Annotated in this window: 149 protein-coding genes and 4 pseudogenes (1 of these 153 cut by a window edge); 103 read left to right on the top strand and 50 right to left on the bottom strand. The window is 60.4% G+C overall.

Annotation, left to right across the window (positions count from 1 at the left end; translation table 11 throughout):
• Positions 1-396: the 5' portion of a DUF934 domain-containing protein gene (locus QRN50_RS02070; protein ID WP_003402787.1), read on the bottom strand. Its footprint begins 99 nt before the window's first position; 396 of the gene's 495 nt are visible here — the first part of the coding sequence; the start codon lies at positions 394-396; its stop codon lies beyond the left edge, outside the window.
• A complete protein-coding gene (locus tag QRN50_RS02065) occupies positions 380-2,038 on the bottom strand; it encodes a nitrite/sulfite reductase (RefSeq protein WP_003402786.1) in 1,659 nt (552 codons plus the stop codon). Before QRN50_RS02065 ends, QRN50_RS02070 begins: the two co-directional genes overlap by 17 nt.
• 554 nt (positions 2,039-2,592) lie before the next feature.
• Between QRN50_RS02065 and QRN50_RS02060 the strand changes: the two genes are divergently transcribed.
• A complete protein-coding gene (locus QRN50_RS02060; RefSeq protein ID WP_096127263.1) occupies positions 2,593-3,693 on the top strand; it encodes an ABC transporter substrate-binding protein in 1,101 nt (366 codons plus the stop codon).
• Positions 3,694-3,704: 11 nt separating this feature from the next.
• Here QRN50_RS02060 and metH read toward each other — a convergent pair whose 3' ends face one another.
• The gene (gene metH, locus QRN50_RS02055; protein WP_096127264.1) at positions 3,705-7,424 is read right to left on the bottom strand and encodes a methionine synthase; all 3,720 of its coding nucleotides are present in this window, start codon (positions 7,422-7,424) and stop codon (positions 3,705-3,707) included.
• Positions 7,425-7,830: 406 nt separating this feature from the next.
• Here metH and QRN50_RS02050 point away from each other — a divergent pair, with 406 nt between their 5' ends.
• Both QRN50_RS02050 and nfuA read left to right on the top strand, forming a co-directional pair.
• Positions 7,831-8,853, top strand: coding sequence for an acyltransferase family protein (locus QRN50_RS02050; RefSeq protein ID WP_003402782.1), 1,023 nt, complete (start codon positions 7,831-7,833; stop codon positions 8,851-8,853).
• Between the two features lie 70 nt (positions 8,854-8,923).
• Entirely contained in the window at positions 8,924-9,517 is a 594-nt protein-coding gene (nfuA, locus tag QRN50_RS02045; protein ID WP_011267703.1) for a Fe-S biogenesis protein NfuA, read from the top strand.
• Between the two features lie 96 nt (positions 9,518-9,613).
• On the opposite strand, the gene QRN50_RS02040 is transcribed toward nfuA, so the two are convergent.
• Genes QRN50_RS02040 through QRN50_RS02025 form a run of 4 tightly spaced genes read right to left on the bottom strand, consistent with a single transcriptional unit; the run spans position 9,614 to position 15,234 of the window.
• On the bottom strand, positions 9,614-11,563 hold the full coding sequence (locus QRN50_RS02040) for an acetyl/propionyl/methylcrotonyl-CoA carboxylase subunit alpha (protein ID WP_032653556.1): 1,950 nt from the start codon (positions 11,561-11,563) through the stop codon (positions 9,614-9,616).
• Positions 11,560-12,435, bottom strand: coding sequence for a gamma-carboxygeranoyl-CoA hydratase (locus tag QRN50_RS02035; protein WP_096127265.1), 876 nt, complete (start codon positions 12,433-12,435; stop codon positions 11,560-11,562). Before QRN50_RS02035 ends, QRN50_RS02040 begins: the two co-directional genes overlap by 4 nt.
• A 14-nt stretch (positions 12,436-12,449) precedes the next feature.
• Positions 12,450-14,057, bottom strand: a complete 1,608-nt coding sequence (locus tag QRN50_RS02030) for a carboxyl transferase domain-containing protein (RefSeq protein ID WP_024638789.1) — start codon at positions 14,055-14,057, stop codon at positions 12,450-12,452.
• A 13-nt stretch (positions 14,058-14,070) separates the two neighbouring features.
• Complete coding sequence (locus QRN50_RS02025; protein ID WP_011267707.1) at positions 14,071-15,234, bottom strand: isovaleryl-CoA dehydrogenase; 1,164 nt, start codon at positions 15,232-15,234, stop codon at positions 14,071-14,073.
• Between the two features lie 235 nt (positions 15,235-15,469).
• Here QRN50_RS02025 and QRN50_RS02020 point away from each other — a divergent pair, with 235 nt between their 5' ends.
• A complete protein-coding gene (locus QRN50_RS02020) occupies positions 15,470-15,727 on the top strand; it encodes a hypothetical protein (protein WP_024641290.1) in 258 nt (85 codons plus the stop codon).
• Positions 15,728-16,009: 282 nt separating this feature from the next.
• Here the strand turns inward: QRN50_RS02020 and QRN50_RS02015 are convergent, their stop codons facing one another.
• The 3 genes from QRN50_RS02015 to QRN50_RS02005 form a co-directional block, all read right to left on the bottom strand.
• The gene (locus QRN50_RS02015) at positions 16,010-16,909 is read right to left on the bottom strand and encodes a hydroxymethylglutaryl-CoA lyase (protein WP_003402776.1); all 900 of its coding nucleotides are present in this window, start codon (positions 16,907-16,909) and stop codon (positions 16,010-16,012) included.
• A 30-nt stretch (positions 16,910-16,939) separates the two neighbouring features.
• Positions 16,940-17,332 (bottom strand): MerR family transcriptional regulator, encoded by a 393-nt coding sequence (locus QRN50_RS02010; protein ID WP_003318521.1) that lies wholly within the window; start codon positions 17,330-17,332, stop codon positions 16,940-16,942.
• Positions 17,333-17,497: 165 nt separating this feature from the next.
• Positions 17,498-18,427: a LysR family transcriptional regulator gene (locus tag QRN50_RS02005; protein WP_096127266.1), complete on the bottom strand. Its 930-nt coding sequence runs from the start codon at positions 18,425-18,427 to the stop codon at positions 17,498-17,500.
• Between the two features lie 185 nt (positions 18,428-18,612).
• Here QRN50_RS02005 and QRN50_RS02000 point away from each other — a divergent pair, with 185 nt between their 5' ends.
• A complete protein-coding gene (locus QRN50_RS02000) occupies positions 18,613-19,842 on the top strand; it encodes an acyl-CoA dehydrogenase (RefSeq protein WP_003402774.1) in 1,230 nt (409 codons plus the stop codon).
• Positions 19,843-19,853: 11 nt separating this feature from the next.
• On the opposite strand, the gene QRN50_RS01995 is transcribed toward QRN50_RS02000, so the two are convergent.
• Entirely contained in the window at positions 19,854-21,197 is a 1,344-nt protein-coding gene (locus tag QRN50_RS01995; RefSeq protein ID WP_003402773.1) for a substrate-binding domain-containing protein, read from the bottom strand.
• A gap of 148 nt (positions 21,198-21,345) precedes the next feature.
• Entirely contained in the window at positions 21,346-22,158 is an 813-nt protein-coding gene (gene xthA, locus QRN50_RS01990) for an exodeoxyribonuclease III (protein ID WP_024641291.1), read from the bottom strand.
• 192 nt (positions 22,159-22,350) lie between these two features.
• On the opposite strand from xthA, the gene QRN50_RS01985 reads away from it, so the two are divergent.
• The 11 genes from QRN50_RS01985 to QRN50_RS01935 all read left to right on the top strand — a co-directional run bounded on the left by QRN50_RS01985 (position 22,351) and on the right by QRN50_RS01935 (position 42,387).
• Positions 22,351-23,022 carry a GNAT family N-acetyltransferase gene (locus tag QRN50_RS01985; RefSeq protein ID WP_003345438.1) on the top strand — a complete coding sequence of 224 codons (672 nt, stop codon included), beginning with the start codon at positions 22,351-22,353 and terminating at the stop codon, positions 23,020-23,022.
• Between the two features lie 59 nt (positions 23,023-23,081).
• Positions 23,082-24,806, top strand: coding sequence for an autotransporter assembly complex protein TamA (locus QRN50_RS01980; RefSeq protein WP_096127267.1), 1,725 nt, complete (start codon positions 23,082-23,084; stop codon positions 24,804-24,806).
• Positions 24,807-24,811: 5 nt separating this feature from the next.
• Entirely contained in the window at positions 24,812-28,492 is a 3,681-nt protein-coding gene (locus QRN50_RS01975) for a translocation/assembly module TamB domain-containing protein (protein ID WP_096127272.1), read from the top strand.
• Positions 28,493-28,611: 119 nt separating this feature from the next.
• Entirely contained in the window at positions 28,612-29,529 is a 918-nt protein-coding gene (locus QRN50_RS01970) for a LysR family transcriptional regulator (protein WP_024651443.1), read from the top strand.
• Positions 29,530-29,619: 90 nt separating this feature from the next.
• Positions 29,620-30,120 carry a thiol peroxidase gene (tpx, locus tag QRN50_RS01965; protein ID WP_003402767.1) on the top strand — a complete coding sequence of 167 codons (501 nt, stop codon included), beginning with the start codon at positions 29,620-29,622 and terminating at the stop codon, positions 30,118-30,120.
• 152 nt (positions 30,121-30,272) lie between these two features.
• Positions 30,273-31,577, top strand: coding sequence for an MdtA/MuxA family multidrug efflux RND transporter periplasmic adaptor subunit (locus QRN50_RS01960; protein ID WP_060406219.1), 1,305 nt, complete (start codon positions 30,273-30,275; stop codon positions 31,575-31,577).
• The gene (locus tag QRN50_RS01955; protein ID WP_024641294.1) at positions 31,574-34,684 is read left to right on the top strand and encodes an MdtB/MuxB family multidrug efflux RND transporter permease subunit; all 3,111 of its coding nucleotides are present in this window, start codon (positions 31,574-31,576) and stop codon (positions 34,682-34,684) included. Before QRN50_RS01960 ends, QRN50_RS01955 begins: the two co-directional genes overlap by 4 nt.
• Positions 34,681-37,788, top strand: coding sequence for an efflux RND transporter permease subunit (locus tag QRN50_RS01950; protein WP_060406189.1), 3,108 nt, complete (start codon positions 34,681-34,683; stop codon positions 37,786-37,788). The genes QRN50_RS01955 and QRN50_RS01950 overlap by 4 nt, the downstream gene beginning before the upstream one ends.
• Entirely contained in the window at positions 37,785-39,248 is a 1,464-nt protein-coding gene (locus QRN50_RS01945) for an efflux transporter outer membrane subunit (protein ID WP_024641296.1), read from the top strand. The genes QRN50_RS01950 and QRN50_RS01945 overlap by 4 nt, the downstream gene beginning before the upstream one ends.
• Before the next feature lie 169 nt (positions 39,249-39,417).
• Complete coding sequence (locus QRN50_RS01940; RefSeq protein WP_003402758.1) at positions 39,418-41,529, top strand: putative bifunctional diguanylate cyclase/phosphodiesterase; 2,112 nt, start codon at positions 39,418-39,420, stop codon at positions 41,527-41,529.
• A gap of 111 nt (positions 41,530-41,640) precedes the next feature.
• On the top strand, positions 41,641-42,387 hold the full coding sequence (locus tag QRN50_RS01935; protein WP_024641297.1) for an SDR family oxidoreductase: 747 nt from the start codon (positions 41,641-41,643) through the stop codon (positions 42,385-42,387).
• A gap of 44 nt (positions 42,388-42,431) precedes the next feature.
• Here the strand turns inward: QRN50_RS01935 and QRN50_RS01930 are convergent, their stop codons facing one another.
• Positions 42,432-42,590 carry a hypothetical protein gene (locus tag QRN50_RS01930; protein ID WP_003402756.1) on the bottom strand — a complete coding sequence of 53 codons (159 nt, stop codon included), beginning with the start codon at positions 42,588-42,590 and terminating at the stop codon, positions 42,432-42,434.
• A 294-nt stretch (positions 42,591-42,884) separates the two neighbouring features.
• Here QRN50_RS01930 and QRN50_RS01925 point away from each other — a divergent pair, with 294 nt between their 5' ends.
• The 3 genes from QRN50_RS01925 to glgB are packed head-to-tail and all read left to right on the top strand — an operon-like array spanning position 42,885 to position 50,471.
• The gene (locus tag QRN50_RS01925) at positions 42,885-44,903 is read left to right on the top strand and encodes an alpha-1,4-glucan--maltose-1-phosphate maltosyltransferase (RefSeq protein ID WP_011267719.1); all 2,019 of its coding nucleotides are present in this window, start codon (positions 42,885-42,887) and stop codon (positions 44,901-44,903) included.
• 19 nt (positions 44,904-44,922) lie between these two features.
• Entirely contained in the window at positions 44,923-48,249 is a 3,327-nt protein-coding gene (treS, locus tag QRN50_RS01920; protein ID WP_024638780.1) for a maltose alpha-D-glucosyltransferase, read from the top strand.
• A complete protein-coding gene (gene glgB / locus QRN50_RS01915; protein WP_024641298.1) occupies positions 48,246-50,471 on the top strand; it encodes a 1,4-alpha-glucan branching protein GlgB in 2,226 nt (741 codons plus the stop codon). Before treS ends, glgB begins: the two co-directional genes overlap by 4 nt.
• A 30-nt stretch (positions 50,472-50,501) precedes the next feature.
• Here glgB and QRN50_RS01910 read toward each other — a convergent pair whose 3' ends face one another.
• Positions 50,502-53,126 (bottom strand): autotransporter family protein, encoded by a 2,625-nt coding sequence (locus QRN50_RS01910; protein ID WP_096127268.1) that lies wholly within the window; start codon positions 53,124-53,126, stop codon positions 50,502-50,504.
• A 261-nt stretch (positions 53,127-53,387) separates the two neighbouring features.
• On the bottom strand, positions 53,388-54,572 hold the full coding sequence (locus tag QRN50_RS01905; protein ID WP_024638778.1) for an MFS transporter: 1,185 nt from the start codon (positions 54,570-54,572) through the stop codon (positions 53,388-53,390).
• A 164-nt stretch (positions 54,573-54,736) separates the two neighbouring features.
• Between QRN50_RS01905 and QRN50_RS01900 the strand changes: the two genes are divergently transcribed.
• A complete protein-coding gene (locus tag QRN50_RS01900; protein WP_024640959.1) occupies positions 54,737-55,870 on the top strand; it encodes a lactonase family protein in 1,134 nt (377 codons plus the stop codon).
• 63 nt (positions 55,871-55,933) lie between these two features.
• On the opposite strand, the gene QRN50_RS01895 is transcribed toward QRN50_RS01900, so the two are convergent.
• The 3 genes from QRN50_RS01895 to QRN50_RS01885 all read right to left on the bottom strand — a co-directional run bounded on the left by QRN50_RS01895 (position 55,934) and on the right by QRN50_RS01885 (position 59,587).
• Positions 55,934-57,523, bottom strand: a complete 1,590-nt coding sequence (locus QRN50_RS01895) for an ABC-F family ATPase (protein ID WP_024638776.1) — start codon at positions 57,521-57,523, stop codon at positions 55,934-55,936.
• A 376-nt stretch (positions 57,524-57,899) separates the two neighbouring features.
• Positions 57,900-58,733, bottom strand: a complete 834-nt coding sequence (locus QRN50_RS01890; RefSeq protein WP_024638775.1) for a WaaZ-like lipopolysaccharide core biosynthesis protein — start codon at positions 58,731-58,733, stop codon at positions 57,900-57,902.
• 614 nt (positions 58,734-59,347) lie between these two features.
• Positions 59,348-59,587 carry a hypothetical protein gene (locus tag QRN50_RS01885; protein ID WP_024638774.1) on the bottom strand — a complete coding sequence of 80 codons (240 nt, stop codon included), beginning with the start codon at positions 59,585-59,587 and terminating at the stop codon, positions 59,348-59,350.
• Between the two features lie 153 nt (positions 59,588-59,740).
• On the opposite strand from QRN50_RS01885, the gene QRN50_RS01880 reads away from it, so the two are divergent.
• The 15 genes from QRN50_RS01880 (at position 59,741) to QRN50_RS01810 (ending at position 72,684) form a co-directional block, all read left to right on the top strand.
• Positions 59,741-60,442 carry a DUF3053 domain-containing protein gene (locus QRN50_RS01880; protein ID WP_003402740.1) on the top strand — a complete coding sequence of 234 codons (702 nt, stop codon included), beginning with the start codon at positions 59,741-59,743 and terminating at the stop codon, positions 60,440-60,442.
• Positions 60,443-60,551: 109 nt separating this feature from the next.
• Positions 60,552-61,097, top strand: coding sequence for a GNAT family N-acetyltransferase (locus QRN50_RS01875; protein ID WP_024640960.1), 546 nt, complete (start codon positions 60,552-60,554; stop codon positions 61,095-61,097).
• A gap of 30 nt (positions 61,098-61,127) precedes the next feature.
• A complete protein-coding gene (locus QRN50_RS01870; RefSeq protein ID WP_096127269.1) occupies positions 61,128-61,751 on the top strand; it encodes a glutathione S-transferase family protein in 624 nt (207 codons plus the stop codon).
• A gap of 70 nt (positions 61,752-61,821) precedes the next feature.
• Positions 61,822-62,247 carry a DUF3830 family protein gene (locus QRN50_RS01865; protein WP_024640962.1) on the top strand — a complete coding sequence of 142 codons (426 nt, stop codon included), beginning with the start codon at positions 61,822-61,824 and terminating at the stop codon, positions 62,245-62,247.
• A gap of 115 nt (positions 62,248-62,362) precedes the next feature.
• A complete protein-coding gene (locus QRN50_RS01860) occupies positions 62,363-62,806 on the top strand; it encodes a hemerythrin domain-containing protein (protein WP_024640963.1) in 444 nt (147 codons plus the stop codon).
• Between the two features lie 48 nt (positions 62,807-62,854).
• Positions 62,855-63,214, top strand: coding sequence for a hypothetical protein (locus QRN50_RS01855; RefSeq protein ID WP_024659648.1), 360 nt, complete (start codon positions 62,855-62,857; stop codon positions 63,212-63,214).
• 367 nt (positions 63,215-63,581) lie between these two features.
• Positions 63,582-64,430 (top strand): transporter substrate-binding protein, encoded by an 849-nt coding sequence (locus QRN50_RS01850; RefSeq protein WP_024640965.1) that lies wholly within the window; start codon positions 63,582-63,584, stop codon positions 64,428-64,430.
• 63 nt (positions 64,431-64,493) lie between these two features.
• Entirely contained in the window at positions 64,494-65,156 is a 663-nt protein-coding gene (locus QRN50_RS01845; protein WP_096127270.1) for an amino acid ABC transporter permease, read from the top strand.
• Between the two features lie 9 nt (positions 65,157-65,165).
• The gene (locus tag QRN50_RS01840) at positions 65,166-65,828 is read left to right on the top strand and encodes an amino acid ABC transporter permease (protein WP_024640966.1); all 663 of its coding nucleotides are present in this window, start codon (positions 65,166-65,168) and stop codon (positions 65,826-65,828) included.
• Positions 65,825-66,610, top strand: a complete 786-nt coding sequence (locus QRN50_RS01835) for an amino acid ABC transporter ATP-binding protein (RefSeq protein ID WP_011267730.1) — start codon at positions 65,825-65,827, stop codon at positions 66,608-66,610. Before QRN50_RS01840 ends, QRN50_RS01835 begins: the two co-directional genes overlap by 4 nt.
• A gap of 40 nt (positions 66,611-66,650) precedes the next feature.
• Positions 66,651-67,037, top strand: a complete 387-nt coding sequence (locus QRN50_RS01830) for a RidA family protein (protein ID WP_003317642.1) — start codon at positions 66,651-66,653, stop codon at positions 67,035-67,037.
• 88 nt (positions 67,038-67,125) lie between these two features.
• Positions 67,126-67,890 (top strand): IclR family transcriptional regulator, encoded by a 765-nt coding sequence (locus QRN50_RS01825; protein WP_011267731.1) that lies wholly within the window; start codon positions 67,126-67,128, stop codon positions 67,888-67,890.
• Between the two features lie 16 nt (positions 67,891-67,906).
• Positions 67,907-69,112 (top strand): amino acid deaminase, encoded by a 1,206-nt coding sequence (locus tag QRN50_RS01820; RefSeq protein ID WP_032656085.1) that lies wholly within the window; start codon positions 67,907-67,909, stop codon positions 69,110-69,112.
• A 26-nt stretch (positions 69,113-69,138) separates the two neighbouring features.
• Positions 69,139-70,062 carry a 2-dehydro-3-deoxygluconokinase gene (kdgK, locus tag QRN50_RS01815; protein WP_011267733.1) on the top strand — a complete coding sequence of 308 codons (924 nt, stop codon included), beginning with the start codon at positions 69,139-69,141 and terminating at the stop codon, positions 70,060-70,062.
• Between the two features lie 129 nt (positions 70,063-70,191).
• Positions 70,192-72,684, top strand: a complete 2,493-nt coding sequence (locus QRN50_RS01810) for a UvrD-helicase domain-containing protein (RefSeq protein ID WP_024660097.1) — start codon at positions 70,192-70,194, stop codon at positions 72,682-72,684.
• Between the two features lie 10 nt (positions 72,685-72,694).
• Here QRN50_RS01810 and QRN50_RS01805 read toward each other — a convergent pair whose 3' ends face one another.
• Positions 72,695-72,961, bottom strand: a complete 267-nt coding sequence (locus QRN50_RS01805; protein WP_024641605.1) for a DUF1652 domain-containing protein — start codon at positions 72,959-72,961, stop codon at positions 72,695-72,697.
• A 389-nt stretch (positions 72,962-73,350) separates the two neighbouring features.
• Here QRN50_RS01805 and QRN50_RS01800 point away from each other — a divergent pair, with 389 nt between their 5' ends.
• Positions 73,351-74,430 (top strand): polyamine ABC transporter substrate-binding protein, encoded by a 1,080-nt coding sequence (locus tag QRN50_RS01800; protein ID WP_003402721.1) that lies wholly within the window; start codon positions 73,351-73,353, stop codon positions 74,428-74,430.
• A gap of 6 nt (positions 74,431-74,436) precedes the next feature.
• Here the strand turns inward: QRN50_RS01800 and QRN50_RS01795 are convergent, their stop codons facing one another.
• The 3 genes from QRN50_RS01795 to QRN50_RS01785 are packed head-to-tail and all read right to left on the bottom strand — an operon-like array spanning position 74,437 to position 77,009.
• Positions 74,437-75,150, bottom strand: a complete 714-nt coding sequence (locus QRN50_RS01795; RefSeq protein WP_096127271.1) for an ABC transporter ATP-binding protein — start codon at positions 75,148-75,150, stop codon at positions 74,437-74,439.
• 3 nt (positions 75,151-75,153) lie between these two features.
• Positions 75,154-76,002, bottom strand: coding sequence for an ABC transporter permease (locus QRN50_RS01790; RefSeq protein WP_024638764.1), 849 nt, complete (start codon positions 76,000-76,002; stop codon positions 75,154-75,156).
• Positions 75,999-77,009 carry an aliphatic sulfonate ABC transporter substrate-binding protein gene (locus QRN50_RS01785; protein ID WP_060409061.1) on the bottom strand — a complete coding sequence of 337 codons (1,011 nt, stop codon included), beginning with the start codon at positions 77,007-77,009 and terminating at the stop codon, positions 75,999-76,001. Before QRN50_RS01785 ends, QRN50_RS01790 begins: the two co-directional genes overlap by 4 nt.
• Before the next feature lie 619 nt (positions 77,010-77,628).
• Here QRN50_RS01785 and QRN50_RS01780 point away from each other — a divergent pair.
• Positions 77,629-78,315 (top strand): hypothetical protein, encoded by a 687-nt coding sequence (locus QRN50_RS01780; RefSeq protein ID WP_024641812.1) that lies wholly within the window; start codon positions 77,629-77,631, stop codon positions 78,313-78,315.
• Positions 78,316-78,334: 19 nt separating this feature from the next.
• Here the strand turns inward: QRN50_RS01780 and QRN50_RS01775 are convergent, their stop codons facing one another.
• Positions 78,335-79,330 (bottom strand): aldo/keto reductase, encoded by a 996-nt coding sequence (locus QRN50_RS01775; RefSeq protein WP_054092207.1) that lies wholly within the window; start codon positions 79,328-79,330, stop codon positions 78,335-78,337.
• A gap of 204 nt (positions 79,331-79,534) precedes the next feature.
• On the opposite strand from QRN50_RS01775, the gene lexA reads away from it, so the two are divergent.
• From lexA to QRN50_RS01750, 5 genes are read left to right on the top strand one after another with little or no spacing between them, the layout of a single operon-like run.
• Entirely contained in the window at positions 79,535-80,152 is a 618-nt protein-coding gene (gene lexA / locus QRN50_RS01770; protein ID WP_011267741.1) for a transcriptional repressor LexA, read from the top strand.
• A complete protein-coding gene (imuA, locus tag QRN50_RS01765) occupies positions 80,152-80,772 on the top strand; it encodes a translesion DNA synthesis-associated protein ImuA (protein WP_024641815.1) in 621 nt (206 codons plus the stop codon). The genes lexA and imuA overlap by 1 nt, the downstream gene beginning before the upstream one ends.
• A 7-nt stretch (positions 80,773-80,779) precedes the next feature.
• Entirely contained in the window at positions 80,780-82,210 is a 1,431-nt protein-coding gene (locus QRN50_RS01760; RefSeq protein ID WP_011267743.1) for a Y-family DNA polymerase, read from the top strand.
• The gene (locus tag QRN50_RS01755; RefSeq protein WP_060400152.1) at positions 82,207-85,302 is read left to right on the top strand and encodes an error-prone DNA polymerase; all 3,096 of its coding nucleotides are present in this window, start codon (positions 82,207-82,209) and stop codon (positions 85,300-85,302) included. The genes QRN50_RS01760 and QRN50_RS01755 overlap by 4 nt, the downstream gene beginning before the upstream one ends.
• Positions 85,303-85,357: 55 nt before the next feature.
• Positions 85,358-86,209 carry an urea carboxylase-associated family protein gene (locus tag QRN50_RS01750; protein WP_024638758.1) on the top strand — a complete coding sequence of 284 codons (852 nt, stop codon included), beginning with the start codon at positions 85,358-85,360 and terminating at the stop codon, positions 86,207-86,209.
• A gap of 4 nt (positions 86,210-86,213) precedes the next feature.
• On the opposite strand, the gene QRN50_RS01745 is transcribed toward QRN50_RS01750, so the two are convergent.
• Together QRN50_RS01745 and QRN50_RS01740 are read right to left on the bottom strand one after the other, a co-directional pair.
• The gene (locus QRN50_RS01745) at positions 86,214-87,143 is read right to left on the bottom strand and encodes a magnesium transporter CorA family protein (RefSeq protein WP_011267746.1); all 930 of its coding nucleotides are present in this window, start codon (positions 87,141-87,143) and stop codon (positions 86,214-86,216) included.
• A 4-nt stretch (positions 87,144-87,147) separates the two neighbouring features.
• Positions 87,148-88,734 (bottom strand): RimK family ATP-grasp domain-containing protein, encoded by a 1,587-nt coding sequence (locus QRN50_RS01740; protein WP_024638757.1) that lies wholly within the window; start codon positions 88,732-88,734, stop codon positions 87,148-87,150.
• Between the two features lie 93 nt (positions 88,735-88,827).
• Between QRN50_RS01740 and QRN50_RS01735 the strand changes: the two genes are divergently transcribed.
• Both QRN50_RS01735 and QRN50_RS01730 read left to right on the top strand, forming a co-directional pair.
• Entirely contained in the window at positions 88,828-89,976 is a 1,149-nt protein-coding gene (locus QRN50_RS01735) for a GNAT family N-acetyltransferase/peptidase C39 family protein (RefSeq protein ID WP_024641130.1), read from the top strand.
• Complete coding sequence (locus QRN50_RS01730) at positions 89,973-90,875, top strand: polysaccharide deacetylase family protein (RefSeq protein WP_024641129.1); 903 nt, start codon at positions 89,973-89,975, stop codon at positions 90,873-90,875. Before QRN50_RS01735 ends, QRN50_RS01730 begins: the two co-directional genes overlap by 4 nt.
• Positions 90,876-90,895: 20 nt before the next feature.
• On the opposite strand, the gene QRN50_RS01725 is transcribed toward QRN50_RS01730, so the two are convergent.
• From QRN50_RS01725 to QRN50_RS01710, 4 genes are all read right to left on the bottom strand, one after another.
• Positions 90,896-92,155, bottom strand: a complete 1,260-nt coding sequence (locus QRN50_RS01725) for a metal-dependent hydrolase family protein (protein ID WP_096126749.1) — start codon at positions 92,153-92,155, stop codon at positions 90,896-90,898.
• The gene (locus tag QRN50_RS01720) at positions 92,152-93,462 is read right to left on the bottom strand and encodes an MFS transporter (RefSeq protein WP_011267750.1); all 1,311 of its coding nucleotides are present in this window, start codon (positions 93,460-93,462) and stop codon (positions 92,152-92,154) included. The genes QRN50_RS01725 and QRN50_RS01720 overlap by 4 nt, the downstream gene beginning before the upstream one ends.
• Positions 93,463-93,650: 188 nt before the next feature.
• Positions 93,651-94,562 (bottom strand): LysR substrate-binding domain-containing protein, encoded by a 912-nt coding sequence (locus QRN50_RS01715; RefSeq protein ID WP_024641126.1) that lies wholly within the window; start codon positions 94,560-94,562, stop codon positions 93,651-93,653.
• A 24-nt stretch (positions 94,563-94,586) separates the two neighbouring features.
• Positions 94,587-95,492: a LysR substrate-binding domain-containing protein gene (locus QRN50_RS01710; protein ID WP_080377186.1), complete on the bottom strand. Its 906-nt coding sequence runs from the start codon at positions 95,490-95,492 to the stop codon at positions 94,587-94,589.
• A 150-nt stretch (positions 95,493-95,642) separates the two neighbouring features.
• Here QRN50_RS01710 and ydiJ point away from each other — a divergent pair, with 150 nt between their 5' ends.
• Positions 95,643-98,690 carry a D-2-hydroxyglutarate dehydrogenase YdiJ gene (gene ydiJ / locus QRN50_RS01705; protein ID WP_096126748.1) on the top strand — a complete coding sequence of 1,016 codons (3,048 nt, stop codon included), beginning with the start codon at positions 95,643-95,645 and terminating at the stop codon, positions 98,688-98,690.
• A 129-nt stretch (positions 98,691-98,819) separates the two neighbouring features.
• Here the strand turns inward: ydiJ and yghX are convergent, their stop codons facing one another.
• Positions 98,820-99,707, bottom strand: coding sequence for a YghX family hydrolase (gene yghX / locus QRN50_RS01700; RefSeq protein ID WP_003402674.1), 888 nt, complete (start codon positions 99,705-99,707; stop codon positions 98,820-98,822).
• A gap of 406 nt (positions 99,708-100,113) precedes the next feature.
• Here yghX and QRN50_RS01695 point away from each other — a divergent pair, with 406 nt between their 5' ends.
• From QRN50_RS01695 to QRN50_RS01645, 11 genes are all read left to right on the top strand, one after another.
• Complete coding sequence (locus QRN50_RS01695; RefSeq protein WP_192873868.1) at positions 100,114-101,169, top strand: GGDEF domain-containing protein; 1,056 nt, start codon at positions 100,114-100,116, stop codon at positions 101,167-101,169.
• Positions 101,170-101,276: 107 nt separating this feature from the next.
• Positions 101,277-102,227, top strand: coding sequence for a LysR family transcriptional regulator (locus tag QRN50_RS01690; RefSeq protein ID WP_032656052.1), 951 nt, complete (start codon positions 101,277-101,279; stop codon positions 102,225-102,227).
• A 318-nt stretch (positions 102,228-102,545) separates the two neighbouring features.
• Positions 102,546-104,006 (top strand): NAD(P)-binding domain-containing protein, encoded by a 1,461-nt coding sequence (locus tag QRN50_RS01685; RefSeq protein ID WP_032656050.1) that lies wholly within the window; start codon positions 102,546-102,548, stop codon positions 104,004-104,006.
• Complete coding sequence (locus QRN50_RS01680) at positions 104,003-104,977, top strand: ABC transporter permease (protein ID WP_011267757.1); 975 nt, start codon at positions 104,003-104,005, stop codon at positions 104,975-104,977. Before QRN50_RS01685 ends, QRN50_RS01680 begins: the two co-directional genes overlap by 4 nt.
• Positions 104,974-105,894, top strand: coding sequence for an ABC transporter permease (locus QRN50_RS01675; protein ID WP_032656047.1), 921 nt, complete (start codon positions 104,974-104,976; stop codon positions 105,892-105,894). The genes QRN50_RS01680 and QRN50_RS01675 overlap by 4 nt, the downstream gene beginning before the upstream one ends.
• Entirely contained in the window at positions 105,891-106,904 is a 1,014-nt protein-coding gene (locus QRN50_RS01670) for an ABC transporter ATP-binding protein (protein ID WP_096126747.1), read from the top strand. The genes QRN50_RS01675 and QRN50_RS01670 overlap by 4 nt, the downstream gene beginning before the upstream one ends.
• Complete coding sequence (locus QRN50_RS01665; protein WP_011267760.1) at positions 106,894-107,907, top strand: ABC transporter ATP-binding protein; 1,014 nt, start codon at positions 106,894-106,896, stop codon at positions 107,905-107,907. Before QRN50_RS01670 ends, QRN50_RS01665 begins: the two co-directional genes overlap by 11 nt.
• A gap of 51 nt (positions 107,908-107,958) precedes the next feature.
• Complete coding sequence (locus tag QRN50_RS01660) at positions 107,959-109,524, top strand: ABC transporter substrate-binding protein (protein WP_011267761.1); 1,566 nt, start codon at positions 107,959-107,961, stop codon at positions 109,522-109,524.
• Between the two features lie 68 nt (positions 109,525-109,592).
• On the top strand, positions 109,593-110,117 hold the full coding sequence (locus QRN50_RS01655) for a CMD domain-containing protein (RefSeq protein WP_024641597.1): 525 nt from the start codon (positions 109,593-109,595) through the stop codon (positions 110,115-110,117).
• A complete protein-coding gene (locus QRN50_RS01650) occupies positions 110,117-110,704 on the top strand; it encodes a peroxidase-related enzyme (protein ID WP_011267763.1) in 588 nt (195 codons plus the stop codon). Before QRN50_RS01655 ends, QRN50_RS01650 begins: the two co-directional genes overlap by 1 nt.
• 104 nt (positions 110,705-110,808) lie before the next feature.
• Positions 110,809-111,606, top strand: a complete 798-nt coding sequence (locus tag QRN50_RS01645) for a phosphodiesterase (RefSeq protein WP_096126746.1) — start codon at positions 110,809-110,811, stop codon at positions 111,604-111,606.
• Between the two features lie 28 nt (positions 111,607-111,634).
• Here QRN50_RS01645 and QRN50_RS01640 read toward each other — a convergent pair whose 3' ends face one another.
• Complete coding sequence (locus QRN50_RS01640) at positions 111,635-111,970, bottom strand: DMT family transporter (protein ID WP_003402657.1); 336 nt, start codon at positions 111,968-111,970, stop codon at positions 111,635-111,637.
• Positions 111,971-111,994: 24 nt separating this feature from the next.
• Entirely contained in the window at positions 111,995-113,110 is a 1,116-nt protein-coding gene (locus QRN50_RS01635) for a type III PLP-dependent enzyme (protein WP_032656039.1), read from the bottom strand.
• A gap of 552 nt (positions 113,111-113,662) precedes the next feature.
• On the opposite strand from QRN50_RS01635, the gene QRN50_RS01630 reads away from it, so the two are divergent.
• From QRN50_RS01630 to QRN50_RS01555, 16 genes are read left to right on the top strand one after another with little or no spacing between them, the layout of a single operon-like run.
• Positions 113,663-114,733, top strand: coding sequence for a DUF6001 family protein (locus QRN50_RS01630; RefSeq protein ID WP_024641593.1), 1,071 nt, complete (start codon positions 113,663-113,665; stop codon positions 114,731-114,733).
• A complete protein-coding gene (locus QRN50_RS01625; RefSeq protein WP_024641592.1) occupies positions 114,730-115,284 on the top strand; it encodes a DUF6031 family protein in 555 nt (184 codons plus the stop codon). The genes QRN50_RS01630 and QRN50_RS01625 overlap by 4 nt, the downstream gene beginning before the upstream one ends.
• On the top strand, positions 115,281-116,537 hold the full coding sequence (locus QRN50_RS01620) for an aspartate aminotransferase family protein (RefSeq protein ID WP_024641591.1): 1,257 nt from the start codon (positions 115,281-115,283) through the stop codon (positions 116,535-116,537). The genes QRN50_RS01625 and QRN50_RS01620 overlap by 4 nt, the downstream gene beginning before the upstream one ends.
• A 12-nt stretch (positions 116,538-116,549) precedes the next feature.
• On the top strand, positions 116,550-117,017 hold the full coding sequence (locus QRN50_RS01615; RefSeq protein ID WP_003402649.1) for a type II toxin-antitoxin system RatA family toxin: 468 nt from the start codon (positions 116,550-116,552) through the stop codon (positions 117,015-117,017).
• 1 nt (position 117,018) lies between these two features.
• Entirely contained in the window at positions 117,019-118,128 is a 1,110-nt protein-coding gene (locus QRN50_RS01610) for an SDR family oxidoreductase (RefSeq protein WP_024660696.1), read from the top strand.
• Positions 118,129-118,162: 34 nt separating this feature from the next.
• Positions 118,163-119,179: a fatty acid desaturase family protein gene (locus tag QRN50_RS01605; protein ID WP_096126745.1), complete on the top strand. Its 1,017-nt coding sequence runs from the start codon at positions 118,163-118,165 to the stop codon at positions 119,177-119,179.
• Positions 119,180-119,183: 4 nt separating this feature from the next.
• A complete protein-coding gene (locus QRN50_RS01600) occupies positions 119,184-119,696 on the top strand; it encodes a dCTP deaminase (RefSeq protein ID WP_096126744.1) in 513 nt (170 codons plus the stop codon).
• Positions 119,697-119,698: 2 nt separating this feature from the next.
• Positions 119,699-120,373, top strand: a complete 675-nt coding sequence (gene dcd, locus QRN50_RS01595) for a dCTP deaminase (protein WP_046270106.1) — start codon at positions 119,699-119,701, stop codon at positions 120,371-120,373.
• Entirely contained in the window at positions 120,363-122,258 is a 1,896-nt protein-coding gene (locus QRN50_RS01590) for a PEP/pyruvate-binding domain-containing protein (protein WP_096126743.1), read from the top strand. The genes dcd and QRN50_RS01590 overlap by 11 nt, the downstream gene beginning before the upstream one ends.
• A complete protein-coding gene (locus tag QRN50_RS01585) occupies positions 122,255-123,433 on the top strand; it encodes a hypothetical protein (protein ID WP_096126742.1) in 1,179 nt (392 codons plus the stop codon). The genes QRN50_RS01590 and QRN50_RS01585 overlap by 4 nt, the downstream gene beginning before the upstream one ends.
• A 24-nt stretch (positions 123,434-123,457) precedes the next feature.
• Positions 123,458-124,594 carry a hypothetical protein gene (locus QRN50_RS01580; RefSeq protein WP_003402637.1) on the top strand — a complete coding sequence of 379 codons (1,137 nt, stop codon included), beginning with the start codon at positions 123,458-123,460 and terminating at the stop codon, positions 124,592-124,594.
• The gene (locus QRN50_RS01575; RefSeq protein ID WP_032656018.1) at positions 124,591-125,637 is read left to right on the top strand and encodes a hypothetical protein; all 1,047 of its coding nucleotides are present in this window, start codon (positions 124,591-124,593) and stop codon (positions 125,635-125,637) included. Before QRN50_RS01580 ends, QRN50_RS01575 begins: the two co-directional genes overlap by 4 nt.
• 12 nt (positions 125,638-125,649) lie before the next feature.
• Positions 125,650-126,237 carry a hypothetical protein gene (locus QRN50_RS01570; protein WP_024641584.1) on the top strand — a complete coding sequence of 196 codons (588 nt, stop codon included), beginning with the start codon at positions 125,650-125,652 and terminating at the stop codon, positions 126,235-126,237.
• Positions 126,234-127,817 carry a hypothetical protein gene (locus QRN50_RS01565; RefSeq protein WP_058822915.1) on the top strand — a complete coding sequence of 528 codons (1,584 nt, stop codon included), beginning with the start codon at positions 126,234-126,236 and terminating at the stop codon, positions 127,815-127,817. The genes QRN50_RS01570 and QRN50_RS01565 overlap by 4 nt, the downstream gene beginning before the upstream one ends.
• Positions 127,818-127,855: 38 nt before the next feature.
• The gene (locus QRN50_RS01560) at positions 127,856-128,653 is read left to right on the top strand and encodes a TIGR01458 family HAD-type hydrolase (protein ID WP_058398620.1); all 798 of its coding nucleotides are present in this window, start codon (positions 127,856-127,858) and stop codon (positions 128,651-128,653) included.
• A 28-nt stretch (positions 128,654-128,681) separates the two neighbouring features.
• Entirely contained in the window at positions 128,682-129,422 is a 741-nt protein-coding gene (locus QRN50_RS01555; RefSeq protein ID WP_011267779.1) for a GntR family transcriptional regulator, read from the top strand.
• A gap of 40 nt (positions 129,423-129,462) precedes the next feature.
• On the opposite strand, the gene QRN50_RS01550 is transcribed toward QRN50_RS01555, so the two are convergent.
• Positions 129,463-130,353 (bottom strand): LysR family transcriptional regulator, encoded by an 891-nt coding sequence (locus QRN50_RS01550; protein ID WP_024641581.1) that lies wholly within the window; start codon positions 130,351-130,353, stop codon positions 129,463-129,465.
• A 101-nt stretch (positions 130,354-130,454) separates the two neighbouring features.
• Between QRN50_RS01550 and QRN50_RS01545 the strand changes: the two genes are divergently transcribed.
• Positions 130,455-130,868 (top strand): (R)-mandelonitrile lyase, encoded by a 414-nt coding sequence (locus tag QRN50_RS01545; RefSeq protein ID WP_003402624.1) that lies wholly within the window; start codon positions 130,455-130,457, stop codon positions 130,866-130,868.
• Here QRN50_RS01545 and QRN50_RS01540 read toward each other — a convergent pair.
• The 8 genes and pseudogenes from QRN50_RS01540 to QRN50_RS01505 form a co-directional block, all read right to left on the bottom strand.
• A pseudogene (locus QRN50_RS01540) lies at positions 130,845-131,147 on the bottom strand (3-hydroxyacyl-CoA dehydrogenase NAD-binding domain-containing protein); the annotation flags it as partial. The gene QRN50_RS01545 and the pseudogene QRN50_RS01540 sit on opposite strands and share 24 nt — an antisense overlap.
• Before the next feature lie 148 nt (positions 131,148-131,295).
• Complete coding sequence (gene dhaL, locus QRN50_RS01535) at positions 131,296-131,952, bottom strand: dihydroxyacetone kinase subunit DhaL (protein ID WP_024641580.1); 657 nt, start codon at positions 131,950-131,952, stop codon at positions 131,296-131,298.
• A gap of 3 nt (positions 131,953-131,955) precedes the next feature.
• Positions 131,956-132,957, bottom strand: coding sequence for a dihydroxyacetone kinase subunit DhaK (locus tag QRN50_RS01530; protein ID WP_011267781.1), 1,002 nt, complete (start codon positions 132,955-132,957; stop codon positions 131,956-131,958).
• 40 nt (positions 132,958-132,997) lie between these two features.
• The gene (locus tag QRN50_RS01525) at positions 132,998-134,113 is read right to left on the bottom strand and encodes an erythritol/L-threitol dehydrogenase (protein WP_003402615.1); all 1,116 of its coding nucleotides are present in this window, start codon (positions 134,111-134,113) and stop codon (positions 132,998-133,000) included.
• A gap of 28 nt (positions 134,114-134,141) precedes the next feature.
• On the bottom strand, positions 134,142-134,897 hold the full coding sequence (locus QRN50_RS01520) for an SDR family oxidoreductase (protein ID WP_003402614.1): 756 nt from the start codon (positions 134,895-134,897) through the stop codon (positions 134,142-134,144).
• A gap of 208 nt (positions 134,898-135,105) precedes the next feature.
• The gene (locus tag QRN50_RS01515) at positions 135,106-136,116 is read right to left on the bottom strand and encodes a substrate-binding domain-containing protein (protein ID WP_003402611.1); all 1,011 of its coding nucleotides are present in this window, start codon (positions 136,114-136,116) and stop codon (positions 135,106-135,108) included.
• Positions 136,117-136,159: 43 nt separating this feature from the next.
• Positions 136,160-137,137 (bottom strand): ABC transporter permease, encoded by a 978-nt coding sequence (locus QRN50_RS01510; protein WP_003317694.1) that lies wholly within the window; start codon positions 137,135-137,137, stop codon positions 136,160-136,162.
• Positions 137,134-138,621, bottom strand: a complete 1,488-nt coding sequence (locus tag QRN50_RS01505; protein WP_011267784.1) for a sugar ABC transporter ATP-binding protein — start codon at positions 138,619-138,621, stop codon at positions 137,134-137,136. The genes QRN50_RS01510 and QRN50_RS01505 overlap by 4 nt, the downstream gene beginning before the upstream one ends.
• A 279-nt stretch (positions 138,622-138,900) precedes the next feature.
• On the opposite strand from QRN50_RS01505, the gene rpiB reads away from it, so the two are divergent.
• From rpiB to QRN50_RS01490, 3 genes are all read left to right on the top strand, one after another.
• Complete coding sequence (gene rpiB / locus QRN50_RS01500; RefSeq protein WP_003402606.1) at positions 138,901-139,362, top strand: ribose 5-phosphate isomerase B; 462 nt, start codon at positions 138,901-138,903, stop codon at positions 139,360-139,362.
• A 67-nt stretch (positions 139,363-139,429) separates the two neighbouring features.
• Entirely contained in the window at positions 139,430-140,410 is a 981-nt protein-coding gene (locus QRN50_RS01495; protein WP_003369595.1) for a sugar-binding transcriptional regulator, read from the top strand.
• Between the two features lie 69 nt (positions 140,411-140,479).
• Positions 140,480-142,855, top strand: a complete 2,376-nt coding sequence (locus tag QRN50_RS01490; RefSeq protein ID WP_024641577.1) for a glucose/quinate/shikimate family membrane-bound PQQ-dependent dehydrogenase — start codon at positions 140,480-140,482, stop codon at positions 142,853-142,855.
• An 87-nt stretch (positions 142,856-142,942) separates the two neighbouring features.
• On the opposite strand, the gene QRN50_RS01485 is transcribed toward QRN50_RS01490, so the two are convergent.
• Positions 142,943-143,716: a helix-turn-helix transcriptional regulator gene (locus QRN50_RS01485; RefSeq protein WP_024641576.1), complete on the bottom strand. Its 774-nt coding sequence runs from the start codon at positions 143,714-143,716 to the stop codon at positions 142,943-142,945.
• A gap of 289 nt (positions 143,717-144,005) precedes the next feature.
• On the opposite strand from QRN50_RS01485, the gene QRN50_RS01480 reads away from it, so the two are divergent.
• Positions 144,006-153,503 (top strand): non-ribosomal peptide synthetase, encoded by a 9,498-nt coding sequence (locus QRN50_RS01480; protein ID WP_096126741.1) that lies wholly within the window; start codon positions 144,006-144,008, stop codon positions 153,501-153,503.
• Entirely contained in the window at positions 153,500-171,280 is a 17,781-nt protein-coding gene (locus QRN50_RS01475) for a non-ribosomal peptide synthetase (RefSeq protein WP_096126740.1), read from the top strand. The genes QRN50_RS01480 and QRN50_RS01475 overlap by 4 nt, the downstream gene beginning before the upstream one ends.
• A 117-nt stretch (positions 171,281-171,397) precedes the next feature.
• Here the strand turns inward: QRN50_RS01475 and QRN50_RS01470 are convergent, their stop codons facing one another.
• Together QRN50_RS01470 and QRN50_RS01465 are read right to left on the bottom strand one after the other, a co-directional pair.
• On the bottom strand, positions 171,398-172,066 hold the full coding sequence (locus QRN50_RS01470; protein WP_024638725.1) for a helix-turn-helix transcriptional regulator: 669 nt from the start codon (positions 172,064-172,066) through the stop codon (positions 171,398-171,400).
• 355 nt (positions 172,067-172,421) lie between these two features.
• A complete protein-coding gene (locus QRN50_RS01465; RefSeq protein WP_057457524.1) occupies positions 172,422-173,858 on the bottom strand; it encodes a coniferyl aldehyde dehydrogenase in 1,437 nt (478 codons plus the stop codon).
• Between the two features lie 443 nt (positions 173,859-174,301).
• Here QRN50_RS01465 and QRN50_RS01460 point away from each other — a divergent pair, with 443 nt between their 5' ends.
• From QRN50_RS01460 to proA, 20 genes and pseudogenes are all read left to right on the top strand, one after another.
• Positions 174,302-174,811, top strand: coding sequence for a sigma-70 family RNA polymerase sigma factor (locus QRN50_RS01460; RefSeq protein ID WP_003406891.1), 510 nt, complete (start codon positions 174,302-174,304; stop codon positions 174,809-174,811).
• Complete coding sequence (locus QRN50_RS01455; RefSeq protein ID WP_032655994.1) at positions 174,808-175,773, top strand: FecR domain-containing protein; 966 nt, start codon at positions 174,808-174,810, stop codon at positions 175,771-175,773. The genes QRN50_RS01460 and QRN50_RS01455 overlap by 4 nt, the downstream gene beginning before the upstream one ends.
• Positions 175,774-175,842: 69 nt before the next feature.
• Complete coding sequence (locus tag QRN50_RS01450) at positions 175,843-178,251, top strand: TonB-dependent receptor (RefSeq protein WP_060406167.1); 2,409 nt, start codon at positions 175,843-175,845, stop codon at positions 178,249-178,251.
• Positions 178,252-178,601: 350 nt separating this feature from the next.
• Complete coding sequence (locus QRN50_RS01445; protein WP_011267793.1) at positions 178,602-179,978, top strand: diaminobutyrate--2-oxoglutarate transaminase; 1,377 nt, start codon at positions 178,602-178,604, stop codon at positions 179,976-179,978.
• 196 nt (positions 179,979-180,174) lie between these two features.
• The gene (locus QRN50_RS01440) at positions 180,175-181,959 is read left to right on the top strand and encodes an IucA/IucC family protein (RefSeq protein WP_024641231.1); all 1,785 of its coding nucleotides are present in this window, start codon (positions 180,175-180,177) and stop codon (positions 181,957-181,959) included.
• Positions 181,952-183,160 carry a type III PLP-dependent enzyme gene (locus tag QRN50_RS01435; protein ID WP_024641230.1) on the top strand — a complete coding sequence of 403 codons (1,209 nt, stop codon included), beginning with the start codon at positions 181,952-181,954 and terminating at the stop codon, positions 183,158-183,160. The genes QRN50_RS01440 and QRN50_RS01435 overlap by 8 nt, the downstream gene beginning before the upstream one ends.
• Positions 183,157-184,563, top strand: coding sequence for a DHA2 family efflux MFS transporter permease subunit (locus tag QRN50_RS01430; RefSeq protein WP_011267796.1), 1,407 nt, complete (start codon positions 183,157-183,159; stop codon positions 184,561-184,563). The genes QRN50_RS01435 and QRN50_RS01430 overlap by 4 nt, the downstream gene beginning before the upstream one ends.
• 21 nt (positions 184,564-184,584) lie before the next feature.
• On the top strand, positions 184,585-186,444 hold the full coding sequence (locus QRN50_RS01425; protein ID WP_024641229.1) for an IucA/IucC family protein: 1,860 nt from the start codon (positions 184,585-184,587) through the stop codon (positions 186,442-186,444).
• Positions 186,444-187,217 (top strand): HpcH/HpaI aldolase family protein, encoded by a 774-nt coding sequence (locus QRN50_RS01420; RefSeq protein WP_024651021.1) that lies wholly within the window; start codon positions 186,444-186,446, stop codon positions 187,215-187,217. The genes QRN50_RS01425 and QRN50_RS01420 overlap by 1 nt, the downstream gene beginning before the upstream one ends.
• A 3-nt stretch (positions 187,218-187,220) precedes the next feature.
• Positions 187,221-189,104 (top strand): IucA/IucC family protein, encoded by a 1,884-nt coding sequence (locus QRN50_RS01415; protein ID WP_024641228.1) that lies wholly within the window; start codon positions 187,221-187,223, stop codon positions 189,102-189,104.
• Positions 189,094-189,999: an ABC transporter substrate-binding protein gene (locus QRN50_RS01410; protein ID WP_024641227.1), complete on the top strand. Its 906-nt coding sequence runs from the start codon at positions 189,094-189,096 to the stop codon at positions 189,997-189,999. Before QRN50_RS01415 ends, QRN50_RS01410 begins: the two co-directional genes overlap by 11 nt.
• A complete protein-coding gene (locus QRN50_RS01405; RefSeq protein ID WP_024641226.1) occupies positions 189,996-190,985 on the top strand; it encodes a FecCD family ABC transporter permease in 990 nt (329 codons plus the stop codon). The genes QRN50_RS01410 and QRN50_RS01405 overlap by 4 nt, the downstream gene beginning before the upstream one ends.
• Positions 190,978-192,009: a FecCD family ABC transporter permease gene (locus QRN50_RS01400; protein WP_024641225.1), complete on the top strand. Its 1,032-nt coding sequence runs from the start codon at positions 190,978-190,980 to the stop codon at positions 192,007-192,009. The genes QRN50_RS01405 and QRN50_RS01400 overlap by 8 nt, the downstream gene beginning before the upstream one ends.
• A 10-nt stretch (positions 192,010-192,019) precedes the next feature.
• A complete protein-coding gene (locus QRN50_RS01395) occupies positions 192,020-192,811 on the top strand; it encodes an ABC transporter ATP-binding protein (RefSeq protein ID WP_024641224.1) in 792 nt (263 codons plus the stop codon).
• A complete protein-coding gene (locus QRN50_RS01390; protein ID WP_024638713.1) occupies positions 192,808-193,587 on the top strand; it encodes an IucA/IucC family C-terminal-domain containing protein in 780 nt (259 codons plus the stop codon). The genes QRN50_RS01395 and QRN50_RS01390 overlap by 4 nt, the downstream gene beginning before the upstream one ends.
• A complete protein-coding gene (locus QRN50_RS01385) occupies positions 193,578-194,228 on the top strand; it encodes an RraA family protein (RefSeq protein ID WP_024641223.1) in 651 nt (216 codons plus the stop codon). The genes QRN50_RS01390 and QRN50_RS01385 overlap by 10 nt, the downstream gene beginning before the upstream one ends.
• Positions 194,229-194,384: 156 nt before the next feature.
• A pseudogene (locus QRN50_RS25785) lies at positions 194,385-195,206 on the top strand (PAS domain-containing protein); the annotation flags it as partial.
• Positions 195,207-195,236: 30 nt separating this feature from the next.
• Entirely contained in the window at positions 195,237-195,746 is a 510-nt protein-coding gene (locus QRN50_RS25780) for a methyl-accepting chemotaxis protein (protein WP_226489189.1), read from the top strand.
• Between the two features lie 273 nt (positions 195,747-196,019).
• A complete protein-coding gene (locus tag QRN50_RS01375; RefSeq protein ID WP_024641222.1) occupies positions 196,020-197,624 on the top strand; it encodes a putative bifunctional diguanylate cyclase/phosphodiesterase in 1,605 nt (534 codons plus the stop codon).
• A 305-nt stretch (positions 197,625-197,929) separates the two neighbouring features.
• Positions 197,930-203,767 (top strand): anti-phage protein ProA, encoded by a 5,838-nt coding sequence (gene proA / locus QRN50_RS01370; RefSeq protein WP_024641221.1) that lies wholly within the window; start codon positions 197,930-197,932, stop codon positions 203,765-203,767.
• Positions 203,768-203,792: 25 nt separating this feature from the next.
• Here proA and QRN50_RS01365 read toward each other — a convergent pair whose 3' ends face one another.
• A complete protein-coding gene (locus QRN50_RS01365) occupies positions 203,793-204,911 on the bottom strand; it encodes a metallophosphoesterase (RefSeq protein WP_024641220.1) in 1,119 nt (372 codons plus the stop codon).
• Positions 204,912-205,113: 202 nt separating this feature from the next.
• Here QRN50_RS01365 and QRN50_RS01360 point away from each other — a divergent pair, with 202 nt between their 5' ends.
• Positions 205,114-205,464 carry an alcohol dehydrogenase catalytic domain-containing protein gene (locus tag QRN50_RS01360; RefSeq protein ID WP_032607397.1) on the top strand — a complete coding sequence of 117 codons (351 nt, stop codon included), beginning with the start codon at positions 205,114-205,116 and terminating at the stop codon, positions 205,462-205,464.
• On the top strand, positions 205,428-205,565 hold the full coding sequence (locus QRN50_RS01355; RefSeq protein WP_225651143.1) for a zinc-binding dehydrogenase: 138 nt from the start codon (positions 205,428-205,430) through the stop codon (positions 205,563-205,565). The genes QRN50_RS01360 and QRN50_RS01355 overlap by 37 nt, the downstream gene beginning before the upstream one ends.
• A gap of 428 nt (positions 205,566-205,993) precedes the next feature.
• Here the strand turns inward: QRN50_RS01355 and QRN50_RS01350 are convergent, their stop codons facing one another.
• Both QRN50_RS01350 and QRN50_RS01345 read right to left on the bottom strand, forming a co-directional pair.
• The gene (locus tag QRN50_RS01350) at positions 205,994-206,848 is read right to left on the bottom strand and encodes a helix-turn-helix transcriptional regulator (protein ID WP_024641219.1); all 855 of its coding nucleotides are present in this window, start codon (positions 206,846-206,848) and stop codon (positions 205,994-205,996) included.
• Positions 206,849-207,898: 1,050 nt separating this feature from the next.
• Positions 207,899-208,687 carry a helix-turn-helix transcriptional regulator gene (locus QRN50_RS01345; RefSeq protein WP_024638706.1) on the bottom strand — a complete coding sequence of 263 codons (789 nt, stop codon included), beginning with the start codon at positions 208,685-208,687 and terminating at the stop codon, positions 207,899-207,901.
• 770 nt (positions 208,688-209,457) lie between these two features.
• Between QRN50_RS01345 and QRN50_RS01340 the strand changes: the two genes are divergently transcribed.
• The 3 genes and pseudogenes from QRN50_RS01340 to QRN50_RS01330 all read left to right on the top strand — a co-directional run.
• Positions 209,458-210,627 (top strand): efflux RND transporter periplasmic adaptor subunit, encoded by a 1,170-nt coding sequence (locus tag QRN50_RS01340; RefSeq protein WP_032607396.1) that lies wholly within the window; start codon positions 209,458-209,460, stop codon positions 210,625-210,627.
• 245 nt (positions 210,628-210,872) lie between these two features.
• A complete protein-coding gene (locus QRN50_RS01335; RefSeq protein ID WP_024641217.1) occupies positions 210,873-211,478 on the top strand; it encodes a LysE family translocator in 606 nt (201 codons plus the stop codon).
• 87 nt (positions 211,479-211,565) lie between these two features.
• A pseudogene (locus tag QRN50_RS01330) lies at positions 211,566-212,236 on the top strand (helix-turn-helix domain-containing protein); the annotation flags it as partial.
• Between the two features lie 278 nt (positions 212,237-212,514).
• On the opposite strand, the gene adeC reads toward QRN50_RS01330, so the two are convergent.
• The 3 genes and pseudogenes from adeC to syrE all read right to left on the bottom strand — a co-directional run.
• Positions 212,515-213,933 carry an AdeC/AdeK/OprM family multidrug efflux complex outer membrane factor gene (gene adeC / locus QRN50_RS01320; RefSeq protein ID WP_024638702.1) on the bottom strand — a complete coding sequence of 473 codons (1,419 nt, stop codon included), beginning with the start codon at positions 213,931-213,933 and terminating at the stop codon, positions 212,515-212,517.
• Complete coding sequence (locus tag QRN50_RS01315; protein ID WP_011267816.1) at positions 213,930-214,760, bottom strand: helix-turn-helix transcriptional regulator; 831 nt, start codon at positions 214,758-214,760, stop codon at positions 213,930-213,932. The genes adeC and QRN50_RS01315 overlap by 4 nt, the downstream gene beginning before the upstream one ends.
• 224 nt (positions 214,761-214,984) lie before the next feature.
• A pseudogene (gene syrE, locus QRN50_RS01310) lies at positions 214,985-230,686 on the bottom strand (syringomycin E biosynthesis non-ribosomal peptide synthetase SyrE); the annotation flags it as partial.

The following is a 230,686-nucleotide window of genomic DNA, read 5'->3' as shown; positions in this document are numbered from 1 at the left end:
GGCACGCACCGCAAATGCGTCGAAGCCACAACGGTGCATGTAGAACAACTGATCGCGCAACACGTCGCCGATGGCACGCAATTCACCCTTGTAGCCATAACGATCACGCAACAGGCGCGCATTCGAGAAGCTTCGGCCATCAGTGAAGGCCGGAAAATTCAGAGCGATGACCTGAAACTGGTGGACATCCTCGCCGATTTCCTCGGCTTCCTCATCGCTGTCCAGCCACACACCCAGACCGCCATCGCGTGCCTTCAGCGCGTGCGCGTGTTCGCGCCACAGCGCCAGCGGCACGATCAGGTCGTCGCAGTTCGACAGGCTGTCAAAGGTCGTGTCCTTGGGCAGCAGATGCCAGGTTTCATCGATGACTTCGTTGTTCTTAATGATTCGCTGCATAGACGCGCTCCTTGAAAGGGTCAATGCCAATACGTTGGTAGGTGTCGATGAAGCGCTCGTCTTCGGTACGTTTTTCAACGTAGACGTCGATCAGCTTCTCGATCACGTCCGGCATCGCCTCCTGGGCAAAGGAGGGGCCGAGAATCTTGCCCAGGCTCGCATCACGGCTGGCGCTGCCGCCGAGCGAGACCTGATAGAACTCCTCACCTTTCTTGTCCACGCCCAGCACGCCGATATGGCCGACATGGTGGTGGCCGCAGGCATTCATGCAGCCGGAGATATTAAGGTCCAGCTCGCCGATATCGAACAGGTAGTCCAGATCGTCGAAACGACGCTGAATGGATTCGGCGATCGGGATCGACTTGGCATTGGCCAGCGAGCAGAAGTCACCGCCCGGGCAGCAGATGATGTCGGTCAGAAGGCCGATGTTCGGCGTGGCGAAACCATTGTCGCGCAGCTCGTTCCACAGGGTGAACAGCTCTCTCTGCTCGACATCGGCAAGGATGATGTTCTGCTCGTGGGAGGTGCGCAGTTGACCGAAGCTGTAGCGATCGGCCAGGTCGGCGATGGCGTCCAGTTGCTTGTCGGTCACATCGCCAGGAGCGACGCCGGTTGGCTTGAGCGACAGGGTCACGGCAATGTAGCCAGGCTTCTTGTGCGCCAGCACATTGCGTTGACGCCAGCGAGCGAAGCCGGGGTGTTGAGCATCCAGCGCTGCCAGTTCGGCGTGCTGATCGCTGAGCGCCTTGTATTGCGGGTCGACGAAGTGCCGGGACACGCGCTGCACTTCGGCTTCGGTCAGGGTGGTCTGACCGCCACGCAGGTGAGCCATTTCAGCCTCGACCTTGGCGGCAAACACTTCAGGGGTCAGCGCCTTGACCAGAATCTTGATGCGCGCCTTGTACTTGTTGTCGCGACGGCCATAGCGGTTGTAGACCCGCAGGATGGCGTCGAGGTAGCTCAGCAGGTCCTGCCACGGCAGAAACTCGTTGATGAAGGCACCGACGACCGGTGTACGGCCAAGACCGCCACCGACCAGAACGCGGAAGCCCAGCTCGCCGGCTTCGTTGCGCAATGGCTCGAGACCGATGTCATGCACTTCGATGGCTGCGCGGTCACTGGTCGAGCCATTGATCGCGATCTTGAACTTGCGCGGCAGGTAAGCGAATTCAGGGTGGAACGTGGTCCATTGACGGACGATCTCGCACCATGGGCGCGGGTCTACCAGTTCGTCCGCCGCCACACCGGCAAACTGGTCGGTGGTGACGTTGCGCAGGCAGTTGCCGCTGGTCTGGATAGCGTGCATCTGCACGGTTGCCAGTTCAGCGAGAATATCAGGGACATCTTCAAGCGCAGGCCAGTTGAACTGTACGTTCTGGCGGGTGCTGATGTGCGCGTAGCCTTTATCGTAGTCGCGCGCAATTTTCGCCATCATGCGCGCCTGGCGCGAGGTCAGCTGACCGTAGGGCACGGCGACGCGCAACATTGGCGCGAAGCGCTGAACATAAAGACCGTTTTGCAGGCGCAACGGTCGAAACTCTTCTTCGCTCAGTTCCCCGGCCAGGTAGCGTCGGGTCTGATCCCGGAACTGCTTGACGCGGTCCTCGATGATCTTCTGATCGTAATCGTCGTATACGTACATATAGGTCCTGTTCTCAGGCTTCGTCATGAAGCAGGGCAGTGGCGTCAGTCTGAAAAAAGCCCGCTGCTCGATGTTTCCTGCTTCATCTGGTCAATTCTGCGCGCACGGCCGCGCACTCCCCGGGGAGCGAAGGCGACGATAGCAGTTTGCAGTTATCGATAAAAGTGATGTTTATATATATGCAAATCACTAAAAGCGATAAGCAAAAAGACCACTGTTCATATCCCTGCTTGCCGTGTGGGCAAGACTCGACTTAACTGCATATTGACCGATGCTGAACAGGTGTCGGGATACTCCCATTCATGTGCAATCACCCACAAGACCGACAAGAGGCGATGCGATGAGCAAGCACCCGAAAGTAACCAAGCCGGGCAGATCCGTCGATACCTGGGCCATTTTATTCATTGTCATTCTGGCAGTAGGCGCCGCGATGTTCTGGGCCAGCAGCCAGTGACCGGCTGATAAAGAATCTGCCGAAAGTCTGCAGAACCTTGCTGCCGCAGCCGATAACTCGCTTTTGGCGATAAATCCCTGCTTCTTCAAGGTTCGTTGATATGAAGGCGTTATATGCTGGCTGGCTGGTACTGTGCAGTTGTCTGTGGGTCGGGGCGACACAGGCTGCCTCGGTGGTATTTCTGAGCCCCGGCGCAGAATCAGACGGTTATTGGCTGAGTTACTCCCGGGTCATGCAGACGGCTGCCGACACCACCGGCATGTCGCTGAAAATACTCTATACCGAGCGCGACACTCGCAGGTTGCTCGATCTGGCGCGAGCGACGCTGCAAGGGGACGAGCGCCCGGATTACCTGTTGTTCTCCAACGAGCTGAATATCGCCCCTGAAGTGCTGCGTATGTCCGTGGGCAGTGGGGTAAAGCTGTTTGCCGTCAACAGTACGCTGAACGCGGACCAGATTCGGATTCTCGGTGACCTGCCATCGCGTTATCCGGACTTCATCGGCAGCCTGGTGGGTAACGATGAGGAGGGCGGTTATCTGACGGCAAAACGGCTTATCAGTCTCGCGGCGCCTGGCGCGGATGGTCAGGTCATCGACATGCTGGCGTTTTCCGGGACCAACACCACGCCGGTTTCCCTGCTGCGTGAAAAAGGCATGTTGCGTGCCCTGTCGGAGCATCCAGAGGTGCATCTACGGCAGATTGCGCTGGGTGGCTGGCGACGCGATCGCGTGCTCGAGCAGGCTCGCGTGCTGTTCAAGCGCTACCCGCAGACACGCCTGGTGTGGGCTGCCAACGAGCAGATGGCGTTTGGTGCAATGGAGGCATTGCGTGAGCAGGGCGGCAAGCCGGGGCAGGACGTGTTGTTCAGCGCCATCAACGGCACGTCACTTTCACTGCAGGCTCAGCTCAATGGCAGTCTGAGCGTGGTGGCGTCAGGGCATTTCACCCTGGGCGGATGGGCGATCATTCTCTTGCACCGCTATGACACGGCCCAACGCCAGGCCCGGCAACAGATCGGCGCACGCATCATCGATGTGGTTCACGTCGTCGAGCCGCAGGATGCGCAACGTTTTCTGGATGCAGCCAGCAAAGAACGTTACCGGTTCGATATCCAGGCATTCAATGTGGAGGCTTCTGGCGATGCGTCGCCATTTTCGCTGAAAGGCATGTTGCCGCCTGATCACTCAGGCGGCAGATGACCGGTCAGGCGTTACTCGTCGTAGCCCAGGTTCGGTGCCAGCCAGCGTTCGGTGACGCTCAGGTCCTGACCCTTGCGAGCGGTGTAGCTTTCGACCTGATCCTTGTCGATCTTGCCCACGGCGAAGTACTGCGCCTGGGGATGGGCAAAATACCAGCCGCTGACCGCTGCAGCCGGGAACATCGCGTAGTGCTCGGTCAGGAACACGCCGCTCTTGCCTGCCGTGTGTTCGGCGCTGCCTTCCGGCAGCGGATCGAGCAGGGCGAACAGGGTGCCTTTTTCCGTGTGATCGGGGCACGCCGGGTAGCCCGGCGCCGGGCGGATGCCCATGTATTGCTCCTTGATCAGCGCTTCGTTGTCCAGCGCTTCGTCCTGCGCATAACCCCAGTATTCCTTGCGCACCTGCTGGTGCAGCCATTCGGCGCAGGCTTCGGCGAGACGGTCGGCAAGCGCCTTGACCATGATCGAGTTGTAGTCGTCGCCTTTGTCCTGATAAGCCTTGGCGACTTCCTCGGCGCCGATGCCGGCTGTGGTGATGAACCCGCCGATGTAGTCGGTCAGGCCACTGTCCTTTGGTGCAACGAAGTCGGCCAGCGAGAAGTTCGGCTTGCCGTCGGGCTTGATGGTCTGCTGGCGCAGGTGATGCAGCTTCGCCAACGGCCTGCCGTCATCGTCATAGACTTCCAGATCGTCGTCATTGACCTGATTGGCTGGCCAGAAGCCGAAGACCGCGCGGGCGCTGATCAGCTTCTCGTCGATCAGCTTGCGCAGCATCTGCGTGGCGTCGGCGTACAGTGCGGTGGCCGCTTCACCGACCACTTCGTCGGTGAGGATGCGCGGGTACTTGCCAGCCAGGTCCCAGGAAATGAAGAACGGCGTCCAGTCGATGTACTCGGCCAGCACGTTCAGGTCGATATCCTGCAGGACCCGGGTGCCGGTGAACGTCGGTTGGGCCGGGGTGTAGTTTTCCCAGTCGAACTGCGGCTTTTTAGCCACTGCAGCGCCGTAACTCAGGCGCTCGGTACGCGCGCTGCGTGCCGAGGTGCGTTCGCGTACTTCGACATATTCCAGGCGGGTCTTTTCAATGAAGGCCGGCTTCAGCTCTTTCGACAGTAACTGGGTCGCGACGCCGACTGCTCGGGAAGCATCGGTGACGTAGATCACGGCATCATTGCTGTATTTGGGTTCGATCTTCACCGCCGTGTGCGCCTTGGAGGTGGTCGCGCCGCCGATCATCAGCGGCAGGTGGAAGTCCTGGCGCTGCATTTCCCGGGCAACATGCACCATTTCGTCCAGTGACGGCGTGATCAGGCCGGAGAGGCCGATGATGTCGCATTTCTCGTCGCGGGCCACTTGCAGGATTTTCTCGGCAGGCACCATTACGCCCAGATCGACGATGTCGTAGCCGTTACAGCCCAGTACCACGCCGACGATGTTCTTGCCGATGTCATGCACGTCGCCCTTGACCGTCGCCATCAGGATCTTGCCCTTGGCTTCGGGCTTGTCGCCCTTTTCCAGCTCGATGAACGGAATCAGGTGCGCCACGGCCTGTTTCATCACGCGCGCGGACTTGACCACCTGGGGCAGGAACATCTTGCCTGCACCAAACAGGTCGCCGACCACGTTCATGCCCGCCATCAGCGGGCCTTCGATCACTTCGATAGGCCGCGCGAACCCCACGCGCGACTCTTCGGTGTCCTGCACGATATGGGTGGTAATACCCTTGACCAGCGCGTGCTCCAGACGCTGATTGACCGGCCAGCTGCGCCATTCTTCGGTTTCGGCTTCCTTGACGCTGCCATCCCCCTTGAACTTGTCGGCAATCGCCAGCAGTGCATCGGTGCCTTCGGGGTTGCGGTTGAGCACCACGTCTTCGACACAGTCGCGCAGTTCGGCGGGGATCTGGTCGTAGATTTCCAGCTGCCCGGCGTTGACGATGCCCATGCTCAGGCCATTACGGATCGCATGCAGCAGGAACACCGAGTGGATCGCCTCGCGTACCGGGTTGTTGCCGCGGAACGAGAAAGATACGTTGGACACGCCACCCGAGGTCAGCGCATACGGCAGCTCGTCGCGGATGTAGGCGCAGGCGTTGATGAAGTCCACGGCATAGTTGTTGTGTTCTTCGATACCGGTGGCGATGGCGAAGATGTTCGGGTCGAAGATGATGTCTTCCGGCGGGAAGCCCACTTCGTCGACCAGAATGTCGTAGGAGCGCTTGCAGATTTCCTTTTTGCGCGCTTCGGTGTCGGCCTGACCCTGTTCATCGAAGGCCATGACCACCACCGCCGCGCCATAGCGCTTGCACAGGCGGGCGTGATGAATGAACTGCTCGACGCCTTCCTTCATGCTGATGGAGTTGACGATGCCCTTGCCCTGGATGCACTTGAGGCCGGCCTCGATCACTTCCCATTTCGAGGAGTCGATCATGATCGGTACGCGGGAGATGTCCGGCTCGCCTGCGATCAGGTTGAGGAAGGTCACCATGGCCTTCTTCGAGTCGAGCATGCCTTCGTCCATGTTGATATCGATCACCTGAGCGCCGGCTTCGACCTGCTGCAGGGCGACTTCGAGGGCTTCGGTGTAATTGTCTTCACGGATCAGGCGGGCGAAGCGGGCGGAGCCAGTGATATTGGTACGCTCGCCGACGTTGACGAACAGCGACTGGCGATCGATGGTGAACGGTTCGAGGCCCGACAGGCGGCAGGCCTTGGGGATGTCCGGAATTTCCCGCGGCGCGTAACCCGAAACCGCCTCGGCGATCGCCTTGATGTGCGCCGGTGTCGTACCGCAGCAGCCGCCGACGATGTTCAGGAAGCCGCTCTGGGCGAATTCTTCGATGATCTTCGCCGTCTGGCTCGGCAGTTCGTCGTATTCGCCAAATGCATTCGGCAAGCCGGCGTTGGGGTGCGCGGAGACATGGGTGTTGGCTTTATTGGCCAGCTCTTGCAGGTAAGGACGCAGTTCGCTGGCGCCCAGTGCGCAGTTCAGGCCGACCGAGATAGGTTTTGCATGGCTGATCGAGTTCCAGAACGCTTCGGTGGTCTGGCCGGACAGGGTGCGCCCGGATGCGTCGGTGATGGTCCCGGAAATCATGATCGGCAGCTCAAAGCCGACTTCTTCGAATACACCCTGTACGGCAAAGATCGCCGCCTTGGCGTTGAGCGTGTCGAAAATGGTCTCGATGAGGATCAGGTCGGCGCCGCCTTCGATCAGCCCCTTGGTCGCTTCGGTGTAGTTCTCGACCAGTTCGTCAAAGGTCACATTGCGATAGCCGGGGTTATTGACGTCCGGCGACAGCGAGCAGGTGCGACTGGTGGGGCCCAGCACACCGGCCACGAAGCGCGGCCTGTCCGGGGTTTCCAGTGTCTTGGCGTCTGCGACCTTGCGCGCCAGGCGCGCGCCTTCGACGTTCAGCTCGTAAACGATCGATTCCATGCCGTAGTCGGCCTGGGACACCTGGGTGGCGTTGAATGTGTTGGTTTCGAGGATGTCGGCGCCAGCATCCAGATAAGCCTTCTCAATAGCGCCGATCACATCAGGGCGGGTCAGGATCAACAGGTCATTGTTGCCTTTGACATCGCTGGGCCAGTCGGCAAAACGCTTGCCGCGGTAATCCTGTTCTTCGAGCCTGTAGCTCTGGATCATGGTGCCCATGCCGCCATCGAGGATCAGGATCCTCTGTTTCAGAGCAGTGAGAAAAGCTTGATGGCGGGCGCTGCGGTCAGACATGGGGGCTACCTTGAAAAGGTCGATTCTTTAAAGAACGGGATGATAGCAAACCGGAACGGTTTTAGTGTTGTTGCGCCTTTTGCATGAAAATCATTCATGTTGGAGGCGAGGGTGCCTTTGTAGCGTTGTACTACCGAGCCTTCGGCACATTGGGAGTCGCTACGTTCAGGAAACTTAACCACCCGAAGCGGGTGTGCTGGACATGAATCGCTACGAAAACCTCTGAAAAACGGGGGCTTCACGTCGCAGGCCCTTGTGCAACATGGCCTGCGGCCATCTTTGCTTCCTGAACGAAATGTATCTCGCGCGATCTTTTTTTCAAAAAGGTGGTCCGAAATGGTGCGCGTCATAGACCGGTCTATCCAACGGTCCATGATTGAAAGTCAGGTAGTTGAGGTTTTTTGTGATGTTGATTTCAGTTCAGGCCCTACGGGCGTTCGCAGCGTGGGTCGTGGTGTGTCATCACTTCATGCAGATTTTTTTCGATTTCAAGGCCAGCGGTCCGGTGGGGCAGTTCTTTGTGTCAAAGGGCGCGGTCGGCGTCGATATCTTCTTCGTCATCAGCGGCCTGGTTATCTTTTTATCCACGCAGAACAGTGACATGCCAGCACGGCGTTTCATTCTGCATCGCCTGATTCGCATCGTTCCGGCCTATTGGCTATACACCGCCGCCATGGGGTTGCTGCTGCTGATTGCAGCACCGATGCTCCCGCACCAGGTGATCGGCTGGCAGAATTTCCTCTTGTCACTGGTGTTCATTCCTTCCGAGAATCCCGGGGGCTATGGTCTCTACCCGACACTCAACGTTGGCTGGACGCTGAACTATGAGATGTTCTTCTACCTGCTGTTTTCGATGGTATTCCTCTTTCAACAGCGCCACCGGCCGTTGATCATTGCCGCAGCGCTGTTTGCGGTCAGTGAGGTTCTGGCCCGCGCCGGGCTGATCAGCCGCTTCTATGGCAACGACATCATTTACGAATTCCTGTTGGGTATCGGTATCGGCATTCTCTATCGCCGGGGCTGGATCAAACAGGCGCTATGGCTGCCGCTGGCAGGCATAGCGGTCGGGCTGTATGCGATCAATAACCTGAGCAACGAGCAGCGCCTGCTCAACTGGGGTCTGCCGAGTGCCTTGATCGTGCTGTCGTGCATTTCGCTGGAACCATATTTTCAGGGCAATCGCTTGCTAAAGGTGCTGGGTGACTGCTCGTATTCGGTGTACCTGCTGCACGTTCTGGTGCTGTACGGCGGCTTGCTGATGGCGCAGCGCTTTGGCCTCAATCCCTATGTGGTCTTCGCCTTCTGCGTGCCGATCATCGCCATCGGTGCGTGGGTCAGTTATGAGTGGATCGAGAAAGGCCTGTACCGCCGGATGAAAGCCTGGCTGGATGCGCGCAGGGCGGTCAGTCAGGCGCAGGCATTAACCTGACAAAAATACTGGGACTTTGTGTGAAGCGGCCGATTGGCGTAAACTGCACGCACGTCTGCGAGGAATTTTCATGACCGCTATCACTATTACCGATGCCGCCCACGATTATCTGGCCGATCTGCTGGAAAAGCAGAATACCCCGGGCATTGGCATCCGCGTATTTATCACCCAGCCCGGCACTCAGTACGCCGAAACCTGCATTGCCTACTGCAAGCCGGGTGAAGAAAAACCGGAAGACAAGGCCATCGGCCTGAAGAGCTTTACGGCCTGGATCGACGGCTTCAGCGAGGCCTTTCTCGATGATGCAGTGGTCGACTACGCCACCGACCGGATGGGCGGCCAGCTGACTATCAAGGCACCGAACGCCAAAGTGCCGATGGTCAATGCCGACAGCCCGATCAACGAGCGCATCAATTACTACCTGCAAACCGAGATCAATCCGGGCCTCGCCAGCCATGGCGGTCAGGTCACGCTGATCGATGTGGTCGAGGAAGAGACGAAGAACATCGCCGTGCTGCAGTTCGGCGGTGGTTGCCAGGGTTGTGGCCAGGCCGATGTCACGCTGAAGGAAGGTATCGAGCGCACGTTGCTTGAGCGTATTCCCGAGTTGTCGGGCGTTCGCGATGTTACCGACCATACGCAGAAAGAAAACGCCTACTACTAGGCGTCTCTTTTTTGCAAGGAAGTTGCTGCACGAAAGTTGCTGCACGAAAACGCCCTGACTGTTCAGGGCGTTTTCATGTGTGGCGGTTGACGAGCGTCAGTCCAGCTCCACCAGCACCGCGCCTTCGTTGACCATCTCTCCCTCGTGGCAGTAGAGCGCGGTAATCACTCCGGCGCTGGCGGCGCGGATGCTGTGTTCCATCTTCATGGCTTCCAGCACCACCAGTTGCGCGCCAGGCTCGACAGCCTGACCCACTTCAACCAATACCCGTACGATGCTGCCATTCATCGGTGCTGTCAGGCCTGCATGCTGACCCTCACCGACGTCTGCCTGGGCGATGGCGTCCAGGCGGGTGACGGTTTGCACCTCGCCTTGCCATTCGAGATACAGCGTATTGCCGCGTCGTATCGCCAGGTGTCGTTGGCGCACACCGTTGTGCTCGACCTGCAAATGCTCGCCACTCAGAGTGAATAACGAGGGGCTGCTGTTGCGCAGGCAGGTGTTGCGGGTTAGACCGTTGCAGCTCAGTCGCAGATCCGTCTGCGCAGGCAGGCCGGCGCGAAAGCCGCTGCTGACTGCCCAGGGCGAATACGGATCGGCTTGATCGATGCGTGCCGGTTCGCTCTGGCTGAAGGCCTCGGCAGCGGCCTGCCAGAATGTCTCGTCCGGCTCATTGGTGTGCGGCAGCAGTTGCGCCTGATGGCGGGGAATGAAGCCGGTATCAAGCTGCGCGGCGGCGAACGCTGGATGCGCGATGATTCTGCGCAGAAACGCCAGGTTGGTCCTGACTCCGCCCACTGCAAATTCATCGAGCATGGCCAGCAGGCGCAGGCGGGCTTGCTCGCGGTCTTCGCCCCAGGCAATCAGCTTGCCGAGCATCGGGTCGTAGAAGGGCGAAATGCTGTCGCCCTCGGCAACGCCGCTGTCCACCCGCCTGCCGGGGCCGGGCGCAGGCTCTCTGTAGAGCTCCAGCGTGCCGGTGGCCGGAAGAAAGTCGTTGACCGGGTCTTCGGCGTACAGACGGACCTCGATGGCGTGGCCGGTCAGGGGCACCTGCTCCTGGGTGATGGGCAGCGATTCGCCTCTGGCGACACGGATCTGCCATTCCACCAGGTCCAGACCCGTGATGTACTCGGTGACCGGATGCTCCACCTGCAGGCGGGTATTCATTTCCATGAAGAAAAACTCGCCGCGTGCGTCCAGCAGGAACTCCACCGTACCCGCACCGACGTAGCCGATGGCTTGTGCGGCTTTCACCGCGGCTTCGCCCATGGCCTTGCGCAATGAGGCCGTCAGGCCGGGCGCCGGTGCTTCCTCGACGACCTTCTGGTGTCGGCGCTGAATGGAGCAATCGCGCTCATTGAGGTACAGGCAGTGGCCATGCCGGTCGGCAAACACCTGGATTTCGACATGGCGCGGGGTGAGCACGTACTTCTCCACCAGCATCCTCGCGTCACCGAACGAGGACAGCGCCTCGCGTTGCGCCGAAGCCAGCGCTTCGGCCAGTTCGCCCGTATGCTCGACCACTTTCATGCCTTTGCCGCCGCCGCCAGCGGTGGCTTTCAACAGCACCGGGTAGCCGATACGCTCGGCAGCGGCGCGGAACGTCTCGACGTCCTGTGCTTCACCGTGATAGCCCGGCACCAACGGCACGCCTGCCTGCTCCATCAAGGCCTTGGCGGCGGATTTGCTGCCCATTGCATCGATGGCCGAGGCGGGGGGGCCGAGGAAAATCAGCCCGGCGTCTTCGACGGCACGCGCAAAATCGGCGTTTTCAGACAGAAAACCGTAGCCGGGATGGATCGCGTGCGCGCCACTCGCCCGGGCGGCTTCGATAAGCCTGTCGATCGCCAGATAACTGTTTGCGGCCTTGCTGCCGCCAAGGTCCACGCAGAGGTCGGCCTCGCGGCTATGCCGTGCGTCACGGTCAATGGCGCTGTGCACGGCGACCGTGGTAAGGCCCATGTTTTTCGCCGTGCGCATGATGCGGCAGGCGATCTCGCCGCGGTTGGCAATCAACAGCGTGGTCAGCTCGGGCATGCTCATGATTGCGAGTCCTTCTGAGGTTCGTGCCGGGCTGTCGAGGCTGCTGGAACGGGATTGCCAGGCGGCTGATCCTTGACGGGCTGCCAGCCAGGTGTGCGTTTCTGCAAAAACGCGCGCAGGCCTTCCTGGCCTTCGGCACTGGTGCGGATACGCGCGATTGCGCTTTCGCAGTAGCGACGCAGCGCGGGGGTCAGCACACCGCTGCCGACTTCGCGCAGCAGCTCCTTGCTGACACGCATGGCCTGCGGGCTGTTGAGCAACAGGTTGTCGACCCATTGCAGCGTTCGATCTTGCAGTTCTGCAGCCGGGTAGCACTCGGCGACCAGACCGATCTGCTGCGCCCGCTGGCCATCGAAGCGCTCGGCCGTCAGGGTGTAACGTCGCGCAGCGCGTTCGCCGATGGCCTGTACCACGAATGGACTGATAACGGCCGGCGCCAGGCCGATGCGCACTTCGGACAGGCAGAACTGCGCATCCACCGCTGCAATGGCCATGTCACAGCAACTGATCAGGCCCAGCGCACCGCCGAAAGCTGCGCCCTGGACGACGGCGAGCGTCGGTATTTTCAGCCTGGCGAGGCTGTACATCAGTTCCGCCAGTTCGCGGGCGTCGTCCAGATTGGTGTTGTAATCCAGGTCTGCTGCCTGCTGCATCCACGCCAGGTCGGCACCGGCACTGAAATGCCGGCCACGGCCACGCAACAGCAGAAAACGCAGGCTGGTATCGCCTTGTACCTGGTCCAGGGCGATAATCAGCTCGCGGATCATCTGCGCGTTGAAGGCGTTGTTCTTGTCCGGTCGATTCAGCCACAGCGTGGCAAAGCCACGTGGGTCGTTGATCAGCTCTATGGTTGCGAATGAGGTCGAAGTCATGGTCATTTCCCGGCTCACATTCGGAACAGGCCGAAGGTGGTAGGTTCGATGGGCGCGTTGAGCGAGGCGGAGAGGGCAAGCGCGAGAATGTCGCGGGTTTGCGCCGGGTCGATGACTCCGTCGTCCCACAGGCGGGCGCTGGAATAGTAAGGATGGCCCTGATGCTCGTACTGATCGAGAATCGGCTGTTTCAGCTCGGTCTGCTGTTCGGCGCTGAACGCCTGACCGGCCCGTTCGGCCTGCTCGCATTTGACCTGCACCAGCACGCCGGCCGCCTGTTCGCCGCCCATCACGCCGATCCGCGCGTTGGGCCACATCCATAGAAAGCGCGGATCGTAAGCGCGGCCACACATGCCGTAATTCCCCGCGCCAAAACTGCCGCCGATGATCACCGTGAATTTCGGCACCCTGGCGCAGGCCACGGCGGTCACCAGCTTGGCACCATGCTTGGCGATGCCGCCCGCTTCATACTTCTGGCCGACCATGAAGCCGGTGATGTTCTGCAGGAACAGCAGGGGGATGCCCCTTTGGCAGGCCAGCTCGATGAAATGCGCACCTTTCTGCGCCGCTTCGGCGAACAGGATGCCGTTGTTGGCGAGGATCGCGATCGGGTAGCCATGCAGACGCGCGAAGCCACAGACCAGCGTGGTGCCGAACAGAGCCTTGAATTCGTCGAGCACCGAGCCATCCACCAGGCGCGCGATGATTTCCCTTACATCGAATGGCTGTTTCGTGTCGGTGGGGATGATGCCGTACAGGTCATCGCCGGGGTACAGCGGTGCAATGGGCGCGACGGTGTTCAGTTGGCCCTGCTTGCGCCAGTTCAGATTGGCGATGCTGCGGCGCGCCAGTGCGAGCGCGTGATCGTCGTTGTCGGCATAGTGGTCGGCGACACCGGACGTGCGGCAGTGCACATCGGCACCGCCCAGTTCTTCGGCGCTGACCACTTCGCCGGTTGCCGCTTTGACCAGCGGCGGGCCGGCCAGAAAGATCGTGGCCTGCTGGCGGACCATGATCGCCTCGTCGGCCATGGCGGGTACGTACGCGCCACCTGCGGTACAGGAGCCCATGACCACCGCGATCTGGGCGATACCTTGCGCGCTCATGTTCGCCTGGTTGAAGAAGATCCGCCCGAAATGTTCGCGGTCGGGAAACACTTCATCCTGACGCGGCAGGTTGGCGCCGCCGGAATCCACCAGATAGATGCACGGCAGGCGGTTCTGCTGGGCGATGGTCTGGGCGCGCAAATGCTTCTTTACGGTCAGCGGGTAATAGGAGCCGCCTTTGACCGTGGCGTCGTTGGCGATGATCATGCATTCGACGCCCTCGACCCGGCCGATTCCGGCGATCACGCCAGCGGCCGGGACCTCTTCGCCGTATACCTCGTGCGCGGCCAGTTGGCCGATTTCCAGAAACGGTGAACCGGTGTCCAGCAAACGGTTGATACGCTCGCGCGGCAGCAACTTGCCGCGTGAGGTGTGGCGCTCCTGGGCTTTGCGGCCGCCACCTTGCTGGACGTTGCTCAACAGCGAGCGCAATGCTTCGACCTGCTTGAGCAGCGCGTCGCGATTGAGGGTGAATTCAGGCGAGCGGGTGTTGATTCGGGTCTGCAGAATGGTCATGGTGGCTCCCCGATCAACGGGTTTCGTTGAACAGTTCGCGACCGATGAGCATGCGCCGGATTTCACTGGTGCCTGCGCCGATCTCGTAGAGTTTGGCGTCGCGCAACAGTCGGCCCGCCGGGAACTCGTTGATGTAGCCATTGCCGCCGAGAATCTGGATGGCCTCCAGCGCCATCTGCGTGGCCCGCTCGGCGCTGTACAGGATTACCCCCGCAGCGTCCTTGCGAGTGGTCTCGCCGCGGTCACAAGCCTGGGCGACCGCATACAGGTAGGCCCGGCTGGCATTGAGCTGGGTGTACATGTCTGCGACCTTGCCCTGTATCAGCTGAAACTCGCCGATGCTCTGGCCGAACTGTTTGCGGTCGTGAATGTAGGGCACCACCACGTCCATGCACGCCTGCATGATCCCGGTCGGTCCGCCGGAGAGCACGACGCGTTCGTAATCAAGGCCGCTCATCAGCACTCTGACTCCGCCATCCAGCATGCCCAGCAGGTTCTCCTCGGGCACCTCGACATCATCGAAAAACAGTTCGCAGGTGTTGGAGCCGCGCATGCCCAGCTTGTCGAACTTGCTGCCCCGCGAGAAGCCTTTCCAGTCGCGTTCGACGATAAACGCACTGATGCCGTGGGCTGCCTTTTCCAGGTCGGTCTTGGCGTAGATCACATAGGTGTCGGCATCCGGCCCGTTGGTGATCCAGGTCTTGCTGCCGTTGAGCACATAGCGATCACCGCGCTTGTCGGCGCGCAGTTTCATCGACACCACGTCCGAGCCTGCATTGGGTTCACTCATGGCCAGCGCGCCAACGTGTTCACCGCTGATCAGCTTGGGCAGGTAACGGGCCTTTTGCGCCGGGCTGCCATTGCGGTTGATCTGGTTCACGCACAGATTGGAATGGGCGCCATAGGAAAGCGCCACGGATGCCGAGCCACGGCTGATTTCTTCCATCGCCACGACGTGCGCCAGATAACCCAGGCCCGCGCCGCCGTACTCTTCGCTGACAGTGATCCCCAGTACGCCCATTTCACCGAACTTGCGCCACATGTCGGCGGGGAACAGGTTGTCCTTGTCGATCTGCGCGGCGCGCGGGGCAAGCTCTGCGGCGACGAAGGATTGCAGCTGGTCGCGCAGCATGTCGATGGTTTCGCCAAGTGCGAAGTTCAGGCTGGGGTAACTCATGGGGCTTTCCTTTTTTGTTCTTGAGTGGCGCTTTGTTCTTGGACGGCGCGTCTTTCTGGAAGCGGTTATAGTGTCTATCAGCTATGACCTTTACGTTAACGTAAACCTGTAGGATTGTGCTGTCAACGCCCATGCCGAAGCGGACCGGGAGTGATCAGGCTGTATTTTTCAGTCACGAGAGAAGAGGGCGGAACGCCGGAAAGCACGAAGGGGAGCCTGGGCTCCCCTTCAAGGTGTGTTGCTATGCTCTTTTTTGTTGTTCGGGAGGCCTGTTGTTGTTTTTGGCGACCTGACCCTTCACATCTTTTTTGAGCGATCCGCAGACGGGATCAAGAGCAAACGTATTTTTTTGAGCGCTGATGACACTTTCATCGTAGTGATCCAACCAGTTCGGCAACTGCCTCGGGGCAGTTTTGTTGTTCTCTGTCTGGCTGCGAACGACTTGCGAGGCAAGTGGTTCAGAAAAGCTATCCACTCCAAAAAAATCTGTTAGCTACGTCTCTGTACGTGTTGTTCTTGTTATGTCAGAGCCGGTACGTGTTGTTTTTATTGGTGTGCTGCGTGTTTTTATTTTTGTTGTACAAAGGATATAGCAGGACCCGTGCCAGGTTTTCAAAACCCCTGTAATACCGGGGGATCACCTTGTTTTTCCGGCATCGGACCGTTTGATTCTGCGGCCGAGTGTTTCCGTGTTACCCGTTTGTCTCTGCTCGACGCGGGGCACAGTAACACTCTGTGGCAAGTTGTCGCACCCTGTTACCGACCGGTGACAGTGCTACGCAGACAGTCTGGCTCTGGCCACGCGGGAGCCATTGCTACGTTGCAGTACGTCGCAGATGCGCTGGCCCGCCGCAATGACCTGGTCCAGATCGACGCCTGTTTCGATACCCAGCCCCTGCAACATGTACAGCACGTCCTCGGAGGCAACATTGCCGCTGGCACCCTTGGCGTAGGGGCAGCCGCCGAGGCCAGCCACTGAGCTGTCGAAGACCTGGATGCCTTCCTCCAGGCTTGCGTAGATGTTTACCAGCGCCTGGCCATAGGTGTCGTGGAAGTGGCCGGCCAGCTTGCCGCGCGGTATCTGCGCAGCCACGGCGTTGAACAAGGCCCGTGTGGCGCCCGGCGTGCCGGTTCCGATGGTGTCGCCCAGGGAAATTTCATAGCAGCCCATCGCGTGCAGTTGGTTGGCGACCGTCGCGACCTGTTCGGGCGAAACGCTGCCTTCATAAGGGCAGCCCAATACGCACGACACATACCCTCGAACCCGCACGCCATGCATCCGTGCCGCTTCCATGACCGGCGCGAAGCGCTCCAGGCTTTCGCTGATCGAGCAGTTGAGGTTGCGCTGCGAGAACCCTTCGGTCGCCGCCGCGAACACCGCGACTTCTCTGACCCCGGCAGCCAATGCGTCTTCGAAGCCGCGCAGATTCGGCGCCAGAGCCGAATAGATAACGCCTTCACGGCGCTGGATCCGCTCGAACACCTGAGCCGAGCCCGCCATCTGCGGGACCCATTTGGCCGAGACAAAGCTGCCGACCTCGATATGGCCCAGCCCGGCTGCCGTCAGGTCATCCACCAGGCGCACCTTGTCGTCGACACTGATGGGTTGCGCTTCATTCTGCAGACCGTCACGCGGGCCGACTTCAACGAGATTCACCTTTTGCGGGAGGGACATGGCGGCGCCTTTGTAGTCAGTGCGAAGGGGTCAGAGTGGGGCGGCAGCGGTTTTATCGAGTGCGGCTCGGCAGCGCTCTTCGGCGGTGTCCAGTTCCAGTTGCATCTGCTGGATGTCCAGCAACTGCTGCTCCAGCTGATCACGGCGTTCGGCGATCTTGCCCAGCATGGTCTGCAACTGCTTCTGATTGCCACCGGCAGGGTCGTACAACGAGATCAGTTCCTTGCACTCGGCCAGGGAAAAACCGATGCGCTTGCCTCGCAGGATCAGTTTCAGAGTGACTTTGTCACGGGCCGTATAGATACGTTCCAGGCCCTTGCGTTCAGGGCTGAGCATGCCTTGCTCTTCGTAAAAGCGTATGGCGCGGGTGGTGATGTCCAGCTCGCGGGCGAGCTCGGAAATGCTGTAGGTGTGACTGCTCATGGCATGACTCGGCGAGGTATACAACCGCAAAGCTAAGGGCTGCTTTACGTATGCGTCAAGCTGCAGTGGCGATACCAGAGCTTGAGCGGTCGCACCCCACTACCTAGAAACGACATTAAGTTATGTTATTTAAGTTTTTATAATCAATAACTTAAGTTAAATATTTCATACCTTTTCGAGGTTGTGTTCCTGCGCCACCACCCGCTGTGAAAGTTCGATGATCTGCTCGCGCATCCAGCGATTGGCCGGATCCTGGTCGGTGCTTTCATGCCAGTACAGGTGGGTCTCGACCGAGGGAACGTCGCTGACTGGCAGGTAGACATAGTGCAAGTCGTTACGTCGGGCGAAGCGCTCGGGCACAGTCATGACCATGTCGGTCTGCTGCAGCACCTGGGTTGCCATCATGTAGTGCTGCGAGCGCAACGCTATCCTGCGCTGGATGCCCATCTTGCCGAGCGCCAGATCCACATGGCCCAACCCGCTGCGGCGGCTGGAGATATGGATATGAGACTGGCTCAGGTAATCGTCGAGGGTCAGCGTGGCCTTGTTTGCCAATGGATGCCCCTTGCGCATGCCACACACATAGCGGTCCTCCATCAGCTTCACATGGCGCACCTGCGGGTCAGTGTTGAGCGGCGCGTCCACAGCGAAGTCGAGGCGTCCGGCGGCCAGTTCCTTGGTGGTTTCCCGGCGCTTGGAAAGAAAGCTTTCTATGGTCACCGCAGGCGCCAGGCGTCGCAGTCGCTGGAACAGCGCTGGCAGGATCACTGCCTCGGTCAGGTCGGTCATGCTGATGCGGTAATTCTTGTTGGCCTGCAACGGGTTGAAGATGCGACTTTCCTGCACCGATACCCTGAGCAACGAAAGGGCGTTGCGCACCGGGCCGATGATGTTCTGCGCCATCGGTGTCGGCACCATGCCTTGTGCCGTGCGCACGAACAGCGGGTCGTTGAAGGTCTCGCGCAGCCGCGCCAGTGCGTTGGAGACTGCAGGCTGGGTAATGCCGACAATCTGTCCGGCGCGGGTCAGGTTGGCTTCGGTGTAGATGGCGTCGAAGACAATGAAAAGGTTGAGATCGACCTTGTTCAGGTTCATTGATGGGGCGCCTCGTGCCGTTATTGTGATTGATTGTTTAGAGGGGTGGTAATGCCGCGATGGTGACGGATCATATATCGGTTATGAATGTTTATACACGCTGGGAATAGATTAGATAAATGTGCAGTGTTTCTCTAGCATCGTGTTCATGACTTCGACAACCTGATCGACACGGTGGCGACCCCATGGATTTTGCGTATTCCCCGAAGGTGCAGGCCCTGCGTGAACGCGTCACGGCGTTCATGGATGCCTACGTCTATCCGGCCGAGCCGGTTTTCGAGCGGCAAGTGGCCGAAGGGGATCGCTGGCAGCCCACGGCAATCATGGAAGAGCTCAAGGCCCGGGCCAGATCGGAAGGATTGTGGAATCTGTTCCTGCCCGACTCCGGACTGGGCGCCGGCCTGAGCAATCTGGAATATGCGCCGCTGGCGGAAATCATGGGCCGCTCAATGCTCGGTCCCGAGCCCTTCAACTGCTCGGCACCCGACACCGGCAACATGGAGGTACTGGTCCGCTATGCCAGCGAGGAACAGAAAGCCCGCTGGCTCGAGCCGCTGCTGCGCGGTGAGATTCGCTCTGCCTTTGCCATGACCGAGCCCGACGTGGCCTCATCGGACGCCACCAATATGGCCGCGCGCGCTGAGCGTGACGGTGACCAGTGGGTCATCAACGGTCGCAAGTGGTGGACCTCTGGTGCCTGCGACCCGCGCTGCAAAATCCTGATATTCATGGGCCTGAGCAATCCTGAAGGGCCGCGCCATCAGCAGCATTCGATGATTCTGGTGCCGGTCGATACGCCCGGCGTGAAGATCGTGCGGCCACTGCCGGTGTTTGGTTATGACGATGCGCCCCATGGCCATGCCGAAGTGTTGTTCGAAAACGTCAGGGTTCCGTTCGAAAACGTCCTGCTCGGCGAGGGGCGTGGGTTTGAAATCGCTCAGGGGCGGCTCGGACCAGGGCGGATTCACCACTGCATGCGCTCGATCGGCATGGCGGAGCGGGCGCTGGAGCTGATGTGCAGGCGTTCCATTGACCGCGTAGCATTCGGCAAGCCGTTGGCCAGGCTGGGCGGCAACATCGACCTGATCGCCGACTCGCGCATGGAAATCGACATGGCACGCCTGCTGACCCTGAAAGCGGCCTACATGATGGATACCGTCGGCAACAAGGTCGCCAGAAGCGAAATCGCGCAGATCAAGGTGGTCGCGCCCAACGTGGCGCTGAAGGTCATTGATCGGGCGATCCAGATGCACGGCGCCGCCGGGATTTCCAGTGATTTCCCGCTGGCCTACATGTACGCGATGCAGCGTACGTTGCGTCTGGCTGACGGCCCGGATGAAGTGCATCGCGCTGCCGTCGGCAAGTATGAACTGGGCAAATATATGCCGGCAGACTCAACGCGCAGCAGGTCCTAGCTAGCGGTCGATCACTGCACCCAGACTTCAACCCGACGGTTCTTGATCCGGCCGTCGTCGATTTCATTGGTAGCCACCGGCATTTCGTCACCCAGACCAACGATATCGCGGAACGTTACGCCTCTTTTCAGCAGTTCCCGGCGCACGGCCATGGCACGCAGCCTGGAGAGCAGGGCGGCCCGCTCCGGGTCGCTCTTGGCGTCGCCGAAGCCTACCAGCGTCACATGCCGGTCCAGTTTGTCGCTGGATTTCAGGTAATCCGCAACCCGCTTGAGGTCCTGCTGCGCCTTGTTGTCCAGGCGCGCGCTGCCCTGAGCAAAGCGGAAATTGACTGACAGGCGTTCGGCCTTGCGTGCCAGCGCCTGGTAATCGGCGGGCATCTGCGCGGTAGGCTGCACCTTGAGGACCTGTACGGTCTGCGCGACAAAACCGCTTTGCGCGACGATGGCCTGGCCCTCGGCACTTTGCGCGAAACGAACCAGCGCCTGCGCCCAGCGCTGAGGCGTTGACGTGGGTACATAAAAGTACAGTCGTCGCGACAACGGGTAGTCCTCGGTGGCAATCAGGCTGATCGTCGGCAGCATGGGCCTGGAATCGCCATCGGCTATGGCCACCGCCTTGGCGCGGCGTACGGAAGGCAGGCCGATGAAGCCGATACCATTGATGTCCTTGCTGACTTCGTCGGAGAGCTGCTCGCTGGACTCGAAGCGCGCCGCGCTGCCCAGCAGGCTCTTGCCGTATTTGGTCAGTACCAGGTCCTTGAACGTCTCGTAGGTGCCGGACTTTTCATCGCGAACATAAAGATGGATGGCGCCTGGATTGCCACCGACCTCACTCCAGTTTCTGACTTCGCCACTGAAAATGCGCGCCAGTTGAAGGGTATCCAGTTGTCTCAGCGGATTGCCGGGATGCAGAATCACTGCAACGCCGTCGATGGCAATGGTCTGCTCGCTGGCTGCACTTTTCAGATCCCCCAGACTCGCCAGATCTTTGGCCTCCTGATCCTTGATCGGTCGAGAAGAGGCTGCGATATCTGTGTTACCTGCTTTCAGTGCGGTAAAACCGGTGCCTGAGCCATGCGCGGCGATTTCGACACTGACCGATTGTCCGGCGGCTGTGGTTCCGACCACACGCTGTTCATTGAGGGTGTTGCCGGGGAGGGTCTGTACCGATTGCAGACCTTGCTGGCGCATCAATCCTTCGACCAGCGCGGGTCCCAGTTGGGCGTTGATGGTGTTGGAGCCTTGAATGCGCAACGCCGGTATATCGCCAGCAGGCAACGGCAGTGCGGCTTGCGCGAAAGCGGGCAGGGTAGCGCTCGACAGGATGAGCGCCGTAAGCAAAGCGCGCAGCATCGGCGTCACCATGAATCACGGGAGGGTGCCGGGAGAATAAGTCAGAGAGATTGCCGGAATATGACAATTTCAGGGGCTGTACGTGTTTCAGCGCGACCCGAGCCTTATTAAGGAGGGATCGCGCGGGAGGGGCACAGGAGGGGATAAGTCAGCTGAGTTCAAGCCAGATCGGTGCGTGGTCGGACGGTTTTTCCATGGCGCGCAAGTCGTAATCCACACCGGCTTCCTTGATGCGTGGCTGCAAGCCGGTAGAGGTCATGATCAGATCGATGCGCAGGCCGCGCTTGGGCTCGTCTTCAAAGCCACGGCTACGATAGTCGAACCAGCTGAAGCGGTCGACGACCTCCGGGTACAGGTGACGAAAGCTGTCCACCAGGCCCCAGTTCTTCAGGCGCTCCATCCACTCCCGCTCTTCAGGCAGAAAGCTGCACTTGCCGGTTTTCAGCCAGCGTTTGGCGTTGTCGGCGCCGATGCCGATATCGCAGTCCTGCGGAGAAATATTCACATCGCCCATGACGATCAGCGGCTGATCGTTGCGAAAGTGGCCCTCGAGCAGCGTTTGCAGGTTCTCGTAAAAGCGCTGTTTGGCGGGGAATTTGGTTGGGTGATCACGGCTTTCGCCCTGTGGAAAGTAGCCATTCATGATGGTTACCGGCTGGCCGTTGCGGTCGGCGTAAGTACCCCAGATGAAACGCTTCTGGGATTCCTCGTCGTCCCCCTCGAAACCCTTGTGCAGGGCCAGCGGCGCATTACGAGACAGCAAAGCGACACCGTAATGGCCTTTCTGGCCGTGGAAGTGCACGTGATAGCCCAGCGCTTCGACTTCCGCCTGGGGAAATTGCTCGTCCGAAACCTTGGTTTCCTGAAGACCGATCACGTCAGGCTGATGTTTGTCGATCAGCGCCGCCAACTGATGCGGTCGAGCGCGCAGACCATTGATGTTGAACGAGATGATTTTCATAAAACAGCGGTCCTGAGCAAAAACAAACAACGATGCTAGCCGACCTGTGGTTTCAGGACCAGTGCCGCGTCGCAAGCGCAGGCCGAGGCGTGTCTGGATAATTCGTTGGAACTGTTATCAATGGCCATCACTCGAAAGCCTGCTTGCCAAAACCGCTGCGCCAGACGCAGTTCCGTTAACACGAGGCCCTTTATGTCCCTACCTGCTGCCATCACGGGTGAAATTCGCCAACTCGACAGTGGTTATTCCCGTGAAACCCGCTCCTTGCTGTTCAGGGCCTACCGGCACGATCCGACATTTGCCTATCTGTTCAACGCCGAGCGCGAGGGATATGAGCAACGCGTGTTGGCGACCATCCGCCAACTGGTCAAACAACACTTTTTGCAAAACCAGCCTGCGCTGGGCCTGTTTCTCCAGGACCGCCTGGTCGGCGTAGCGCTGATCGCTCCGCCGCAGCGCCGTCTGGGTGTCACCGAAAGCTGGGCCTGGCGTCTGCGCATGGTGATGGACACCGGCCTGGGTTGCACCCAGCGCTATCTGGCGTATTACAACGCAGTACTTGCCTGCGTGCCGTCGGAAACCGTGCATGTGCTGCCGTTGATCGGCCTTGATCCGGAGTTCCAGGGGCAGAAGCTCGGTCAGGACCTGAGCGAGCAACTGCTGGCGGCGCTGCACGACTGGTGCGCAGTGGATGAACACTCCCAGGGCATCGTGGTAGATACGGGCAATCCGCGTTATCTGGAGTTCTATAAGCGGCAGGGCTATGAAGAAATCGGTGAAATTGCTGTAGGCCCCGTCCGCGAGCATGTGTTTTTTCATCCGAACCCTCAGGTGTCACTGCCGGTCCCTGACGTAATGGCCTGAATATCCTGCAATTCGTGGGCTTCCAGTGCAGCCTGTCGATCGTGGTAGCATCTACGCCCATGAAGCTTTTCAGACTATTCAGCAGCGTTTTCCTGATGACCATGAGTGCGGCCGCGCTTGCCCAGGCCCGCCTCGACGTCAGGATCAAGCCTGCCAATCCGCAACTCAAGGCCAACGTCGAAGGGTATGTCGGTGATCTGGGCGAGCGTGATGCCCAGGCATTGCGCAACTTCAGCCTCGGCGCCGAGCAGCAGGCGGAAAAAGCCGCGCAGGCGCTGGGCTATTATCAGGCGCAGATTGATAGTGAGATCAAGGACGGAGATCAACCGAGCCTGGTGATCAACATCCAGCCGGGCGAACCCATTCACCTGCGTAACGTGGTGATCCGGGTCGAAGGCCCGGCGGCAGCAATGAAGGCCTTTCGTGTGCCGAGCAGCGACGCGCTGAAAACCGGCGCGGCGTTGAATCACGGCAATTATGAAGACGCCAAGCGTCTGATCCAGAATCAGGCTTCGCGTTACGGATTTTTCAGCGGTCACTTCACCCGTCAGCGCCTGGCCATCGACCCGCGGGCCGGTGTGGCGGATATCGAGCTGGTCTATGAAAGCGGGCCGCGCTACACGCTCGGCAAGGTCATGTTCAGTGGCGACGCGCCATTTGATGACGATCTGCTCAAGCGCATGGTGCCGTTCAAGGAAAACACGCCTTACGACTCCCAACTGATCGCCGAACTGACCCAGGCCATGCAGGGCAGCGGTTACTTCGAGGGCGTACGGGTCGATGCGGCGCCCACCGCAGCGGAAAATCAGGTTATTCCGGTGACCGTTCAGCTCGAAACCCGCAAGCCTCGCACCATGGGGTTGGGGCTGGGCTATTCGACTGACGTTGGCCCGCGTGGCAAAGCCAACTGGACCCGGCATTGGGCCAATCCGCAGGGCCACAGTTATGGTTTCGAATCCGAGATTTCCGCGCCACGGCAGAATATCGGCCTGTGGTACGACGTACCGCTCGACCCGCCGCTGACCGACAAATTGCGCTACGCCGGTGGGTATCAGTATGAAGAGATCGCCGGAACCGACAGCCTCAGCAAATTGCTGACTGCCGGGCCTGAATGGCACAGCAAGCTGCCCAGCGGCTGGGAGCGGGTCATATCCCTGAAATGGCAGCGTGAAGAATACCGCCTGGGCGATGACGCCGGCCTCAGCACGCTGCTGATGCCCGGTATCAGTTACTCGTACCTGCGCAGTGACAACCGTATCGACCCGCACCAGGGTTACAGACTGCAGTTCGACACGCAGGTGGCCAAGGAGGGCATGTTGTCTGACGCCAATCTGGTGCATGCCAACGTGCTGCTCAAAGGGCTGACGACCGTCGCGCAAAATCACCGCTTTCTCGGTCGCGTGCAGTTTGGCGGCAACCTCACCGACGGTTACACCTCGATACCGCCCTCGCTGCGCTTTTTTGCCGGTGGCGATCAGAGCGTGCGCGGCTATGACTATCAGAAGTTGTCACCGACCAATTCCGACGGCGACCGCATCGGTGGGCGATACATGTTTGCCGGTAGCGTCGAATACCAATATTCCATCGCTGACAAATGGCGCCTGGCGACCTTCATCGATCAGGGCAACTCGTTCAACAGCCTGGACAAGCCAGACCTGAAAACCGGAGTCGGTTTCGGCGTGCGCTGGGTATCCCCAGTAGGCCCGCTGCGTCTCGATCTGGCCCACGCGCTGGACGATGACGGCGGAATCCGTCTGCACTTTTCGATGGGGCCGGAGCTTTGAACAAGGTGAATATCACCCGCGGCGCCAAGGTCGTCGGGCTGGGACTCGTCGCATTACTGCTGCTAGTGATCATCAGTGTCGCGCTGCTGCTGGGCACCCATATGGGCAGCCAGTGGGCTTTGGCTCGGGTGCCCGGTGTACAGCTGGAAAACTTTCAGGGGCGACTGGGCGGCCAGTGGAGCGCCGAACGCCTCGTGTGGCAGCAGGGCGCAGACCGCGTCGAGGTTCAATCCGTCGATTTTGCCTGGACGCCGGCCTGCCTGTTGAAGATGACGCTGTGCATCGACCGTCTGCATGCGCAGCAGGTGCTGATGCATTTCCCGCCGAGCGATACGCCCGCCAGCGACGGCCCGATCCAGTTACCGACGCTCAGGTTACCGCTGGCGCTGCAACTGGGTGATATACAGCTGGGCGGTCTGCAACTGGATGGCGTCGAACAATTGCGCGATCTCAAGCTGGCAGCGCACTGGACCGCCGAAGGCTTGAAGATCGACAGCGCGCACCTGCAACGTGATGCGCTGGTGCTGGACCTCAATGGCCTGTTGAAACCCGAGGGCGACTGGCCACTCAGCGTGCAAGGTCAACTGCAACTTCCGCCACAGGATGGCCAGCCCTGGACGCTGGCTCTGGACATCCAGGGCGACCTGCTGAAGACGCTGCAGCTCAAGGCGGACAGCAGCGGTTATCTGCCGGGATTGCTGACTGGCGAGTTGCAACCCCTGGCCGAACACATTCCGGCACGCATCAGACTGACTGCCGAACACTTCAAACCCAGCGCTGCATTGCCTGACACCTTGCAACTGGACCAGTTGCTGCTGACGGCCCAGGGCAATCTTGACTCTGGCTATTTGATAGATGGCAGTGCCAGCCTGCCCGCAGAGAAAGGCCCTGTTGCGTTGTCATTGAAAGGAAGCGTGGATGCCAACGGCGCAACCATCGCCGGACTCGATCTGGCCGCCGATGATCAGCAGCGTCTGGCCATCAACGGCAAGATGAACTGGCAGAGCGGTTTTTCTGCGGATGCAAGCATCGACTGGCTGGATTTCCCCTGGCAGCGCCTGTATCCACTGGCTTCAGAGCCTCAGGTGGCATTGCATGCCTTCAAGGGCGATATTTCCTATACCGATGGCAATTACCTCGGCAATTTCAACGCCAGCCTCAAGGGGCCTGCCGGTGCGTTCACACTGGTCAGCCCGTTCAGCGGCAATCTGCAGGAGATTCATCTGCCGCAGCTGGAACTGGTCGCCGGGCAGGGCAAGGCCAGCGGTTTCCTGAACCTGCAGTTCGCTGACGGTATCGGCTGGGATACGGCTCTGGACCTGAGTGCGCTGGACCCTTCATTCTGGGTTGCCGAACTGCCCGGCACACTGGCAGGCCCGTTACGCAGCAAAGGTCAGATGCGCAACGAGCAGCTTGAACTCAGCGCCGACCTTGATTTGAAAGGGCGCCTGCGTGGTCAGCCTGCGCTGCTGCAAGCCAAGGCTGACGGCCGTGATCAGCAATGGAATGTCAGCAGTCTGAACATCCGCCTCGGGGACAACCGTATTCAAGGAATGGGTAGTCTGCAGGAGCGTCTCAAGGGGCAGTTGGACCTGGATCTGCCGCGTCTGGCCCAGCTTTGGCCACGTTTGCAGGGGCAGGTCAAAGGCCGGCTGGACCTGGCCGGAACGCTGCAGGCACCCCAGGGACAACTGGCCTTGCAGGGCAGCCAGCTCGCCTTGCAGGACAATCGTCTGCAAACCCTCACGCTCAACGCCAGACTGGATCAGGCGCAACGCGCGGTCATCAACCTGAAAGGCACCGGTATTCAGGCTGGCGATACCCAGTTGGGCACCTTGCTGGTGGACGGTCAGGGCACGCTCAAGAGCCAGCAGGTGAAGCTGGACCTGCAAGGACCTCTGCTCAAACTGGCCATCGGCCTTGACGGTGGTCTGGACAAGGGTGATTGGCGAGGCCGACTGGCCAGCGGTACGGTGCAGAGCGGCGGGCAGAACTGGCGTTTGCAGCAGCCAGCGAAGATCGAGCGTCTGGCCGATGGCCGGCTCAACTTCGGTGCGCATTGTTGGTTGTCCGGAGCTGCCAGCCTGTGTGGCGGTGATCAGCGGCTGATGCCTGAACCCCATCTGCGTTATCAACTCAAGAATTTCCCGCTGGACAGCCTGGCGCAATGGATGCCCAAGGATTTTGCCTGGAAGGGCGCGCTGAATGCAGACGTGCAGCTCGACATTCCGGCAGCCGGCCCCAGCGGCAAGGTCACGATTGACGCCGGAGGCGGAACGCTGCGGGTACGCAACAACAATCAGTGGCTGGACTTCCCTTATCAGACGCTGAAACTGGTCACCACGCTGGCGCCCAAACGCATCGACACGCGTCTGGACTTCGATGGCGGCAAGCTGGGAAGGCTGCTGCTCAACGCGCAGATCGACCCGCTGGCCAAGGACAAAACCCTGGCAGGTGACTTCAACCTCTCGGGGCTGGATATCTCGGTGGCACGTCCTTTCGCGCCAATGGTGCAGAAACTCAATGGGCGTCTGAATGGCAATGGCCGGTTGTCAGGCACGTTGCTGGCGCCGCTGGTCAACGGCAACGTGACGCTTGAAGGGGGTGAGGTGGCGGGGGCAGAGCTGCCCATGGAACTGCACGACCTCAAGGTCCAGGCGTTGATTGCCGGAGCAAGCGTACAGCTCAATGGCGGCTGGAAAAGTGGCAGCACCGGGCAGGGCAGCATAGGCGGTCAGGTGGCCTGGGGGCAGAGCCTGAACGTCGATGTGAGCCTCAAGGGCTCGCGCCTGCCGATCACTGTCGAACCCTATGCGGCGGTAGAGGCGGCGCCTGATCTGAAAATCTCCATGCAGGGCGAGCGACTGGCCATCTCCGGCAAGGTGCTGGTGCCCAATGGCGCGATTACCGTACGCGAGTTGCCGCCTTCCACTGTGAAGCTCTCCGGTGACACGGTAATCGTCGGACAGCAGACCGAGGAAGGCGCTCCGCCGCTCGCGGTGGCGATGGATATCGATGTGGACGTCGGCCAGGAAAAGCTCAGCTTCAGCGGCTTCGGGCTGACCGCCAATCTGGTCGGGCATGTGCACATTGGCGACAATCTGGACACCCGTGGCGAACTGAACCTGAACGATGGTCGGTATCGCGCCTATGGGCAGCGGCTGACCATCCGCAAGGCGCGTCTACTGTTTGCCGGTCCGGTCGACCAGCCTTATCTGGACATCGAGGCGATTCGGCAGACCGACGACGTGATTGCCGGTATTCGCCTGACCGGCAGCGCCGAGCAGCCTACCACCGAGGTGTTCTCCGAACCTGCGATGAGCCAGGAGCAGGCGCTTTCCTATCTGGTCATGGGCAGACCGCTCAGCACTTCCGGCGAAGACAACAACATGGTCGCTCAGGCTGCGCTGGCATTGGGTGTGGCAGGTAGCTCGTCGACCACTGGCAAGCTCGCCGACAATCTGGGGATCAAGGACTTCGAACTGGACACCTCGGGAACCGGCGACAAGACCAACGTGGTTGCCAGCGGCAAGATCACCGACAAGCTCAGCCTGCGTTATGGCGTGGGCGTGTTTGAACCGGCCAATACCATCGCCTTGCGCTATCTGCTCAGCAAGCGCGTGTACCTCGAGGCCGCAAGCGGTGTTGCCAGCTCGCTGGATATTTTCTATAAAAGGGACTTCTAGGCAAGGGTTGGTGGCGTTAAAAGCACGGCTCTGCGCCCAGCCGTCTGGCCTTTCCCGGGCGTCTTTCTTGCAACTGCAAGTTCCCTCACATGTCACCTACCTTCAGGTTGCCGGCCATCATGGATCGATTCAACGCCATGCGCGTGTTCACCCGTATCGTCGAACTGGGCGGTTTCGCCAGGGCGGCCGAGAGTCTGCACATGCCGCGTGCCTCGGTGACGATTCTGATCAAGCAGCTCGAAGCGCATCTGGGCGTACAGCTTTTGCAGCGTACGACGCGGCAGGTCAGTGCCACCCCGGACGGCAAGGCCTATTACCAGCGCTGCGTCAGCCTGCTGGCCGATCTGGACGATGCCGAGGCATCGTTCTCTGCGACGGGGGCCGAGCCCAAGGGGCTGTTGCGTGTCGATCTGCCGGTCAGTCTGGGGCGCATGATCATCATCCCGGCGCTGCCTGAATTCAGCCGACGCTACCCGCAGATCCGCCTGGAGATCGGCATGAGTGACAGGCCGGTCGATCTGATCCGCGAAGGCGTGGACTGCGTGTTGCGTGCCGGAGCGGCACTGGATGAAACACTGGTTGCCAGGCCGCTGGGCAGTCTGACCCAGATTACCTGCGCCAGTCGCGAGTACCTGGCGCAACACGGCACGCCACTGGACCTGCAGGCGCTCGCGCAACATCAGGTAATCGAATATTTTTCGACCAGCACCGGCAAGCGTTATGGCCTCGAGTTCATGGCTGCTGGTATGGGCGTCGAACACGCATCGGCCTGCTCGATCGCTGTCAACAGTGCCGACGGTTATGTCGCAGCGTGCGAAGCCGGTTTCGGCCTGATTCAGGTGCCGCGCTACCATGTCGCCGCGCAATTGCGCAGCGGTGGGCTGGTGGAAGTATTGCGATTGCATCGTCCGCCGCCGCTGCCACTGACCGCGCTTTACCCCCCGCATCGACAGTTGTCACGACGGGTCAGGGTATTCGTTGATTGGCTGGTGGAATTGTGTGCCCACACAGATATCAGGGACAGACTGGTTTCCTGAAAAAAATTCAGAATTATCCCATATAGGCCGCGGCACACTTTCGTGTTTAACTTCCGGCTCTTTCATCCATTTTGAAAAGGAACGTGTTTCATGGCTCAAGTGACCCTCAAAGGCAGCCCCGTTCAGGTCAGTGGCAACCTGCCTGAAGTCGGTAGCAAGGCACACGATTTCACGCTGGTGGGCGCAGGTCTTGCCGATAAGACCCTGGCTTCCTTCGCCGGTAAGCGCAAGGTATTGAACATCTTCCCGAGCGTCGATACGCCGACCTGTGCCACTTCGGTACGCAAATTCAACACTCAGGCCAATGACCTGAGCAACGCCGTGGTTCTGTGCATCTCGGCCGACCTGCCGTTTGCCCAGGCGCGTTTCTGCGGCTCCGAAGGCCTGGAGAATGTCCAGAACCTGTCCTCGTTCCGCAGTGCCGATTTTGCCCGCAATTATGGTGTTGCCGTTGCCGACGGCCCGCTCGCGGGTCTGACTGCGCGCGCCGTGGTTGTTCTGGACGAGAACGACAAGGTGCTGCACAGCGAACTGGTCGCCGAGATCGGTAGTGAGCCCAACTACGACGCTGCATTGGCCGTGCTGAAGTAACGTTCCGCAATCTATAGACGGCCTGAATCCGCTCAGGCCGTTTTTTTGTTTGTGCTTCATACGTTTATCCAAAGTAAGCGCTTGGTAAAGGCGCTTTGCTTGTAACGTAACTGTGCTTATTGTTCAGCCTTCTGAACAAACCCCCACCTGTAATGGTTGATTTATTCATGCAATCGTCTGGCTCCCGTAAATCCCGTCGCTGGTTGATCAGTTTGTTGGTCCTGTTGGTCATTGTTGCCTTGTGCTGGTGGTTCTGGCCTGCGTCCACTTCCGGCAACGGGACCGAGAGCCACAAGAAGACCGCCACAAGCGGCATGGCACGGCCCGGCTTCGGCGGATCGGCTGTGGCGGTCCCGGTGCGTGTGGCCCCGGCTACCGAAGGTGATTTTCCGATCTACTACAAGGCACTTGGCACCGTGACGGCGATGAACACCATCAATGTGCGCAGCCGCGTGGCGGGGGAGCTGGTCAAGCTTTATTTCCAGGAAGGGCAGATGGTCAAGGCGGGTGATCTGCTGGCTGAAATCGATCCGCGCAGCTATCAAGTGGCGTTGCAGCAGGCCGAAGGTACGCTGGCCACCAACCAGGCGCTGCTCAAGAACGCTCAGCTCGACGTGCAGCGTTACCGAGGCTTGTTTGCCGAGGACAGCATCGCCAAGCAGACCCTCGACACTGCCGAGTCGCTGGTCAACCAATACAAGGGCACCATCAAGACCAATCAGGCTGCCGTGGCTGACGCAAAACTCAACCTGGACTTCAGTCGCATCCGTGCCCCGATTGCCGGGCGTGTCGGCCTCAAACAGCTGGACGTGGGTAATCTGGTTGCCGCCAATGACACCACGGCACTGGCGGTTATTACCCAGACCCAGCCTATTTCCGTCGCATTCACGCTGCCTGAAAAGGACCTGTCGAAAGTCATTTCCCGCTACCGCACCGGCGACAAGCTGCCGGTCGAAGCCTGGGACCGTGGCGATACGAAGATGCAGGCCACCGGCGTACTGGCCAGCCTCGACAACCAGATCGACGTGGCCACCGGCACACTGAAGTTCAAGGCGCGTTTCGATAACAGCGACGAGGTCCTGTTTCCCAATCAGTTCGTCAATATACGGCTGCGCGCCGACACGCTGAAAAAAGTCACGCTGGTGCCGACGGCTGCCGTGCAGTTTGGCACCGACGGGACCTTTGTCTACGTGCTGGACGGTGACAAGAAGGTCAAGCTCAAACTGCTGAAGACCGGCCCGAGCGACGAGACATCCACGGTGATTACCGAAGGTCTGGCAGCCGGCGAGCGGGTGGTGCTCGAAGGCACCGACCGTCTGCGCGACGGTGCCGAAGTCGAAGTCGTCAACGACAGCAAGGAAGTCCCGGCTGGCCCGGCTCAGAAGCTGCAAGGCAAGCCTGACAGCAAGACCGACAAGTCGGCGGCGCTCGGCAAGGTGGAAAAACCAAACGTATGAACATGTCGCGCCTGTTCATCCTGCGTCCGGTTGCCACCACACTGAGCATGTTGGCAATCGTCCTGGCGGGTCTGATCGCCTATACCTTGTTACCGGTTTCGGCGTTGCCCCAGGTCGACTACCCGACCATCCGGGTGATGACCCTGTACCCGGGTGCCAGCCCGCAGGTGATGACCAGCTCCGTGACTGCGCCGCTGGAACGTCAATTCGGACAGATGCCCGGCCTGACACAGATGGCCTCGACCAGCTCTGGCGGTGCGTCGGTCATTACCTTGCGCTTCAGCCTTGAAATCAATATGGATGTCGCCGAGCAGCAGGTGCAGGCAGCGATCAACGCGGCCACCAACCTGCTGCCAACTGACCTGCCAGCGCCTCCGGTCTACAACAAGGTCAACCCGGCCGATACTCCGGTTCTGACCCTGGCGATCACTTCGAAAACCATGTTGTTGCCCAAGCTCAATGATCTGGTCGATACGCGCATGGCGCAGAAGATCTCGCAGATCAGCGGTGTCGGCATGGTCAGCATTGCCGGCGGGCAGCGTCAGGCGGTACGGATCAAGGTCAATCCGGAGGCGCTCGCCGCCAACAGCCTCAACCTGTCCGATGTGCGTACCCTGATCAGCGCCTCCAACGTCAACCAGCCGAAGGGTAACTTCGACGGGCCGACCCGGGTGTCGATGCTGGATGCCAACGATCAGCTGAAGTCTCCGGAGGAGTACGCCAACCTGATTCTGGCTTACAAGGATGGCGCACCCTTGCGCCTGAAGGATGTCGCCGAAATCGTCAATGGTGCCGAAAACGAGCGGCTCGCGGCCTGGGCCAATCGGAGCCAGGCGGTGCTGCTGAATATTCAGCGCCAGCCGGGCGCCAACGTGATCGAGGTGGTCGACCGGATCAAGGCGTTGCTGCCGTCGATCACCGAAAACCTTCCGGCGGGGCTCGACGTCGTGGTCCTGACGGACCGCACGCAGACGATCCGCGCGTCGGTGACCGATGTTCAGCACGAATTGCTGATCGCGATCATCCTGGTGGTGCTGGTCACGTTCCTGTTCCTGCGTCGTTTCAGCGCGACGATCATTCCTTCGATCGCCGTTCCGCTGTCGCTGGTAGGCACGTTCGGCGTGATGTACCTGGCCGGTTTCTCGGTCAACAACCTGACGCTGATGGCCATGACCATTGCCACAGGTTTCGTCGTCGATGACGCCATCGTCATGCTGGAAAACATCTCCCGGCATATCGAAGAAGGCGAGACGCCATTGCAGGCCGCGCTCAAGGGCGCGAAGCAGATCGGTTTCACCCTGATCTCCCTGACCCTGTCACTGATTGCGGTATTGATCCCGCTGTTGTTCATGGCCGACGTGGTAGGGCGGCTGTTCCGCGAGTTCGCGATTACCCTGGCGGTCGCGATATTGATATCGCTGGTGGTCTCGCTGACCCTGACGCCAATGATGTGCGCACGCTTGCTCAAGCGCGAGCCCAGGGAAGAAGAGCAGAGCCGCTTTTACCGCGCCAGTGGTGCCTGGATCGACTGGCTGATCGACATCTACGCGGGCAGGCTGCGCTGGGTGCTCAAGCATCAGCCACTGACCCTGCTGGTCGCTTTGGCCACCCTGGCATTGACGGTGCTGCTGTACATCGTCGTGCCCAAAGGCTTTTTCCCGGTGCAGGATACCGGGGTGATCCAGGGTATTTCGGAAGCGCCACAGTCGGTCTCTTTCGCGGCGATGAGCCAGCGTCAGCAGGCACTGGCCGACATCATTCTCAAGGACCCGGCAGTGGTCAGTCTGTCGTCCTACATCGGTGTCGACGGTGACAATGCCACGCTCAACAGCGGGCGTCTGCTGATCAACCTCAAGCCTCACGGAGCGCGCGACCTGACTGCGTCCGAGGTGATCCAGCGCCTGCAGCCAGAGGTCGACAAACTGTCGGATATCCGTCTGTTCATGCAGCCGGTGCAGGATCTGACCATCGAAGACCGGGTCAGTCGTACCCAGTATCAATTCAGCATGTCGTCGCCCGACGCCGAACTGCTGACGTTGTGGAGCGAAAAACTGGTAGACGCGCTCGGCAAGCGGCCCGAACTGAGGGATGTGGCCAGCGACCTGCAGGACAAAGGTTTGCAGGTGTACCTGAACATCGATCGTGATGCGGCCAGCCGGGTCGGGGTCACGGTTGCGAACATTACCGATGCGCTGTACGACGCATTCGGTCAGCGCCAGATATCCACCATCTACACGCAGGCCAGCCAGTACCGCGTGGTGCTGCAGGCTGCATCGGGCAGTGAGCTCGGCCCGGCGGCGCTCGAGCAGATCCACGTCAAGACCACCGATGGCGCACAGGTGAAGCTGTCGAGTCTGGCACGTGTCGAGCAGCGCCAGGCGCAGCTGGCCATCGCTCACCTCGGGCAGTTTCCTGCAGTGATGATGTCGTTCAACCTGGCACCCGATATTGCCTTGGGCAAGGCGGTGAAGGTGATCGAGCAGGTCGAGCAGGAGATCGGCATGCCGATTGGCGTGCAGACCCAGTTCCAGGGCGCTGCCGAAGCGTTTCAGGCTTCGTTGTCCAGCACGTTGCTGCTGATTCTGGCGGCGGTGGTCACCATGTACATCGTGCTGGGCGTGCTCTACGAGAGCTACATTCACCCGATCACCATCCTCTCGACCCTGCCGTCGGCCGCAGTGGGGGCCTTGTTGGCTCTGCTGATCAGCGGCAACGATCTGGGGATGATTGCGATCATCGGCATCATTCTGTTGATCGGTATCGTCAAGAAGAACGCGATCATGATGATCGACTTCGCGCTCGACGCGGAGCGCAACCGCGGTGTTGCGCCCGAGCAGGCGATCTACGACGCGGCGCTGTTGCGCTTTCGGCCGATTCTCATGACCACCCTGGCAGCGCTGTTCGGCGCCATCCCGCTGATGCTCGCCAGCGGTTCCGGCGCCGAATTGCGGCAACCCCTGGGGCTGGTGATGGTCGGCGGGCTGTTGCTCAGTCAGGTGCTGACACTGTTCACCACGCCGGTCATCTACCTGTATTTCGACCGCCTTGGCCGTCGCTGGAGTCGCAAACCTGCCGACCCGGACCGACTGGAACGGGCTGACGCATGAACCTCTCAGCGCCGTTCATCCGCCGCCCCGTCGCGACCGTTCTGCTGAGCCTGGCGATCATGCTGCTGGGCGCGGTGAGCTTTCGCCTGTTGCCGGTGGCACCGTTGCCGAACATGGATTTCCCGGTGATTGTGGTTTCGGCCAGCCTCGCCGGTGCCAGCCCTGAGGTGATGGCGTCCACGGTGGCCACGCCGCTGGAGCGTTCGCTGGGCAGTATTGCCGGTGTCAACACCATGACCAGCAATTCAAGCCAGGGCACCACGCGGATCATTCTGCAGTTCGATCTGAATCGCGACATCAACGGCGCTGCCCGGGAAGTGCAGGCGGCCATCAATGCCTCACGCAACCTGCTGCCCAGCGGGATGCGCAGCATGCCGACCTACAAGAAGGTCAACCCGTCCCAGGCGCCGATCATGGTGTTGTCGATGACGTCGACAGTGCTGGAAAAAGGCCAGCTTTACGACCTGGCGTCCACCATCCTGTCGCAGAGCCTGTCACAGGTTTCCGGGGTCGGCGAAGTGCAGATCGGCGGCAGCTCGCTGCCTGCTGTGCGTATCGAGCTGGAGCCGCAGATGCTCTCCCAGTACGGCGTATCGCTCGACGACGTGCGGACTGCGATCACCGGCGCCAACGTAAGGCGACCGAAGGGGTTTGTGGAGGACGACCAGCATAACTGGCAGGTGCAGGCCAACGATCAGCTGGAAACCGCCAAGGATTATGCGCCGCTGATCATTCGCTACAAGGACGGAGCGACCTTGCGCCTGAAGGACGTGGCGAAAGTCAGCGACGCCGTGGAAGACCGTTACAACAGCGGCTTCTACAACAATGACCGTGCCGTGCTGCTGGTCGTCAACCGCCAGGCGGGCGCCAACATCATTGAAACCGTGGCGCAGATCAAGGCGCAGTTGCCAGCGTTGCGAGCGGTGCTGCCGGCCAGTGTCAGTCTCAATATCGCGATGGACCGCTCGCCGGTGATCAAGGCGACGCTGCACGAAGCCGAAATGACCCTGCTGATTGCCGTGGTGCTGGTGGTGATGGTGGTGTTCCTGTTCCTTGGCAGTTTTCGCGCCTCGCTGATCCCCACCCTGGCGGTTCCGGTATCGCTGGTCGGCACCTTTGCGATCATGCACCTGTTCGGCTTCTCGCTGAACAACCTGTCACTGATGGCGTTGATCCTCGCCACCGGTCTGGTGGTGGACGACGCCATCGTCGTGCTGGAAAACATCTCCCGGCATATTCACAACGGCCTTGACCCCATGAAAGCGGCTTTTCTGGGCGCCAAGGAGGTGGGGTTCACCTTGCTGTCGATGAACGTCTCGCTGGTCGCGGTGTTCATTTCCATCCTGTTCATGGGCGGTCTGGTCGAAAGTCTGTTTCGCGAGTTTTCCATTACCTTGTCAGTGTCGATCATCGTCTCGCTGATCGTGTCCCTGACCCTGACGCCAATGTTGTGCGCGCGCTGGTTGAAGCCACGCGAAGCCCATGGGGAAAACGCCTTTCAGCGCTGGAGCGAGCGGGTCAACGATCGAATGGTGGCAGGCTACGACCGCTCGCTGGGCTGGGTGATGCGGCATCGAAGGCTGACGCTGCTCAGCCTGCTGATCACCGTGGTGGTCAACATCGCGCTGTATGTGGTGGTACCCAAGACCTTTCTGCCGCAACAGGACACCGGGCAACTGATGGGTTTCGTGCGCGGTGACGATGGCCTTTCGTTTTCGGTCATGCAGCCGAAAATGGAGAGCTTCCGCCTGTCGATTCTCGCTGACCCTGCGGTGGAAAGCGTTGCCGGTTTTATCGGTGGCAGCGGTGGCACCAATAACGCTTTCATGATCGTGCGCCTGAAGCCGATTGCCGAGCGCAAGCTGTCTGCCGAGAAAGTGGTCGAGCGCCTGCGCAAGAACATGCCGCATGTGCCGGGCGGCAGACTGTTCCTGGCACCGGATCAGGACCTGCAACTGGGCGGCGGTCGCGAGCAGACCAGTTCGCAGTATCAATACATCGTGCAGAGCGCTGACCTGGGCAGCCTGCGTCTGTGGTACCCGAAGATCGTCGCAGCGCTCAAGTCGATACCCGAGCTGACCGCCATCGACGCACGGGAAGGGCGCGGGGCACAGCAGGTGACCCTGGTGGTCAACCGTGACACGGCCAAGCGGCTGGGTATCGATATGAACATGGTCACGGCGGTGCTCAACAACGCTTACAGCCAGCGCCAGGTATCGACCATCTATGACAGCCTCAACCAGTACAAGGTGGTGATGGAGGTCAATCCAAAATACGCCCAGGATCCGGTGACGCTGGAGCAGGTCCAGGTGATTACCGCAGACGGGCAGCGCGTACCGCTGTCGAGCATCGCCCATTACGAGCGCAGTCTGGCCAACGACCGGGTATCGCATGACGGTCAGTTCGCGGCTGAAAACATTTCCTTCGATCTGGCCGAAGGGGCCAGCCTCGACAAGGCCACCGTGGCGATAGAGCGGGCGATTGCCGCCATCGGTCTGCCGTCCGACATCATTTCCAAAATGGCCGGGACCGCCAATGCCTTCGCCTCGACGCAGAAGAGTCAGCCGTGGATGATCCTCGGTGCGTTGCTGGCGGTGTACCTGGTGCTGGGGATCCTCTACGAAAGCTACATTCATCCGCTGACGATCCTTTCGACGCTTCCGTCCGCAGGGGTTGGCGCATTGCTGACGATCTATGTGCTGGGCAGCGAATTCAGTCTGATCTCCCTGTTGGGGTTGTTCCTGCTGATCGGCGTGGTCAAGAAAAACGCGATCATGATGATCGACCTTGCCCTGCATCTGGAGCGCGAACAGGGAATGACGCCGCAAGAGTCGATCCGCAGCGCCTGCCTGCAGCGCCTGCGGCCTATTCTGATGACTACGATGGCCGCCATCCTGGGCGCCTTGCCATTGCTGTTGAGCACCGCCGAAGGCGCTGAAATGCGCAAGCCGCTGGGCTTGACCATCATCGGCGGTCTGATCTTCAGTCAGGTCCTGACCCTTTACACCACTCCGGTGGTTTACCTTTATCTCGACCGTCTGCGCCATCGTTACAACAAATGGCGTGGCGTGCGCACCGATGCTGCTCTGGAAACTCCGCTATGACCGAACGCCTGGCATTCACCTCCCGCCCGACAGGGCTGATTCGTCCATTCGCGCTGGGGCTTTGTGTGGTGCTGCTCAGCGCCTGCGCTGTGGGTCCGGATTACCAGAAGCCGTCTATGGCCGCACCCGCGCAGTTCAAGGCTGCGCAGGGCTGGCGTACGGCGACGCCGAGTGACGGGATGGCCAAAGGTGCGTGGTGGGAGGTGTACAAGGACCCGCAACTGAACGCTCTGGTCGAGCGCCTTAACACGTCCAACCAGACCGTCGCCCAGTACGATGCGCAGTATCGACAGGCACAGACACTGGTGCGCAGCTCCAGGGCTGCATTCCTGCCTACGCTTGACCTGACAACCGGCAAAACCCGCTCGGGGCAGGGCACAGGCACGTCGAATAGCGGCACGAGTGCCTCGGGGATTCGCAACAGTTACAACGCGCAACTGGGCGTCAGTTGGGAGGCCGATGTCTGGGGCAAGTTGCGTCGCGGGCTGGAGGCTGACACCGCCAATGCTCAGGCAAGTCTTGCCGACCTGGCCGCGATGCGCCTGAGTCTGCAATCGGAGCTGGTACAGAATTACCTGCAATTGCGCGTGATCGATGAACAAAAACGCCTGCTCGAATCCACGGTGGATGCCTATCAGCGCTCCCTGACGCTGACGCAGAACCAGTACCGGGCCGGTATCTCCGGAAGTGATGCTGTCGCGCAGGCGCAGACGCAGTTGAAAAGCACCCAGGCCGATCTGATCGATCTGGCCTGGCAGCGTGCGCAATTCGAGAATGCCATCGCTGTACTGATGGGCATGGCACCGGCAGACTTCAATCTGCCCGCCAGCACCTCGATTCCGCAGTTGCCGCAGATCCCGCCAGGCCTGCCTTCGCAGCTGCTCGAACGCCGACCTGATATTGCTGCAGCCGAGCGCTCTGTAATGGGCGCCAATGCCAACATCGGCGTGGCCAAGGCGGCTTATTATCCGGACTTCACGCTGAGCATGAGCGGCGGTTACAGCAGCAGTACCTTTGCCAACTGGATCAGCCTGCCCAACCGCTTCTGGTCGGTAGGCCCGCAGCTGGCGCTGACCCTGTTCGACGGCGGCAGGCGCTCGGCCGAGGTTGATCGTACCGAGGCCGTGTATGACCAGACTGTTGCCCAGTACCGGCAGACCGTGCTGAACGGTTTTCAGGAGGTCGAGAACTATCTGGTTCAGCTCAAGGTATACGAGCAGGAGGCTGCGGTGCGCCAGGAAGCGCTGGTCTCGGCTCGTGATTCGCTGCGCCTGACCAACAATCAATACAAGGCCGGGCTGATCGGTTATCTGGACGTCGTCAATGTTCAGGCGACTGCCTTGAGCAACGAACGCAGTGTGCTCAGCGTGCTGCAAAGCCGGTTGATTGCCAGCGTTCAATTGATCGCCGCACTGGGCGGGGGCTGGGATGCCGAAACAGGTTTGACGCTCCGGGAATAAGTATTTCGGGTTCAGAACGCAGATTTTCAGTGGAACTGTTCGCAGTAAACGAAAAAATAATAGCTATTCGCCAGCTTTGCGACCAAGTGCCGCGACATTCGGCCGCTAATGCGTACAATCACCCGCACAAGATCGGCATGGACGCGCTCATTGGTTTCCAGGTGCGTTTATGTTGATTGGCAGCTACATCCCCTCACTCGTCGTCATCTCGATTCTCGTCGCTATTCTTGCCGCCTATACGGCCCTCGATCTGGTTGGCCGCATCGTTTCGGCCAGGGGCCGTGCCGTTCACCTATGGATCGCGGGAGGCGCTGTCGCGATGGGCGTCGGCACCTGGTCGACGCATTTCATCGGTATGCTGGCGTTCGTATTGCCCATCGACCTGGGCTACGACGTGCCACTGGTGCTGCTTTCGCTGTTGATCGCCATCGGCTTTTCAGGGTTCGCCCTGTGGCTCGCCACTCTGCCGCGATTGCCGGCACTGCAACTGAGCCTGGGGTCGCTGTTACTGGGGCTTGGCATCAGCGCCACGCATTACACCGGCATGGCGGCAATGCGTATGCAGCCGGGCATCCAGTACACGCCGTGGCTGTTCGCGCTTTCGTTGGTCATTGCTGTCGTTGCATCCGCAGCAGCATTGCGCGTGGCCTTCCACCTTCGTCAGCAACGCCCGAGAGTCTACGTGTTGCGCGCCTCGGCGGCGCTGTTGCTGGGGCTGGCTGTCATCGGCATGCATTACACCGGTATGGCCGCCGCGAATTTTGCCGATGGCAGCTTTTGTGGTGCGCTGCCCCAAGGGTTGAGCAGTAACGGGCTGGACAGATTCGTGCTGGTCGCCAGCCTGTCGATTCTGGGGATTGCGCTGTTCAGCTGTATTCTCGATTCGCATCTGGAAACACGTACCGCCGTGCTGGCCGATTCTCTGACGCAAGCCAATCTGGAACTGACCCACCTGGCCCTGCATGACAACCTGACCGGTTTGCCAAACCGGGCGTTGTTGACCGAACGCATCGATCAGGCAATGAAGAGGGCCACCGAGACGGGTGGCTGCTTTGCGCTGATGTTCATGGACCTCGATGGCTTCAAACCGGTCAATGACGCGTTCGGGCACCACACCGGCGACCTGCTGTTGCGGCAGGTCGCCTTGCGTCTTCGCAACAGCCTGCACCGTCGCGACACGCTGGCCAGAGTCGGCGGTGACGAGTTTGTCCTGCTGGTGGAGCTTCAACACCCTGAGGATGCATTGGCCGTTGCCAGACGACAGGTCAACGAAGTCGGCAACCCGTTTATCATTGGCGAACATCAGTTGCAGATTTCCCTCAGCATCGGCATCTGCGTGTATCCGGGCAATGGCAGCACCCAGCATGAGCTTCTGATCAATGCCGACGCCGCCATGTACCACACCAAGGCGGCCGGCAAGAACGGCTACAGCTTTTTCGATGTGTCGATGAACAGTAACGCCCGCAATCAGTTGCAGATGTCGCAGGATTTGCACAAGGCGATCAAGCACCGGCAGTTCTGTATCTATTACCAGCCCAAGTTCGACGCGATGACCGGACTGCCCGTAGGCGCAGAAGCGTTGTTGCGCTGGAATCATCCGGAGCAGGGTGTTCTCGGTCCCGATCTGTTCATTTCCATGGCGGAGAAGACCGGCCTGATCATTCAGATCGGCGAGTGGGTACTGGACGAAGCCTGTCGGCAAATGCGTGAGTGGTACACCCAGGGCTACTCGCACTGGCGCATTGCAGTCAATCTGTCAGCCTTGCAGTTCTGTCATGCCGGGCTGGTTACGGCAGTGGCGGACACACTGGCCCGACATCAGTTGCCGGCCAACTGCCTGACCCTGGAAATCACCGAGACCACGGCCATGCATGATGCGGATGCCAGCCTGGCGGTGTTGCGAAGGCTTTCGGAAATGGGCGTGGACCTGTCGATCGATGATTTTGGCACCGGTTACTCCAGCCTGATGTACCTGAAACGACTGCCCGCCAATGAAATCAAGATTGATCGGGGCTTCGTCCGCGACCTGGAGCATGACACCGACGACGCCGCCATCGTCTCGGCCATCGTCGCGGTAGGGCAGGCGTTGAATCTGCGGATCGTCGCCGAGGGCGTCGAAACCGCTGTTCAGCAGCGCTTCCTGACTCACCTGGGATGTCACTCGCTGCAAGGCTTCCTGCTGGGTTATCCGTTACCGGCCGAGCAGTTTCTCGAAGAAATCCGCGCCGCCGAAGCGAAAGCTGCAGTGGAAGCGTCCGATACCGGGCAAGCGGCTTTCTGACGCGCGCAGATGGCGCTGGACGATAAAGGCTGTCACGATCCGAACCGGCTGGTTAACCTGCGAAGGTTGGCTGGATCCTGATGTAGGCCTTTGAAAAAAACGAGACACTCCATGGAAAAAGTCCTCATTGTCACCGGTGGTTCGCGCGGGATCGGCGCTGCTACAGCGCGTCTGGCCGCCTCACAGGGTTATCGGATCTGCATCAACTACCTGTCGGATCATGCCGCTGCCGAAAAGACCGCAGGCCAGGTGAGGGCAATGGGCGCCAGGGCGATCACCGTGCAGGCCGATGTCAGCAACGAAGACGAGATCATGCGGCTGTTTGCCAGGGTTGACTCCGAACTCGGCCGGGTTACCCATCTGGTCAATAATGCGGGCACCCTGGCGCAGGCTTCCAGAGTCGAGGACATGTCGGAATTTCGCCTGTTGAAGATGATGATGAACAACGTCGTCGGCCCGATGCTGTGCAGCAAACACGCCTTGTTGCGCATGTTGCCGGCACACGGGGGGCAAGGCGGCAGCATCGTCAACGTATCGTCACTCGCGGCACGCCTGGGCTCGGCAGGCGAGTACGTCGACTATGCAGCATCCAAAGGAGCGCTGGACACCTTCACCATCGGGCTCTCCAAAGAGGTCGCGGCGGAAAACGTTCGCGTCAACGCGGTACGTCCGGGGTTCATCTTCACCGACTTTCACGCCCTGAGCGGCGATCCGTTCCGCGTCAGCAAGCTTGAAGGGGCATTGCCCATGGGCCGTGGCGGTACCGCCGAGGAAGTGGCCGAAGCGATTCTCTGGTTGCTGTCGGACAATGCGTCTTATGCCACGGGAACGTTCATCGATGTGGCGGGAGGGCGCTGAAGGCGTCCATACTCGGGCAGACCCCTTCAGACCCTGCTTACTCGTCACACCGTGACGGGCGGCGCATTGGCTGGCGGATCGCCAACTGGCGTTTCATTGGGCGGCGGCGTGGATGGCGGCGGCTCCTGCTCGGGCACTGGCTCGGGCAGGGCGGGGTCATCGATGTTCGGATCGGGTACTTCTACAGGGTTGGGTAAGGTCATGGTTGCAGCCTCCTTGTCGACCCTGTTTACGACTGCCTGGCATGGCCGATGATTCAATTCATTTACTTCCCGCCACAGTCGTCCCGTTGATCCACTCGATGACTGCTTCATCTCTTCGCACGACCACCAAACATCCTCAAAACCTTTGAACTTTACCCTCGTTGACCGCTCGGAACCTAGTCAGCGGAAATAGACGAGTCGCCAGCACAGTGCGATCGTACGCTGCCATACCGTCAATTTTTCCATTGCATGGAATGCACAGGAGCGTCCCTGGGGCGTGAGGAGTGATGCTCGATGAATGAACAGCCATACGGTCCGGATTCCCTGGCCACCGATGTCCCGCAAGCAACCCTTCCGCTGTCACTGACCCAGGCGCTGCAATTACCCCGCATCGTGATTGAAGACACGTTGCCGGTAATCGACGGTGGCCTGTTCGCGGCCAAGGCGATCATCGGGCAACCGGTTACCGTGACTAGCAAGGTCTATGCCGATGGGCACGACAAGATGGCGGTCAATATCCGCTGGCGTGCTGCCGATGAAGAACACTGGCACAGCGCGCCAATGCGCGAGCTGGGCAATGACAGCTGGGTCGGTGAATTCACCCCGACCTCGGTCAGCCGCCATGTGTTTCGCCTCGAAGCCTGGATCGATCAGTTCGGCAGCTATCGTTATGAGCTGGAGAAGAAGTTCGGCGCTGGCGTTCCTGTCGATCTGGAGCTGGAAGAGGGCCGCATTCATCTGGTGCATGCCGCCGAGCGCAGCCAGAACGAGCAGCGCCAGCAAATCGAAGGCCTGCTGGGCCAGCTTGAACAGGGCGATAAAGACGAGAAAGTCGCGCTGTTGTTGCACAGCGAAACCGCCAGCCTGATGAAACTGGCCGACAATCAGGCCTTTCTGAGCCGCAGCGTCGAGTTCCCGTTGGATGTCGAGCGTGAGCTGGCGCAGTTTGCCAGCTGGTATGAGCTGTTTCCCCGTTCGATGACCGACGATCCGGCGCGCCACGGCACGTTCAACGACGTTCATTCGCGTCTGCCGATCATTCGCGACATGGGCTTCGACGTGCTGTATTTCCCGCCGATTCATCCAATCGGCCGTGCCCACCGCAAGGGCCCGAACAATTCCCTGACCGCTGGCCCTGATGATCCGGGCAGCCCGTATGCGATCGGCAGCGAGGATGGCGGTCATGAAGCCATTCACCCGCAGCTGGGCAGTCGTGAAGATTTCCGTCATCTGGTAAAAGCCGCAGCCGAGCATGGCCTGGAAATCGCGCTGGATTTCGCCATCCAGTGTTCCCAGGATCACCCGTGGCTCAAACAGCATCCGGGCTGGTTCTCGTGGCGTCCGGACGGCACGATCCGTTATGCGGAAAACCCGCCGAAGAAGTATCAGGACATCGTCAACGTCGATTTCTACGCACCAGACGCCATCCCCGGCCTGTGGACGGAGTTGCGCGACATCGTTCTGGGCTGGGTCAACGAGGGCGTGAAAATCTTCCGCGTCGACAACCCGCACACCAAACCGCTGCCGTTCTGGCAGTGGATGATCGGCGAAGTGCGCAGTCAGCACCCCGAGGTGATGTTCCTGGCCGAAGCCTTTACCAAGCCGGCAATGATGGCGCGCCTGGGCAAGGTCGGTTACAGCCAGAGTTACACCTATTTCACCTGGCGCAACACCAAGGCGGAGCTGTCCGAGTACTTCACCCAGCTCAACGAAGTGCCTTGGCGCGACTGTTATCGTCCGAATTTCTTCGTCAACACGCCCGACATCAACCCGCGCTTCCTGCATGAGTCCGGTCGCCCCGGGTTTCTGATCCGGGCGGCACTGGCCACCATGGGTTCCGGGCTGTGGGGTATGTATTCGGGGTTCGAGCTGTGCGAAGCGGCCCCTATTCCCGGCAAGGAAGAGTATCTGGACTCGGAGAAGTACCAGATTCGGGTTCGCGATTACGCGGCGCCGGGCAACATCATCGCCGAGATCGCGCAGCTCAACCGCATTCGTCGGCAGAACCCTGCGTTGCAAACCCACTTGGGTCTGAAGCTGTATAACGCGTGGAACGACAACATTCTGTACTTCGGCAAGCGCTCGGCGGACGGCAGCAACTTCATTCTGGTTGCCGTCAACCTCGACCCGTACAACGCACAGGAAGCGGATTTCGAGTTGCCGCTGTGGGAAATGGGCCTGCCGGATGACGCCGCTACGTCGGGTGAAGACCTGATGACCGGGCACCGCTGGACCTGGTACGGCAAGTATCAGCACACGCGTCTCGATCCATCCCAACCGTTTGGAATCTGGCGTATCCAGGCTGCGCAATAACACTCCCGAGGAGTCAATAATGGCCAAAAAGCCCGGTGACGCGACATTTATCAAAGACCCGCTCTGGTACAAGGATGCGGTGATTTATCAGGTTCACGTGAAATCGTTCTTTGATTCCAATAACGACGGAATCGGCGATTTCGCGGGCTTGATCGAAAAGCTCGACTACATTGCCGCGCTGGGCGTCAACACCATCTGGTTGTTGCCGTTTTATCCGTCGCCACGCCGGGACGATGGCTACGACATTTCCGAATACCGGGATGTGCACAGCGACTACGGCACCATGGCCGATGCCAAGCGTTTCATCGCCCAGGCACACAAGCGCGGCCTGCGAGTGATCAGCGAGCTGGTCATCAATCATACTTCCGACCAGCATCCCTGGTTCCAGAAAGCCCGCAATGCCAAGCCCGGTTCCAAGGCGCGGGACTTCTATGTGTGGTCGGACACCGATCAGAAGTACGACGGTACGCGGATCATCTTTCTCGATACCGAGACGTCCAACTGGACTTGGGACCCGGTTGCCGGCCAGTACTTCTGGCACCGTTTCTACTCGCACCAGCCGGATCTGAATTTCGACAATCCGCACGTGCTGGATGCGGTTCTGGAAGTCATGCGCTTCTGGCTGGATCTGGGCATCGACGGTTTGCGTCTGGATGCCATTCCGTATCTCATCGAGCGGGACGGCACCAACAACGAGAACCTGCCGGAAACCCATCAGGTGCTCAAGCGCATCCGTGCCGAGATCGACGCGAACTATCCGGACCGCATGCTGCTGGCCGAGGCCAATCAATGGCCAGAAGACACCCAGCTGTATTTTGGTGACAGCAAAGGCCCGGACGGCGATGAATGCCACATGGCCTTTCACTTTCCGTTGATGCCACGCATGTACATGGCGCTGGCCCAGGAAGATCGTTTTCCGATCACCGATATCTTGCGGCAGACGCCGGAGATCCCGGAAAACTGCCAATGGGCGATTTTCCTGCGCAACCACGATGAACTGACCCTGGAAATGGTCACCGATCGTGAGCGTGATTACCTGTGGAATTACTACGCGGCCGACCGCCGTGCACGGATCAACCTGGGCATCCGTCGGCGCCTTGCGCCTTTGGTGGATCGCGACCGTCGCCGGGTCGAGTTGCTGAACAGCATGCTGTTGTCGATGCCCGGCACACCGACGCTGTATTACGGCGACGAGATCGGCATGGGCGATAACATCTACCTGGGCGACCGGGACGGTGTGCGCACACCGATGCAATGGTCCATCGACCGCAACGGCGGTTTTTCGCGCGCCGACCCGGCCAGCCTGGTGTTACCACCGATCATGGACCCGATGTACGGCTTCCAGTCGGTCAACGTCGAAATCCAGGAGCGTGACCCGCATTCGCTGCTGAACTGGAACCGGCGCATGCTCGCCGTGCGCAAACAGCAGAAGGCATTCGGGCGTGGCACGCTGAAAATGCTCTCGCCGTCGAACCGCCGCATTCTGGCGTATACCCGCGAATACACAGCACCTGACGGACACAGTGAAGTGGTGCTGTGTGTCGCCAACGTTTCCAGCGCCGCTCAGGCTGCAGAGCTTGAGTTGTCTGCCTACGCAGGCACGGTGCCGGTGGAAATGCTCGGCGGCAGCGCATTCCCGCCCATCGGCCAGTTGAGCTACCTGCTGACGCTGCCGCCGTACGGCTTTTACTGGTTTTTACTGGCTTCGGAGAATCAAATGCCCAGTTGGCACGTTGAACCCGCGCAGAGCATGCCGGACTTCCCGACTCTGGTGCTCAAGAAGCGTCTGGAAGAGTTGCTCGAAGAGCCACTGCGCAGCACCATGGAAAACACCTCGCTGACGGTCTACCTGCCCAAACGGCGCTGGTTCGCGGGCAAGGACAAGGCGATCGAGAAGGTCAGCATTGCCTACGCCGTGCGCTTCGGCGAAGAAGCGAATCCGGTGCTGCTCAGCGAAATAGAAGTCACCGCAGGCGGGCAGACCGATCGCTATCAATTGCCGTTCGGCTTGCTGGCCGAAGACGACATCAGCAGTGCACTGCCGCAGCAACTGGCGCTCGCCCGAGTACGTCGCAATCGCGATGTCGGGCTGATCACGGATGCATTTACCCTGGAAACCTTCATCCGCGCAGTGATTCAGGGCATGCAGTCGGATACGGTCATACCCTGTGCCGACGGCGAGTTGCGTTTCGAGCAAAGTTCGCAGCTGGCACCCCTCGGCCTGAACGCCGAGTCGGAAGTGCGCTACCTGTCTGCCGAGCAATCGAACAGTTCGGTGGTGGTCGGCAGCAGCCTGGTGCTCAAGCTGATTCGCAAAGTCAGTGCCGGGACGCACCCAGAGCTGGAAATGGGCGCATTCCTGACCCATGCCGGCTTCAAGAACATTTCGCCGCTGCTGGGCTCTCTGGTACGCGTCGGCAAGGACGGTCAGCCCAACCTGCTGATGATCGCTCAGGGCTATCTGAGCAACCAGGGCGATGCGTGGGAGTGGACCCAGAACAATCTCGAGCGTGCGGTACGTGACGAGCTGGCACATGGTGTTTCCGGTCAGGAACAGCATTACAACGCGCTGCTCGAACTCGCGGACTTCTCGCGCAGTCTTGGCCAGCGTCTGGGTGAGATGCACCAGATTCTCGCGTCGCCCACCGACAATGCGGATTTTGCCGTCGAAGTCACCAGCAGCCAGGACAGCAAGGCGTCCGGGGTCAGCGTCAACGCTCAGCTCGAGCGCGCCTTGCAACTGCTGGAACAGCGCATCGGCGAGCTGGACAAGGACGATCAGCAACTGGTCAACGATCTGCTCGCGCAGCGCAAGCAGATCCGCCAGCGCGTCGAAGGCCTGGCCAAGCGCTCCGCCGGTGGCCTGCGCATTCGTGTGCATGGCGATCTGCATCTGGGGCAAGTACTGGTGGTCAAGGGTGATGCCTACCTGATCGATTTCGAGGGTGAACCGGCCCGCGCACTTGAAGAGCGCCGTGCCAAGCACAGCCCGTTCAAGGATGTCAGCGGTGTCCTGCGGTCCTTTGACTACGCTGCGGCCATGGCTGTACGCAGTGCGCAGAGCGTCGACACGTCTCCCGAGGCAGCCGGCGCGCGCAAACGTGTTGCCGATACCTACCTGGCGCAGGCGCGAGAAACCTTTATCGAGGGTTATCGCTCGGCGACCACCGGCATTGCCCATGCCTGGAAAGATGCAAAAGGGGAGGACGCTGCACTCGAGCTGTTCACCCTTGAAAAAGCTGCTTATGAAGTGATCTACGAAGCCGAGAACCGTCCAGCCTGGCTGGCCGTTCCCTTGCAAGGCTTGCGTGGGTTGCTGCAACCGTCTGATGGAGAGTCAATATGAATGCGCCTGACAAAACCGGCACGCGCCGCCGCGCGATTCCCGCTGCTGTGGACCTCGACGCGCTGATCCGTGCTGAGCACCGTGACCCGTTCTCTATCCTCGGCCCGCATGGCGATGGCGGCAGCGGGCAGTTCGTTCGCGCCTATCTGCCCGCAGCCTTGAGTGTCCGCCTGCTGGCCAGAGATGACGGCCGCGAACTGGGCGAGATGGAAATGAGCGAAGTGCCGGGTTTTTTCGTCGGTCACCTCGAGCACCCGCAGCCTTACCTGCTGAAAATTAATTGGGCTGGCGGTGAACAGATCACCGAAGACCCTTACAGCTTTGGCCCGCTGCTGGGCGAGATGGACCTTTACCTGTTTGCCGAGGGTAATCATCGCGACCTGAGCAGCTGTCTGGGCGCGCAAGTCACCAGCGTCGATGGCGTGGACGGTGTGCGTTTTGCGGTCTGGGCACCCAATGCGCGTCGTGTTTCGGTGGTTGGCAGCTTCAACAGCTGGGATGGACGTCGCCATCCCATGCGCATGCGCCACCCGACCGGCGTATGGGAGATTTTCGTCCCGCGTCTGCAGCCCGGCGAGGTCTATAAGTACGAGATTCTCGGTGCTCACGGGATTCTGCCGTTGAAAAGCGATCCGATGGCCTTGTCCACCACATTGCCGCCCGATACCGCGTCGAAGATCGCTGCGCCATTGCAATTCGAATGGAATGACCAGGAGTGGCTGCAGTCGAGGGCAGGGCGCCACGAAGTCACTGCACCGCTGTCGATCTACGAGTTGCACGCAGGCTCCTGGCAAATGGAGCAGGTCGAAGATAATCAATGGCGGCAGTACAACTGGCGTGAACTGGCTGATCGCCTGATTCCTTACGTCAAGGAACTTGGCTTCACGCACATCGAACTGATGCCGATCATGGAACACCCATTCGGTGGTTCATGGGGCTATCAGTTGCTGGCCCAGTTCGCGCCAACTGCCCGTTACGGTTCGCCGGAAGATTTCGCCTTCTTCGTCGATGCCTGTCACCGGGCTGAAATCGGCGTCATTCTTGACTGGGTTCCAGCGCATTTTCCGACCGATACCCATGGTCTCGCGCAGTTCGACGGTACTTGCCTGTATGAGTACGCGGACCCCAAGGAAGGCTTCCATCAGGACTGGAACACCCTGATCTACAACCTGGGACGCACCGAGGTTCATGGCTTCATGCTGGCCTCGGCACTGCACTGGCTCAAGTATTACCACATCGACGGTCTGCGTGTGGATGCGGTGGCGTCGATGCTGTATCGCGACTATTCGCGTAATGCCGGCGAATGGGTGCCGAATCGCTATGGCGGCCGCGAAAACCTCGAGGCCATCGACTTCCTGCGTCATTTGAACGACGTGGTTGCGCTGGAAGCCCCCGGGACCATGGTGATTGCCGAAGAGTCGACCGCGTGGCCGGGTGTCAGCGAGCCGACCCAGCAGGGCGGGCTTGGCTTCAATTACAAGTGGAACATGGGCTGGATGCATGACTCGCTGCAGTACATGGAAGAGGACCCGATCAACCGCGGGCATCACCATGGCAAGCTGAGCTTCAGCCTGGTGTATGCGTGGTCCGAGCGTTTCGTACTGCCCATTTCCCACGACGAAGTGGTGCACGGCAAACATTCGCTGATCGACAAGATGCCAGGCGATCGCTGGCAGAAATTCGCCAACCTGCGCGCCTATCTGTCCTTCATGTGGACGCATCCCGGCAAGAAGCTGCTGTTCATGGGCTGCGAATTCGGCCAATGGCGCGAGTGGAATCACGACAGGGAACTGGACTGGTACTTGATGCAATACGCCGAGCACGTGGGCGTGAAGAACCTGGTCGGCGACCTGAACCGCCTCTATCGCGAGGAAAAGGCGCTGCACGAGCGCGATGCAGACCCTGCCGGCTTCCAGTGGCTGGTCGGCGATGACAGTGCCAACAGCGTGTTTGCGTACCTGCGCTGGAGCAACGACGGCGAACCGCTGCTGGTGGTCGCCAACATGACCCCGGTGCCGCGCCTGGACTACCGTCTTGGCGCGCCGATGCGAGGTGCCTGGACGGAGCTGCTCAACAGTGACGCGGAAACCTACGCAGGCTCCAACTTTGGCAATGGTGGCGAGGTCATGACTGAAGCCGAGCCGGCGCATGGGATGGAGGATTCGCTGGTGCTGAATCTGCCACCCCTCGCGGTACTGATCCTCAAACCGAAGAAAGACTGATCAAGGCGCGTTCCCGCGCTGACGGTCGCTTTACCACACCAGCCTGAACCCCAGGCTGGTGTTCACTCCCTCCGCTCCATGCTCGTCCAGATCACCCAGGTAATCAGCGCTCCAGTGCAGACTGGCGTTGCTGCTCAATGTCGCTACCATCCCTGCGCCAATACTGCCCGTCGTTGACCGATGCGCGGTTCTTATCTGCTCTGCGTGATCGAAGGTCAGCGTGTCATGGCCGTCTTTGGTGTGCCAGAGGTTGGCGCGCAGATAAGGCGCTATCGGTACGCTGCTCAATTGATAGTGTCCCTTGAAACGCAGGCCGATGCGCCCTGTGGTGTAAGCCTGGCTGTCGAACCTCAGATGGGCAATGCCGTCATGCTGGTCCTGCAGGTCAACGCGTTGGTAGATGATCTGTACCTGAGGCTCTGCGACCCAGCGCTGTGAGAGCGGCAGCGGATAACCTGCCTCGACAGACAGGCTGATGACGCTGCCTTCAGTGTCGACGCCTACGCCTCTGACAGAGCGGCTGCGACCGTCCAGGCGGGTGCCCATCGCCACTGCGTCGACATATCCGCCACTCGGTGTGGTCAGCGTCCAGTAGGCGCCCAGGCTCTCGCCCTGCAGTTTCAGACGCCCTGTTTCGTAGTCGCTGAAACCTTCTGCAAAACCCTTCACTCTGCCGTCCAGACGGTTATGCGCGACGAACAGGCCGACACGCTGAGTCTGCCCACCGTTCTGTTGCCAGGCATACAGGTCATGGCCTATCTGATAACCCTTGAATGAAGCGTCCAGGCCAGGACTCACGTCGCCCGACCAGCGTTGCCTGAAGTCACTGCCGAACACGCGTGCCCAACCTGCCGACGTCGTGCCGTTTTGGGTCAGCAAGGCTTGATCCCCCTGACGCTCATGAAAGGTGCCCAGTGAGCTCAGGGCCAGGACCGCAGCGGTGGGAGCCACCACGGAGTAGTTGGCGACCTCGGGCCGGTACAGCGCGATGGGTGCGGCTCCGCGAACGGGTTCCGGCAGCGGCGGGGTTCCTATCGCCGGGACTGGCAGTGTGGCTGCTGGCGTGACAGGGGGCGGGCTGTTCGGCTCAGGCTCAGGGGTTGGAGGTGGGGCAGGCTCAGGAGCAGGTGCGGGCAGCGGCGTTGGCTGTGCAGGTTCCGGGGCGGGCTCGACAGGGGGCGGCGCTGGCGTTGGCGGGGCAATCACCGCAGAGCGCAGAAACCAGCTGTTCTCAGAGCCGGCAGTAGCGCCGCCCTTGAACAGGTAATACTGATAAGCGCCTGCAGACAGCGGACTTTGCAACGAAAAGGCGCCGCTTTCGCTGGTTGCACCGTTGATGGCTTTTACCACTTCGATGCCATTGCCACGGGTCAGGGCGCCCAGCCCACCCGAGTTGCTGACGAGCATGCGCGTAGACCCACTGATACGCCCTTGTGCTACCACCAGTCGGTCGCTGGCGGATGCATCATCGCCCAGTGTCGAGAGCAACAGCAGTCGTCCGTTCTGGCCGGTGTAATTGCCGGTCACCGTCAATGTGCCAGTGAGCGAGCGGCCTGCATCGCTTAGATCCAGCGTTCCGGCATTCTGCAGTGAGGCGAGGGATCCGGCGCTGAAGGGGACAACACTGCCCGAGGTCGAGATCAGCCTGCTGCTGGAGTCTATGTCCAGAACGCCGGTGTCAGTCAGGCTGTCGCCGAGCACCAGCGTGCCGGCCAGATTCAGCTGCGAGCCATTGCTCACATTGACCGTTTCCCAGTTGGCGTAGCGACCCGGCTGTGATGATACGGTGTCGTCGAAGGTCAACGCGTCGTTGCCAGGGCCGCCGTCGAGCAGCGGGTTGGCGCTCAGGTAGTATTCGCTCAGGTTGTACAGGCGTGCCGTATCGTTGCCGTCGGCCATCAATACGTTGCTGCGTGCGTAACCGCCGTTCAGCCAGTTGAAAGTGTCATTGCCAACGCTGGTGCGAACTTCGCCGCGGATCTCGCCGCCACTGAGGGTGATCTGGTCGTCGCCGCCACTGACGCTGACGTTGCCGCCAACAATGCCACCCGACAAGGTGATGGTGTCCCGGCCAAAGCCGGTGACCAGGTTGTTGATGATAGTGCCACCAGACATTTCGAATACATTGTTGTCCAGCTTCATGTCCACGCGACCGATGCTGCCACCGGTCATCACCGCGACGTCGCCATCCTCGAACGCGCGGGTGATGGTGCCGCCCGTCATGAGAAAGGTATCGCGTCCGTCACCCTGGGCCAGAGAGCCAAGCGTGCCGCCGCCCATGACAAAATCGTCGGGATCATCGCCCTGGTTCAGATCGCCGCTGACCTCGCCCGTGGAGAGCGTGAAGCGGTCGATACCGGCCCCTTGAGTAACGTTGCCCAGAATGCGCCCCGACTGCATGTCCACGCTGTCCATTCCCGGACCGAACAGGATATTGCCGGACACGGTGCCCGTTCCGCCGACCGGAAAGATCAGCACGTGGTCACCGCTCGGCGCGCTAAACGGCCCGCTGCTGCCGCTGTTGCAGACCTGAACGCCTGCCGATGCCAGGGAGGAAAGGCTGCAGGCGCCCTCGGCCCAGGACGGGATGATTGCCAGTATTACCACGGGCAGCACATTGCAGGTCTGGTACAGATGAACGCAACGGATTTTCATGACAGCACTCCCGTCCAGGCAGGCAGCAGGGAGGCAATCGAGAGGGATCGAAGCGCCAGACTGCTACGCAAAGCGGCGTCACACCAAGGCGGGTGAAGATCGCTTTGCAAGCCTGTTTCGAGGCTCGCAGTATCAAGTCAAGAAGTCGTTGCCGGATGCGTCAAGAAGTTGACCGACCGATGGCAGGATTTAAGCGTTATCTGCTAACTATTGGAACTACAGGAGAAAAGCTTATGCAGCAAAGCCACTGTTGAGGACCCTTCACCCGAGTTGAGTGGCGCGCCGCGACAACCAGATTGTCAGGGCCAGCGCGCAAACCGATAGCAGGGCGGCGTAGAAAAATATCCAGTCATAGCCCTGGCCCAAGGCAATTGCGCCCATCACCGGACCCGCGATTGCCAGTGCCAGATCGAAGAACACCGCATAGGCGCTCAGGCCTGCGCCGCGGCTAGGGGTGGGCACGCACTTGATAGCCTCTACGCCGAGCGCCGGGTAGACCAGCGACAGCCCCACGCCGGTCAGTCCGGCGCCTGCGAGGGCAACGCTGCTGCTTGGGGAAAGCCAGAGCATCAACAGCCCGCAGATTTCTACCGCCATGCACACAATGGCCGCGTTGTAGCCGCCCAGTCGATTGATGGCGCCGATGAACAGCAGGCGGGCGAGGATAAAGCACACACCAAACATGCTCAGGCAATAGGCCGCACCTTCCCAGCCCCGATTCAGATAGAACAGGGTGATGAAGGTGGTCAGTGTGCCGTAGCCGATCGACGAGAGCGTCAGGCCCAGACCGTAGGGTGCGATGCGGCCGAACACCGACCAGTAGGGCAGGCGCTCACCGACAATGATGGGTACGGATGGTTTGTCGCGAATCAGCCTCAGTGCCAGCCCCGCCATCACCATCAGGGCAATACCCAGGCTGTTGAAGCCAATGCTATCGATGACCACGACGCCCAGCGGCGCACCGATGGCAATCGCACCATAGGACGCAATGCCGTTCCACGAGATTGAACGGGCGGTATGCTCCGTGCCGACCTTGCCGATGCACCAATTAATGGTGCCTACCCCGATAAGCCCCTGAGAGACGCCAAGGAACAGCCGGGCAACGATGAGAATCGACAGGCTCAGCGTGGCAAATTCGTGCAGCAGTGTGGCCAGCAAGGTCATGCTGCCGCTGATGACGATGCCCCAGAGCCCGAACACGATGGAACGCTTGCTGCCCAGCGTGTCTGTCGCGCGGCCGGCGAAGGGCCGGCTGAGCAGGGTGGCGAGGTATTGCGAGGCGATGGTCAGGCCGGCAATCAGCGGGCTGAAACCCAACTGGTCATGAACGTAGCCGGGCAATACCGCAATAGGCAGTCCGATACACAGGAAGGCGATGAACGTGTAGAAGACGATGGAGACGATCTGCAGGGTAATCGTCATGGAACCGGGGTGTGCGGCAGGCATTGGGCTCTTCGCTGGCGGGCGGTGGGAGTGCCTCATCATGGCCTGCGTCGTGGATAAATGAAAGCAGGCTAACGGTATTATGCGGGTTGGTTATCAGGCAGTTGCCGTTGTGAAGATATGCTCATAGGATGACTGATCACATCACAATAATAAAAAGGTTGTTCATGAAAAATATTCTGTTGCTGGCCGCTGCAGTCGGTTGTTCATTCGGCCTGAGCGCCCAGGCAGCCACCTTCGCCTATATCTCCAGCCCTACCGATGGGCTCATCTCTCAATACCGTCTCGATGAGCAGAGCGGGGCGCTCAGCCTGGTCGAGCAAACCAGGGCGGGTGATCAGGTCAATCCGATGGCCATCACGCCGGATGGCAAAGCGTTATTCGCGGCGTTGCGCGCCAAACCGTATCAAGTGCTGAGTTTCAGCATCGAACCTGGAACGGGGCACCTCAAGCCGCTGAGTCAGGCACCGCTGGCCGAGAGTCTGGCCTACCTGTCTACCGATCGCAGCGGACGCTTCCTGTTCGGCGCGTCCTATGGTGCCGACTTGCTCAGCGTCCAGCCCATCGACACGCAGCACCGCCCGAGCGACAGCATTCAGACTTACAAGACCGGCATGCACGCGCATTCGGTGCGCACCGATCCGAGCAACCGGTTTGTGTACGCTGGCAACCTGGGCGTCGATCGTGTGCTGCAATACCGACTGGAGCCCAAGGACGGAAAGCTCGTCCCCATCGGCGAGGGCTATGTCGCCGTTCCCGACAATACCGGCCCGCGCCACCTGGCCTTTTCGTCCGACGGCAAGTTTCTGTATGTCGTCGGTGAAATGAGTGGCACCGTCACTGCCTTCGCGATCAATCAGAAAACCGGTGCGTTGAAGCAGACCAGTCAGGCAGACGGCATTCCCAAGCGCTTGAACCTGGCGCCGGGACAAGCCCGTGATGCGCGCAACAATGATCTGAAGGATGATCCGACGCCGCGTATCTGGGCTGCGGACATTCGTATCGCGCCGAACGGCAAATGGCTGTTCATCAGTGAACGCACCACCAGCAGCGTGTCGGTGTTCAAGGTTGAGCCCGCCAATGGCAACGTGACGTTCGTTGAAAATTACCCCGTTCAGGAAAAGCAGCCCCGCAACATCGCGGTGTCACCCAATGGGCGCTGGTTGTTGGTCTGTGGCGAGAAAAGCGACAAGGTGGGCAGTTACGCCATAGGCGAGAAGGGCGACTTGCAACGGGTCAGTGAAGCGCCCTCGGGCAAGGGTGCGCTGTGGATTGAAATGCTCAGCCAGTCGAGCGAATAAGCGCGCTGAAACTAAAAAGCCCTGTCATATGACAGGGCTTTTTGCTGTTGCGGGCTGGCAGGCTTAGAACGTAACGCCCTGGCTGCGCAGGTAGTCGTCATAGGTGCCGCTGAAATCGACCACGCCACTTGGGCTGAGTTCGATGATGCGGGTTGCCAGCGAGGACACGAACTCGCGGTCGTGACTGACGAAAATCAGTGTGCCTGGATAGTTTTCCAGCGCCAGGTTCAACGACTCGATGGATTCCATGTCGAGGTGGTTGGTCGGTTCGTCCATCACCAGCACGTTGGGCTTTTGCAGGATCAGCTTGCCGAACAGCATGCGGCCCTGTTCACCACCGGAAATCACCTTCACCGACTTGAGGATCTCGTCGTTGGAGAACAGCATGCGGCCCAGGGTGCCACGCACCATTTGCTCGCCGCCCTGGGTCCATTGACCCATCCAGTCGAACAGGGTGGAGTCATCCTCGAAATCGTGAGCATGATCCTGAGCGTAGTAGCCGATTTCCGCCGCATCGGTCCACTTGACCGTGCCCGCATCCGGTTGCAACTCGTCGACCAGGGTGCGCAACAGGGTGGTCTTGCCGATGCCGTTCGGGCCGATGATAGCCACACGTTCGCCGGCTTCGACCTGGAAGCTGAAGTCCTTGAACAGAGTCTTGCCGTCGAAGCCTTTGGCCATGCGATCGACGATGACTGCCTGGCGGTGCAGTTTCTTGGTCTGCTCGAAACGAATGAACGGGCTGACACGGCTGGATGGCTTGACCTCGGCCAGCTGGATCTTGTCGATTGCCTTGGCTCGGGACGTGGCCTGCTTGGCTTTCGAGGCGTTGGCCGAGAAGCGGCTGACGAACGATTGCAGTTCGGAAATCTGTGCTTTCTTCTTGGCGTTGTCGGACAGCAGCTGCTCGCGGGACTGGGTCGCCACGGTCATGTACTCGTCATAGTTGCCCGGGAACAGGCGCAACTCGCCGTAATCCAGGTCAGCCATGTGCGTGCACACGCTGTTCAGGAAGTGACGGTCGTGGGAGATGATGATCATCAGGCTGTTACGCTGGGTCAGGATGTTTTCCAGCCAGCGAATGGTGTTGATGTCCAGGTGGTTGGTCGGTTCGTCGAGCAGCAGCACTTCCGGATCGGAGAACAGTGCCTGCGCCAGCAGAACGCGCAGCTTCCAGCCCGGCGAGACTTCGCTCATCGGACCGTTGTGCTGTTCGATGCCGATACCCAGGCCCAGCAGCAGTTCACCGGCGCGGGATTCGGCGGTATAACCGTCCATTTCCGCAAACTCGGTTTCCAGCTCGGCAACGGCCATGCCGTCGTCTTCACTCATTTCCGGCAGCGAATAGATGCGGTCGCGCTCGGCCTTGACCTTCCACAGCTCTTCGTGACCCATGATCACGGTGTCGAGCACGGTGAACTCTTCATAGGCGAACTGATCCTGGCGCAGCTTACCCAGACGCACGTTCGGCTCCAGCATCACCTGCCCACCCGAAGGCTCGAGGTCGCCACCGAGGATTTTCATGAACGTGGACTTGCCGCAGCCGTTCGCGCCAATCAGGCCGTAACGGTTACCGGCGCCAAACTTGACCGAGACATTCTCGAACAAGGGTTTGGGGCCGAACTGCATCGTGATGTTAGCTGTGGAGATCAATTACTTTACCTATCAATAACGTGGGCAATAACCGGGGGAGCGCTGGCGTCAGCAGGTGTGGTGTTCAGGACCCCACCGAGGCTGTTCAGTCCGCTCCGTCCGAGCATGAGCTGACCCAACGGGCATACGTCTACAGCAACGGCAGCCTGCCATGACTGCGTTGCCGGGATATGAATGTGGGGGTTCACGCCAGACATTGGCGCGCATTGTCGCATAGGTCGGGCGGCAGTGACATGGTGGTCGGCAGAGGATTACCGAGTTTAACGGGGCGGGGCAGGGCTGGCGCCTGTTTCAGCACCCTTCGCCGAGGGCAAGTGCGTATGCCTGAGACAAGCAGGCTGCGTTGCTGGCAGTACTCTTTGATGGCGAAATACTATTATTGAAGTGCGCAACTGACTTTGTGGCGAACTTCATCAAGGCTCAACTTGGGAATGACCTCATGCGGTACTCGCGAGCTGTCCGAGACATTGAATACCTGGAAGTCGCTCCCGACGACCTGTTTCGACATCAGCTCCAGTGAAGGAAGAATTCTGGATTCGTAATGCTGGTCCAGACCGCAGGGTGAGCAATTGTCGCTGGAGGACTCATAGAATCGGCCCACGGACTGATTCATATCGAAACCGACCAGAAAGACGTTATCGAAACCAAGGTGATAAGACAGTTGCAGCGCCAGATACATGACAGTACGTGCGTCGAAAAAACCAAGTTCCAGATTCTTGCTGAAACCGATATCCCGGCTTCTGCTACTCCATAACGAGCGCTTTCTGACCAGTGCATCTTCTCGCGAGCATAGCGCCGCCATCGTCGATAATCTCGGCGATTTCTTCAGTGCATAAGCGCGTCCGGAAGGTCTGGGGATGTCGCCGCGAAACTGATCTTCCCAGAGGCCTACGTTCTCGCTGGAGCGCATGGCAGCGGCGAACAGCTCAGGTTGCTGGTTGGGGAAATCCCTGTCGGAGCACACGTAGAACAACGGCTTTATGTTCGTGCCTGCGAACATCGAGAACGCGCCGTTCATGGTAATCATGGGGATGCGCGAGAACTCTTCGATCGGGAAATCCTTTGCTGATTTCCCGGAGCCAATCAGGAAGACCGGCCCTTTTTTAGTGCCCTTGCATTGGCTGAAATCAAGCACGCGCGTCGGTTCAGGCATGTGCTTGTCAACAGCATTGCGTACGTAGCGCGTCGAATGAATTGATTGACTAGTCATGACAACCTTGTAAGCACTCGTGGCAAATTAGTTAGGGCATTTCACGGGCAACATTATCGGCTGGTGGCTATTAATTCAATATTTATGAATCTCAAAAGAGTATCACACTGGAAACAACAGGCTACATAGCGCGGGCGCTGATTCAGGAAATGCGCTATTCACTAGATGGTTTTCGCATGCAAGGTCAGATAGGTGATATTGATTTAATATTGATTGGCCACTACTTGATGGCAGCTGGACAGGTTGCTGTTCACAGTCAAAGCTTGGCTAATTGGATGCATGACGATCAGCCATAAACAGGTATCAAGGGCGATACATGTGCGCGGGTCAAGTTGGACGAATTCATTCACAGGAGGGTTTTTCTGCAAGGCCCGGTGATCACCGGGCCTGCCATTTCTGGTGCGTGTTGACGGTTAGTCGGATTTCCTTTCCTGCTTCTTCCTCCTGAACCAGCTTCCCAGCGCGTGGAAAGGGTGAATGAACATCGCAATCGCTCCAAGCAGAAAGACGATGGAGACAAGGATCAGACCCAGGCCCTCGTGTGCAAACATAGTGATTGACTCCTGTTGTCACTTTGTCGGTCCGTTGAAGACTAGCCGCTGAAACGTTTCACCTCATGAAGAAATGTTAAGGAACTTTCCTGGAAAGGCTTCAAGAGGCAACTCTGCGCCGGGCAGACCCTCGCGCGGTTTAGCGCAGACGCCCGGTTTTGCTCCGCCAAACCAGTCGGTATGAGCGTTGGCCCTGCCGGATGAGGTTTTGATGCTGCGTGCAATATTTATCTGCAACCGGGTTCGGCAGGCCTCTTTCTGCTCGTCGAAGGCCTCGCGCTGCGTAACGTTTGCACCGCCCATCACCCAAAACCCTCAAGCGCCAGGTGGCATTCCTACAAGTATCTTCAGTGCTGTCGCGGAACTAGATGAGGCGACGACGAGACTATAAGCACGCTCGCGTTCAGCAGGCGTGGCCTGTGAGCGTGCATTCTTATGATCCCGGAGGTTACTGACATGAAGTCCCTTTTCCGCCCAGCTTTGCTGCTGGCTGTCGCTTTACCCCTGTTCCTGGCTGGCTGCGGCGACAAGGAGCCCGAGCAGCGCACTGCGTTCACCCAGTTCCTGCAAACCCGAATTGTCGACAAGCCGGGCGTACATGTTCCCAAGCTGACGGATGAGGAGAAGAAGACCTTTGGTGACTACACCTCGCACTACGCGGTCATCTCCGACTTTGGTGCAGGCATGGACACAGCGGTGCAGCCGCTCGCCGGTTTGATGCAGAAAGGCTCTTTTCATTCGGTCAGCGATGTCATTCAACGCCGCGCTGACCTGGCCGCCGTGCAGACCGGCCTTGACGAAGTGGGCGAAAAGCTGACCATCGAGCAGGGCAAGGCAGACGCTGCACGCGCGAAACTCAAGCAGCCGGAAGACCTCAAGGTGGTTTATGACAAGGCCTACGACCGAACTGTCAGCGTACCCGCCAACACCTTCCGTGAAGTGCTGCCGCAGATAAAGGGCACCTTTTCCAGTGGTCTGAAGGTTGCCGATTATGTGGACGCGCACAAATCGCAGATCGATATCTCGGGTTCGACGATCACCGTCAAGGATCCTGTGGTCCAGACCGAGCTCAACAAACTGCTGCAAGAGCTGAACGAGCAGGGCAAGAACGCTCAACAAGCCCAGTCCAAGCTGCAATCGCTGATGACCGGCCGCTGATATCGAGCTGCTGCGCCTGAAGTAACGGCCCGGCCCTGATGCCGGGCCGGTCCTTTTGTCAGGTATGATTCGGCCATCTGTCTGCCGGATGCCGGGAATCAACCGCCTGATGACTAACCCCTCTTCAATGACCATTACCCAGCGTGAGGCTTGCTCTGCGGATGCGTTGTGCCTTGCGGCGCTCGGTATGCAGGTTTTTCTCGATACCTACGCAACGCAGGGCATTCGACAGTCCATCGCCCGCGAGGCGCTGGAGGCGTTTTCGCCTGCGATCTTTGCGCAACTGCTTATCGAGCCGACAACGTTCATCGTCGTTGCCGAGTCGCAAGGGCATTTGATCGGCTTTGCCCAGGTCGCGTTGCGCACCGACCACGCAATGCTCGGTGTGTCGAACGCCGCCGAGTTGCAACGCCTCTATGTGCAGGAGCGCTTCACAGGGCGTGGAGCGGGGCGGCTGCTACTTGAAGCCGCCGAGCGGCGTGCAGCAATCCGTGGTGCCTCGCTGTTATGGGCGACGGTCTGGGTTGGCAATCCGCGCGCGCTGGCGTTTTACCCTCGTCAAGGCTATGAATGGAAAGGTACGCCGCACTATGTGTTTCAGGGCGAGACACATGAGAATCAACTGTTTGCCAAACCGCTGATGACTACTGACTGACACGACGTTGCTGTGCAACAAGGACGCTGAATGCTGCGCATACTGGGCAAGACCTCCTCGATCAACGTACGAAAAGTGCTCTGGACGTGCGAGGAGCTGAAGATACCCTTCACTCAGGAAGACTGGGGGTCAGGCTTCAAACCTGCCAACACCGATGAGTTTCTCGCGCTCAACCCGAATGCCATGGTGCCGGTTATCGTTGATGATGACTTCGTGCTTTGGGAGTCCAACAGCATCATTCGCTATCTGGCCAACCGTTATGCTGGCGGTCATGTTTATCCACTGGATCCACGTGCCAGGGCGCAGACCGATCAGTGGATCGACTGGCAAGGCTCGGAGCTGAACAGATCATGGAGTTATGCCTTCATGTCACTGGTGCGACGCTCGACCGAGCACCAGGACCCTGTCGCCATGGCCGCGTCCTGTGCCCAGTGGGCCAGGCATATGCAGATACTCGACAGGCAGCTGGAAAAGACCGGCGCCTATGTCTGTGGCGAGCGTGTTACCCTGGCTGACATCCCCATCGGTCTTTCAGTCAATCGCTGGTTCGAGACGCCTCTCGAGCATCCCGACCTGCCCGCCGTCAATGCGTATTACGAACGCCTGAGCCATCGTTCCGGCTACCTTCTGTACGGGCGCAACGGAACTCCGTGACGGTTCGTCGGGCTCGCGTTTATCCTTGGGCACCATTGTGAGCCTTGTTGCCTGTTAAGGAGTCGTCGAAGTGACCACCATCAAAATTACCGCGGGCGGATATGAGTTTCTGGCCGAAACCCATCCGGATGCGCCGCAAACGGTGGAAGCGTTTCTCAAGCTGCTGCCTTATCGGCAGAAATTCATCCATGTGCGCTGGAGCGGCGAGGGCTGCTGGGTGCCGCTGGATGATTATCAGCTGAAGCTGGATGACACATTGATCGGTTTCGAGAACGCAACCAGCCATCCTTCGGTAGGCGACATTCTTTTCTATCCGGGCGGTTACAGCGAAACCGAGATTATCCTTGCCTACGGCTCGTGCTGTTTCGCCAGCAAGATGGGGCAGTTGGCGGGCAACCATTTTCTGACTATTACCCAAGGCAAGGATAACTTGCGCAAACTGGGTGTGAAGACACTGTGGGAAGGCGCTCAGGATGTGGTTTTCGAACTGGCTTGAGTCGGCCGCCATTGGGCGATAGGCATTTGCCAGTATTTGTTGGAACTGCTGATCTTCGCCAGGGGTCTAGTCCACGATGCTTCCAGCTCCCGGAAGCCGACCTGGAGACATGACCGTGAATATTTTCGAAGCCCTGCGCGAAAGCCATGACCGTCAACGCAGCTACGCTGATGCCCTGATCAAGACCAGTGGCGACAGTGCCGAGCGCGAGAAGGCCTACAAACAGCTCAAGGAAGAGCTGCAGGCCCACGAAACGGCCGAAGAACGGTTTTTCTATATCCCTCTGATGGCCCACGACAATGGCGTGGACCTGAGCCGTCACGCCATTTCCGAGCATCACGAGATGGACGAGATGATGGAAGAGCTCGATGAAACCGAGATGTCCAGTCCAGCCTGGCTGGCCACTGCGAAAAAGCTGTCGGAAAAAGTGCATCACCACCTCAAGGAAGAAGAACAGAAGTTTTTCCAGATGGCGGGCAAATTGCTCGACGAAAAGCAGAAACAGAGCTTGGCCGGCGAATACGTGAAGGAATACGAGGAGCAATTGGCTGAAGGTTGATAGCGCGGTGCAGTGCTAGAATCGGCTTTTTATCAGCGAAGGCATGACATGAAGTTTCTGTTTCTGACGAGCGTGACGGTGATTGCCGCAACCGTATTGACCGGGTGTGCAGCGCCTTCCAGCTCCGCACGTGCCGCAGGACCCTACAAGGTCCTGTCGAGCGCCAAGCAGGATGCTGCCGTTGCCCAGTGCATTCAGGTGACCTGGCAGAACGAAGCCATGTTCGGCACGTCTTCTGACGTGTTCCTGCATGACCTGTCCGGCGGCGGTTTCACCGTGTTTACCACCGAGTCGACCTACTTTGCTGACGTGCGTGGCAAGGGCCCGACCACTGCCGTCGAGTTCTATGCCCCGCAAGGCGATGCCCAGGCCGCGTTGCGCTCTGCGGCCATTGCTACCTGTCTTTAAGCCTTTTCCCCACTCGACACCTCTCGTTCCCACGCTCCAGCGCGGGAACGCCGTTCTGGCCGCTCTTTGTGCCCGTGCCCGTGCCCGTGTTTAGGGCTTATTTGCGTTGATACTCCACGCCCGATAACAGCGCATGCGCACAAGAGTGGGGCCTTACCACTCAAATGTGACAATCGGTAGCGTTACCTGCGGGCTTCGTCCCCGCTTTCCCGACTCAATCCCAAATTCCAGTCTGTTGATTTGTTTCGACTTTTTCATGGGGTGTTTTCCGCGCGTCCTCTATGGCACACTTTCTGCTGTCTATTCCGTTGTTACATACCTATATCCGCTATAGCGGAATAACGAATACTTCGGCGGAGTTTAAGTCATGCATCGCGGACCTTCCTTTGTGAAAGCTTGTGCTTTTGTTCTTTCAGCCTCATTCATGGCCAATACGGTGCAGGCAGCCGAAGGCAGCAAGCTCGATGCAGTATTGAAACGTGGCAATCTGGTGGTAGGGACGGGTAGCACCAATGCGCCTTGGCACTTCCAGGGCGCGGACGGCAAGTTGCAGGGCTTCGATATCGACATTGGCAGAATCATCGCCAAGGGCCTGTTCAATGACCCGGGCAAGGTGGAATTTGTCGTGCAGTCCTCGGATGCACGTATCCCCAACCTGCTGACCGACAAGGTCGACATCAGCTGCCAGTTCATCACCGTTACCGCCAGTCGCGCACAGCAGGTGGCATTCACCCTGCCGTACTACCGCGAGGGTGTGGCCCTGCTGTTGCCTGCCAATAGCAAGTACAAGGAAATCGATGACCTGAAGGCGGCAGGTGACGATGTGACTGTTGCTGTACTGCAGAACGTGTACGCCGAAGAGCTGGTGCATCAGGCGCTGCCCAAGGCCAAGGTCGATCAGTACGACAGCGTCGACCTGATGTACCAGGCGATCAACTCCGGACGTGCCGATACAGCGGCCACCGATCAGTCTTCAGTCAAGTACCTGATGGTGCAGAACCCTGGCCGCTACCGTTCGCCTGCCTTTGCCTGGAGCCCGCAAACCTATGCCTGCGCGGTCAAGCGTGGCGACCAGGACTGGCTGAACTTCGTCAACACCGCGTTGCATGAAGCCATGACCGGTGTCGAGTTCCCGGCTTACGCGGCGTCTTTCAAGCAATGGTTCGGTGTCGATCTGCCGGTGCCTGCAATCGGTTTTCCGATGGAATACAAATAAGTCCACTCTGACCTTCAGCGGCAGGGCGGGCCCTCGGGCTTTCCCTGCCAGGTACGGGCAAGCATGAATTACCAATTGAATTTTGATGTCGTGTGGCGCGACTTCCCCAGTCTTCTGGCGGGGTTGGGCCTTGGTCTGGAACTGGCCCTGATCTCGATCGCGATTGGCTGTGTGATCGGGCTGGCGAATGCATTTGCGCTGCTGTCACGCTACAAGGCGTTGCGTATTGTTGCGTCGATCTACGTCACGGTAGTTCGCAATACGCCGATTCTGGTGTTGATCCTGCTGATCTACTTCGCGTTGCCCGGGCTGGGCATTCGACTGGACAAGCTGGCGTCATTCATCGTCACCTTGTCGCTGTACGCCGGTGCCTATCTGACCGAAGTGTTCCGTGCCGGGCTGCTGAGCATCCACAAGGGGCAGCGCGAAGCGGGGCTGGCGATCGGTCTGGGCGAATGGCAGGTGCGGGCCTACATCATCGTGCCGGTGATGTTGCGCAATGTATTGCCGGCACTCTCCAACAACTTCATTTCGCTGTTCAAGGACACCTCTCTTGCGGCCGCCATTGCCGTACCGGAGCTGACCTATTACGCGCGCAAGATCAACGTCGAAAGCTACCGGGTGATCGAAACCTGGCTGGTGACCACAGCACTCTATGTGGTGGCCTGCTACGTGATCGCTCTGCTTCTGCGCACCCTCGAACAACGTTTGGCGATTCGCCGCTAGGAGGCTGTCATGTATCAACCCCCTGGCTGGTTGCAGGAATTGTGGAATGCGCGGGAAGTGCTCTGGTCCGGCTTTATGACCAGTATCCAGTGCTCGGCGCTGGCGATTGCCGCAGGTACGCTGATCGGCATGCTGGCCGGTCTGGTGCTGACTTACGGCGGTTTTTTCGCCCGCTTGCCGATTCGGCTCTATGTGGATCTGATTCGCGGTACCCCGGTGTTCGTGCTGGTGCTGGCGGTGTTTTACATGGTGCCGGCGCTGGGTTGGCAGATCAGCGCGTTTCAGGCCGGCGCAATAGGCCTGACGCTGTTCTGCGGCTCTCACGTTTCAGAAATCGTGCGCGGCGCCCTGCAGGCCATTCCCCGTGGCCAACTGGAAGCCGGCAAGGCCATCGGACTGCGCTTTGGTCAGTCGCTGCGCTACGTGTTGCTGCCTCAGGCCATGCGTCAGATCCTGCCGACCTGGGTCAACTCCTCGACCGAGATCGTCAAGGCGTCAACGCTGCTTTCGGTGATCGGTGTGGCTGAACTGCTGCTCAGCACCCAACAGGTGATCGCGCGCACGTTCATGACCCTGGAGTTCTACCTGTTTGCAGGTTTCCTGTTCTTTCTCATCAACTACGCCATCGAACTTCTTGGGCGGCAAATCGAAAAGCGGGTGGCATTGCCATGACACAGACTCATAACCCTGGCCCGGCGCTGCTCAGCATCGAGGGCCTGCATAAATCCTACGGCGCAGTGGAAGTGCTCAAGGGCGTCGATCTGCGCATGCAGAAAGGCAATGTCGTGACCTTGATCGGTTCCAGCGGCTCGGGCAAGACCACCTTGCTGCGCTGCGTCAACCTGCTGGAAGAGTTTCAGGGCGGGCATATCCGCCTTGAGGGGCAGGACATCGGCTACAGCAATGTAGACGGCAAGCGCACCCGCCATCCGGAGCGTCTGATCGCGCAACACCGGGCAATGACCGGCATGGCCTTCCAGCAATTCAACCTGTTTCCGCACCTCAGTGCCTTGCAGAACGTCACCCTGGGCTTGCTCAAGGTCAAGAAGATGCCCAAGGATCAGGCCGTTGCGCTGGCCGAAAAGTGGCTGGACCGGGTCGGCCTGCTGGAGCGGCGTAATCATTTCCCCGGTCAGTTGTCCGGTGGCCAGCAGCAGCGTGTGGCGATCGCCCGCGCCATTGCCATGAACCCCAGCCTGATGCTGTTTGACGAAGTCACTTCGGCACTCGATCCGGAACTGGTGGGCGAAGTGCTGAGCGTCATCAAGGACCTGGCCGAGGAGGGTATGACCATGCTGCTGGTGACGCACGAAATGCGTTTCGCCTACGAAGTGTCGGACCAGATCGTGTTCATGAATCAGGGCCGTATCGAAGAGCAGGGGCCACCCAAGGTTTTGTTCGAGCAGCCGAAGTCGGCGCGCTTGAGCGAGTTTCTCAAGAACATCCGTTTTTAAACGTTCACCACGTCCAATGCTTCAAGACAAGGAAAAACTCATGACTATTACCCGTTATGGCGCAGGCAGTACAGCAGGGGGCGGCCAGCCACGCCCATTCGCCCGCGCAGTCGAGGCTGACGGCTGGCTGCACGTTTCCGGCCAGGTGCCTGCGCAGGATGGCGAGATTATCGTCGGCGGCATCGTCGAGCAGACGCACCAGACCATGCGCAACCTGATCGCAATTCTTGAGGAAGCCGGTTATGCGCTCAAGGATGTGATCCGGGTCGGCGTGTGGCTGGAAGACCCGCGGGACTTCTGGAGTTTCAACAAGGTGTTCGGTGAGTACTTCACCCCGGAGCATGCACCGGCACGCGCTTGCGTTCAGGCGAGCATGATGGTCGACTGCAAGGTCGAAATCGACTGTATCGCTTACAAGCGCAAGTAGCAGACGTGCAGCTACACGTTGCAAGCCGCAAGCCGCAAGCCCGATCACCTGAGGCTTTTGGCTTGCCGCTTTCCCAAGGAATGAACTCATGACCGAAGACACTATCAAGCGCCGGGCACGTGGACTGGACCGGGCGTTCGATATCCTGGATTTTCTCAAGGAAAAGGCCAGGCCCATGCGCCCCAATGAGATCGCCAGCGGCATCGGCAGCCCCAAATCGACGGTTTACGAGCTGGTGGCCTCGCTGCTGGAACGGCGCATTCTGGAGACAGTGGGCAAGGACGGGCATGTCTATCTTGGCCGTCAGTTGTATTTCCTGGGGCAGGCACACTTGCGGCACTTCGATTTCACTCGCGAGGCCGAAGCCTGCCTGTGCGAGATCGTCAGCCAGACGCGGGAAACTGCGCAGATGTGCCTGCTCAATGGTCGCAAATACACCGTGGCACTGATGAAGGAGGGCGAGCGTCATTTCAGGATTTCTTCAGACATCGGCGAAAACGCGCCCATTCCATGGACGGCGTCCGGGCGTCTGTTGCTCAGCCATCTGAGCGATCAGCAGATCATCGACCTGATCGACCCCGACGACTTCATTCTGCCGGGGGGCGAACGTCTGCCGCTGGAGACCTTTCTTCGGGAAATCCGCAAGGCCGGCGAGGAGGGCTTCTTTTCCTTCGACAGCGTGGCTGACACCTTCACCCACTGCTTCGCCGCCCCCGTGAACAACGAACACGGTCAGTGCATCGCCACGCTGTGCATCGTCGCGCCGCGTGCCGACGCCAAGACCCACTACGACGACTATCGGCGGGTGCTGATCGACAGCGCCAATGGCCTGGCTCGCCGTATCAATGAATAACCGCAGGAGATTACCGATGAGCACCGCCGTAATGGACAAGGGTACTGCGCAGCCGGGTGACAGCCTGGTCAGTGATGTCAGCCTGCCCGCACTGGTGATTCACAATCACGCGCTGCAACACAATATTCGCTGGATGCAGCAGTTTGTCAGCGACAGCGGTGCAGAGCTGGCACCGCACGGCAAGACCAGCATGGTGCCCGCGCTGTTTCGCCGGCAACTGGACGCGGGCGCATGGGGCCTGACCCTCGCCACGGCAGTCCAGACGCAGGCCGCTTACGCGCATGGCGTGCGCCGGGTGCTGATGGCCAACCAACTGGTCGGTGCGCCGAACATGGCGATCGTTGCCGACATGCTGGCTGATCCGATGTTCGAGTTTCACTGCATGGTCGACCATCCGGACAATGTCGCTGCGTTGGGCGAGTTTTTCGCTGCGCGTGGCCTGCGTTTGAACGTGATGATCGAATACGGCGTACCCGGCGGGCGTTGCGGCTGCCGTAGTGAAGAACAGGTGCTGGCGCTGGCCGACGCTGTTCTGGCACAACCGGCGCTGGCATTGACCGGCATTGAAGGGTACGAGGGCGTCATCCACGGCGACCACGCTATCGAAGGCATCAAGGCCTTTGCCGCGTCACTGGTGCGTCTGGCTGTCGACCTGCAGGACAAGGGCGCCTTCGCACTGGATCGCCCGATCGTCACGGCGTCCGGCTCGGCCTGGTATGACCTGATCGCCGAAGCATTCGACGCTCAGGCGGTTCGCGAGCGCTTCCTCAGCGTGCTGCGGCCGGGCAGCTATGTGGTGCATGACCACGGCATCTACAAGGACGCGCAGTGCTGCGTGCTGGATCGGCGTGCCGAATTGAGCGAAGCGTTGCTGCCTGCCCTGGAAGTCTGGGCGCATGTGCAATCCATGCCGGAACCGGGCTTTGCAGTGATTGCCATGGGCAAGCGCGATGTAGCCTACGACGCCGGGTTGCCCAATCCGCTGCTGCGTTACAAGCCAGGCGTGCAATCGACTGCCGGTGACGATGTCAGCGCCTGCAAGGTGACGGCTGTCATGGACCAGCACGCATTCATGAGCGTTGCACCCGGGTGCGAGTTGAAGGTCGGCGATATCATTTCCTTCGGCACCTCGCACCCGTGTCTGACGTTCGACAAGTGGCGTTCAGGTTGCCTGGTGGATAATGACCTGCGGGTGATAGAACCTTTCAGTACGTATTTCTAGATAAGTATTTGCAGGAGTATCGTCACATGAGCCTTCCACGGGTCGCCCTGATCGGCGAATGCATGATCGAACTGCAACAGCATGCTGATGGCAGCCTGCGCCAGAGCTTCGGCGGCGACACGCTCAATACCGCGGTCTACCTTTCCCGATTGCTGGGTGAGCGGGCCAAGGTCGACTACGTCACTGCGCTGGGCGACGACAGCTTTAGCGATGCGATGTGCCGGATCTGGGCGGACGAGGGCATCGGTCTGGGCAAGGTGCAGCGCCTGCCTGGACGCTTGCCGGGGCTCTACTGCATCCAGACCGACGCCAACGGTGAGCGGCGTTTCCTCTACTGGCGCAACGAAGCTGCCGTGCGCGACTGCTTCATGACCCCGGCGGCCGAGCCGATCCTGGCAGCGCTGGCCAGCTATGACGTGCTGTATTTCAGTGGCATCACCCTGGCAGTGCTTGGCGAGCAGGGGCGTGCCAAACTGCTGGAGGCATTGGCGCGTGCGCGTCAGCGCGGAGTCAGGGTCGCCTTCGACAACAACTATCGTCCGCGGCTGTGGGCCAGTGTCGAGCAGGCCCGCGAAGCCTACCTTGCGTGTCTGCAGCATGTAGACCTGGCCTTGCTGACCGAAGACGACGAGCAGGCACTGTATGGCTATGCCGACAGCGAACAACTGCTGGCCGCCTATCGCGGGCGCGGCATCGGTGAAATCGTCGTCAAGCGTGGCGCCCAGAGTTGCCTCGTCGAAGCCGGCGGCGAACGTTTCGACATCGCAGCGCAGAAGGTCGAGCGTGTGGTCGATACCACGGCTGCGGGTGACTCGTTCAGTGCTGGTTATCTCGCGGCCCGGCTCACGGGTCAACACCCGCTGCAGGCAGCGGAAGCAGGGCATCGCCTGGCCAGTATCGTGATCCAGCATCCAGGCGCGCTGGTACCGAAGTCGGTCATGCCAGTCTGATAGCACTTGCCAAGGAACATGCAGTTGATCGGCTAACACACTGACAGGCAAGCATTTCGCTGGAACCCGCGCGAAAATCCGGCCACCATAGGCGACCTTTTCGCCTGCGAGCCCACCACCGGAGTCTGCGTGCCTGACGACCTGCCTTCTGCGCTTCCTCATGACCTGGATGTCGACCTTGTACCGCCCCGGCAATTGCCGTTTTTCCGACGCCTGTTGGCGCGGCTGATGGGGCGCGGCCTTACCGGGCTGCGCTCGCAGCACGCGCCCTCATGGTCGCAGGGGCATGCCGACGGTTATCTGAACGGCCACATCGAAGGCGTGCGTGAAGGCTATGAAGAGGGTTATCTGGATGGCCAGGAGTCGGGCCGTCAGGTGCTGGTCATCAGCGATACCCGGCCAGCCCGGCATCGTGGCCCCAAGGTCGACGATCATCTGTTCGATGACTGGCGACTGGCGCTCACACCTGAACTGAAAAAGCGCATCAAGGCCGATGTCGCCGAAAAACTCCCCGCACATGCCCAGCCCAGCGCAGCGCAGTGGAAGATGATCTTCAGCGATACGCCGTCTACCTATGTGATTGCCGGGGCCGGCGCAGGCAAATCCACGTCGCTGGTCCTGCGGATTCTGTTGCTGCATCACTACCTGGGCTTCGAACTGAACGCCATGACGGTGGTGACCTTCACCCGTGAGTCGCGCAAGGACTTCATCAGCAAACTGATCGATGTCATGGCCCTGTGGGGGCATGCGCTGGAGCAAAAGCAGGCGCGCGAGGTGGTACGTACCTTCCATTCGCGCATTCTGCCGCTGGTGCGCAGCCTGCCGGGGTTTGAGCAGCTGCGCGCGTTCGAGAACCTGAGCAGTCAGTCTTCCGGCCTGGAAGAGGCGGACAGCAACCCCTTCGACTTGCGGATCAACGATGCGCAGCGCCAGCAACTCAATCTCTGCTACCGCGATCTGTACGCCGGCAACGAGCGTTTTCGCGAAGTCATGGCGCCGCTGTATCGCCATGCCCTGCAGCTCAAGGAACTGGACCGCGATCACCCTGATGTGCAGAAACGGGTCGCCGTGACCGAGCTGTCCTCGAAACGCGATGAGGAGTGGTGCGACACCGTTGAAGATCTATGGATTCGCGCGGGAGCCTGGCCTATAAAAGGCATTGAGCCCATGCGCCAAGCTGTTGAAATAAATGGTTTTCCGTTTTCTTTTCACGGCTATATCGCCGAGCTGGATGCCTGGGTCGTGCTGGGTCTGGACGCCAGTGAGGACCAGCAACTCAAGCGGCCGGGCGCCAAGCTGCCGGTGTGGGCAGAGGGCGTGATAAAGCGCACGCTGTTTCAAGCTTTCTGCAGTAAGCCATTGATATGGTTGGATAACTACCAGTCGGCCAATGAGGTTTTGCAATCGCTGGCAGGGGAAGCCGCCGCGGGGCCTGGATTCGATTACCGGGTCAAGGGCGAACTCGGTGCGGCACCCTTGCTGGACTGCTTCGTCACGGCCGCCAGCTTCATCGAGAACCTGGGGCTGGATGTGCCGAGCGCCGTGTCCGAGATGAGTTTTGCCAGCGATGACCCGGACCGCTTCTTCTTCGAAGCACTCAGCCTGTTCTGGAAAGCCTTTGAAACGCACCTGCTGGCTCAATCGCCGCCGATCATGACCTACAACCGCATGTTTGCCTTGTTCGGCGAGACCTCACCCGAGAACCTCAAGCACGTCAGTGACCCGATGCTCAGACCCTTGGCGCATTTGATGATCGACGAGTTCCAGGACGTCTCGCCGCAGATCGTGTCATGGTTACGCGCCAGCCTGCGCGAAATCAGGCGCCGTGGTCCGGCGTTGCACACGGGGCGCATCGCTCAGCATTCATCGCTGCTGTGTGTCGGTGACGATTGGCAATCGATCTACGGCTGGCGCGGCAGCTCGCCGAAGTACTTCATGGAGTTCGCAAAGGAGTTTTCCTCCCCGGCGACCACCAGGGTCATGCTCAGTGACAACTTCCGCAGTCATCAGCACATCATCGACGCCGCCGAGCACATCGTCCGTGCGGCCCCGGCCATCCCGGGCAAGAAGGCCCGCGCCAGTGGCCTGCTTCAGGAACTGCTGCCGGTCAAGGTACTGGATCGCGATGAGGACGAGCTTGCCGAGCGGGTCGCCGAGCATTATCACGATGGCGACTCGATCCTGCTGCTGTACCGCAAGGGCAGCGAGAAGGCGCGCTTCTCGGCGCGCCTGCAGGCATTGATCGACGCCGATTCGGCAAATGGCGCGCAGAACCGTCGCATCAGAACGCTGACCTACCACAGCTCCAAGGGCTTGCAGGCGGATGCCGTATTTTTGCTGGGCGATTGTCAGCATCTGACCGTCTCGCCCTACAAGAATCAGGTTTACCGCTTGGCAGGGCTGGGTGATACGAATGATCTTCAGCCATTCGATACGGCACAGAAGGATGAAGTCTTGCGTCTGGCCTATGTCGCCATTACTCGTTCGGCGCGGCACTGTTATTGGTATATCGATGAAAGCGCCACTTCAGGAGACGCTGTTCAGATGCCCAAAGCGTCAGACAGGATTGCCCGCGACAAGCCTTTCTTCGAAGACCTGCGTAACAGGGTTCGTGCCGGCTGAGGCATTCATGTCAGATAAAACCGGCGATCTGTCGTTGCGCATGAGTGCCGAATAATTCCAGCTCATCCTCGATGGCTTCGATGATGCGCTCCACGTCTGCGGCATTCATCACGGTAGAACAGGGCAGGCCGGCAATGGCGACCACGGTTTCACCGCTGGCACGGTCGAAAAGTCGCGCAATCATGCTCCCTGGCGCATCCATCGAGGCTTCGAAACCCACGGGATGGAAGTGCCAGCGCATCAATTGGCATGCATTGGGGAATGTGACTTTAGTCATGACGAGGGCCCACCTGAATCAATCGAGCACTTCCTTTGCTCCAATGGGTAGGCAGACAGCCAGAATGCGTCCGGTAAAGCGATGATGACGAGACGATGATCAGTGCTACAGATCATCGGTCGGTCAAGTTACTTTCCAGCAGGATCGCTGAGCGGTCTGACGAACACTGAAAATAGCATCTGCCAGCGCCGTTCTGGAAAAATTTTTTATGACGCGGCACAAAAAAATCAATTATATGACCCGTGTCATTAGAAGGTATTAATAGGCACGCTCCATGCATTTGCAGAGTCGCTGCCGCAAGTCCTTCAATGGAATGAATTTGCCGTGACGAAGATGGTTTTCGTGCCGGGTCTGGGGCAAGCTGTCGCTATTGACCCGAGGAATCGCACATGCTGAAAAAATCCCTTGCCGCACTGGTGTTGCTGGCCTCGACCAGTCACGCGGCAGAGACGGTCAATATCTACAACTGGACGGACTATATAGCGCCGGACACCCTGAAGAATTTCGAAGCCGCCACCGGTTTCAAGACCACTTACCAAACCTTTGAAACCAATGAAGCGCTGAACGCAAAGCTGCTGGCTGGCCACTCCGGTCACGATGTGGTTTTTCCGTCCATTCATTTCATGGGACGACAAATCCAGAACGGGCTGCTCAAAACCCTCGACAAGCGGCAGTTGCCCAACTGGAAAAACCTCAACCCGGTCCTGCTCAAGGCGCTGGAGGGCAGTGATCCCGGTAATCAGCATGGCTTCCCTTATCTGTGGGGCAGTACCGGCATCGGCTATGACTCGACCAAGGTCAAGGCCATCCTCGGCAAGGATGCACCGCTCGATTCCTGGGATCTGGTGCTCAAGCCGGAAAACATGAAAAAGCTCGCCCAATGCGGTGTGGTATTTCTCGACAGCGCGCCGGCTCTGCTGCCGATCACCCTGAATTACCTTGGCTTGCCACCACACAGCGAAGTGCCTGACGACTACCGCCAGGCAAAGGCGGTACTGGACAGCGTGCGGCCATACGTACGCAATTTCAGTTCTGCCGATTACATCGCCGACCTCGCGAAGGGCAGAATTTGTGTCGCGGTGGGCTATTCCGGGGATATTTCCCAGGCTCAGGAGCAGGCACAAAAAGAAGGCAATGGCATCACCATCGACTATGCCGTTCCGAAGGAGGGCGCGCCCATGTGGTTCGACATGGTCGCCATCCCTGCGGACGCCACCGATATCAAGGGCGCCTACGCGTTCCTGAATTACCTGCTGCGCCCCGAAGTGATCGCCAACATCACCAATACCGTGCATTACGCCAACGGCAATGAAAAGGCAGACGCGCTGATAGGTCCCGGCCTGTGGACCGATACCACGGTGTACCCGGACGCCGACATGTTGAGCCGCCTGTTTGTGATGTCTCAGGTCCCGGACACTATCGATGCGTTGCGCGAGAAGCTCTGGGACAGTTTCAGGGCCGACAGGTAACGTTGCTCAGATGACATGAGCCTGTTGCAGTTCGGTCAGTGCCTGAGCCTTCAACCGGGCCAGCAGCGGATCGCGACGATCCCTTGGCGTCTGCAGCCCGACCGGTAATTGGTGGGTGATTGTGCCGGGGCGGCTGCCCATCACCAGCACGCGGTCGCTCAGGTACAACGCCTCGTCAACATCATGAGTCACCAGCAACAGGGTAATGGCATGGCGCGCAGCCAGTTGCAGCAGCAGGTCCTGGAGCTTCATCCGGGTAAACGCATCGACTGCGCTGAACGGCTCATCCAGCAGCAACACCGCCGGGTGCGAGTACAGGCCGCGCGCGATGGCCACGCGTTGCGCCATGCCCCCGGACAGCGCTTTGGGCAAGGCATCGGCAAAACCGGACAGGCCCACTTCTTCGATCAATTGAGCGACCCAGCGGCGGTCGTAGCGATCATCGTCACTGAAACCGATATTCTGTGCGACGGTCAGCCAGGGCATCAGGCGCGGCTCTTGAAACACGAACGCCACTTCGCCCTGAATACGCTGCACCGAACCACTAAATTCCTGCTCCAGCCCGGCGACAATCCTCAACAGCGTGCTTTTGCCGCAGCCGCTGGGGCCGAGCAGGCTGACGATTTCACCTGACTGTAGCGACAGATCGATGCCGTGCAGCACGGTATTACCCGCGAACGCCTTGTGCTCGACGCGTATGTGCATCAGTGATTCCGGCATCTATCAACCCTCACGGCTTTGCCCGTTGAATGTATCGCGCCAGGCCAAGAAGCGTTTTTCCAGGCTTGCCAGCAGGCCGTCGCTGAGTTTGCCCAGTGTCGCCAGAACGATGATCGCCGCCAGCACGATGTCCGGACGCGAGGTTTCGCGCCCGTCACTGAGCAGGTAGCCCAGGCCTTTGGTGGCAGCGATCAGCTCGGCAGCCACCAGAAACATCCACGACAGGCTCATGCCGCTGCGCAAACCGGTAAACAGGCCGGGCAGGGCTGCGGGCAGAAGAATGCGCCGGGTCAGGCGATAGCGGCTCAAGCCATACATCTGGCCGACTTCCACCAGCTTTCGGTCAATGCCTCGAATCGCGGCCACGCCGTTGAGGTACACCGGAAAGAACGCACCAATGGCAATCAGCACGATTTTCGATGTTTCGCCAATGCCCAGCCACAACAGCAGAAGCGGCACCCATGCCAGACTCGGAATGGAGCGAAGCCCGGCGAATGTAGGCTCCAGATACGCTTCTGCCTCGCGACTGAGCCCCACCCACGCGGCAAACACCAGGGCCAGACTCGCACCGATCGCAAAGCCGCTGAGCACACGCAACAGACTGGCGCTGATGTGCTTCCACAACGCACCGTCCGCCAGGTCGCGCAGGGTCAGCACGATCTCGCTGGGCGCTGGCATCTGGTAGGCAGGCAGCCAGCCGATGCGTACGATCATTTCCAGCAAAACGATAATCACGGCCGGCACCACCAGGCCCTTGAGTGGTGTTCTGTAGCGCTGCCAAAGCGTTCGTTGTGCCTTGTCCGGCACTGTTGCCTGCGCTGAGGCAGGCAACGACTTGTTGCGGCGGGTCATGGCGTGGCGATCACGGCTTTGGAGAATTCAGGCGTGATCAATTGATCAATGACCTGTTCGACATTGATGCATTTGCGCACCAGATCCTCGGAGACCAGAATCGGCGCTGCGGCCTTGGACGCTTCCACGTCTTTCGCGCTCAGTTGCGGGGTGCTCAGGTCTGTGCGGGTCAATTGCAGTCTGGCGACTTCCAGCGGCAGGCCCGACTCGGTCGCCAGCAGCCTGGCCAGCTCATCAGGGTTTTTTACTGCCCATTCCCGGGCTTGTTCATAAGCGCTCAATACTGTCCTGATCGCCTGAGGATGCTCCCTGGCATAGGTTTCCGTGACGCTCAGTACGCCATAGCTGTTGAAGTCCTTGTTGCGGTAAAGCAGGCGTGAGCCGGACTGGATTTCACTGGCCGCCATGTGCGGGTCAAGCCCTGCCCAGGCATCTACGTCACCTTTTTCGAGGGCGGTGCGTCCATCGGGATGCTGCAGGTGCAGCAGCTCGACATCATCCTTTTTCAGCCCGGCCTTCTGCAGCGCGCGCAAGGTGAACAGATAAGGGTCGGTGCCTTTGGTGGCGGCTATTTTCCTGCCTTTGAGCTCGGCGACCGATTGCAGCGGCGAATCCTTACGCACCACCAGTGCGGTCCATTCTGCCCGGCTGTAGACATACACCGACTTGATCGGGCTGCCGTTGGCCCGCGCCAGCACCGCAGACAGGCTGGCCGACGATGCAAAGTCGACGCTGCCGCTGTTCAGGTACTCCAGCGAGCGGTTGCTGCCCTGGCTCAACACCCAGGTGACTTTCGCCTCCGGCAGGGCTTTCTCCAGCCAGCCAAAATGCTTGAGCGCCAGGCTGAGCGGCGAATAGTAGGCGTAGTCGAGGCGGATTTCCGCAGGTGCGGTCTCGGCGGCTTGCACTGTGCCATTGAGGCTCAACGCCAATAGGCAGGAGCTTGCCATCCAGCGAATCAACGCGCGCGGAGACAACAACCGAAAAGAAACGGGGGGTTGTGGCATAGTGGCATCCAGGTCAGGAAAGCAGAGCCGCAGCGACCGGTTGGTATATTCCAAAACAGGCAGTTCGCAGGGCGTGAAATTCAGAACCGGAATATTGCACGCTCTATGCCAACGACCAAAGCGCTTGAATTCCGGGGGCTTACGCGGTTTTTCAGCGTCCGTGATGTTGATCTGACAGCGGTCTGTTGAATGGCTGTTGCCAGGCAGACAGTCGGGTTTGATGACTCATCTTTCGACGATTTTTTGACATTTTCCCTGCTTGTCAGGCGATTTTTTTTGCCGGTATTGCAACAGAATCGTTTTTTGACACTCTTAATCGTCCACATTCTTAATTTCGAAACATGTGCGCACTAGGCTCTGTACGAAAAGTCGGCGAGCGAAGGTCAGGCGAGGCAAAAACAGGCGAGGAAGCGGAGTCTACGTGTTGTAAATGAGCATTCCGAGCCTGTTTTTAACGAAGCATCACCGAGCGCAGCCACTTTTCGTACAGAGCCTAAGATTCGCGCGTGACCCTTTTTGACTGATCCGCAGAAATTTCCAGGGCGAGCTGCACAAGCCTGCGTATTCGCACCAGCCAAGTGGCTGTCCCCTTTCAAATGCGCACCGGACTCAGAAAATAATGAATATGCCGAAAATGTCTTCCATCAACCGACTTCAGCGCCGCCTTGCGTGGTGTTTCTTCCCCTCCGTGCTGGTGGCTTCTGCCCTGGTCCTGTTCACCATGGGCAAAGGCGTGCATGCAGAGCCCAAGAATGGTATCCAGACACTGGTATTTCTGCGTCATGCCGAAAAGCCGGCCATGGGGCTGGGGCAATTGAACTGCCAGGGGCTCAACCGGGCGATAGAACTGTCGGAAGTCCTGCCCAGGGAATTCGGCAAGGCTGACTTCATCTTCGCCGCCAATCCGAGCCGACATGTGGAAGAGGGTGAGGGCGACCAGTCCTACAGCTACGTTCGTCCGCTGATGACGGTAGGGCCCAGCGCAATCAAACTGGGGTTGCCCGTCAACCTTGACTTCGGTGCCAACGACACCGCAGACCTGGCCGATGAACTGATGCAGGACAAGTACCACAACGCAGTCATCTACACCGCCTGGTCGCATGGCTATCTGCCGGAGCTGATCAACAAGGTGGCTGAAGAAGCGTCCGGCAAGAGCACCAATCTGCTGGATGACTGGACAAACGATGATTTCGACTCGGTGATTGTCGTCACCCTGAAATGGGTCGATGGCAAAGCGACGCTCGATTACAAGAATCAAAAGCAGGGCCTCAACAACGGCGCCGAGACCTGCCCTGAAGCGACCTGATGCCCAAGCGCAACGGTTTTCAGCCGTTGAGAGACTTCATCGACGCCGCGTTATAGCGCTCACCGGATGCCGACCCCTGGGCCGGGAAAATCGCCTCCAGCTGGGCAAGGTCATCGGTACTCAGCGTCAATGAAGCCGCTGCCACGTTGCTTTCCAGGTATTTGCGCTGCTTGGTGCCGGGGATCGGAATGATGTCATCTCCCTGGGCAAGCACCCAGGCCAGCGCCAGTTGCGACGCGCTGATGCCCCTGGCCGTAGCCAGTGCCTTGACCTGCTCGACCAATTGCAGATTGCGATTGAAGTTTTCGCCCTGAAACCGTGGGGTGAAGCGACGGTAGTCATCGGCCGCGAAGTCGTCCGGTGTGCGCAATTCACCGGTCAGAAACCCCCGGCCGAGCGGGCTGTACGCCACGAAGGCAATGCCCAGACGGCGGCAGGTGGCAAGCACGCCATCCTGTTCCGGATCGCGTGACCAGAGTGAGTACTCGCTCTGCACGGCCGCCAATGGATGCACCGCGTGGGCCTTTTCGATGGTCGCGGCACTGGCTTCGCAGATGCCTATGTGGCGAACCTTGCCAGCCTTGACCAGTTCGGCCATGGCGCCAATGGTGTCCTCGATGGGCACCGTGGGGTCGACACGGTGCTGATAATAGAGATCAAGGTAATCGGTGTTCAGCCGCTTCAGGCTGGCGTCGATGGACTGGCGAATGTACGCCGGACTGCCATTGACGCCACGCGCATGCGGGTCATCGCCACGGACGATGCCGAACTTGCTGGCCAGGTAGATACCTTCACGCTTGCCCTCGAGGGCACGACCAAGCAAGGCTTCGTTGGTGTGCGGGCCGTACATGTCAGCCGTATCGAAAAAGTTGACACCCAGCTCGATCGCGCGGTGCAAGGTGGCGATGGATTCCTTTTCGTCGATGCCGGTGGTGTAGAAGTCCGACATTCCCATGCAGCCCAGCCCGAGGGCGGACACGTGCGGACCGAGTTGACCCAATTGGCGCGTGATCACAATGAGTGCTCCTGATCGTTGAAAGATCGGTCGAGTTTCGCCTCTTTGCGTGGCTCAATAAACCGGGTGTTTCTTATTTCACTGTTGTTGAAATCCAAACAATGCTGACCGTAGTGGTGGTCAGCGCCTGTCGGTGGGCATGCAACACCGCGCCTCTTGAATCCGACAAAGCGCGCTAGTCACACCATACCGAATGGAGTACAAATGTACTCCATGAGCACATTATCTCCTCGACGCAGCGCTATTCTTACCTTCATCCGCGATCGCATCGCGCAGCAGGGGCAATCACCGAGCCTGGCGGAAATTTCCGAGGCTTTCGGTTTTGCTTCGCGTAGCGTGGCGCGCAAACACATTGTGGCCCTGACTGAAGCCGGGCTGATCGAAGTCGTTCCGCATCAGGCACGGGGCATTCGCCTGCTGAACACTGAGCCACGGCCCGAATTGCTGGAAATTCCGGTCCTGGGGCGCGTGGCGGCGGGCGTACCGATCGGGCCTGATCTCGATATCCACACCACGCTGCACCTGGACCGCAGCACCTTTACCCGTGTGCCGGACTACCTGCTGCGCGTGCAGGGCGACTCGATGATCGAGGACGGCATTCTCGATGGCGACCTGGTGGGCGTGCACCGTAACCCGCAGGCCAGTGACGGGCAGATCGTGGTTGCCCGTCTGGACGGCGAGGTGACCATCAAACGCCTGCAACGCCGTGCCGACCAGGTTCGCCTGTTACCGCGCAACCCGGCCTACGAACCGATCATCGTCACGCCCGATCAGGACTTCGCCATCGAAGGCGTGTTCTGCGGGCTGGTGCGTCGCGAATGATGGGCGCGGTGGTCAGCCTGGACGCCTTGCTGGATGAGCGCAGGGTCTGGAAAGGGCGTCAGCAGAGCGCGCCACAGGTCAGCCCGCAGCCCAGTGGCCATGCGTTGCTGGACGCTGCCTTGCCCACCGGCGGCTGGCCTGCTGCGGCCCTGACTGAAATCCTCATCCCGGCCAATGGCAGCGGCGAACTGCGCCTGCTGTGGCCGAGCCTGGCGCGGCTTTCCGCGATCGCTGAGCGCATTGTGCTGGTCGCACCGCCCTATATTCCGTACCCACAGGCGTGGCTGGCCGCCGGCGTCGATCTGCGCCAGTTGGTGGTGATCGAGGCGAGTAACCGCGATGCCTTGTGGGCTGCCGAGCAATGCCTGCGCTCCGGCAGCTGTGGCGCGATCGTGTGCTGGCCCGGCATGGTCGATGACCGTGCGTTGCGACGCTTGCAGGTGGCTGCCGAAACCGGGCAGACCCTTGCCTTTGCCTGTCGCCCGCAGCAGGCCGCCGCCAATCCTTCACCTGCGGCCCTGCGCATAGCGCTCGATACCCGTCCCGCACAGTTGCGGGTACTCAAATGCCGGGGCGGACTTGCGCCGCCTTTCCCCATTCCGTTCCCGACCGACGCTTGAGGTTCTTATGCTCTGGGCCTGTGTCTTGCTGCCGCAACTGGCGCTGGACGGCGTCATGCGTCGTCACGGCAACCCCGATGAACCGCTGGCGCTGATCAGCGGCAGCGCTCAACGTCGCGTGTTGCAGAGCGTCAATCCGGCTGCGCGTGCGTTGGGTCTGAAAGCCGGGCAATCGCTGACCGCAGCCCAGGCGCTGGTGCCCAACTTCACCACGATCGAACATGACCCGGCCGATATCGAGCGTTTGCAGCAACTGCTCGCGGCCTGGGCCTACGGCTTCAGTTCCAATGTCAGCCTCAAGTACCCGCGGGTGCTGCTGATGGAAATCGAATCCAGCCTCAAGCTGTTCGGCCCCTGGCCGGTGTTCGAGGCGCGTTTGCGTGAAGAGCTGACCACACAGGGTTTCCGCCATCGCATCGTGGTCGCGCCCAACCCCATAGCCGCGCGAATGCTGGCCAACATGCATGACGGGCTGAGCATCGACTGTCCGCATGAATTGCGTCGCCGTCTGGAGCAGATGCCACTGGAACGCATCGGCCTGAGCCGCGACACCGCTACCGCCCTGACACGCATGGGGCTGCGCAGTGTGCGGCAGGTGCTGGCGCTGCCCCGCGATACGCTGGCTCGGCGGTTTCCGGCCAGCGTGCTGCAGCACCTTGATACCTTGCTCGGCGAGCGCCCCGTGGCGCTGGAGTGCTACACGCCGCCGGACTTTTTCGATGTACGCATCGAGCTGAATTTCGACGTCGAGTCCCATCAGGCCCTGTTGTTTCCGCTCAAGCGGCTGATCGCCGATCTGGCCTTGTTTCTGGCCGGACGCGACAGCGGTGTGCAGCGATTTTCCCTGCACCTCGAGCATGTGCCAGGGCCGGAAACCGTCGTGCCGGAGACTGTCGTACCGGTCGGGCTGCTGAGCGCCGAGCGCGATGCGTCGATGCTCTTCGAACTGGCCCGCGGCAGGCTGGAGCAGGTGCTGGTCGCGTCGCCGGTACGTGCCGTGCGCCTGCTGGCGCGAGACTTGCCGGATTTCGTCCCGGCGCACCGTCAGTTGTTCGATGAGCGCGTGCAGCAGACCTTGCCCTGGGAGCAACTGCGCGAGCGCCTGCGGGCGCGTCTGGGCGACGAGTCGGTCAATGGCTTGCGCGCCCAGGCCGATTATCGTCCCGAATGTGCCTGGCAAGCGCACAGCAGCAGTAAACCGGTCCTGCCAGCCAGAGGCTTCACGCGTCCAGGCTGGCTGCTGCGCGAGCCTCAGCCGCTGCCAGTGCAGGCGACCCGCATCGTGGCCGGGCCCGAGCGAATCGAATCCGGGTGGTGGGACGGCGGCGATGTGCGCCGCGACTATTACCTGGTCGAAACCGCCAGTGGCCAACGCGCCTGGGCGTATCGCGCGGTTGGCGAGCCGGGTGAACTGCTGCTGCATGGCTGGTTCGCATGACCCGCGAATACGCCGAGCTGCATTGCCTGTCCAACTTCAGCTTTCAGCGGGGCGCCTCGAGCGCACGCGAGTTGTTCGAACGGGCGTTGCGTCATGGCTACAAAGCGCTGGCAATCACCGACGAGTGCACCCTGGCCGGCATCGTACGCGCCTGGCAGGCGTCAAAAAGCACCGGTCTGCCCTTGATCGTCGGCAGTGAAATGCACATCGAAAACGGCCCGAAAGTCGTCTTGCTGGTGGAAAACCAGGCAGGCTATGAGGCGCTGTGCAAACTGATCACGGTAGCGCGCCGCCGGGCCAGAAAAGGTGAATACCGCTTGTTGCGCGAAGACTTCGAGCCTGCGCCGGACGGGTTGCTGGCCCTCTGGCTGCCGGACCTCGACGGCGATGCTCAAGCCTGTCTGGCCGGCGGGCGCTGGTTGCGTGAGCGATTTGCCGAGCGCCTGTGGCTGGGTGTCGGGCTGCACCGCGGCCCGGATGACGAGCAGCGGCTGGCCGACCTGCTGGCGCTGGCACAATCGCTGGGTATTCCGGCAGTGGCCAGTGGCGATGTGCACATGCACGCGCGTGGCCGGCGTGCCCTGCAGGACACCATGACTGCCATCCGCCACCACACCACAGTGGCCGAGGCAGGTCATCTGCTGTTTGCCAATGGCGAGCGCCATTTGCGGCCACTTGATGCGCTCAGCGAGCATTACCCGGACTGGCTGCTGGCCGAGTCGGTGCGTATTGCCCGGCGCTGCACGTTCGACCTGGGCGATTTGAAGTATGAATACCCGCATGAGCTGGTCCCCAAGGGCCAAACCTCTACGTCCTGGCTACGTGAACTGACCGAACGCGGCGTTCGCAGGCGCTGGCCGGGCGGCCTGACAGCGGCCACCCGTGCGCAGGTCGAGAAGGAACTGGCGCTGATCGCGGAAAAGAAGTTCGACAGCTACTTTCTGACCGTGCATGACATCGTCGAGTTTGCCCGCAGCCAGCACATTCTGTGTCAGGGGCGCGGCTCGGCGGCCAACTCGGCAGTGTGTTATGCGCTGGGGATCACTGAACTGAACCCGGAACAGAGCAACCTGCTGTTCGAGCGCTTCATCTCCAGAGAGCGCAACGAGCCACCGGACATCGACGTGGATTTCGAGCATGACCGCCGCGAAGAAGTCATTCAGTACATCTTCCGGCGCTATGGCCGGGGCAGGGCCGCGCTGACGGCCGTAGCCAGCACCTATCATGGCTCCGGCGCAATGCGTGACGTGGCCAAGGTGCTGGGCTTGCCGCCAGAGCAGATCAATGCATTGGCCGAAGCCTTCAGCCGCTGGAGCGATTCACTGCCGTCGCCTGAGCGCTTGCGCGAATACGGCTTCGATGCCGACACGCCGATCCTCAAGCGCGTGCTGGCGTTGACCGGCGAACTGATCGGTTTTCCCCGGCACCTGTCGCAACACCCGGGTGGATTCGTGATTTCCGAACACCCGCTTGAAACGCTAGTGCCGGTCGAGAACGCCGCGATGGCCGACCGCACCATCATCCAGTGGGACAAGGACGATCTGGACCTGGTCGGCCTGCTGAAAGTCGACATTCTTGCACTGGGCATGCTCAGTGCCTTGCGCCGCACGTTCGATCTGGTGCATTTGCACCGTGGCCAACGATGGACTTTGGCGACTCTTCCGGGCGACGACCGGAAAACCTACGAAATGATCAGCCGCGCCGACACCATCGGCGTGTTTCAGATCGAGTCGCGTGCGCAGATGGCCATGCTGCCGCGCCTCAGACCGGAAAAATTCTACGACCTGGTCATCGAAGTCGCCATTGTCCGGCCAGGGCCGATTCAGGGCGACATGGTTCACCCGTACCTGCGGCGGCGCAATGGTGAAGAGGACGTCACCTATCCGCCCAAGCTTGAATCGGTGTTCAAGCGCACCCTGGGTGTGCCGCTGTTCCAGGAGCAGGTCATGGAAGTGGCCATTCTGGCCGCCGACTACACGCCGGGCGAGGCGGATGAGTTACGTCGCGCGATGGCCGCATGGAAACGTCACGGCGGGCTCGAGCCGCATCGCGAACGGCTGCGCACGGGCATGCTGAAAAACGGCTACGAAGCGGACTTTGCCGACCGGATCTTCGAACAGATCAAGGGCTTTGGCAGTTATGGTTTCCCCGAATCCCATGCCGCCAGTTTCGCCTTGCTGACCTACGCCAGTTGCTGGCTCAAGTGCCACGAACCGGCAGCGTTCACCTGTGCACTGATCAACAGCTGGCCAATGGGGTTCTATAGCCCGGATCAATTGCTGCAGGACGCACGCCGCCATCACATTGAAATTCGCCCGGTGGATGTGCGTTACAGCGATTGGGATTGCTCGCTGGAGCCGCTCGATCATCCTGACCGCACGCGCAATCTGGCGATTCGTCTCGGGCTGCGCATGGTCCGTAGCTTTCGTGAAGAAGATGCCTTGCGCATCGAAGTCGCGCGCGCGAAACGCCCGTTTGTCGATGCCACGGACCTGACGTTGCGCGCCGAACTGGACGCGCGCGCCGCCGAAGCGCTGGCGGATTCCGGTGCCTTGCGCGGCCTGATCGGCCATCGGCACCGGGCGCGCTGGGAAGTCGCCGGGGTTGAGGCCCAGCGCCCGCTGTTCGACGACCTGCCCAGCGAAGAAACCCAGGTAACCTTGCCGCTGCCGACCGTGGCCGAAGACCTGGTGGCCGACTACACGACGCTGGGCACCACCCTGGGCCCACATCCGCTGGCCTTGCTGCGTCGGCAACTGGCTGCCAAGCGCTTTCGCAGCTCACAAGACTTGTTGCACCTGGAAAACGACCGGACCCTCAGCGTGGCGGGACTGGTCATTGGTCGTCAACGACCGGGCACCGCGAGTGGCGTGACCTTCGTCACCCTGGAAGATGAGTTCGGCATGGTCAACGTCGTAGTCTGGCGCGACCTGGCCGAGCGTCAGCGCAAGGTGCTGGTGGGTTCGCAATTGCTGCAGGTGTTCGGGCGACTGGAATCGAAAAGCGGGGTGCGGCACCTGATTGCCCAGCGCCTGTACGACCTGACGCCGCTGCTCACCGGACTGGATGTGCGCAGCCGGGATTTTCAGTAATCGGGCCTGCAATTTGCAGTATCAATCGGTACATCCTGTCACCGAGAAGCCCAGTATGTACAAAGACTATCCAGCCGCTTACCAGGTCAGCAAAGGCGCGGCGCTGCAAGTCGACACTGCCTTTTATGAGCGCATCCGCACGAATGCGCAGCAACGCACCCTCGTCGAACAGTTCGACGTACCGATTCGTACCGGGCGGGCCTGGAAGGTCAAGGCCGGCCAGGTGTTTCGGGTCACTACACCGGTGGGCCCGCAAGTCGGCGATTTCAATGTCTGGAACGCCAACGACCCCCGCGAGCGACTGTGGGCTGCGCGCACGCGGCAGTTGCAGGGCGCGCATGTCAGCACCCATGATCGGCTGTGGTCGAACCTGCCGTTTTTGCGGCCAATGGTAACCATTACCGATGACAGTCTGGCCAGTTACGGAACCGACGAGCACGGCGGCCGCCTGCATGACCTGCTCGGCACGCGCTGCGATCCCTACATCAACAAGATGCTGACCGGTGAAGACTTTCACCATCACTGCCATTCCAACCTGACCCGCGCAGTGCTGCCGCACGGGCTGACCGAGTTCGATGTGCACGATGTGCTGAACATCTTCCAGTGCACCGGCCTGAACCATGACGACCTGTATTTCATGAAAGCCTGCCCGGCGCAGAAGGGCGACTATCTGGAGTTCTTCGCGGAAATCGACCTGCTGTGTGCCTTGTCGACCTGTCCGGGTGGCGACCTGTCACTGCCGATGTGGGGGCCTGATGCGCAGGACCCGTTGAGCGTCTGCCGGCCGCTGGGCGTCGAGATCTATGACCTCGACGCGTCGCTGCTGGACGGCTGGCAGTCCCCCGAGCGCGCGGCCTATAACGGCCTGCACGGTCTGCGGATCGCCAAGGCCGATTGGGAGCAATAACCGCTCAGGCTGCGCGCGCCATTCTGCGCAGCCCCCAGACCATCACCGCCCCCATCCCGAGCATGGCCAGCAGCAGTGCCGGGTAAGCCACCCACCAGTGCAGCGGTGCGGTCATCATGCTGAATTCCGACATGCCGCCGATCCCGGCAATCAGGTTCAACGGCAGAAACACCACATTGATCAAGGTCAGTTTGCGCAGCAGGGTGTTGGTGCTGTTATTGACCAGGTTGCCGCGCGCATCCATCAGACCGGCGAACACCGTGGAATAGATCTCCGCCTGTTTGTAGCACTGATCGTTCTCGATGATCATGTCGTCGATCAGCGCCAGGCTTTCTGCTGGGTATTGCCTGGCTTGCGCATGATTGCGCAGACGGGTCAGGACCGCACCGTTGCTGTGGATGGCGTTGATGTAATACACCAGACTTTCGCTGAGGTTGAACATCTGCAGCAGATGGCGGTTTTCCAGTGAAGAGTTGAATTTCTGCTGCAATTCACGGGCGACCATCTTGATGACTTTCAAGTGCCCCAAGTAGTGATGAATGTTGTTGAACAGCAGCTCCAGAAGGATATCCAGCGGCTGGTTCAACGGACGGTGAGCCCCTAGTGCGCTCAAGGGTTGCTCGTCATCACAGATCAGCACCAGCTGGTCCCGGCTCAGCAGCACGCCAAAGGACGAAACGTCGAACGAGAAGCTGTCCTTGCCCGAATAGTTCTCGGGGCGTTTCCAGATGACGAACAATGCATCAGGGTGAAACTCGATGCGCGAAATTTCGTCCGGGTCGAGTGCCGAGGCAACAGCGTGCTCATCAAGGTGAAATCGCTCCAGCAATAATCTGCGTTCTCCGGCATCCGGTTTGCTGAACCACAGCACCTGGGCCTTTTGCGGATCACATGCCAGCAACTGGTTGTTGTCGAGTTTCAGGCCCTGAATCATCGTTTCACCATGCCTGACCGAGGCGCTTGAGCTCCAGACGGCGGACGAACTCTTCCAGCACCAGGCTGTACAGATCATCCTGCAGATAAGCGTCTTCGATGCCGGCATCCAGGTTCGGGTTGTCGTTGACCTCGATCACCACCACTTGATCGCCTGACTGCTTCAAGTCCACGCCATACAATCCGTCACCGATCAGGTTGGCGGTCTTGAGCGCCAGTTCGACCACGGCGCGCGGCGCTTCGTGCACCGCCAGCGTGCGGCATTCGCCAATCACCTCGGCGCCGATCGCCTTGTGGTTGTAGATCTGCCAATGCCCCTTGGACATGAAGTACTGGCAGGCGAATATCGGTTTGCGATTGAGAATGCCGATCCGCCAGTCGTACTCGGTGTAGAAAAACTCCTGAGCCAGCAGCAATACCGAGTGCTCGAACAACTGGGTCGTCGCCGTGTGCATTTCCTCGGGTGTACTGACCTTGATCACACCTCTGGAAAAGCAGCCGTCGGGGATCTTCAATACCAGCGGGAAGCCCAGCCGCGTGGCCACATGCTGCAGTTCTTCCGGGCGATCCTTGTAGAGAATTTCCGTTCGCGGCATGCCCAGATCATGGCTTTTGAGCAGGTCGGTCAGGTACACCTTGTTGGTGCAGCGCAGGATCGAGGTGGAGTCATCCATGACCACCAGCCCCTCGCTTTCGGCCTTCTTGGCAAAGCGATAGGTGTGGTTGTCGACGCTGGTGGTTTCGCGAATCAGCAGCGCGTCGTACTCGGCCAGCCGGGCGTAGTCTTTCTTTTCGATCAGTTCGACATCGATGCCCAGGCGCTGACCGACGCGGATGAAATTGGCCAGCGCCTCAGGGTTGGAAGGCGGCAGCTGTTCCTGCGGGTCATGCAGAATCGCCAGGTCGTAGCGGGCCATGCGCCGCGAACTGGGCTGGCGCCAGACGTTGCGGCTGAAGCCTTCCAGCGCCGTGGCGAACTCATCCTGCTGATCTTCGCGCAGGCGCGGCAGGGCACCGGCCTTGATACCGGCAATATGCCAATTGTCGCGCTTGCGAAACTCCACCATCAGGATCGGGCAGGGGAAGACTTCAAACAACTGACGGGCAAGATCCTTCAACGGCTCAAGTGTCGTCTGGCCGAAATACAGTGTCAGGGTAAAGCCTTCGGTGTCGTCATAGGGATGATCCTCAAGTGCGGTCTCCAGCAACTTGTCCAGGTCATCGAGGGCCAGGCCGTAGAGTGACTTGCGGGTCAACTCGCTGATGGTCTTTACCGAGGGAATGACATTGTGCTGGCGCGCTTCGGCGAGCAGGGAACAGTAATAACCGTGGCCCAGGTATTTGTAGCTGCGGCACAGGTTGATGACTTGCACACGCCTGCCTGCCGTGGCTTTCAGCGGTTTTTCCAGGTAGTCCTGGGCGCTGATCAAGTCTTCGCTGGGGAAGTACGATGCCCAGTCTTCGAGCCGTTCGACAATAATCACCAGTTGCCTCTGCGCTGCAAAGAGTGTTGCGGGGTCTGCACGTCGGGTTGTTGCTGAAAGCGCAAGTTGCGCAGATACTTCGTTCATCTTCACCTGTGCCGCTGACATGTGTAATCGATCCGATGGGAAACAAGTCCTTTCTATTAAGCATGTGCTTTTTGAAATGTCCCGTTTCGTTACACAACTTTTACGGCGGTGCAGATGGACTTTATATTTCGAGATGCAGTTGAAACCGATGTCGATGACTTGCTGCTTCTGGAGAACCAGTGTTTTGACGGCGACCGTCTGACCGCGCGCAGCTTTCACTGGATGATCCGCCGCGCCAATGCCAGCCTGATCGTCGCCGAGCAGGCCGGACAGCTCACCGGCTATGCGCTGGTGCTGTTTCATCGGGGCACCTCGCTGGGGCGCTTGTATTCGCTGGCGATTGCCGATGCAGCGCGGGGCAAGGGCCTGGGCAGGCAGTTGTTGCAACGTGCCGAGCAACAGGCCGTGGGCCGCGACTGCGCTTACCTGCGCCTTGAGGTGCGCCCCGATAACGGCGCTGCCATCGGGCTTTACGAGCGCAGCGGTTATCGGCGTTTCGCTCAGGTCGATGACTATTACCAGGACCATGCCCCGGCCTTGCGCTACGAGAAGCGCATCGTTGAACACGCCCGGCTGGACAGTCGCTCAGTGCCTTACTACCAGCAGACCCTGGAGTTCACCTGTGGCCCGGCCTGTCTGTTGATGGCCATGAAAGCCCTGCAACCTGCGCGCTCGATGGGCCGTGCCGAAGAATTGCAGATCTGGCGTGAGGCGACCACGGTGTTCATGACCTCCGGCCACGGCGGTTGCAGTCCTCAGGGGCTTGCGCTGGCGGCTCTTCAACGGGGCTTTGCGGTGAAGCTGCTGGTGTCGGTCTCGGGCCCTTTGTTTCTGGGCGGCGTGCGCAGTGACAACAAGAAACAGGTGATTCGCCTGGTTCACGAGCAGTTCTGTGAGGCGCTGCAAACCGCCGGGGTGCACACACTGCCCAATCGCTCGCTGAACCTGCCAGGCCTGCTGGCCGATGGCGGCAAGCCGCTGGTGCTGATCAGCAGTTACCGCCTGACCCGTTCCAAGGCACCGCACTGGGTGATGGTCACCGATTGCGACAGCGATTTCGTCTACCTGCACGATCCCGATATCGATCACAGCCTGCATCGGCAGGCCATCGACTGCCAGCATATGCCGGTAAGCCATGCCGACTTCAACCGCATGAGTTGTTTCGGTGCCGATAAACTTCGGGCCGCAGTGATTGTGTTTGCCGCGCCTGTGGATGATCATGCGTGCGCTTCAGCAGACCGGCCACAGGACTCTCTACCGTGATTAAGTTCGTGCTCAAGGCTTTTTGCGTACTGGCCATCGCTGCGAGCCTGTCGGCCTGCATCAGCGCGCCGATCCCGCTGACCGCGAAAACCGCCGCGCAGCTGCAGCAACAGCCTCCGGTGCGCTTTCTGCTGACCTTCGACGATGGCCCGAGCGCCTCGACGTTCTACAACCCCAGCATCACCGTGCTCGACAGCCTGGCGGACAATCCGCTGCAGCCGGGCATCAAGGCGGTGTTCTTCGTGCAGACCGGCGCAACCGGTGCGGGTAACAGTGATCAGGGTTGGGCGATCATGCGCCGTCAGCATGATGAAGGGCACCTGATGGGCTTTCACACCGCCACGCCGCACCACACCAACCACCGTTCGCTGAGCGATGAGGAACTGGAGCAATCCCTGACCCAGGGCTGCGCGATCATTGCGTCGATCACGGGCGTGCCGACTACCTTGCTGCGTCCGCCGTTCTGGAACTACGACAAACGCACCTTCAGCGCCTATCAGCGCCACCATCTGCAGGTGCTGCTCACTGACCTGAGTGCCAATGACGGCAAGATCTGGGGCTATAACTTCAGCCTGCGCCGCCGTTCCAATATGGTCAGCCAGCTCTCGCGGGTGCGCGAGCGCATTGCCGCCGGCGAGCTGCCTGCGGTGGATGGCGTGATTCCGGTGGTGGTGACCTTCCATGACCTGAACCGCTACACCGCGCGGCATGCGCGGGAGTACCTGCAGATTCTGGTCGACAGTGCCGGGCAGACCGGCGTGCGGCTCGCCGACAAACCGTTCTATGACGACAGCGGGCAGTTGCAGCGCGCGGCACTGGCCCGGACGGTCAAGGAGGCGGGCGAGCCTGTCAGCTTGCCCGGTGTGTGGAACTGGATCTGGGACCACAACGCCCACTGACGCTACGTACTGACCAGGCGTCAGACCAGGGTGTTCTTGCGCACATGACCGCCCTGAACAATCATCGCCAGGTGTTCGCCCTGACCGACCAGGCAACTGATATCGCTCAGCGGGTCGCCATCCACCACCAGCAGATCGGCGATCGCGCCGGCGGCGATACAGCCCAGTTCGCCTTCACGCTGAAGGATCTGTGCCGCGACACTTGTGGCACTGCGCAGCGCTGCCAGATTACCCAGCAGTTCTGCGCGAATCTTCAATTCATGAGTCTGGTACTCGTGCATTTCGCCCAGCAAATCCGAGCCATAGCCCATCGGTACGCCCGCTTCGGCGAACAGCAGCAGGGCATTGCGCCCGGCCTGACGCACATCCTCGATCTTGGCGACCGAGTCTGCCGGCAGCCCGAAGCGTTCGCCATATTCGGCGAGCATTTCGTAAGTGACTTGAGTCGGCACCGCAAATGCGCCTTTTTCAGCCATGAGCCGCGCGGTGTCGGCATCGACCAGATTGCCATGTTCGATGGTTCTGACACCGCATTCGATGGCGCGGCGAATCGCCCGAGCGGTGTAGGCATGCGCCATGACGTAGGTGTTCGCGGCGGCGGCCTCGTCGACGATGGCGCGGATTTCAGCTTCGCTGTATTGGCTGTTGGCAATCGGGTCGGTCGGCGAAGAAACACCGCCCGAGGCCATGATCTTGATCTGGTTGGCGCCTTGCTGCAGCTCTTCGCGCACCGCCAGGCGCACGTTGTCGACACCATCCACCACGCGGGCGATGGCCCCGGCGCGGAAGCAGCAGGAGCAGGGCTCGTTGAGCAGCAGTTCGCCGCGTGCGCGCATGTCGCCATGCCCGCCGGTCTGTGACAGTGCCTTGCCCGATGCGAAGATGCGCGGGCCGGAAATCAGCCCCATTTGAATCGAACGGGCCAGTGCCCAGTCAGCGCCCCCGGCATCGCGCACGGTGGTAAAACCACGGTCGAGCATCGCCGCCAGAATCGGCAAGGCGCGGTACATGATGATTGCGTTGGGTTGCAGGGCGTTCATGCCCAGGTTGGCGTTGGAAGCCAGCACATGCACATGGCAGTCGATCAGGCCGGGCATCAGTGTTCTGCCACCCAGATCGATGACCTGAGCGCCTGCCGGGGCCGGCTGACCCTCGGCACGCACCGCGACAATGCGCTCACCCTCGATCACGACCTCCTGGCCCGAAATCAGTTGTCCTTGTTGCACGTCCAGCAGGCGGCCGTTGCGCAGGATCAGGCGTGTGGGTTCAGTGTTACTCATGGGTAAGCTCCAGACAGGGGGTGATGGGCCGCAGGCGCACGGTCGCGATAAAGCAGTGCGCCAATACCGCTGACGAGGGCGGCGAACATGATGTAAAAGGCTGGCGCCAGGTTGCTGCCGGTCGAGGCAATCAGCCAGGTGATGGTGAAGGTGGCAAAGCCGCCGAAGAGGGTGACGGCGAAGTTGTAGGCCACCGAAAGCCCGGTGGACAGCACGTGGGTGGGCAGCAATTCACCGAAGGCTGCGAGGATCGAGCCGATGTAAGCGGAAATCAGCAGGCCGAGCACCAGCTCGAAGATCAACAGTGAAAACAGCCCTGGCATCTGGTTGATGAACAGAAACATCGGGTAGGCGCTGAGGAAGATGGCAATGGCCGAGCCCAGCAGCCAGGGGCGATGCCCGCTGCGGTCGGCCAGGGCGCCGACAATCGGCGTGGCGACGATCAGCACCGCGCCGCCCATCATGCCCGCGCTGAAGCCCATCCATGACGGCAGACCAAGCACGCGCTGGGCGTAGGACGGGATGTAAAACAGGATCGCATAGGTACAGACGGTCCACAGCACGACCAGCGAAAAGCTGATCAGGGTCTGTCGCGGGTAAGTCTTGATTACTTCGCGCAGCGGCGATTCGACCGGTTTGGCAGCCTTGTAGGCAGGTGTCTCGTCAACCCGGCTGCGAATATAGAAGCCGACCGGCCCGATCAGCGTGCCAATCAGAAACGGCACCCTCCAGCCCCAGCTTTCGAGCTGTGCCTGGGTCAGGTAACTGGACAGCACCGCGCCCAGCGCGGAACCCAGCAGCACCGCGACGCCGATGCTGGCCTGAATCCAGCTGGAGTAGAAGGCTTTCCTGCCCTCAGGCGCATGCTCGGTCAGAAACGCCGTGGCGCTGCCCATCTCGCCACCGGCAGAGAAGCCTTGCAGCAGGCGCGCCAGGACAATCAGCAGCGGCGCCAGATAGCCGATCTGCGCGAAGCCGGGTGTCAGCCCGATGATCAGCGTACCCAGCGCCATCAGCAGGATGGTCAGCGACAATGCCGCCTTGCGTCCGCGCTTGTCGCTATAGATGCCCAGCACAATGCCGCCCACCGGACGCATGAAAAAGCCGACCCCGAAGGTCGCCAGCGCCAGCAGGTAAGACGTCAGTTCGCTGCCGGTGGGGAAGAACACCTTGGCGATGATCACCGAGAAGAAGCTGTAGACCGTGAAGTCAAACCATTCAAGGCCATTGCCGATCACCGTGGCGACTACCGCGCGGCGTGCCTTTTGTTCATGGGGGCGTGAAGCAGAGGATTGTAATGTGCTCACCGGATAAGCTCCTGCATGCGATACACGCAGGGAAGCCCCCTGCATCGGCTGCATTGATTGAGGGGCAGGGTGGTTGTGAGTGCGGCTGAGTCAGGTCTTTTTGCCCGTTTCAGTCGAGAGTAGGCGCTGGGCGGATTTTAAGAAAACGCTTATTACGCAGATTTGCATGCGCCAGACGCATGCAGGTTTCAGGGCGCTGAAGCCAGTGTGGCGATTTCGCCCGCCAGCCATTTCTCGAAGGCGCGTGCGGCACGCCGAGGCGTCTTGCCGCTGGGTGTCAGCAGGTAGTAGCCACCTACCGCGCCGACGCTCTTGCGGCAGGCGGGCACCAGCGCGCCGGACTGTACGTGGCGGTCGATCATTGGCTGCCAGCCGAGCACGATGCCGTGCCCGGCGACCGCCAGATCGACCAGCACCGGATACAGATTGACGGTCATGCGCTTACGGATCAGCGAGGCATCGACACCCTGGCGGCCGAACCAGTCACCCCATGACAACCATTGACGCTGGCCGTCTTCGAGCATCAGCAGGCAATGATCCAGCAACTGCACGGGCTCCAGCAGACGTCCGTCCAGATAGTCGGGCGAGCAGTAGGCATTGACCGATTCGGCGAACAGCAAACGGCTGTCGAGACCCGCCGGTGAGACTTCGCGGAGAAAATACAGCGCCAGATCGAATTCGGCGCGAATCAGCGAATCCAGCCCGTCGACCACGCGCAGGCGGATATCCACGGCCGGGAAGGCATCGCGATAACGTCCCAGCAAAGGCCCCAGCCACAAGGCCGCCACGCCACTGGAGCAGGCCAGGGTCAGCTGCTGATCGCCGCTGTGAGTGATCACCTGAGCGGTGGCCTCGGCGCACAACGTCAATACGCGCTGGATCTGCTCGGCGTAAATCTGCCCGGCGACCGTCAGATGAATGCGCTTGTGCTCGCGACGAAACAGCGCGCGGCCGAGAAATTCCTCCAGTTGCGCGACCTGACGGCTGATCGCGCTCTGGGTCAGGTTCAGTTCGCTGGCGGCACGCGTGAAGCTGCCATGCCGGACGGCAGCTTCGAAAGCGATCAGGTTCTGCAGCGGCGGAAGAGGCTCGATACGCACAGTGGCTCCTGTTGCGGGCAGGTTTTACAAAGTGTCGGGAAACGGCGTCGACAGCAGCCAGTCCCTGAACACGCACAGCGATGGCAGGTTCTGAAAACGCGTGGCGTAGGCCAGGTAATAATTGCGTCCGCTGTCCAGGGGCTCGAACAGGGTGACCAGTTCGCCACTGTGGATTTCGTCCTGCACCAGAATGCGCGGGACCAGCGCGACACCAATGCCGGCCGCGACGGCCTGGATCAGGTGCGAGGTCAGTTCGAAGCTCGGACCGGGGCGCATGATGTGATGGTCCAGCCGATTACTGTCGAACCAGTCCGACCAGGCATTGGGCCGCGACACCACGCTTAGCAACGCATGCTGGGCAACCTGCGCCGGGGTCATCGTCTGGTAGCCGGCAAGGGCAGCCGGGCTGGCAATCACCACCAGTTTTTCACTGACCAGCGGATGGGCGATGTAACCGGGCCAGTTGCCGTTGCCGGCACAGATTATCGCGTTCATTTCGCTGGCGGCGGGCGTCAGGTCGGCATGCACGATGCGTGAGTGGATATGCACCACATAGCCCGGATGCCGGGTGTAAAAGTCATTCATGCGTGGCAGCAGCCACTTCGAGCCGAAGGTCGGCAGCACGGCCAGATGCAGCGTGCCGCCTTCGGCCTTGTGCGCGATGGTTTGCAGGGTCGCACTGCGGATGCGGCCCAGCGCGGCAGCCAGCTCATGCTGATACAGCGCGCCTGCGGTAGTCAGCTCGATGCGTCTGCCGTCGCGCTTGAACAGCTCGACTTCCAGTTGTGCCTCCAGCGCCTGCACCTGCCGGCTGACGGCGCTCTGGGTCAGGGCCAGTTCGTCTGCGGCCTTGGTGAAGCTGCCATGCCGGGCGGCCGCCTCGAAGGCGAGCAGCAGCGACATGGAGGGCGTCAGTCTTCGGGTGTTCATTCATAAAGCTCATGGAAAAACGGCAGGTTTTACGTTTGCACTGACGCATGACAGGCCGGAGAATCACGCTGACCGTTGATAACGCCATGCATTCGAGCGTTTCGAAGCATACGTGCTTTGCATATAAAACGCCTAGCGAGGAAGACCACCATGATTGCGCTGTTGAAACCGACTTCCGAGCAGGTCGGTCACTATGACCGTTTCCTCAATGCCCTGGCGGAGGGCGGCTTTCGTGGCGAAATAGCCCGTGACCACGGTTCGCGCACCGTACTGGCCACTGACAACTCCATCTACCAGCGCCTGCCACAGGCTGCCGTGTTCCCGATGGACAGCCATGACGTCGCAATCGTCGCCCGGCTGGCGGCGCGGCCCGAGCACCAACAGGTGGTGTTGACCCCGCGCGGCGGCGGCACCGGGACCAACGGACAGTCGCTGACCGACGGGGTGGTGGTCGACCTGTCGCGGCACATGAACGCTATTCTCGAGATCAACGTCGAGGAACGTTGGGTGCGCGTGCAGACCGGTGTGGTCAAGGACCAGCTCAATGCCGCGCTCAAGCCGCACGGGCTGTTTTTCGCGCCGGAACTGTCGACTTCCAACCGCGCCACGATTGGCGGCATGATCAACACCGATGCCAGCGGGCAGGGCAGTTGCACCTACGGCAAGACCCGTGATCACGTCCTTGAGCTATCGACCGTGTTGCTGGGCGGTTCGTACGTCAACAGTCATGCACTGAATGTCGAACAACTGGCCAGCGAGCAGGCACGCGTCGACCGCGCCGGGGACGTTTATCGTTGCGCGCAGCAGATTGCCGATACAAAGGCACAATTGATCAAGGATGTTTTCCCACCGCTTAACCGCTGTCTGACCGGTTACGATCTGGCGCACCTGCGCGAGGAAGATGGGCGTTTCAACCTCAACAGCGTGCTCTGCGGCTCTGAAGGCTCGCTGGGTTTTATCGTCGAGGCCCGACTCAACGTCCTGCCGATCCCCAAACATTCGATTCTGGTCAACGTTCGCTATGCCGGTTTCATGGACGCCCTGCGGGACGCCAAGGCCTTGATGGCGCACAAGCCGCTGTCCATCGAGACCGTGGACTCCAAGGTGCTGATGCTGGCCATGCAGGATATCGTCTGGCATGGCGTGGCCGAGTATTTCCCCCAGGACCCTGCAACGCCGACGCTGGGCATCAACCTGATCGAATTCAGCGGCGATGAGTTGAGTGAGGTGGAACAGCGCGTTCATGCGTTCGTTGCGCACTTGCAGACTGACACGTCGGTACTGCGCCTCGGCCACACGCTGGCGGCTGGCAGTGCGGCAGTGAACCGCGTCTACACCATGCGCAAGCGCTCGGTGGGGCTGCTCGGCAACGTCAAGGGTGAAGCCAGGCCGCAGCCGTTTGTCGAAGACACTGCCGTGCCGCCGGAAAATCTTGCCGATTACATTCAGGAGTTCCGTGCGCTGCTGGACAGCCACGGCCTGCAATACGGCATGTTCGGCCATGTGGATGCCGGCGTGCTGCACGTGCGGCCGATTCTGGACATGAAGGACCCCGCGCAGGCTGCGCTGATTCGGCCGATTTCCGACGCAGTCGCGGCGCTGACCAAGCGTTATGGCGGGCTGCTGTGGGGTGAGCATGGCAAGGGTCTGCGTTCGCAATACGTGCCTGAATATTTCGGCGAGTTGTATCCCGCGTTGCAGGCCCTCAAGGCCGCCTGCGACCCGTTCAACCAGCTTAACCCCGGCAAGATCGCCACGCCTGCCACAGTGCCCGACGCGCGCCTGACGCTGGTGGATGAAGTGACGTTGCGTGGCGATCTGGATCGTACGATCGATGAACGGGTCTGGCAAAGCTACGACAGCGCGTTGCACTGCAATGGCAATGGCGCCTGTTACAACTATGACACCGACGACGCCATGTGCCCGTCATGGAAAGCCACCCGTGACCGCATTCACTCACCCAAGGGCCGCGCTTCGCTGGTCAGGGAATGGCTGCGTCTGCAAGGCGAGCAGGACGTCAATGTCCTCACCGCCAGCGCCAGGGCGCGCAGTGCCAATGTGCTGAAAAGCCTTGCCGAGCGAACCGTCAACAGTGTCGCCAGGGTGGCGGGGCAGAAGGATTTCTCCCACGAAGTCTACGACGCCATGGCCGGTTGCCTGGCCTGCAAGTCCTGTGCGGGACAGTGCCCGGTGAAAGTCAATGTGCCCGAGTTCCGTTCGCGCTTTCTCGAGCTGTACCACAGCCGCTACCTGCGCCCGATCAAGGATTATCTGATTGGCTCGCTGGAGTTCAGCATTCCGCACCTGGCGCGCTTTCCGAAGCTGTACAACGCGATCATGGGCGCAAGGCCGGTGCGTTACCTGCTCGAACATGTGGCCGGCATGGTCGACAGCCCGTTATTGAGCCTGACCGACTTCCGTGCGGCTTGTGCTCGCTGGAATGTGGGCATCGCCACGCCGCAGCGTCTGGCCGCATCGAGCGAGGAGGAGCGCAAGCGCACGGTGGTGCTGGTTCAGGATGCATTCACCCGATACTTCGAAACCCCGCTGGCGGCAGACTGGCTGGAGCTGATTTCACGTCTCGGTTATCAGGTCTACCTCGCACCGTTTGCGCCCAATGGCAAGCCGCTGCAGGTGCAGGGTTTTCTGCAGGCGTTCGAGAAAGCTGCCGGTTTCAACAGTCAGTCGCTGGGCAAGCTGGCCGGGTACGGCATCCCGCTGATCGGTCTGGACCCGGCCATGACCCTGGTTTACCGCCAGGAGTACAGCAAGACGCTGGGCAGCGAGAATGTGCCCGAGGTCATGCTGCCGCAGGAATGGCTGGCGTCCACAGTCGAGGAAGGTGGTGATGGCGCGTCGGCAGAAACGTACTACTTCCTGCCGCATTGCACTGAAAAGACCAACGAGCCCGCCAGCGTCGGCCTCTGGCAGAAAGCCTTTGCCCGCGCCGGGCTCAAGCTGGAGGTGCTGGCCAGTGGTTGCTGCGGCATGTCCGGCACCTATGGGCATGAAACCCGAAACGCGAAAACCAGCGATACCATCTACCGTCAGTCCTGGCAGCCACTGGTGGCGCGGCACGGCGGTGAAGGTCGACTGGTCGCCGATGGCTACTCATGCCGCAGCCAGGTCAAGCGCCAGGATGGCAAGGTGGTGCAGCATCCATTACAGGTACTGCTGGAACGGGTGAGGGCGCTATAAGAGAGGACGCAGAGCGTCCAGAACGGCATGCCCACGCGGAGCGTCGCACGATAGTGGCATTTTCCAGCGTGGGAATGCCTTGCGTGACGCTCAGCGTCACCGATCTGCGTCGCGCCGTTCGGTCAGAACTTAAACCAGGTACTTGTTGAACCACCCCAATGTACGATCCCAGGCCAGTTTGGCCGCTGCTTCGTCGTAGCGTGGGGTGGAATCGTTGTGGAAACCATGATTGGCGCCCGGATAAATGTACGTTTCGTACGTCTTGCCCGCCGCTTTCAAGGCTTTTTCATAGGCTGGCCAGCCTTCGTTGATGCGGGTATCCAGTTCGCCGTAGTGAATCATCACCGGCGCCTTGATCTTCACCACGTCTTCGGCGTTGGGCTGACGCCCATAGAACGACACCGCAGCACCCAGTTCCGGATACGCGACCGCAGCAGCATTGGCCACACCGCCGCCGTAGCAGAAACCGGTGATGCCGACCTTGCCGGTGCTGGCGTCATGCTTCATCAGCCACTCGATGGCGGCAAAGAAGTCGTTCATGAGCTTTTCCGGGTTGACTGTCTGCTGCAGCTCACGGCCCTTGTCATCGTTGCCTGGATAGCCGCCGACCGATGACAGCCCGTCAGGTGCCAGCGCAATGAAACCGGCTTTGGCAACGCGGCGCGCCACGTCTTCGATGTACGGGTTCAAGCCGCGATTCTCATGTGCGACAACCACTGCCGGTACTTTCCCGGTAGCTTTGGCCGGGCGTACCAGATAGCCGCGAACCTGACCGTGCCCGTTGGGCGAAGGGTAGGAAACATACTCGGCAATAATGTCCGGGTCGGTGAATTCCACCTGTTCGGCCAGCGCGTAGTTGGGGCTCAGCGAGGCAAGCAGCGCGCTGGCGGTCATGCCGCCAAAAGTGAACAGCGCTGCTCGGTCGAGAAACTCGCGCCGATTGATCCTGCCGTGCGCGTAGTAGTCATAGAGCTCAAGCAGTTCAGGAGCAAAGTCTTTTGCAGTGAGACGTTCCATCGGTACGCTTCCTTCCGAATCATTCAGGGCTGCCTGCGTCTGGGCGGGCTGACGAGCAATACGTGATCGACACAAGGTCCGCTCCCGATAGTATTTGCGGAGCATCAGGATCGCTACTGTAAAACGACGAAAAACCGCCATCCGCTGCCCGTGGGTGCAAACTCACTGCGTAATGCCAGATGCTGCCGACACGGCCGGCGGAATATGAAAAAGTCAGCCACGGGATTGCACTACCCGGGCTCAATGATGTCCATTTGAATCCTTCCGGCATTCACTGGGTTCGGGCGCTGCAGACAAACATATTATCCAGTCGCTGTATAAAGCGGCGTCGGTTCAGGCCGACAATACGTCATGATCTCAACCCTACGCCGAGGGTCATATTCCACCTGCATTTCGAGATAACGTGATGATGAGCCTTCCGACGGAAGACCGCACCCAGCTGTTCAAGGACACGGCTATCCAGTTCTGGAAACACATCACCCCGATCGTTTATGTCGCTCTGGGCATTCACTGTGTGTTGCTGACAGTGTTTCTGGGGCTGGGCATGAAGATCATGTGGATGGCGAACATCGTCAGCACGCTGATTTACGTCAACTGCATCTACCTGATCCGCAGGGGGCGGCATCGACAAGCCGGACAACTGATGTGCCTGGAGATCATCGGCCATGCCGTGCTCGCGACATGGCAACTGGGCTGGGAAAGCAACTTCAGTTTTTACATATTTTGCGTGATTCCGGTCATTGCCTTCACGTTTCAACTCAACGTCATCAGACGCATTGCCTACAGCGTGGCGATTCTGCTGTCGCTGGTGGGCTGCTTCGTTTTTCGCCGATACACGGGGCAGGGAACCGGTCTGAGCCAGAACGTGCTGGATGTGTTCGGTATCGTCAACGTACTCACAGCCACCACTCTGTCGATTTACGCCACTGCACTGTCGGTACGTTTCACCTCGTCGATGCAACTGAGCCTGTTTCATATCGCCAACCGCGACAGCCTGACCAATCTCTACACGCGCAGACGAGTGCTGCATCGCATACGCGAACTGGAAGCCAGGCGGCAGGGGCTGTCGGCTTCGTTGATCCTGCTCGACATCGATCATTTCAAACAGATCAATGATATCCATGGGCATGAAACCGGCGATGTGGTTCTGCAACGGGTGGCCGAGATCATCGGTTCAAGCGTACGCAGCAGCGATATGGCGGCACGCTGGGGCGGCGAGGAATTTCTGGTGCTCATGCCGGACACTACGCCCGAAGATGCGCTGCGCGCGGCCGAACGTATCTGGCGGCGTATCGCCGAAGAGGCCGGGCGGATCAATGAGCGCATCATCGCCGTCAGCGCTACAGTCGCGGTGGCGACCATCGCCACGGGCGAGGCGTTCCAGCTGGCCCTCAATCGTGCCGACACGTCGCTGTACATGGGCAAACAGCAGGGCCGAAACCGGGTAATGATCGCCGGATGAGGTGCTTGCTCACGCCAGGCGCTACCAGCGTGTAGACTTTCGCGCTTTGAACCGGGGAGCACTGTGTCGTGCTTCCTCATCGGCGATGTATCGATCAAGGCATGCTTATGGATTTGCGTCAGCTCGAAGCCTTCGCGGCGGTCATGTCGGCAGGCAGTGTCACGGCGGCAGGGAAAATGCTCGGCCGGTCTCAACCCTCGGTCACCCGGGCCATTCAGGAACTTGAGCAGGAGCTGGGCTTTGCGTTGTTCGAACGCAGCGGGCCTAAGGTCACGCCTACCCACAAGGCGTTCATGATGTATGGCGAGGTGGAGAGTGCGCTGCTGGGTGTGCGCAACATCCGCCAGCGTGCGCAGCACATTGCCCAGGAGGAGAACCACCAGATCAAGCTGGTGGCGATCTCGGCCCTGGCGGCCGGCCTGCTGCCCACAGCCTTGTCGCGGCTGCCCGAGCACCTGCGCCCGCAACAGATTCAGTTGCAGAGCATGTCTCCGGAGAACGTGGTTCAGGCCGTCCTGTCGAAAACCATGGACCTGGGAGCGGTCAGCCTGCCGCTGGAGCATCGTGGTCTGCAAATCCACTGGATCGGCGAGGCGCCTTGTGTGGCGGTATTGCCCGCCGATTCGGCGCTGGCCGCTCATGGGGTGCTGTCGATGGAGCTGCTGCGTCAGCAGACGCTGATCACCATGGCCAACCCTTATCGCTTTCGTCGACGCATCGACAAGGCGTTTCAGGAGGCGGGTGGTCAGCCGCCGCGCATGCTGGACACCAATACGTCGCTGATTGCCATGCAGATGGCCAGGGTCGGGCTGGGCATTGCGCTGGTCGATCCGTTCACGGCCATGGGCGTGCCGGTGCAAGGCGTGGTCGTCAGACCGATCGCCTGCAACATTCCGTTTTTCTTCGGGCTGATTTCAGCCTTCGCCAGCCCGTTGTCGGATGTGACGAGCGCGCTGATCGATGAAATTGCCGACAGCGCAAAAATCCTCTTGCCGGAAATGATCATGCACGAAGCCAGCGCGCACGATGCCCTGTTACAGAGCATTTATGCCGAGTAAGAGGGCAATGCATACAGCCTTCAGGCCCGGGCGTTGGTAGCGCCAGTCGTGGTGCGCAAGACTGAAGATCGGACGCAGCTCGCCCATGAATACCCTGGGTAACGCCTCGTTTTACGGCTCGTAAAGTCCTTTAATATTCTATTTGGGAATATAAATATGCTTTTTTGCGCGTTGCGAGAATAAAAATCGGCTTTTACTATTCTAATTAAGCATTCAAAGGCTTCAAGAATTCATTTATCACACTATTGGAATGATTCTTGAAGTGCTTTGAATCAAGGCTCGGGCTTGTAGCCCGATCATTTTTTCGAGTACCGATCAATGTCCGATGTGAATGCACTCGCTGGCCTGGCTGCTCTGGAAGCTCGCTTGCAGCAGGATCTGGCCTGGCTGGATCTGCCCGCCAGGCCATGGGTCAAACCCAGGATCAGCGCAGGGCAGGCCGTGCTCGACGTGGCGATCATCGGCGGAGGCATGGCCGGCCTTGCCCTGTCCGCAGAGCTGCGCAATCTCGGTGTCGCGGCGGTGATTTTCGATCAGTCACCAGCAGGTTTCGAAGGCCCTTGGGCCACCACGGCGCGAATGGAAACCCTGCGTTCGCCAAAGCAGCTGACCGGACCGGCACTGGGCTTGCCAGCGCTGACGTTTCGCGCCTGGTACGAAGCGCAATTCGGCGCCGATGGCTGGGCGTTGCTGGACAAGATTCCACGTTTGCAATGGGCCGAGTATCTGCGCTGGTATCGCAAGGTGCTGGCCCTGGACGTACGCAATGAGCACCGTATTAGCCGGGTAGCGCCCAGAGCGGACGGTCTGATTGAACTGGACGTTGTCACGCCGGTACAGACGCGGTTTCTGTTGGCCCGCCATGTGGTGCTCGCCACGGGGCGTGACGGTCTGGGCGGCCCTTGGGTGCCCGACTTTGCCCGGCAGTTGCCGGAGCATTTGTGGACGCATTCGGCGTCGGGTTTGCAGGACAGCTGGTTCGCCGGCAAGCGCGTTGCAGTCATCGGCGGTGGTGCCTCTGCGATGGACAGCGCCGCCACGGCGCTGGAGGCCGGCGCAACGCGGGTCGATCTGCTGATCCGGCGCGCCGAGCTGCCGCGCATCAACAAAGGCAAGGGCGTCGGTAATCCCGGCATGGTGCATGGCTACTGGCGCCTGCCGGACATCTGGAAATGGCGCATTCGCCACTACCTCAATACCCAGCAGGTGCCACCGCCGCGCGGCAGTACGCTCAGAGTGTCCGCTTCCGGCAAGGCGCGGTTCATGCTCGACAGCCCGGTGCTTTCCGTCGAACAGAGCGCTGCCGGGGGCGTCTGGCTGAATACGCCGAAGGCGCGTATCGAGGCGGATTTCGTGGTATTTGCCACCGGGTTTCGCACCGACTTCCGCCAGCGTCCGGAGTTTGCGCCATTCTCTGCGCAGATCCGCGTCTGGCAGGATCGCTTCGAAGCCCCGAGCGGCGAAACCGATGCGGAACTGGCTGTGCTGCCGGATCTGGGTAACTGCTTCGAATTTCAGGAAAAGACCCCAGGCGCCTGCCCGGGGCTGAACCACATTCACTGCTTCAGTTATCCGGCCGCGTTGAGCTATGGCGCGGTGTCCGGGGACATTCCTGCCATCAGCGAGGGCTCCAAACGTCTGGCCCATGCGCTGGTCGGGCAGTTGTTCAACGAGGACATCGCCCTGCATTTCGACACCATGCTCGATTACGCCGAGCCAGAGCTGCTGGGCGATGAGTGGGTCGTCAGCCAGCCAGACGCCGCAGAGTTGCGCCAATGATTGGCTGGGCGCTGCGTCGGTTGACTCAGTCGTTGCTGGTCATCCTGTTGATGACGCTGGTGGTGTTCGTCGGCCTCAATGCCATCGGCAACCCGATGGACATTCTGGTCGGTGAAGACCTCAATCAGGCCGAGCGTCTGCAGGCCATTGCGCATTTGGGCCTTGACCAGCCGCTGTGGCAGCAGTACCTGATTTTTCTCAAGGGCGCGATTCACGGCAATCTGGGGCAAAGCTTCGTGTATCACGAGGATGCCATGCGCCTGATTCTGCAGCGTTTGCCCGCAACGTTCGAACTGGCGTTCAGTGCCCTGTTTCTGGCGGTGGTCATCGGTGTGCCGCTGGGCATGTTTGCCGGTATGTACCCCGAGCATCCGCTGTCCCGGTTGATGATGGCCGCCAGCATTGTCGGCTTCTCGCTGCCAGCCTTCTGGGTGGCCTTGATGATGATCATGCTGTTCTCCATCACCCTCGGCTGGCTGCCGGCCAGCGGCCGCGGCGAAACCCGTGAGTGGCTGGGCGTGCAATGGTCATGGCTGACGCTGGACGGTTTGCAGCACCTGCTATTGCCGGCGCTGAACCTGGCGCTGTTCAAGATTTCGCTGGTGCTGCGCCTGACCCGTGCGGGCGTGCGCGAAGTGCTGCCCCAGGAATTCGTCAAGTTCGCCCGGGCCAAGGGCCTGTCACCGATGCGCGTGATGTGCATGCACGTCATGCGCAACACCATGATTCCGGTGGTGACGGTGCTGGCCATGGAACTGGGCTCGACCATCGCCTATGCCGTGGTGACTGAAAGCATCTTTGCCTGGCCGGGTGCCGGCAAGCTGATTCTCGACAGCATCAACATGCTCGACCGCCCGGTGGTGGTCGCTTACCTGATGGTGGTCGTGGTGATTTTCGTGGTGCTCAACCTGATCGTCGACGGCTTGTATTACCTGCTGGACCCACGCGTACGCATCGAGGCATCGCGATGAATGTCATTGAAAAAGCCCCGATCGGCAGGACGCTGCTGCAGGCCCAGTCGCCCTGGCGACGCGTGTTCACCGAGTTCTTCAGCTCGCCCACGGCGGTGACGGGCCTGGTGGTCCTGCTGATCATTGTGCTGGTTGCAGCCCTGGCGCCGTGGATTGTGGTGCAGAACCCCTACGACCTGATGCAGCTCAACGTCATGGACGCGCGCATGCCGCCTGGCAGCCTCAATGGGGACAGCGGTTACACCTATTGGCTGGGCACTGACGGGCAGGGCCGCGATCTGGTCTCGGCGATTATCTACGGGCTGCGCATCAGCCTGTGGGTCGGCATTGGCTCGGCGTTGATTGCGGCAGTGCTCGGTACGCTGCTCGGGCTGGTATCTGCGTATGTCGGCGGCTGGCTCGATGCCTTGTTGATGCGTCTGGTCGACCTGCTGCTGTCGTTCCCGGTGATTCTCATGGCGCTGATGATCCTTGCCTGGCTGGGCAAGGGTGTCGGCAACGTGATGCTGACCCTGATAGTGCTCGAATGGGCCTATTACGCGCGCACTGCACGCGGTCAGGCGCTGACCGAAAGCCGCCGTGAATACGTCGATGCGGCGCGCGGGCAGGGCGTGGGGCCGCTGCGTATTGTGGTTGGCCACATTCTTCCCAACTGCCTGCCACCGCTGATCGTGATCGGCGCCTTGCAGATTGCCCGCGCCATCACACTGGAAGCGACCCTGTCGTTTCTTGGCCTGGGCGTGCCGGTCACCGAGCCGTCGCTGGGGCTGCTGATTGCCAACGGCTTTCAATACATGCTCAGCAATGAATACTGGATCAGTCTGTTTCCGGGCCTGGCGCTGTTGATCACGATCGTTGCAATCAATCTGGTCGGTGACCGTTTGCGCGATGTCCTGAACCCGAGGTTACAGCGATGAGCGTGCCTGAAATGTCGTCTGTGCCTGACGCAGTCCAACAGCCGACCCTGGAGGTGCGCAACCTGTGCACTTCGTTTCATACCCGCGCCGGGGTGTTGCCAGCGGTGCGCGATGTGTCACTGCGCGTAGAGCCGGGACGCATTCTCGGCCTGGTGGGTGAGTCCGGTTCGGGCAAGTCGGTCACCGGCTTTTCGATCCTCGGCCTGGTCGATGAACCCGGACGCATCAGCGGCGGCCAGGTGCTGTTCAAGGGGCGCGATCTGACCAGGCTGTCTGCCTCACAACTGCGTGGCATTCAGGGCAACCGGGTAGCGATGATCTTTCAGGACCCGATGATGACCCTCAATCCGGTGCTGCGGGTCGACACGCAAATGATCGAAGCCGTACGTGCCCACAGCCCGCTGAGCAGGCGCGAGGCCCGCGAACACGCCAGCCGCAAGCTGGCGCTGATGGGCATCGCCAGCCCGGAAGAACGTCTGCGCGCCTATCCGCATCAGTTGTCCGGCGGCATGCGCCAGCGGGTGGCGATCGCCATCGCGCTGCTGCATGCACCGGACCTGATCATCGCCGATGAGCCGACCACGGCGCTGGACGTGACCATTCAGGCGCAGATTCTCAGTGAAGTGCAGAAGCTGGTGCGCGAGCAGGGCACTTCGCTGATCTGGATCACCCATGATCTTTCCGTGATCGCCGGGCTGGCTGACGATGTGGCGGTGATGTACGCCGGGCGCATCGTCGAGCAGGGTCCAGTCGCCGATGTACTGGATCGTCCGCAGCACCCCTACACACAAGGGCTGATCGACAGCTTGCCAAGTCGCAACCAGCGCGGCCAGCGCCTGCGGCAGATCCCGGGCATGGCGCCCGACCTGCTGTCGATGCCGGTCGGTTGTGCTTTCGCAGCGCGCTGCCCCAGAGCCTCGCAGGTCTGTGCGCAGGAGCCGCAACCCCACCAGGCGCGACCGGGCCAGACGGTTCGCTGTTTTCACCCAGGAGCGGCCGATGCCCAGTGATCAGATTCCCCTCATCGAGCTGCATCAGGTCAGCAAGACCTTCGGCAAACCCGTGGATGAGCGCTCCCTGCAGGGGCTCCTGCAACGGCTGCACCTTACGCGCCCGAAACCGCTGACCCATGCCGTGGATCGTGTCGATCTGCGCATTGCGCGCGGTGAAGTGGTCGGGCTGGTGGGCGAGTCGGGTTGTGGCAAATCGACCCTGGGGCGCATGGTTGCCGGGCTGCTGCCGGTATCCTCGGGCACCACATCGGTAGACGGCAAACCGCTGGAGAGCCTGACCCCGCAGGAGCGCAAGGCGCTGCGCCTGAAAGTGCAGATGATTTTTCAGGACCCTTCGTCAAGCCTCAACCCGCGTCTGCGTGTCGACCGGATCGTCGGCGAAGGTGCGCTGTTGCACGGCCTGACCGACCGCAAGGGCGCAGATGATTACGTCAGTGCGCAATTACAGCGTGCCGGGCTCAGCCCGCAATTGCGCCAGCGCTATCCGCATCAGTTCAGCGGTGGCCAGCGCCAGCGCATCGGGATTGCCCGGGCGCTGGCGGTGCAGCCGGAACTGCTGGTGTGCGACGAGTCGGTGGCGGCGCTGGACGTGTCGATTCAGGCGCAGATCCTCAATCTGTTCATGGATCTGCGCGACGAGCTGGGCCTGACCTATCTGTTTATCAGCCATGACCTGGGCGTCGTCGAGCACCTCTGCGACCGGGTCATCGTGATGTACCTGGGTCGTGTGGTCGAGACGGCATCGGTCGATGACTTGTTCGCGCGGGCCAATCACCCGTACACCCAGGCTTTGCTGGCGCAGATCCCGCGCTTCGATATTCGCAGTACCCGTTATGACGCGATCCAAGGGGAAATCCCCAGCCCGCTTGACCCGCCTGCCGGGTGTCATTTCCACCCTCGCTGCCCGCACGCCATGGCGCGCTGTCGCGAGGAAGTTCCAGCGCTGCGGGAGGTTTCGCCGAATCACCAGAGCGCCTGTCACCTGAATGACCAACGCTGAACGGGCACCTGAAGCCCGTTACCCTCTGCCATTGCGTACAAGGAACCACCCATGAAACCACTCGTTCGTTCATTGCTGGCGTCGGCCCTCTTGCTGGCCGCCGGCGGTGTCACGGCACAGGACTTGCGCATCGGTTACGCCGACCCGGTCTCGTCCCTCGACCCACAGCTGAACAATTATGCAGGCGACCGCTCGGTAGCGCTGCATGCCTTCGAATCGCTGGTCAGCCGCCGTGACGACAAGACCCTGCCAGGTCTGGCCAAGAGCTGGAAGGTGGTGGATGACACCACCTGGGAGTTCGCCCTGCGTGATGACGTCAAATGGCAGGATGGCACGCCGCTGACCGCTGATGACCTGGTCTTCTCCTTCGAGCGCGCGCGAAACGTGCCCGGCAGCGTGGCCTCGTATGCAGGTGCCATGCGTACCGTTGAATCGATCAAGGCCAGGGACGATCACACGCTGATCATCAAGACCCGTTCGCCCAATGCCAATCTGCTGCCGGACATCGATTCGATCTATATCGTCAGTCGCCATGCCGGTGCGGCAGCCAGCAGCGCCGATTACAACTCGGGCAAGGCGATGATCGGCACAGGGCCTTACCGGTTTGTCTCGTTCGTGCCGGGCGATCGCACGATATTCGCTCGCAACGACAATTACTGGGGTGGCAAACCGACCTGGGACAAGGTTGATTTCCGTTTCATCGCCAACGCCGCCAACCGTACCGCGGCCTTGCTGGCAGGCGATGTCGACGTGATCGACAAGGTATCGCCTACCGATGTGGCGCGCCTGCGCAAAACGCCGAACGTCAATGTCTTCGCCTATCAGGGGCTGCGTGCGCTGATCATTCAGCCGAGTTTCCGTGCCGGTCCGAACGAATTTATTCGCGACAACGCGGGCAAGCCGTTGGCCGAAAACCCGCTGCTGGATGTACGCGTGCGCAAGGCGCTGTCCCTGGCGATCAATCGTCCGGCCATCAACGAGCGCATCATGCAAGGCACCGTCACCGAAGCCAATCAATGGATGCCGGCCAACACGTTCGGTTACAACCCGCAGATCAAGAACATCCCTTATGACCTCAAGCAGGCCAAGGACCTGCTGGCGCAGGCAGGTTTCCCCGAAGGCTTCCAACTGACTGTGCATGTGCCGGGCGACCGTTATCCGCAGGCACCGGAGGTCATGCAGGCGGTGGCGCAGTTCTGGACGCGGATTGGCGTCAAGGTTCAGCTGGAGGTATTGCCGTGGGCGGTGTACGCGGGCAAGGCGAACAAGAATGAACTGGCGATCAGCGTGATTGCCTGGGGCAATGGCACCGGCGAAGCGGCCTATGCCCTGACCAATATTCTGACCACGGTCGACAGCAGCAAAGGGCAGGGCGCTTCGAACTGGGGCCATTACAGCAATCCGCTGGTGGACAAGGCCCTGGCTGATTCGACCGCTGAATTCGACGAGGCCAGGCGGCGCAAGATTCTCCAGGACTCGGTGCAGATTGTCAGCGATGACGTCGGCATCATCCCGCTGTTCCATTACCAGAACATCTGGGCAGCGCGCAAAGGCCTCAAGGTCGAGCCACTGGTCAGCGACCGCACTGCAGCGACCATGGTCACCGAGCAGCCTTGATTTTCTTCCATGACCGCGCGCTTTTGCCAGCGCTGCGCGAATGCAACTACAGCCTCGCAGGACCTTTCATGACATCGACTGAACATTCAACGACACCGGACGTGCTCGACAGCCTGCTGGGTATCGCGCCGGGCAGCCCGCTGCACGCGGTTCGGCATGCGCGGGACAAGGTGGCCCTGGCAACCCAGGGCAGCCAGAACTTGTTTTTCGACCCGGCACTGGCGCACAACCTGTCACTGAGCGAACGCCTCTGGGTGGCCTACTACGCAACGCTGCTGAGCGCGCAGCCGACCCTGAGCGGGTATTACCTGTCGCAGTTGCAGACGGCCGGCACCGAGGCAAACGTGCTGGCCGATGTGGACGCCAGCCGAATCGATCTGCTGGAGGATCAGCGTCTGGCGGCGATCCTGCGCTTTACCCGAACCTTGATCGAGTCTCCGGTACACGGCGATCAAAGCGCATTGCAGGCGCTGCAACAGCAGGGCCTGAGCACCGCTGAAATCGTGGTACTGGCGCAACTGATCGCTTTTCTGTCCTACCAGGTGCGTCTGGCCGCAGGGCTGGGTGCTTTAAAGTCTGCCGGAGCAGCCTGATGAGCGAACTCATAGAAATTGAAGGTTTCACCAATCAGGTGCTGGGCTGGAAGGCCTGGTTGCCCACCGTTGACCTCGACAGCGCGAGCGCCGAGCAGGTCGCTGTGCTTGAAGAAAGCCATCCGCAGGCCAAGACCTCGGATTACTACCTGACGCTGGCCCATCATCCGGACATTCTTCGCCAGCGCTCTCAGGCGTTCAACGCGATCATGTACGCCCCCGGCGGCCTGTCGCGCGCCGAACGAGAGCTGGCAAGTACCGTGGTGTCGCGTATCAACCGCTGCGTGTATTGCGCGTCGGTGCATGCGCAACGCTTCGAACAACTGGCCAAGCGCAATGACGTCATCGCCCAGGTATTTGCCGACCCCGCGACTGCAGGCACCACGGCACGTGAAAAAGCGATTGTGCAGTTCGCTATCGACCTGACGCTTGAACCGGCTTCGCTCAACGCCGGGCATATCCAGACGCTGTACGAACAGGGGCTGGACGAGACACAGGTACTGGACCTGATTCACGCCATCTCGATATTCGCCTGGGCCAACCGGCTCATGCTCAACCTGGGGGAGCCGGTGTTTCCCGAGGTGTGAGGGTGGCAGTGGCCAGGGCCGGTGATTGAGGTGCAGTCTGGCCCGGTCGTTGCAGGTTCACTGCATAAGTGAACACGCGACCCGGACACGATTGAGGTAATGGAATGCTGATAGCACACATTTCGGACACACATGTACGGCCCAGAGGGCAACTCTATCAAGGCGTGGCGGACTCCAATGCCATGCTGGCCGCCGCCGTCGACACGATAAACGCCCTCGACCCAGCACCCGATCTGATTTTGTTCAGCGGTGATCTGGTGGACGAGGGGCGGCCCGAAGAGTACGCGATGGCTCGGGAGTTGCTGCAACCGCTACGGCAAAAACTGCTGATGATACCGGGCAACCATGATCATCGGCAGAACCTGCGCGACGCCTTTGCCGAGCACGATTACTTCATCAATGATCAGGATTGCAGTTTCGTTTACTCGGGTTCTGCGCCGGTGCGCATTATCGGTCTGGATATCAGCGTCCCCGAGCAGCATCACGGCGATATGACCGACACGGCGACCCGGTGGCTGGACAGCACACTGGCGCTGGAGCCTGACAAGCCGACGCTGATCATGATGCACCAGCCGCCGTTTTCAAGCGGCATTCCCTACATCGATGCGTATCGCTGTGAAAGGGGCGAGCGGCTGGCGGAGGTCGTCTGCCGATACCCGGCCATCGAGCGCATCGTCTGCGGGCATATTCATCGCTTCATGCAGCTGCGCTTCGGCGGCACGCTGATGTGTACGGCACCGAGCACGACGACGGCCATCGCCTTGCGACTGCACCCCGAGGCTGCCGACGCCTCCTATGTCGAACCGCCTGCATTGCTGCTGCACCACTGGAAAGCCGACATCGGCCTGATCACCCATTGGGTGCCGATAGGCCGCTTCGAAGGACCTTTTGACTTCGCCTGAACGGGGATGACCCTGACAGCGCAGGCTGTCAGGTCGCCTGCTCCTTGGCCAGATTGACCAGGATGATGCCCGCGATGATCAGGCTGATACCGCCAATGGCCATCAAAGTGGGCACCTGCTGATAACGAAACGCTGCAATGACGGTGATCAGGGTAATGCCCAGGCCTGACCACATGGACGTGATCAGTGACATGGGCAAGTCCCGTTGTGCATACCCCAGACACACAATCCCAAGGCCATAGCCTGCTATCGAGGCAATGACCGGAACCCAGCGGGTGAAGCCATTGCTTTCTTTGAGCGCAATGGTCGCTACTGTTTCAGCGACGATACCTGCAAGCAGGAACAAATAAGCTTTTATGAGCATGACGGCAGATCGCTTTTCAGGCATTCAGGAAGGGAGAGAGATGATGCGGTCGGCGTAAAACCCGTTGAACGGGGTGCGCAAGGACACCGAGTAAGCGCCGGTCGATTGAAACTCCAGCCAGTCGCCTTCCCTGATATCGCTGGCGAGCGAGTAGGGGAAGGCCAGGCGATCCATGCTGTCGCAGGTGGGGCCAAAGATATTGAAGGTGGCTTCCGCCGAGCCGGCGTAAGGCGCAGTGTCTCGCCACACGCGTGCGGGAAATTGCAGCCATTGCTGGGCGGAGAGCAGACCGCCAAAAATACCGGCGCCGCAGAAAACACTGTGTTCGCGTCTCGACAGCACCCGTGCAAACAGCGACATGCCGCCGTAGACCAGGCCACGACCCGCTTCGCAGATCAGGTTCAGATCCTTCAATGTCGGGCTGGTCTGAATGTGCTCGCAGACCCTGCCAACCAGGTCCGGCGTATTACCCATGGAGTTCAGGTAATTGCCCGGAAACCCGCCACCGATATCCAGGTGCCTGACATGCTGGGCGGTGTCGCGCACGATGGCGTCCGCGTCATCGAGGGCTGCCAGCCACGGGCCGTCTTCAATGGCTTGTGAACCGACATGGAATGACAGCCCGAGTGACCAGTCAGTGCTGGCCGCCACTTGATGCACCAGTTGCGTCGCCAACGCCGGACTTGCCCCGAATTTGCCTCTGAGATCGTAAACCGCCGTCGACTCGGAGGGCGCGTAGCGCACGAACATGCTGATCGTGCTGTCGCGCTCGGGCAGTACGTCCCGCAACTTCGAGAGTTCCTCCTCACTGTCGAGCACAAATGAACGTACGCCATGTCGATAGTAGGCCTCGTGCAGGCAGTGGCGGGATTTCACTGGATTCATCAGGTATTGAACTGCGTTGGGCAGCGTGTTGTGCACCGTCTGCACCTCGGCAAGCGACGCCACGTCAAAATGATTGATACCGCCCTGGCTCAAGGCTTCAAGCACGTGCACGAGTGGATTGGCCTTCATTGCATACAGCACGGTACCTGGAAAACAGCCGCTGAATTGCTGCGCATTCCGGGTGATCCAGCGCGGGTCAACGGTATAGAAGGTGTCGTTGGTGTCATCGGCTAATTGTGCAAAAAGTGTGTCCACGTTGAACGCCTCTGATTTCGAAGTGTGGGCAAGTTTCGAGCAAGCTTCGTGCCACGGTTTTATCGAGTGGCTGAACAACTTAACGAGAACACTTTAATAAACATGTATACAAGACGGCCCACCAAAACAGGGCGATTTTAAAGTGTTCGAATCGGCGTGGTGCAGTTAAGTGCAGGCGCTGAAATAATAAACACAGGTAGCACTTTGCTATTTCCAAAAGTGGCTTATAAATAATTTGATACATATATTAAAGTAATCATATTCAATGCCTGATCGTAAAAAAGCCAATGAATCTAAAGGTTTGGCGTTCGACAGATAACACTCAGGATCCGCGTTGGCGGTTATCTGACGCCTTGCCAGTAGACGATGATCAATAACGGTGGCACGCCACTTGCTGTGTACTCCATCGTGAAGTAATGGTGCTTGTTCCATTGCGTCAGCGCTCGCGTTAACGACGACAACGTAATTCATGGTCATGGATCAGGCAGGGGGCTGCTCGGCACGCCGAATAGCAGCCCCAATGAAGTCACCGTTATCGAGTGGAAGGTATACATGGACTTTCGTGCTTTTTATTCAGGCAACGCCCGGCAGTTTCTGGCCACGCGCCAACTCGCTTTTGCCGAACTTGAAGAGGTTGTAAAACGCCAGTATGGCGATGCACAACTGGCCTTGATCAGTAGTTCTCCAGTACATGGCATCGCTAACGCGGCCAGTGATATAGATCTGATATGCGTAACCGATGGTCGGCAGTCCGATCAATCGATGGCCTCGCAGATCTACCACAATGAACACCATATGGAAGTGGTGGCATTTGCCCGCGAAGAAGTTGACAACGCGTTCTCCCGACTGGCAACGGACGCACACCAAACCACCGCCCAGAAACTCGTTGCGTTCAAACAGTGGGACAAGCAGCAGGCGGTATCGCGAAAGTACCTGGAGCGTCTGGTCTGCGCGGTGTCGACCGATCAGTCGCTGCCTTATCTGGACAGTCAGAAGGACCTGAGCTCGATCTGGTCCGCAGCAGCGTTCGATGACTTTCGCCAAAGTGCCTGCTTCTCGGTGCTGGCCTGGCGCAGTGGCGAATACCGCGCGGCCGCCGCCTATGCCTGCAACGCCGCACTGTTTCTGATGAACGCGACGCTGGCCAGCCACGGTTGGGTCAACTCCAATCGCAAGTGGACGCTGTTGCGCTGGGACCGCGCGCTCAACAGGTACGGCATGCTGGCGGACGACGGCCTTGCCCGCGCCATCGGGCAGCTGTGGCAGCGCGCCTATCCGGCCTGCGGCAATGGGTTGCAGGGCGCAGACCTCATGCACTTGTGTGAATTGACTCAACTCGCCGAGCAGACGTTCGCCTGCGAGGCCGCCTACGCCGAGCTGCTGCCGGGTATCGAGCGCTCCGCCGCCAGCAGGTTTCTGCCGGGGGTCGACTTCGTGCTCACCGACAACCAGCAGGCGACCCTGTTGACGCATCTGGATGTGCCGGAATTGCGCAGCACCCGCCCGATCGACCTGGCCGAGCAATCCCGGGAAGAGGCTGCGTATTTTCTGCGCGCCGCACGGGCCGGGCTGGTCAGTTTCTCACTCAAGGATCAACACCCTATGCAGGGAGCACACGCATGATTGCCAGCACACAAGCAGCCGTTCGCCATTGGTTTCCCCGGCTCGCTGGCGGCTATGTATACCCGGCGGGCCTCTACACGCAAAAGCTGATATCAGTGGCCTGGTTGCTTATGACCGAGCTTGAGGCGTATCTGGAAGACCTCGAAGGCGCGGCGGACGAGCCGCTGGTGGTGGATGCATTGAGAATCAAGCTGGCCGAATTGATGGTCGACATCGACTGCCGACTCGCCGGTGCCGACACCCCGAACGAACTGCACCAGTTCGCGCTGTTCAGCGAGTACGGCCTGACCGACGTGATTGCCCACACAGGCCCGGTCGCCGTCGAATGGCTCGGCGTTGCCGCTGACAGCGCTGCAGGTCACGACCATGAAGCAGAACGGCTGATCGAACTGTTCAAGGAACTGCTGGAAGCCTTTCCCGGAAAATTGTTCAACCCCTTGCTGCCGGGCACTCAGGGTCAGGTGTTGCGAACCCTGCGCGACTGGGACCGCTCCTGCCGCCTGGCAGGTGGTGATGCTGCCTTTCTGGCACCTTTGATGAGGTCTCTATGAACAGTCATGTCATGAGTGCGCCGGCGAGCGTGCCTGCGCGCAAATCCTCATTCGTCGAACGCTACGGTGCGGTGTTTGGCCGTGAGCAAGGCCTTATGTTGCGCATGGCCGGGCTGACCGCAGCCGAACACTCGGCCGAGGGGTCGTGGATAACCGATGACACCGGCCGCCGCTGGCTGGACTTCGGTTCCTTCGGGCTGCACCTGCTGGGCCACCGGCACCCTCAGGTCGTGGCTGCGCTGACGCGACAGGTCACATCACTGGGACTTTCCAGCCGGATCCTGGCCAACGAATCCAGCCTGAGCGCCGCCGAGCGGCTCGTGACATGTGTCGGCCGTCCGGGCAACGGCTTGCTTTACGGCAACAGCGGTTCGGAGGTCATCGAAGCAGCCCTCAAGCTGGTGCGCATGCAGACTGGCCGGCGGCGCATCATCGCCTTGACCCACGCCTACCATGGCCGGACTAGTGGCGCGCTTGCGGTCAGCTATGGCTATCGCGGGCACGCCGCGCTGATGCACGCCGAAGATGTCGTGTTCATTGCTGCCGGTGATCTTGCTGCTGCACGCCAGGCACTGGCAGAGGGCGATATTGCCGCAGTGATCGCCGAGCCGGTTCAGGGCGAGGGCGGAATCAGGCCGGTCGACCTGGATTTTCTGGGCGAACTTGCAGGTCTGTGTCGCGAACATGGCGCGTTCATGATTCATGACGAGATTCAATCCGGCCTGGGGCGCAGCGGATCGTTGATCTGCGGCGCGCCCGCCGACATCGTCGTGTTCGGCAAAACCCTGGGCGGTGGTGTGTTTCCGGTGGCCGCCGCCATTTACGACAGCAGCCGCTTCGGTGCACCGGCGCGTGATCCGGTCGTGCATGCCTCGTCCTACGCTGGCAGCGCGCTGGCGGGAGCCGTGGTCAACGCTGTGCTCGACGTGGTCAGCGATCCCGCATTCTGTCAGCGCGTCAACCAGCTGGGGCAGGTAGCCATGAGCATCCTGCGTGAGCGTTTACAGGACTGTCCTGCCGTGGCTGAAGTGCGTGGCAGCGGCCTGATGATCGGGGTGGAATTCACCTCCAGCAACTATGTGGCGCAGACCCTGATCGAAGCCGCGCAGCGCAATGTGCTGCTGGCGTTCTGCCTGAGCGCAACCTCCGTGCTGCGGGTGTATCCCGACGCGACCATCTCCCGAGACCACCTCGAACAAGGCATCAACAGTTTCTGTGATGCCGTCGATGCGGCTTATCGCTCCATTCAATGACGGAGAATTCCTATGCCTGATGTATCAACCAGCGTTCTTCTCGGTGACTTCGAGCCTGGCGAGGTCTGGCCGATTCTCTCGGACTTCGCTCGCTATCCCGACTTCATGAGCGATGTGCTGGAGGTGATCGTTCACCCCCGGCAGAGTGAATACGTTTCCAGTACGTGGCGCGTATTGATCAATGGCAGCGAGCTGACCTGGACCGAGCAGGACTGGCTGGTAACGGACGAACGCATCGAATTCAAGCAGACCGATGGCGACCTTGAGGTCTGGTACGGCGAGTGGCTGCTGATCCAGCGCGAAGACGGCTTGCACGTGGACCTGAACGTCACCTTCGACCTGGGCATCCCGTCGCTGGCCGAAGTCCTGCACCCTATCGGTGAACGGGCGATTCGCGCCAACAACATCCAGATGCTGGACGGGATACGCAATCAACTGCTCGCTCGCCGTCATCAGCGGGTTGCGGCAGGGGGCTGCTGATATGCGCTCGACACTGATCATCACCGGGGCCAGTGGTGCGCTGGGCTCCTGGTTCGTGCGCGACTGGCTCAGTCAGCATCCGGCCTCGCATGTGATTGCCTTGTGCCGTTCCGCGCAGGCGGCCAGTCGCTGCCTGCAGGATTTGCCTGCGCACAGCCGCTCGCGGCTCGAATGCCGGATCGCCGATCTGACAGACGCCGACTCCCTGAATGCGCTGGCCGCCACGCTGCCCGCCATCGAGTGCGCCACGGCAGTCCATCTGGCTGCCGATGTGGCCTGGGACAAGAGCTTCGAAGAGATGCACGAGTTGAATGTCGAAGGTGCGCAACTGTTCTGCGGCTTTGTCCAGAAACTGGTGCGCAAGCCGCATTTCATTTACGTGTCCACAGCGTTCACCCGTTGTGAAGGCTGGACCTATCGCAATGGCTATGAGGAAAGCAAGGCAGCGGCAGAGCGTGGTTTGCGTGAGACTTTCGGCACGCAGATGCCGATTTCCGTGTTCAGTTGCAGCCTGGTCATCGGCGCTACCGGCGATGGCGCAATCAGTCGTTTTCACGGCCTGTACCCGCTGATTCGCTTCATCAATGCCTTTGCGCCGCCGTTTCTGGTCGGCAATCGCCAGGGGTTGTTCGATCTGGTGCCTATCGATTGGGTGGTGGACGAATTGATCCACCTGGTCAGTCATTGCGTGGCCGGTGGCGAAGCGCGCGAGGTCGTCGCCTCGGCGGGGGATGCACGCCTGCCTTATGAGCAGGTGATCCGCATCATCGAGTCGCGCGTCGATCATGCGCGGCAGCAAGCCGGCATTGCGCCCTTGACCCCGGCACCGATCCTGCGCAGCCGGCAATGGGCATTCCTCAAGCGCTCGCTGGTCGCATGGCGGCCCGAAGGTATTTCGACCCGGGATTTCCGCTATTTCGAGCGCCTGTTGCAAATCTATGGCGTGTACGCCGAAAGCGATCTGGTCAGGCCACCGTTGAACGTCCGGAACCCGGCACCCGGCGCGGAAGTGTTTTTACCCAAAGCGGTGGATTACTGGCTGGCTCATGCGCCCGAGGCACGGATCAGCCTGGACAAGCTTGTCGCGAAATCGGCGGCAATGCACGGCTAGCAGGCCCTTTCAACGATTGAACGGGAGATGGAACATGGCAGACACAATCGAACTCGACACGATGGACAGTGGCGCTTACGACCGACGCTCCGAGCGTGCCACATTGGCACGCGACAACCTGTCACTGACCTCGGATCTCAAGCAACTCAGCCACTGGCGGCAGGCATTGCAGATAGGCGTGCAGTGGGCGGTGATCGTCGCCGCAGTCACGCTGGCTGAAGTCAGCGACTCGACGCTGGTGTGTCTGATCGCGGTAATCATCATTGCGACGCGACAGCACGCGTTGCTGGTACTCATGCACGATGCGGCGCATTTGCTGATCAGCCGTGACAAGCGGCGCAACGATCTGATCTCCAACGTATTCCTGACGTTTCCCCTGACGTTGAGCACGTCACGCTACCGGGCTCACCACATTGCCCACCACAAGCACCTCAACACGCCCGACGATCCGGACTACGCCGATGCCTTCGCACCCGCCAGTTCCGGACTGTTCTGGCAGGCTCTGCTGCGCGACATCAGTGGGCTGTCGACCCTGCAATCGCTACGCACGATGGACAGCTTCAGCGTGATCGGACTGTTCACTCACCCCGTGCCGTCGACCCGCATCGAGCGCTATCAGGCAATGGCCTTTTATACCTGCGCCGCACTGCTCATCACGGCTTTGCAGGCCTGGCCGGGCGTGCTGCTGTACTGGCTGGCGCCACTGGTGTTCTTTCTGCCGCCGATTCTGCGCATTCGCAGCCTGTCGGAGCACGCAGGGCTTTCGACCCAGAGTGTGAAGCGCGATGCACGCAGTGTCAGTCCGGGCTGGCTGGAACGAGGGCTGTTTGCGCCGTGCAATATCAATCGGCACTGGGAGCACCACCTCTTTCAACAGATACCCAGCTATCGCCTGGGCACCTTGTCTCGACGCCTGGCGCAACGCCTGCCTGGCTCGGCTGCCGCCTGCTGCACTCAGGGCTATCTCTTGGGGGAACGCAGCATGCGCGCCGAATTGTATGGTGCCAACGGCCGAGCGCGTGCCGTGGCCTCTCTGGATCAGGAGGCTTGAACCCATGATGCTGACCGGTTCTGAAATAGTGAAGATGCGCGAGGTCGGCAGTGTCGTCATCGAGCCCTTCGACCCCGCCCATGTCGAGGTCAACTCGTACGGCTGTCACCTGGCGGATCTGCTTCTGGAGTACCGCAGCGAGCGCATCGATCCTCACGGTGAGCTGGAGGTGGTCGAGCACCATATTCCGCCCGAAGGCTTCGTGTTGTACCCCAACCGTTTTTACCTGGGCGCCACTGCCGAGCAGATCGGCGGCATCGATTTTGCCAGCGAGCTTTACGCCAATGTGTCCACGGCATCCTGTGGCGTTTTCATCCAGACCAGTGCGCCGCTCGGTCATACCGGGGCGGCCATCAGCTGGACGTTGGAAATCGTTGTGACTCAACCGGTGCGGGTCTATGCCGGCACCAACGTGGCCAAGGTCTGCTTCTGGGCGAACTTCGGCATGACCACCTGCTACGCGGGACGCTACTTGGGCTCCAAGAGCACCGTGCCCTCGAAAATCATTCTGGATTGACCATGATATTGACCGGTAGTGAAATCGAAAATCGCGTGCGTTCGGGTGAAATCGTCATCAGTCCGTTTTCCCATGAGAACGTCAATCCCAACAGCTACAACTTCCGCTTGCATGACCAGATGAAGGTCTACGAAGACGATGTGATCGATGTGCGCGCCGAGGCGTCGACGCGAACCATCGAAATCGGTCCGGAAGGCTTTGAATTGCAGCCCATGAAGCTGTATCTGGCCTCGACCATAGAAACCATGGGCAGCACCCATTTCGTACCGACGTATGCGGCTCGTTCTTCGATCGCCAGGCTGGGCATGTTCATTAACCTGTCGGCGCCGCTGGGCGACATCGGCTTCGTCGGGCGCTGGACCTTGCAGCTGTATGCGCTCAACCGCATACGGGTTTACCCCGGCATGAACATCGGTCAAATGATGTTCTGGAACGTCAAGGGCGATATCGAGCTGTATTCCGGAAAATACCAGGGCGCGACCGAGGCCTTCGCGTCACGGATTTTCATGGATTTCGAGAAGACGCCGCGTCCGCAGCCGCTGGTGCCCAACCTTGCGCCATTCCCCGCTGCTGCAGCCCAGGAAGAGCTCGATGCCGCGCCCGATGCGCTGGCGGCCAGGCCCGGTCGAATGGCCACCGATATTCCACTGATAGCAGGAGGCCGTCGTGTCCAGTAAATACTCGACCTTGAAACACCTTGCCGGTGATCTGCCGGTGCCCGCCCTGAGCGCTCTGCAAGATGCCGATTACCGCGTGTTATGGCAGAACTTTGCCAGCCGCAAACAGGCCATTGAGGACACGCTGAAAACCGTGCGCATCACCGCTGGTGCCTTCCTTGACGAGCACATGGACAGAATCGCCCGGTTGGCCGAGTTCGAATGGAGTGACGCCGCCGACAGCCATCTTCAGGCATTGCTCGGGCAGGCAGGCTTTGATGCCGACAGCGAACTTGCCGTGCGCTCTTCGGCGAATATCGAGGATGGCAACCAGCACAGTTTCGCCGGAATCTTCAGCACGCATCTGTCGGTCAGCGGGTTGCCGGCGCTCAAGGCGGCGATTCTGGATGTCTGGCGCTCCGGGGTTTCCCGTCAGGCCATCCTGGAACGCTTGCGGGCGTCGATGCTGGAAACACCGGTCGAGATGACAGTGATCATGCAGCGCATGGTCAAGGCTCGCTTCGCAGGCGTCGCGTTCAGCCACGATCCGCTGACCGGTGAGGCCGTGACGCTGATTGAAACGGTCGCCTCGCTGGGTGAAGCGATGGTGTCCGGTGTGGAGAGGGGCATGTCGGCGCGGATCGGTGACCAGCAATTGCTGGAATGTGACCCAGCGCTGGAACCGCACGCGGCATTGCTGCTGGAGGTGGCCGCGCTGGCCTCCAGGGCATCTGCGGCGTTGGGCATGCCTGCCGACATCGAATGGGCAGTGGATGAGGGGCAACTCTGGCTGCTTCAGGCAAGACCCGTCACCAGCCTGCGCGAGGCGCGCAGCCTAGAACCGATGCTGGAGTGGACTGAACTCTACCTTGCCAGTGACGACGCACTGACGGATTTCCGTCCATTGCCTGCCTTTGCGCAGTACTTTCGGAGCAAGCGCCGTCCGCTGGCCTTGTTCGCACAAACCCACGGCGTCTCGGCAGGCCAGGCATTGCTGATAAAGGCCAATCGCCAGGGGCTGCTCGAACCGGCCATGAGCCAGGCACTGCTGGACAGGCTCAAGACCGATCAAGTGGTACTGGATTTCTCCGATCAGGTGCGCCAGCAGATCCTCGAGCGTGGCGCAGTGCGTGAACGGCTGCTTGAACTCAGCGATGAGCGGGTGGTGTGTTTCGTGCTGCGCGAATTTCTGAAAGGGGAAACCGGGCTCATCACCCAGGCGTGCGATGACGGCTCGACGACCTGTGAGTGGTCATCGGAAGGTTTGCTGGCGATCAATCGTGGCATTGCCGGCACTCAACGCGCGCGCCTGGCGACGAACGACCCGAGTGGGCCCGCCGATGCGCAGCAGCTGCACAGCATCACCCATGCAGCTGGCGCGCTGCTGGGCTCGGTGCAACTGGAATGGGTAAGGGCAGGGCAGCAGTTGCATCTGATCGATTTTTCGCCGTTGTCGACGTTCGTGCAGGTGCAGGACGCAACGGAAATCCGCCTGATTTCGCCAGGTTATGCCGACGGGCCGGTGGTGCTGGTCACGGCGGGGCGACAGCTGGAAGAACTGAGTATCTCGGCCACTGTTTCAATCAATTCGATCCCTTCGTCCAGCTCGCTGGGTGCCGAACTGGAAGAGCTTGAGCGGCAACTGCGTGTTCACGACGGACAGGCGATTGTGGTCTCGCCGCGCCCTTATGCAGCGCTGGCGGCATTGCTGCCGTTCGCGCGCGGTTTTGTCTTCGAGCAGGCGTCCATGCTTTGCCATCTTTCGATTCTGTTGCGTGAACACGGCATTCCTGCCGTGGAGTCCGAAGCGCTTTATCAGCAGGGGGTTGCCGGACAACGGATCACTTTCAGCCAGAGCCCCAAGGCGCTGCCTCACGCGGTCAACGAAGTACGGGAGCTACAATGACTACGGATATTTCACTGTTGTTTTTCGATCCGCACACCCTCAACGGCAGCCTCGATTCTGCGCTGGTCGCCATTGTCGACACAGAGGCTGCGCGAGCCCGTCACTCGGACAACGGCCTGTTCATCCCCAGCGGTACGTTGCATGCGCAGTGGCTTTCCAATGCCCATCACACTCATGTGCCGATGCCCATGAAAGACTTCGACTTTCAGGTGTTCAATGCCGGGCAGCGCAAGCGTACCCAGGACAGCCGTTCGCGCATGCATATGCTGGATCCGACGCTCAATCGTCGACCGTCCGATCAGGCCTTGATGGCCACCCTGGCGGTGACGCATCACCTCGATAAATGCAGCGTTTATCACTACGTTCACGAGGGCGAAGCCGGGGCCTTGTTCCTGCACTTGATGGATGTCGAACCGGTCGAGCGTGCTTCCTGGAGGGCCTGGCAACGTTTGGCCCGATCCGCTGCTGCGCGTGTGGCTGTTTCGCAACCGATGCTGAGTGATGACTGCTGGTACGTGCGCTGGCGTCCGGAAATGGAGCTGGAACGTAAATTCACCTCGTTTCAGATACCTGACATGTGGCAGTTGTCCACCGCGATGCACAAGGCGTTCGGAGAGGGCGCTTTCAAGGACCTGGTACTGGAAATCGACCGTGACTTTCAAACCTACGACTATGAATCGCATATCTTCGAAGTGACGGGCGACCCCGTCGAAACCGGTTACATCTCGTTCATTCCCCAGGCCGACGGGCTGATGGCGGTCAAGCGCAAATGGTTTCTCGAGAACGCGGAATTGCGCCGCGAAGACTTCAACACCGATCAGCCGGTGGCGTTTGCCGATATCGAAACTCACGCCCGCTCGATGACCTCGGCGAACCTGCGTCGGCTCAAGCCGTTCAGGCGCACCCGGATCGACATCAATTTCGAATCGCTGAGGACCGGTAATGGTTTCGGGGCGTACTTCGATGTCTGCCGCATGGTCGACGGGAGTGCGGAGTTCGCCCAGGTCGAAGTCGAATATTGCCGTAGCAGGACCCTGCACACGCTGCGCGAGGTGGAGGAAGACTTTGAAACCGTCTCCCACGTGATGCGCGACTTTCTGGCGGAGCGGCACCCGCCGTTTCAGCAGGATCTCTATTCGAAACTCGACTTTGCCCGTGAGGCGAGTCGGCTCTGAATTCACTTTGCCGGGGAGATGAGCATGTCGCAATCCACGACCACGCAGACGGCTATTGTGTTTGGTAGCTGGAAAATCCGTCATCAGGAGCCGTTCGGCAGCGATGACCACAGGTTGTATGCCATTGCTGCGGACACGGCGTTGCTGGGTGAACTGACCGCCGTCGCTGACCTGCGAGGCCGCCACCGGGTACTGGCACGCTGGGATGCCGACGGGGCGATGCTCCTTGAGGATTCGCACGGCGCGCTGGGCGACGAAAGCTGCCACAACCTGTCCGGTGCCGCCATCCCGCTGGCGATCATCCGCTTGCAGGCGGACCGGGTGCATATCAGCCATTTGCTCAATCGCATTGATGTGCATCGTTCGCTGTTCGTACAGCCGCCCCTCGAAATCGAGCAGCCTGCCGTCCCGCAAAACCTGTTGATCGCGCTGCGCAATGCGTTCGAGCGCAACCATCTGGCGATCAACAATTGGGAATGTCGCTACGCCACCAGCGAACAGACCTACGTCGAGTCCTTCGAGCTGGCACCTGATTGCCATGCGCGAATGCTCGGCGAGGCCTGGTTCGACGCCAGTTTCAGCCCGGTAATGGCGCCGTTCACCAGTCAGTGCGGTGACGAATTTCAGGTCTGGGACCACCAGGTCACCGCCGCCAGGGCGGAAGATGGTGGTTATGTATGGGTCGAGCACTGCAGCCGCAAACGCAAGCTGGCGGTCAATGAACCCATCGTGCAGCTGTTTCGCAGTGCGCCGGGCAGCCTGTCCGGCACCGTAAGGCACCTGTCGCTGGGCTCCCCGACGCTGGAGGCCATGGCCATGAACATTGACAGCACGTTGCAGGCGCTTGGCGAATACCGACGTTACGCGTTCAGTGCCCCTTGCGAATCCGTGGACAGCGGCAACCTCTTCGCGATCACCTTCGAGACCTGCATGCCGCTCGATTCGCAGGCGGGGAGTACGACGCGTGGTGAGGTGCGTTTTCTCAAGTGCCGGGGCGCGATAGACCCTCAGTCGATCAATGCCGATCTGCGCAGGCTGATGGAGCATCTGCAGGCATTTCTGAGCGAACGTCGCCAGGAGTGCTGGCCCCTGACTGACCGTTTTGCCTTTCTGCATTCGTCATCGCCTTTCATCACCCGCCCGGAGAGCCTGCACTCATGAGCCGTTATCTTTGCAATGGACGCTATCGATTTGAACTGGACGATCAGACCTCGGGCTCGGCACTGGCCCAGCGGCTGCGGGTGTTCCTTGCGCCTTACTTTGCCGAAGTGGACGACGACGGCCAGACAGCCGTCGACCTGAGGCTGCGGCTGCACGACAGCGCGTCGTTCAACGCGGCGTGGATGAGCCTCTGTGTGACGCCCGACATCATCCGTGAAACCTACGCTCCCGGCTTTACCCTGCGGGTATTGCGTGGCCATGACCCGGAGACAGGGCTGGACTACGCCTGGGATGCCGATACGCGGGTCGGTTACCGGATTGACCGAGCGCGTCACACGGTTGATTTTCATGGCGACGAAAATGCATTCATCCACTTGATCGAGCTGGTGCGTTATTACGGGCTGCTGGTCGAACAGGCCAAAGGCAGTGTGATCATGCATGCCTCGGCGGTGGTCGGGCCGGACGGCGGGATTGTTGCCATCGGCGGTGCAAAGGGGGCAGGCAAGACCACCACCATGCTCGACCTGGTGCTGTCCGATGAGTACCTGTACTTTTCCGGGGACAAGCTGCTGCTGGACAGCGTCGACGGTCGGATTCGCGCCCGCGGCTGGCCGGATTATCCGCATGTCGGTGTCGGCACATTACGTACACATCCAGAACTGGCAAAGCGACTCGATCTGGCAGCGGTGGCCGATGATCTGTCGATCGCGCATACCGAAAAACGCCTGTGCAAGCCCGAAGCCATGCGCGCCGCACTCAAGGCCAGCCCGGAGGGCTGTGGATGGCTGGAGACCGTCATCCTGCCCAACGTGTCGGCGCGGGGCAAATTGCGGGTCGATGCAATGGGCCGCGATGCGATTCTGGACCAGATCCACTCACCCACACTGTTCGAGTGGCCGCATCGTTTCGTTACCTCGACCTGGCACGGCTTGCTGGATGCCGGTTCGCTGACCGACAGCGTGCCGCCGCAAATTGTCCGTGGGCTGCTCGGTGTGCAGTGGCAAAGCCGCGTGGGCGTGGCGCGCGAGCTGATCAGCGCCTGATAAGGAGATCCTATGAACCACGCTAACCAATTGCGTCTGGCGCTGGTGGCCCCCAGCGGTTCCGGGAAGAGTACAACCGCCGGGTTGCTGCGTGAGTATTTTGAAACAGCCGGGCTGCCGGTCGAGGTCATCAAGCTCGCTCAGCCCCTGTATGAGTTGCAAGGCATGTTTTATGAGCAGGCCGGGGTGCAAGTGGCGAGCGGCAGCCAGAATCAGCGTTTGCTGGAGTGCATCGCACGCGAGCTGAGGGATCTGGACAGCCAGTCGCTGGTCACGAACTTCGCCCGACGATTGGCCCGATCCTGCGCGCAAGTGGTCATCAATGATGACCTGCGCGACGACACCGTTGACTGGCCGTACCTTCAGGCGCAAGGCTTTCAGGTGATCAAGGTGCTTGCCGATTCATCCGTGAGACAAACGCGTCTTGGACAACGAGGCGACATCAGCGTGGTGGAAAACAGCGCACTGGATCTGCAGATGCGTCGGATCGAAGCGGATTACGTGCTGCCCAACAGCGGCTCGCTCGAGCAGTTGAAGCAGCGTGTCGCTGTAGTGGCCCGGTGGGCGTTGGACGACTCTCAACGCCGGATCGCTTCATGAAGGGCGCTGATCCGCTGGTCTGGCTGTTGATCGACGGGTTGTCGTGGGAGCTGGTCAAGCGTTACCGGGCAGGACAGCCTGGACGGCCCTCGGCGCAGTGGCCGTGTTACCCCTTGCTGCCACTTTCACCCAATTGCCAGACGCCGCCATCACTGTTGTCGATCTTCAGCGGCGCACCGGTCAGCGAGCACGGCTTGACGGGCTATCTCGTCCCTGCGCCAACGCCGCAGGACTGCCTGGCGGTGGCGGATGCTTTTGAGGTCTGGCCGCGCCACATCGATATGGTCTGGGATGAATGGGCGCGCCAGGGCATCACTTTTCGCCTGTGTGCCGTGCCCTTTGTCCAGCCCGACAGGCTGGGTGACGCATTGCTTGGGCAAAGCTGTGTCTATCAGGGTTTTTCGCTGCGCCCTGAGGTCATTGAAAACGGTGGCTGGCTGCGTATCGAGGCCCTGAATGTGCTTGCCAGGGTCAGTCTGCAACAGGACGGCGCTGTGCTCGACTGGCCAGAAGACCATGGCCGTGCTGCGTGCCGGTTGCCGCTGGGCAGCACGGTGCACGTGCCGTTGTCGGGGCAGGCCCCAGGCAATGTGTGCAAGGCGATTGCACTGCGTGCGGTGCACATCGAAAACCGTGTTTGTGTGATCAGCTTCGGTTACCGTGAGGTCCAGGCGCTTGATCTGCAGGGCGACGCCGGCAAGGCTTACGTGGCCAATGACCTGACGGTGCTGTATCGCACCGGACAGTTGGGCAAGCGGCTGGATGAGGGCGGGCAGGGCGCTGCGGAATGGCTGCTGCTGGAACTGATGCGCGAGATGCATGAAAGCTTTTGCGACGACATTGTCGGCGCAGTCAGGGCCGGTGATGCACAGCGTGTCATCGGTTATTACCCGGTGGTGGATCTGCTGTCACATCATTTGCTCAAGTACCTCGCGCCAGACTGGGCCAGCGAATTGATGCAGGCGGTCGGACAACGCCTGTTCGACGAGATAGCGGGGTGGGTCGATGAGCTGATCCTGCGCTGCGTCGATGCCGCCGGTGGCGAGGTACGCTGCGTCGCTCACTCGGATCACGGCATGGCACCTGTCCATCACGATCTTTACCCCAACAGTTTTTTCGAGCAGCAGGGCTGGCTGGTCTATGACGCATCAGGCGTGCCGGATATGCACAAAAGCGCGGCGCTCTTTCATCCGGCCGACAACGGTCTGGTGCTGTTCAACACGGCGCGACTGGCGCTGTCCGGACACGACCCTGGCTCAGTGACCGAGGCCTGGCGCAAAAGCCTCGCACAGCCGTTTCGAGATGAGTGGACGATGTTCGAGTGCGCCGGCGGGCAGGTCTTTGCCGAAGGCTGGACGGGCGGCTGCTACTGGCAGGCTCCGCGAGGCACGCGACTGCTGGCCACTCGTTCAGAACACGCCGTTCGCGTCAGCCGAAAAGGTGGCGACCACACGGTATGTGCCACTGACCCGTGGTTGCGTGGCGTATTGCTGGACGCCAGCAGCACGCCCTTGCCACGTCCTGCCGACGCTGAAGTGACATTGCCCGCGATTCGCCATTGGCTGACAGCCACATTCTGACACCTGACTCGATAATTTCAGTCACAGGGAGCTTATCCATGCGTTTCGACAGCCTGCTTTTCGATATTGACGGCACACTCCTGCTCAAGGGGCAGCCTCTGCCGGGCGCAGCCGATGCATTGAGCTTCGCGCGTTCCCAGGGTTTGAGGCTGCAATTGCTGACCAACACCACGGCGAAGATGCCCGAGGAGCTGGCAGAGGAGCTTTGTCGCGCCGGAATCGAGGTCGTCCCCGACGAAATCCAGACCGCCACCACGGCCTGTCTGGGCTATTTGCAGCAACATCCGCACCTCAAGTGCCATCTGCTGGTACCCGATTCGATACGGCCGGCGTTCAGTGGCATCGCTACAGACGATACGACCCCGGACGTAGTGGTCATCAGCGATATCGGCGAAGCCTTTGACTACGCCACGCTGAATCGCTGTTTCCGTATGTTGCGAGGCGGTGCTCGCCTCATTGCGCTGCAAAAAAACCTGTTCTGGTTCGATCGTGACGGGGAGCGTCTCGATTGCGGCGCCTTCATCGTCGGGCTCGAGGCCGCAGCACAGGTACAGGCCCTGGTCATGGGCAAGCCGTCGCCGACGTTTTTCGAGGCTGCCTTGCGCAAACTCGACACTAGCGCCAGCCGCACTCTGGTAGTGGGCGACGACGTTCTGACTGACTGCGCAGGGGCGAAAGCGGTCGGTGCCAGCAGCCTGCTGGTGCGTACCGGAAAATATGACCCGAGGCTGTTCGAGGCCCATCGGCAAAACGTGGATGCGGTGATTGAAGGGATTGCAGATTTTCCACGCTGGTGGATGTCCGGCAGTGCCGCAGGTCATCTGCGCCAAGGTTAAGTAACTGGATTACAAGGACGAATCATCAATGCAGACAGCATGCGCCAAAAAGTTGAAAGAACGCCCGGAAACGCTATCCGAGCGGATTTACGCCCGGATCAAAGAAGACATTTCCGAGTTTCGTTTATTACCCGGCGAACGATTTACTGAAGGTGAAATAGCCGAGCGTGTTCAGGCCAGTCGTACACCGGTCAGGCAGGCATTGTTCCGGCTGGAGCAGGAAGGGTACGTGGAGGTTTATTACCGAAGCGGCTGGCAGGTGCGGCCCTTCGACCCTCATCACTTCGAGGAGCTGTATGACGTTCGGGTGGTGCTCGAGCTGGCGGCGCTCGCCAGGCTGGGTTTGATGGACCTGAGCGTCGAGCCGCTGATCGACGAACTCATACGCACCTGGCTGGTGCCGAAAAACGAGCGATTGAGAGACACCGATATCCTCGCCGGGCTGGGCGAACGCTTCCATTGCGCGTTGGTCGAGGCGGTGGGCAACCGGGAAATGGCCAGGCTGCATTACGAAGTCACCGAAAAGACCCGGACCATCCGGCGTCTCGAATTCAGCGCCTCCAGAATCGATGCAACGTACGAAGAGCATGGCAGTATTTTAAAGGCCCTCCTGCAACGTCGGCCGCGACAGGCTCAGCAATTGCTGGAAGCGCATGTAGAGCTCAATAAGGAGGAAGCGCGCAGAGCCACCCAGCATGTCTTGCGCCGCGCGCGTCATTACGCCGAGAAGAACGGCGAGCCCGCCAGATTGCGTGCGCAAGTGCAGTGAGCGGTTGCTACGGAGCTGCGCGTTTTGGTCGTTTGATCCATCACCGGTAAAGCAATGCTTCCAGTAACAGAGCAAACGCGGGCGATGCCTGGCGTCTGCTCGGGTAGTAGAGGTGGAAGCCGGCAAAGGTCGGTGACCAGTCTTCCAGCACCTGAATCAGACGTCCGGCTTCGATATGTTCGGCAACCAGATCGTGCGGAATGTAACTCAGCCCGAAGCCGTCGAGCGCCGCGTCCAGAAGCGGATAGACACCATTGAACGTGACTTGGCCTGTGACGCGGACGTTCAGGGTTTCGCTGTCTTTGGCGAACTCCCAGGCATACAGGCCGCCATTGGTAGGCAGGCGCAGATTGTTGCAGCGGTGCGCGGTCAGGTCTCTGGGCGTCTCGGGTTTCGTGCGGCCTTCGAAGTAGGCTGGAGAACCGACCACCGACAGACGCATGTCCGGGCCTATGCGGGTGGCGATCATTCCGTCCGCCACGGCTTCACCCAGACGCACGCCCGCATCGAACCCTTCGGCGGCGATGTCGACAAAGCTGTAGTCGCAACATACCTCGACACTGATGTCCGGGTATTTGTGCAAGAAGGTCTTGAGTACTGGCCGGATGATGAGGTCAAGCGAGTGATCCATCGCATTGATGCGGATCTTGCCGGCAGGGGTGTCGCGCAGGTCGCTCAGTCCTGCCAGCTCGATTTCGATTTCATCGAAATGCGGGCCGACTTTCTGGATCAGGCGTTCGCCAGCCTCTGTGGGCGATACGCTGCGCGTGGTGCGTGTCAGCAGGCGCAGGCCAAGGCGCGCTTCCAGGCTGCGAACGGTGTGACTCAGTGCTGATTGTGAAACACCCAGTCTGGCAGCTGCCTTGGTAAAGCTTCGCTCTTTGGCGACTGCGAGGAAGGCAAGCAGATCAGCGGCGTTTTCCCGAAGCATTGATGAGCCCTGTCGATAAGTATTTTCGAATTGTAGCCGATAGTCGCAATAGTTCTCGGCGGGTAGATTGGAGTGACTTCCAATAACGCTCAAGGATTCCCATGATTGTCATCAATTCCAGCGGCTCACAGCCTTCCGCCAGCGGCCCGACCGATTATTTCACCGGTACCGTGCGCATCGACGCGCCATTCAAGGGCTCGGAAGACGCGAGAATAAGCGGAGCCACGGTGACGTTCGAACCGGGCGCACGCACTGCCTGGCATACCCATCCCCTGGGCCAGACGCTGATTGTCACGTCAGGCGCCGGCCTGGTGCAGGAAAAAGGCCAGCCGGTTCGCACCATCAAGCCCGGCGATACCGTGTGGATTGCGCCCAACGTCAAGCATTGGCATGGCGCAACCGCAACGACGGCCATGACCCACATCGCTATTGCCGAGGTGCTGGACGGCGAGGTGGTTGACTGGATGGAACCGGTCTCGGATGGCGACTACCACGCGGCTAATAACAGCGAGTAACTTGCCCCAGCGCACTGCCTCGGCCATGACGCGTAACGCGTTGCCGCGCTTGGACAACTGATAAGCGTGCAGGGGATCGGTGATATGCGTTTCGTGCAGCATGGGCAGCGCAAGTAGTGCATCCACCGATGTGGTGGCCAGCGCCTTGGCCGCCGCATCGGCGTTGTCCTGACGCAGGTCGGCGAGCAATACGTGCCTGCCCGCGCTGACACGGCGGGCGATGGCTTGCCCTATGGAGCCTGCACCGATGACTACGATGATTTTTTTCGGGTTTTGCATGACCAGTTCCTCGGTGAAACTCGAGCGAATCCGCATCTGCAGATCAGCTTCGTGATGTCCGGATCACCTTATAGGCCTGTCATTTTTTCAACAATGGAGCATTATCGGGATAGACTCATGAATCATATTCATGAACTTCGGCTTTTGCTCATCTCAGCCTCGGCTGCACCGAATCCGCCAGTTGCGTCAGTATCAGGCAGCACGACACCGCGCCTGCATCCAGTACGCCGAGCGACCGTTCGCCGAGGCGACTCGCCCGGCCTATCTTCGCCACCAGATCACGGGTGGAGTCGCGCCCTTGTGATGCGGCGCTTTTCATCGCATCGAGCGCTGCGCTGAACGATTCACCCCGGGCGTGGGCCTGCTCGAAGGCTTCGACGGCCGGAATCAAGGTATCCATCAAGCATTTGTCGCCGACCCCGGCTTCGGTGATGTCCTGCAGTGAGGTGAGGCCGCCGCGCAGCAGGCTGGCGAAGGCCGCGGCGTCGATCTGTTCGCAGCCGCGCACCTGATCGGCCATGCCGATGAACAGACTGCCGTACAGCGGGCCCATGGAGCCGCCGATGCCTTCCATCAGGCTCAGGGTCAGTTCGTCCAGCGCTTCGGCGAGGCTCAGTTGGCGGCCTTCGATGGTACGACCGCAGTGGGCGAAGCCCTTGGCCATGTTGATGCCATGGTCGCCGTCACCGATCGCGCCATCCACTTCGCTGAGGTATTCGCGGTTGGCGACGATCACGCTCACCAGGTCGGCAACGATAGGAGTGCCCTGTTGTGCAGGGAGATGCGTAGAGAATTGCTCGCTCATGGTTTACTCCGCCTGGGTCATGCCGATGGACCGGCAAGGGTGGTCGATCAGGGTTTTCAGTTCGGCGTCCAGGCCCAGCAGCGTCAGGGTTACCCCCATCATCTCCAGCGACGTGAAGTAATTGCCCACGTAGCAACGATGGATTTTCAGGCCCCTGGCCTTGAGCAGGCGCTCCACTTCGGCGTAGAACACGTAGAGTTCCATCACCGGCGTGGCACCGAGGCCTGAAACCAGCACGACTACGCTGTCGTCCACGCTGAAATCCCGGTCGGCCAGGATCGGCTCCAGCATGCGCTCGGCCATGGCCGCTGCAGGCTCGATGTCGATGACTTCGATACCCGGTTCGCCATGGTGGCCGATGCCCAGCTCCATTTTGCCGTCGGGGATCTGAAAGTTGGGCTTGCCGACCGCCGCGATGGTGCAGGGCGTCAGGCCAATACCGATGGATCGGCATTGATCCACGGCCTTCTGCGCGACGCGGATCACGCCGTCCAGATCGTAACCGTTTGCGGCCGCAGCGCCGCCGATCTTCCACATGAAAATTTCCCCGGCCACTCCGCGTCGCTTGGCGATATCGGATTTCGGTGCCGAGGCCACATCGTCGTTGGCCACCACGGTACGCACTTGCAGGTCTTTGCTGGCGGCCATTTTCATCGCCAGCTTCACGTTCATGTTGTCGCCCGCGTAGTTGCCGTACAGGCAGGCGATGCCCGCACCGTGATCGGCCGCGCGGAAGGCGTCGAAAAAGCTCTTGGCCGTAGGCGAGGAAAAAATCTCGCCGACCGCTACCGCATCCACCAGCCCAGGGCCGACATAGCCAAGAAAGGCCGGTTCATGACCCGAGCCGCCGCCGGTAACGATACCGACGCGTCCTTGATCAGAGGGACGGGTTTTGCTGATGACCCGCGGGTTACCTTCACTTTGCGACAGCTCGGGGTGCGCTACCAGAATGCCGCGCAGCATGTCCTCGACCACCTGGTCCGGATCGTTTATCACTCGGTTCATAACGCGATTTCCTGTGTTCTTTTTATAAGGATCGGGCGGATCAGGGTTCCAGAACCACCTTCAATGATTTATCACCGCGTTCCATGACGGCAAACGCCTCCTTGAACTGCGCCAGGGGAAATTTGTGCGTGACGACGTCGCGCATGTCGATCTTGCGGTTGCCGATAAAGTCGATGGCGCGCGGGTACATGTAAGGGCCGAGGTGAGAACCGAGCACGTCCAGCTCCTTGCGGTCACCGATGATCGACCAGTCCACCGTGGCCTCATCGTTGAATACGCTGAACTCCACAAAGCGTCCGAGTTTGCGCAGCATCGCCAGGCCTTGGTTGACCGCCTTGTGGTGTCCGGTGGCTTCTATATAGATGTCGCAACCGTAGCCGTCGGTTATCTCGCGGATCTTTGCCAGCACGTCGACCTCGGCCGGGTTCCACACCTCATCGGCGCCCATGCGCAGGGCGAGGGCGGCGCGCTCGGGCTTCATGTCGAGAACGATGAGTTTTTTCGGGTTACGCATGCGCACCGCGCCAATGATCCCAAGGCCCAGTGTGCCGGCACCGGCGACGACCACAATGTCGTCAAAATCGACATCGGCCCGTTCGGCTGCGTGCAACGAGCAGGCCAGCGGTTCGATGAGGATGGCTTCGTCCGGGGCAATCGAGTCGGGCACCTTGTGAATGATGCCTTCCCTGGTAAAAATCATGTACTGGGCCATGGCGCCCTGCACGTTGTTCTGAAAGCCGTAAAGGTCGTGCTTCTGGCACATCCAGTACTGTCCGTGGTTGCAGAAGCGGCAGCCCCAGCACGGCACGATCTGCTCGGAGATCACCCGGTCGCCGATCTGCACGCCACGCTTTTCGGCGCCAGGGCCGAGCGCCACCACGCGACAGACGAATTCATGGCCGGGAATCATCGGTGGTTTGACGTAGCGAGGCTGCTCGGCATCGCCCCAGAACGAGGGGGCGCCGCGATAGGTCTTGATGTCGCCCATGCAGATGCCACACAGCTCGACCTTGGTGAGGATTTCATCGGGACCGGGGGTCGGCACATCCACGGTTTCCAGCCGGTAGTCTTCCGGACCGTGGCAGACCACGGCCTGCATGGTTTTCGGGATGACCGGTGAAAGTTGTTCGGCAGTGCGTTCGGTGACGGTGGACATGACGATGATCCTCACGACAGAAAATGAATTACTGGATGCTGTAGCCGCCGTCGATCACTACGTTTTCGCCGGTGATCATGCTGGCGGCGTCGCTGAGCAGGTACAGGGCCAGCCCGGCTATTTCCTCCGGCTGGGCGAAGCGGCCTGCCGGGATCTGCGTTTTGGCCCGTTCTCCGACTTCGCCCGCCCAGGCCTTTTTGCCCAGCGCGGTCTCGACGATGGTGGGCGAGATGGCGTTGACGTTGATGTGTGGTGCCCACTCCATGGCCAGCACTTTGGTCATGCCGACCACTGCGGCCTTGCTCGCGCAGTAGGCGACGTGCCTGTCCAGGCCAATGACCGCCGCCTGAGAGGCAAGATTGACGATGCGTCCGCTGCCTTGACCGAGCATGTGTCGCGCGCAGGCCTGGGCGACGAAGAAACTGGCCTTGAGGTTGATCTCCAGCGTTGTGTCCCAGGCCTCTTCGCTGACGTCGACGGCCTTGTCCAGCACGGCAACGCCAGCACTGTTGACCAGATAGTCGATGCGTTTGAAATGCTCGAAGACGCTGTCGATGGTGCTGTTGACCTGGTCGACCCGGCGCAGGTCGACCGCAATACCGATGTGCTCGCTGCCCAGGCCGGCGGCAACCTCGGCCACTGCCGGGTCACGGTCCAGCAGTGCGACCCGCGCGCCGCGCGCGACCAGCAGGCTGGCACAGGCAAGGCCAATCCCGGCTGCTCCGCCGGTGATGACCGCACAACGGCCATTGAGATCGAACGCCTTGTTCCAGAATTCAGACATGAAGATGACTCCTGTAGCGCTGTTTTTTTGAAGATTCAAACACGTTAGCTTTTGATTCTGGCCGAAGGCCGTGGGAGCGAACTTGTTCGCGAAGAGGCCGGTATGACCGCCGAAAATGCGTCGTTTGAAATACTGTCTTCGCGAACAAGCGAAGCGTCGCCCGGTTCGCTCCCACGCCCTTCGGGCAGAAGCGGGAATCTCAGACCGGTTACTTGCCGCCGCTGACCTGCTTGTACAGCGCATCGGCGTTGGCATCGGTGACCGGCACCCAGGGCAGGATGTAGTTCTTGTCGGTGCCGTCGCCCCACTTGACGTCCTTGGCGTAGCGCTCCCAGATCACCGACTGCGGCTTGTAATCCTTGCCGGCCAGGGTGCGAAGGGCGACATCAAGGGCACCCTGGGACTGGGCCTGGGCGTCCTGCAGAAAGGTCGTGATTTCGTTTTTCTTCGCCGCCTGAATGGCGTCAGGCATGCCATCGATGGAGGTGATCGGCAAATCGGCAGGCTTCAGGTTGCGCGATTTCACCGCTTGCAGGGCACCGAGAGCCATATCGTCGTTCTGCGAAATGATCCCGGAGATGCCGCCGTTCTGATGCGCATTGAGCCAGTCTTCAGTCAGCGTCTGGGCTTCGGCGCGGGACCAGTTGGCGGTCTTCTTCTCAATGATCTTGATGTCCGGGTGTTTGCTCAGGACTTCCAGTTCGCCTTTTTCCCGATCAATTTGCGCCGACTGGCCAATCGGTCCCTGGATGATCACCACATTGCCTTTGCCCTTGAGCTTGTCGACCATTGCCTGCGCCTGCAGCCGTCCGCCCTCGACATCATCGTTGCCGACGTAAGGCACCTTGTTGCCGGCAACCCGGGTGTTCGATGCGATCACCGGAATGTCGTTTTCCATCGCCCTGGCCACCGTGCCGACACCGGCCTTGGTGTCGATGGGCACGAAAATGATCGCGTCGTAATGCTGGGTGATCATGGTCTCTATCTGATTGTTCTGGGTCAGCGCATCGTAGTTACCGTCGAACACGGTGATTTTCACGGTGCCGTCCTTGACCGCCGGATGCTCCTTGAGCTCACGCACCCAGTTCTGCATGAACTGCCCCTTGAGGCCATACACCGCCGCGCCGATCTTGTAGGTCTTGCCATCGGCGGCCATGGAGATACTGCTGGCGAGCAGGGAGAACGCCGCGACAGCGGCCAGGGATGTACCGAATTTCATGATGAGAACCTCGTTATTGTTGTAGTCAGTCGTTCATGCCGGTCTAGCGTTTTTTCTTGCGCCACACATCAATCAACACTGCGAACACGATGATCAGGCCCTTGGCGACCTGCTGGTAATAGGAGGACACGCCGAGCAGGTTCAGGCCGTTGTTGATCACGCCGATCAGCAGTGCGCCAAACAGTGTGCCAACGATGCTGCCAGTACCGCCCGACAGGCTCGTGCCGCCGATGACCACTGCTGCGATGGCGTCCAGTTCGTAGGACATGCCGGCCTGGGGCAGGGCGGAGGTGGTTCTGGCGGACAGCACTACGCCTGCCAGTCCGGCGAGCAGCCCGGAAACCACGTACACCGAAAACATCACCTTGCGCACACCGATACCGGAGGTGCGTGCGCTCTTTTCGTTGCCGCCGACGGCGTACACGTAACGGCCGTAGGTGGTGTAGCGCAGTACCATCCAGAAAATCAGCGCGACCACCGCGAAGATAATGATCGGCACACCAATCGGGCCGATCCGGCCGATGCCCAGCGCCAGGTATTCTTCGGGCAGGTCGGTCACCGGGCTGCCGTCGTTGAGGATGAAGGTCATGCCGCGGGCGATACTGAGCATGCCCAGGGTGGCCACAAACGGTGGAATCGAAAGATTGGCGACCATGAAGCCATTGACTACGCCGAGCATGGCGCCGGCAAACATGCCTGCGCTGACCGCCGCCAGCAGGCCATAGCCCTGGGTCGCGACCAGTGCGCTGCACAATCCGGCGAACGCCAGAATCGAGCCGACGGAAAGGTCGATGCCCTTGGTCAGGATCACGTAGGTCATGCCGACCGCGAGAATGCCGTTGATCGAGGTCTGGCGCAGGATGTCCATCCAGTTGCGCCAGGTCATGAAATATTCGCTGGCAAAAGCCAGTACCAGGCACAACAGAATAAACACCAACGGCAGACCGAAACGGTCGAGAGACAGGCGCAGGCGGCTGCGTGGAGACGTGGAAGCTGGGGCGATAATGGTTTTTGCATTCATGAGGCAAGACTCAACAGGACTTCCTGGGAAAGATCGGCATCGCTGCTGATGGTCACCAGCCTGCCACCCTTGAACACGGCGATTCGGTCACTCAGGCGCAACAGTTCCGGCGCTTCCGAAGAGACCACGATGGCGGCTCCGCCAGCGCGTACGAACTGATCCAGCAGGTGATAGATTTCCTGCTTGGCGCCTTCGTCGATGCCCCGGGTCGGTTCGTCGCAGAGCAGGCACACCGGCTCGGTCGACAGGCATTTGGCGAGGACGACCTTCTGTTGGTTGCCACCGCTCATCGACGCGACGGGCAGATCCAGAGAAGTCGTCTTGATCTGCAGGCGCTTGACCATGTCTTCGGCCAGTTTGTGCTCCTTGCGGGCATCGATCAGCGACCAGTTCGACAACTGCCGGTAGGCCGACAGTGCGATGTTGGACAGGATGCTGCCATTAAGTACCAGGCCGCTGTCCTTGCGGTCTTCGGTGACCAGTGAGACGCCCGCGCGAATAGTCGCTTTGGGCAGGCCGACCGGCAGCAGCTTGCCTTGCAGGGTGACGCTGCCTGAATCCGGTATGGTCAAGCCATACAGGCAGTTGAGAAACTCGCTGCGACCCGAGCCCATCAGTCCATAGATGCCGAGAATTTCACCGTGACGCACGTGCAGGCTGATGTCTTCGAATTCGCCGGTGCGACTCAGGCCTTCGACATTAAGGCAGCATTCGGCGGCGCATTCGCGACCTACCTTATGATCGATACGCTGTAACTCCTGGCCGACGATGCCGCGTACCAGGTGTGCCCGGTCGATATCGGCCATACGTCCGCTTTCGACAAAGGCGCCATCGCGGAAGATGCTGTAATCGTCGGCAATCTGCGCCAGCTCGCTGAGGCGGTGGGAGACGTAGATGATGCCCGCACCCCGGGCAGCAAGCCGGCGGATGGCTTTGAACAGGGTTTGTGCCTCACGCTCGCCGATGGCCGAAGTGGGCTCGTCCATGATCATTACCGAACAGTCATGGCTAAAGGCCTTGGCGATTTCCACCAGTTGTATCTGCGCCACGCTCAGCAAATGCATGGGGCTGGTGGCGTCGACATCGAATTCCAGCTCGTCCAGCAGTGCCCGGGTGCGTCGGTTCAGTTCCTTGCTGTCGACAATGCACCCGGCCCGACGTGGCTCGCGGCCCAGCCAGATGTTCTCGGCGACGGTCATGAAGGGGATGGGTTCCAGCTCTTGGGTGATCATCGCAATGCCGGCTGCCAGGGCATCGCCGGGACGACTGAACTGCACCGGCTCGCCGTTGAGCAGGATGGTCCCCGCATCGCGCTGGGTGATGCCCATCAGAATGCTCAGGAAAGTGGACTTGCCCGCGCCATTGCCGCCGCACAGAGCGTGCACGCTCCCGGCTCGTAACGAGAGACGCCCGTCACGCAGGGCGGGGATGCCAGCGTAAGCCTTGGTGACGTGTTCAGCCTGGAGCAGTAATGGCTTGGCCATTGGCGTGTCCTCGTGCTGTGAATTCTTATTAGGTGCTGATGCGTTGCTCAGTGAACATATGTGTATCAAATGAAATTCTGATCAGTCAATCTGTTTCCTATAAAAGTTTTGGAGTGTCGCGCTGGAGCCTGCCCTGCGGTCGTTCTGAGCTTTGGTTCAGTATTCACTGGAAAACTTGCTTGACAGAACCCGGCTAATGTTTCAGAAATGGCTGATCGGAATTTCACCGATTGAACATTTGGTCAAATAATAAGACCCCCGGCAGTGGAGCCTGATGCCATGAACACACCTTTCCCGGTGGCTATCGGATGTGATGAAGCGGGTTATGAACTCAAGGAATTATTGAAGCGCCATATCGAGTCGCTGGGTTATCCGGTGACCGATTTCGGTACTCATTCCGCGGCACCGGTGCTTTACCCGGACATCGCCCTGGCCGTGGCCACAGCGATCAACGCCGGACAGCAGCGGCTTGGCGTGCTGGTCTGCGGGACCGGAATAGGCATGGCCATCTCCGCCAACAAGGTCTTCGGCATTCGTGCGGCCCAGGCCCACGATACCTATTCGGCCGAGCGGGCACGCAAGAGCAACGATGCGCAAATTCTTTCCATCGGTGCACGGGTGATCGGCACGGAACTGGCGAAAAGCATCGTCAAATCGTTCCTGGAGTCGGAGTTCGAAGCCGCGCGCTCCGGCGCCAAGGTCGAGCGCATCAACGCGATAGAGCGTGACGGGCATCAATAGTCAGTGGACGGGACAGGGCGGGAGTAGGGAGAATGTGCCTTTGACGCCGAAACGGAAGCCCGTCCACATGAGTGACAGTACCCAGCGCATGGCCAGCGACATCGATCTGATGACTGAAGTCGCGATGCTCTATTACCTTGAGAACGTCACTCAGGAAGCCATCGCCAAACGCTTCGACCTGTCGCGCGCAAAAGTCAGCCGACTGCTCAAACGCGCACGCGATGAAGGGATTGTCGAAGTACGGGTGCTGCAGCACCCGGCGATGAACAACGAGCTGGAACTGGCGCTCGTCGAGCGCTTTCAGCTGGACAGGGCGTTGATTGCAGTCGACCACAGCGACCCGGATACCCAGCGCTCGGCGGTCGCCAGCCTGGTTGCCAATTACCTGAACAAGACCCTGGGCGACGGCATGATCGTCGCCGTGGGCATGGGCCGCAATGTGGGTGCGGTTGCGGACAATGTGTTCCTGCCGGTGACGCGCAACTGCACATTTGTCTGCGCAATCGGCGGTTCGCTGAAGGCGGGCGAGTACATGAACCCCGACCACATCTGCCGCCGTCTGGCGCTGCGTTTTGGTGGTGAAAGCGAAAGCCTGTACGCCCCGGCGCTGGTCGCCAACCCTGAACTGCGCAGTATTCTGATCAGCAACGACACCGTGCGCTCGACGCTTGACCGCGCGCGGCGTGCCGACATGGCGCTGATCGGCATCGGTGACATGAGCGAGAACAGCAACATGGTGCGCATGGGCTGGTTCTCCCCGCAGGAAATCGCCCAGGCCAGGCTGTCCGGCACGGTGGGTGACATGATGGGCTATGACTTCATCGACATTCATGGCCAGCCTGCGGTCAATGCCATACAGGGCAGGGTGATCGGTCTTACCGTGCAGGAATTGTTTCGTATCCCGGATGTAGTGGCCATCGCCAGTGAAAACACCAAGGCGGCCGCCACGCTGGGTGCCTTGCGCTCAGGCGTGATCAACACCCTGGCAACCACCGTCACCAACGCCCACACCATCCTTGCCCTGGATGACGCGACACGCAAAAACTGACACTACGGGCTAAATCCGTGGTCGAAGGCGTCGCGGCGCAAGACTGGATAACAATAAAGGGCAAGGAAGATGATTCTCAAAGTGACCGGTATCGTCATCGCTATACTCAGCCTCATTCTGCTGTTCATGGGTGCGCAACTGGTGGCTGCCGGCGGTTCACCGGCCTACTCGATGATCGCCCTGGGTTTGCTGGCCACAGCAACCCTGGTATTCCTGAAAAGAAAGTCGGCACTTACCCTGTATGCGGTGATGATGTGGGGGATTCTGCTCTGGATCATCTATGAAGCCGGCCTGGATAAATGGCAGTGGATTCCTCGTGGCGATCTGTTTGCACTGATCGGCCTGTGGCTGGCCATGCCCTGGGTCGTGCGGCCGCTTTATCAAGCGCGATCGAGCACCGATAAGCGTCGTTTTCATCCGTTGCTGGGCGGTACGCTTGGCGTAATGCTGCTGATCGTGATTGCGCTGATGTTTCACGATCCGTACCCGCAGCAAGGGCGGATCGACAGCGTGGCGACCGCCCGCAGCGCCGAGTCGGCAGGCAGTGACTGGGCTGCATATGGCGGTAGCAACGCGGGCCAGCGCTTTTCCAGCCTCGATCAGATCACCCCGGACAACGTCGGCAAACTGTCGGTGGCCTGGGAATACCACACCGGCGACCTGCGTGATGAGGACAAGGACGCTGGCGAGTACACCTTTGAAGCGACGCCCCTCAAGATCAACGACCGGGTGTACGTGTGCACGCCTCATAACGAAGTGCATGCACTGAACCCGCAGACCGGGCAACTGGCGTGGAAATACACCCCCGAGAAAAAACGCTCGTATTTGCAGCAGCACCAGACCTGCCGTGGCGTCAGCTATTATTCAGCGGCCTCCAGCTCTGCGGGTCAGCCACAACAGCCGGCTCAATGTGCCAAACGCATCATCACCGCGACTGCAGATGCCAGGCTGGTAGCGCTTGATGCTGACACCGGCAACCTGTGCAGCGACTTCGGCAGCGGCGGGGTGATCGACTTGAGCGTCAACATGGGCACGATCCGCCCGCACGCGCTGATGCAGACCTCCGCGCCACTGATTGCCGGCGAACTGATCGTGATCGGCAGCTCGATCATGGATAACGGTTATAACGACGGCAACCCGTCCGGGGTGATTCGCGCCTACGACGTCATCACCGGCCGGCTGGTATGGAACTTCGATCCGCAAAACCCGGACAACACCCAGCCGATAGCGGCTGACCAGAACTATCCGCAAGATACGCCGGTCGCTTGGGCGACCCTGAGCTCCGATGTCAAAAACGGTCTGGTGTACGTCCCGTTTGGCAACGCTTCGCCCGACGAAACCGGCACCCGGCGTAACCCCGACAGCAACACCGAGAAGTTTCGCGATGCACTGGTGGCTCTCGACCTGAAGAGCGGCGCGCTGCGCTGGAAATTCCAGACCTCGAACAATGACCTTTGGGATCGCGACAACCCATCGCAGCCCTCACTGCTGGATCTGGGAAAAGACGGTAGCCGCCAGCCTGCCCTGGTGTTGCCGACCAAAGTAGGCAACATCTTTGTGCTTGACCGACTGACGGGCGAGCCGATCGTGCCTGTCGATCAGGTCAGTGTGCGCACCGCGGGCGGTGTTGAAGGCGAGCGCTTTGCACCCACCCAGCCGGTCTCGCGACTTAACTTCATCCCGCCGGTGTTGACCGAGAAGTCCATGTGGGGCGTTACGCCTTTTGACCAGATGGCTTGCCGGATCGCGTACAACACCCTTCGTTATGACGGTAACCCTTGGACACCGGCCACCGAGTCGGGATCGCTGATCTATCCCGGCAACATAGGCGTGTTCAACTGGGGTTCGGTGGCCGTGGACCCTGACCGCCAGTTGCTGATCGCCGCACCGGTGCGCCTGGCGTATGTCTACAACCTGATCAAGCGCCCCGCGCAGGCCCGGGAAAAACGCCTGTTCACTCAGGAGGGCAAGCCCTACTGGAACGAGAACTTCGACGGTGACTATGCCATCCGTATTTCCAGATTCGCCTCGAGCCTTGGCATTCCGTGCACAGCGCCACCGTGGGGGACCATGGCCGGGGTCGATCTGACAACTGGCAAGACCCAATGGATGCGCCGGGTCGGCACCACCAAAAACCTCAAGACCAGCTTCATGCAGGAACGTTTTCCGGTCGGTTTTCCCATGGGCATGGTCGCCCATGGCGGTCCGATGGTGACGGCAGGCGGATTGGCCTTTCACGGCGCGACGGCGGATAACTTTTTCCGTGCCTATGACGTCAATAACGGCGAAATGCTCTGGGAATATGAGTTGCCCGCGGGTGGTCAATCCATTCCTTCGACGTATACCGGCAACGACGGCAAGCAGTACGTGGTCATTGCTGCCGGCGGTCACGGATCGCTTGGTACGACATTGGGCGACAGCGTGATTGCCTTCCGGGTTGATTGAACGCAGAAGCGTCTGTGCGAGAGGGCCTTTAGTGGCCCTTTTTCTTGGCGCGTATCGCTGCAGTTCATTCACCAGGGCACAGGCGCTTCAATCACCTGCCATCCAGCGCGCCAGGCCATGTCGTCCGCTGACGCCCAGCTTGGCGGTGGCGCGTTTGAGGTAGGTTTCCACCGAACTGTTCTTGACCTTGAGGCGCTGCGCCATTTCAGCCACGGTGCCGCCGGTCAGCAGGCCCAGGCAGACTTCCTGTTCGCGTGCTGACAGTGTCACCGAGCCCTGTGCGAGCCTGCCACTGAAGGCCTGATCCAGCGAGCCCGGCTCCGGCTCGAGGCGCGTGGCATTGTGGCTGGACTGAGCAAGGCTCTGCGCGTGGTGCTCGACCAGCGGCAACAGCGTGTCGGAGAGGCTCTTGAGCAAGGACAACTCTGTCAGGGAAAACGCCCGCAACGCGGTCAGTCGATAAAAACAGATGATCAGCCGACGTTCACCGTGGCTGGACACCAGATTGCACTGGTGGGTGTTGTGCTGAGGGTGTTGCGCGCTCAGCGGAGTCTTGAGCTGAATCAACAACGGGTCCTGCATGTGCAGAATGCTGGATAGCAGAGGATGGTCGATGGCCTCGCTGCCGGGAGGGTCATGCTTCAGGCCCGCGCTGCCCAGCGGATTGATACGACTGATGCTGCTCTCGCGCAGGTCCAGCGTCCATTCACTGAGGCCAAGCCCGTGAATGGGCACCAGCGAATCCACCAATTGCAGCATGTGCCCGGCAAAGGTCTCGTCGCCCGTACTGGACACCAGTTTGGCCAGTTGCAGATAGAAGCGTGGGTCGTCGTGGTACTCGAAATGTTGCGCCGTGTTCATCTTGAGCTTTCCTGATTCCGACCGCGCAAAAACGGACCATGTCGACTGCTGCGCGGCAACTACTGATTGCACTTACTGATAAGCCTGATGATGGCACTTGGTCTCCGGGTATTCAGCCTAACCTTTCATCCTGCGTCTGTAACAAAAAACAGGGACAGGATTGCAATGCGCTGAAAGTGTATCTGCGGTGGCATTTGGCCGTACGGCACTGTCCGGGTTAAAGGGGCCATACACAGGTGGGACGGCAGTGCTTAATCCGCTGCCTACCCGCCAAGAAGGACCTTGAGCCATGCTCGCCACCAGCGCCGCAACCTACCCATTGACCGCTGCTCAGCGCGACGTCTGGCTTGATCAGATCAGTCGCGGTGACTCCCCGCTTTATAACATCGGCGGCTACCTGCAACTGTCTGGAGCGGTCGACCCGGTGACGCTGCACAAGGCGCTGGAGCAACTGGTTTGCGCACATGAAGTGCTGCGCACGGTCCTGATGCCCGGTGCCGGAGCGGATGGCATGCCGCTTCAGTCATACGCGGCTTGCTTGCCGGTGTCCTTGCCGTTGCACGACGTCAGCGGTTATCCCGAGCCGGAACAGGCAGCGCGAGCACTGATCAATGACAACATGCGCCGCCCGTACGTGCTCGATGGCAGCCCGTTGCTCGACTTCTGCCTGATCCGTCTGGCTGATGACCGCTACTGGCTGGCAGGCCAGGCCCACCATCTGATTCTCGATGGCTGGGGTTTTGGGCAATTGTTCAAGTCTCTTGGCGAGCTTTACAGCGCATTGATGGCAGGCAAAGACCTTGAGCTGGTTGCACCGGGGTATAGCGCCTTCATTGCAGACGATGCACGGTATCAGGCGTCAGAACGCTATTCGCTGGACAGGGCCTATTGGCTGGAAAAATACCGTGATCTGCCTGAGCCGTTGCTGGTGTCGCGCTATCACAACCGCCGGGCGACGGACCCGGCGCCATCCCACGCCTGGGTGCAGCCGCTTCCGGGCACCTTGCATGCGCGCATGAAACAATTCGCCGAGCGCCACAACGCGTCTGCGTTTCATGTACTGCTGGCGGTTCTGCATGTCTATTTCGCGCGCACGGCGCAACGCGACGAGTGGATTGTCGGGCTGCCGCTGCTCAATCGCAGTGGCGCGCGCTTCAAGGCGACGCTGGGTCACTTCGCTCAGGTCAGTGCCGTGCGCATGGCCTTCGACGACGGGCTGGACTTCGCTGCCTTGGTGGTCGAAGTGCGCGACGCACTGAAACGTGACTTCCGTCATCAGCGCTTCCCCTTGAGCGAGCTCAATCGCAGCCTCGAATTGTCACGTGAGGGAAGGGCGCAACTGTTCGAAGTGTCGGTGTCCTACGAGCTGGAAGACCATGGTTACTGCTACACCGATGCGCAGGCGCAGACTGTAAAAGTGTCCAATGGCTACGAGGCGACGCCGCTGGCCGTGCACTTGCGCAGCAACAGTTGCAACGACGAAGCCTCACTGCACCTGGTTCACCACCGTGCCTGGATCGAAGATGACGAGGCCCAGGCGATTGCCGGGCGTTTGCTGCACATTCTGGAGCAGGGGCTGGAAAACCCGGCACTGAAGATTCAGGACTTCCACCTGTCAGTACCTGCCGAACAATTGCAGCTAACAGCCTGGAACCAGACTGAACGCGTTACGGGCGACGAGCAACTGATTCATCGACGCATCGAACAACAGGCCCGTACTCGCCCCTATGCCGTGGCGGCGATTTTTCAGGGGCAACACCTGACCTACGCGCAACTCAACCGCCAGGCCAATGCCCTGGCTCAGCGTCTGATCTACCAGGGCGTACGTCCCGACGATCGCGTGGCAATCGTTTCGCGCCGTGGTCTGGAAACCCTGGTAGGGCTGCTGGCCATTCTCAAGGCGGGGGCGGCTTATGTGCCCATCGATCCGTCGCACCCGCGCGAACGCCTGCACTATCTGCTCAGTGACAGTGCACCGGTGGTGGTGCTGACCCTGTCTTCGCTGATCAAGCGTCTGCCGCCGCTGGCAGTGCCACTGATCGAGCTGGACCACTGCATCGACGGCCAGGGCGCCGAGAACAATCCGCAGGTAGCGGGGCTGAGCAGCGACAATCTGGTTTACGTCATTTACACATCCGGCTCCACTGGCCAGCCCAAGGGCGTGATGGTGGAGCATCGAACCCTGGCCAATCTGGTTGACTGGCACTGCCAGGCTTTCGATGTGAAGGCGAGCAGTCATACCTCGTGCCTGGCCGGCTTCGGTTTTGATGCGATGGCCTGGGAGGTCTGGCCGACCCTGTGCGCTGGCGCAACCCTGCACCTGGCACCGGTCCAGGAAAGTGGCGAGGACATTGAAGCCATGCTCGACTGGTGGCGCGCCCAACCGCTGGACGTGAGCTTTCTGCCCACCCCGGTGGCCGAGTATGCGTTCAGCCAGAGCCAGGACCATCCGACCTTGCGCACCCTGCTGATCGGCGGCGATCGCCTGCGGCAGTTCACTCACAACCGCCGTTATACCGTGGTCAACAACTATGGTCCGACCGAAACCACCGTTGTCGCTACCTCCGGTCAAGTGCTGGCCAACGGCTCGCTGCACATTGGCGGCCCCATCGCCAACACCCGTGTTTACGTACTCGATGAGCACTTGCAAGCGATGCCCGTCGGTGTTCCCGGTGAGCTTTACATTGGCGGTGAGGGTGTTGCGCGGGGCTATCTGAACCAGCCGCAACTCACCGACGAGCGCTTTGTTGTCGACCCGTTCAGCGATATGCCGCAGGCGCGCATGTACCGCAGTGGCGATCTGGTGCGCTGGAACCGCGACGGTAGCCTGGATTACCTGGGGCGTAACGACGACCAGGTGAAGATTCGTGGCATGCGCATCGAGCTGGGCGAAATCGAGGCGGTGCTGGCCAGTCTGGACGGCGTGAAAGACGCAGTCGTGCTGGTTCGCGATCTCCATCTGCTGGCCTGGTTCACTGAAACCTCCACGGTCGACATCGACACGCTGGCACCGGCAATGCGCGCACGCCTGCCGGGCTACATGGTGCCGCGCGCGTTTACCCGGCTGGCGTCGCTGCCATTGACGGCCAACGGCAAACTTGATCGTCGTGCGCTGCCTGATCCGGACCCGGCGTACCTGCTCGGCAACGCTTATGAAGCACCGCAGGGCGAAGTGGAAATCGCCATGGCGGCCATCTGGGCGCAGGTGCTGGGCATCCAGCGCGTAGGGCGGAAAGACAACTTTTTCGAACTGGGCGGCCATTCCCTGCTGGCCGTCAATCTGGTGGAGCAACTGCGCAAGGCCGGACTCAAGGCGGATGTGCATGTGCTGCTCAGCCAGCCGACACTGGCCGCTCTGGCGGCATGCCAGGCGGACGTCAGCACCTTCAAGGTGCCGACAAACCTTATTCCGGCAGGCTGCAAGCAGATCACTCCGGGCATGTTGAGTCTGGTGTCGCTTGAACAGTCAGCCATCGATCGCATCGTCGCCAGCGTGCCGGGTGGTGCTGCCAATGTGCAGGAGATCTACCCGCTGGCACCGTTGCAGGAAGGCATTCTCTATCACCACCTGACCGCAGAACAGGGCGATCCCTATCTGCTGCAATGGCGTCTGGCGTTCGACACGCCAGAGCGCCTGTACAGTTGGGCCGCAGCCTTGCAGGAAGTCATCGACCGCCACGATATCCTGCGCACCTCGGTGGTGTGGCAAGGGCTGGAAAGCCCGCAACAGGTGGTCTGGCGTAACGCCGAGCTGACGGTACAGGCCATCGAGTTCGAAGCCGAAGACCCCGAATCGACCGTTATCGATCGCCTGCAACGCCAGTTCGACGCCCGTCATCATCGACTGGATCTGACTCAGGCTCCCTTGATGCGTCTGGTGCATGCCCAGCAATCGTCGAGCGGCGAAACCGTTGCCATTCTGCTCTTTCATCACCTGGTGCTGGATAACACTGCGATGGAGATCGTCAGCCGCGAGATGCAGGCGTTGCTGTTCGGTCACCGCTATGACCTGAAGACGCCGGTGCCGTATCGCAATTACGTGGCGCAAGTACGCCTGGCCAATGACGAGGCAAGCCACACAGCGTTTTTCACTGAAATGCTCGGTGACGTCGACGAGCCAACCCTGCCTTTCGGCATACAGGACGTGCACGTCGGCGGCAGTGACATCGAAGAGGAGCGACGTGCTCTGGACCCTGAACTGGCCCTGCGGCTGCGCGAGCAGGCACGCCTGCTCGGGGTGAGCGCTGCAAGTCTGATGCACGTTGTATGGGCGCGGGTTCTGGGCGTACTTGCCAATCGTCGCGACGTGGTGTTCGGCACTGTGTTGCTGGGACGCATGGGTGGTGAGGGCGCTGATCGGGCGCTCGGTGTTTTTATCAATACCTTGCCGCTGCGCGTGGATACAGCGCTGGACACTCGTTCAGCCGTCAAGGCGGTTCACGCCAGGCTGTCTGCGTTGATCGCTCACGAGCAGGCTTCGCTGGTACTCGCTCAGGGTTGCAGCGCGGTGGCTTCAGGTTCACCGCTGTTCAGTGCGTTGCTCAATTATCGTCACAGCGCTGAGGTAAAACCGCAGGACGGCGAGGGGCTCTGGCAAGGCGTGCGGGTGCTCGGTGGTGATGTACGCAGCAACTATCCGCTGACCCTTTGTGTGGACGATCTGGGCGAAGGTTTCGACCTGCATATGCTGGCGCAGCAGGGTATGGGTGCCGAGCGTATCACTGGCTGGGTGCTCAACACGCTGGAGCATCTGCTGGACACGCTGGAACAGGCGCTGCCGCTGCGGCTGGAAAACGTTCCGATTCTTGACGCGGCAGAGCGCAACCATCTGTTGCTCGATTTCAACGGCAGCGAGCAGCCGTTCCCGCAAGACTGCACCGTCAACGCGTTGATCGAAGCGCAGGCTGCCAGCCAGCCGCACAGCCCTGCGGTGATTCAGGGGGGGCATGTACTGACCTACGCTCAGCTCAACGAGCGCGCCAATCGCCTGGCCCATCATCTGATTGGCCTGGGCGTCAAAACCGATGAACGCATCGCCCTGTGCCTGCACCGTGGTCCCGCACGCCTGGTTGCCATGTTGGCGGTGCTCAAGGCCGGTGCGGCCTACGTGCCGGTCGACCCGGTCTATCCGGCCGAGCGTATTGCCTACCTGCTGCAGGACAGTACGCCTCGCGTGGTTCTGACTGAAAACTCGACCCACGATCTGGCCGGCGATACTGAACGGGTGAACATCGAGCAGGCGGACTGGCTGGGTTCTTCCGGCAATAACCCCTGCGTTGCGGGCCTTGATGCGCAAAAACTGGCTTATGTTATCTACACCTCCGGCTCCACCGGCCAGCCCAAGGGCGTCATGGTCGAGCACTGCACGCTGGTCAATCTGGTGCACTGGCATTGCCAGGCGTTCGCTCTGCAGGCTGGCAGTCATACGGCGAGCGTGGCCGGTTTCGGCTTCGATGCGATGGCCTGGGAAGTGTGGCCAGCGCTGTGTGCCGGTGCGGTGCTGCATCTGCCACCGGCCGAGGTCGGCAACGAGCACGTCGATGAGTTGCTCGACTGGTGGCTGGAACAGCCACTTCAGGTCGGTTTCCTGCCGACCCCGGTGGCCGAACAGGCCTTCAGACGCCCGCGCCAGCACCCGACGTTGCGCACGCTGCTGATCGGTGGCGACCGTTTGCGTCAGTTCGACAGCGACCCTGGCTTCTCCGTGATCAACAACTACGGCCCGACTGAAACCACTGTGGTGGCGACCTCTGGTGCCGTGCAGCCGTGCGGGCCGTTGCATATCGGCGGCCCGATCGCCAACACTCGCGTGTATGTGCTGGACGAGCAGTTGCAGCCGGTGCCGGTGGGTGTCATCGGCGAGCTGTATATCGGTGGCGCGGGGGTTGCCCGTGGGTATCTGAATCGTCCGCAAATGACCGAAGAGCGTTTTATCGCCGACCCGTTCAGCGCCGCAACGCAGGCGCGCCTGTATCGCAGTGGCGATCTGGTGCGCTGGAATGCCGATGGCAGCCTCGACTACCTGGGACGCAATGACGACCAGGTGAAAATCCGCGGCATGCGCATCGAACTGGGCGAAATCGAGACGGCGCTGGCCAGTCAGGCCGAGGTGCAGGACGCCGTGGTGCTGGTGCGCGGTGAACGTTTGCTGGCCTGGTTCACCGAAAGCGCGCCCGTCGAACCCGAAGCGCTGCGCGAGGCGTTGCGTGCACGTCTTCCCGCACACATGGTGCCGCTGGCCTTCACACGCCTGGACGCGCTGCCGCTGACCAGCCATGGCAAGCTCGACCGCCGGGCCTTGCCGGACCCTGAGCTGGAAGCGCTGACCAGCCAGGCCTACGCGGCACCCGTGGGTGAAACAGAGATCCTCATGGCTGATCTCTGGGCGCACGTGCTTGGCCTGGAAAAAGTCGGCCGGCATGACAACTTCTTTGAACTGGGCGGCCATTCGCTGCTGGCGGTCAGTCTGGTCGAGCGCCTGCGCAATGCCGGGCTCAGCGTCGATGTACGCGTCCTGCTCGGTCAGCCGACCGTCGCCGCGCTGGCCGCATCGGTGGGCAAAGGGCGTGAAATCCCGACGCCGCTCAATCGCGTTCCGGCGGGCTGCACATACATCACGCCGGACCTGCTGAGCCTGTCACAGCTCGACCAGACGACCATTGAGCGCATTGTCGCCACAGTGCCTGGCGGCGCGGCCAATGTTCAGGAAATCTACCCGCTGGCGCCCCTGCAGGAAGGCATCCTCTATCACCATCTGACTGCCGAGCAGGGCGACCCGTACTTGCTGCAATTGCGCATGAACGTCGACAGTCAGGAGCGTCTTGAGGCGGTGGCCGCTGCCTTGCGCGAAGTCATCGCCCGGCACGACAGTCTGCGTACGGCGATCGTCTGGGATGGGCTGGAGACGCCGCAACAGGTGGTCTGGCGCCAGGCGGATCTGCTTGTCGAGCGTGTGCCAATGGCGCAAATCGACACCCCGGCGGGTTCGGCACGCATGGACTTGAGCTGTGCGCCGCTGATCCGTCTGGCCTACTGCCCGGACGCGACCGGTCCTGGCCTGTCGGCAACACTGCTGTTCCATCACATTGTGGTGGACGCCACTGCGCTGGAAGTCATGCGTGAGGAAATGCTCGCCCATCTGCGCGGCGAGCCGGGTCCGACGCAGCCCGCCGTGCCGTATCGCAACTATGTGGCCCAGGCGCGTCTGGGTGTCAGCGAAGCGGAGCATGAGGCGTATTTCCGCGAGCAACTGGGCGATATAGACGAGCCGACATTGCCATTCGATCTGCGCGATGTGCAGGGTGACGGTCATTGCATCGAGGAAGCCCCGCAGATGCTGCCCGATGCGTTGCTACAGCGCCTGCGCACTCAGGCGCGGCAACTGGGTGTCAGCGTCGCCAGCCTGTTGCATCTGGCGTGGGCGCGGGTTCTGGGCGCGGCCACCGGCAATGACCGCGTGGTATTCGGCACCGTGCTGCTGGGTCGTCTGCAGGGCGGTGCGGGTGCTGATCGTGGCATGGGGATGTTCATCAATACGCTGCCGCTGCGGGTCGATCTGGGCAACATCAGCGTACGCGACGGAGCACGCGACACGCATGCCCGACTGGCGGCACTGCTTGGCCATGAGCACGCATCCCTGGCTCAGGCACAGCGCTGGAGCGGGGTGGCAGCGCCATTGCCGTTGTTCAGTGCAATCCTCAACTATCGACACGCCGCAGGCCAGGCGCAACAGGATGCGCAGCTCGACGCATGGCAAGGCCTGGAAATTCTGACCAGCGAGAAGCACACCAACTACCCGTTGAGCCTCAACGTCGACGACCTGGGCGACAGCCTGCGCCTGAGCGTTACCGTGCCACCCCGGGTAGGGGCGCAACGTATCTGTGCTTATGTGCAGCAGACGCTGACGGCCATGCTTGACGCCCTTGAAGGCCAGCCGGATCTGCCGGTGCAGCATCTCTCGGTACTCGGCGCTGAAGAGCTACAGCGCTCGCTCGTCGACTTCAACGCCACGGCGATCCATCACGATCTTCAGCAAACCCTGCACGGACTGTTCGAAGCCCAGGCAGTACGCACGCCGCAGGCAATTGCCCTGCGCGCCGGACGTGCGCAATTGAGCTATCGCCAGCTCAACGAGCAGGCCAACTGCCTGGCGCATCACCTGATCGATCTGGGCGTGCGGCCTGATCAACGGGTAGCGATCTGTGTCGAGCGCGGCCTGTCGATGGTGATCGGGCTGCTGGCGATCCTCAAGGCCGGTGGCGCTTACGTACCACTGGATCCGGGTTACCCGCGCGAGCGTTTGCAGTACATGGTCAAGGACAGCACGCCGGTCGCCTTGCTGGTACAGGGCAGTACCCGTGATCTGCTCGACGACGAGCACGCGCTGCGGATCGATCTGGACAGCGTGACCTGGGACGCGCAGCGTGATCAGAATCCGCGTGTTCCCGGCCTGACGGCAGAGCATCTGGCGTATGTGATTTACACCTCGGGTTCCACCGGCACGCCGAAAGGGGTGATGGTCGAGCACCGTAATGTCAGCAACCTGGTGCAGTGGAGCTCGGTGTTGTGCCCACCTGCCTCGGGCACGGTCTTGCTGCAAAAGACCCCGATCAGCTTCGACGCCTCGGTCTGGGAGATCTTCTGGCCCCTGAGCAGCGGTATTCCACTGGTGCTGGCCCGCCCTGACGGCCAGCGCGATCCTGCCTACCTGGCGCAAGTGATTCAGGAGCGCCAGGTCAGCGTGGTGCAGTTCGTTCCTGCGCTGTTACAGCAGTTCCTCGATCTGCCGCAGAGCAGCGCGTGCAGCAGCTTGACCGACGTTGTCTGCGGGGGCGGTGAGCTGACCGTGGAGATGGCCGCGCAGCTGCGCAAACGTTTGCCGGAGGTGCGCCTGCACAACGTGTATGGCCCGACCGAAACCACAGTCGATTGCAGTGTCTGGACGCTGCAACCCGACCAAGCCGTGCCGGACATTGCCCTGCCTATCGGGCGTCCGATCAGCAACACACGGCTGTATGTGCTCGACGCTTATGACCAGCCCGTACCGCAGGGGGTTATCGGCCAGCTGCATATCGGCGGTGCCGGGGTGACGCGTGGCTATCTGAACCTGCCGAAGACCGATGCCGAACGTTTTATCGACAGCCCTTTCGTAGCAGGCGACCGCCTGTACCGCAGTGGTGATCTGGTACGCCAGCGGGCAGACGGCAACCTCAAGTTCCTTGGCCGCAATGACGATCAGGTGAAGATCCACGGATTACGCATCGAACCGGGCGATATTCAGGCCTGCCTGATCAGCCATCCGGGCATCGAACAGGCCATCGTGCTGGTGCGCGACGAGCAACCGGGCGGGCAACGGCTGGTGGCCTATTACACCGGCACACAGTTGCCGGTCGAGACCTTGCGTGAAGTGCTGCGTGCGCAGTTGCCGGATTACATGGTGCCCGCACTGTTCGTGCATCTGGACGCCATGCCGCTGAGCCCCAACGGCAAGCTGGATCGCAAGGCGCTGCCTGCGCCCGGGCAGGATGCGCTCCTGACCCGCCCTTATGAAGCACCGCAAGGCGAAACCGAAGTCTTGCTGGCCAGGCTCTGGAGCGAACTGCTCGGGGTCGGGCAGGTAGGCCGTCACGACAACTTTTTCGAGCTGGGCGGTCATTCGCTGCTGGCGGTGAGCCTGACTGCGCGCCTGCGCCAGGAAGGCATCGAGGCCGACGTCCGGGCGCTTTTCGAACAACCTACGCTGGCGGGCTACGCAGCCATCACAGAGAACATGGAGATTACCCTGTGAGCATCAACGAACTCTTGGCGACACTCAAAGCTCACGAAATCCACCTGACGGTCAAGGACGGTCAACTGGTGGTGCAGGGCAATCGCCGTGCCTTGACCGATAACGGCTTGCTGGAGCATCTGCGTGAGCATAAGCCGGCGCTGATCGAGCTCATCGAACAAGGCGATTATCAGAACGGCAAGCGTGGTGCACCGGCATTGCCAGACAACGGCATCGAGCAGGGTTGCGAGCGAATCACCCCTGAAATGTTGACGCTGGTGAAGCTTGATCAGGCGGCTATCGACCTGTTGATGGACGCGATACCGGGAGGTGCCGCGAATGTCCAGGACATCTACCCGCTGGCGCCGCTGCAGCAAGGCATTCTTTATCACCACGTCAGCGCCACCCAAGGCGATCCCTATGTCATGCAGGTGCAATTCGCCTTTTCTGATCAGGCGCGTCGGGACGCGTTCGCCGAGGCGCTGCAAAGCGTCATCACCCGGCATGACATTCTGCGCACCTCAGTACACTGGAAGGGGCTGGAAACCCCGGTGCAGGTGGTCTGGCGCCACGCTGAACTGAAAGTCGACAGCTCGCCGCTCGCGGCAGACCTGACGATGGATCTGGGCCAGGCCCCGCTGATGCGCCTGGTCTGCCATGCACCCGTAGCAGGCCAGCGGGTCGAGGCTACGCTGCTGTTCCACCACATTGCCATGGACCATAGCGCTCTTGAGGTCGTGCGCCATGAGGTCCAGGCCTGTCTGTCGGGACAAGCCGAAATGCTGGGCGTGCCGGTACCGTTTCGCAACTATGTCGGGCAAGCGCTGCTGGGTGTCAGCGAGGCTCAGCATGAAGCGTTTTTCCGCGAGATGCTGGGTGATCTCGACGAACCGACGCTGGCCTACGGTCTGCAGGATTTGAGCGGTGAGGGCGATGCAATCGAAGAACACAGCATCACCCTCGATCAGCAATTGTGTCAGCGCCTGCGCGCTCAGTCGCGAACCCTGGGCATCAGTGTCGCCAGCCTGTTCCACCTGGGCTGGGCACGGGTGCTGGCGGGCCTCGCCGGACAGTCGCGGGTTGTGTTCGGCACCGTGCTGATGGGGCGCCTGCTGGGTGCCGAAGCCACAGAGCGGGCGCTGGGTATCTTCATCAACACCTTGCCGCTGCGCCTCGATCTGGACGAGCAGGGCGTGCAAGCCGCAGTGCGCGCCACCCACCAGCGCCTGACCGCGCTGATGCGCCACGAACACGCACCGCTGGCACTGGCGCAGCGCTGCAGTGGGGTAAAAGCGCCGACGCCGTTGTTCAACGCATTGCTCAACTACCGCCACAGCGCGCCGGCGCAGGCGTCCGGTGAAACATGGCAAGGCATTGAGGTGCTGCAGGCTCAGGAGCGCAGCAATTATCCGCTGGTGCTGAGCGTCGATGATCTGGGCGAAGCCTTTGGCTTGACGGCACAGGCCACCGCAGGCATCGACCCGCACAATATTTGCGCCTATATGCAATGGACCATGGAAAGCGTGGTCGATGCGCTGGAGCAGACGCCACAGATGCCGGTCGATCAGCTTGATATCGTGCCCGCCAGCGAGCGTGCGCGATTGCTGCTGGACTTCAATGACCGACGTGCCGACTACGAACGCAGACTGACGATTCATCAGCGCATCGAGCAACTGGCAGAGCAGCAGCCTGATGCTGTTGCCGCACAGGTAGGTGCACAACACCTGAGCTACCGCGAGCTGAACGCGCGCGCCAATGCGCTCGCTCATCATTTGATCGGTCTTGACGTACAACCCGATGACCGCGTGGCGGTGGTGGCACGACGCAGCCTGGAGACGCTGGTCGGCTTGCTGGCGGTGCTCAAGGCCGGTGCGGGCTATGTGCCGGTCGATCCGGCGCACCCGGACGAGCGCATTGCCTATCTGCTCGGCGACAGCGCGCCGGTTGCGGTGTTGGCTCAACCGGCCTTTGTCGAACGCCTGCAAGGGTTGGGTTTGGCGGGATTGAACACACCGCTGATCGAACTGGACCTGGCAAGCTGGCCAGAGCAGCAAGACAACCCTCACATCGACGCGCTCGATTCGACCCATCTCGCCTACGTGATCTACACCTCGGGTTCGACCGGCCAGCCCAAGGGCGTAATGGTCGAACATCGCACGCTGAACAATCTGATCGACTGGCACCGTGAGGCCTTCGATCTGCGTGCGGGCAGTCATACCGCCAGCGTGGCGGGCTTCGGGTTCGACGCCATGGCCTGGGAAATCTGGCCAGCCTTGTGCGCCGGGGCGACGCTGCACCTGCCACCGGCCGAGATCGGCAATGAACAGCTCGATGCGCTGCTTGACTGGTGGATCGCCCAGCCATTGCAGGTCGCTTTTCTGCCCACACCCGTGGCCGAATACGCCTTCAGTCGCAATCTGCGTCATCCAACCCTGCGCACGCTGCTGATCGGCGGTGACCGGCTGCGCCAGTTCCATCGCGATCCAGGCTTTGCGGTGATCAACAATTATGGTCCCACCGAAGCCACAGTGGTCGCCACCTCCGGTCGTTTATTGCCCGATGGCAGTCTGGATATCGGCAAGCCGGTCGCCAACACGTCGATTTATCTGCTTGATGAGCGCCAACAGCTGGTCCCGCTCGGGGTGCCGGGTGAGCTGTATATCGGTGGCGACAGTGTGGCCCGCGGTTACCTGAATCAGCCGCAACTGACTGCCGAACGCTTTGTGCATGACCCGTTCGCCGGGCAACCACAGGCGCGCATGTACCGCACCGGCGATCTGGCGCGCTGGAATGCCGATGGCACCCTGGAATACCTGGGTCGTAACGACGATCAGGTGAAAGTTCGCGGGGTGCGTATCGAGCTGGGTGAGATCGAAAACCAGTTCAGCCAGTTGCCGGGTATCGAGGAAGCACTGGTGCTTGCTCGCGAGGACGAACCGGGGCAACCGCGGCTGGTGGGTTACTTCACTGAACGCGCAGGCGCTGCTTCCAGCACCGTGGAGCAATTGCGTACCGCGCTGCTGGCCCGTCTGCCGGGTTATATGGTGCCCGGCGCATTGGTACGCCTGGAAAGCTGGCCGCTGACGGCCAACGGCAAGGTCGACCGCCGTGCCTTGCCGGTACCCGATCGCACCGCGTTGTCGACCGGCGAATACCAGGCCCCGCAAGGCGATCTGGAGAGCGCACTGGCCCTGATCTGGAGCGAATTGCTGCAGGTCGAGCGCGTAGGGCGTCATGATCGTTTCTTCGAGCTGGGCGGTCATTCGTTGCTGGCAATGCGTATGGTTTCTCAGGTGCGTCAGCGCCTGGCACTGGAACTGGCCCTTGGCGACCTGTTTGCCGACAGTTCGCTGATCGCGGTCGCACACTGCCTGAGCGCTGCCGCACGCAGTCAGTTGCCGGCCATCGACGTGCAGCCACGCAACGGCCCGCTACCCTTGTCTTCCGCTCAGCAGCGCATCTGGTTCATGGCGCAAATGGAAGACGCCAACAGCGCCTACAACATCTCGCTGGGCCTGAAATTGAGCGGTCCACTGGACAGCCGTGCCTTGACGCGTGCGCTGGAGCGCATTGTGGCCCGCCACGACAGCCTGCGCAGCCGCTTCAGTCAGGAGGACGACAATGCCTGGGTAGAGGCCGCGCCTGTGACTGAAGTGCCGCGCATCTGCTGGCAGGACTTACGTGATCAGGACCCACAAGCGCTGCAGGCCGTGATCAGGGAAGAGGCCGCGCAGCCCTTCGACTTGCAGCACGACCTGCCGATCCGAGGCCGTTTGCTGTGTCTGGCTGAAGACCGTCACGTCTTGTTGCTGACCGTGCATCACATCGTTGCCGACGGTTGGTCGCTGGGCGTGCTGACCCGCGAACTGACCGCGCTCTACCAGGCATTCAGTCAAGGGCAAGAGGACCCGCTGCCCGCACTGGCGCTGCAATATGGCGATTACGCCGTATGGCAACGCAACTGGCTGGACGACGAGCGATTGAGTCATCAGGCCGATTACTGGCAGCAGACGCTGACGGGAGCGCCGGTATTGCTGACCCTGCCCACCGACCGTCCACGTCCTGCGCATCAGGATTACACCGGGGCCAGCGTCGCGCTGGATCTCGATCCGCGTCTGAGCACCGACCTCAGAGCCTTCTGTCAGGCGCAGTCGGTGACACCGTTCATGCTGTTCATGGGCGCATGGGCCGTATTGCTGGCGCGGCTGTCCGGACAGGAGGAGGTGGTCGTCGGCATGCCGGTTGCCAACCGCCGTCGTGCCGAAATCGAAGGCTTGATCGGGCTGTTCGTCAATACCCTGGCCGTGCGTGTCGATACGTCGGGCGAGCCGGATGTGGTGACGCTGCTGGAGCGCATCAAGGCCCGCGTGGTGGAAGCGCAGGATCATCAGGACCTGCCTTTCGAACAGGTCGTGGAGCGTCTGCGGCCGCCGCGCAGCCTCGCGCACAGCCCGCTATTCCAGGCATCACTGACCTGGGACGGCAGCCAGGGGCTGGAATTGCAACTGGGCGATATGCAGCTCGAACCGCTGGATGAACAGGCCGCATTCGCAAAATTCGACCTGGCGTTGAGCGTCAGCGATGGTCCTGATCATTTCCGCTGCATCGTGGAATATGCCACAGCGCTGTTTGACCACGGCACCATCGAGCGCCACCTGAATTATCTGGAGGCGATACTGCGGGCCATGGTGGCTGACAGCCAGACGGTGGTGAGCCACATTCCGCTGTTGTCGGAGGCCGAGCGTCGGCAGTTGACCGACGGGTTCAATGCACCTGATGCGGTTTATCCGCAAGAACAGACGCTGCACAGCCAGTTCGAAGCGCAAGCGCAGCGCACGCCGGATGCGATTGCCGTCAGCTATGAAGAGGAGTCGTGGAGCTACGCGACACTCAACGCCCAGGCCAACAGGATCGCGCATCGCCTGATTGACATGGGCATCGGTGCGGACGACCGGGTCGCCATCTGCACCCATCGCGGCCTGCAGATGATCGCCGGCCTGCTGGGGATTCTCAAGGCCGGTGCCGCCTACGTGCCGCTGGACCCGGCTTATCCTGTTGAACGTCTGGCTTATACCCTCGACGACAGCGCACCGGTAGCGTTGTTGAGTCAGCGGTCAGTGCAGGGCACCTTGCCAGTCTCGCAAGTGCCGGTTATCTGTCTCGACGACGACTTGCAGGACGAATCCGTCTGTAATCCGCAGGTGCCGGTAACGCCCGGCAACCTGGCTTATGTGATCTACACCTCCGGGTCTACCGGCAAGCCCAAAGGCGTGATGATCGAACATCGCAACGTTGCGCGGCTATTCTCGGCCACCGAAGAATGGTTCGGTTTCAACCAGCAGGATGTCTGGGCGCTGTTCCATTCGTTCGCCTTCGATTTCTCGGTCTGGGAAATCTGGGGTGCATTGCTGCACGGCGGGCATTTGGTGATCGTGCCGCAACTGGTCAGCCGCTCCCCCGAAGACTTCTACGCACTACTGTGCAGCACCGGGGTGACGGTGCTCAACCAGACGCCGAGTGCGTTTCGTCAGCTGATTGCTGCACAGGGCGAGAACGGCCAGGCGCATTCGTTGCGCAAGGTGATCTTCGGCGGTGAAGCACTGGACACCGTGATACTCAAACCGTGGTATGCCCGCCAGGTGAATGCCGGCACACAACTGGTGAACATGTACGGCATCACCGAAACCACGGTGCATGTGACCTATTACCCGTTGCAGCCCGGAGACGCCCAGCGCCTCGGCGCCAGCCCGATTGGCAGGCGCATTCCCGATTTGCAGCTGTATGTTCTCGATGCCCGCGGCGAGCCGGTGCCGATGGGCGTGGTTGGCGAGCTGTATGTCGGCGGTGCCGGTGTGGCGCGGGGCTACCTGCACCGTGAAGCACTGACGGCTGAACGCTTTCTCGACAACCCGTTCAGCCACGCCCCGAATGCGCGGATGTACCGTACCGGTGACCTGGGCCGCTGGCTGGCCGATGGCAGCCTGGAATACATGGGCCGTAATGACGAACAGGTCAAGATTCGCGGTTTCCGTATCGAACTGGGTGAAATCGCAGCGCGCCTCAATGATCATCCAGATGTTCTCGACGCCGTGGTAGTGGCACGCGAGGATGTGCCGGGAGACAAACGACTGGTTGGCTATTACACCTCGGCTGAAGATAAAGCCGGGCTGGATATCGAACAGTTGCGTGCCTGGCTGTCGGGCCTGCTGCCCGAATACATGGTGCCTGCCGCCTATGTACGGCTGGCCAGCCTGCCGGTGACGGCGAACGGCAAACTGGACCGCAAAAGCCTGCCGGCACCGGACCGCGACAGCATCGCCAGCCGGGCCTATGAAGCGCCGCAAGGACCGATCGAAATCGCTCTTGCAAGTTTGTGGGCCGAGCTGTTGCATGTGGAGCAGGTCGGTCGTCAGGATAATTTCTTTGAACTGGGCGGCCACTCGTTGCTGGCCGTGACCCTGATTGCGCGTATGCGTCGTCTGGACATGCGTGCGGACATTCGCGTTCTGTTTGTCCAGCCAACGCTGGCGGCGCTGGCCGAGGCTGTCGGTGGCGACACTGAAATCAATGTGCCGGCCAACCTGATCGATGCGCACTGCCAGCGCATTACCTCTGAACTGCTGCCCCTGGTGGCGCTGGATCAGCCCGCCATTGAGCGTATCGTGGCGCGGGTGCCGGGCGGTGCCGCTAATGTGCAGGATATCTACCCGCTGGGCCCGTTGCAGACCGGTATTCTTTATCACCACCTGACCGCCGGGGACCGCGATCCTTATCTGTTGCAGCCGCAGTTCGCCTTCGCCGACGCCTCGCGTCTCGAGGCTTTTTGCCATGCCTTGCAGCGGGTGATCGAGCGCAACGATATTCTGCGCACCGGGTTGTTCTGGGAAGGTTTGCAAGCACCGGTACAAGTGGTCTGGCGTCAGGCGCCGCTGCGGGTTGAAGAGACAGCCTTGCAAGACCTGTTCAATGCGCCGCGCATGGACCTGACGCAGGCGCCGCTGCTGCAGCTGGTCTATGCCCATGATCCGGCCAATCAAAGGATCGCAGCGGTGCTGCGCTACCACCATGTGATCATGGACCACATCGCCCTTGATGTATTGAGTCATGAGTTGCAGGCCATCCTGCTGGACAACGAAGCTCAGCTTGCAGCGCCCGTGCCTTACCGAAACTACATCGCCCACGTTGTGCAAGGGCCTGGCGAGGACGCCCATGAAGCGTTCTTCCGCGAGCAGTTGGGCGATATCGATGAGCCGACCTTGCCTTACGGCCTGGCCATGGCATCCGCCGAGCAGATTCCTGGCGATGCCCGACTCACGCTGGACCGCGACCTGTGCCGGCAGATCCGCGATCAGGCAAGACAATTGAGTGTCAGTGCCGCCACCTTGATGCACCTGGCCTGGGCGAAGGTACTGGGCCAGTTGTCCGGGCGTGACAGCGTGGTATTCGGCACCGTGCTGCTTGGACGCCTGCGCGGCGGTGAAGGGGGCGAGCGCGCCTTGGGGGTGTTCATCAATACCTTGCCATTGCGCATGGATCTGGGCCGGCATTGCGCGCGCGGTGCGGTGCTCGACCTTCATGGTCGTCTGGTCGGGATGCTCGCCCATGAGCACGCTCAGTTGGCTCTGACCCAGCGCTGCAGTGCCTTGCCGGCTGGCGCGCCACTGTTCAATACGCTGCTCAATTACCGCCACAGCGCTGTGCCTGAGGTCGATGACCAGGCGAACAACACGGCATGGCAAGGGATTGAGGTCGTGCACGCAGAGGAGCGCAGTAACTACCCGCTGACCTTGAGTATCGATGACTTCGGCGATAGTTTCAGCCTGACAGCCCAGGCTGCGCCGGGTATTGATCCGCAACGGATTTGCGCCTACGTGCAACAAGCCCTTGTCCATCTGGTGCGGGCCCTGGAGCAGCAGTCGGCAGCAGCCCTGATTGAATCGTCAGTGGTGCCGGAAGCAGAACGCGAGCGTCTGTTGGTCTCGTTCAACGATACCCGGCGTGATTACCCACGCGGGCAGCCCGTGCACCGTCTGTTCGAACGCCGCGCTGCGCTTCATCCGCATGCAGTGGCGGCCGTGCATGGCCGTCGCTCACTCACTTATGGTGAGTTGAACGAGCGCGCCAACCACTTGGCTCACTACCTGCTGGGGCAAGGCGTGCGGCCCAACGAGCATGTGGCGATTCTGCTGCCGCGCTCACTGGAACTGCTGATCAGCCAGTTGGCGATCGGCAAATGCGCAGCGACCTACGTGCCACTGGACGTCAATGCGCCTGCCGAACGCCAGCATTACATGCTCGATGATTGCCAGGCGAAATGTGTGCTGACACAGAGCGCTACCTCGCTGGGCTCGACGGTGCAACGCATCGATCTGGACCAGTTGAACCTTGACGACCAGCCTGCGCATGATCCGGGTCTGCCTCAGGCGTCCGACACCGCGGCTTACGTCATGTATACCTCCGGCTCGACGGGGGCCCCGAAAGGCGTACGCGTGGCCCATCGCGGCATTGCCAGGCTGGTGTTGAACAACGGTTATGCCGACTTCAACGAGCAGGACAGCATCGCCTTTGCCTCCAACCCGGCGTTCGATGCCAGCACCATGGAAGTCTGGGGTGCCTTGCTCAACGGTGGACAGTTGCTGGTGATCGAGCACACCACGCTGATCGATCCGATGCGTTTCAGCGCGGCCCTGCGTCACGGCAATGTCAGCGTGCTGTTCTTGACCAGCGCACTGTTCAATCAGTACGTGCAACTGATCCCCGAGGCACTCAGCGGTCTTCGGCTGTTGCTTTCCGGCGGTGAGCGCGCCGATCCGGCGAGCTTCCGCACGCTGCTTGCCCAGGCTCCGGGCCTGCACCTGTTGAACGCGTACGGCCCCACGGAAACGACCACCTTCGCGACAGCCTGCGAAGTCCGAGCGCTGGCCGATCACGCCGAGTCGGTTCCGATCGGCAGACCTATCGGTAACACGACGGTCTACGTACTCGACGCTCATCAGCGCCTGACACCGTTGGGGGCGATTGGCGAGCTTTACATTGGCGGCGATGGTGTGGCGCTCGGTTATCTGAATCGCCCGGACCTGACGGCAGAGAAGTTTATTGCCGACCCGTTCAGCGATCAGCCCGGCGCGCTGCTGTACCGCACCGGCGATCTGGGCCGCTGGCTGGAGGACGGTCAGCTGGAATGTCTGGGACGCAACGATGACCAAGTGAAAATCCGCGGCTTCCGTATCGAGCTGGGCGAGATCGTCAATTGCCTGCACCAATTGCCTGGTATCAGGGAGGCTGTTGTTCTGGCGCGCGAGGATGAGCCGGGGCAGGTGCGTCTGGTTGCCTATTTCACCAGTCGCCTGGACGCCGAGGCACCTGCACCGGAGCAAATGCGTGCTCACTTGCAGGCTAACCTGCCGGAATACATGGTGCCTGGGGCCTTTGTCGAGCTGACCGCTTTGCCGTTGACGGCCAACGGCAAGCTGGACAGCCGTGCGCTGCCCAAACCGGATCACTCGTCGCTGTTGGGACTGGCCTACGAGCCACCGCAGGGCGAGATTGAAATCGCTCTGGCGCAGATCTGGGCTGAAGTGCTGCAGCTCGAGCGGGTCGGTCGTCACGATCACTTTTTCGATCTGGGCGGGCATTCCCTGCTGGCCATGCGCATGGTGTCGCAGGTGCGTCAGCAGATGGGCATGGAGTTGCCATTGGGCGAACTCTTCGCGCTGGGCGAACTGGCAGCCGTGGCCAGTGCGCTGGCTGGTGCCGGACGCAGTGAGCTGTCAATGATCCTGCCTGCGCCACGTGATCAGTCGCTACCGCTGTCGTTTGCCCAGCAGCGTTTGTGGTTTCTGGCACAAATGGAGGGCGGCAATCAGGCTTACAACATCCCGCTGGCCCTCAGTCTGCAAGGACCGCTGGATGTGGCAGCGTTGACAGCCGCGCTCGGGCGGATCGTCGAGCGCCACGAAACCCTGCGCAGCCGCTTCATTGCCCGCGAGGAGGGGGCTGAAGTCGTGTTCACAGCTCCGACAGCCATGTCGTTCCTGCACATCGAAGACCTGCGTCAAAACCCGCAAACCCTGGCCGAACGCGTTGCAGCGGAGGCCACCGCAGCGTTCGATCTGACGCGGGGGCCGCTGATCCGTGGCTGCCTGCTGCAGGTGGAAGACGCGCGGCACGTGTTGTTGCTGACCGTGCACCACATCGTCTCCGATGGTTGGTCGATGGGCGTTCTGACCCGCGAACTGCTTGCGTTGTATCCGGCGCTGCGTCGCGGCGAGACCGATCCACTGCCAGCGTTGAGCATCCAGTACGCCGACTATGCGGTCTGGCAGCAGGGCTGGATGAGCGGTGAACGTCTGCAACACCAGGCTGCCTATTGGCGGCAGGTGCTGGAAGGCGCGCCGACACTGCTGACCCTGCCTGCCGACCGGCCGCGTCCGGCGCAGCAGGATTTCACCGGTGCCAGCCTCAACGTACGGCTGGATGGGCAACTGACTGCCGGCCTGCGTGCGCTGGCTCAACGGCAAGGCGTTACGCTGTACATGACCTTGCTGACTGCGTGGGGCGCACTGCTGGCGCGTCTGTCCGGTCAGGCCGAGGTGGTGGTCGGCAGCCCGATCGCGGGCCGTGGTCGCGCCGAGCTGGAAGGGCTGATCGGCCTGTTCGTCAACACGCTGGCCATACGCATCGACACAGCATCGGCACCCACCGGTGAGGCGCTGCTGGCACAGGTCAGGACGCGCGTACTGGAGGCTCAGGACCATCAGGACCTGCCGTTCGAGCAGGTGGTGGAAATCGTCCGCCCGACACGCAGCCTGGCCCATGGCCCACTGTTCCAGACAACGCTCAACTGGCTGGCCGGGGAAACTACCTTACCGGAGATGGACGGGTTGTCGCTGGCGACGGTCGAACAGCAGAGTCAGGTCTCCAAGTTCGATCTGTCGCTTAACCTCGGCGAACAGGGTGATGCCTTGTTCGGTACGCTGGACTACGCCACTGCGCTGTTCGACGAGACAACGGTGCAGCGCTATTGCGGCTATTTCGAACAGTTGCTGCGCACGCTGGTGAATAACCAGCAGGTGGTGCTCGCTGATATACCGGTGGTGGGCCTGCAGGAGCGCGAGTATCTGCTCGAAAGCCTCAACGCCAGCGCGGTGAGTCTGCCGCAAGGTCAGACCATTCATGCCCTGATAGAAGCACGCGCCGAAGGCATGCCCGAAGCCTTTGCCGCCAGGGTCGGCGAGCAGTCACTGAGCTACGCACAGATGAACCGTCAGGCCAACAGCCTTGCCCATCATCTGATCAGCCTGGGCGTGCGCCCGGATGATCGCGTCGCGGTCGTCGCGCGCCGTGGGCTGGACACGCTGGTGAGCCTGCTGGCCGTGCTCAAGTCCGGTGCCTGCTATGTGCCGGTGGATCCGGCGCACCCCGATGAGCGCATAAACTATCTGCTGGCCGACAGCGCGCCAGTAGTGGTGCTCGCTGAACAGGCTTTCATGGCGCGCCTGCCTGCACTGAAGGTGCCGTTGCTCGCGCTTGATCGATCTCAATGGCCTGAAAAACCGGCAAATCCGCTGGTATCGGGCCAGACGCCCGGCGATCTGGCGTATGTGATTTACACCTCCGGCTCGACCGGACAACCGAAAGGCGTGATGGTCGAACACCGCACGCTGGCCAATCTCGTCCACTGGCATTGCCAGGCGTTCGCTTTGCACGCCGGCAGCCACACGGCCACTGTGGCCGGCTTCGGTTTTGACGCGATGGCCTGGGAAATCTGGCCGGCGCTCTGTGCAGGGGCAACGCTGCACATCCCGCCAGCGGAGATCAGCAACGAACAGCTCGACCTGCTGCTCGACTGGTGGCTCGCGCAGCCGCTGCAGGTGGCGTTTTTGCCGACACCGGTGGCCGAATATGCGTTCAGCCGCGAGCTCTACCACCCGACGCTGCACACGCTGCTGATCGGCGGCGATCGCCTGCGGCAGTTCCACCGTGAGCCGGGTTTTGCCGTGATCAACAACTATGGCCCGACCGAAACCACGGTGGTCGCGACCTCCGGTCGTCTGTTGCCTGATGGCAGCCTCGACATCGGCAAGCCGATCGCCAACACCCGCGTGTACCTGCTGGATGATCAGCAGCAACTGGTGCCGACCGGTGTTGCCGGCGAGCTGTACATCGGTGGTGAAGGCGTGGCGCGGGGTTATCTGAATCAGCCGCAACTCACTGCCGAACGCTTCCTCAGTGACCCGTTTTGCGATAACCCGCAGGCGCGCATGTACCGCACCGGCGATCTGGCGCGCTGGAATGCCGACGGCACGCTGGACTACCTGGGACGTAACGACGATCAGGTGAAAGTCCGCGGTATGCGCATCGAACTGGGCGAAATCGAGGCGCAACTGACCTCGTTGCCAGGTATCGAGGAGTCGCTGGTGGTGGCGCGCGAGGACGAACCTGGACAGTCACGTCTGGTGGCGTACTTCATTGAGCAAGGCCCGCGCTCGGCCCTTGATATCGCCAGGCTACGTGCCGACCTGCTGGACCGTCTGCCGGGCTACATGGTGCCGAGTGCGTTCGTGCGCCTCGATGCCTGGCCATTGACCGCCAACGGCAAGGTCGATCGACGTGCCTTGCCGGTGCCGGATCGCGACGCCATGCCAGGGCGTGAATACGAGCCGCCGCAAGGCGAGCTGGAAATGGCCCTGGCCGATATCTGGAGCGATTTGCTGCAAGTCGAGCAAGTAGGGCGCAACGATCACTTCTTCGAACTCGGCGGCCATTCGCTGCTCGCCGTTACTCTGATCGCACGCATGCGTCGCCGTGGCATGGATGCCGATATCCGCGTGTTGTTTGCCCAGCCGACCCTGGCCGCCCTGGCACGCGCCGTTGGCAGCGGCGCTCAGGTGAAGATTCCGGCCAACCTGATCGGTGCCGATTGCACGTCAATCACCCCGGACCTGTTGCCGTTGGTGAAACTGGATCAGGCAGGTATCGATCGCGTTGTCGCCAGCGTGACCGGCGGTGCGAGCAATATTCAGGACATCTACCCGCTGGGGCCTTTGCAGGCGGGTATTTTCTATCACTACCTGTCCGCCGCCGAGGATGATCCCTATCGCTTGCAAGCACGCTTCGCCTTTGCCGACCGCTCGCGACTGGAGGCCTTCAGCCAGGCGCTGCAACAGGTCATCGCCCGCAACGACGTGTTGCGGACTTCACTGTGCTGGGAAGGCCTGGAAACGCCGGTGCAAGTGGTCTGGCGACATGCCGATCTGCCGGTGATCGAGGTACCGCTGGCGGCGCTGGATAATCCCGAGCCGCTGGAACTTGTACGAGCACCGCTGCTGAGGCTGATTCACGCCGATGACCCGGACAACGGGCGTATCGTCGCGCTCCTGCTGTTCCATCACTTGATCATGGACCACGTTGCCCTGGACCTGCTGAGCCAGGAATTGCAGGCGGTGCTGCTCGATCAGGCAGCGCAACTGCCTGCGCCAGTGCCTTACCGCAACTACATCGCGCAGACCTTGCTGGGGGCGGGTGACGATGCGCATGAAACGTTCTTCCGCGAGCAATTGGGCGATCTGGATGAGCCGACCCTGGCGTATGCCCAGACCTGGTTGCCAGGGCCGGAGGTTGCAGGCGAGGCCCGACTGCGTCTGGATGCGGACCTGAGCAGGCGGTTGCGTCATCAGGTGCGGCAGCTGGGTGTCAGTCCTGCCAGCCTGATGCACCTGGCCTGGGCTCAGGTACTGGGCCGATTGTCCGGGCGTGACAGCGTGGTGTTCGGCACCGTACTGCTGGGGCGCTTGAACGGCAGCGAGGGCGCCGACCGCACGCTCGGGGTGTTCATCAACACCTTGCCGTTGCGCATCGACCTGGCCGATCAGAGTGCACGCGATGCTCTGTCCCAGACCCACCGCCGCCTGACCGGATTGCTTGCCCACGAACAGGCTTCTCTGGCAATCGCGCAGCGTTGCAGCGCATTGCCTGCAGGCGCACCGTTGTTCAGTGCGCTGTTGAACTACCGCCATAGCGCGGTGCCCGGTGAGGCAAACGAGGCTGCCGGCAAGGCCTGGCAGGGTATCGAGCTGTTGCAGTCGGGCGAGCGCAGCAGCTACCCGTTGACGCTCAGCGTCGATGATCTGGGCGAGGCGTTCGACCTGACTGCATTGACCTCGACAGGCATCGATGCCCGACGTGTTTGTGCGTATCTTGCCTGCGCCGTGGAGGGGCTGGTCGACGCCCTTGAACAGGCACCTTCGGAACCGATTCAGGCACTGAATATTCTGCCCGGCACCGAGCGAACCGAACTGCTCGATGGCTTCAATGCCGATCGCCTTACGGCGGAGTGCCCGCTGCCGGTTCATCTACGTATCGAACAGCAGGCGCTTGACCAGCCGAACGCACTGGCTGCTAAGGCGGGCGACCAGCACTTGAGCTACGCCGAGTTGAATGCCCGTGCCAACGCATTGGCCCATCACCTGATCGGGCTGGGCGTGCGTCCTGACGACCGTGTGGCGGTGGTCGCGCGGCGCGGTCTGGAGACCCTGACAGGTCTGCTGGCAGTGCTCAAAGCCGGGGCGTGCTACGTACCGGTCGATCCGGGCCATCCGGATGAACGCATCAGCTACCTGCTGGAGAACAGCACACCCATGGTGGTGTTGGCTCAATTCGACCTGCTGACACGTCTGCCCGAACTGCAGGTGCCGGTGATCGCGCTTGATCGCCCGGACTGGTCACAGCGCACCGACAACCCGTCCGTGCCGGAAATGACCACGCAGCATCTGGCTTATGTGATTTACACCTCGGGGTCCACCGGGCTGCCCAAGGGCGTAATGGTCGAGCACCGCACGCTGAACAATCTGGTGGATTGGCACTGTGAAGCCTTCAACCTGCGTGCCGGCAGTCATACCGCCAGCGTTGCCGGGTTCGGTTTCGACGCCATGGCCTGGGAAGTCTGGCCTGCGCTGTGTGCCGGTGCGGTGCTGCACCTGCCGCCTGCGGAGATTGGCAACGAACAGCTCGATGTGCTGCTCGACTGGTGGCTGGCCCAGCCGCTGCAGGTGGCGTTTCTGCCGACCCCGGTGGCCGAATATGCCTTCAGCCGTGAATTACACCACCCGACGCTGCAGACCCTGTTGATTGGCGGTGATCGCTTGCGTCATTTCAACCGTGATCCCGGTTTTGCCGTGGTCAACAACTACGGCCCGACAGAGACCACGGTGGTGGCCAGCTCTGGCCGGATGCAGCCAGGCAAGGTGTTGCACATCGGCAAGCCGGTTACCCATGCCCGACTGTACGTACTGGATTCGCGTGGCCAGCCCGTGCCACTCGGGGTGCCCGGCGAGTTGTACATCGGCGGCGCTGGCGTGGCTCGTGGCTATCTCAACCGTGCGGACCTGACCGCAGAACGCTTCCTCGACGAACCGTTCAGCGACAGGCCCGGTGCACGGATGTATCGCTCCGGCGATCTGGTGCGCTGGCTGTCCGACGGGACGCTTGAATACCTGGGCCGCAACGATGATCAGGTGAAGATCCGTGGCGTGCGTATCGAGCCGGGCGAGATCGAACAGCACCTGGCGCAATGCCCGGGCGTCGGCGAAGCGGTCGTGACCACCCAGCGTCTGGACGATGGCACGTTGCGTCTGGTGGGCTACTTCACCCGTCGCGATGCGTCGCTCGACAGTGCCGCCTTGCGTGCGCATCTGTTGGGGCACCTCCCGGAGTACATGGTGCCTGCGGTGTTTGTAGGCCTTGATGCGCTGCCATTGACCCAGAACGGCAAGGTCGACCGCAAGGCGCTGCCTGCGCCAGACCTGACCGCACTGGCAAACCTCGCTTACCAGGCGCCTTCAACGGCTCTGGAAGAGCGCCTGGCGGACTTGTGGGCCGAGGTTCTTGAAGTCGGGAAAATCGGCAGGCACGACAGCTTCTTCGAACTGGGCGGCCATTCGCTGTCGGCCATCCGTCTGGTCAGCCTGCTGCAAAAGGCAGGCGTGTCGCTGACGCTGGCCGAGCTGTTCCAGCACCCTAGCGTTGCAGCGCTGGCCGGATTGCTCGATCAGCGTCCAGGGTCGCCGGATGCGGCTCGCGAGGTGATCACAGTGCGCGCCGGTGGCAGCGAATCACCGTTGTTTCTGCTTCACGACTTCACCGGGCTGGATGCTTATTTTCCGGTGCTTGGGCAACATCTGCAGGGCGACTTTCCGATTTACGGCTTGCCGGGCATTGGCCTTGGGCAGCAGCAATTACGCACCATGGAGTGCCTGGCTGCGCGGATGGTGGAACGCATTCGTCAGGTCCAGCCGCGCGGCCCGTATCGACTGGCCGGCTGGTCGTTTGGCGGGGTTCTGGCCTACGAAGTGGCTACTCAACTGCTGGGCATGGACGAGGCCGTGACATTCCTCGGCCTGATCGACAGCTATGTGCCACGCCTGACCGATCAGGGCAAGGCGCGCTGGCAAGGACCTGACTTGCTTGAGCGGCAACTGCTCTCGCATTGCACTGCGCACTGGCAGGCCCAGGCAGGTGAGGGCGCTGCGAAGTTGGCACGTCTGAACTCATTCAGCGAACAAGCGCCGCTGCCGGACTTCGCGACGCTGTTGCAACTGTGCCGTGACGAAGGCCTGTTGTACGAGGAACTGGCGCTGGCGAGCGATCAGCAATTGCACCATTACCTGGACCGGGAAGTGGCGCATGGTCAGGCCCTGGCGCATTACCAGCTGGAACCGCTCAGTCTGCCGATTCACCTGTTCCGCGCCGAACAGCGTCCAATGGCGCCGATCGCAAGCAGTTCGACTCTGGGCTGGGGTGAGATTCTCTCCAGAAATCAACTGCAGTGCGTCGATGTCCCGGGGGACCATATGACGATGATGCAGGCACCGCACGTGGCCGTGCTTGGTCTGAGCATCGTTCAGGCGTTGCACAGCGCGCCTGCCACGCCACCGCCAACGCCGGCTCATCAGTCGCTGCTGGCCATCCAGAGTGGGCGTGACGGGCATGCCCCCGTGTTTTGCGTACCCGGAGCCGGTGACAGCGTCACCAGTTTCATTGGCCTGGCCGAGGCGCTGGGGCCGGAATGGCCGATCCACGGCCTGCAACCGCGCGGCCTGGACGGTCGCAGTGTTCCGCACAGCCGGGTGGAAGCGGCAGCGCAGAGCCATGTGCAGGCCATCGAAGCGCTGTATCCGAAAGGCCCGCTGCATCTGGTCGGGCATTCTTTCGGCGGCTGGGCGGCGCACGCCATGGCGGTCAAACTGCAGGCCCGTGGCCGCGAGGTTGTCTCGTTGACCCTGATCGACAGCGAGGCGCCTGGCGGCGAGGGCCTGGACGGCAAACCTTATACCGCCACCGCCGTGCTGGAACGCCTGGTCGAGGCGTTGCAGTTGTCCAGCGGACGAAGCCTGGAGCTCGACCCGCTGGCGTTTGCCGACAGCGATACGGTCACGCAAATGCACCTGCTTCAGCAGGCCATGGTGCGCGTCGGGTTATTGCCGCCACGCCTGGCGGCACAGGCCCTGCAAGGGATTGTCCGCACGTTTGCCAGCGCCTTGCGCACGGTCTATCGACCTGAGCCGGGAGGCTACAGCGGCAGGGCAAGTCTGGTCCTGGTGAATGACCCGCAACTGGATGCGCTGGACAATCAACTTGAGCATGCCGCTTGCGCAAGCCAATGGCAGCACTTGCTGCCGCAGCTTTCACTCTGGCAAGGGCCGGGCAACCACTTCAGCGTCCTGAAAGCGCCGGACGTCTACAGCCTGGCAGCCTGGTGGTACGACGGATTGGCAGTGGGTGTGGGGGAAACGCAATGACTTGGTGGGTATTGATAAAGCGTGATTGCGGGCGCAAGGAGGTCTTGCGTCGGAGGCGGTGAGGGTGGATCCGGGAGGGGCGATCGGTATCGCCCCGTCCTTTGCATCAACTGGCGGTCAGCAGGTTGAAAAAACGCCCGCTGATGAGCCATACATCCAGCGCATCAGTGAATTGCGACCGCTGATGCCCAGCTTGATCGCCGCGCGGCGCTGGTAACTGCCCACGGTATTGACCTTGAGTGCGAGTCGCTCGGCCTGCTCAAGCGCGGTATGGCCGGCGAGCAGCCCCAGGCACACTTGGGTTTCGCGTTCGGACAACGTCAACCCTGTTTCACGCAGTCGTTCCTGAAAGCGCTTTTCAATGCTTTCCGGCTTTTTATGCTCGATGCCGGGCATTGCCGATTGCAGGGCATTGACATGTTTTTCAAGTATCGAAAACAGCAGAGGGGAAATGTCGCCCAGCTGTCGGCGTTCCTTTTCTGAAAATTCATGCGCGGGAAGCGCCCGAAATACAGTTATTTTACAACTAAAGCTTTCCGAGGCCTGATCAGGGTAAAGATGAATCGAGTCACTGAGCAACAGCGTGCCCCGTGATGACGTCACCGTCTCGTTAAAGACCGTCGGTGCAGAGGCGGGTGGCGTTTGCCAGGGCTGTGGCAGTGAGGAGAGGTGCGTGGCATCTACCGCAAGCTGAGTATCGATCAACTTGTGGAACATGCTGGAAAAATTCCCGCTACCGATGCTGGCTATGGCCCTGCCGATCTGCGGAAGTAGTGTGTTAGGCATGTAGTCATCCATGAGTTTAAAACTGCTGACAATGGTGTAGACGCTGTAAGCATGGCGCGGTCACATCAACCTGCTGTTGGCGTTTGCGCCACGAAAACAGCGTTAGATGCCCGCTAGAGCATCTCCAGTGAAGTACAGCAAAGCGTATCGCCCTGAGGTTACCTAAATACTTCACTATCAGAAAGAGTGATGGTCATCGGTCGGACGGCGGGCAAGGAGGTCGCAGAAATGGTGGGGCGAACCCGCGTTAACTCGTGGTGCCTGATGTTGTTACGGGAAGTAGAGAGATAAAAATATCCCCACACATGTGCATCTAAAGTTGCAACATGGCGGGGAAATAGCGTTTGGCAAGCGTCTATTTTCCGATCATGAACCGGGTGACCAGGCGCGTAAGCCGTCCGTAAGGTGCCGAGACCTTGTCGGACATGTTGAAACGTCCGAGCTTGAGAACGCCGCGGGCGTGGGACAGACGAACGAAGCCTTCGTAGCCGTGATAGGCCCCGGTGCCGCTGTCGCCGACACCGCCAAAGGGCAGGTCATCCTGCGTCGCGTGCAGCATGGTGCCATTGATCGTCACGCCGCCGGACTGCGTGCGGTTCAGCACCCGCTCCACAGAGGTTTGATCGTTGGAAAAGCAATAAAGGGCCAGCGGTGCCGGACGCGCGTTGATAAAAGCGATGGCTTCATCCAGCGACTCATACGCGAGGATCGGCAGCAGCGGCCCGAAAATCTCTTCGCCCATGACATCCGCTTTCAGGGACACCTGCGTGAGTGCCATCGGTGCGATCTTGCGTTCGCCCGCCGTCGCAGGCGCATTGTGTTGCCATGCCTTGGCACCCGTTGCCACGGCCTGACTGGCCATCGCCATAAGCCGGTCGTAGTGGCGCTGGGAAATAATCGAGGTGTAGTCCGGATTGCCATCGAGGGTCGGGTAGAGTTTTTCCGCTGCAGCCAGCCACTCGCTGGCAAAGCTGTCCACGTGTTCGCGCGGGACAAGGACATAGTCAGGTGCTACGCAGGTCTGACCGGCGTTGAACAGTTTGCCGATAGCGATCATCCGCGCGGCTTTGCTGATCGAAAAGTCGTCGCACACCACGACCGGCGATTTGCCGCCCAGCTCCAGAGTGACCGGTGTCAGGTTGCGCGCGGCCGCCGCCATGACCTGGCGACCCACGTGGGTCGAGCCGGTAAACAGCAGATGGTCAAAAGGCAGCTCACTGAACCGGCCCGCCAGCGTGGCGTCGCCAGTGACCACTGTTACCTGCTCGGCAGGGAAGGTTTCGCCCAGCAACTGCCTGAGCAGCTCGCAAGTCCGGGGTGTCAGCTCCGAAGGCTTGATCATCACCCGATTGCCGGCAGCCAGCGCCTCTATCAACGGCACCAGCGTCAGCGTCAGCGGATAGTTCCACGGAGCCAGAATGCCGACGACGCCCAGCGGCTGATACACGACCCGGGCCGTGGCCGGTCTGAAAACAATACCCGCCTTGCGCCGGGAGGGGCGCATCCACGCCTTGAGGTGCGAGCGGATGTGCTTGATGCCATTGATCACCGGCATCAATTCGCCGAGCCGTGTTTCGTCGAACGAGCGGTTGCCGAAGTCTGCGCTGACCGCCTCGAGCAACCTGTCCTGATTATCGCTGACCATGCGCAGAACGGCGTTGAGGTCTGCGATTCGTTGATCGTAGGAAGGCGCGCCCTGAGCGCGGAATGCAGCCTGCTGCGCCTCGAGCAGCTCGGTTAGCCTGGCCGCGTGAAACGTCGTATCTGGCGGAACCGTGGCGGGTTGATTCATGACGCTGCTCCTGTGGCTGCGTGTTTTTTATAGGGGCTGCATGATGACGATGGGCCAGAGGGCGTGTGCGTATTGCGGCCCAAGGACTTCAAGCAACTGTCGGGTGAACGTTGGCCCTCGGTAGAAAGCGAGTCGCATGCAAAAATCCTCAACGCCACCAGCCGTGGCAAACCTGAATAAAGCGTCAGGGCTGTCTGCTAATCGGCCACAATCCGACTTTACGTCACAAGGGATACAAACAGGATACGCAGGGCGCCTTTTCAGCGCTCATTTGTCGTCCGGGTGAATCACCCGGATGCTGCGCGGATCAACGTGTTGCGGGCTGACAGCCCCGATTTCACGCAGTGGCGATGGGCTTTTTAAAAAAAAGAGCGTGGACTTGGGATATAACACTAATTAGAATCAGTCTCATTTGGCGCATCCCATCGCTCAAGGCTTTTGACATGACTGACGCAGCGACGCTATCACAGCAGACCTTGCATTCCCTGTACCGCGATCATCATGGCTGGCTGGAAAGCTGGCTGCGCAGACGCATGGGCAATGCCTGGGATGCTGCGGACCTGAGTCAGGATACGTTTCTGCGCGTGCTGTCCAGCTCCCAGCAGATCGCCGATATGCAGGAGCCGCGTGCCTATCTGCTGACAGTGGGCAAGCGCCTGCTCAGTAATTTCTACACTCGTCGCAGCCTTGAACAGGCTTATCTGGAAGCGCTGGCGCAGTTGCCTGAAGAAAGCGTGCCGTCGCCGGAGCAGCGCTGGTTGCTGCTGGAAACCCTGCAGGCGCTGGACGAGCTGCTCGATGGCCTGTCGGCAGTGGTGCGCCGGGCGTTTCTCTGGAGTCAGCTCGAGGGGCTGGGCTATCGGGAAATCGCTGAACGCCTGAGTGTTTCCGAACGCACCGTCAAACGCTATATGGCGCAAGCTTACGAGCACTGTCTGTTGGTGGACTGGTGATTCGCCCGGCACCTTCGAACGAAGATCGCGAGGTAGTACGCAAAGCGGCGCAGTGGCTGGCGCTTCTCGAGTCCGGTGGTGCCAGCGATGAAGATCACGCCATGCTGCAACACTGGCGCGACAGCTGCGCCAGTCATGAGCGCGCCTGGCAAAAGGCCCAACAACTGCGTCAGCGTTTTTTCGGTCTGCCTGCCAACCTGGCCATGGCGACGCTGGATCGCCCTGACAAGGCCAGGCGCGCGACGCTAAAAAGGGCGCTGGGCGCCGTGGCACTGGTTCCCGCGGTCTGGCTGCTGGGGCGTCAGTTGCCGCTGGAGGTCTGGCGTGCCGACCTGCAAACTGCCGTCGGCGAGCATAAGCGTCTGTCGCTGACCGATGGCAGCACGTTGCAATTGAATACCGACAGCGCCGTAAACGTCGATATGGGCGCCCGGCGAATCACCCTTGTACGGGGCGAAATAGCCCTGAAGGTGCCTGGCAGCGCGCCGCTGACCATCCACGGTCCTTACGGGCGCATCGTGGTTGGTCGGAGCGAAGTCTGTGTGCGTCTCAATGACAGCGACTGCCGGGTTTCGGTCGTCAGCGGCACGGTGCAGCTTTATCCCCTGCGCGGGCCTGTAGCGGCCTTGAATGCGCAGCAGCAGGTCAGTTTGAAGCAGAGTGGAGTCGGTCCTGTCAGCGCCTTCGACGCCTTGCTGCCTGGCTGGCGCGACGATGTACTGACCGCGCAGAACCAGTCGCTGGGTGATTTCCTGCGCGAGCTGGGTCGCTACCGTCCGGGCCTGCTGCGCTGGGAGCCGGCGCTGGAAAACCTTCGGGTGACCGGCAGTTTCAGGCTCGACAATACCGACCGCGTGCTGTCCTTGCTGGCGGCCAGTCTGCCGGTGGACGTGCAGATGCGCACCCGTTACTGGGTGACCCTGGTGCCTCGAAAAAACATTTCGACAAAAAATAGTGCGTAGCGCTGTCCCTTTTTTTGGTCTCGCTGGTCATTCCAGATAAGTGCACAAAAAATACGAGAGCTTCCCTCTATGTCCGCAGTGTCTTCCTACCGTTTGCGTCCGCTTTTGCAGTTCAGCCTGTTGCTGACGTTGAGTTCCAGTCCGTTGTTCATCTCGACCAGTTGGGCCGACACGGCGGGCAGACGGGCCTATGAAGTGCCGGCCGGCAGCCTGAGCGCCGCGCTTACCCGTTTTGCCGGGCAGGCCGGTGTCAATCTGTCGGTAGACCCTGCGCTGGTGAATGGCCGGAACAGTTCGGGGTTGTCCGGCGAGTTCGCGGTCGAGGAAGGGTTTGCGCGTCTGCTGCAAGGTTCCGGCCTGCAATTGATACCCGTCGGGGAGCAGGCTTACACGCTGATCCCGGCACCTCAAAGCGCCAGTGCAGGTTTGCAACTCGCCCCCACGTCGATCGTTGGCGACAGCGGTGTCACGGACGGTCAGGATTACGCGGGCGGTCAGGTGGCACGCAAAGGCTCGCAAGGCATGTTGGGTTCGCGGGACTTCATGGAAACGCCATTCAGCATGACCACCTACACCAAGGACGCGGTGAAAAACCAGCAGGCCCGAACCCTTGGCGATCTGATCGCCAGTGACCCGTCGGTGCGCGCCACCAACCCCGCAGGCGGGCGCTACGAGCAGTTCACCATTCGCGGCTTCAGCCTGTTCAACAGCGACGTTTCCTACAACGGCCTGTACGGCATCCTGCCCACTTACACGATCGACATGGAAATGGCCGAACGGGTGGACATCCTCAAGGGGCCGAGCCAGTTGATCAACGGCATTTCGCCGCGAGGCAGTGTCGGCGGGGGCATCAACGTGGTCCCCAAACGCGCGACGGATAAACCGATCACCGAGCTCACCACCAGCTATGCCTCCAAGGGGCAGGTGGGTGCTGCAGTCGATGTAGCCCGTCGGTTTGGCGAAGACGACAAGTTCGGGATCCGTTTCAACGGCGTGAAGCAGTCCGGCGACACAGAATGGGATCACCAGAGCGTCGATCGTGACATGGCCGTTTTGGGCCTGGATTTCCGCGGCGATCGCCTGCGTCTGTCGACGGACATCGGGCACACCGAACGCGACACTGATGCTCCGCAGGAGCGCGTGCAGGTCGGTGCCAACGCTAAGGTGCCCAACGCCAACGATGTGCGCGACAACTATGCGCAGTCCTGGAGCAAGGCGCGTACCAAGGATACCTTCGGCGCAGTGAATGCCGAATATGACCTCAGCGACTCGGTCATGCTGTATGGCGGTGTCGGCGTGCGCAAAAGTAACCATGACTTCCTGCGCCATGCGGTATCGGTCACCAACGACGCAGGTGACTTCAGCGTTCAGCCGCGCGATTTCACCCGTGACGAAAATGTGCGCACCGCCACTGCCGGCGCTCGTAGCTGGTTCAACACCGGGCCGGTCAGCCACGAGGTCAACCTGGCTGCCAGCTATTTCTACATGGACTTCGAGAACGGCGGCGCGCGCTATGCTCCTGCGCCGAGCAACCTGTTCAATCCGGTCGATACGCCCACACCCAGCAATCCCACACGCCTGGATGACAAGGTCTATACGGAGAACCGCTTTACCGGTTTGGCGCTGACCGACACGTTGGGATTCTTCGAGGACCGTCTGCTGCTGACCCTCGGCGCCCGCTGGCAGCGTGTCAAGGTTGATGACTGGACCGATGACGTGAAGGGCGACACCGCGTACGACGAGGAGAAGGTCTCACCGTCAGGCGGCATTCTGTACAAGGTGACCGATGATTTTTCGGTGTACGCCAACTACATGGAAGGTCTGAGCCAGGGCAAGGTCGCTCCATCCACCTCAGTGAACGAAGACCAGATTTTCCCGCCGTTCGTCAGTCGCCAGGTAGAGGTCGGGGCCAAGTATGACTTGGGATCGTTCGCATTTACCGCAGCGGTATTCCGTATCAAACAGCCCGCTTATGAAACCAACTCTAGGACGTCGGTATTCGGCCCGAACGGCAAGCGCCGTAACGACGGTGTCGAGCTGACCATGTTCGGTGAGCCGATGAAGGGGTTCCGTCTGCTGGGCGGGGTGATGTACATCGACAGCGAACTGACCAATACCGTCAACGGCACATTCGACGGCAACCGCGCGCCGGCCACCCCCAAGTACAACGTCAATCTGGGCGCCGAATGGGACGTCCCGGGCGTCAACGGCCTGACCCTGACCGGACGGGGCATCTACACCGGTTCGCAGTATCTGGATCAGGCCAATAGCAAAAGCATCGATTCATCGGAGCGTTTCGACGTAGGCGCGCGGTATGCCTTTAAGGTCGATCAGAAGGACATCACGCTGCGGGCCAATGTCGAGAACGTGATGAACAAGTACTACTGGAGTTCGGCCGGCGCGTCGGACGACAGCGAGCCGGGGCTGACTCTGTCGACACCGCGTACCTATCTGTTGTCGGCCACCATCGGTTTCTGAGTCGATACGTGACGCCCAGGGAAGGGGGTCACGTATATAGCGAACGACCGGCAGTCCTCATCGAGGGATAACCTGTGTGCAGTATTAAATAATCAACCTCAACACGGCGACACAGCAGTTTGTTATTTAGATAGGCTGTTTTGTCATAACGCTAAAATAACAAATGGCCACGCTCAATAGTGGCACATTGAGTTATACCGATTAATCCTGTCGGTATAACTGTGTGTCTTATTCATTATCAGGCGCGCAAAAAAGTTTATTTAAATTTCATCTTGTTTTTCGCAACAATGGGTTGCACTTTTAGGTAAATGATAATAATTTGCATCCGGAAATCCAGCGAGGACTCACAGATGTTGAATAATGGCTTATTGCACTCTACTACGTCGCAGAAAACCAATGCCAACTATCTGGACAGGCAGAGCAAGTTTGAATCGAATGTAAGGAGTTACCCCCGCAAGTTGCCATTGGCGATCGCCAAGGCACATGGCGTGTGGGTCACGGATGTCGAGGGCACCACGTACCTGGATTGTCTGGCCGGAGCCGGAACATTGGCACTGGGTCACAATCACGAAGCCATCATGGCCAGTCTCGACAGTTTTCTGACCTCGGGCATGCCCATGCACACCCTTGATCTGACCACTGCGGTCAAGGACGCTTTCAGCGAAACGCTGCTGAGTCTGCTGCCAGGACAGGGGCGTGATTACTGCCTGCAATTTTGCGGTCCTTCCGGGGCCGATGCGGTCGAAGCCGCGATCAAACTGGCCAAGACCGCCACCGGCCGCCATAACATCATCAGCTTTTCCGGCGCCTACCACGGCATGACCCACGGAGCCCTGGCGCTGACCGGCAACACTGCGCCAAAAAACGCCGTCGCTAATCTGATGCCCGGAGTGCAGTTCCTGCCGTATCCCCATGAATACCGTTGCCCGCTGGGCATTGGCGGCGAGGCCGGGACCGAAGCGCTGAGTTACTACTTCACCCAGTTCATCGAGGACGTGGAAAGCGGTGTGTCGCTGCCGGCGGCGGTGATTCTGGAAGCGGTGCAGGGCGAGGGCGGTGTCAATCCGGCACCTGCAGCATGGCTGCGCCAGATTCGCGAAGTCACGCGCAAGCATGGCATTTTGCTGATTCTGGATGAAGTGCAGGCCGGCTTTGGCCGTACCGGCAAGATGTTTGCCTTCGAACATGCGGGGATCGAACCCGACATCATCGTCATGTCCAAGGCGGTCGGCGGCGGTCTGCCGTTGGCCGTGCTGGGTTTCAAGCGCGAGTTCGACGCCTGGTCTCCGGGTAACCATGCCGGCACCTTTCGCGGCAACCAGATGGCCATGGCCACCGGCCTGGCGACCCTTGAAGTGCTGCAACGACAGAACCTTGCCGGCCAGGCCGCAAAACGTGGCGACTGGCTCAAGGAACAGCTAGGCCTGTTGCAGCAACGCTATCCGGCGATTGGCAATGTGCGGGGCCGCGGCCTGATGCTGGGCATCGAGATTGTCGATGAACGCAAAGCGGCGGACCGCCTCGGCAGCCTGCCGATGGACCCGGATCTGGCGGTTGCCATTCAGCAGCATTGTTTCAAACAGGGATTGTTACTTGAACGCGGCGGTCGCAATGGCAACGTCATTCGCTTATTGCCGCCATTGATCATTACTGAAGAGCAATGCCAATTGGTCATCCAGCGTTTTGAACAGGCCCTGAAGGCTGCGCTGTCCCAGCTACGTAAATGAAAGTTATGTAATAAGCAGGGCATCAACAGCACCGCATCGTGACACTGATATCACGATTGAAACAACACCGCACACAACGTTTGGCTGGGCGAACTTATCGCACCTCGACAGCTCGATTGTTGTGCCGCAAGCGATAAATCAACGTTTGTTGCGACGTCATTTAAACGGTCAGCGTAAAGGCGACTGTGGAGCAGACATGACTAATACCGATCGCACCGTCTTATCAAACATGGTGAGCGAGTTGGCAACCACTCGCGCGTTACTCAATTGCCTGATCAAGGAATTCGCACTGCCGGAAGAGTGCCTGCATTACACCTGGCCTGAAGGCATGCAAGGCATAGCGCCTGGCAGTTTCGTGGATGGCGGGCAATGGAAGGGCATTCCGCTCACCATCAGCCTGCCCAATCAGCAACAGTTCTTCGTCCTGGTGGACCGCCGCGACCACTTGGGCAGCCATCGCTACCTTTCCGATGTCTACGCACGTCAGGGGCAGGGCACCTGGCGCTGCCTGGCGTTTGCCGAATTCGCCCGGCAACTGCTGACCGCCTGTGAGCACATGACCCGTGCCAGCAATGACGAACTGCTGGATCAGGTCCTGCAAAGCCAGCACCTGACTGCCGCCATCGTTGCCCACAACATGACCGGCCAGCACCCGGCGCCGCTCAGCGGCTATCTGGCCAGTGAGCAGGGTTTGTGGTTCGGCCACCCCAATCACCCGGCGCCCAAGGCGCGCCTGTGGCCTGAGCATCTGGCGCAGGAGACCTACGCCCCGGAGTTTCAGGCGCAGACCGCGCTGCACCTGTTCGAAGTGCCGCTGGAAGGGCTGCGAATCACCTCCAATGGCTTGAGCGAAGCCGAGGTGATGGCAGGCTTCGCTGATCAATCGCGGGCCCGACCCGGGCATGCGCTGATCTGCATGCATCCGGTACAGGCGCAATTGTTCATGCAGGACCGTCGCGTGCAACGTCTGCTTGAGTTGGGGGACATCTCCGATCTGGGTGCCAGTGGCTTGCTGGCCAGCCCGACGGCGTCGATGCGCACCTGGTACATCGAGGGTCACGACTACTTCATCAAGGGTTCGCTGAATGTGCGCATCACCAATTGCGTGAGGAAAAACGCGTGGTATGAACTGGAAAGCACGTTGATCATCGACGAACTGTTCCAGCGCCTGCAGCAAACCCGCCCGGAAACCCTCGGCGGGCTGTCCACAGTCGCCGAACCCGGTTCGATGAGCTGGGCTCCCAAAGGCGTGAGCGAGGCGGATGGTCACTGGTTCCGCGAGCAGACCGGCGCCATTCTGCGGGAAAACTTCTGCCGCCGCTCCGGCGCCGATTGCAGCGTGATGGCGGGCACACTGTTCGCCCGTGATCTGCGCTCACGCCCATTGGTGCACGACTTCCTCCAGCGTTTCAATGGCGCAGAGCTCGAGGACCAGCACCTGCTGGACTGGTTCGATGAGTACCAAGCCTTGCTGCTGAGCCCGGTCATGGCGTTGTTCTTCAATCATGGCATCGTGATGGAGCCGCATTTGCAGAATGCAGTGCTGATTCACGATAACGGACGCCCGCAACAGCTGCTGTTGCGCGACTTCGAAGGCGTCAAGCTCACCGAAGAGTTGGGCATCAAGGCGATTCAGGTGGGGCTGCACCCGAGAATTCGCCAGTCGTTGCTCTACAGCCGCGAGCAGGGCTGGAACCGCATTACCTATTGCCTGCTGATCAACAACCTGTCCGAGGCGGTACTGGCCTTGAGCTGGGAGCGCCCGCACCTGGCACCACTGATGTGGCAGCGCGTCGAGCGGCAATTGCAGCATATTCGTGACGAACTGGTACTGCCTGCGCCCGAGCTGGACGCGCTGATCGCAGGCCAGTCGATTGCCTGCAAGACCAACCTCAAGGTCCGGCTCGCCGCCAAGGCCGATCGCGAAGCCAACTATGTGCGTCTTGCGTCGCCGTGGGCCACGGAGGCACGTTATGCATAAGGTGCCGGAGACCGTACTGGCGGCCATCAAGGAGGCTCGGGCGCTGGAAACCGACCCGCTGGCGGCCTTCTTCTACGATCTGGACGCGTTGCAGCAGCATGTCAGTGAAGTCATGGCGGCGCTGCCCGCAGGTGTCGAGCTGTATTACGCGATCAAGGCCAACAGCGAAGCGCTGATGCTGGAAACCCTGGCCCCTCTGGTCAGTGGCTTTGAAATTTCCTCTGGGGGCGAGATCGAGCGGGTGATGGCCTGTCCGACACGCAAGCCCTACGTGTTCTCGGGCCCAGGCAAACTCGATTCCGATCTGCGTTCGGCGTTGCTCAACAAGGTTGAAGCCATCCATCTGGAGAGCCTCAACGAAATCGCGCGTCTGCAACAGCTGGCAGAACAGGCGGGGCGCGTGCAGCCGGTATTCCTGCGCATCAACCCGCAACTGCCCGCTGCGCAGTCGAGCAGGCTGGCGATGGCCGGGACCGCGACACCGTTCGGCATTGACGAAGCCGACCTGGCCGAGGCGGTCAGACGCGTGGACAACGCCAGTCACCTGACGCTCAAGGGCTTCCATGTACACGCCATGTCGCATCAGATGTCGGTCGAACGTCATGAGCAGTTGCTCGATTTCTACCTGCAGCGCTGGCAGGAATGGAAGGCTTTGGCCCGCGACCCGAGCCAGCTGACCCATTTCAACGTCGGCGGCGGTATTGGCGTCGATTACCTCAACAGTCAGCAGTTCGACTGGCAGCGACTGTGCCGCTATCTGGAAAAACGCCTGGGCGAGCAGCACGATGCGCCGATCCTGCGCTTCGAGCCGGGACGCTTCATCAGTGCCTATTGCGGCTATTACGCCATCGAGGTGCTGGACAGCAAAACCAGCCACGGCGAGCATTTTCTGGTCTGCCGCGGCGGTACTCACCAGTTTCGCCTGCCGGTCGCGCAAAGCCATGACCATCCGGTTATCCACCTGCCGACTGCGCCGCAGAGCACTGATTCGTCAGAGCAGGCTTACACCATTGTCGGCCAGCTATGCACGCCCAAGGACGTGCTGAGCCGTCGCCAGCCACTTAAAGGCGTGAACATTGGTGACCTGCTGGTTCTGCCGCTGGCGGGAGCGTATGGCTACAACATTTCCCATGCCGACTTTCTCTGTCATCCACGACCGTCACAGCACTTCGTGCGCAACGGCGAACGGGTTCGCCAATGAGTTTCAACGTCCCACGTAGCTGGGTAGTGGTCAACGTGCTGCTCGGTACGCTGACGGTCAGTCTGAGCAACAGTTCGCTCAACCCGGCGCTGCCTGCTTTCATGGAGGCGTTCAGGATCGGGCCGCTGCTGGCCACCTGGATCGTCGCCGGATTCATGACCAGCATGGGCATGACCATGCCGCTGACCAGCTTCCTCAGTCAGCGCATCGGACGCAAACGCCTGTACCTGTGGGGTGTGGCGCTGTTCATTGGCGGCTCGCTGCTGGGCGCGCTGGCCGACTCCATCGCGCTGGTGATCACCGCTCGGGTGGTGCAGGGCATTGCCAGCGGGCTGATGATCCCCTTGTCGCTGGCGATCATCTTTTCGGTGTATGAAAAGCACGAACGGGGCAGGGTGACCGGGCTCTGGAGCGCAGCAGTGATGCTCGCGCCGGCGCTCGGTCCGCTGTGTGGCAGCCTGATGCTGGAGTGGTTCAGCTGGCGCTCGCTGTTCCTGATGAATGTGCCCATCGGCCTGCTGGCGCTGTTGCTGGGCGTCGGCGTGCTGCCGGACGCCGAGCCCGCCGAGCGCAAGCCGTTCGATTTGATCGGCTACCTGCTGGTGGCGTCGGGCATCGGCTTGCTGATGATCGCCATCAGCCGCATGCACCATGCTCAGGCGCTGCTCGATCCAGTCAATCAGGCCATGGTGCTGGTCGCATTGGCCTGTCTGGTGGCATTCGTCCGGGTCGAGCTGAGTCGCCAGGCTCCGCTGCTGAATCTGCGTCTGTTCAACCTGCGCGGTTATCGTCTGAGCGTGATCATCGCCGTGGTGCAATCGGTCGGCATGTTCGAGTGCCTGGTGTTGCTGCCGCTGCTGGTGCAGAACGTGCTGGGCTACAACCCGATCTGGACCGGCCTGGCGCTGCTGTGTACCGCCAGCTTCGCGAGCCTGTTCGGGCAGTGGGGCGGCAAGGCATTGGATCGCCATGGCCCACGCACCGTCGTCGCCATCGGCCTGCTGCTGACCGGCGTTTCGACCCTGGCGCTGGGCATGCTCAAGGCCGACGCCGCGATCGGCGTGGTGTTCGTCCTGATGATGATTCGTGGCGCCGGCCTCGGGCTCTCCTATATGCCGGTGACTACGGCGGGGCTCAATGCCTTGCCAGAGCCGATGGTCACTCAGGGCGCCGCGATGAACAACATTTCCCGGCGTCTGGTCGCGTCGCTGGCCATCGTCATCGCCTCGCTGTGGCTGGAGTTCCGCCTCAACACCGCGGGCCCGGCCGCCACGCCCTCGGCCATCAGCGAAGTATTCATCGCCACCGGCGTGCTGATCCTGCTGGCACTGCCGTGTGCCTGGCGTTTTCCCCTTAACGACGAGCGCGCCGAGGCCCAGCCCGACGCGGTCGAACCCCGATAATTTTTCGTTCGAGGTATGAACATGGCTACCCCTTTACCGCTGCAACGTAACGCCGCTTCGACAACGACAACAGCTGGTACTGGTGCCTGGCTGGCCGACGTCAGCGCCGAGCGCTATCAGCAAGTACAACGCCGCGTGATCGGCCAACTGCTGCAGACCCTGCTGTACGAGGCGGCGCTGCCGTACCGCTGTGAGCCGCTGGATGATCATCGGCATCGTTTCGCCGTGGCCGTGAGTGACGGTGTGGAATACCGCTGCGAGGGCCTGCTGAGTACCAGTTTTGAACTCATCCGTCTGGACCACGCCACGCTTGAGCGGGTGGACAGCGCCGGCGAACGCAGCGTGCCGGATCTGCATCTGGCGTTGACCGAGCTGCTCAGTCCGTTCAAGGACAGCCCGCACCTGACGCGCTTCATCCAGGAAATCGAGCAGACCCAGCTCAAGGACCTGCAGGCCCGCACCCAGGGCTATCAGCCTGCAAGACCAGCGCATCAGCTCGATGTCGATGCGCTGGAGCAGCATTTCATGGATGCCCACAGCTACCACCCGTGTTACAAGTCGCGGATCGGCTTTTCCCTGGCTGACAACCGCCACTACGGGCCGGAATTTGCCACGCCTTTCGCGGTGGTCTGGCTGGCCGTGGCGAAATCGAGCGCCTCGGTCGGCCATTCGCGGAGCATGGATTTTCAGGCGTTCATCCGTCAGGAGTTGGGCACACAACGCTGGCATGAAATAGCTCGAGACCTGGCCGCGCGGGGCAAGTACATCGACGACTATCAACTGATGCCGGTGCATCCGTGGCAGTGGGACAACGTCACGGTGTCGACCTTCTACCCGGAACTGGCCAGCGGCGAGCTGATTTATCTGGGCACCTCGACCGATAGCTACAAGGCTCAGCAGTCGATTCGCACACTGGCCAACGCCAGTCAGCCCCAGCGGCCATACGTCAAGCTGGCGATGAGCATGACCAACACCTCCAGCACGCGGATTCTGGCGCGTCACACGGTGTTGAACGGCCCGATCATCACCGATTGGCTGCACCAGCTGATCGCAACCGACAGCACCGCTCAAGCGCTGGATTTCGTGATTCTCGGTGAGGTAGCGGGGGTGAGTTTCGATTACCGCCATCTGGCGGAATCCCGTTCGGCGCAGACCTACGGCACGCTGGGCGCCATCTGGCGGGAAAGCCTGCATCAATACCTACGGGACGACGAGCAGGCGGTGCCGTTCAACGGCTTGAGCCATGTGGAAAACCGTTACGATGATGGCCAGCAAACGCCGTTCATCGACGCGTGGGTCAACCAGTACGGGCTCAAGGAATGGACCCGGCAACTGCTGCAGGTCACGGTGCCGCCGATCATTCACATGCTCTATGCCGAAGGCATCGGCATGGAGTCCCACGGCCAGAACATCGTGCTGATCGTCAAGCAGGGCTGGCCGCAGCGTATCGCCCTCAAGGACTTCCATGACGGCGTGCGTTATTCACCGGCGCATCTCGGGCGTCCCGAACTGTGCCCGGAACTGGTGCCGCTGCCCGCCAGCCATGCAAAGCTCAACCGCAACTCGTTCATCATCACCGACGACGTCAACGCGGTGCGCGACTTCTCCTGTGATTGTTTCTTCTTCATCTGTCTGGCCGAAATGGCGATTTTCCTGCGCCAGCAGTACCAGCTGGACGAGGCACTGTTCTGGCAGATGACCGCCGACGTCATTCTCGACTATCAGCGTGCTCACCCGCAGCATCGCGACCGTTTCGGGCTGTTTGACGTGTTTGCGCCATCGTACGAAGTGGAAGAACTGACCAAGCGCCGCCTGCTGGGTGATGGCGAGCGTCGCTTCCGCTCGGTACCTAACCCACTGCACACCTACAGGCCGCAATGATGCTGAGGACCAATACGCTCAAAAGCAGGATTGCCGACGGACAGCCGGCACACGGGGTGATCAGTTCGATCCCGGCCCCGGCCGCCATCGAGCTGATCGCCGAGGCCGGGTTCGACTTCGTGATCATCGACATGGAACACGTGCTGATCAACCCGGAAACCGTGGAAAACATGATCCGCGTGGCAGAGAGCTACGACCTCACACCACTGGTGCGGGTCGCCGATCTCAACCCGAAAACCCTGCTGCGCCTGCTCGATGGCGGCGCGCAGGGCATCGTCTTGCCGATGATCGAGAGCCCCGAGCAACTGGCGGATGCGATTGCCGCCTGCAAGTACCACCCGCTGGGTCGCCGCAGCCTCAATGCCGGCCGTCCCGGCTCGTTCGGCAAGCACAGCCTGGCGCAGTACGTGGAGGCTGCCAATCAACAGATCATGGTGGTGGCGATGATCGAAAGCGCCGAAGGCGTGCGACGTGCCGCCGAGATCGCCAGCGTGCCGGGTCTGGACATGATTCTTGAAGGCGCGGCAGACCTGTCACAGTCACTGGGCATGCCCTGGCAGATCGATCAGCCAGATGTACAAAACGCGTTGCTTGCGACCTGGCAAGCCGCCCACGCGGCGGGCGTCGCCTATTGCGCGATCCCCCGTCAACCCGGAGACGCTGCCCGCTGGCAGGCGCGCGGGGTCAACACCTTTGTCCTCGGGGATGAGCGCGGCATTGCCTTTCGCGCGCTTCAGGCCCGCCTGGCTCAACATTCAGCAGAAGGAAAATAACCCATGAACTTCACTTCACTCGCCGCTGACCTGGTCATGCAGGATCTGGTCGATTGCCTGCTGGCTGAAGATTTCTTTGGCCGCGAGCCATTGCGCCTGCAGGACAGCAGCCAATGGCAACTGCGCCATCCACAGGCTCCGCAACTGGTAGATCAGGGCAGCGCGCAGCAAATCTGGGAGTGGTGCTGCGATGATTCTGAGCAACGCTTCATCAGCATCGCGTTGCGCGCCGGTATCACCCAGCAATGGGAAAAAGTGCCCGGCACGCCGGTATTGGGCCGCCAGGACGAGCGATGGACGCAGTTGTCACCGGAAGACTTCATGAAGTGGGTGTTCGCCGGCAAGGCGACGCTGCTTCAGGACAGCGAGCGCCAGGACAACGAAAAGGGTATCGCGCTGTTTCTGGAAGTGTTGCGCATCAGTGTCTGGCAGACCGCGCTGTCGCTGGATCACAAGGTCGACGAGCAGAACCTGATGGCTCAGGACGGCGCTACCTTCTTCCGAACCATGGAGCAGTGGGCGTCGCTGCGTGATCGCCCGTATCACCCGCTGGCCAAGGCCAAACAAGGCTTGAACGAACAGGAATACTTACAGTACCAGGCCGAGTTCGCCCGGCCAGTAGCGCTGAATTGGGTGGCTGTCGACAAGACCTTGCTGCAATGCGGCGACGGCGTGGAGGATTTGAATGCATCCTTTCCGGCCCGCTATCTGCTGCCCGAGAACCTGCAAGCGCAGCTTGACCAGGAGATGCAGGCGCGCGGCATTGCCGGCAGCCATGTTGCGCTGCCGGTTCACCCGTGGCAGTTCGAGCATGTCTTGCAGGTCCAGCTGGGCGATGCGTTCGCCAAGGGCGATTGCCAGCGGCTTGATTTCAATCAGGCGCAGGTGCATGCCACTTCGTCGCTACGTTCGATGACACCGTGCTTCAACAGCGCTGACTACCTGAAGCTGCCCATGGCGATTTATTCGCTCGGCGCTTCGCGCTATCTGCCAGCGGTCAAAATGATCAACGGCGGGCTGAGCGAAAAACTGCTGCGTCAGGTGGTCGACAAGGATGAAACTCTGAGCCGTTCGCTACACCTGTGCGACGAACGCAAATGGTGGGCATTCATGCCGCCACAAGCCACGCTGTTCGACGAAGGGCCTCGGCATCTTTCGGCGATGGTGCGCGGCTATCCGGCCGCCTTGCTCGATGATCCGGAGTGCCGCCTGCTGCCCATGGCGGCACTGGGTACACCGCTACCGGGGAGCAATCGGCATTTCTTCGATGAGTGGATGGACTACCGCGACCTGCCGCGCAATCAGGCTTCGGTACTGACACTGTTTCGCGAACTGAGCCACAGTTTTTTCGATATCAACCTGCGCATGTTCCGCCTGGGCATGCTCGGCGAAGTGCATGGCCAGAACGCGGTCATGGTCTGGAAAGCCGGACAGGCGCAAGGGCTGCTGTTGCGTGACCACGACTCGTTGCGTATTTTCGTGCCCTGGCTGGAGCGCAACGGCATGCACGACCCGGAGTATCGAATCAAGAAAGGGCATGCCAATACGCTTTATCATGACCGCCCCGAGGACTTGCTGTTCTGGCTGCAGACGCTGGGTATTCAGGTAAACGTGCGGGCAATCATGGATACTCTGGCGCAAGTGTATGACGTACCGGTCACTGCGCTGTGGACCGTATTGCGCGATGTTCTGGATAATCTGATCACAACCATCGAATTTGACGACGAGGCGCGTGGCATGATCAGGCAACAACTGTTCGAAGCCCCCAACTGGCCGCAGAAACTTCTGCTGACGCCCATGATCGAGCGCGCGGGCGGTCCGGGCAGCATGCCGTTCGGCAAGGGCGAAGTGGTCAACCCGTTCCACAGGTTGCGCCGTGCAACCTGACCGAACCCTGCATCCTTCGCGGCGCACAGTGTTGCGCCTTTCACTGGGGTTACTGGCGCTGCCTGGCATTGCCCGGGCAGCGCCGCTGCGCGTTGTCACCCTGTTTCAGGGGGCGTCCGACACTGCCGTGGCCCTGGGCGTTACGCCTTGCGGCGTGGTGGATTCGTGGAGCGAAAAACCGATGTATCGCTACCTGCGCCCGGCGCTGGCAGCGGTACCGCATGTGGGTCTGGAAACCCAGCCGAGCCTGGAAGATATCGTGCTGCTCAAGCCGGACCTGATCGTCGCTTCACGCTTTCGTCATCAACGCATCGCGCCGTTGCTGGAGCAGATCGGCATGGTGCTGATGCTCGAAGAGGTGTTCGAGTTCAAGCGCACCCTGGCAATGATGGGCGTGGCCCTGCAACGTCAACAACTGGCCATGGACCTGCTCGGGCAATGGCAACAGCGTGTGGCAGCGGTGCGCGGCCAGTTGCAGGCGAAGTTCGCCGGACGCTGGCCGATCACTGTGTCGGTGCTCGACATTCGCGAAGACCATATCCGTAGCTATCTGCCGGCCAGCTTTGCCGGCTCGGTGCTCAGTGAGCTGGGCTTTGCCTGGACGCCCGCGGCCCGCGAAGCCAGCGGCGTTTCCCTTAAACTCAGCAGTAAAGAGAGTTTGCCTGTGGTCGATGCCGACCTGTTCTTCGTCTTTCAGCGTGCGGACAGCAATGCCGCGCAGCACACCTACGACAAACTGGTACAGAACCCGTTCTGGCAACAGTTGCGCGCAGCACGGGATGGCCAGGTATGGCGCGTCGACGCCGTCGCCTGGAGCCTGTCCGGCGGCATTCTGGGCGCCAACCGCATGCTCGATGAGGTCGCTCGCGTGGCCCTGGCGGATAGCGCCTCATGACGGCTGCGGCAAAACTGGGCCTGGGGCTGTTGATACTGGTAGCGTGCATGGGATTGAGTCTGGCCACCGGGGCCACCTGGATATCGCCCGCTGACATCGTGCGGAGTGTCTGGCAGCCCGATGCGCTGAGCGCTATCGAGCACGTGCTGCTCGACACACGGCTGACACGTACCCTGATGGCCGTCGCAGTAGGCTCGAGTCTGGCGGTTGCCGGGGCACTGATGCAGGCGCTGACGCGCAATCCGCTGGCGTCGCCTGGCCTGTTCGGCATCAATGCCGGCGCGACGTTTGCCATCATCGCCTGTTCGTCGCTGCTTTCACTGTCGTCCATGAGCCAGTGGCTGTGGTGCGCGTTCATCGGCGCTGCGGTGGCGGGCACGATTGTCTGGGTCATCGGCAACCGGGGGCAGGGCAGCCTCAATCCATTGCGCATCGTATTGGCCGGCGCAGCGATCACCGCCTTGTTCACCGCGTTCAGCCAGGCCTTGCTGGTGGTCAATCAGGACGGTCTGGACACTGTGCTGTTCTGGCTGGCCGGTTCCCTGTCGGAGCGCGAACTGAGCACCGCTGCGCCGTTGCTGGTCTGCGTGGTCATGGGGCTTGCCGGCGCGCTGGTGCTGGCGGGGCAGGTCAACGTGCTCAACACCGGGGAAGCCATCGCGACGGCGCTGGGCCAGCGTACGGGGCTGATTCGGCTGATGATGAGCGTGGTAATCATTGCCCTGGCAGGCAGCGCCGTGGCGCTGGCGGGCAGTATCGGCTTCATAGGTCTGCTGGTGCCACATATGGTGCGCAAGACGCTGTCCATCGACCATCGCTGGCTGCTGCCTGGCTGCGCAGTGCTGGGCGCGACGCTGTTGTTGCTGGCCGACACGCTGGCGCGAGTCGTGATTGTCCCTCAGGAAGTCCCGGTGGGTGTGATGACGGCTCTGTTTGGTGCGCCGTTCTTCATTGCACTGGTTCGGCGGGGCGCGCGCTATGGATAAGCATTTCACCGTGCGCTACCGGAGCTTTTCCCGGCAGTTCAGCCTGACCGCATTGACGCGCTTGCTTTCGGGCCTGGCGCTGACGCTGCTGGTCATACTGAGCTCGTTGGCCGTGGGCAAGATCAATCTGTCGCCCGCGACCCTGCTGAGTGTTTTTACCGGTCAGGCAGATGCCAGCCTGGTCTTCATCGTCGAACAACTGCGCATGCCCCGGCTGGCCCTGGCCGCCCTGGTCGGCGCGGCCCTGGCGGTGTCCGGACTGATCCTGCAAAGCATCATTCGCAACCCGCTGGCCTCACCTGATCTGTTAGGCATCACCAGCGGTGCCAGCGCCGCCGCCGTGTTGTACCTGTCATTCTTCTCGGCTGCACTGGGCGCGCAGTTTCTGCCCCTGGCGGCGATCTCCGGCGCAGGCCTCGCGGCACTGGTCATTTATCTGCTGGCCTGGAATCAGGGTGCCTCACCCTTGCGCATGGTGTTGATCGGGGTAGGGGTGTCGGCTCTGCTGGCTGCGGTGACCACGTTCATTCTGGTGTTCAGCCCGTTGACCACCACCTTGTCGGCTTATGTCTGGCTGACCGGGAGCGTGTATGGTGCCAGTTGGCCAGAGCCCCGCGCGCTGGCCGGCTGGCTGCTTATGACATTGCCGCTGCTGGCACTGCTCGCCCGTCAGGTGCGCATGCAGCAACTGGATGACGCGCTGGCCCAGGGCATCGGAGTGCGCGTGCAATGGTTGCGCGCCGGTTTGCTGCTGGTGAGCGTCGCGCTGGCCGGGCTGGCGATCGCGTGGGGCGGGGCGATTGCCTTTGTCGGGCTGATCGCGCCTCATATCGCCAAACGCCTGATGCCGCCGGGGTTCGTGGGGCAAGCGCTGATGGCGGCGTTGATCGGCGCCAATCTGGTGATGCTTGCCGATCTGGCCGGACGCACGCTGTTCCTGCCGCTGGATCTGCCCGCAGGGATTTTTGTCGCGGTGCTGGGCACACCGTTCTTTCTGTACCTATTGATCAACCAGCGGCATTAAGGAATTACGGATGGCGTCAATCGCAACCCACGACCTGACCCTGAGTTACCAGCGGCAGGTGATCATCGACAGCCTTGATCTGCAGTTACCCGCAGGCCAGGTGACCGTGCTGATCGGCAGTAACGGTTGCGGCAAAAGCACCTTGCTCAAATCCCTGGCGCGCCTGCTCAAACCCCAGCAGGGCACCGTCGTGCTCAACGGTGCCGACATCCATCAGAAGTCCACTGCGACCGTCGCGCGTGAACTGGCGATTCTGCCGCAGATGCCCAGCGCACCGGAAGGCATCAGCGTGCGGCAACTGGTGGCGCTGGGGCGTTATCCCTATCAGAACTGGATGCAGCAATGGTCCGCCGAGGATGAGGCCATGGTCGCACGGGCTCTGGCGCAGACCGGCATGCAGGAACTGGCCGACAGACCCGTCGATGCCCTGTCAGGTGGTCAGCGTCAGCGCGCATGGATAGCCATGACCCTGGCGCAGGATACCGACATTGTATTGCTGGACGAGCCGACGACCTTTCTCGATCTGGCTCATCAGATCGAAGTGCTCGACCTGTTGCGCGACCTGAATCGGCGAGAGGGCAAGACCATCGTGATGGTCCTGCATGACCTGAATCTGGCCTGCCGTTACGCCGATCATATGGTCGCTGTCCACGAACGCAGCGCCTTCGCCCAGGGGCGTCCGGCGGATATCCTCAGCGAGGCGCTGGTCAAGCAGGTCTTCGGCCTCAACTGCCGGATCATCGCCGATCCATTCTTTGGTACGCCGTTGTGCATTCCCTTTGGCCGGGAACTGCCGCAATGAGTCTGGCGCAGGCGTTCAGCGAATCCGAATGGGCGTTGCTGTCCGGGGCGCTGCGACTCAGGCCGGCAGGTGAACACGATCCGCGCTCACTGCCGGCCCGCGCGCTGCTGGACGACGCAGTCTGCGAGCAACTGCTTGGCGAGCTGGGGCCGGTGATCGGTTCTCCGACCCAGGCAATCACCGCATCGTTGCTGGCCAAGCGCTTTTCCTTCCTGAGCACCGGTGCCTGCCTGTACGCGATGTCGGTCTACGACAAGGGCCTGGCCCTGTCGCTGGACAACAGCGTGGTCGAATACGCGCACGATGACGGCCTTTGGACCTCTTCAATGCCCTTGCTCGATACAACGCCTGTGGGTTATGAACCGGGCGCTCGTGAGGCGTGGCGTGATGCTGTCGTGGCCACCCTGTTTCGTGACCTGCTTCAGCCACTGTGGGAAACCTTCAACCGTGTCACTGGCATTTCCCGACGCATTCTGTGGGAAAACACCGCAGTACGCGTGTATTCGCTGTACGACAAGCGCATGGACAAGGTCGAAGACCCGGCGATCCGGCAGCGCTGTGAAGCCGATTTCGACTGGCTGCTGCACCAGGCCGATCCGGCGCTGTTCGGCCTGACCTACAACCCGCTGAAACACTTCCGCCGTCCACCGGTTGTGCTGGAAGCCGAAGGCAAAAGCATCCGTTTTCGGCGCACCTGCTGCTTCTATTACGACGCCAGCAATCCCGTCGAGTATTGCTCGACCTGTCCGTTACTGAGGCCCAAAAAATGTCGATGAACAAGCAGATTGCACACCGCCAGCAACAACTCAGCGACGCCGTCATAGAGCAATACCGTGAGATTGCCGCGTCAACCATTGGCCATCTGACCGACGTGGGTTACCTGCGCGGGATCAGACCGCTGTTCGAGGAGGTCAGACTGGTCGGCAACGTTGTCACGGTCAAACTGCAACTGCCCGACGGCAGCATTCTGCGCGACGCACTGCTGAACAGCCTGCCCGGCGATGTACTGGTGATTGAATGTGTCGGCGACGAGCATTGCGCCTGCTGGGGCGAACTGCGCACTCTGGCCGGGCTTATCAAGGGGCTTGGCGGCGTCGTCGTCTCGGGCGCGGTCACCGACGTTGCCGCCTTGCGCGAACATCGCCTGCCCGTGTTCAGCCGTGGCGTCAGCGCAATGACGACGCGCAGTCTCGGGGAAAGCGGCGAGCTCAATGGATTGATCAATATAGGCGGCGTGGAGGTGAAGCCGGGAGATATCGCCGTCGGGGATGATGACGGGGTATTTATTCTGAGTCCGCAACAGGCGAACGAACTGTTGCCCGAATTGCTTGGCAAGGAGAGTGCGGACCGAAAAAGAAGGGAAGAGTTTCTCGGCAGACTGAATGGGGAGAACACGGTCAGCAGAACTCAACAGTGATAATGAAACCTGAAACAGCGCGTTTGATGTGATTCATGAATATAACCACTGTCGATTGATCAATAGTTATAACTTTTGGATCCTATAGTCACAATCAGACAACAGGCAGGCTATTTTCGTATTAAGTTTGATTGCACCGCTCAAGATTGCGGTTCCATGACCGATGCAGATTGCAAACCCAAACTGTCCCGGATAGCCGCAATGTTCAATTCGCATTTGAAAAACACCAATAAGGCATTGGAGCGCCGCCTCGCCATGCTTGAGCAAGCAGGGCAAATCCTCAATCTGGAGACAGTCGCCGTCGTGCTGGATGGCACGGGCAAAATACAGACCGTCAACGCGTTGTTCGAGACGGAGATGAGCTACGCACAGGCAGAGCTCGTCGGGCGCAGCCTGTCTGAACTGAGCCCGCCGGAACTGAGCGGTGACGTTCACCAGAAGCGCGCATTGACCGCGATTCGCGACGGCAAGCATTTCAGCGGCACGTTGCGCCTGGTCAGCAAGACAGGGTCGAGGGTGTGGCTGAGAACCATTGTCGTACCCTATAAAAATGAAACCGGCGGCGTCGAGCAGATCACTCTGTATTCGAGTGTTCTGACGCGAACGATTGAAGCCTCGCGCGAGAACGAAGCCCTGGTCAATGCGCTGCAACGTTCCACCGCTGTTATCGACTTCACCCTCGATGGCACGGTCATCAGCGCCAACGACAACTTTCTGAGGGCGATGGGTTACGAGCTGAATCAGATAAAAGGCAAGCATCACAAGATGTTCTGTGTGCCTGAAGAGTCCGCCTCTGACGCGTATACCCAATTCTGGGAAAGGCTGCGCCGGGGTGAGTTCATAGTCGATCGTTTCCGTCGAATTGACAAAGGCGGTCGTGATGTATGGCTGGAGGCGTCTTACAACCCGATTACCGACGCCAACGGCAAACTCTATAAAATTGCCAAGTTCGCGACTGTGATCACTGAACAGGTCGAGCGCGAGAAAGCCGTCGCCGAAGCATCGGAAATGGCTTATCAAACCTCTATCGATACTGACAGCAGCGCACAGCAAGGCCGCAAAGTTATCAAGGACACGCTGCAGATGCTCGGCCAGCTGACCATTTCAATGGAAGAGGCCACACGAGGCATCGAAGCACTGGACTCGCAAAGTCAGGTGATTGGAACAATCATCAAGACCATCAGCGGCATTGCCGAACAAACCAACCTGCTCGCGCTGAACGCAGCGATTGAAGCCGCCAGGGCCGGCGAACAGGGCAGGGGCTTCGCCGTAGTCGCCGACGAGGTGCGCCAACTGGCCTCTCGCACGACAAAAGCGGCGGAAGAAATCGTAAACGTCGTGAAGACCAACCAAAGCCTGGCGTCCGACGCGGTAGGCGTGATTGTGCGCAGCACCGAACAGGCGTCCGAGGCGCTGGTATTGGCCAATGACGCAGACCGTGTCATTCAGGAAATCCAGCACGGCGCGAACACGGTAGTGCGGGCAGTCAGCCGGTTTGTGGACCAGCGCTCCAGTTAAGTGCGAGCAGTCGGAGTGACTCAGGGGACGCTAAAAGTGTTCTGCGCTGAGTCACTCACTGCGCAGTCAAACAGGAAGGGAAGTGTACTGATGGTCGCAGCGCTACCTGCTTATAGACGTTTTAAATGAGTGTGTTTTATTAAATCCATGGGACAGCACTCGCGCAAGGCGAACACTATCGAAATCACCACGCTACAGCCTCAAGACTGATAGCCGGCTACCGATACGCTGCTTATAACCGTTGCACCCGCCTTCATTTCGAGCATTGTAACCATGACTTTCCTGCGCAGCCCACACATGGTTCGTAAGTACCTTTACACCTTATTGTGGTTTTATGTGCTCTCTATTTTCCTGTTGGCAATCGCGTGGGAATTCGAACTTGAATCCCTCGCCATGGCTGCAATGGGCTTGCCCTATGACCAGGACTTCGAAAATGCCGAGCGTTGGCGTTTTGTCTTGACCTCGACAGGCTTTGCCGTGTTATCGATGGTGATACCGTTCATTCTTCTGAAACGCCTGATGCAACAACTCCATAGCAGTTACAACGACTTGCTCGAGTCACAGGCGCTCAGCGAATCTCTGGCCCGCCACGATCCATTGTCCGGCTTGCTCAATCGGCGTGTGTTTCACGAGCAACTGGTTGCGCGGTTGCAGCAACCAGCGACACAGACGGCGGTTTTTCTGATCGACCTGGATAAATTCAAGCTGATCAACGATACCCACGGGCATGCGGCAGGAGACGCGGCTATCTGCGCCGTTGCCGAAAGTCTGCGCGACGCCACTGTCGGGTGGCAGGCTTCCGTGGCTCGGCTGGGCGGCGACGAGTTCGGTCTGGCGGTCAGTGGTGACTTCAGTCATGCCGAACTGGCGCCGCTCGCTGAAAACATTCTGGCCAAAATCGCAGCATCCAGCGTTGGCCTGCCGCGTGTGGCCCTGAGTGCGACCCTCGGCATTGCCATTGCGCCAATGGACGGCTCAGACCCCGACCTCTTGCTGCAACGTGCGGACAGCGCCATGTACCGCGGTAAAGCCGGTGGCCGAGCCAGGTTTCATTTCTATGAAGTCAGCTTCGAGCGCGAGCTGCGTCTGCAGGAGCAGTTCGCGCGCGAACTCACCCTGGCTATCGAAGAGAAAGATATTCAACCGTTCTATCAGCCTATCGTCAGCCTTCCCGAGCAACACCTGGCGGGGTTCGAACTGCTGGCGCGATGGCTGCATCCCGAGCGCGGGATCATCCTGCCGCTTGACTTCATACCCGTGGCAGAACAGTTGGGGCTGATCAAGCCACTCACCGCGACCCTTTTGCTTCAAGCCTTCGATCAGGCACGCGATTGGCCAAGCGACTTTACGCTGGCGATCAACGTTACCTCACTGATGATCGAAAGCCCCGACTTTCCTGACTGGCTGGAACAGCTGGCCAATGAAGGAAAATTTCCGCTGAGTCGGCTGGAAGTGGAAGTGACGGAAAACGCACTGGTCGCCAATGTCGACAGTGCCCGCCTGAATCTGGAGCGTCTGCGCGCGATGGGCGTGAGCGTCGCTCTGGACGATTTCGGTACCGGCTATTCAGGTCTTTATCATCTGACCAGGCTGGCCATCGACAAGATCAAGATCGACAGATCGTTCTTCGACACGACGCTTGAGAACCAGAACGAGATGGTCAAGGCCATCCTCGCTCTGGGTAAAAGCCTGCGCATGAAAATCACCGCCGAGGGCGTTGAGCACGAACGGCTCGCAGACTGGCTGGCCACCCATGAGTGCGACTTTGCCCAAGGCTACCTGTTCGGACGACCGTTGCCGTTGGCCCAGGTGAAAGAGCTACTGGCAATGAGTGGTTCCGAAGGGCCGGTGAGGGCATTGGCGGTTCCTGGAAAATAAGGGGCATGAGCTTCAAGTCGGCGCTCTCGAACTTCAATGCGGAAGTTTAGATTCACCGGAGGCGATAAGCGTTTCTCTGATACTTGTCGCTCACTAAAACCTGCGGCTTTCTGCCAGTGCAGCGAGTTGCAGCGCCGTCGAGGAACTGTGATCGGGATTGGCGCTGATAGCGTCAATGTGAGTTCCTGATGCGGGTGAGGTGCCTGATTCAGATATAAGCATTCCTTATTGTCGATGACTCATGGACTATATGCCCATTTGGCTGCCTCTCTAAGGCAAGCGCTCGCATCTGCAGGAGCCCGTGAATGAACATCAAGATTGAGGCGCTGATCGCCCGGAAGATCGGTTTCGCCTCCCACCAGAACGCCGTACCGCTGGTACGTGAATTGAGTATCTGGAACCAGGAAGAAAGCGGTTTTGAAAACCTGACCCTGACGTTAAGCACCGACCCGGATTTCGTAGAGAGCCGCACTTGGCGTATAGACCGCATTCATGCCGGTGATCGCCTCAGCATTTCCGAGCGTGATATCAAGCTTAACGCAGGTTATTTGTCCGGGCTGACTGAAAGCCTCAGCGCTGACGTGGTGATGCGTCTTTCCCAGGGCGACAACGTACTCGTCGAGCAGCGCTTCCCGACAGAACTGCTGGCGCGCACAGAATGGGGCGGCTTGAGCGCCATGCCGGAGCTGCTTGCGGCTTTCTGCATGCCCAATGATCCCGCGGTGGATCGCGTACTCAAAGCGGCCTCACAGGTTTTACGGCGCGCGGGCAAGAAAGATGGCATTGACGGCTATGAGAGCAAGTCGCGCACACGAACCTGGGAGCTTGCCTCTGCCATTTGGTCCGCAGTGTGCAGCTTTCAGTTGAGCTATGCATTGCCCCCGGCCAGCTTTGAGCAACAGGGCCAGAAGGTCCGGCCTCCGAGTGTGGTTCTGGAAAACGGCGTAGCGACCTGTCTGGACACTGCATTGCTGTTTGCGGCGGCGTTGGAGCAGGCAGGCTTGAATGCCCTGCTTATCATGACCAAGGGGCACGCATTCGCAGGCGTCTGGTTGCAGCCTCAAGAGTTTTCCCAATTGTTGACCGATGAGGCGTCGGCAGTACGCAAACGCCTGGATCTGAAGGAGATGGTGGTATTCGAAACCACCCTTTCTACACAAACACCTGCGCCGGGCTTTTCCCAGGCGATTACAGCCGCCGAGCGTCAGCTCGATGATGAGCAGTTCATCATGGCCATCGATTTGCACCGTGCCCGGATGCAGAAGATTCGTCCGATGGCGCTCGTCTCAGTCACCGAGGGATCGGATGAGACAGCCGATGCTCCACCCACTATTGAAGGGCTGGAGGAGGCTCCGGCGCTTCCGGGGTTCGATGTCGAAATTAATACTGACAGCGAAGGTCCGGCCGGCAAACTGACGCTGTGGCAACGTAAACTCCTCGATCTGACGACTCGCAATCGTCTCCTGCATCTTCCGGACAGCGCAAAGGGCGTGCGACTGATATGCCCGGATCCGGCAGTGCTTGAAGATCTGCTTTCCAGTGGCCAGCGCATTCGCATCGTGTCAGTACCTGACTTGAACAGCAGTGGCCGGGATGTGGCCCTGTACGAGCAGCAGAATAATGAAAATCTGGTCGACGAAGTTGCTCGTCAGGCTCTGGCTCGCGGCGAAGTGCTCGCTACTCTGGAAAAGGTAAAACTTGAAGCAACCCTGATCGATCTGTTCCGCAAAGCGCGTAGCGATCTGGAAGAGGGCGGTGCAAACACGCTGTTTCTGGCCATCGGCTTTCTCAAGTGGAAGAAGAGTGCCGACGACCCGAAAACCTACTCCGCACCCCTGATTTTGCTGCCGGTAAAACTTGAACGTAAAAGTGCCTTGTCCGGGGTGACGCTCAGTCTTCTTGATGAAGAACCGCGTTTCAATCTTACGCTGCTTGAATTGCTGCGGCACGATTTCGAGTTGCTGATTCCCGGGCTGGATGGCGAACTACCCAGTGATGAAAGCGGTATTGATGTGACTGGCATCTGGAACATGGTGCGGCGAGCAGTGCGTGACGTGCCAGGATTCGAGGTGAGCACCGAACTCGTTCTTGGCACCTTCTCATTTGCCAAATACCTGATGTGGAAAGACCTGAATGCCAACGCAGCACAGCTGCTGCAAAGCCCTTTGGTCAAGCATTTGCTGGCCCCCTCTGAGGGAGATGAAGGCTTCTCCGGCTCAGACGAGTTTCCAAGACCAGAGCAGCTGGACTCGTCAGTAACGCCCGCCATGCTTTTCGCTCCGTTGCCCGCCGACTCCTCGCAGTTATCTGCCGTGGTGGCATCTGCCGGTACTCACAGCTTTGTCATGGACGGGCCACCGGGAACCGGCAAGTCGCAAACCATTGCCAACATGATTGCCCACAATCTGGCCTTGGGTCGTCGCGTACTGTTCGTGGCAGAGAAGCGCGCAGCCCTGGACGTGGTTTACCGTCGCCTGGCAGAGAAGGGGCTTGGCGAGTTTTGCCTGGAGCTGCATTCAAGCAAGGCGTCCAAAGTTGAAGTGCTGAAGCAGTTGGACCGCGCCTGGGACGTCAGCGACGCATTGAGCGCCGAGGAATGGGAGCGTGAAGCCACTCGTTTGCAGACGCTGCGTTCGCGACTCAACGAACTGGTCGAGGTACTGCACCGACGCTGGAGCAACGGGCTCTCCCTGCATCAGGCGATTGGTCGTGTGGTGCGTGATCATGGCCCTCAAACACCCAGGCTGAGCTGGCCATCAGGCACGCAACATGATGCTGACGAGTACAGCCAGTTGCTGGATCTGTCGCGTCGGTTAGGCTTGAACGGTGATGCCGCACGTAATCTGTCAGGCAAATTCGGCGCCCTGGCGCAGACCCAGTGGTCGAACGCCTGGCAGGCACACATTGCGAATGCCGCACGTGAGCTGCCGCAGGCCCTTGACGCGTTGAATGCGGCGAGTGAAAAGCTTCTTGGCCTGACGCACCTGAACTTGCCTGTAGCTGAAGTGGCGCAGGTTCAGCATCTTGATGAACTGGCGACTCTGGTCGTGGAGTCCTATGGACTGAACCTCTCATTTGCTTTTGCACCCGATGCCGTCGCGCGTATCGCAGCAGCCCGGCGCGCGTGCCAGTTAATCGAAAGCTATCGAGAGCTTGAGGAAGGTCTGTCGCTGGATTATGCAGACGAAGCCTGTCGTCGCATTCCCGTTGAGGCGATGCGCAGCGAATGGCGAGATGCCGAAGGAAAGTTCTGGTTCCTGGCGACTTTCGCCAAGAAAAAGGTCGCGAAGAAACTGGCCTCTTCAGGTGGCGCAGCAGGTCTGCCGGACACGCTTGGCGACCTGGCGATTTTCGAGCGCCTGCACGCGCAACTGAACGAACTGGATACATTGGCCGGTGGTCTGCAGTCGATCCCGGGCTGGCAAGGCCTGAGCAGTGACGTGTCACAGATATTTCGTGCAGCCTCGTTGGCCGAAAACCTGCGCGGGCTGATGAGCGGCCTGGCCGAGTCACCGGACCACCTCGTTTCATTGCGCAGCGCCGTCGCACGCCTGGTCGTTGAGGCCAATGAAATGTTGGCGCCGGGCGGGCAAATCGGCGTCGCGTTATCAGCCTTGCAACAGGCTTTGTCTCGCTACGAAGACGCCGCTCGACTGTTTGCCGAATTGTCTGCAGCCGGTCCAGATACACAACCGAGCGTCGGCGCGTTGCGGGCTACTTCGCTGTCGATCCAGCAACAGGAGGAGCAACTCAAGGCATGGTGCGATTGGTGCCGGGTTCGCGAGCAGGCAGGTGAGGCTGGTTTGGCAAGTCTGGCCCGTGCTATCGAGGCAGGGAGTCTGTCACCTGCTGCAAGCGAGGAAACCTTCATCACGGCCTATGCCCATTGGTTCGCCACGCAAGGCATAGACGGTGAACCGCTGTTGAGGAATTTCGTGGCTGCCGAACACATGAGCGACATCGGCGCTTTCGTTCGCCTGGACGACGAAATGGCGAAGCTGACAGTGCGTTATATCCGGGCGAAACTCTGTGGCCTGATCCCCTCCAAAAATGACATACCCAAGAGCAGCGGCTTTGCCATTCTCAAGCATGAATTGCAGAAGTCCCGCCGGCACAAACCTGTCAGGCAACTGGCTGTTGAAATGGGCGACGCGCTGAATCGTCTGGCGCCCTGCATGCTGATGAGCCCGCTGTCGATTGCGCAGTTCCTGCCCGCTGATCAACCGCCATTCGATCTGGTCATTTTCGACGAGGCTTCGCAGATCGCTCCATGGGACGCGATCGGTTCGATAGCTCGAGGCAGGCAAGTCGTTATCGCAGGAGACCCGCGTCAAATGCCGCCGACGAACTTTTTCAACCGTGGCCCGAATGCCAGCGACGACGATACCGCTGAAGACATGGAAAGTATCCTGGACGAGTGCCTGGGAGCAGGGGTGCCAAGTCACAGTCTGAGCTGGCACTACCGGAGTCGCCACGAAAGCCTGATTGCCTTCTCCAATCACCGTTACTACGACAGTAATCTCATCACCTTCCCGGCAGCAGAGACCCGCGCAAGTGCTGTGGAGTGGCGCCGGGTTGAAGGTGTTTATGCAAAGGGCAAAGGGCGTTACAACCAGGCTGAAGCCGAAGCCATTGTCAGCGAGACGGTCAAGCGCCTTACCGATCCCGCGTTCGTGGCTGCTGGCCATTCGATCGGTATCATCACGCTCAACGCTGACCAGCAAAAACTGATCAATGACCTGTTGGACAACGCCCGCAAGCAATACCCGCAGATCGAGCCGTTTTTTCAGGACACTCAGACCGAGCCGGTGGTCGTCAAGAATCTGGAAACAGTCCAGGGTGATGAGCGCGATCTGATCATGCTCGGGATAGGCTATGGCCCGACCGAGCCGGGTGCGCAGGTCATGTCCATGAACTTTGGCCCCCTCAACAAGGACGGCGGCTGGCGCAGACTGAACGTCGCCATCACACGGTCTCGCCGGGAAATGCTGGTGTTCTCATCCTTTGACCCGTCAATGATCGACCTGAACCGGACCAATGCCCGTGCAGTCCGGGACCTGAAGCATTTCATAGAATTCGCCCAGCGCGGACCGAAAGCCCTGGCCGAGGCGGTACAGGGCTCGGTCGGTGGTTATGACTCGCCGTTCGAGGAAGCAGTCGCTCAAGGGCTACGGCGCCTCGGTTGGCAAGTGATTCCGCAGATCGGAGTCTCTCGTTTCCGCATTGATCTGGGAGTTGTCCATCCGGATCGTCCGGGTGACTATCTGGCCGGCGTCGAATGCGATGGCGCTACCTATCACAGCGCCGCCACTGCCCGGGATCGGGACAAGGTCCGCGGAGCAATTCTCAGTGGCCTCGGCTGGAACCTGGTGCGGCTATGGTCCACGGAATGGTGGGTGGACAAGGAAGGGGCATTGCAGAGGCTGAACGCAGCGTTGAACGATCTTTTGGCGCAATCCCGGGCAGAAACAGAGGACCATCGGATAACAGAGCCGCCAACGGCCGAGCCTGTCGTCATAGACTTTTCTAACGGTCCCCGCATCAGTGGCGAGTCATCTGAAGAGCTGGCTGCCCCAATCAGTGAGTTGTCGGCGGAGACGGGTGAGATTCGCATAGCGCGGTCTCATGGCCTTCCACCTGAGGCTGGGGGGCAGAAGGGCATCTATCGCATAGCCGACCTTTCTGCCCTTGCGCCACTGATCCAGGCCGACCAGTTTCACCTGCCTGGTTACACGCCGGTACTTCGCCAGCTCATTGAAGAGGTGCTGCGCCAGGAAGCGCCGATTCTCGATGCAGTTTTAGTCCAGCGCATTGCGCGTGTACATGGTTTCCAACGGTCGGGGCGGCTTATCAGAGACCGCGTGCTGGAGTTGGCGGAACAGCACCATTATGTCCAGCAAGCGGGGTTTGACGAGGTATTCGTCTGGCACGCGGAGGGCGACGTGGCCGGATGGACGACGTACCGGATTCCGGCCTCAAGCGAGGACACACGAGCCATAGAAGAGGTTGCTGCTGAAGAATTAAGCATTGCAGCGGCGAATGTCGATGCCGAAGACAAGGCCCTGGAGGTTGCTCGACTGTTCGGTATAAAGCGCCTCACAGGACCTGCGCGTGAACGGATGGAGCGAATCTTCAGTGCATAAAAGCTAGCGCCCCGCTGATGGGGCGCTAAAGCGCCCGCCGAAGCGTGATCCGGGTCAATTCCGAAGGTTTGCCAAGCCGAATGGCAAACCCCGGCCAGAGTGCGGTGCCATTGTTGACGTACAGTTGCATCCCGCCCACCTCATAAAACCCCGACACAAATCCGCCGTTGGCCAGGGCCAGCAGCCAGTGAAGGCCAAAGATCATGCCGCCATGGGTATGCCCGGAGAGTTGCAGCGCTACGCCGTGGGTCGCTGTTTCCTCCGCGTTTCTGGGTTGATGGTCGAGCAGGATGATCGGAGTGTCTTTCGCGATGCCTGCTATGGCTTTCTGCAGATCTGGCGCAGGGAAGCCGGTTTTCGGCGCCGTGACATCGGTGACGCCGGCCAGAGCGATGCGTGCACCGTCGTGCTCGATCAGCGTGTGGCTGTTGGCGAGCGGGATCATCCCCAGAGAAACGAAGTGCTGCATCCACGCCTGGTTATCGAAAAAGTACTCATGGTTGCCGGGAATGACGTACACGCCGTCCGGCGCACGCAAATCGCGCAGGGCCTCGATATCCTGCTTCCGGTCGTTGAGCGAGCCGTCAATGAGATCGCCGGTGATGACGATCAGATCGACACCCAGCGCATTTGATTGCTTGACGACCTCACGCGTCCACGGCGCATCGAACAGACGACTGATGTGCATGTCCGTCAGTTGCAACACTTTATAGCCGTCGAATTGCGGAGGCAGGTTTTTAATCGCGATCTGGATGTCTTTCACCGGCGGCACGCGCACGGCCTGCTGGACACCGACTGCCGCCAGCACCAGAGCTGCCACACCGATGAAGTACCGCAGATTGGCCGGAATGCTCAGCGTCTGCCAGCGCACCAGCATCGTCAGCAACGTGCCGATGTCGACAATGATTTGCAGTACCGCCAGCAACAGGATCGCGCCGAACGCCCAGTTGAACAGCATCACGATGTAGCGTGGAAACTCCGGCGAGAACACGCTGCCGGAGGAAAACCGGCAATACAGATGGTATTGCGAGGCAAGGACAAGCAGCACCGCAACGGCGATTTTCGCCGATAACGCCCAGGGCATCGGCCATAGGAATCGGGCGATGACGTACAGGCAGGGCATGCTGAACATGACGTGAAACATTAACGTGCTCCGTTGGCGATATCGATGAAGTGAATAACTGCGTGAGGGGCACGGGCAGTAATGAGGTCGAACTATTCGTGCTGCAGCGTATTGCCGGGCCGGGGTGCCAAAGATCATCGTACCGAGGCAGAATTCCGACACAAGCAGACCTGAGCTGCCAAGTTTCTGGTAACGAGCGGCGATTGTCGAGCCATGCTTGAACGTGTCGATATATCGGCAGGCACCCACATCGATAGCGCTGAGCAGGTATCGTGCAGGCGACACGCTGCAGAACACGCGGCCCGAGCCGATCGCCGGGCCGGGGCAGACTATCGTGGCGCCGCGCCTGGTGAGCCTGATCATCCGGGATGTTCAAATCCTGCGTGGCAGATACGGCCCCAGACAATTACCAGAGCGCATTCCCATGTCCGAAAGCGTGGGTGAGGTCATCGCGGTAGGCGAGGGCGTCAGCCAGGTCAAACCGGCTGAACTCGTTTTGTGTCTGGGGACCGGCGGAGTGGCGCTGGCTGAGTTCTTATTCAAGCCATCGAGGCCAATGGAATTGCAACGGTAGTCGCCAGGACATTCAAATTCGCCGATGCCCCCGAGGCCTACGCGTATTTCGCTGCCGCGCAGCACATCGGCAAGGTATTGATCGAGTTTGAACAGGGGTGAGGTCACCGCGCCGTAGTTGAACCTATAGCGAAAGGCTTACACGAGCCGGAGTGGATCAGCCCTGTACGACTCGCTCGCGAAGTAGCAATCTATACCCATCAACCGTTGCGCAGGAGGCGCTTCGGAGGTCAAGGATGATCACCATTGCCGGGATGGCTACTGACAGGATGTTGGAATGGTATTGATAGAAAAAACGACCCGCTTCGGCGGGTTTTTTTATGGGCGCAAGGAATGGCGATGCGCACATGCCTGAACAGGGTGGTCGTTTACACTCGACGTTGATCAGTCGAGCGATGCGGTGATGATCTCTGGCATACGCCCGATGGCGCGGCGGTCGCGGTCGCGACGGGTATCAACCGATCTACAGACCGTACCGCTGCATGGCGGGAGAATCCCCGAACGTGGAACAGCAATTGGACGCCTTCTGCTCAGACAGCTGCCTGAAACATCTCTACAGGGATGGAGTGCTGAACGCGATGCTCGGCATGCAACCAGCGAAGTAGCGCACTGCGACCGGCGATGCCCATTTTTACCGCCGCGCGTTTGAAGTAGCTTTCCACCGTGCTGACTTTCAAATCAAGCCTGTCCGCCAGTTGCGGTACTGTGAGACCGGCCAGCAGCCCGACACACACTTCGGTTTCGCGCGAAGACAGGCTCAGTGCAGAGGCCTCGAGGCGGCCAAGGAAACGCTGACGCAGGCCTTCCATGGCATCTTTGTTTTTCAGGCTTTTTGTGACAGGCGAGGGGATTGTCGAAATAAGGGTAGGCGTCACAGTCGCGATATGCTGCTTCACAATGGGCAACACGACCCAGGACAGATCCTTGAGACGGGCGCGCTCCTGACTGGTGAATGCCTTGGCAGAGGGTGACCGATAAACCGACAGTACATATTCACCCTTGCCCGGGTAGGCGAGATGTACCTGGGGGAGAGATGCATGAGGGTGCAGTTCACCTGGCTTCTCCTGCGCGTTGTAGGCGGGTGACTCGAACCTGATGGATCTGTCGACGCGAGTGTCTGCCAGCTCTGTCGGGCTCAACAGAACAGGCTCCAGACGTCTGCTGTCGATCCCTGGGTTGAGCACCTGGTGCAGATTTCCACCAAAGACACCGATGGCGTGAGTGCCGGTTACTTCATTCGTAGATCGACTGAGTCCCTGAATGACATGGGTCGCATCCACGGGCAGCGAAGCGGTAATCATCTCGTGGAGCAAGCGGGCGAACTGACGGCTTCCAATACCGGAGATCACTTTGCCGAGATGCGGGAAAAGCTGTTGCATGTTCATCGGGGTTCCTTTTTCCGTTTATAAAGAGACACGCCAAGGCGCAGCCTTGATTCAGCAGATGAATAAGTAAGTGTTTTGTATTCTTTGAGTCCTGTGGGCAAACAGGTTGTATGTAGATCGTCATACAAAGTTTATAAAGGTTCAGCAATAGGTTGAAAGTTAAATAGGAACGGTGTCCAAGAGCGTACAATAATAAAAAGTCAAGCGCGTTACGAAAAGCGAGAACGCTAACCCTACACACTGCACTGTTTAACAGTGGCGACTTTTATCGATTTTTATTGAGTTTGGCATTTCCTGCACGCCTCCGGGAAATGCGAATCACTCTGGATAACTAGCGGACTGGCTGATGACAGTCGCCCTGGAGGGCGCCACCCTGCAGCCTGAAGTGGCGGTGTAAAAGCAGGCAGTAACGTTGGCATGACGATCAACTCCTATCCCTATCCATGTTGTCGGCGTATGCGCACGGGGCGTGGCGATACGGGTCGTGCAGCACCGTTTTTTATATTAAGGTGATCATATAGGTCACAAAAAGCTTGAATTAAGCTACGCTGACCGTTATGACCGAATACTAACCATATAGTTCATGTTTCACGCCTGAATTGCAATGAAAAAAGATTAATCGAAAAGAGAGGTATCTCACACTACTGCTTCTATAGGGCTGCGTGTCATTCCGCGTCGCATTACTGGATGTGCTGCGCATCGGGAAGAAGCGCGTGAGTGCCCCGGCGCGTCGCGACCTACTATTTATTGGGCTGGATAGCAAGTGAATAAGCCCTTGCGTTAGTGCATAGGAAATGCGAGCAATAACACCCTTCATCAGGACGCGCTTGTCTTCTATTTTATTTTATGTTGGTTTCTCTACAAGCCATTGTTTAATTCTGTTTGCCGCAGAACAGTAGATTCAGTCTGTTTAGCCGATGGATGGCCCGTTGGCTGACAGTGCGGCCGGGTAGCGTCGTCTCGGAGCTGCCTGGGCCGACCGCCTGGTGCAGATTGACTTCAGCCGCCAGTCGATCGAACGGCTAACAACGCTCTGCGGTGGAGGCTGGCTCACGCTATTTGAGATACGCCTGTCATCCACTTGACCAAACCGTGTCGCCCCTTCACGCCAAGTTTCGCTCCGGCGCGCTTGAGGTAGGTCTCGATAGAGCTGTTCTTGACGTGCAGCTTGTCAGCCAGCTCTGGAACCGTCGCACCCGCCAAAATGCCAAGGCAGATTTCTTTTTCACGCAATGACAACCGGACCTCCGACTGGCTCAGCTTTTCGTTGAATTCACGGTGAAGCTGCTGGCCGCCCTGTGTAATGGCTTCGTTGTCAGCGTGCGCATTGCACAAGGTACGGGTCGTCTGGGCATGTCGCTCCAGCAGGGGCAGCAATGCCTCTGAAAAATTTTTCAAGAACGATAATTCGTGAAGTGAAAAGTCACGTTGGTGCTGATCGCGGTGCAAGGAAATGACATAGCGCCTGTTCGACTTGCGCGACACGAGATTGCAGTGATACGTACCCGACGAACCAGAGCTGGCCTGTCCAACGCTGCAGAGTGGTTTCAGATGAACGAGCAGAAAGTCGTCCACATTGAGCATTCGAGCGAGCAGCATCTCCTGGTTCTGCGACACAGTCAGGCTCATCGGTTTGTGATCGGCGTTCTCTTGCCCCAGAGGCTGGATGCTGATAACGCTTCCTTCATTCTCGTCGATCGTCCATTCGCTCAGGTCAAGGAAATCGATGGGGACGGTGGCCGCGATGATTTGATACATGTTCGCAGCGAATCCTGCATCACCCACACTTGCGATTAACTTCCCCAGTTCCAAAAAATACGCTGACTGATTTCCCGTCATTTGTAGATTGGCTTCCATTACACATTTGCCCCCATGGCGTTAGTCTCCAGCCGAACCAAAAGCAACCTCGCATACAGGGCAGCCCTCTTATTGCCTAGTAATGAGTATACTGTCTGATTGTAGGACAATATTACTAGCGCCTTAAAGAATTTACACATAGGGACCCTGCTCAGTCTGTAGGGGAAAAGGGGGACAAACGTCTCGCTACAGGCCGGTTCGCCAGCGCCCACTGTGTTCACCTAGTACTTGGCAAAAACCATAAGAGGACATTCAGTGCAACGTCTCAGAATAAAAGATCTTTTACGGCTGGCCGTTTCGAAACATCACCGGTGCAACTACTCAGGCACGACGTTTACAGCGACATACATGACGGGCCGGGTGTCTCGAAAATAAAGTTTTTCACGCCTGCGCTATTGCCTCTCGCGGCCGCTGTAGCGTGCTCAAAATATATTTCGCTTTTGCGTTTCAGACACAGCCGTCCGGCGGCACCGTCCACAGTGCCCGCACAGGAATCGGTTCTCGTCCAGGCCGCCATCCGGAAAAGCCGGATAGAGCAATCGGCGACGCCCCGCGACAATGTCCCGGAATGCGGGGACAGACGCACCCAGGCCCTGATGTTTCCATTAGTACATGGCTGCAGGATGAACGCCTGCCTCGCAGGACAGCTGTAGTATCGAAGTAGAGACTCTCATGTACGCCCTTTATTTAAGTGTTGATCCGTTGATTCATCCGAGATCCGGGACGCCCATTGAGCGGGGAATACCGTGAGCATGGTCGGCTTTTTCCGGAAATTGAATGTCCGCAAAATCCTTTTGAGAATCGTCCTGATCGATCTGACGGTTTCGCTGGCAGGCTATGCCTTCTATAAGGGCGCCAGCGGAGAAGAAGAGACTGCCTTTCTATCAGCCGCAGCAGAAGTTACGGACATTGAGTACGCCGTATCCGCACAGGGTGTGCTTCAGGGGCGTAATCAAGTGGACGTTGGCGCCCAGGTTTCCGGGCAATTGCAGTCCCTGAAAGTCAAACCAGGTGACCAGGTCAAAAAAAACCAGCTGTTGGCAGAGATCGATCCACTGCCCGCCAGAAATGCTCTGCGCCAGGCGGTTGTCAAGATCGAACAACTCACGGCTGAGCGGGACGCGACACTGCACAGGTTGAAACTTGCCGAGTCGAATGATCGTAGATATCAGGAATTGGGCGCTACGACGGCGGTTTCCAAAGCGGATCAGGACAAGGCCCGATTCGAGCTGGAGACCCAACGCGCCAACCTGGTGTCGCTCACCGCACAATTACACACGGCCCGCGTGCAGGAAGAAGCCGCACGCATCAAACTCGACTACACACGAATCTTCGCACCAATGGATGGTCAGGTCCTCGCCATCGTCACTCAGGAGGGCCAGACAGTCATTGCAGACCAGACGGCACCGGTCATTCTGAAGATGGCGCAACTCGACACCATGACCGTGAAGGCGCAGGTTTCCGAAGCCGACGTGCTCAAGATCAAACCCGGTCTTGCGATTTACTTCACTATCCCGGGCGATCCTGACACACGCTATAACGCCACCCTCAAGGCGATCGAGCCGGGTCCTGTGGACGCTGCAAGCCAGACCGGAGCAACAGCCGAAAGCGGCAAAGCCGTCTTCTACAACGCTCTTTTCGATGTCCTCAACCTTGAAAACCGCTTCTACATCAACATGACCGCTAACGTGCGAATTGTGCTGGAGGCGAAGGAGGGCGTATTAACGATCCCTGTCGCCGCACTGGGTGATCGGCGGGACGACGGCACCTACAGTGTAAGGGTGCTGGGTGAAGGTAACGAGATCAGAACAGCCTACGTAGGGCCGGGTATCAATAACCAGGTCAGGGTCGAAATACGTTCGGGGCTTAAAGCCGGCGACAGAGTGGTCATCGGAGAGCGGGGCGGTGTGGAAGGTGTTTAAGGGTAGGACGAGGATGTATTGGCAATAAGCGATCAAGGACAGTTTTCAGCCGACGTCAAATCGATAACGCACACCTTGCAAGCGTCTGATCAATAAAGTGGGCGTACGTTTAGAAATAAGGTCATAGCGGATTAACAATCGGTGCCCGCTTCAGGGAATTCCTGAAGGTGTAAGCGCTGGCCCATGCGCCTGTCGTTTTAATGTTTGAACCTGGTGAATTGGAAAACTATTTTGGAGTACAGGGCATGACCATGTATTACGTTGCAATTGCAATGCTCACCGTGCTGCTGGTGCCGGGGCCGACCAATTCGCTGCTGCTGCAGTCCGGGATCAGTCGTGGCCTGAGTACGTATTCGCTGAAGCTGGTCGCTGCCGAATGGGCGGCTTATGTGATTCAGATTAGCGCGTGGGGCTTATCCATTGATGCTCTGATCGAACACTATGGTTGGGTGGTGGTGACGACCAAGGTTCTGGCCGTGATGTTCCTGTTCTACATTTCCCTGAAACTGTGGTTTTCGATTCACCAGGACCCCGACGGAAAGCCCTCTCCGATTTCGGTCTCCGCGTTGTTTTTGGCAACACTCAACAATCCGAAAGGGCTGTTTTTCGCCACACTCATAGCCCCCGCAGGGACGTTTTTGCACGTGGAAAGCTACCTTTCATTCATGACAGTTTTTTCCCTCGTGGTTCTTCCTGTCGGTATGACATGGGTTGCGCTGGGTGCCATTTTTGGTCGAAAACTACCGTCGATAATAGCGGGCAATCGAGTCAATCGATTGGTTTCACTGATCATCGGACTGTTCGCGATTATTGCTTTGTATAATGTCGCGGCAACAACGATTTTCACCTGAACTGCCCACTCCGTCACTGCGCCGCCTCTTTAATATTTATCTAACGTTGATTGTGCTTATGTGGTTAGTCACTGTTGGAGTCGTCACGTGAGCTATCGAGACATAGTGCTCAGTGACGAGGAACAAGTCGAGTTGAGTCAACGATTGAAGTCAGCGACGATCAGCCCTCGCGAAGGCCGCCGGGCGCAGGTGATTTTGCTCGCTGCACAAGGCTGTTCTCGTACCGAGATTGCCAGGTTGACCGGGCTATCGGTTGTTTCAGTCACCCGCTGGTGCAAGCGTTTTCGAGAGCTACGCCTGTCAGGCCTGGTGGATCTTCCTGGACGAGGCCGCAAGGCATCCCTGCCAGCCGAAGCCTTGAAACAAACCCTTGATGAAGTCACCCAGCCGCGTATCGGCCACGCCCGATGGAGCTGTAGAAGCATGGCGAAACTGGTCGGCATATCGCCAGCCAGCGTCCAGCGCATATGGGCCGCCAACGACATAAAGCCGCACCTGACGCACACGCCAAAACTATCCAGCGATTCGGGTATTGAAGAGGAATCCGGGGAGGTTGGTGGAGGTATATCCGGAACGCCCGAATAAGGCGTTGGCGTTTTGTTGTAATGAGCAACGCCAGTCCCGGGCTTTGGAGTACCCCGGCCCGGGCTCTTGAGGTTTTACCTGTCCGATCAAGTACCGCATGGCAAACTGAATTACCTGCAGGGCCCTTGATCAGATCCATTGAGGGCCGGTATCAGCCATGGCTGAAATGCCTGAACTGAATACCGGCGCGCAAGTGCTTGCTGATGCGACGCAACCCGCCAGGCCGGGTTGCTCTCAGCCATGATTGGGCATTGGCTCGCCGCGCGCAGGAATCAGATCCCGCTCCGAATAAAAGCCCTGCACCAGGCGATTCTTTGACCGGTACTCACACAGCACGAGCAGAGTGTCCGGGAGCGGGGTAACCGCGGGTTCATGCTTGACCACCATGATTCTGCCGCCCGAGCGAAGGCGTACATGTGCTCCAGGTTCGAATATGCCCATCTTCAGTTCCTCACAAGGGTGTTGATGTACGCTCTGTCCAGCCGCCGCCCAGCGCCTTGTAGAGATTGACCTCGGCGGTCAGCTGCGACAGTCGATCGGTGATCAGGTTTTGTTGAGCGCTGAATAAAGAGCGTTGGGCGTCGAGGAATGTCAGGCTGCTGTCGACGCCAATGCGGTAACGTCGTTCGGCAAGGCGGTAATACTCCTGGTTGGCCTGTACAAGATCGCTCTGCGCCTTCAACTGATGCTTGTAGGTCTGACGCGCTGCCAGACCATCGGCGACCTCCTGAAAGGCGGTCTGTATCGATTTTTCGTACTTTGAAACGCTTATATCCTTCTGGATTTTCGAATAATCCAGGCTCGCTCGCAGACTGCCGGCGTTGAAAATCGGGATATCGATCTGCGGTGAAAACACCCAGCCTCCCGAACCGCCTTTGAACAAACCGGACAGTTCGGTGCTGGATGTACCGGCGTTGGCCGTCAGGGTAATGCTCGGGAAGAATGCCGCTCGCGCAGCACCGATGCTGGCGTTGGCCGACTGCAACTGGTATTCGGCTTCAAGAATGTCCGGGCGTCGTTGCAGCAGATCAGAAGGCAGCCCCGCCGGCACTTCAGCGAGCCATTCGGAGGACAACGGACGGCTGGGCGCGCTGTCCGCAACCTCCGTGCCCACCAGTAAAGTCAGGTTATTGAGGTCCTGAGCGGCCTGGCGCTGGAACGTCGCCAGACTTGCCCGTGCGCTCTCCACCGATGTGCGCGACTGGGCCAGGTCCAGTGACGAAGAAGCGCCGACTTGCTGGCTGCGAGTGGTCAGCTTCAGGCTCTTTTCGTAGGACATCAGCGTGTCCTGAGTCAAGGCCAATAGCTCCTGGTCGGCACGCCAGGTCAGGTAGGCAGTGGCGACACTCGCCACCAGGCTTAGTTGGGTGCTGCGCCGGGCCTCTTCGCTGGACAAATAGGTGAGCGAGGCCTGATCGCTGAGACTGCGTATGCGTCCGAACAAATCAAGCTCGTAAGAGCTGATACCCAGCGTTGCCGAATAAGTACCGCTGGTCACCGGGCCGCCGGTCTGCGTGATACTGGCGGGCTGGCGTTGCCGGGTACCGCTGCCTGTGGCGCTGATCGCGGGAAACAGATCGGCGCGCTGAATGCGGTATTGCGCTTGATAGGCCTCGACGTTGAGCGCTGCAACGCGCAAGTCACGATTGTTGAGCAGGGCGCTTTCGATAAGCTGTTGCAGCGTCGGGTCGCGGAACAGGTCACGCCAGCCCATGTCCGCCGCCAGCGGACCAGAGAGTGCTGGCGCATAGGCTGAGGATTGTGGGTAGTGCGCGGCAACCGGTGCCGCCGGGCGCTGATAGTCCGGAATCAACGAGCAGCCGCTCAAGGACAGTGCCGTAAACAGCCAGGGGCCAATTGATCTGTTCATTCTGCGCCTATCATCCATTTGGCCAGTCCATGTCGACCGCTGATGCCCAGCTTGGCGGCGGAACGTTTCAGGTAGGTTTCGATGGAACTGCTCTTGACGCAGAGTTTTTCGGCGATCTCAGGGACTGTGCCGCCCGCGAGGAATTCCAGACAGGCCTCCTTCTCGCGTGCCGATAGCGAGACGTCGCAGGCAAGCAAGCGTTCGTTGAACTCGCGTTGCAGGTACTTGTACTCAATGGGAACCGAGCCGTGAGACAGCATGCCACCAGCGTTTTTCATACCGGATTGGCGATGTACGCGGGCATGCCGTTCCGACAAAGGCAACAGGGCCTCCGAGAGGTATTTCAAAAAAGACAGCTCTTGCAACGAGTAATCTTTGTCAGCTTGCGGACGGTGCAGTGAGATCACACAACAGCGATTGGCCTTGCGCGAAATCATGCTGCACTGGTGGGAGGTTCCGAGACAGTCATTGCCTTGCTGGTTTTTCATCCGGGCGTTCAGGTGAATCAGCAGGTCGTCCTCTACCTCCAGCACGCGCTTGACCAGTGGATGGTCGCTGCGGTGTCTGGCACGGGTCGGACACACCGTTTGCATCTGCGGATTCAACTCAGCGCCCGCGTAGCCCAGCAGCTGTACATCGGTCACCGTCGCCTGACTGTCATCAACGGTCCACTCGCTCAGTTCCACACGGCTCACAGCCAGCGATGTATTGATTAACTGGTACATGTTGCTCAGAAACATGTCATCTCCGACGCTAGACACCAGCTTCCCGAGTTCCAGATAAATGTGCGTTTTCACTTCATCTTTGGCATTCACTTGTCGGTTCATATGTCCATTCCTGAAGATCAGAAGTTGCGTGCAATTCTGTCGACCAGACTGTGAATTCCGCCCTCAGGACGCTCAAATCCTTCGCGCCTTAACATCACTAGAATCCGGCATCACGCATGAAAGTCTTCACAAAAAACGATTCAGCTCTAGGTTCCAATTAAGCTGAGTTGCGCAGGAAAAGTCTGTCACTGGATACCGGGACATCCTGCGCAACCTGGCGGTTACTACTCAGCTGGCGCGGTTATCGAACGTAAAACCTCTTCTCTGCGGGGCTCCTGGTTGGGCTCCTTGTTCAGCGCCCGGGAGATCGCCTGGCCCAGTGCGCTGACCTGAGGCGCCCTGACCAGCGTTTCGTGGGTGCCGGGAAGCTCAGTAACGTTCACCGGGGAATCGAGCAAGGCCGTCCAGCCCAGCAGCGGATCGTCGCGCTCCTCTGCACTGGCGGTAAACAGTGTCACCGTAAGTGGGGCAGGCGGGCTGACATAGTTACCGATGGCGATATGGGTTGCATGGGCCACAGCAAGATGGCTGCGTAACAAGGTGGCATCGACGTCCTGTGGCAGTTCCTCCGGGAGCAGGCGGTGTGCCATGCACAGTGCCAGCATTTCATCGATGGCATCCGTGCCGGCCAGCTCGGTGAGCTGCCGGAATACTTCGGGGTCGAGCTGCTCTGGTAGCCAGTCCATCAGGAATTGACCTTCGCTCAATGCCTCCGGCGCTTGCTGCTCAAGACGCGCGGAGGTGTCGATGATGCCCAGGAACTCCAGTTTTTCACCGCTGGATTGCAGCTGGCGGGCCATTTCATAAGCGATAAGACCACCTGCAGACCAGCCGCCGATCCGGTAAGGCCCTTTCGGTTGTACCTGGCGAATCGCCGCCAGGTAACGCGCAGCCATGGCCGGCACCTCAAACAGCGGCGTCTCTCCAGCCGCCAGACCACTGGCGGCCAAGCCATACAGCGGCACCTGCGGGTCGATTGCCGCGGCCAGATCGCGCACGTACTGCACTTCGCCGCCCAGTGGGTGCACCAGAAACAGCGGTCTTTGCGAGCCAGTGCGGCGGACCGGCACCAGGTTGCTGTGCTGGCCGGGGCGTGCCTGGCCGTCCAGGGTTCTGGCAAAACCGGCAATGGTCGGCTCGATGAACAGATCGCGGACCGCGATCGGTTTGCCGAGCACCTTGCGCAGGCGCGAGGCCATTTGCACCGCCATCAGCGAAATACCGCCCAGCTTGAAGAAGTCGTCATGGCGACTGACCTTTTCCAGCTTGAGCAACTCTTTCCAGAGGTTGGCGAGGGCGATCTCGGTCTCGCCTTCGGGCGCTTCGTAAGGCAGGGCTTCAGGCTGTTCGTCTTCGACCGTCGCAGCGATAGTCGCGGTATGCGCCGAACGCGGCAGCGCTGGCGTGTTGTCCAGCACTTGGCCAATCGACTGCCGAGCGTCGCTCACCATGTTCTCCAGAACCCTTGCAAACAGCTGCATGATGGCCTGCGCAGTGGTTTTGTCGAACAGGTCGCTGGAGTATTGCAGGCCGCCGCTCAGGCTTTCGCTGGAATCCACCAGTGACAACGACAGGTCGAACTGAGTGGTGTGATGCTCGCTGTCCAGCAACTCGACTTCCAGGTCAGGTAATTGCAACAGCGAAGGCGGCGTATTATCCAGGCTCAACATCACCTGGAACAACGGGCTGTGGCTCATGTTGCGGGTTGGCTGCAAGGCGCTCACCACTTGCTCGAACGGCAAGTCCTGATGATTGTAGGCAGCCAGCGTAAGGCTCTTGATCCGGTCGAGCATGTCGTTCAAACGCGTCTCTCGGTCGGTTGCCACACGCAATGCCAGCGTATTGGCAAAGAAGCCGATCATTGGCTCCAGCTCGGGATGCTGGCGGTTAGCGACAGGCGTACCTACCACCACATCGGTCTGCCCGCTCAGGTGGCTCATGAGCATCGACCATCCTGCCAGCAGAACCATGAACGGCGTGCTGCCTTGAGCCTGGCTGAAGGCACGCAAGTCGGCACTCAATGCTGGCGAAAACACATGCTCGACCATCCCGCCGGTATAGCTCTGGATGGCCGGGCGCGGACGGTCCAGTGGCAGATTCAACACACTTGGCGCACCTTCCAGATGCTTGCGCCAGAAGTCGATCTGGGCCTGCAGGGCGGGGCCGTCGAGGGATTGCCGTTGCCAGGCGGCGTAGTCCACGTATTGCAGTGGCAGCGCGGGCAGCGGGTTTTTCTGGCCTTGACTGAAGGCGGCGTAAAGCGCGCTCACTTCCTGAGCAAGGACGCTGTTGGACCAGCCGTCGGAGACGATGTGATGCAACGTGATCAACAGCACATGCTCAGCATCCGCAACCCGCAGCAAATGCCCGCGCAGCATCGGCCCCTTGGTCAGATCGAACAGTTGCGTGGCATTTTCCTGACCCAGACGGGCCAGGGTCGAAGTGCGCTCGTCACCGGACAGGTCGCGCAGATCCTGTTTCAACAACGGAAAGCGGCTATCGGCCGGAGCGATCTTCTGCACCGGTTCACCGTCCACCAGTTCAAAACGCGTGCGCAGGGTTTCGTGGCGGGCAACCAGGCGATCCAGCGTTGCCTCCAGGGCAGCGGTGTCAAGTGCCCCTGTAAGGCGCAACGCCATCGGCAAGTGATAGGCCGCACCCGCGGCGTGATCCAGGTGATCGAGGAACCACAAGCGCTGCTGGGAAAAGGACAGCGGCAGACGGCCAGAGCGATTGGCCCTCGGAATCGATTGTGCTTCACCTGGCGCTGCGGCGTTGACCAGTGAAGCCAGGCCACGCACGGTCGGGGCGTCGAAGAGTTCACGCAAGGTGATTCGTGTACCAAGTTTGCGCCGCAGTCGCGACAGCAACTGCACGGCGAGCAACGAATGACCACCCAGTTCAAGGAAGCCGTCGTTGCGACCTACCTGGTCCAGATGCAACAAGGCTTTCCATATCTCGGCGATGGCCTCTTCGGTTTCGCCTTGCGGCGCCTCGTAAACCTTGCTGGCCAACGCATCCTGACCGGGGGCCGGCAGCGCACGGCGGTCGAGTTTGCCGTTGGCGGTCAGCGGCAGGGCGTCCAGCTGGACGAAAGCGCTGGGCACCATGTACTCCGGCAGATGCCTGAGCAATTCGCTGCGCAAGTGTTCGGCTGCCACCGATTCACCACAGACATAAGCGACCAGGCGCTGGCTGTCCGAATCACCCTGGCTGTCGTTGCGGGCAATCACCACCACCTCGCGGATGCCTGGTACGGCCAGCAGAACGTTTTCGATTTCACCCAGCTCGATACGGAAACCGCGAACCTTCACCTGGAAGTCGTTGCGGCCCATGTATTCCAGCGTGCCGTCTGCCAGCCAGCGACCCAGGTCGCCGGTTTTGTAAAGCCGGGCGTTGGCGACATCGGAGAACGGGTCAACGATGAAACGCTCGGCACTCAGCTCGTCACGGTTGAGGTAGCCACGGGCCACACCGCTACCGCCGATATGAATTTCCCCGGCGACGCCCAGTGGTGCCGGCTCGCCACGCGCATCCAGAACATGCACCTGGACGTTGGCAATAGGCCGGCCGATGCTTGGTTTTTCACCCAGGTCGCGGATCAGATCGATGGTCGCGTCCACTGTGCACTCGGTCGGGCCATACATGTTGTAGAAGCGGATGGTCGGGCAGTTACGCAGTTTCTCCCAGGTGCTGGCGTTGATCGCCTCACCACCCAGCAGCACGCTGACCGGCTGATAGCTGCTGCGTTCCAGCAGACCGGCCGAGAGCAGGGTGTCGAGCTGCGACGGGGTGGAGTCGAAGGCATGAACCTGATGCGCTTCGAGGAAGTCCAGCAGTTCGCTGCCGTTGGCACGCAGCAGTTGCGGGATGATCACCAGCTTGTGGCCAGAGAACAATTGCGAGATGCCTTTGATCGACATGTCGAAGAAGAAGCCGGCATTCAGCGCCACGGTGGCCGGTGTCGGGCAATGCTGATGGGTCGTGCGGGTCAGCACGTTCCAGAAGTTGAACACCGAGCGGTGCTCGACCATGACACCTTTCGACTGGCCGGTGGAGCCTGAGGTGTAGATCACGTAGGCCAGGTTTTCCGCCGTCAGGCCGTCGACCACGGGATTGGCGTCGAACGCCTGATCATCCGCCGCGAGCAGCGATTCAGCGCTGTCCAGCAGCATCAACGGCGTGTCGCCGACCGGCAGGCTGAGCGCGCCCTGCGTCAGCAGCGCGCGCGGCTGACTGTCCTGCAGCATGAAGGCCATACGGTCAGCAGGGTGGGCAGGGTCAATCGGCACGTAGGCGGCACCGGACTTGAGCACGCCCAGCAGGCCGACAATCATGTCCAGGCTGCGTTCGGCGCAGATGGCCACGCGCTCGTCCGGCTGCACACCGAGTTGCAGCAACTGCCGGGCCACGTGGTTGGCGCGGCGGTTGAGCTGGCGATAGCTCAGTTGGCGGTCTTCATAGACCAGCGCTACGGCATCAGGATTGCGGCGGACCTGGTCTTCGAACAAGGCATGGATCGGTACGGCCGGTGCGAAGTCGCTGGCGGTGTCGTTGAAGTCGTTGAGCAGCTGCCGCTCGGCTTGCGGAATCACTTCAAGACTGCTCGCCAGGCGTGCCGGATCCTGCTCAAGGGCGTTGACCAGCTCGGCAACCGCCTGACCGAGGTAGGCGGCAATCCGGTGCGGATCGATGCCATCTATAGACTGCGCGGTCAGCGAAAAGCCATTGGCCTCATTGGCTACGGCAATTTCGATCGGGTAGTTGGTACGGGTTTCGGAGCCCAGGAAATGAACACCTTCCTGCTCCTCGCCCATGTCCTCGATGTTTTCCCCGGCAGTGTTCACCAGATCACCGTGACGGCAATTGAGGATCACGGTGAACATCGGCAGCGATGCATCCACTGCGCTGCAGCGCTGCGCCAGGGCCAGAGGCGCCTGCTCGTGGGTCAGCAGCCCGCTCAGCTGTTGGTAGGCATCCTGAACGATATCGCGCACGCTGTTTTGTTGCAGGCGAATACGCATCGGCAAGGTATTGATGAACATCCCCAGCGCATGGTTGGCGCCGGAGGTGCCCTGGGAACGTCCCGAAAGCACGGTACCGAAAATCCCGTCGTCACGGCCGCTGGTGGCGGCCACCACCAACCCCCATGCCGCGTGGAACAGCACCGAGGTTGGTACGCCCTGGGCCCGTGCGGTGCTGTGGATCCGCGCGCTGAGATCGTCGCTCAGATCCTGCACCGAACGCAGGATTGTTGCATCGCCGCCACGCACATCGAGCACGCCGTAGGGCGCAGTGGTGGTATCGACATCGCCCAGCAGTTGACGGAAGTAGGCTTCATGTTCGGCCTGGGAAACACACGCGGCCCGGGCGATGAAGTTGCGGTACGGCTGGGATGGCGGCAGGGCGTCGGCGCGTCCGTCCATCACTGCCTGGATCTCGCCCATGATCAGGCGCAGGGTAACGTTGTCACTGATCAGGTGATGGTCCAGCAGTGCCATCAGCCACTTTTCCTGCCGGGTATCGTAAGTGATATATGCGGCTATCAGCGGTGCCTGTTGCAGGTCCAGGCGCATATGGTAGGTATTGGTGCGTTCGCGCAGCATCTGCAAGGCGTCTTCACCCGGCGCGGTGTCGAGCTGAATGACTGGCAACTGTGCCTGACGATGCACCACCTGCACCGGCTGCGGCAGACCCTGCCAGCGCAGGGAGCTGCGCATGATGTCGTGGCGGTTGATCACCACTTGCAGCGCGCCGAGGAATTTGTCGAGCAACGCACGGCTGTCGAACGTCGCTAGGGTGCGCATCAGGTAGGCGTCGCCTTCTGACTGCAACAGATGGTGAAACAGGATGCCTTCCTGCAGCGATGACAGTGGATAGATATCCTGAACATTGGCGACGCCGCCTGGCACATCGGCAACGATATGCTCCAGTTCCTGCCGGGTCAGTTTCACCAACGGCAGCATGTCCGGGGTCAGCGCCGTGCAATCGACGGGAATCAGGTTCGCCGGGGCGACCCGTTCCGCCGCAGTACCGCCCGCCAGGACCGCGGCCATGGCTTGCAGGGTTGGTGCCGAGAACACCGTACTCACGTCCAGCAACAAGCCGATCTGACGCAAGCGCTCGATCAGGCTGATGACGAGGAAGGAGTGACCACCCAGTTCGAAGAAGTGATCCTGACGACCGACACGTTCAACCCCGAGCAATTCCTGCCAGGCAGCGGCCAGGGTCGTTTCGATAGCGCCTAGCGGTGCTTCGTAGTCACGACTCACCGTCGCGAACTGGTCCGGCGCGGGCAGGGCGGCACGGTCCAGCTTGCCGTTGGTGGTCAATGGCCAGGTTTCAAGGGTCACAAAGGCACTGGGCAGCATGTGTTCGGCCAGCACGCTGGCCAGTTGGCTGCGCAGCAGCGCTGACTCGGGAGCAGCGCCGTCCTCGGCAATCAGGTAGGCGACCAGGCGTTTGTCGCCAGGGCGATCCTCACGCAAGATAACCATTGCTTCACGGACCTCCGGGCAGGCGAGCAATTGCGCCTCGATCTCGCCCAATTCGATACGAAAGCCGCGAATCTTGATTTGCGAGTCATTACGGCCGACGTAGACCACACCGCCGTCGCTGCGGTAGTGCGCAACGTCACCGGTACGATAGAGGCGAGCGCCGTTTTGCATGGCATACGGGTCGGCAATAAAACGTTCGGCATTCAGTTCCGTGCGGTTCAGGTAATGCCGGGCAACGCCGGCGCCGCCGATATAAATCTCGCCATTGACGCCCACCGGTACCGGCTGCTGATAGTCATCGAGGATACGCAGGCACAGGTCGTCCAGTGCCGGGCCGATCAGGCTTGGCATGGCGGTGTCGATTTCCGACTGGCTGATCGGGTAGTAGGTGGCATGCACGGTGATTTCCGTGATCCCGTACATGTTCACCAGACGGGTACGCGACAGCGGTGTGCGTGCGGTCCAGGGCTGCAGGCTGCGGAAGTCCAAAGCCTCACCACCGAACACCACTTCACGCAGCGCATGCTCCTGCGGGCTGCGTTCGCGGGCCTGGATGAACTGGCGGAAAGCGCTTGGCGTCTGGTTCAGAACGGTGACCTGCTGCTCGCAGACCAGCGCATAGAAGTCATCCGGCGAACGCGCCACCTCACTCGGGACGATGACCAGTTTGCCGCCGTAGCACAGCGCGCCCCAGATTTCCCAGACCGAGAAGTCGAAGGCGAAGGAGTGGAACAGCGTCCAGACATCCTCATGCCCGAAGTTGAATTGCCCGGCGGTGGCGTCGAACAGGCGTGCCACGTTGCCGTGCTCGACCAGCACACCTTTGGGCAGGCCTGTCGACCCTGAGGTGTAAATGACATACGCCAAATGCTCGCGAGACAGTCCCAGCGCAGCAGGCTCAGGGTTGCGGTCCAGTGATTCATCTGCCAAATCGGCACTGTCGTTGTCCGCGCCGAGGGTCAGTACCGGCACGCTGTGTGCCGGCAGCACGTCAAGGCAGGCCGACTGGGCCAGCAACGCCACCGGCGCACTGTCTGTCAGCAGGTAGCCGAGACGCTCGGTGGGGTAAGTCGGGTCCAGCGGTACGTAGGCCGCACCGGACTTGAGCACGGCCAGCACTGCGCAGATCATCTGCGTACCACGCTCTGCGAGGATCGCCACCCGGTCATCGGGACGCACGCCTTGGGCGAGTAGTTCATGGGCCAGGCGGTTGGCTCGGCGATTGAGCGCCTGGTAGCTCACCTCATGCCGGCCAAAGACCAGCGCGATGTTCTGCGGATGGGCGGCGGCGAACTGTTCAAAGCGCTGATGCACCATCAGCCCCGAGGCGAATACCGCCTTGGGCTGCAGTAGCGCTGGCGAGGCCAGGCGCTGCGCCGGGCTGAGCAACGGCAGGCCGAGCACAGGTTGCGCGACATCCTCGACCATCGCTTCCAGCAGCGTATGGAAATGCTGGGCAAAACGCTCGACGGTGGAGCGATCGAAGAGATCGCTGGCGTATTCGATGACCCCGTTCAGGGCGCCGTTTTCGCTAGCCAGGGTCAGCATCAGGTCGAACTGCGCGGTTTCATGGGCTTGTAGCACGGGGTGCAGGCTAAGGCCCGGCAGCTTCAACTCGCCGCCGATGCTGGTGTTATCCAGCGACAGGGCGACCTGACACAGCGGGCTATGACTCATCGAGCGTGGCGGCTGCAAGGCTTCGATCACTTGCTCGAATGGAATGTCCTGATGCTCATTGGCCGCCAGCGTGGTCTGGCGGACCTGTTCCAGCAGTTGCGCCACGCTCGGGTTCTGCGTCAGATCAACGCGCAGGGCCAGGGTGTTGACGAAGAAACCGATCAGGTTCTCGGTTTCGGTGCGGCCACGGTTGGCGCTCGGCACACCTATCACCACATCGCGTTCGTTGCCCAGACGGGCCATAAGCACCGACCAGGCACTGAGCAGGCCCATGAACAAGGTGACGTTATGGGCCTGGCAGAAGCGCTCCAGACGCTGATGAAGCGCTGCGTCGATCGTCACGGGTACAGCGCCGCCGCGGTAGCTTTGCACCGCCGGACGTGGCCGGTCGGTGGGCAGCGACAGCAGCGTCGGCGCGCCACCCAGGTGCTCACGCCAGAAATCGGCCTGCTCGGCAAGGCGCTCGCCTGTGAAGGTGCGGCGTTGCCAGGCGGCGTAGTCGGCGTATTGGATTGACAGGGCCGGCAGCGGGTCCGACCGCTGCTCAGTGAAGGCCTGGTAGAGGGCGGTGAACTCGTTGATCAGCACCCCCACCGACCAGCCGTCGGAGATGATGTGGTGCTGGGTGATCAGCAACATGTGCTCATCATCCGCCAGGCGCAGCAGACGCCCGCGAATCAGCGGGCCCTGGCGCAGGTCAAACGGCGCAGCGGCCTCGCTGTCGGCGATGCGTGAAGCGTTGAGGCTGGCCTGTTCATAAGGCTGCGAGCGCAAGTCGTCTTCTGCCAGGGCGAAACCGCTGTCCGCCGCAGCGATGACCTGCACCGGCTGTTCACCGTGCAGCTCGAAGGTGGTGCGCAGGCTTTCATGACGTGCAACCAGACGGTCGAGCGCAGCCTTGAGCGCGCGGTGATCCAGCTCGCCGCGCAGCAGCAGCGACATCGGCATGTGGTAAGCACTGCTGGCACCAGGGTCGAGCCTGTCGAGGAACCATAGACGCTGCTGGGAAAAGGACAGTGCCAGCGGCGCGTTACGCTCGATGGGTTCGATGCTGTCGGAATCGACCGTTTGCAGGCCGTCGACCACCTTCGCCAGCTCGGCCACGGTCGGGTGATTGAACAGCTGGCGCAGCGCCATGTCACCGTTCAGTTGCTGACGCACACGGGAAACCAGTTGCGCAGCCAGCAGCGAATGACCGCCAAGCTCGAAGAAGCCGTCATGACGACCCACGCGTTCAAGGCCCAGCAGTTCCTGGAATATTTCCGCCAGGGCCTGTTCGGTGGCACCTTCCGGCGCAACGTAGGTTCGCTCGAACATCGCATTCAGGTCGGGGACCGGTAACGCCTTCTGATCAACCTTGCCATTGAGCGTCAGCGGCAAGGCATCCAGGCGTACGAACACACTCGGAACCATGTACTCCGCCAGATCGGCACTCAATTGCGCACGCAGATCCTCCGGATCAGGTGCATCAACGCCCGCATGCACGGTGTAGTAAGCCACCAGACGGGTGTCACCCGGGCTGGCTTCATGCGCCACCACCACGGAGTTGCGAACGCCGTCGCACAAATGCAGGACGCTTTCGATTTCGCCAAGCTCGACGCGGAAGCCGCGGACCTTGACCTGCCCATCGTTACGCGCCAGGTATTCAAGGTTACCGTCCGGCAACCAGCGCGCCAGGTCGCCGGTGCGATAGAGTCGCGCGCCGGCCTGCTGGCTGAACGGGTCTTCGCTGAAACGTTCAGCGGTCAGCTCCGGGCGGTTCAGGTAGCCGAGTGCGACGCCTGTGCCACCGATATAGATCTCGCCGACCACGCCCATCGGCACCGGCTCGCGCCGGGCGTCAAGCACATAGACCCGCACGTTGGCGTTGGGCTTGCCAATCGGCAGGCTGAGGGTGTCAGGCAGTACATCGAAGATTTCGTAGCTGGTGGCACAGGTGGTGCCCTCGGTCGGGCCATAGCCGTTGAACAGGCGTACCTGAGCGGAGTGCTCCCGGACCCGACGGAACGAGGCCGGATCAGCGCGCTCGCCGCCACACATGATCATACGCAGGCCTGCCAGGGCCTCGGGAATCAACCCGGCATACAGGTTGAACAGGGCGGTCGAGCTGATCATGGCTGTTACACCATGGCGCTTGAGCAGGGCGGCGAAGGCCACCGGCTCAAGCAGCACCTGCGGCTCGATAATCACCGACTGGCAGCCATTGAGCAATGCACCCCAGATTTCCGGAGTGCTGGCGTCGAACGCCGGGTTGGACGAAAACGCCACACGGTCCTCGGCGGAGAAGTCGTAGTAGCCGTTGTCCTGAACCAGCCGCACAATGCCGTTGTGGGTCACGATCACGCCCTTGGGCACACCGGTGGAGCCAGAGGTGTAGATGATGCACGCGGGGGTCTCGCCTGCGACTTCAGTTGCAGGCACGACTGGCTCTTGGTTCAGCGCTGACAGCTCCAGTGTGTCCAGATCCAGCCTTGGCGTCATGTCAGGTGCCGTCAGGTCGCTACGGCTCAGCAGCATGATGGCTTCGCTGTCCTCGAGCATGAAGCGCAGGCGCTCTTCAGGGGCCAGACGATCCAGCGCCAGATAAGCCGCGCCGCATTTGAGGGTGGCCAGCATGCTGGCCAGCAATTCCACCGAACGATCCAGCAGAATCGCCACCCGGGTTCCCGGTCCCACACCGTGTTTGCGCAGGTGCTGAGCCAGGGCATTGGCGCGGCTGTCGAGTTCAGCGTAGGTCAGTGTCTGCTCACCCTGGCGGACGGCAATTGCCTGCGGTGCAGCTTCGGCATGGGCCTCGAACAAGCGATGCATCAACTGACCGACAGGGTAGGTGCGCTCTGTGGCATTGATATCCTTCAGCAGGTACTCGCGCTCGGCAGTGTCGAGCAACGGTACCTGTTCCAGCACTTGCTGATCATCGGCCGCCATAGCCTCCAACAAGCGCAGGAAGTAGCCTCGATACCGACGCATGGTGCTTTCGTCGAACAGTGCCGTGGCGTACTCCAGCGTGCCGATCAGTTGCCCGTCCACCTCGCCGATGTCCAGCGCCAAGTCGAACTTTGCCGTATCACCGGCCACTGCGACGCCTTGCAGGGTCAGGTCGCCAAGCACCAGCGCGGTGTCCTCGTTGTTTTGCCATGACAGCATGGCCTGAAAAATCGGGCTGTGGGACAGGCTGCGTTGCGGTTGAACCACTTCAACCACTTGTTCGAACGGCAGGTCCTGATTTGCCTGGGCAGCCAGAGTTCGCTGTTTGACTTGCCGTACCAGCGCTTCGACGCTCGGCGTGCCTGAGAGGTCGACCCGTATAGCGAGGGTGTTGACGAAGAAGCCAATCAGGTTCTCCACTTCGGCGCTCATACGGTTGGCCACCGGCGTACCGATCACCACGTCATCCTGACCGGACAGCCGTCCCAACAGCGCGGCCCAGGCGCCCATGACGGTCATGAACAGACTGCTGCCGTGGCGTTGGCTCAAGGCCTTGAGGCCACGGGTCAATTGTGTATCGAGCACCAGTTCCAGCGTCTGCCCGCTGTAGTCCTGTTGCGCCGGACGTGGTCGGTCGGTCGGCAGGGTCAGCAAGGCCGGCGCACCAGCCAGGGCCTGCTGCCAGTACTGACGCTGTTGTTGCAGCACGTCGCCACTCAACCAGTCACGCTGCCACAGTGCGTAGTCGACGTATTGCACTGGCAAGGCCGGCAGTGGATCATCCGCACCCTGGCGGAAGGCGTCGTAAAGGGCACCCAGCTCGCGATTCAACACCCCGGTTGACCAGCCATCGGAGACGATGTGGTGCATGGTCACCAGCAACACGTGGTCGTCATCGGCCATGCGCACCAGACGCCCGCGCACCAGTGGTCCATTGACGAGGTCGAAGTGCTCGCTGGCCTCTTGTGCCGCGATGGCGAGCAGCTTGTCTTCGGCATCGGTCTGCCCGGCCAGTACCTGCAGTTGCAGTCTGAAACCTGTTTCTGCGGCAGAGATACGCTGCTCCGCAGGCTGTCCCTGCTCTTGGACAAAGGTCGTGCGCAGCGCCTCATGGCGGGCCACGATACGGTCCAGTGCGCGTTGCAGCGAAGCCTGATCAAGGTTGCCACGCAGACGCAGTCCCGCCGGAATATGGTAAGCGGCGCTGCCACCTTCCAGTTGCGCGAGGAACCATAGGCGCTGTTGGGCAAACGACAGCAGTAGCGCACCCGAACGTTGCACAGGCTTGATCGCCACGCGAGCGTTGTCCTGCGTGTTGCCCAGCCGCTCGGCGAACTGCCGCAGCACCGGTGCCGCGAAAAACACTGACGGTGAAACCTCCAGATTCAATTGCTGACGAACCTGAGCCAGTACGCGCATGACCAGCAATGAATGACCGCCGAGCGCGAAAAAGTCATCATGACGGCCGACTTGTGCGACGCCCAGCACATCGGCCCAGATTGCGGCGATTGCCGTCTCCAGCGGGCCATCGGCTGCTTCGAAATCATGCTGATCGAAGGCGTCGGCATCCGGCTCGGGCAACGCTCTTCGATCCAGTTTGCCGTTGGCGCTCAGCTGCAATGCGGCCATGCGCACGAACGCTGCCGGGATCATGTATTCCGGCAGGTTGAGTTGCAGTTGCTGGCGCAGCGCGCGCGGGGTCAGGGCAGGGCCAGACTCGTCGCGAGTGGCATATTCCACAAAATACGCGATCAGTTTCGGCGTGCCGCCGCTGTCCTCGCGAATCACGACGAGGCTTTCGCGCACACCTGCAACCTCGGCCAGGCGTGCTTCGATTTCGCCCAGCTCCAGACGCAACCCACGCAGCTTGGCCTGGGAGTCGTTGCGGCCGAGGAATTCGATATTGCCATCAGCCCGGTAGCGCGCCATGTCGCCGCTGCGGTACAGCCGTTCGCCCGCCACGAAGGGGTTGTCCATGAAGCGTTCGGCAGTTAGTTGCGGCAAATTCAGATAGCCGCGAGCAATACCCGCGCCGCCGATATACAGCTCGCCCGCGACACCCGGCGGAACCGCTTGGCCAAGCTCATCGAGCAGATAAATCCGCGTATTGGCCAATGCCCGACCAATCGGCAAGACCCCGTCGACCTGGCTGGTTGCCTCGAACTCGAAGCAGGTGCTGTCGATACTGGCTTCAGTGACACCGTAGGCCTGGACGATCTGCACGTGATCGCCACAAAGCTTGCGCAGTTGCCGGGCGCTGTGCGCGGTCCAGATATCCGAACCACAGACCACTGTGCGCATGAACGACAGGTCGTGCCCCGTCTCTTCCACCCAGCCCAGCAATGCGTTGAGTACGGCTGGCACGAAATCCGCAAATCCGATCGACTCCTCGCTCAACAGGCGGTAAAGCGCAGGCGGGTCCATCAATGTCTCGCGTGGGCACAGTACCAGTGTGCCGCCGAAAGCCAGAGAGCGGATCAGGTCGGCGCTGAACACATCGAAGGAAAACCCGGCCATCTGCAAGTGATTGAGTGGCGCGTGCAGTGCGTACAGTTGCTCCCACGCCGCGCTGACGGCGAACAATCCGCGATGCTCGACCATTACGCCTTTCGGCACGCCGGTGGAGCCCGAGGTGTAGATCACGTACGCCAGATTGTGCGCACCGAGTGTTTCCACCACCGGGTTGTCGTCACGCTCGGAGAGGGTGGTGCGCTGATCCTCATCGAGCAGCACCAGCGGCAAGTCCAGCGTCGGCAGATGCGCCTGCACATCACGCTGGGCCAACAGTGCCGACGGCGTACTGTCTTCAATCATGTAGGCCAGACGCTCGGCGGGGTAAGCCGGATCCAGTGGCACATAAGCAGCACCGGCCTTGAGCACACCGAGCACGCCGATCAGCATTTCCACGCCACGCTCGACGCAGATCGCCACCCGATCATCCGGTTTGATGCCCAGGCTGATCAGATGGTGAGCCACACGGTTGGCCTGACGGTTCAATTCGGCATAGCTCAAGCGCTGCGCCCCGAAGGCCACGGCGATGGCGTCGGGCTGCGCCTGAACCCTTTCTTCGAACAACTGATGAATCGTGCGATCCTGAGGGAAGGGCGCCTCTGTTGCGTTGAGGCCTGCCAGCAAATGTTCACGTTCGTCGGCACCCAGCAAGGCTACGTGCTCCAGCACCTGCTGGTCGTCGGCGACCATGGCCTCCAGCACACGCTGGAAGTAGCCCAGATAGCGCCGCATGGTGCTCTCGTCGAACAACGCTGTGGCGTACTCCAGCGTGCCGACCAGTTGCTCATCCACCTCGGCCATGTCCAGCGTCAGGTCGAATTGGGCAGTATCAGCGGCCAATTCGATGCTTTTCAGAGTCATGTCGCCGAGCGTCAGATCAGACGCCTCGTTGTTTTCCCACGACAACATGGCCTGGAAAATCGGGCTGTGGGACAGGCTGCGTAGCGGATTGATGACTTCCACGACTTGTTCGAACGGCAAGTCCTGATGCGCCTGGGCATCGAGAGTCTGCTGCTTGACCCGCGCCAGCAGCGTCTCTGCCGTGGGCTTGTCACTGAGGTCGACGCGGATGGCCAGAGTGTTGACGAACAGGCCCACCAGCCCTTCGACTTCGCTGCGAGTACGGTTGGCTACTGGCGTACCGATGACCACATCATCCTGGCCAGCCAGGCGTCCCAGCAGGCCGGCCCACGCGGCCATGACCGTCATGAACAGGGTGCTGCCGCGGCGTTGGCTCAATGCCTTGAGACCTCGGGTAAGGTCTTTGTCGAACACGACGGGCAGTGCTGCACCGGCATAGTCCTGCAGCGCCGGACGCGCACGGTCGGTGGGCAACATCAACAACGCCGGAGCATCTGCCAGGGTTTGCTGCCAGAAATTGCTTTGCTGTTGCAGCACATCGCCACTCAGCCAGCGACGTTGCCACACGGCGTAGTCCAGGTATTGCAGCTCCAGCGGCGCCAGCGGGTCGTCCTGGTCCTGACTGAATGCGGCATAGAGCGCGGACAATTCGCGGGTCAGCACATCAACCGACCAGCCATCGGAAACGATATGGTGCAGGGTCAGCAACAATACGTGATGGTCCTCGGCCATACGAATCAGGCGGCCACGAATCAACGGGCCCTGTTGCAGATCGAAGCTTTGCAGCGACTCTTCGCTGGCCAGTGCCTGAAGTTTTTCCTCGGCATCCGTCAACCCTTGCAGATCGTGCATTTCCAGGTTGAAACCGGTGTCCGCCGGGCTGATGCGTTGCACCGGCTGTCCGTCATCGCCCTGCATGAACGTGGTGCGTAAACCTTCGTGGCGCGCCACGATACGCTCCAACGCCCGTTGCAATGCCTTGAGATTCAGGTTGCCATGCAGGCTCAGGCCGGCAGGTATGTGGTAGGCCGCGCTGGCGCCTTCCATCTGGGCGAGAAACCACAGACGTTGCTGGCCGAATGACAATGGCCACGCCTGATCGCGTGCCACCGGTACGATGTCCGGCAATGTGCTGCGTCCGGCCTGAGCGATGGCTACGGCCAGGGCACTTAGTTCGGGATGGGCGAACAGTGCAGCCAGACCAAGTTCGACGCCCAATTGATGACGCACCTGGGAAATCAGCCGCATCGCCAGCAAGGAGTGGCCGCCCAGTTCAAAGAACTGATCATGACGGCCCACCCGTTCCAGATCGAGCAGGTTTTGCCAGATCTGCGCCAGCGCAATCTCGGTAGCCCCTTGAGGCTCCACGTGCTCGCGGCTGGCAAAGGCATCGTCAGCCGGAGCCGGCAAGGCCTTGCGGTCGAGCTTGCGGTTCGGCGTCAACGGCAGTTC

It is taken from the genome of Pseudomonas sp. MEJ108 (genome assembly GCF_030208985.1).
In the GTDB taxonomy this organism is placed as follows: Bacteria; Pseudomonadota; Gammaproteobacteria; order Pseudomonadales; family Pseudomonadaceae; genus Aquipseudomonas; species Aquipseudomonas fragariae.
This window is presented reverse-complemented; position numbering and strand designations above follow the sequence as displayed.

Coding starts and splice junctions, on each gene's coding strand:
- QRN50_RS01515 (WP_003402611.1), bottom strand. CDS start 136,116: ATGAAATTCGGTACATCCCTGGCCGCTGTCGCGGCGTTCTCCCTGCTC.
- QRN50_RS01780 (WP_024641812.1), top strand. CDS start 77,629: ATGAATATGCCGAAAATGTCTTCCATCAACCGACTTCAGCGCCGCCTT.
- QRN50_RS01655 (WP_024641597.1), top strand. CDS start 109,593: ATGACATCGACTGAACATTCAACGACACCGGACGTGCTCGACAGCCTG.
- QRN50_RS01525 (WP_003402615.1), bottom strand. CDS start 134,113: ATGTCCACCGTCACCGAACGCACTGCCGAACAACTTTCACCGGTCATC.
- QRN50_RS01760 (WP_011267743.1), top strand. CDS start 80,780: ATGCTCTGGGCCTGTGTCTTGCTGCCGCAACTGGCGCTGGACGGCGTC.
- QRN50_RS01820 (WP_032656085.1), top strand. CDS start 67,907: ATGAGCACCGCCGTAATGGACAAGGGTACTGCGCAGCCGGGTGACAGC.
- QRN50_RS01365 (WP_024641220.1), bottom strand. CDS start 204,911: ATGTTTCACGTCATGTTCAGCATGCCCTGCCTGTACGTCATCGCCCGA.
- dhaL (WP_024641580.1), bottom strand. CDS start 131,952: ATGAGCGAGCAATTCTCTACGCATCTCCCTGCACAACAGGGCACTCCT.
- QRN50_RS02040 (WP_032653556.1), bottom strand. CDS start 11,563: ATGAGCATGCCCGAGCTGACCACGCTGTTGATTGCCAACCGCGGCGAG.
- QRN50_RS25780 (WP_226489189.1), top strand. CDS start 195,237: ATGGCTTATCAAACCTCTATCGATACTGACAGCAGCGCACAGCAAGGC.
- QRN50_RS01425 (WP_024641229.1), top strand. CDS start 184,585: ATGGCTACCCCTTTACCGCTGCAACGTAACGCCGCTTCGACAACGACA.
- QRN50_RS01530 (WP_011267781.1), bottom strand. CDS start 132,957: ATGAACCGAGTGATAAACGATCCGGACCAGGTGGTCGAGGACATGCTG.
- QRN50_RS01805 (WP_024641605.1), bottom strand. CDS start 72,961: ATGACTAAAGTCACATTCCCCAATGCATGCCAATTGATGCGCTGGCAC.
- QRN50_RS01725 (WP_096126749.1), bottom strand. CDS start 92,155: ATGAGTAACACTGAACCCACACGCCTGATCCTGCGCAACGGCCGCCTG.
- QRN50_RS01650 (WP_011267763.1), top strand. CDS start 110,117: ATGAGCGAACTCATAGAAATTGAAGGTTTCACCAATCAGGTGCTGGGC.
- QRN50_RS01710 (WP_080377186.1), bottom strand. CDS start 95,492: ATGAACACCCGAAGACTGACGCCCTCCATGTCGCTGCTGCTCGCCTTC.
- QRN50_RS01460 (WP_003406891.1), top strand. CDS start 174,302: ATGACTGACGCAGCGACGCTATCACAGCAGACCTTGCATTCCCTGTAC.
- QRN50_RS01465 (WP_057457524.1), bottom strand. CDS start 173,858: ATGAATCAACCCGCCACGGTTCCGCCAGATACGACGTTTCACGCGGCC.
- QRN50_RS01645 (WP_096126746.1), top strand. CDS start 110,809: ATGCTGATAGCACACATTTCGGACACACATGTACGGCCCAGAGGGCAA.
- proA (WP_024641221.1), top strand. CDS start 197,930: ATGAACATCAAGATTGAGGCGCTGATCGCCCGGAAGATCGGTTTCGCC.
- QRN50_RS01420 (WP_024651021.1), top strand. CDS start 186,444: ATGCTGAGGACCAATACGCTCAAAAGCAGGATTGCCGACGGACAGCCG.
- QRN50_RS01450 (WP_060406167.1), top strand. CDS start 175,843: ATGTCCGCAGTGTCTTCCTACCGTTTGCGTCCGCTTTTGCAGTTCAGC.
- QRN50_RS01570 (WP_024641584.1), top strand. CDS start 125,650: ATGAACCACGCTAACCAATTGCGTCTGGCGCTGGTGGCCCCCAGCGGT.
- QRN50_RS01930 (WP_003402756.1), bottom strand. CDS start 42,590: ATGACCTTACCCAACCCTGTAGAAGTACCCGATCCGAACATCGATGAC.
- QRN50_RS01620 (WP_024641591.1), top strand. CDS start 115,281: ATGAACAGTCATGTCATGAGTGCGCCGGCGAGCGTGCCTGCGCGCAAA.
- QRN50_RS01690 (WP_032656052.1), top strand. CDS start 101,277: ATGGATTTGCGTCAGCTCGAAGCCTTCGCGGCGGTCATGTCGGCAGGC.
- QRN50_RS01345 (WP_024638706.1), bottom strand. CDS start 208,687: ATGACGGGAAATCAGTCAGCGTATTTTTTGGAACTGGGGAAGTTAATC.
- QRN50_RS02050 (WP_003402782.1), top strand. CDS start 7,831: ATGTTGATTTCAGTTCAGGCCCTACGGGCGTTCGCAGCGTGGGTCGTG.
- QRN50_RS01520 (WP_003402614.1), bottom strand. CDS start 134,897: ATGTCTGAATTCTGGAACAAGGCGTTCGATCTCAATGGCCGTTGTGCG.
- QRN50_RS01605 (WP_096126745.1), top strand. CDS start 118,163: ATGGCAGACACAATCGAACTCGACACGATGGACAGTGGCGCTTACGAC.
- QRN50_RS01405 (WP_024641226.1), top strand. CDS start 189,996: ATGACGGCTGCGGCAAAACTGGGCCTGGGGCTGTTGATACTGGTAGCG.
- QRN50_RS01750 (WP_024638758.1), top strand. CDS start 85,358: ATGTACAAAGACTATCCAGCCGCTTACCAGGTCAGCAAAGGCGCGGCG.
- metH (WP_096127264.1), bottom strand. CDS start 7,424: ATGTCTGACCGCAGCGCCCGCCATCAAGCTTTTCTCACTGCTCTGAAA.
- QRN50_RS01560 (WP_058398620.1), top strand. CDS start 127,856: ATGCGTTTCGACAGCCTGCTTTTCGATATTGACGGCACACTCCTGCTC.
- QRN50_RS01985 (WP_003345438.1), top strand. CDS start 22,351: ATGTCCCTACCTGCTGCCATCACGGGTGAAATTCGCCAACTCGACAGT.
- QRN50_RS01340 (WP_032607396.1), top strand. CDS start 209,458: ATGGTCGGCTTTTTCCGGAAATTGAATGTCCGCAAAATCCTTTTGAGA.
- glgB (WP_024641298.1), top strand. CDS start 48,246: ATGAATGCGCCTGACAAAACCGGCACGCGCCGCCGCGCGATTCCCGCT.
- imuA (WP_024641815.1), top strand. CDS start 80,152: ATGGGCGCGGTGGTCAGCCTGGACGCCTTGCTGGATGAGCGCAGGGTC.
- QRN50_RS01495 (WP_003369595.1), top strand. CDS start 139,430: ATGAGTGACAGTACCCAGCGCATGGCCAGCGACATCGATCTGATGACT.
- QRN50_RS01505 (WP_011267784.1), bottom strand. CDS start 138,621: ATGGCCAAGCCATTACTGCTCCAGGCTGAACACGTCACCAAGGCTTAC.
- QRN50_RS01485 (WP_024641576.1), bottom strand. CDS start 143,716: ATGAACACGGCGCAACATTTCGAGTACCACGACGACCCACGCTTCTAT.
- QRN50_RS01480 (WP_096126741.1), top strand. CDS start 144,006: ATGCTCGCCACCAGCGCCGCAACCTACCCATTGACCGCTGCTCAGCGC.
- ydiJ (WP_096126748.1), top strand. CDS start 95,643: ATGATTGCGCTGTTGAAACCGACTTCCGAGCAGGTCGGTCACTATGAC.
- QRN50_RS01565 (WP_058822915.1), top strand. CDS start 126,234: ATGAAGGGCGCTGATCCGCTGGTCTGGCTGTTGATCGACGGGTTGTCG.
- dcd (WP_046270106.1), top strand. CDS start 119,699: ATGATATTGACCGGTAGTGAAATCGAAAATCGCGTGCGTTCGGGTGAA.
- QRN50_RS01845 (WP_096127270.1), top strand. CDS start 64,494: ATGAATTACCAATTGAATTTTGATGTCGTGTGGCGCGACTTCCCCAGT.
- treS (WP_024638780.1), top strand. CDS start 44,923: ATGGCCAAAAAGCCCGGTGACGCGACATTTATCAAAGACCCGCTCTGG.
- QRN50_RS01905 (WP_024638778.1), bottom strand. CDS start 54,572: ATGCCTGCCGCACACCCCGGTTCCATGACGATTACCCTGCAGATCGTC.
- QRN50_RS01790 (WP_024638764.1), bottom strand. CDS start 76,002: ATGACCCGCCGCAACAAGTCGTTGCCTGCCTCAGCGCAGGCAACAGTG.
- QRN50_RS01970 (WP_024651443.1), top strand. CDS start 28,612: ATGGATCGATTCAACGCCATGCGCGTGTTCACCCGTATCGTCGAACTG.
- QRN50_RS01855 (WP_024659648.1), top strand. CDS start 62,855: ATGAAGTTTCTGTTTCTGACGAGCGTGACGGTGATTGCCGCAACCGTA.
- QRN50_RS01580 (WP_003402637.1), top strand. CDS start 123,458: ATGTCGCAATCCACGACCACGCAGACGGCTATTGTGTTTGGTAGCTGG.
- QRN50_RS01910 (WP_096127268.1), bottom strand. CDS start 53,126: ATGAAAATCCGTTGCGTTCATCTGTACCAGACCTGCAATGTGCTGCCC.
- QRN50_RS02060 (WP_096127263.1), top strand. CDS start 2,593: ATGAAGGCGTTATATGCTGGCTGGCTGGTACTGTGCAGTTGTCTGTGG.
- QRN50_RS02065 (WP_003402786.1), bottom strand. CDS start 2,038: ATGTACGTATACGACGATTACGATCAGAAGATCATCGAGGACCGCGTC.
- QRN50_RS01840 (WP_024640966.1), top strand. CDS start 65,166: ATGTATCAACCCCCTGGCTGGTTGCAGGAATTGTGGAATGCGCGGGAA.
- QRN50_RS01415 (WP_024641228.1), top strand. CDS start 187,221: ATGAACTTCACTTCACTCGCCGCTGACCTGGTCATGCAGGATCTGGTC.
- QRN50_RS01695 (WP_192873868.1), top strand. CDS start 100,114: ATGATGAGCCTTCCGACGGAAGACCGCACCCAGCTGTTCAAGGACACG.
- QRN50_RS01940 (WP_003402758.1), top strand. CDS start 39,418: ATGTTGATTGGCAGCTACATCCCCTCACTCGTCGTCATCTCGATTCTC.
- QRN50_RS01945 (WP_024641296.1), top strand. CDS start 37,785: ATGACCGAACGCCTGGCATTCACCTCCCGCCCGACAGGGCTGATTCGT.
- QRN50_RS01315 (WP_011267816.1), bottom strand. CDS start 214,760: ATGAACCGACAAGTGAATGCCAAAGATGAAGTGAAAACGCACATTTAT.
- QRN50_RS01925 (WP_011267719.1), top strand. CDS start 42,885: ATGAATGAACAGCCATACGGTCCGGATTCCCTGGCCACCGATGTCCCG.
- lexA (WP_011267741.1), top strand. CDS start 79,535: ATGTACTCCATGAGCACATTATCTCCTCGACGCAGCGCTATTCTTACC.
- QRN50_RS01630 (WP_024641593.1), top strand. CDS start 113,663: ATGGACTTTCGTGCTTTTTATTCAGGCAACGCCCGGCAGTTTCTGGCC.
- QRN50_RS01575 (WP_032656018.1), top strand. CDS start 124,591: ATGAGCCGTTATCTTTGCAATGGACGCTATCGATTTGAACTGGACGAT.
- QRN50_RS01875 (WP_024640960.1), top strand. CDS start 60,552: ATGACTAACCCCTCTTCAATGACCATTACCCAGCGTGAGGCTTGCTCT.
- QRN50_RS01545 (WP_003402624.1), top strand. CDS start 130,455: ATGATTGTCATCAATTCCAGCGGCTCACAGCCTTCCGCCAGCGGCCCG.
- QRN50_RS01440 (WP_024641231.1), top strand. CDS start 180,175: ATGACTAATACCGATCGCACCGTCTTATCAAACATGGTGAGCGAGTTG.
- QRN50_RS01890 (WP_024638775.1), bottom strand. CDS start 58,733: ATGACTAGTCAATCAATTCATTCGACGCGCTACGTACGCAATGCTGTT.
- QRN50_RS01435 (WP_024641230.1), top strand. CDS start 181,952: ATGCATAAGGTGCCGGAGACCGTACTGGCGGCCATCAAGGAGGCTCGG.
- QRN50_RS01385 (WP_024641223.1), top strand. CDS start 193,578: ATGTCGATGAACAAGCAGATTGCACACCGCCAGCAACAACTCAGCGAC.
- QRN50_RS01400 (WP_024641225.1), top strand. CDS start 190,978: ATGGATAAGCATTTCACCGTGCGCTACCGGAGCTTTTCCCGGCAGTTC.
- nfuA (WP_011267703.1), top strand. CDS start 8,924: ATGACCGCTATCACTATTACCGATGCCGCCCACGATTATCTGGCCGAT.
- QRN50_RS01795 (WP_096127271.1), bottom strand. CDS start 75,150: ATGCCGGAATCACTGATGCACATACGCGTCGAGCACAAGGCGTTCGCG.
- QRN50_RS01625 (WP_024641592.1), top strand. CDS start 114,730: ATGATTGCCAGCACACAAGCAGCCGTTCGCCATTGGTTTCCCCGGCTC.
- QRN50_RS01830 (WP_003317642.1), top strand. CDS start 66,651: ATGACTATTACCCGTTATGGCGCAGGCAGTACAGCAGGGGGCGGCCAG.
- QRN50_RS01740 (WP_024638757.1), bottom strand. CDS start 88,734: ATGTCAGCGGCACAGGTGAAGATGAACGAAGTATCTGCGCAACTTGCG.
- QRN50_RS01980 (WP_096127267.1), top strand. CDS start 23,082: ATGAAGCTTTTCAGACTATTCAGCAGCGTTTTCCTGATGACCATGAGT.
- QRN50_RS01615 (WP_003402649.1), top strand. CDS start 116,550: ATGCCTGATGTATCAACCAGCGTTCTTCTCGGTGACTTCGAGCCTGGC.
- QRN50_RS01785 (WP_060409061.1), bottom strand. CDS start 77,009: ATGCCACAACCCCCCGTTTCTTTTCGGTTGTTGTCTCCGCGCGCGTTG.
- QRN50_RS01955 (WP_024641294.1), top strand. CDS start 31,574: ATGAACATGTCGCGCCTGTTCATCCTGCGTCCGGTTGCCACCACACTG.
- QRN50_RS01390 (WP_024638713.1), top strand. CDS start 192,808: ATGAGTCTGGCGCAGGCGTTCAGCGAATCCGAATGGGCGTTGCTGTCC.
- QRN50_RS01470 (WP_024638725.1), bottom strand. CDS start 172,066: ATGCCTAACACACTACTTCCGCAGATCGGCAGGGCCATAGCCAGCATC.
- QRN50_RS01850 (WP_024640965.1), top strand. CDS start 63,582: ATGCATCGCGGACCTTCCTTTGTGAAAGCTTGTGCTTTTGTTCTTTCA.
- QRN50_RS01430 (WP_011267796.1), top strand. CDS start 183,157: ATGAGTTTCAACGTCCCACGTAGCTGGGTAGTGGTCAACGTGCTGCTC.
- QRN50_RS01445 (WP_011267793.1), top strand. CDS start 178,602: ATGTTGAATAATGGCTTATTGCACTCTACTACGTCGCAGAAAACCAAT.
- QRN50_RS02030 (WP_024638789.1), bottom strand. CDS start 14,057: ATGACCATTCTGCAGACCCGAATCAACACCCGCTCGCCTGAATTCACC.
- QRN50_RS01745 (WP_011267746.1), bottom strand. CDS start 87,143: ATGATTCAGGGCCTGAAACTCGACAACAACCAGTTGCTGGCATGTGAT.
- QRN50_RS02025 (WP_011267707.1), bottom strand. CDS start 15,234: ATGAGTTACCCCAGCCTGAACTTCGCACTTGGCGAAACCATCGACATG.
- QRN50_RS01600 (WP_096126744.1), top strand. CDS start 119,184: ATGATGCTGACCGGTTCTGAAATAGTGAAGATGCGCGAGGTCGGCAGT.
- QRN50_RS01670 (WP_096126747.1), top strand. CDS start 105,891: ATGAGCGTGCCTGAAATGTCGTCTGTGCCTGACGCAGTCCAACAGCCG.
- QRN50_RS01550 (WP_024641581.1), bottom strand. CDS start 130,353: ATGCTTCGGGAAAACGCCGCTGATCTGCTTGCCTTCCTCGCAGTCGCC.
- QRN50_RS01685 (WP_032656050.1), top strand. CDS start 102,546: ATGTCCGATGTGAATGCACTCGCTGGCCTGGCTGCTCTGGAAGCTCGC.
- xthA (WP_024641291.1), bottom strand. CDS start 22,158: ATGAAAATCATCTCGTTCAACATCAATGGTCTGCGCGCTCGACCGCAT.
- tpx (WP_003402767.1), top strand. CDS start 29,620: ATGGCTCAAGTGACCCTCAAAGGCAGCCCCGTTCAGGTCAGTGGCAAC.
- QRN50_RS01960 (WP_060406219.1), top strand. CDS start 30,273: ATGGTTGATTTATTCATGCAATCGTCTGGCTCCCGTAAATCCCGTCGC.
- QRN50_RS01395 (WP_024641224.1), top strand. CDS start 192,020: ATGGCGTCAATCGCAACCCACGACCTGACCCTGAGTTACCAGCGGCAG.
- QRN50_RS01555 (WP_011267779.1), top strand. CDS start 128,682: ATGCAGACAGCATGCGCCAAAAAGTTGAAAGAACGCCCGGAAACGCTA.
- rpiB (WP_003402606.1), top strand. CDS start 138,901: ATGAACACACCTTTCCCGGTGGCTATCGGATGTGATGAAGCGGGTTAT.
- QRN50_RS01675 (WP_032656047.1), top strand. CDS start 104,974: ATGAATGTCATTGAAAAAGCCCCGATCGGCAGGACGCTGCTGCAGGCC.
- QRN50_RS02000 (WP_003402774.1), top strand. CDS start 18,613: ATGGATTTTGCGTATTCCCCGAAGGTGCAGGCCCTGCGTGAACGCGTC.
- QRN50_RS01880 (WP_003402740.1), top strand. CDS start 59,741: ATGAAGTCCCTTTTCCGCCCAGCTTTGCTGCTGGCTGTCGCTTTACCC.
- QRN50_RS01585 (WP_096126742.1), top strand. CDS start 122,255: ATGACTACGGATATTTCACTGTTGTTTTTCGATCCGCACACCCTCAAC.
- QRN50_RS01900 (WP_024640959.1), top strand. CDS start 54,737: ATGAAAAATATTCTGTTGCTGGCCGCTGCAGTCGGTTGTTCATTCGGC.
- kdgK (WP_011267733.1), top strand. CDS start 69,139: ATGAGCCTTCCACGGGTCGCCCTGATCGGCGAATGCATGATCGAACTG.
- QRN50_RS01995 (WP_003402773.1), bottom strand. CDS start 21,197: ATGCTGCGCGCTTTGCTTACGGCGCTCATCCTGTCGAGCGCTACCCTG.
- QRN50_RS02035 (WP_096127265.1), bottom strand. CDS start 12,435: ATGACTTCGACCTCATTCGCAACCATAGAGCTGATCAACGACCCACGT.
- QRN50_RS01665 (WP_011267760.1), top strand. CDS start 106,894: ATGCCCAGTGATCAGATTCCCCTCATCGAGCTGCATCAGGTCAGCAAG.
- QRN50_RS02010 (WP_003318521.1), bottom strand. CDS start 17,332: ATGAGCAGTCACACCTACAGCATTTCCGAGCTCGCCCGCGAGCTGGAC.
- QRN50_RS01950 (WP_060406189.1), top strand. CDS start 34,681: ATGAACCTCTCAGCGCCGTTCATCCGCCGCCCCGTCGCGACCGTTCTG.
- QRN50_RS01870 (WP_096127269.1), top strand. CDS start 61,128: ATGCTGCGCATACTGGGCAAGACCTCCTCGATCAACGTACGAAAAGTG.
- QRN50_RS01680 (WP_011267757.1), top strand. CDS start 104,003: ATGATTGGCTGGGCGCTGCGTCGGTTGACTCAGTCGTTGCTGGTCATC.
- QRN50_RS01350 (WP_024641219.1), bottom strand. CDS start 206,848: ATGAACATGCAACAGCTTTTCCCGCATCTCGGCAAAGTGATCTCCGGT.
- QRN50_RS01660 (WP_011267761.1), top strand. CDS start 107,959: ATGAAACCACTCGTTCGTTCATTGCTGGCGTCGGCCCTCTTGCTGGCC.
- QRN50_RS01610 (WP_024660696.1), top strand. CDS start 117,019: ATGCGCTCGACACTGATCATCACCGGGGCCAGTGGTGCGCTGGGCTCC.
- QRN50_RS01755 (WP_060400152.1), top strand. CDS start 82,207: ATGACCCGCGAATACGCCGAGCTGCATTGCCTGTCCAACTTCAGCTTT.
- QRN50_RS01935 (WP_024641297.1), top strand. CDS start 41,641: ATGGAAAAAGTCCTCATTGTCACCGGTGGTTCGCGCGGGATCGGCGCT.
- QRN50_RS01375 (WP_024641222.1), top strand. CDS start 196,020: ATGACTTTCCTGCGCAGCCCACACATGGTTCGTAAGTACCTTTACACC.
- yghX (WP_003402674.1), bottom strand. CDS start 99,707: ATGGAACGTCTCACTGCAAAAGACTTTGCTCCTGAACTGCTTGAGCTC.
- QRN50_RS01735 (WP_024641130.1), top strand. CDS start 88,828: ATGGACTTTATATTTCGAGATGCAGTTGAAACCGATGTCGATGACTTG.
- QRN50_RS02015 (WP_003402776.1), bottom strand. CDS start 16,909: ATGTCCCTCCCGCAAAAGGTGAATCTCGTTGAAGTCGGCCCGCGTGAC.
- QRN50_RS01490 (WP_024641577.1), top strand. CDS start 140,480: ATGATTCTCAAAGTGACCGGTATCGTCATCGCTATACTCAGCCTCATT.
- QRN50_RS01510 (WP_003317694.1), bottom strand. CDS start 137,137: ATGAATGCAAAAACCATTATCGCCCCAGCTTCCACGTCTCCACGCAGC.
- QRN50_RS02005 (WP_096127266.1), bottom strand. CDS start 18,427: ATGAACCTGAACAAGGTCGATCTCAACCTTTTCATTGTCTTCGACGCC.
- QRN50_RS01640 (WP_003402657.1), bottom strand. CDS start 111,970: ATGCTCATAAAAGCTTATTTGTTCCTGCTTGCAGGTATCGTCGCTGAA.
- QRN50_RS01825 (WP_011267731.1), top strand. CDS start 67,126: ATGACCGAAGACACTATCAAGCGCCGGGCACGTGGACTGGACCGGGCG.
- QRN50_RS01335 (WP_024641217.1), top strand. CDS start 210,873: ATGACCATGTATTACGTTGCAATTGCAATGCTCACCGTGCTGCTGGTG.
- QRN50_RS01885 (WP_024638774.1), bottom strand. CDS start 59,587: ATGGGCGGTGCAAACGTTACGCAGCGCGAGGCCTTCGACGAGCAGAAA.
- QRN50_RS01835 (WP_011267730.1), top strand. CDS start 65,825: ATGACACAGACTCATAACCCTGGCCCGGCGCTGCTCAGCATCGAGGGC.
- QRN50_RS01800 (WP_003402721.1), top strand. CDS start 73,351: ATGCTGAAAAAATCCCTTGCCGCACTGGTGTTGCTGGCCTCGACCAGT.
- adeC (WP_024638702.1), bottom strand. CDS start 213,933: ATGAACAGATCAATTGGCCCCTGGCTGTTTACGGCACTGTCCTTGAGC.